The organism is Roseburia sp. (assembly GCF_041325975.1).
Lineage (GTDB): Bacteria > Bacillota > Clostridia > Lachnospirales > Lachnospiraceae > Roseburia > Roseburia rectibacter.
Map to the genome: position 1 here is coordinate 173,015 of NZ_JBGLEJ010000003.1, position 230,686 is coordinate 403,700.

At 40.0% G+C, this 230,686-nt stretch carries 225 protein-coding genes, 3 tRNA genes and 6 pseudogenes (2 of these 234 cut by a window edge); 29 read left to right on the forward strand and 205 right to left on the reverse strand.

The genetic code is table 11. From position 1 onward, the window contains the following. From rfbC to ACDD58_RS01190, 13 genes are all read right to left on the reverse strand, one after another. Positions 1–60 carry the beginning of a dTDP-4-dehydrorhamnose 3,5-epimerase gene (gene rfbC / locus ACDD58_RS01130; RefSeq protein ID WP_022112666.1) on the reverse strand. The gene continues 525 nt to the left of window position 1, outside the view, so 60 of the gene's 585 nt are visible here — the first part of the coding sequence; it begins with the start codon at positions 58–60; the stop codon falls past the left edge of the window. Between the two features lie 27 nt (positions 61–87). After that, the gene (gene rfbA, locus ACDD58_RS01135) at positions 88–966 is read right to left on the reverse strand and encodes a glucose-1-phosphate thymidylyltransferase RfbA (RefSeq protein ID WP_055194164.1); all 879 of its coding nucleotides are present in this window, start codon (positions 964–966) and stop codon (positions 88–90) included. 87 nt (positions 967–1,053) lie between these two features. After that, positions 1,054–2,136: a dTDP-glucose 4,6-dehydratase gene (gene rfbB / locus ACDD58_RS01140; protein ID WP_022112668.1), complete on the reverse strand. Its 1,083-nt coding sequence runs from the start codon at positions 2,134–2,136 to the stop codon at positions 1,054–1,056. 109 nt (positions 2,137–2,245) lie between these two features. After that, positions 2,246–3,877 carry a glucosyltransferase domain-containing protein gene (locus tag ACDD58_RS01145; RefSeq protein ID WP_370775177.1) on the reverse strand — a complete coding sequence of 544 codons (1,632 nt, stop codon included), beginning with the start codon at positions 3,875–3,877 and terminating at the stop codon, positions 2,246–2,248. Positions 3,878–3,881: 4 nt separating this feature from the next. Then, entirely contained in the window at positions 3,882–4,766 is an 885-nt protein-coding gene (gene rfbD / locus ACDD58_RS01150; protein ID WP_370775179.1) for a dTDP-4-dehydrorhamnose reductase, read from the reverse strand. Between the two features lie 35 nt (positions 4,767–4,801). Beyond that, the gene (locus tag ACDD58_RS01155; protein ID WP_118209362.1) at positions 4,802–5,065 is read right to left on the reverse strand and encodes an HPr family phosphocarrier protein; all 264 of its coding nucleotides are present in this window, start codon (positions 5,063–5,065) and stop codon (positions 4,802–4,804) included. Between the two features lie 71 nt (positions 5,066–5,136). Beyond that, positions 5,137–6,486, reverse strand: a complete 1,350-nt coding sequence (glmM, locus tag ACDD58_RS01160; RefSeq protein ID WP_370775181.1) for a phosphoglucosamine mutase — start codon at positions 6,484–6,486, stop codon at positions 5,137–5,139. A 27-nt stretch (positions 6,487–6,513) separates the two neighbouring features. Next, positions 6,514–7,833: a YbbR-like domain-containing protein gene (locus ACDD58_RS01165; RefSeq protein ID WP_370775184.1), complete on the reverse strand. Its 1,320-nt coding sequence runs from the start codon at positions 7,831–7,833 to the stop codon at positions 6,514–6,516. Next, positions 7,799–8,704 carry a diadenylate cyclase CdaA gene (cdaA, locus tag ACDD58_RS01170; RefSeq protein WP_370775751.1) on the reverse strand — a complete coding sequence of 302 codons (906 nt, stop codon included), beginning with the start codon at positions 8,702–8,704 and terminating at the stop codon, positions 7,799–7,801. Before cdaA ends, ACDD58_RS01165 begins: the two co-directional genes overlap by 35 nt. A gap of 39 nt (positions 8,705–8,743) precedes the next feature. Further along, positions 8,744–9,742: a hypothetical protein gene (locus ACDD58_RS01175; protein WP_370775186.1), complete on the reverse strand. Its 999-nt coding sequence runs from the start codon at positions 9,740–9,742 to the stop codon at positions 8,744–8,746. Positions 9,743–9,797: 55 nt separating this feature from the next. After that, positions 9,798–10,223 carry a hypothetical protein gene (locus ACDD58_RS01180; protein ID WP_117920374.1) on the reverse strand — a complete coding sequence of 142 codons (426 nt, stop codon included), beginning with the start codon at positions 10,221–10,223 and terminating at the stop codon, positions 9,798–9,800. 83 nt (positions 10,224–10,306) lie between these two features. Further along, entirely contained in the window at positions 10,307–10,705 is a 399-nt protein-coding gene (locus ACDD58_RS01185) for a flagellar protein (protein ID WP_186899896.1), read from the reverse strand. 33 nt (positions 10,706–10,738) lie between these two features. After that, positions 10,739–11,485, reverse strand: coding sequence for a ComF family protein (locus ACDD58_RS01190; protein WP_186899897.1), 747 nt, complete (start codon positions 11,483–11,485; stop codon positions 10,739–10,741). A 198-nt stretch (positions 11,486–11,683) separates the two neighbouring features. Here ACDD58_RS01190 and ACDD58_RS01195 point away from each other — a divergent pair, with 198 nt between their 5' ends. From ACDD58_RS01195 to ACDD58_RS01205, 3 genes are read left to right on the forward strand one after another with little or no spacing between them, the layout of a single operon-like run. Further along, entirely contained in the window at positions 11,684–12,748 is a 1,065-nt protein-coding gene (locus ACDD58_RS01195; RefSeq protein WP_370775190.1) for an ABC transporter substrate-binding protein, read from the forward strand. Between the two features lie 26 nt (positions 12,749–12,774). Beyond that, positions 12,775–13,722, forward strand: coding sequence for an ABC transporter permease (locus tag ACDD58_RS01200; protein WP_117920366.1), 948 nt, complete (start codon positions 12,775–12,777; stop codon positions 13,720–13,722). A 1-nt stretch (position 13,723) separates the two neighbouring features. After that, positions 13,724–14,518 (forward strand): ABC transporter ATP-binding protein, encoded by a 795-nt coding sequence (locus ACDD58_RS01205; RefSeq protein ID WP_186899915.1) that lies wholly within the window; start codon positions 13,724–13,726, stop codon positions 14,516–14,518. Between the two features lie 115 nt (positions 14,519–14,633). Here ACDD58_RS01205 and ACDD58_RS01210 read toward each other — a convergent pair whose 3' ends face one another. The 24 genes from ACDD58_RS01210 to ACDD58_RS01325 all read right to left on the reverse strand — a co-directional run bounded on the left by ACDD58_RS01210 (position 14,634) and on the right by ACDD58_RS01325 (position 41,381). Further along, positions 14,634–16,847 (reverse strand): ATP-dependent RecD-like DNA helicase, encoded by a 2,214-nt coding sequence (locus ACDD58_RS01210; protein ID WP_370775192.1) that lies wholly within the window; start codon positions 16,845–16,847, stop codon positions 14,634–14,636. Positions 16,848–16,994: 147 nt separating this feature from the next. Further along, on the reverse strand, positions 16,995–17,348 hold the full coding sequence (locus tag ACDD58_RS01215) for a hypothetical protein (RefSeq protein ID WP_117920360.1): 354 nt from the start codon (positions 17,346–17,348) through the stop codon (positions 16,995–16,997). A 34-nt stretch (positions 17,349–17,382) separates the two neighbouring features. After that, the gene (locus ACDD58_RS01220; RefSeq protein WP_370775195.1) at positions 17,383–18,201 is read right to left on the reverse strand and encodes a flagellar hook-basal body protein; all 819 of its coding nucleotides are present in this window, start codon (positions 18,199–18,201) and stop codon (positions 17,383–17,385) included. Between the two features lie 20 nt (positions 18,202–18,221). Then, positions 18,222–19,016: a flagellar hook-basal body protein gene (locus tag ACDD58_RS01225; RefSeq protein ID WP_370775198.1), complete on the reverse strand. Its 795-nt coding sequence runs from the start codon at positions 19,014–19,016 to the stop codon at positions 18,222–18,224. Between the two features lie 99 nt (positions 19,017–19,115). Next, a complete protein-coding gene (locus tag ACDD58_RS01230; RefSeq protein ID WP_117920356.1) occupies positions 19,116–20,111 on the reverse strand; it encodes a rod shape-determining protein in 996 nt (331 codons plus the stop codon). Between the two features lie 467 nt (positions 20,112–20,578). Further along, the gene (gene uvrA, locus ACDD58_RS01235; protein ID WP_370775201.1) at positions 20,579–23,443 is read right to left on the reverse strand and encodes an excinuclease ABC subunit UvrA; all 2,865 of its coding nucleotides are present in this window, start codon (positions 23,441–23,443) and stop codon (positions 20,579–20,581) included. Between the two features lie 20 nt (positions 23,444–23,463). After that, entirely contained in the window at positions 23,464–25,446 is a 1,983-nt protein-coding gene (uvrB, locus tag ACDD58_RS01240) for an excinuclease ABC subunit UvrB (protein ID WP_117920353.1), read from the reverse strand. Positions 25,447–25,635: 189 nt separating this feature from the next. Next, entirely contained in the window at positions 25,636–26,838 is a 1,203-nt protein-coding gene (locus tag ACDD58_RS01245; RefSeq protein WP_370775204.1) for an FprA family A-type flavoprotein, read from the reverse strand. A 1,097-nt stretch (positions 26,839–27,935) separates the two neighbouring features. Beyond that, on the reverse strand, positions 27,936–28,121 hold the full coding sequence (locus ACDD58_RS01250) for a hypothetical protein (protein WP_118209371.1): 186 nt from the start codon (positions 28,119–28,121) through the stop codon (positions 27,936–27,938). Positions 28,122–28,148: 27 nt separating this feature from the next. Next, positions 28,149–28,526 carry an SdpI family protein gene (locus tag ACDD58_RS01255; RefSeq protein ID WP_117920347.1) on the reverse strand — a complete coding sequence of 126 codons (378 nt, stop codon included), beginning with the start codon at positions 28,524–28,526 and terminating at the stop codon, positions 28,149–28,151. A 909-nt stretch (positions 28,527–29,435) separates the two neighbouring features. Continuing rightward, positions 29,436–30,374 carry a MetQ/NlpA family ABC transporter substrate-binding protein gene (locus ACDD58_RS01260; RefSeq protein WP_118209372.1) on the reverse strand — a complete coding sequence of 313 codons (939 nt, stop codon included), beginning with the start codon at positions 30,372–30,374 and terminating at the stop codon, positions 29,436–29,438. 113 nt (positions 30,375–30,487) lie between these two features. Continuing rightward, positions 30,488–31,147, reverse strand: coding sequence for a methionine ABC transporter permease (locus ACDD58_RS01265; protein WP_015521960.1), 660 nt, complete (start codon positions 31,145–31,147; stop codon positions 30,488–30,490). Beyond that, positions 31,137–32,174 carry a methionine ABC transporter ATP-binding protein gene (locus tag ACDD58_RS01270; protein WP_370775209.1) on the reverse strand — a complete coding sequence of 346 codons (1,038 nt, stop codon included), beginning with the start codon at positions 32,172–32,174 and terminating at the stop codon, positions 31,137–31,139. The genes ACDD58_RS01265 and ACDD58_RS01270 overlap by 11 nt, the downstream gene beginning before the upstream one ends. A 381-nt stretch (positions 32,175–32,555) precedes the next feature. Continuing rightward, a complete protein-coding gene (locus tag ACDD58_RS01275) occupies positions 32,556–33,461 on the reverse strand; it encodes a LysR family transcriptional regulator (RefSeq protein WP_117920340.1) in 906 nt (301 codons plus the stop codon). 39 nt (positions 33,462–33,500) lie between these two features. Then, entirely contained in the window at positions 33,501–34,379 is an 879-nt protein-coding gene (locus ACDD58_RS01280) for a YitT family protein (RefSeq protein ID WP_370775213.1), read from the reverse strand. 30 nt (positions 34,380–34,409) lie between these two features. Continuing rightward, positions 34,410–34,895: a hypothetical protein gene (locus tag ACDD58_RS01285; RefSeq protein ID WP_117920502.1), complete on the reverse strand. Its 486-nt coding sequence runs from the start codon at positions 34,893–34,895 to the stop codon at positions 34,410–34,412. A gap of 260 nt (positions 34,896–35,155) precedes the next feature. Then, complete coding sequence (locus ACDD58_RS01290) at positions 35,156–35,281, reverse strand: hypothetical protein (protein WP_256451903.1); 126 nt, start codon at positions 35,279–35,281, stop codon at positions 35,156–35,158. 152 nt (positions 35,282–35,433) lie between these two features. Beyond that, on the reverse strand, positions 35,434–35,688 hold the full coding sequence (locus ACDD58_RS01295) for an ArsR family transcriptional regulator (RefSeq protein WP_117920336.1): 255 nt from the start codon (positions 35,686–35,688) through the stop codon (positions 35,434–35,436). A 165-nt stretch (positions 35,689–35,853) separates the two neighbouring features. Next, entirely contained in the window at positions 35,854–36,789 is a 936-nt protein-coding gene (locus ACDD58_RS01300) for a PfkB family carbohydrate kinase (RefSeq protein ID WP_370775217.1), read from the reverse strand. A 20-nt stretch (positions 36,790–36,809) separates the two neighbouring features. After that, positions 36,810–36,989, reverse strand: coding sequence for a hypothetical protein (locus tag ACDD58_RS01305; RefSeq protein WP_117920332.1), 180 nt, complete (start codon positions 36,987–36,989; stop codon positions 36,810–36,812). Between the two features lie 21 nt (positions 36,990–37,010). Then, positions 37,011–38,198: a sodium/glutamate symporter gene (gene gltS, locus ACDD58_RS01310; RefSeq protein ID WP_118209394.1), complete on the reverse strand. Its 1,188-nt coding sequence runs from the start codon at positions 38,196–38,198 to the stop codon at positions 37,011–37,013. A 53-nt stretch (positions 38,199–38,251) separates the two neighbouring features. Next, positions 38,252–39,175: a TAXI family TRAP transporter solute-binding subunit gene (locus ACDD58_RS01315; RefSeq protein WP_370775754.1), complete on the reverse strand. Its 924-nt coding sequence runs from the start codon at positions 39,173–39,175 to the stop codon at positions 38,252–38,254. 75 nt (positions 39,176–39,250) lie between these two features. Then, on the reverse strand, positions 39,251–40,735 hold the full coding sequence (locus tag ACDD58_RS01320) for a C69 family dipeptidase (protein WP_370775221.1): 1,485 nt from the start codon (positions 40,733–40,735) through the stop codon (positions 39,251–39,253). A 28-nt stretch (positions 40,736–40,763) separates the two neighbouring features. Further along, on the reverse strand, positions 40,764–41,381 hold the full coding sequence (locus ACDD58_RS01325) for a histidine phosphatase family protein (RefSeq protein WP_117920328.1): 618 nt from the start codon (positions 41,379–41,381) through the stop codon (positions 40,764–40,766). A gap of 303 nt (positions 41,382–41,684) precedes the next feature. On the opposite strand from ACDD58_RS01325, the gene ACDD58_RS01330 reads away from it, so the two are divergent. Further along, complete coding sequence (locus ACDD58_RS01330; protein ID WP_370775224.1) at positions 41,685–42,431, forward strand: GGDEF domain-containing protein; 747 nt, start codon at positions 41,685–41,687, stop codon at positions 42,429–42,431. Between the two features lie 5 nt (positions 42,432–42,436). On the opposite strand, the gene ACDD58_RS01335 is transcribed toward ACDD58_RS01330, so the two are convergent. The 7 genes from ACDD58_RS01335 to ACDD58_RS01365 all read right to left on the reverse strand — a co-directional run bounded on the left by ACDD58_RS01335 (position 42,437) and on the right by ACDD58_RS01365 (position 48,266). Next, a complete protein-coding gene (locus tag ACDD58_RS01335; RefSeq protein WP_117920325.1) occupies positions 42,437–43,801 on the reverse strand; it encodes an MATE family efflux transporter in 1,365 nt (454 codons plus the stop codon). A gap of 111 nt (positions 43,802–43,912) precedes the next feature. Further along, positions 43,913–45,124 (reverse strand): MYG1 family protein, encoded by a 1,212-nt coding sequence (locus ACDD58_RS01340; protein WP_370775226.1) that lies wholly within the window; start codon positions 45,122–45,124, stop codon positions 43,913–43,915. Then, on the reverse strand, positions 45,121–45,681 hold the full coding sequence (locus ACDD58_RS01345; protein WP_199654210.1) for a hypothetical protein: 561 nt from the start codon (positions 45,679–45,681) through the stop codon (positions 45,121–45,123). The genes ACDD58_RS01340 and ACDD58_RS01345 overlap by 4 nt, the downstream gene beginning before the upstream one ends. Before the next feature lie 15 nt (positions 45,682–45,696). Then, the gene (locus tag ACDD58_RS01350) at positions 45,697–45,981 is read right to left on the reverse strand and encodes a hypothetical protein (protein ID WP_370775230.1); all 285 of its coding nucleotides are present in this window, start codon (positions 45,979–45,981) and stop codon (positions 45,697–45,699) included. Between the two features lie 14 nt (positions 45,982–45,995). Then, positions 45,996–46,376, reverse strand: coding sequence for a lanthionine synthetase LanC family protein (locus ACDD58_RS01355; protein ID WP_370775233.1), 381 nt, complete (start codon positions 46,374–46,376; stop codon positions 45,996–45,998). A gap of 162 nt (positions 46,377–46,538) precedes the next feature. After that, positions 46,539–47,990: a methyl-accepting chemotaxis protein gene (locus ACDD58_RS01360; RefSeq protein WP_370775236.1), complete on the reverse strand. Its 1,452-nt coding sequence runs from the start codon at positions 47,988–47,990 to the stop codon at positions 46,539–46,541. A 132-nt stretch (positions 47,991–48,122) separates the two neighbouring features. Next, positions 48,123–48,266: a hypothetical protein gene (locus ACDD58_RS01365; protein WP_370775238.1), complete on the reverse strand. Its 144-nt coding sequence runs from the start codon at positions 48,264–48,266 to the stop codon at positions 48,123–48,125. A 598-nt stretch (positions 48,267–48,864) separates the two neighbouring features. Here ACDD58_RS01365 and ACDD58_RS01370 point away from each other — a divergent pair. Next, the gene (locus ACDD58_RS01370) at positions 48,865–49,968 is read left to right on the forward strand and encodes a transposase (protein WP_370775756.1); all 1,104 of its coding nucleotides are present in this window, start codon (positions 48,865–48,867) and stop codon (positions 49,966–49,968) included. Positions 49,969–50,022: 54 nt separating this feature from the next. Here ACDD58_RS01370 and ACDD58_RS01375 read toward each other — a convergent pair whose 3' ends face one another. From ACDD58_RS01375 to ACDD58_RS01410, 8 genes and pseudogenes are all read right to left on the reverse strand, one after another. Next, entirely contained in the window at positions 50,023–51,285 is a 1,263-nt protein-coding gene (locus ACDD58_RS01375) for a hypothetical protein (RefSeq protein ID WP_370775241.1), read from the reverse strand. Between the two features lie 15 nt (positions 51,286–51,300). Beyond that, positions 51,301–51,699: a UPF0158 family protein gene (locus ACDD58_RS01380; RefSeq protein ID WP_370775244.1), complete on the reverse strand. Its 399-nt coding sequence runs from the start codon at positions 51,697–51,699 to the stop codon at positions 51,301–51,303. Positions 51,700–51,874: 175 nt separating this feature from the next. Beyond that, complete coding sequence (locus ACDD58_RS01385) at positions 51,875–52,258, reverse strand: hypothetical protein (protein ID WP_370775247.1); 384 nt, start codon at positions 52,256–52,258, stop codon at positions 51,875–51,877. A gap of 109 nt (positions 52,259–52,367) precedes the next feature. Then, a pseudogene (locus ACDD58_RS01390) lies at positions 52,368–53,057 on the reverse strand (recombinase family protein); the annotation flags it as partial. Positions 53,058–53,315: 258 nt separating this feature from the next. Then, complete coding sequence (locus ACDD58_RS01395; RefSeq protein ID WP_370775250.1) at positions 53,316–53,900, reverse strand: MBL fold metallo-hydrolase; 585 nt, start codon at positions 53,898–53,900, stop codon at positions 53,316–53,318. 285 nt (positions 53,901–54,185) lie between these two features. After that, a complete protein-coding gene (locus tag ACDD58_RS01400; protein ID WP_370775253.1) occupies positions 54,186–54,419 on the reverse strand; it encodes a hypothetical protein in 234 nt (77 codons plus the stop codon). Positions 54,420–54,435: 16 nt separating this feature from the next. After that, positions 54,436–54,846 (reverse strand): annotated as a pseudogene (locus ACDD58_RS01405) (Arm DNA-binding domain-containing protein); the annotation flags it as partial. Positions 54,847–54,864: 18 nt separating this feature from the next. After that, complete coding sequence (locus tag ACDD58_RS01410; RefSeq protein ID WP_116444116.1) at positions 54,865–55,056, reverse strand: ICEBs1 excisionase; 192 nt, start codon at positions 55,054–55,056, stop codon at positions 54,865–54,867. Positions 55,057–55,221: 165 nt separating this feature from the next. Here ACDD58_RS01410 and ACDD58_RS01415 point away from each other — a divergent pair, with 165 nt between their 5' ends. Then, a complete protein-coding gene (locus ACDD58_RS01415; protein ID WP_370775257.1) occupies positions 55,222–55,761 on the forward strand; it encodes a helix-turn-helix domain-containing protein in 540 nt (179 codons plus the stop codon). Between the two features lie 425 nt (positions 55,762–56,186). Here the strand turns inward: ACDD58_RS01415 and ACDD58_RS01420 are convergent, their stop codons facing one another. The 12 genes and pseudogenes from ACDD58_RS01420 to ACDD58_RS01475 all read right to left on the reverse strand — a co-directional run bounded on the left by ACDD58_RS01420 (position 56,187) and on the right by ACDD58_RS01475 (position 65,663). After that, complete coding sequence (locus ACDD58_RS01420; protein ID WP_370775260.1) at positions 56,187–57,140, reverse strand: alpha/beta hydrolase; 954 nt, start codon at positions 57,138–57,140, stop codon at positions 56,187–56,189. Further along, positions 57,124–57,891 carry a CPBP family intramembrane glutamic endopeptidase gene (locus tag ACDD58_RS01425; RefSeq protein WP_199536242.1) on the reverse strand — a complete coding sequence of 256 codons (768 nt, stop codon included), beginning with the start codon at positions 57,889–57,891 and terminating at the stop codon, positions 57,124–57,126. Before ACDD58_RS01425 ends, ACDD58_RS01420 begins: the two co-directional genes overlap by 17 nt. 292 nt (positions 57,892–58,183) lie before the next feature. After that, positions 58,184–58,750, reverse strand: a complete 567-nt coding sequence (locus ACDD58_RS01430; protein WP_370775265.1) for a TIR domain-containing protein — start codon at positions 58,748–58,750, stop codon at positions 58,184–58,186. A 17-nt stretch (positions 58,751–58,767) separates the two neighbouring features. Next, positions 58,768–59,661 (reverse strand): macro domain-containing protein, encoded by an 894-nt coding sequence (locus tag ACDD58_RS01435; RefSeq protein WP_370775268.1) that lies wholly within the window; start codon positions 59,659–59,661, stop codon positions 58,768–58,770. Between the two features lie 26 nt (positions 59,662–59,687). After that, the gene (locus ACDD58_RS01440) at positions 59,688–60,317 is read right to left on the reverse strand and encodes a hypothetical protein (protein WP_370775271.1); all 630 of its coding nucleotides are present in this window, start codon (positions 60,315–60,317) and stop codon (positions 59,688–59,690) included. Then, on the reverse strand, positions 60,307–61,584 hold the full coding sequence (locus ACDD58_RS01445; protein ID WP_370775274.1) for an ATP/GTP-binding protein: 1,278 nt from the start codon (positions 61,582–61,584) through the stop codon (positions 60,307–60,309). Before ACDD58_RS01445 ends, ACDD58_RS01440 begins: the two co-directional genes overlap by 11 nt. A 208-nt stretch (positions 61,585–61,792) precedes the next feature. Beyond that, entirely contained in the window at positions 61,793–62,479 is a 687-nt protein-coding gene (locus ACDD58_RS01450; RefSeq protein ID WP_118265543.1) for a GyrI-like domain-containing protein, read from the reverse strand. A gap of 6 nt (positions 62,480–62,485) precedes the next feature. Further along, positions 62,486–62,923 carry a hypothetical protein gene (locus ACDD58_RS01455; RefSeq protein WP_370775275.1) on the reverse strand — a complete coding sequence of 146 codons (438 nt, stop codon included), beginning with the start codon at positions 62,921–62,923 and terminating at the stop codon, positions 62,486–62,488. Between the two features lie 121 nt (positions 62,924–63,044). Further along, positions 63,045–63,242 carry a hypothetical protein gene (locus tag ACDD58_RS01460; protein WP_370775276.1) on the reverse strand — a complete coding sequence of 66 codons (198 nt, stop codon included), beginning with the start codon at positions 63,240–63,242 and terminating at the stop codon, positions 63,045–63,047. Continuing rightward, positions 63,239–64,297, reverse strand: a complete 1,059-nt coding sequence (locus ACDD58_RS01465) for a transposase (protein WP_370775278.1) — start codon at positions 64,295–64,297, stop codon at positions 63,239–63,241. The genes ACDD58_RS01460 and ACDD58_RS01465 overlap by 4 nt, the downstream gene beginning before the upstream one ends. Positions 64,298–64,373: 76 nt before the next feature. Continuing rightward, positions 64,374–64,718 (reverse strand): MmcQ/YjbR family DNA-binding protein, encoded by a 345-nt coding sequence (locus tag ACDD58_RS01470; protein ID WP_370775280.1) that lies wholly within the window; start codon positions 64,716–64,718, stop codon positions 64,374–64,376. Between the two features lie 18 nt (positions 64,719–64,736). After that, positions 64,737–65,663, reverse strand: a pseudogene (locus ACDD58_RS01475) (helix-turn-helix transcriptional regulator). A gap of 232 nt (positions 65,664–65,895) precedes the next feature. Here ACDD58_RS01475 and ACDD58_RS01480 point away from each other — a divergent pair. After that, positions 65,896–66,816 carry a tyrosine-type recombinase/integrase gene (locus ACDD58_RS01480; RefSeq protein ID WP_215671805.1) on the forward strand — a complete coding sequence of 307 codons (921 nt, stop codon included), beginning with the start codon at positions 65,896–65,898 and terminating at the stop codon, positions 66,814–66,816. 105 nt (positions 66,817–66,921) lie between these two features. Next, entirely contained in the window at positions 66,922–68,175 is a 1,254-nt protein-coding gene (locus ACDD58_RS01485; RefSeq protein WP_370775283.1) for a hypothetical protein, read from the forward strand. Here the strand turns inward: ACDD58_RS01485 and ACDD58_RS01490 are convergent. From ACDD58_RS01490 to ACDD58_RS01530, 9 genes and pseudogenes are all read right to left on the reverse strand, one after another. Then, complete coding sequence (locus ACDD58_RS01490) at positions 68,162–68,713, reverse strand: hypothetical protein (protein WP_370775285.1); 552 nt, start codon at positions 68,711–68,713, stop codon at positions 68,162–68,164. The genes ACDD58_RS01485 and ACDD58_RS01490 overlap by 14 nt on opposite strands. A gap of 15 nt (positions 68,714–68,728) precedes the next feature. Next, a complete protein-coding gene (locus ACDD58_RS01495) occupies positions 68,729–69,454 on the reverse strand; it encodes an FRG domain-containing protein (RefSeq protein WP_370775758.1) in 726 nt (241 codons plus the stop codon). Between the two features lie 187 nt (positions 69,455–69,641). Continuing rightward, positions 69,642–70,025 carry a TnpV protein gene (locus tag ACDD58_RS01500; RefSeq protein WP_370775288.1) on the reverse strand — a complete coding sequence of 128 codons (384 nt, stop codon included), beginning with the start codon at positions 70,023–70,025 and terminating at the stop codon, positions 69,642–69,644. A 42-nt stretch (positions 70,026–70,067) separates the two neighbouring features. Then, positions 70,068–70,616: a DUF6040 family protein gene (locus ACDD58_RS01505; protein ID WP_370775289.1), complete on the reverse strand. Its 549-nt coding sequence runs from the start codon at positions 70,614–70,616 to the stop codon at positions 70,068–70,070. Between the two features lie 98 nt (positions 70,617–70,714). Then, a pseudogene (locus tag ACDD58_RS01510) lies at positions 70,715–71,458 on the reverse strand (VapE domain-containing protein); the annotation flags it as partial. Further along, positions 71,445–71,984, reverse strand: a complete 540-nt coding sequence (locus ACDD58_RS01515) for a CHC2 zinc finger domain-containing protein (RefSeq protein ID WP_370775291.1) — start codon at positions 71,982–71,984, stop codon at positions 71,445–71,447. The pseudogene ACDD58_RS01510 and the gene ACDD58_RS01515, both read right to left, overlap by 14 nt. 79 nt (positions 71,985–72,063) lie before the next feature. Further along, positions 72,064–72,387 carry a hypothetical protein gene (locus ACDD58_RS01520; RefSeq protein ID WP_370775294.1) on the reverse strand — a complete coding sequence of 108 codons (324 nt, stop codon included), beginning with the start codon at positions 72,385–72,387 and terminating at the stop codon, positions 72,064–72,066. Continuing rightward, positions 72,377–73,456, reverse strand: coding sequence for a tyrosine-type recombinase/integrase (locus ACDD58_RS01525; RefSeq protein WP_370775296.1), 1,080 nt, complete (start codon positions 73,454–73,456; stop codon positions 72,377–72,379). Before ACDD58_RS01525 ends, ACDD58_RS01520 begins: the two co-directional genes overlap by 11 nt. Further along, on the reverse strand, positions 73,453–73,647 hold the full coding sequence (locus ACDD58_RS01530) for a hypothetical protein (protein ID WP_055059692.1): 195 nt from the start codon (positions 73,645–73,647) through the stop codon (positions 73,453–73,455). Before ACDD58_RS01530 ends, ACDD58_RS01525 begins: the two co-directional genes overlap by 4 nt. Positions 73,648–73,831: 184 nt before the next feature. Here ACDD58_RS01530 and ACDD58_RS01535 point away from each other — a divergent pair, with 184 nt between their 5' ends. Together ACDD58_RS01535 and ACDD58_RS01540 are read left to right on the forward strand one after the other, a co-directional pair. After that, positions 73,832–74,377 carry a helix-turn-helix domain-containing protein gene (locus ACDD58_RS01535; RefSeq protein WP_370775297.1) on the forward strand — a complete coding sequence of 182 codons (546 nt, stop codon included), beginning with the start codon at positions 73,832–73,834 and terminating at the stop codon, positions 74,375–74,377. Between the two features lie 102 nt (positions 74,378–74,479). After that, entirely contained in the window at positions 74,480–75,715 is a 1,236-nt protein-coding gene (locus ACDD58_RS01540; RefSeq protein ID WP_370775299.1) for a hypothetical protein, read from the forward strand. Here ACDD58_RS01540 and ACDD58_RS01545 read toward each other — a convergent pair. The 4 genes from ACDD58_RS01545 to istA form a co-directional block, all read right to left on the reverse strand. Further along, entirely contained in the window at positions 75,706–76,809 is a 1,104-nt protein-coding gene (locus ACDD58_RS01545; protein ID WP_370775756.1) for a transposase, read from the reverse strand. The genes ACDD58_RS01540 and ACDD58_RS01545 overlap by 10 nt on opposite strands. Before the next feature lie 925 nt (positions 76,810–77,734). Beyond that, a complete protein-coding gene (locus ACDD58_RS01550) occupies positions 77,735–79,060 on the reverse strand; it encodes an IS1380 family transposase (RefSeq protein WP_241070783.1) in 1,326 nt (441 codons plus the stop codon). Between the two features lie 260 nt (positions 79,061–79,320). Then, positions 79,321–80,097, reverse strand: a complete 777-nt coding sequence (gene istB, locus ACDD58_RS01555) for an IS21-like element helper ATPase IstB (protein ID WP_370775301.1) — start codon at positions 80,095–80,097, stop codon at positions 79,321–79,323. Positions 80,098–80,103: 6 nt separating this feature from the next. Beyond that, the gene (gene istA / locus ACDD58_RS01560) at positions 80,104–81,639 is read right to left on the reverse strand and encodes an IS21 family transposase (RefSeq protein WP_370775302.1); all 1,536 of its coding nucleotides are present in this window, start codon (positions 81,637–81,639) and stop codon (positions 80,104–80,106) included. Positions 81,640–82,045: 406 nt separating this feature from the next. On the opposite strand from istA, the gene ACDD58_RS01565 reads away from it, so the two are divergent. From ACDD58_RS01565 to ACDD58_RS01575, 3 genes are all read left to right on the forward strand, one after another. Further along, the gene (locus tag ACDD58_RS01565) at positions 82,046–82,273 is read left to right on the forward strand and encodes a hypothetical protein (RefSeq protein WP_370775304.1); all 228 of its coding nucleotides are present in this window, start codon (positions 82,046–82,048) and stop codon (positions 82,271–82,273) included. Continuing rightward, the gene (gene tnpB, locus ACDD58_RS01570; protein WP_006855325.1) at positions 82,266–82,619 is read left to right on the forward strand and encodes an IS66 family insertion sequence element accessory protein TnpB; all 354 of its coding nucleotides are present in this window, start codon (positions 82,266–82,268) and stop codon (positions 82,617–82,619) included. The genes ACDD58_RS01565 and tnpB overlap by 8 nt, the downstream gene beginning before the upstream one ends. Positions 82,620–82,765: 146 nt before the next feature. After that, positions 82,766–84,412: an IS66 family transposase gene (locus ACDD58_RS01575; protein ID WP_370775307.1), complete on the forward strand. Its 1,647-nt coding sequence runs from the start codon at positions 82,766–82,768 to the stop codon at positions 84,410–84,412. A 247-nt stretch (positions 84,413–84,659) separates the two neighbouring features. Here ACDD58_RS01575 and ACDD58_RS01580 read toward each other — a convergent pair whose 3' ends face one another. The 17 genes from ACDD58_RS01580 to ACDD58_RS01660 form a co-directional block, all read right to left on the reverse strand. Then, the gene (locus tag ACDD58_RS01580; RefSeq protein WP_370775309.1) at positions 84,660–85,682 is read right to left on the reverse strand and encodes a virulence RhuM family protein; all 1,023 of its coding nucleotides are present in this window, start codon (positions 85,680–85,682) and stop codon (positions 84,660–84,662) included. A gap of 77 nt (positions 85,683–85,759) precedes the next feature. Next, positions 85,760–88,729, reverse strand: coding sequence for a DEAD/DEAH box helicase family protein (locus tag ACDD58_RS01585; RefSeq protein ID WP_370775311.1), 2,970 nt, complete (start codon positions 88,727–88,729; stop codon positions 85,760–85,762). 23 nt (positions 88,730–88,752) lie between these two features. Continuing rightward, a complete protein-coding gene (locus tag ACDD58_RS01590; RefSeq protein ID WP_370775313.1) occupies positions 88,753–89,076 on the reverse strand; it encodes a hypothetical protein in 324 nt (107 codons plus the stop codon). A gap of 229 nt (positions 89,077–89,305) precedes the next feature. Continuing rightward, positions 89,306–90,298, reverse strand: coding sequence for an ATP-binding protein (locus ACDD58_RS01595; RefSeq protein ID WP_370775316.1), 993 nt, complete (start codon positions 90,296–90,298; stop codon positions 89,306–89,308). Between the two features lie 23 nt (positions 90,299–90,321). Next, positions 90,322–90,756, reverse strand: coding sequence for a helix-turn-helix domain-containing protein (locus tag ACDD58_RS01600; protein ID WP_370775318.1), 435 nt, complete (start codon positions 90,754–90,756; stop codon positions 90,322–90,324). Between the two features lie 42 nt (positions 90,757–90,798). Beyond that, positions 90,799–91,659 (reverse strand): FRG domain-containing protein, encoded by an 861-nt coding sequence (locus tag ACDD58_RS01605; protein ID WP_370775320.1) that lies wholly within the window; start codon positions 91,657–91,659, stop codon positions 90,799–90,801. A gap of 23 nt (positions 91,660–91,682) precedes the next feature. Then, entirely contained in the window at positions 91,683–91,928 is a 246-nt protein-coding gene (locus ACDD58_RS01610; protein WP_370775323.1) for a hypothetical protein, read from the reverse strand. A gap of 56 nt (positions 91,929–91,984) precedes the next feature. Beyond that, positions 91,985–94,582, reverse strand: a complete 2,598-nt coding sequence (locus ACDD58_RS01615) for a TnsA endonuclease N-terminal domain-containing protein (RefSeq protein ID WP_370775325.1) — start codon at positions 94,580–94,582, stop codon at positions 91,985–91,987. A gap of 2 nt (positions 94,583–94,584) precedes the next feature. Continuing rightward, positions 94,585–96,282 carry a DNA methyltransferase gene (locus tag ACDD58_RS01620; protein ID WP_370775327.1) on the reverse strand — a complete coding sequence of 566 codons (1,698 nt, stop codon included), beginning with the start codon at positions 96,280–96,282 and terminating at the stop codon, positions 94,585–94,587. After that, positions 96,282–99,170: an ATP-dependent helicase gene (locus tag ACDD58_RS01625; RefSeq protein ID WP_370775329.1), complete on the reverse strand. Its 2,889-nt coding sequence runs from the start codon at positions 99,168–99,170 to the stop codon at positions 96,282–96,284. The genes ACDD58_RS01620 and ACDD58_RS01625 overlap by 1 nt, the downstream gene beginning before the upstream one ends. 67 nt (positions 99,171–99,237) lie before the next feature. Then, the gene (locus ACDD58_RS01630; RefSeq protein ID WP_014080715.1) at positions 99,238–99,417 is read right to left on the reverse strand and encodes a transposase; all 180 of its coding nucleotides are present in this window, start codon (positions 99,415–99,417) and stop codon (positions 99,238–99,240) included. Between the two features lie 114 nt (positions 99,418–99,531). After that, the gene (locus tag ACDD58_RS01635; RefSeq protein WP_118301009.1) at positions 99,532–99,981 is read right to left on the reverse strand and encodes a DUF4411 family protein; all 450 of its coding nucleotides are present in this window, start codon (positions 99,979–99,981) and stop codon (positions 99,532–99,534) included. Next, the gene (locus tag ACDD58_RS01640) at positions 99,978–101,006 is read right to left on the reverse strand and encodes an ImmA/IrrE family metallo-endopeptidase (RefSeq protein WP_370775331.1); all 1,029 of its coding nucleotides are present in this window, start codon (positions 101,004–101,006) and stop codon (positions 99,978–99,980) included. The genes ACDD58_RS01635 and ACDD58_RS01640 overlap by 4 nt, the downstream gene beginning before the upstream one ends. A gap of 15 nt (positions 101,007–101,021) precedes the next feature. Beyond that, positions 101,022–101,153, reverse strand: a complete 132-nt coding sequence (locus ACDD58_RS01645; RefSeq protein WP_370775332.1) for a hypothetical protein — start codon at positions 101,151–101,153, stop codon at positions 101,022–101,024. Positions 101,154–101,480: 327 nt separating this feature from the next. Then, positions 101,481–103,169 carry a relaxase/mobilization nuclease domain-containing protein gene (locus ACDD58_RS01650; RefSeq protein WP_370775335.1) on the reverse strand — a complete coding sequence of 563 codons (1,689 nt, stop codon included), beginning with the start codon at positions 103,167–103,169 and terminating at the stop codon, positions 101,481–101,483. Then, on the reverse strand, positions 103,148–103,510 hold the full coding sequence (locus ACDD58_RS01655; RefSeq protein WP_370775338.1) for a plasmid mobilization relaxosome protein MobC: 363 nt from the start codon (positions 103,508–103,510) through the stop codon (positions 103,148–103,150). The genes ACDD58_RS01650 and ACDD58_RS01655 overlap by 22 nt, the downstream gene beginning before the upstream one ends. Positions 103,511–103,995: 485 nt before the next feature. Next, entirely contained in the window at positions 103,996–104,580 is a 585-nt protein-coding gene (locus ACDD58_RS01660; RefSeq protein ID WP_370775340.1) for a hypothetical protein, read from the reverse strand. 282 nt (positions 104,581–104,862) lie between these two features. Here ACDD58_RS01660 and ACDD58_RS01665 point away from each other — a divergent pair, with 282 nt between their 5' ends. Both ACDD58_RS01665 and ACDD58_RS01670 read left to right on the forward strand, forming a co-directional pair. Then, entirely contained in the window at positions 104,863–105,447 is a 585-nt protein-coding gene (locus ACDD58_RS01665; protein ID WP_186900241.1) for a helix-turn-helix domain-containing protein, read from the forward strand. A gap of 188 nt (positions 105,448–105,635) precedes the next feature. After that, positions 105,636–106,886, forward strand: a complete 1,251-nt coding sequence (locus tag ACDD58_RS01670) for a tyrosine-type recombinase/integrase (protein WP_186900242.1) — start codon at positions 105,636–105,638, stop codon at positions 106,884–106,886. Positions 106,887–107,047: 161 nt separating this feature from the next. On the opposite strand, the gene guaA is transcribed toward ACDD58_RS01670, so the two are convergent. Beyond that, the gene (gene guaA / locus ACDD58_RS01675; protein WP_117922255.1) at positions 107,048–108,622 is read right to left on the reverse strand and encodes a glutamine-hydrolyzing GMP synthase; all 1,575 of its coding nucleotides are present in this window, start codon (positions 108,620–108,622) and stop codon (positions 107,048–107,050) included. A 320-nt stretch (positions 108,623–108,942) separates the two neighbouring features. Here guaA and ACDD58_RS01680 point away from each other — a divergent pair, with 320 nt between their 5' ends. Beyond that, a complete protein-coding gene (locus ACDD58_RS01680) occupies positions 108,943–109,587 on the forward strand; it encodes a putative ABC transporter permease (protein WP_370775344.1) in 645 nt (214 codons plus the stop codon). A gap of 29 nt (positions 109,588–109,616) precedes the next feature. On the opposite strand, the gene ACDD58_RS01685 is transcribed toward ACDD58_RS01680, so the two are convergent. The 29 genes and pseudogenes from ACDD58_RS01685 to ACDD58_RS01825 form a co-directional block, all read right to left on the reverse strand. Then, a complete protein-coding gene (locus tag ACDD58_RS01685; RefSeq protein ID WP_186900243.1) occupies positions 109,617–110,135 on the reverse strand; it encodes a DUF2798 domain-containing protein in 519 nt (172 codons plus the stop codon). Positions 110,136–110,419: 284 nt separating this feature from the next. After that, positions 110,420–110,569, reverse strand: a pseudogene (locus ACDD58_RS01690) (sporulation transcriptional regulator SpoIIID); the annotation flags it as partial. Beyond that, the gene (locus ACDD58_RS01695; protein WP_370775346.1) at positions 110,559–112,142 is read right to left on the reverse strand and encodes a recombinase family protein; all 1,584 of its coding nucleotides are present in this window, start codon (positions 112,140–112,142) and stop codon (positions 110,559–110,561) included. The gene ACDD58_RS01695 and the pseudogene ACDD58_RS01690, both read right to left, overlap by 11 nt. A gap of 137 nt (positions 112,143–112,279) precedes the next feature. Further along, entirely contained in the window at positions 112,280–113,035 is a 756-nt protein-coding gene (locus ACDD58_RS01700) for a hypothetical protein (RefSeq protein WP_370775348.1), read from the reverse strand. 146 nt (positions 113,036–113,181) lie between these two features. Then, complete coding sequence (locus ACDD58_RS01705; RefSeq protein ID WP_370775351.1) at positions 113,182–114,711, reverse strand: ATP-binding protein; 1,530 nt, start codon at positions 114,709–114,711, stop codon at positions 113,182–113,184. A gap of 14 nt (positions 114,712–114,725) precedes the next feature. Continuing rightward, the gene (locus ACDD58_RS01710; protein ID WP_370775353.1) at positions 114,726–115,250 is read right to left on the reverse strand and encodes a hypothetical protein; all 525 of its coding nucleotides are present in this window, start codon (positions 115,248–115,250) and stop codon (positions 114,726–114,728) included. Between the two features lie 2 nt (positions 115,251–115,252). Next, a complete protein-coding gene (locus ACDD58_RS01715) occupies positions 115,253–115,519 on the reverse strand; it encodes a hypothetical protein (protein WP_370775356.1) in 267 nt (88 codons plus the stop codon). 27 nt (positions 115,520–115,546) lie between these two features. Then, on the reverse strand, positions 115,547–116,233 hold the full coding sequence (locus ACDD58_RS01720; RefSeq protein WP_337631052.1) for an RloB family protein: 687 nt from the start codon (positions 116,231–116,233) through the stop codon (positions 115,547–115,549). Next, a complete protein-coding gene (locus ACDD58_RS01725; protein ID WP_370775359.1) occupies positions 116,226–117,449 on the reverse strand; it encodes an ATP/GTP-binding protein in 1,224 nt (407 codons plus the stop codon). Before ACDD58_RS01725 ends, ACDD58_RS01720 begins: the two co-directional genes overlap by 8 nt. Before the next feature lie 142 nt (positions 117,450–117,591). After that, entirely contained in the window at positions 117,592–117,816 is a 225-nt protein-coding gene (locus tag ACDD58_RS01730) for a hypothetical protein (RefSeq protein ID WP_370775362.1), read from the reverse strand. 513 nt (positions 117,817–118,329) lie between these two features. Continuing rightward, a complete protein-coding gene (locus ACDD58_RS01735) occupies positions 118,330–118,509 on the reverse strand; it encodes a DALR anticodon-binding domain-containing protein (RefSeq protein ID WP_370775760.1) in 180 nt (59 codons plus the stop codon). A gap of 92 nt (positions 118,510–118,601) precedes the next feature. Continuing rightward, entirely contained in the window at positions 118,602–118,979 is a 378-nt protein-coding gene (locus tag ACDD58_RS01740) for a GNAT family N-acetyltransferase (RefSeq protein WP_370775761.1), read from the reverse strand. Between the two features lie 721 nt (positions 118,980–119,700). Continuing rightward, positions 119,701–120,300: a non-canonical purine NTP pyrophosphatase gene (locus ACDD58_RS01745; RefSeq protein WP_370775365.1), complete on the reverse strand. Its 600-nt coding sequence runs from the start codon at positions 120,298–120,300 to the stop codon at positions 119,701–119,703. Positions 120,301–120,313: 13 nt separating this feature from the next. Then, positions 120,314–120,754 carry an NUDIX domain-containing protein gene (locus ACDD58_RS01750; protein WP_370775368.1) on the reverse strand — a complete coding sequence of 147 codons (441 nt, stop codon included), beginning with the start codon at positions 120,752–120,754 and terminating at the stop codon, positions 120,314–120,316. A gap of 21 nt (positions 120,755–120,775) precedes the next feature. Continuing rightward, positions 120,776–121,213 (reverse strand): aminoglycoside 6'-N-acetyltransferase, encoded by a 438-nt coding sequence (gene aac(6') / locus ACDD58_RS01755; protein ID WP_370775371.1) that lies wholly within the window; start codon positions 121,211–121,213, stop codon positions 120,776–120,778. Continuing rightward, entirely contained in the window at positions 121,200–122,027 is an 828-nt protein-coding gene (locus ACDD58_RS01760) for a TIM barrel protein (RefSeq protein WP_370775373.1), read from the reverse strand. The genes aac(6') and ACDD58_RS01760 overlap by 14 nt, the downstream gene beginning before the upstream one ends. Positions 122,028–122,193: 166 nt before the next feature. After that, positions 122,194–123,594 (reverse strand): hypothetical protein, encoded by a 1,401-nt coding sequence (locus ACDD58_RS01765; RefSeq protein ID WP_370775376.1) that lies wholly within the window; start codon positions 123,592–123,594, stop codon positions 122,194–122,196. 539 nt (positions 123,595–124,133) lie between these two features. Further along, a pseudogene (locus ACDD58_RS01770) lies at positions 124,134–124,259 on the reverse strand (sporulation transcriptional regulator SpoIIID); the annotation flags it as partial. 94 nt (positions 124,260–124,353) lie between these two features. Beyond that, positions 124,354–124,998, reverse strand: coding sequence for a DUF4230 domain-containing protein (locus tag ACDD58_RS01775; protein WP_241070779.1), 645 nt, complete (start codon positions 124,996–124,998; stop codon positions 124,354–124,356). A gap of 11 nt (positions 124,999–125,009) precedes the next feature. Continuing rightward, positions 125,010–125,672, reverse strand: coding sequence for a DUF4230 domain-containing protein (locus tag ACDD58_RS01780; protein WP_117922260.1), 663 nt, complete (start codon positions 125,670–125,672; stop codon positions 125,010–125,012). 175 nt (positions 125,673–125,847) lie between these two features. Beyond that, a complete protein-coding gene (locus tag ACDD58_RS01785; protein WP_370775379.1) occupies positions 125,848–128,085 on the reverse strand; it encodes a penicillin-binding Tp47 domain C-containing protein in 2,238 nt (745 codons plus the stop codon). Positions 128,086–128,157: 72 nt separating this feature from the next. Beyond that, positions 128,158–128,952: a 4Fe-4S binding protein gene (locus tag ACDD58_RS01790; RefSeq protein WP_370775382.1), complete on the reverse strand. Its 795-nt coding sequence runs from the start codon at positions 128,950–128,952 to the stop codon at positions 128,158–128,160. A gap of 128 nt (positions 128,953–129,080) precedes the next feature. After that, complete coding sequence (locus ACDD58_RS01795) at positions 129,081–129,542, reverse strand: FMN-binding protein (protein WP_117922262.1); 462 nt, start codon at positions 129,540–129,542, stop codon at positions 129,081–129,083. A 13-nt stretch (positions 129,543–129,555) separates the two neighbouring features. Continuing rightward, positions 129,556–131,886: an FMN-binding protein gene (locus ACDD58_RS01800; RefSeq protein WP_370775387.1), complete on the reverse strand. Its 2,331-nt coding sequence runs from the start codon at positions 131,884–131,886 to the stop codon at positions 129,556–129,558. A 26-nt stretch (positions 131,887–131,912) separates the two neighbouring features. Next, complete coding sequence (locus tag ACDD58_RS01805; protein ID WP_370775389.1) at positions 131,913–132,896, reverse strand: FAD:protein FMN transferase; 984 nt, start codon at positions 132,894–132,896, stop codon at positions 131,913–131,915. Between the two features lie 128 nt (positions 132,897–133,024). Next, positions 133,025–133,633 (reverse strand): ECF transporter S component, encoded by a 609-nt coding sequence (locus ACDD58_RS01810; protein WP_117922265.1) that lies wholly within the window; start codon positions 133,631–133,633, stop codon positions 133,025–133,027. A 112-nt stretch (positions 133,634–133,745) separates the two neighbouring features. Beyond that, positions 133,746–134,354 carry an ECF transporter S component gene (locus ACDD58_RS01815; protein WP_117922266.1) on the reverse strand — a complete coding sequence of 203 codons (609 nt, stop codon included), beginning with the start codon at positions 134,352–134,354 and terminating at the stop codon, positions 133,746–133,748. Positions 134,355–134,581: 227 nt separating this feature from the next. Beyond that, the gene (locus ACDD58_RS01820) at positions 134,582–135,271 is read right to left on the reverse strand and encodes an IS630 family transposase (RefSeq protein WP_117922267.1); all 690 of its coding nucleotides are present in this window, start codon (positions 135,269–135,271) and stop codon (positions 134,582–134,584) included. After that, on the reverse strand, positions 135,268–135,732 hold the full coding sequence (locus ACDD58_RS01825) for a helix-turn-helix domain-containing protein (protein WP_117922268.1): 465 nt from the start codon (positions 135,730–135,732) through the stop codon (positions 135,268–135,270). The genes ACDD58_RS01820 and ACDD58_RS01825 overlap by 4 nt, the downstream gene beginning before the upstream one ends. Before the next feature lie 196 nt (positions 135,733–135,928). Between ACDD58_RS01825 and ACDD58_RS01830 the strand changes: the two genes are divergently transcribed. Next, complete coding sequence (locus tag ACDD58_RS01830) at positions 135,929–137,275, forward strand: hypothetical protein (protein WP_117922269.1); 1,347 nt, start codon at positions 135,929–135,931, stop codon at positions 137,273–137,275. 140 nt (positions 137,276–137,415) lie between these two features. Here ACDD58_RS01830 and ACDD58_RS01835 read toward each other — a convergent pair whose 3' ends face one another. The 6 genes from ACDD58_RS01835 to ACDD58_RS01860 form a co-directional block, all read right to left on the reverse strand. After that, positions 137,416–138,465 carry an electron transfer flavoprotein subunit alpha/FixB family protein gene (locus ACDD58_RS01835; RefSeq protein WP_370775390.1) on the reverse strand — a complete coding sequence of 350 codons (1,050 nt, stop codon included), beginning with the start codon at positions 138,463–138,465 and terminating at the stop codon, positions 137,416–137,418. A 26-nt stretch (positions 138,466–138,491) separates the two neighbouring features. Then, positions 138,492–139,274 carry an electron transfer flavoprotein subunit beta/FixA family protein gene (locus ACDD58_RS01840; protein ID WP_006855163.1) on the reverse strand — a complete coding sequence of 261 codons (783 nt, stop codon included), beginning with the start codon at positions 139,272–139,274 and terminating at the stop codon, positions 138,492–138,494. Positions 139,275–139,330: 56 nt separating this feature from the next. Continuing rightward, entirely contained in the window at positions 139,331–140,485 is a 1,155-nt protein-coding gene (locus ACDD58_RS01845) for an acyl-CoA dehydrogenase (protein WP_370775391.1), read from the reverse strand. 29 nt (positions 140,486–140,514) lie between these two features. After that, positions 140,515–141,387, reverse strand: a complete 873-nt coding sequence (locus ACDD58_RS01850; protein WP_015520873.1) for a 3-hydroxyacyl-CoA dehydrogenase family protein — start codon at positions 141,385–141,387, stop codon at positions 140,515–140,517. A 93-nt stretch (positions 141,388–141,480) separates the two neighbouring features. Further along, a complete protein-coding gene (locus ACDD58_RS01855; protein ID WP_015560964.1) occupies positions 141,481–142,662 on the reverse strand; it encodes an acetyl-CoA C-acetyltransferase in 1,182 nt (393 codons plus the stop codon). Between the two features lie 345 nt (positions 142,663–143,007). Further along, positions 143,008–144,147: a cell wall hydrolase gene (locus ACDD58_RS01860; RefSeq protein WP_243442205.1), complete on the reverse strand. Its 1,140-nt coding sequence runs from the start codon at positions 144,145–144,147 to the stop codon at positions 143,008–143,010. 225 nt (positions 144,148–144,372) lie between these two features. Between ACDD58_RS01860 and ACDD58_RS01865 the strand changes: the two genes are divergently transcribed. Further along, entirely contained in the window at positions 144,373–145,668 is a 1,296-nt protein-coding gene (locus ACDD58_RS01865) for an HD-GYP domain-containing protein (RefSeq protein WP_006855174.1), read from the forward strand. Between the two features lie 190 nt (positions 145,669–145,858). Here ACDD58_RS01865 and carB read toward each other — a convergent pair whose 3' ends face one another. The 21 genes from carB to ACDD58_RS01970 form a co-directional block, all read right to left on the reverse strand. After that, complete coding sequence (gene carB / locus ACDD58_RS01870; protein ID WP_195441660.1) at positions 145,859–149,065, reverse strand: carbamoyl-phosphate synthase large subunit; 3,207 nt, start codon at positions 149,063–149,065, stop codon at positions 145,859–145,861. Between the two features lie 46 nt (positions 149,066–149,111). Further along, positions 149,112–150,170, reverse strand: a complete 1,059-nt coding sequence (locus ACDD58_RS01875) for a carbamoyl phosphate synthase small subunit (RefSeq protein ID WP_370775394.1) — start codon at positions 150,168–150,170, stop codon at positions 149,112–149,114. A gap of 351 nt (positions 150,171–150,521) precedes the next feature. Beyond that, positions 150,522–151,142: a manganese efflux pump gene (locus ACDD58_RS01880; protein WP_117922278.1), complete on the reverse strand. Its 621-nt coding sequence runs from the start codon at positions 151,140–151,142 to the stop codon at positions 150,522–150,524. A 144-nt stretch (positions 151,143–151,286) separates the two neighbouring features. Next, a complete protein-coding gene (locus ACDD58_RS01885) occupies positions 151,287–151,637 on the reverse strand; it encodes an Hpt domain-containing protein (RefSeq protein ID WP_370775396.1) in 351 nt (116 codons plus the stop codon). Between the two features lie 1,143 nt (positions 151,638–152,780). Beyond that, positions 152,781–153,983: a homoserine dehydrogenase gene (locus tag ACDD58_RS01890; RefSeq protein WP_370775399.1), complete on the reverse strand. Its 1,203-nt coding sequence runs from the start codon at positions 153,981–153,983 to the stop codon at positions 152,781–152,783. Positions 153,984–154,115: 132 nt separating this feature from the next. Next, complete coding sequence (locus ACDD58_RS01895) at positions 154,116–154,559, reverse strand: ACT domain-containing protein (RefSeq protein WP_249752575.1); 444 nt, start codon at positions 154,557–154,559, stop codon at positions 154,116–154,118. Positions 154,560–154,702: 143 nt separating this feature from the next. Then, positions 154,703–155,524: a YgcG family protein gene (locus tag ACDD58_RS01900; protein ID WP_117922510.1), complete on the reverse strand. Its 822-nt coding sequence runs from the start codon at positions 155,522–155,524 to the stop codon at positions 154,703–154,705. Then, positions 155,521–156,681, reverse strand: a complete 1,161-nt coding sequence (locus ACDD58_RS01905) for a TFIIB-type zinc ribbon-containing protein (protein ID WP_117922509.1) — start codon at positions 156,679–156,681, stop codon at positions 155,521–155,523. Before ACDD58_RS01905 ends, ACDD58_RS01900 begins: the two co-directional genes overlap by 4 nt. 2 nt (positions 156,682–156,683) lie before the next feature. After that, positions 156,684–158,018 (reverse strand): SPFH domain-containing protein, encoded by a 1,335-nt coding sequence (locus ACDD58_RS01910; protein ID WP_370775402.1) that lies wholly within the window; start codon positions 158,016–158,018, stop codon positions 156,684–156,686. 138 nt (positions 158,019–158,156) lie between these two features. Then, positions 158,157–158,942 (reverse strand): TIM44-like domain-containing protein, encoded by a 786-nt coding sequence (locus ACDD58_RS01915; protein WP_370775404.1) that lies wholly within the window; start codon positions 158,940–158,942, stop codon positions 158,157–158,159. After that, positions 158,935–160,072, reverse strand: a protein-coding gene (prfB, locus tag ACDD58_RS01920; RefSeq protein ID WP_370775406.1) for a peptide chain release factor 2 whose coding sequence is annotated in 2 segments (ribosomal slippage) — positions 158,935–159,996 and positions 159,998–160,072 — 1,137 coding nt in all. Because the reading frame shifts where the segments join, the coding sequence is not laid out codon by codon here. Before prfB ends, ACDD58_RS01915 begins: the two co-directional genes overlap by 8 nt. 34 nt (positions 160,073–160,106) lie before the next feature. Continuing rightward, positions 160,107–160,607: a VanZ family protein gene (locus ACDD58_RS01925; RefSeq protein WP_117922505.1), complete on the reverse strand. Its 501-nt coding sequence runs from the start codon at positions 160,605–160,607 to the stop codon at positions 160,107–160,109. After that, positions 160,604–161,899 (reverse strand): S41 family peptidase, encoded by a 1,296-nt coding sequence (locus tag ACDD58_RS01930; RefSeq protein ID WP_118209826.1) that lies wholly within the window; start codon positions 161,897–161,899, stop codon positions 160,604–160,606. Before ACDD58_RS01930 ends, ACDD58_RS01925 begins: the two co-directional genes overlap by 4 nt. Positions 161,900–162,469: 570 nt before the next feature. Further along, positions 162,470–163,735: a murein hydrolase activator EnvC gene (locus tag ACDD58_RS01935; protein ID WP_370775409.1), complete on the reverse strand. Its 1,266-nt coding sequence runs from the start codon at positions 163,733–163,735 to the stop codon at positions 162,470–162,472. Beyond that, entirely contained in the window at positions 163,732–164,640 is a 909-nt protein-coding gene (gene ftsX / locus ACDD58_RS01940; protein WP_117922502.1) for a permease-like cell division protein FtsX, read from the reverse strand. Before ftsX ends, ACDD58_RS01935 begins: the two co-directional genes overlap by 4 nt. Then, on the reverse strand, positions 164,630–165,388 hold the full coding sequence (ftsE, locus tag ACDD58_RS01945) for a cell division ATP-binding protein FtsE (RefSeq protein ID WP_015520859.1): 759 nt from the start codon (positions 165,386–165,388) through the stop codon (positions 164,630–164,632). The genes ftsX and ftsE overlap by 11 nt, the downstream gene beginning before the upstream one ends. Before the next feature lie 14 nt (positions 165,389–165,402). Then, a complete protein-coding gene (locus ACDD58_RS01950; protein ID WP_006855194.1) occupies positions 165,403–166,491 on the reverse strand; it encodes a CdaR family transcriptional regulator in 1,089 nt (362 codons plus the stop codon). Between the two features lie 290 nt (positions 166,492–166,781). After that, positions 166,782–167,657 carry a YitT family protein gene (locus tag ACDD58_RS01955; protein ID WP_117922501.1) on the reverse strand — a complete coding sequence of 292 codons (876 nt, stop codon included), beginning with the start codon at positions 167,655–167,657 and terminating at the stop codon, positions 166,782–166,784. An 8-nt stretch (positions 167,658–167,665) separates the two neighbouring features. Beyond that, positions 167,666–168,331 (reverse strand): WecB/TagA/CpsF family glycosyltransferase, encoded by a 666-nt coding sequence (locus ACDD58_RS01960; protein WP_243093950.1) that lies wholly within the window; start codon positions 168,329–168,331, stop codon positions 167,666–167,668. Between the two features lie 92 nt (positions 168,332–168,423). Continuing rightward, entirely contained in the window at positions 168,424–170,109 is a 1,686-nt protein-coding gene (locus tag ACDD58_RS01965; protein WP_117922499.1) for a carbon starvation protein A, read from the reverse strand. Positions 170,110–170,998: 889 nt separating this feature from the next. Next, on the reverse strand, positions 170,999–172,195 hold the full coding sequence (locus ACDD58_RS01970; protein ID WP_117922498.1) for a C40 family peptidase: 1,197 nt from the start codon (positions 172,193–172,195) through the stop codon (positions 170,999–171,001). A gap of 291 nt (positions 172,196–172,486) precedes the next feature. Between ACDD58_RS01970 and ACDD58_RS01975 the strand changes: the two genes are divergently transcribed. After that, entirely contained in the window at positions 172,487–172,699 is a 213-nt protein-coding gene (locus ACDD58_RS01975) for a YjfB family protein (RefSeq protein ID WP_117922497.1), read from the forward strand. A 149-nt stretch (positions 172,700–172,848) separates the two neighbouring features. Here the strand turns inward: ACDD58_RS01975 and ACDD58_RS01980 are convergent, their stop codons facing one another. From ACDD58_RS01980 to ACDD58_RS02030, 11 genes are all read right to left on the reverse strand, one after another. Continuing rightward, positions 172,849–173,223, reverse strand: coding sequence for a RidA family protein (locus tag ACDD58_RS01980; protein WP_006855202.1), 375 nt, complete (start codon positions 173,221–173,223; stop codon positions 172,849–172,851). A 53-nt stretch (positions 173,224–173,276) separates the two neighbouring features. Then, positions 173,277–174,113: a S1 RNA-binding domain-containing protein gene (locus ACDD58_RS01985; protein WP_370775416.1), complete on the reverse strand. Its 837-nt coding sequence runs from the start codon at positions 174,111–174,113 to the stop codon at positions 173,277–173,279. A 3-nt stretch (positions 174,114–174,116) separates the two neighbouring features. Continuing rightward, the gene (locus ACDD58_RS01990) at positions 174,117–174,860 is read right to left on the reverse strand and encodes an acyl-[acyl-carrier-protein] thioesterase (RefSeq protein ID WP_370775419.1); all 744 of its coding nucleotides are present in this window, start codon (positions 174,858–174,860) and stop codon (positions 174,117–174,119) included. A gap of 365 nt (positions 174,861–175,225) precedes the next feature. Beyond that, positions 175,226–175,630, reverse strand: a complete 405-nt coding sequence (locus tag ACDD58_RS01995; RefSeq protein ID WP_370775421.1) for a HEPN domain-containing protein — start codon at positions 175,628–175,630, stop codon at positions 175,226–175,228. Further along, entirely contained in the window at positions 175,627–175,959 is a 333-nt protein-coding gene (locus ACDD58_RS02000) for a nucleotidyltransferase domain-containing protein (RefSeq protein WP_117922493.1), read from the reverse strand. Before ACDD58_RS02000 ends, ACDD58_RS01995 begins: the two co-directional genes overlap by 4 nt. 337 nt (positions 175,960–176,296) lie before the next feature. Continuing rightward, positions 176,297–177,778 carry a hypothetical protein gene (locus ACDD58_RS02005; protein WP_370775423.1) on the reverse strand — a complete coding sequence of 494 codons (1,482 nt, stop codon included), beginning with the start codon at positions 177,776–177,778 and terminating at the stop codon, positions 176,297–176,299. Positions 177,779–178,039: 261 nt separating this feature from the next. Continuing rightward, on the reverse strand, positions 178,040–178,324 hold the full coding sequence (locus tag ACDD58_RS02010) for a DUF3368 domain-containing protein (RefSeq protein ID WP_370775425.1): 285 nt from the start codon (positions 178,322–178,324) through the stop codon (positions 178,040–178,042). Positions 178,325–178,339: 15 nt separating this feature from the next. Then, entirely contained in the window at positions 178,340–178,477 is a 138-nt protein-coding gene (locus ACDD58_RS02015; protein WP_370775426.1) for a hypothetical protein, read from the reverse strand. Then, positions 178,470–178,646, reverse strand: a complete 177-nt coding sequence (locus ACDD58_RS02020; protein WP_370775429.1) for a UPF0175 family protein — start codon at positions 178,644–178,646, stop codon at positions 178,470–178,472. The genes ACDD58_RS02015 and ACDD58_RS02020 overlap by 8 nt, the downstream gene beginning before the upstream one ends. Positions 178,647–178,686: 40 nt before the next feature. After that, entirely contained in the window at positions 178,687–178,857 is a 171-nt protein-coding gene (locus ACDD58_RS02025) for a hypothetical protein (protein WP_370775431.1), read from the reverse strand. Between the two features lie 64 nt (positions 178,858–178,921). After that, complete coding sequence (locus ACDD58_RS02030) at positions 178,922–179,308, reverse strand: hypothetical protein (protein WP_370775433.1); 387 nt, start codon at positions 179,306–179,308, stop codon at positions 178,922–178,924. Between the two features lie 198 nt (positions 179,309–179,506). Between ACDD58_RS02030 and ACDD58_RS02035 the strand changes: the two genes are divergently transcribed. Further along, positions 179,507–179,695 (forward strand): helix-turn-helix domain-containing protein, encoded by a 189-nt coding sequence (locus tag ACDD58_RS02035; protein ID WP_370775436.1) that lies wholly within the window; start codon positions 179,507–179,509, stop codon positions 179,693–179,695. Between the two features lie 209 nt (positions 179,696–179,904). Here the strand turns inward: ACDD58_RS02035 and ACDD58_RS02040 are convergent, their stop codons facing one another. From ACDD58_RS02040 to ACDD58_RS02050, 3 genes are all read right to left on the reverse strand, one after another. Further along, positions 179,905–180,117 carry a hypothetical protein gene (locus tag ACDD58_RS02040; protein ID WP_370775438.1) on the reverse strand — a complete coding sequence of 71 codons (213 nt, stop codon included), beginning with the start codon at positions 180,115–180,117 and terminating at the stop codon, positions 179,905–179,907. A 236-nt stretch (positions 180,118–180,353) separates the two neighbouring features. After that, positions 180,354–180,425 (reverse strand) — tRNA-Gln (locus ACDD58_RS02045). A gap of 96 nt (positions 180,426–180,521) precedes the next feature. Further along, a complete protein-coding gene (locus ACDD58_RS02050; RefSeq protein WP_370775440.1) occupies positions 180,522–181,160 on the reverse strand; it encodes a YigZ family protein in 639 nt (212 codons plus the stop codon). Positions 181,161–181,448: 288 nt separating this feature from the next. Here ACDD58_RS02050 and ACDD58_RS02055 point away from each other — a divergent pair, with 288 nt between their 5' ends. Beyond that, the gene (locus ACDD58_RS02055; protein ID WP_370775442.1) at positions 181,449–184,217 is read left to right on the forward strand and encodes a transglycosylase domain-containing protein; all 2,769 of its coding nucleotides are present in this window, start codon (positions 181,449–181,451) and stop codon (positions 184,215–184,217) included. A gap of 257 nt (positions 184,218–184,474) precedes the next feature. On the opposite strand, the gene ACDD58_RS02060 is transcribed toward ACDD58_RS02055, so the two are convergent. The 15 genes from ACDD58_RS02060 to ACDD58_RS02130 all read right to left on the reverse strand — a co-directional run bounded on the left by ACDD58_RS02060 (position 184,475) and on the right by ACDD58_RS02130 (position 193,980). Then, positions 184,475–184,852, reverse strand: a complete 378-nt coding sequence (locus tag ACDD58_RS02060) for a HEPN domain-containing protein (RefSeq protein ID WP_006855219.1) — start codon at positions 184,850–184,852, stop codon at positions 184,475–184,477. Then, positions 184,845–185,183 (reverse strand): nucleotidyltransferase domain-containing protein, encoded by a 339-nt coding sequence (locus ACDD58_RS02065; protein WP_015560945.1) that lies wholly within the window; start codon positions 185,181–185,183, stop codon positions 184,845–184,847. Before ACDD58_RS02065 ends, ACDD58_RS02060 begins: the two co-directional genes overlap by 8 nt. Before the next feature lie 113 nt (positions 185,184–185,296). Further along, positions 185,297–185,632, reverse strand: a complete 336-nt coding sequence (locus tag ACDD58_RS02070; protein WP_370775445.1) for a type II toxin-antitoxin system RelE/ParE family toxin — start codon at positions 185,630–185,632, stop codon at positions 185,297–185,299. After that, complete coding sequence (locus ACDD58_RS02075; protein WP_370775447.1) at positions 185,622–185,786, reverse strand: hypothetical protein; 165 nt, start codon at positions 185,784–185,786, stop codon at positions 185,622–185,624. Before ACDD58_RS02075 ends, ACDD58_RS02070 begins: the two co-directional genes overlap by 11 nt. An 85-nt stretch (positions 185,787–185,871) precedes the next feature. Beyond that, on the reverse strand, positions 185,872–187,056 hold the full coding sequence (locus ACDD58_RS02080; RefSeq protein WP_370775449.1) for a tyrosine-type recombinase/integrase: 1,185 nt from the start codon (positions 187,054–187,056) through the stop codon (positions 185,872–185,874). 54 nt (positions 187,057–187,110) lie between these two features. Next, positions 187,111–187,317, reverse strand: coding sequence for a hypothetical protein (locus ACDD58_RS02085; RefSeq protein ID WP_173885293.1), 207 nt, complete (start codon positions 187,315–187,317; stop codon positions 187,111–187,113). A gap of 15 nt (positions 187,318–187,332) precedes the next feature. Further along, entirely contained in the window at positions 187,333–188,961 is a 1,629-nt protein-coding gene (locus tag ACDD58_RS02090; protein WP_370775451.1) for a phage/plasmid primase, P4 family, read from the reverse strand. Beyond that, positions 188,951–189,454 carry a hypothetical protein gene (locus tag ACDD58_RS02095; protein ID WP_370775454.1) on the reverse strand — a complete coding sequence of 168 codons (504 nt, stop codon included), beginning with the start codon at positions 189,452–189,454 and terminating at the stop codon, positions 188,951–188,953. Before ACDD58_RS02095 ends, ACDD58_RS02090 begins: the two co-directional genes overlap by 11 nt. Positions 189,455–189,597: 143 nt before the next feature. Next, a complete protein-coding gene (locus ACDD58_RS02100; protein WP_370775455.1) occupies positions 189,598–190,386 on the reverse strand; it encodes a hypothetical protein in 789 nt (262 codons plus the stop codon). Positions 190,387–190,487: 101 nt separating this feature from the next. Beyond that, positions 190,488–191,117, reverse strand: coding sequence for a recombinase family protein (locus ACDD58_RS02105; protein ID WP_370775457.1), 630 nt, complete (start codon positions 191,115–191,117; stop codon positions 190,488–190,490). 309 nt (positions 191,118–191,426) lie between these two features. After that, complete coding sequence (locus ACDD58_RS02110; protein ID WP_370775459.1) at positions 191,427–191,843, reverse strand: hypothetical protein; 417 nt, start codon at positions 191,841–191,843, stop codon at positions 191,427–191,429. A 12-nt stretch (positions 191,844–191,855) separates the two neighbouring features. Beyond that, complete coding sequence (locus tag ACDD58_RS02115; protein ID WP_370775461.1) at positions 191,856–192,155, reverse strand: hypothetical protein; 300 nt, start codon at positions 192,153–192,155, stop codon at positions 191,856–191,858. Positions 192,156–192,166: 11 nt separating this feature from the next. Then, complete coding sequence (locus ACDD58_RS02120) at positions 192,167–192,355, reverse strand: hypothetical protein (protein ID WP_370775463.1); 189 nt, start codon at positions 192,353–192,355, stop codon at positions 192,167–192,169. Between the two features lie 395 nt (positions 192,356–192,750). Next, positions 192,751–192,993: a Mor transcription activator family protein gene (locus ACDD58_RS02125; protein WP_015521410.1), complete on the reverse strand. Its 243-nt coding sequence runs from the start codon at positions 192,991–192,993 to the stop codon at positions 192,751–192,753. A gap of 93 nt (positions 192,994–193,086) precedes the next feature. Next, a complete protein-coding gene (locus tag ACDD58_RS02130) occupies positions 193,087–193,980 on the reverse strand; it encodes a DUF5688 family protein (RefSeq protein ID WP_370775466.1) in 894 nt (297 codons plus the stop codon). A gap of 398 nt (positions 193,981–194,378) precedes the next feature. Here ACDD58_RS02130 and ACDD58_RS02135 point away from each other — a divergent pair, with 398 nt between their 5' ends. After that, a complete protein-coding gene (locus ACDD58_RS02135) occupies positions 194,379–194,564 on the forward strand; it encodes a helix-turn-helix domain-containing protein (RefSeq protein ID WP_006855222.1) in 186 nt (61 codons plus the stop codon). Between the two features lie 221 nt (positions 194,565–194,785). Here the strand turns inward: ACDD58_RS02135 and ACDD58_RS02140 are convergent, their stop codons facing one another. The 13 genes from ACDD58_RS02140 to ftsH all read right to left on the reverse strand — a co-directional run bounded on the left by ACDD58_RS02140 (position 194,786) and on the right by ftsH (position 210,969). Then, a complete protein-coding gene (locus tag ACDD58_RS02140) occupies positions 194,786–195,982 on the reverse strand; it encodes an ammonium transporter (RefSeq protein WP_370775469.1) in 1,197 nt (398 codons plus the stop codon). A gap of 327 nt (positions 195,983–196,309) precedes the next feature. Continuing rightward, complete coding sequence (locus ACDD58_RS02145) at positions 196,310–196,648, reverse strand: P-II family nitrogen regulator (protein WP_117921112.1); 339 nt, start codon at positions 196,646–196,648, stop codon at positions 196,310–196,312. Positions 196,649–196,811: 163 nt separating this feature from the next. Next, a complete protein-coding gene (locus tag ACDD58_RS02150; protein ID WP_370775471.1) occupies positions 196,812–198,932 on the reverse strand; it encodes a glutamine synthetase III in 2,121 nt (706 codons plus the stop codon). A 387-nt stretch (positions 198,933–199,319) separates the two neighbouring features. Further along, positions 199,320–200,186, reverse strand: coding sequence for a class II fructose-1,6-bisphosphate aldolase (gene fba / locus ACDD58_RS02155; RefSeq protein ID WP_186900196.1), 867 nt, complete (start codon positions 200,184–200,186; stop codon positions 199,320–199,322). A 92-nt stretch (positions 200,187–200,278) separates the two neighbouring features. After that, on the reverse strand, positions 200,279–201,181 hold the full coding sequence (locus ACDD58_RS02160) for a diacylglycerol kinase family protein (protein WP_370775473.1): 903 nt from the start codon (positions 201,179–201,181) through the stop codon (positions 200,279–200,281). Between the two features lie 21 nt (positions 201,182–201,202). Then, the gene (locus ACDD58_RS02165; RefSeq protein ID WP_182384829.1) at positions 201,203–201,454 is read right to left on the reverse strand and encodes an HPr family phosphocarrier protein; all 252 of its coding nucleotides are present in this window, start codon (positions 201,452–201,454) and stop codon (positions 201,203–201,205) included. A gap of 67 nt (positions 201,455–201,521) precedes the next feature. Further along, positions 201,522–202,427: a DNA-binding protein WhiA gene (gene whiA, locus ACDD58_RS02170; protein ID WP_117921116.1), complete on the reverse strand. Its 906-nt coding sequence runs from the start codon at positions 202,425–202,427 to the stop codon at positions 201,522–201,524. A 3-nt stretch (positions 202,428–202,430) separates the two neighbouring features. Further along, positions 202,431–203,306, reverse strand: coding sequence for an RNase adapter RapZ (gene rapZ, locus ACDD58_RS02175; RefSeq protein ID WP_117921117.1), 876 nt, complete (start codon positions 203,304–203,306; stop codon positions 202,431–202,433). A gap of 131 nt (positions 203,307–203,437) precedes the next feature. Then, a complete protein-coding gene (gene murB / locus ACDD58_RS02180; protein WP_370775476.1) occupies positions 203,438–204,346 on the reverse strand; it encodes a UDP-N-acetylmuramate dehydrogenase in 909 nt (302 codons plus the stop codon). 21 nt (positions 204,347–204,367) lie between these two features. After that, on the reverse strand, positions 204,368–205,768 hold the full coding sequence (locus ACDD58_RS02185; RefSeq protein ID WP_370775478.1) for an aminopeptidase: 1,401 nt from the start codon (positions 205,766–205,768) through the stop codon (positions 204,368–204,370). Between the two features lie 49 nt (positions 205,769–205,817). Continuing rightward, a complete protein-coding gene (gene hprK, locus ACDD58_RS02190) occupies positions 205,818–206,759 on the reverse strand; it encodes an HPr(Ser) kinase/phosphatase (protein WP_117921120.1) in 942 nt (313 codons plus the stop codon). Positions 206,760–206,830: 71 nt separating this feature from the next. Further along, positions 206,831–208,699 carry an excinuclease ABC subunit UvrC gene (gene uvrC, locus ACDD58_RS02195; protein ID WP_370775481.1) on the reverse strand — a complete coding sequence of 623 codons (1,869 nt, stop codon included), beginning with the start codon at positions 208,697–208,699 and terminating at the stop codon, positions 206,831–206,833. A gap of 107 nt (positions 208,700–208,806) precedes the next feature. Then, positions 208,807–210,969, reverse strand: a complete 2,163-nt coding sequence (ftsH, locus tag ACDD58_RS02200) for an ATP-dependent zinc metalloprotease FtsH (RefSeq protein ID WP_370775483.1) — start codon at positions 210,967–210,969, stop codon at positions 208,807–208,809. A gap of 266 nt (positions 210,970–211,235) precedes the next feature. Between ftsH and ACDD58_RS02205 the strand changes: the two genes are divergently transcribed. Then, positions 211,236–212,843, forward strand: coding sequence for a CTP synthase (locus tag ACDD58_RS02205; protein WP_117921123.1), 1,608 nt, complete (start codon positions 211,236–211,238; stop codon positions 212,841–212,843). A 133-nt stretch (positions 212,844–212,976) separates the two neighbouring features. Here the strand turns inward: ACDD58_RS02205 and ACDD58_RS02210 are convergent, their stop codons facing one another. The 3 genes from ACDD58_RS02210 to ACDD58_RS02220 all read right to left on the reverse strand — a co-directional run bounded on the left by ACDD58_RS02210 (position 212,977) and on the right by ACDD58_RS02220 (position 214,749). Then, positions 212,977–214,071: an N-acetylmuramoyl-L-alanine amidase gene (locus tag ACDD58_RS02210; protein ID WP_370775487.1), complete on the reverse strand. Its 1,095-nt coding sequence runs from the start codon at positions 214,069–214,071 to the stop codon at positions 212,977–212,979. Positions 214,072–214,111: 40 nt separating this feature from the next. Further along, positions 214,112–214,285 carry a DUF6472 family protein gene (locus ACDD58_RS02215; protein WP_015521421.1) on the reverse strand — a complete coding sequence of 58 codons (174 nt, stop codon included), beginning with the start codon at positions 214,283–214,285 and terminating at the stop codon, positions 214,112–214,114. Positions 214,286–214,365: 80 nt separating this feature from the next. Further along, entirely contained in the window at positions 214,366–214,749 is a 384-nt protein-coding gene (locus ACDD58_RS02220; protein ID WP_015560933.1) for a hypothetical protein, read from the reverse strand. A 149-nt stretch (positions 214,750–214,898) separates the two neighbouring features. Here ACDD58_RS02220 and ACDD58_RS02225 point away from each other — a divergent pair, with 149 nt between their 5' ends. Further along, entirely contained in the window at positions 214,899–215,087 is a 189-nt protein-coding gene (locus tag ACDD58_RS02225) for a DUF4250 domain-containing protein (RefSeq protein ID WP_015560932.1), read from the forward strand. A gap of 3 nt (positions 215,088–215,090) precedes the next feature. Here ACDD58_RS02225 and ACDD58_RS02230 read toward each other — a convergent pair whose 3' ends face one another. After that, entirely contained in the window at positions 215,091–215,666 is a 576-nt protein-coding gene (locus ACDD58_RS02230) for a M48 family metallopeptidase (RefSeq protein WP_370775490.1), read from the reverse strand. A 436-nt stretch (positions 215,667–216,102) separates the two neighbouring features. Here ACDD58_RS02230 and ACDD58_RS02235 point away from each other — a divergent pair, with 436 nt between their 5' ends. After that, positions 216,103–216,360, forward strand: coding sequence for a hypothetical protein (locus ACDD58_RS02235; protein WP_118209808.1), 258 nt, complete (start codon positions 216,103–216,105; stop codon positions 216,358–216,360). A 4-nt stretch (positions 216,361–216,364) separates the two neighbouring features. Here the strand turns inward: ACDD58_RS02235 and ACDD58_RS02240 are convergent, their stop codons facing one another. Genes ACDD58_RS02240 through ACDD58_RS02250 form a run of 3 tightly spaced genes read right to left on the reverse strand, consistent with a single transcriptional unit; the run spans position 216,365 to position 218,548 of the window. Next, entirely contained in the window at positions 216,365–217,282 is a 918-nt protein-coding gene (locus ACDD58_RS02240) for a SufD family Fe-S cluster assembly protein (protein ID WP_199654244.1), read from the reverse strand. Between the two features lie 20 nt (positions 217,283–217,302). After that, complete coding sequence (locus ACDD58_RS02245; RefSeq protein ID WP_370775494.1) at positions 217,303–218,025, reverse strand: ABC transporter ATP-binding protein; 723 nt, start codon at positions 218,023–218,025, stop codon at positions 217,303–217,305. A gap of 25 nt (positions 218,026–218,050) precedes the next feature. Continuing rightward, positions 218,051–218,548, reverse strand: a complete 498-nt coding sequence (locus ACDD58_RS02250) for a hypothetical protein (protein ID WP_370775497.1) — start codon at positions 218,546–218,548, stop codon at positions 218,051–218,053. A gap of 292 nt (positions 218,549–218,840) precedes the next feature. On the opposite strand from ACDD58_RS02250, the gene ACDD58_RS02255 reads away from it, so the two are divergent. From ACDD58_RS02255 to ACDD58_RS02265, 3 genes are all read left to right on the forward strand, one after another. Continuing rightward, entirely contained in the window at positions 218,841–221,069 is a 2,229-nt protein-coding gene (locus tag ACDD58_RS02255) for an amylo-alpha-1,6-glucosidase (protein WP_370775500.1), read from the forward strand. Positions 221,070–222,255: 1,186 nt separating this feature from the next. Next, positions 222,256–222,328, forward strand: a tRNA-Phe gene (locus ACDD58_RS02260). A gap of 54 nt (positions 222,329–222,382) precedes the next feature. After that, positions 222,383–222,453, forward strand: a tRNA-Gly gene (locus tag ACDD58_RS02265). 751 nt (positions 222,454–223,204) lie between these two features. Here ACDD58_RS02265 and ACDD58_RS02270 read toward each other — a convergent pair. Continuing rightward, positions 223,205–223,432 carry a hypothetical protein gene (locus ACDD58_RS02270; protein ID WP_118210372.1) on the reverse strand — a complete coding sequence of 76 codons (228 nt, stop codon included), beginning with the start codon at positions 223,430–223,432 and terminating at the stop codon, positions 223,205–223,207. Positions 223,433–223,636: 204 nt separating this feature from the next. Between ACDD58_RS02270 and ACDD58_RS02275 the strand changes: the two genes are divergently transcribed. Next, positions 223,637–224,290 (forward strand): transporter, encoded by a 654-nt coding sequence (locus ACDD58_RS02275; protein ID WP_370775502.1) that lies wholly within the window; start codon positions 223,637–223,639, stop codon positions 224,288–224,290. A gap of 210 nt (positions 224,291–224,500) precedes the next feature. Here the strand turns inward: ACDD58_RS02275 and ACDD58_RS02280 are convergent, their stop codons facing one another. From ACDD58_RS02280 to ACDD58_RS02295, 4 genes are all read right to left on the reverse strand, one after another. Continuing rightward, complete coding sequence (locus ACDD58_RS02280; RefSeq protein WP_370775504.1) at positions 224,501–226,324, reverse strand: alpha-amylase family glycosyl hydrolase; 1,824 nt, start codon at positions 226,322–226,324, stop codon at positions 224,501–224,503. A gap of 1,286 nt (positions 226,325–227,610) precedes the next feature. Further along, a complete protein-coding gene (locus ACDD58_RS02285; protein ID WP_117921132.1) occupies positions 227,611–228,522 on the reverse strand; it encodes a sugar ABC transporter permease in 912 nt (303 codons plus the stop codon). Next, positions 228,522–229,889 carry a carbohydrate ABC transporter permease gene (locus ACDD58_RS02290; RefSeq protein WP_044999520.1) on the reverse strand — a complete coding sequence of 456 codons (1,368 nt, stop codon included), beginning with the start codon at positions 229,887–229,889 and terminating at the stop codon, positions 228,522–228,524. Before ACDD58_RS02290 ends, ACDD58_RS02285 begins: the two co-directional genes overlap by 1 nt. A 100-nt stretch (positions 229,890–229,989) precedes the next feature. Beyond that, positions 229,990–230,686, reverse strand: partial view of an extracellular solute-binding protein gene (locus ACDD58_RS02295; RefSeq protein ID WP_118210375.1) — the 3' portion only. It continues 641 nt past the right edge of the window; 697 of the gene's 1,338 nt are visible here — the last part of the coding sequence; its start codon lies beyond the right edge, outside the window; its stop codon occupies positions 229,990–229,992.

Consider the following 230,686-nt stretch of genomic DNA (forward strand, 5'->3'; position numbering starts at 1 on the left):
TTCAATTACCTTCAGTCCCTCTATTCCATTACAGTCATGTGTTACTTTAATTTTTCCCATAATTATTGATCCTCACTATCTGTTTTTTTAAAGTCCCTTGGCAACTTCTACTAAATATTTGCCGTAATCAGTCTTAAGAAGCGGTTCTGCAAGTTTTAACAACTGCTCTTTATCTATAAATCCGCGTTTGTATGCGATCTCTTCGATACAGGACACATAAAGTCCCTGACGTTTCTGGATCGCTGACACAAAATCTGCAGCCGCAAGCAGCATATCGTGGTTTCCTGTATCAAGCCATGCAAATCCCCTGCCAAGTGTCTCAACGCTCAGATCACCACGCTCTAAATACGCATTATTTACAGATGTGATCTCGATCTCACCTCTTGCAGACGGCTTTACATTTTTTGCGATCTGTACAACATCATTGTCATAAAAATAAAGTCCCGGCACCGCATAATTTGACTTCGGATGCTCCGGCTTTTCCTCAATGGAAAGGGCCTTTCCGTTCTCATCAAACTCTACCACGCCATACTCTCTCGGATCTCTGACATAATAACCGAAGATCGTTGCACCCTTTTGATTCTGTGTACGCTCTGCCGCACTGCGCAGAACCTTTGAAAAACTCTGCCCGTAAAAGATATTGTCTCCAAGAACCAATGCAACAGCATCATTTCCAATAAACTTCTCTCCGATAATAAATGCATCCGCAAGTCCTCTCGGCTGCTCCTGCACTGCATATGAAAAACTCATTCCAAGCTGGCTTCCATCCCCAAACAACTCTTCAAATACCGGCAGATCTCTCGGTGTGGAAATGATCAGAACCTCTCTTATCCCAGCTAACATCAGTGTGGATAATGGATAATAGATCATCGGTTTATCATACACCGGCATGATCTGTTTTGAAATCGCTTTTGTTAACGGATATAACCTCGTTCCGGAACCACCTGCTAAAATAATACCTTTCATATATCAATCCTCCATGTTTTGTACCACCATTATAAAACGCAAACAAGCAGTATCGCCCCATCTGACGGTACTGCTGCCTGCATCTTCTTACCTGTTCTGATACATATCCTCATAATATTTCTGATAATCACCGCTGGTAACGTTTTTCATCCAGTCCTCATGTTCAAAGTACCATGCGATCGTCTTTCTGATACCCTCTTTGAACATTGTCTCCGGCTCCCAGCCGATCTCAGCCTTGATCTTATCCGGTGCGATCGCATAACGTCTGTCATGACCTTTTCGATCCTCCACGTAAGTGATCAGATCTTTGCTTACAAGTGCACGTCTCGGATCATCTGCTGGAAGCATCTCAAGCAGTGTATCTATGATGATATTGATAATCTCGATATTCTGTTTTTCATTGTGTCCGCCAACATTATAAGTCTCACCAAGACGGCCGTTTTCCTGAACCATATCGATCGCTTTTGCATGATCATCCACATACAGCCAGTCACGGACATTCTTTCCATCACCATATACCGGGAGTTTCTTTCCATGCAGCGCATTATTGATAATAAGCGGAATCAGTTTCTCCGGGAACTGATATGGTCCATAGTTATTAGAACAGTTCGTAATGTTTGCCGGGAAATGGTAAGTGTCAATATAAGCCTTTACAAGCATGTCCGAAGATGCCTTGCTTGCAGAATATGGACTGTGCGGTGCATATGGTGTTGTCTCATAAAAGTATGTTCCATCATCCTCTAAGGAACCATATACCTCATCTGTTGATACATGAAGGAATTTCTTTCCTTCTTTAAAACTGCCATCCGGCAGTTCCCATGCAGCTTTTGCACAGTTCAACATGACTGCTGTTCCAAGCACGTTCGTCTTTACAAATACTTCCGGATTTTTGATACTGCGGTCTACATGACTCTCTGCCGCAAAATGTACAACGCGGTCAATGTCATTTTCTGCAAAAATCTTTGTAATTGCCTCTTTATCTGTAATATCTGCACGCACAAAGGTATAGTTATCACGATTTTCAACGTCTTTTAAATTTTCCAGGTTACCTGCATAGGTAAGCACATCCACATTGATGATCCTGATCTCATTGTCATATTTTCGAAACATGTAATGAATATAGTTAGATCCAATAAATCCGGCTCCACCGGTTACCAAATAAGTTCTCATAATTTTCTCCATTCTATGATCTGCAAAATCTCTCGTCATTTTACCATACTTTTATTATCTGTACAAGTAACTACCACCAGCAGGTATCTATCCTGCCGGCAGACTGTCTCTACCACCAGTCCACTGCCGGGCGTTCCGTAATTTCGGACAATTTTACGATCACCATATCGTCCTCCATGCGAATTGCCCCATCCGCCGGAAATACCGGCATATCTTCCGATAATGCCGCAGCTTTATTTTCCATATCCAAAGAATAGCCATCATCCAGATGTACTCCGTTATGTGCCTCTAAAAATCCGGTGATCCGGTGTGTTGCACCTGCCGGATGCTCTTTGGTATAATCCCATTCAAAAAATGACCAGCCATACATTTCGGTGCGACGGTTCCAGCCATTTAACTGTGGCTCACGGTATCCGATAAATATCACCTTTTTATCCACAGGATCTGCATCCACTTTGGAGCTCTCCCTTTTTAAGGCATCTGCAATCTGATCTGCAAGCAGTGCATCCTGTTCATATCTTACCTGATCTGCATTATGCATTCTGAAATTATAGCAGATCTGCCCGCCTGCAGTCACAATGACAAGCAGTACTACAGCATTGCTTATCATTTGCAGCTTATGACGCACTTTTCTGTCCTGTTCTGCTTTTTCTGATTGTGCCACAGAAGCCTGCCGCTCTTTCAGGGTCATCACACCAAACATTGCCAGAAATGCCGCCGCAACCGGAAGTGCTAACTGCGTTCTTGTTACCAGCATTGCACCGGCATATATTGTCATTAAAAATGGCGTAATAAGCATAAAAAGCATTCCTGCTGTAAATATTCCAAAACCGGTGCGGCCTATTTCTGCCTTTTTGTTCCATACAGCCCATATTGCAAAGAATGCAGGCAATATACCGATCACGTAAAACGAAAAATTTCTTGGCCCGACTGTAAGAAGCTGGTTTTTTACAACACGAAGAACATTCTTTATACACTCAGCGACCGGCAGGATTCCCCAGTTGCTCTGTCCTTCCATATAGTCACCAGCCGCCATGAACCAGATATCTGCGATCATTTTGTATATCAGATAAGCAACTCCAAAGTGAACTGCCAGAAAAACGATGCGCAGCCCCCATTTTTTTCTTTTTCCATTGACCTGCCAGAAGATCAATAAGAAAAACATGGTGCAGACTGTGATATAATAAGCTGCCAGTGCCTGATAAGTTCCAAGTGCTATTACAAGAAATACCACAGACAGCACTGTTTTACACAGATTTTTTGCACTTCTGTTTTCTTTATATTCCTCTAGAAAACAGATATCACACATCCAGAATCCCGTAACTGCCACCAGGAGCATTGCCAGTGCGATCTCCGCCTGCTGCATGGAAAAATAAAACTGAAAACTCCATATATTTGATGTCATATAAAGCAGGGTAAATATCCAATAAGGTTTTTCATCCTTTTTCCCGGAAAAATAATAACAGCCATATGTCAGCACGTTACCACCAAGGATAAAAAACAAAAGCATCAGAATACCGCTCTTTACCGCTTTGTGTACCCCAAGACCAAGAATCCGTTTTAAAAGAACCAACCCGAACCTTCCAATGGTAAGCCATCCTAATGTAGATCCGGGATGATTGATCAGTTCCTCCGTATCGATCCTGATATTCGTATTAAACGCCTGATATCCAAAGCAGACCAGTGCTGCAATTACAGACAGCAAAATCAGCCGGTAATGTTTTTTGATATATTCTGTCATTGTATTATTCCAGTGTTTTCATATATTCATCAAGTGCAGCCTGCCAGTCAGCCATTTTGTAGCCATCTGTCAGTTTCATCATATAGTTCTCAAGGATCGAGTATGCAGGTCTGTTCGCAGAAGCCGGATTCATTTTAGCATACTGTTCACTTGTGACATGGTTAACTTTTGTTGTTTTCCCTGCACGTTTGAAGATTGCTTCCGCAAAAGCCGCCCAGTTCGTATCGCCCTCACAGGTTGCATGAAATGTACCGTAATTTTCTGTCGGTTCAAAATGATGTATTGCTCTTGCAAGTTCCACCGCACTTGTCGGAGAACCCTGCTGATCGCATACTACGCTGACTTCATCGTGTGACTCCGCAAGACGAAGCATTGTCTTGACAAAATTTTTCCCATCTCCATAGAGCCACGCTGTACGGAAAATGAAATATCTGTCTGCAAATTCACGGACAAATTTTTCTCCCTCTGCTTTTGTCTTTCCATAAGCACTGACCGGATGGATCTCATCAAACTCCGTATACGGTCTTGTTCCATTTCCTTCAAATACATAATCTGTGGAAACGTGAATCATTTTTGCTCCGGCTTCTCTTGCTGCAATACTTAAATTTCTCGGTCCGATCGCATTGATCCGGTATGCAGCATCCCACTGCTGTTCACAAGCATCCACATTGGTATGTGCTGCACAGTTTATAATAACATCCGGTTTTTCTGTACGAACCAGCCGAAGGACTGCATTCACATCTGTAATGTCAAGTGCTACGATACCTTCACCTTCAGCAACATCTGTATTGATAAAGGAAACATCTTCATCTTTATACTCCTGTCGGATTGCACGTCCTAACTGTCCGTTACATCCTGTCACTAATATCTTCTTCATTTTTTTCTCCATTATTGTACTTTTTTATGAAAATAATATTTGGGAGGCTACTCACCCAGCCCATTTTCAATCGCTGTCACAATTGCAGTAAGCGCTTCCTTTTCGTCTTCACCTTCGCAGACAAGTTCTATCTCATCCCCGGACTTGATACATGCACCAAGCACGCTCAATACACTCTTTGCATTTGCTGTATTCTCTCTGTACCGAAATGTCACATGAGATTTAAACTGCATAGCCTCCTTGCATAAAATTCCAGCCGGTCTCAAATGAAGCCCCGTTGGATTCTTGATCGTTACTTTCTGACTTACCATAGTAAATCCCTCCAGACTGTTTATTTTATCACTGCAATTTTTTCTGCAGCCGCTTTGATTTCATACAGATCTTAAAGCATGATCTTTGTGATCAGGTCTGCTAATTTTTTTGCTTCCTCATCGATCACGTGCTGATCTTTTCCCTCGATCATTACACGGACAAGCGGTTCTGTACCGGATGGACGGATCAGCACTCTTCCTTCTCCATTAAATTTCTGCTCTAATTTTGCAACGGCATCCGCGATCTCCTGATAATCCATGAAATTATCTTTTTTATGGTTTGGCACCTTTGCATTTACAAGTGCCTGCGGCAATACTTCCATGACAGATGCAAGTTCTGATAATGGCTTTTTCGTTTTTACCATAACTTCAAGCAGATGAAGTGCGGAAAGCAGTCCGTCTCCCGTTGTATTATCATCGAGGAAGATAACATGTCCTGACTGTTCGCCTCCGATATTATATCCATGTTCTCTCATATTTTCAAGGACGTATCTGTCACCAACCTTTGTCTTTTCCACATGAATGCCTTCACGCTCTCCCATCAATGAAAAACCAAGATTTGTCATTACAGTGACAACGATCGTATTCTTTTTTAAGGTACCTTTCTGTTTCATATAATTACCGCAGATCGCCATGATCTGATCTCCATCGACCAGTTCGCCCCTTTCGTCCACAGCAAGCATACGGTCTGCATCCCCATCGAATGCAATACCAACGGCGGCATTTTCATAAACTACTCTGGCTTTTAATTCGTCCATATGCGTCGAACCACAGTTTGCATTGATATTGGTTCCATCCGGTTCTGTATGGATCGCCACCAGATCAGCTCCAAGATCTTTCAATGTTTTCACGGATGTATAATGGGCAGCTCCCTCTGCGCAGTCAACCACGATCTTCATGCCTGTCAGATCAACAGGAACACATTTTTTCATGAACTCTACATATTCATTCCGCAAATCAAAACGGTAATCAATCTTACCCACTCCGGAACCGATCGGCAGATTAACATCTTTCATATTATTGCGGATCAGTGCTTCAATCTCATCTTCAAGCTCATCAGAAAGTTTATATCCCTCACCGTTAAAAAACTTGATTCCATTAAATTCCATCGGGTTATGAGACGCAGAGATAACAACTCCGGCATCCACTTTATGTTTTCTTGTCAGATATGCAATTGCAGGTGTCGGCATTACCCCAACAAAAATAGCATTCGCTCCAACGGAACAGATTCCTGCCATCAGTGCACTCGCAAGCATTCCTCCTGAAATTCTCGTATCACAGCCAACAATAATAGTTGCCTGATGTTCCTGCTCTTTCGTAAGCACATAAGCTCCCGCCTGTCCAAGTTTTGTTGCAAGCTCGATCGTAAGTTCTGATCCTGCTACTCCACGCACACCATCTGTGCCAAACATTCTTGCCATTGTATTTCCTCCAGTTATCATTTTCTTTTATTCTGTTTTAGAAGCATTCTTCTTGCTGCTTTCTGTTGCTTTTGTTTCAGTTTCCGTATTTTCGGCAGTAATATCAACCGGTATCCGTACGGTTTTCACCTGATAAAGTTCATTATCAACATCTATATCTGCAGCAACCTTATGTTCACCATTTCCATATCCCTGCAGATTGACAGTACCTGTAATATCATCTGCTGACAACTTTTTAATATCACTTTCAGCTCCGGTGATCTCAACCTCGATCGTTTCTTCTGTAATCTTTGCCTTTGCCTCATCCGGAATGTTTTCAAGAGTAAATGCCGATGCATCCACCTCAAACGTCTTTGTTGTGATCGGTTCTACTTTTACCTTCACTTCCACTTTTGCATCTGCTGCAAGTACAAGTGAAGTTCCATCCGGAAGATAAGATGTAATATCCACAGTTGTCTCAACGTCTTCCGTCGCACCGCTCATATCTAATACCTCATCCGGTATCGTGATCTTAGTCACCTTGTTAAGTACATCTGTCTCTCCTTTGATCCGGACTTTTTTCGGGCTGTAGGTAATTCCTTTTAACGTATACCCGGATGCCACATTTCCTTTTGTCTGGAACGAAAGATCTACATCTTTTGTATTTAATATCTGTGCCGTGATCGTAACGGTATTGATATTCATTTTTAACTTTGAGGCATCAATCTCATTGCCATCCGCATCATATAAAACCGGTACCACCGTATCCGTCACATCCGATGACATTCCATCAACATTGATCGTTGCAACCACCGTACTGATCTGGCTTGTAACAGAAGACGGTCCTGATATTTTCAAAAGATTCGATGTTACGATTGAAACATCTCCGAGTGCACAGCCGTTCATGACCGTACCCTCCGTGTTTGCAGTAATCTTTTTCTGTACATTTCCAAGGTCTTCCACTGTTACATCCAGATACTGCTGTTTGGATGAAATGGTAACCGTATTACTGTTATATTTACTGCACGTAATTGTAATCGGAACACGGCAAATGCCGTCCCCTTCCACATATTCAATCTTTTCCATATCTGCAACAGCGGTAAAATCCGTGTTGGATAGCTTTTCCAGAATACTTCGTTTTGCAGATGCCGTAAACGTAACTGTATTTTTTCCACCAAGTGTCTCGGAATACTTTCCATTTGAAGTAAGATAATCCATATTATCCTGCGTCACACTGATCGTATACTGTGCGGGTTTGACCGGATCATCAATATTGACCACCACAATCCACAAAGCGATCGCAAATAATAAAGCCAGTACTTTGAGGCCAAGATTATTCGTCAGTTTTTTTGCGAGATTCTTTAACATCCTTAAGCCTCCTTCTCCATGATTCAATTTTGCTTACTTTCTTTTCACGCCGCTGTATGTATGCAAGTTTATTTTTTAAGAACTCTGCATCCACATTGCGGTACAATTCACCACCCATGGCAATGGAAACTTTTCCTGTTTCCTCTGAAACAACGATCGTAAGTGAATCACTTACTTCACTGATTCCGACTGCTGCACGATGCCTTGTTCCAAGATCCTTGCTGATACTTAAGGAATCTGTAAGCGGCAGATAACAGGTTGCAGAAACCACTCTGTCTCCCCGCACGATCACTGCACCGTCATGAAGCGGCGTATTTTTTTCAAAAATATTGATGAGAAGCTGACTTGTCAGTATTCCATCCACCGCAATTCCTGTTCTTTCATACTCTGACAGGACAATTTCATCTTCAATAACGATCAGTGCACCTGTTTTGACCTTTCCCATCTCATAGCATGCCTTTACCAGTTCATTGATCGTTTTATCTGTAAATTTTGCAATTTCCCCTTTTGAAAAATCAAACGCGAAAAAAGAAGTAAGGAAGTTCTTCTGTCCAAGATTTTCCAGTGCCTTTCTGATCTCCGGCTGAAAAATAATAACTATGGCAGTAATAGCGACGCTTAATGTGTTCTTTGCGATCCAGATGATCGTATTCATCTGAAATACAGCCGCAACCAGAACAAACAGCAGTATTACCATAATACCTTTTAACAGTACCCATGCTCTTGTATTTTTGATCCACACAAGCATATAATAAAACAGAAATGTTATGATAAGAATTTCCACAATATCTGTCATTGTAATCTTTGGTAAATTTAAATAAATAGACGCTTTTTCCCAAAATGCGCCCATGGTCGCCATCGCATTCTGCACCTGCTTCACTTTCCTTTCCGCTATCTGTATTTAAAACAACTAATCCAGCAGATCTTCGTCAATCTCCATTTCTTCTGCGAAACGCTTTTTTGTCATACGGTCCTGCTCTTCTTTTCCGCCGAATCTGGTCACTTTTTTATCCGTACCTGCAACAATCGCTTTTGGCACAGCTTTTACATAATAATAATATTCATCATCTTCAAACTGAAGTCTCTCTGTCCTTGAATAATCCAGATTAAAAAATAAGAACTGGATCACAAACGCAATCACACAGGAAATAATACTTCCCACCAGGATTGTAACCGTTTTCCCGCTGATTCCAAGTACCATATCCCCTGCAATCATGCCAACTGCCTCGAACAGAATACCAAAAATAATTGCGACCGCCCATGCATGTTCAATGGACATTCTACGTATAATGTAAACGATGACAAGAGTAACTACCATAATTGCAAGTACAAGATACATTTCCCTATTGCCCAGAAGCTGATTTAATGCAACAACAATCTTTGACGTTGCTGCTTCCTTCTCATCCACTCCACCAAGTGTTGTCTCATTCTGCTTTACACCATTTAAGAAGAAGTAGAGAATGATTCCACAGACCATTGAAAACATGGAATATAATTCCCGTAAAAGTCCCATACCAACCGGCATCACAAACGGAATATTTAATCCGAAACAGATCGGTGTCAAAAACACTCCATATTCGTTTTTTGGAGAAAAACGAAAGTACAGAATGTAGATCAGAATAAACAAGATAAGTGCTACAATACATACTTCCAGAGAAAGTGCATACATATCCGCAAGAATCAGCACAGAACCAATAAAGACAATTCCTCCGACTGGAAGAATCGAACAGATAAGTGCCAGGATCAGCGCGATTGGTGTACTGCTGATTTTTTCCATGTAGCCGATATTATGATTTATCATTAAAAATGCTGTGAGTGCAACAGCAAATTTTATAACCGGTGTAATGTATATATCATATTTTCCATAAAAACGCGTTAACTTTTCTTTTAATTCCAATAAGGTTGTCATACTAATCTCCATTCCTGCATGCGAAAACTCTCATTTTCCACATTACTTTCTGTTGTCATTCCCAGTCTTTGTTTCCGTTTGATTTCAACCGTTCTTCCCGCAGATACATTGCATTGATCTTTTTTAAACCTGCATAGTATTTTTTTACCTTTTTCCTGCCATAAGTATATTTCACATTAAAAATAATATATGTAGCCAGAAGATAAATTACCATAAAAACTCCATATAATATTCCCAACGTAATGGCAGATTGTATAAGATCCATATTATTGATCTGCTTCATCAGTGTTTCCATGGAATAGAGTACCCATAGTCCTAACATTATAAAAAAGGCAATCGTGCCGATCACAAAACTTTTTAAAAGCTGTAATGCCACATAATCTTTCCTTGCATACTGGATCATTGGTTTGCAGCTTTTTCCATCGTTTGCATCAAATTTTGCTATTTTTATCATACTGTGCAGTCGTTGTTCATTGACCATGCTGCGTTTCCTTTCTCATACCAGGCTGTATTTTATATCACATGATAATAAAGCAGGACCACCTGTCAGGCCCTGCTCTCTTCTTATAAGAAACGCATTCTGTTTCCGTCGCGCTCTTTTTTCGGTGGTTCTATAGGCTTTGGTTTTTCGATCGAGTTTGCGAATGAATCTGCCATTGCAGCTTTACACTTTTCACAAAAACGTCCTGTCCGAATCGGTCTGCCGCAGTGTTCACAGGTAATCCCATCAAGTGATGCTTCTGACAGTGAAAGTCTCTCTTCCCTGATCCATTGCTTGATCTGTTTCACCGACACATCATTATCCTCGGAAACCTGATTCACAGAAGCATCCGGATGATCATCAAGATACTGTTTTACTTTCTGAAACTTTTCTTCCAGTTTCTTTCTGCAGGCATCGCATAACGGTGCGCCCCCCATATAGTTAAATAAACGTCCACAACCTTTGCAATTTTTTACTTCCATACTGGCATGACCTCCTGTCATTCTGTCAATCTGTCAATACCCTTCTCCGATACTAATACAGATATAATATATTTTTTTCACACCTGACTCTTTCAGGGTTTTTGATATTTCGTCCATCGTACTTCCTGTTGTATATATATCATCCACAAGTACGACTTTCTTATATTTTACTATATCTGATGTCAATTGGAAAGCATTTTTTAAATTACTGCGTCTCTGTAAATCATTTAACTCTTTCTGGGGTGTTGTATTTCTCACTCTTTTTATCAGATGCCTCTCAACAGGAATCCCCGTCTTTCTCCCAAGTGCCTGCGCAAATACTTCGGCCTGATTGTATCCACGCAGTCGTTTTTTCCGTGGAAACATAGGAACCGGAATCAACACCTCTGCCTCTGTCCGCTTCAGCCATGTCCCATACTTTTCTATTGCAGCATCCGCATAAAACTCTGCATATTCTCTTTTATTTCCATATTTAAAGCGGTACATTGAATTTCTTATACCACCCTCATAAACAAACACTGCCTTTCCCTGTGTATACACATGCTTCTTTTTCCCACAATCCGGACAAAACTCTTCCCGCTCATCCACAAGTGGTTTTCCGCATTTTTTGCATGCAGGTTCTCCTGCCACATGTACTTTGTTTTTACATGACGAACAGATTCCATTTCCTGCCGCATCGATTTCATCACAGATTGCACACCTTCGGGGGTAAAGGATTTCAAGTATCTGAAATATTATTTTTCTTCCATATGAGGAAATTCCATTTTTTCCGGTTTTCATAAGATCCTTTCCCGATCTCTCCTTGCAAAGGATATCATTTTTACATCATATATACCATAAAGTTTTTCTTAATTTTTTCTTACTATACAGATAAACGAATACACAATACTGAATAATAATAGTTGACGAAAACGATTCAGGTCTTTATAATTTGTTTATTAAAAGCGATAACACTTTAAAGTCCTAAAGGAGGATTCTATGAAAAACTACAGGAAAATTTTATCTGTCGTAATGACAGCAGCCATGGCTGCTTCACTTGCAGCATGCGGAAACAGCACAACAAACACAGGCAGTACAACAAATGCATCATCTTCCGATGCAGCACAGACATCTGATGCAGCAGCCACCGAAAGCGCTGCTGGCACCTCTTCCGATGGTAAAAAATACACGATCGGTATCTGCCAGCAGTTAGAGCACCCGGCTCTCGATCAGGCAACACAGGGATTCGAAGACGCTCTGACCGAATTACTCGGCGCTGACAATGTTACCTTTGATCTGCAGAATGCACAGGGCGAGCAGGCAAACTGCGCAACCATCAATAACGGGTTCGTATCTAACAACTATGATCTGATCATGGCAAATGCAACAACTGCACTGCAGTGTGCAGCATCAGCGACCAGCACGATCCCTGTTATCGGAACTTCTGTCACAGACTATGCAACTGCACTTGATATTGACAACTGGACAGGTTCCACCGGAACAAACGTATCCGGAACAGCAGATCTTGCCCCGATCGACCAGCAGGAAGACATGCTTGTCGAATTATTCCCGGATGCCAAAAATGTCGGTATTCTTTACTGCTCCGCAGAACCGAACTCCGCTTATCAGGCAGCAGAGTTTGAAAAAGCCCTCGATGAGGACAATATTTCCTATAAAGAATACACTGTATCGGATTCCAACGACATTGCTTCTGTCGTACAGAGTGCCGTCAGTGACTGTGATGTCCTCTATATTCCGACTGACAATACCATGGCAGGCAATACTGAATCCATCAACAATATCGCACTTCCGGCAGGTGTTCCGATCATTGCCGGTGAGGAAGGTATCTGCTCCGGCTGTGGTGTAGCCACCCTTTCCATCAGCTACTATGACATCGGATATGCTGCAGGTAAAATGGCATACGATGTTTTAGTAAACGACGCTGATATCTCTACCATGGATGTACAGTATGCAGAAAATGTTACAAAAGAGTACAATGCTGATATCTGTTCACAGCTTGGCATCACTGTTCCGGATGACTATACAGCCATCGCTGCTGAATAAAAATATTTTTGATAAGGGGTTTTCCTATGACAATACTTATGTCTTTAGACCCGATGGCTCTCTTCCGCTCCATGCCCGGCGCATTCGCGCAGGGGCTGGTCTGGGGGCTGATGGCACTGGGTGTATATATTACATACAGACTTTTGGATTTTGCTGACCTTACCGTAGACGGTTCTCTTGCCACCGGCGGTGCCGTTGCCGTAATGCTGATCCGCTCCGGCATGCACCCGTGGGCAGCACTTATTTTTGCATTTTTAGCAGGCATGGCAGCCGGATTTATTACCGGAATCCTGCACACTGCACTCGGAATTCCCGGAATCCTTGCCAGTATTCTGACACAGATCTCCCTCTATTCCATTAACTTAAATATTATGGGAAGTTCCAATCAGGCTGTCAGTGTTGACAAGTATCCGTTAGTTGTTTCCCTGCGGTATATTTCGGATTCTTCTTCCACAAAAATCCGTTTATTTATCACCTGTGTCCTGTTCTGTGTTGCAGTCGTAGCACTTTTATACTGGTATTTCGGGACAGAACAGGGACATGCGATCCGTGCAACCGGATGTAACCGCCAGATGGCGCGTGCACAGGGTATCAATACCGATTTCCATACTGTCGTTGCGCTGATGATCTCAAATGGTCTCGTCGGTCTGTGCGGTGGTCTTTACGCACAATATCAGGGAGCTGCAGACGTCAACATGGGACGTGGTGCCATTGTAATCGGACTTGCCGCTGTCATCATCGGTGAGGTCCTCTTTGGAAAATTATGTGCTGGAAAGCATCTAGCATTTGCGTATACCATGTTTTCTGTAATCGGTGGAGCGATCATCTACTATATTGTAATGAATATCGTATTGTGGCTGAAACTTCCGTCTGATGACTTAAAACTGTTTTCCGCCATCGTCGTGGCGATTTTCCTTGCATTCCCGTATCTCAAGTCCAAATACGGCAGGAAAGGGGTGTCTGTCAATGGCTGAAATGTTAAAACTTGATAATATCCATAAAACTTTTAATCCAGGAACCATCAATGAAAAAGTTGCACTAAACGGTGTCAACCTGACCTTAGAGGAAGGTGATTTCGTCACTGTCATCGGAGGAAATGGTGCCGGTAAATCAACTACGTTAAACGCAGTTGCCGGTGTATGGCCGATCGATTCCGGTAAAATATATATCGGAGGCGATGACGTTACTAAGTTATCCGAACACAAACGTGCCAAATATCTCGGACGTGTATTTCAGGACCCAATGACCGGAACCGCAACCACTATGTCAATTGAAGAAAACATGGCAATTGCAGCAAGACGTGGAGAAAAACGCGGGCTCTCCTGGGGTATCACCCATCAGGAACGTGACACTTACCGGGAGCTGCTCAAAACCTTAGATCTCGGACTTGAAGACCGTCTCACCAGCAAAGTCGGTCTGCTTTCCGGTGGACAGCGTCAGGCGATCACACTTTTAATGGCTTCGATCAAAAAGCCAAAACTTTTACTGTTAGATGAACACACTGCTGCACTTGACCCAAAAACTGCCGCAAAAGTGCTTGAGATTTCCGATAAGATTATCTCAGAAAATCATCTGACCGCCATGATGGTCACACACAATATGAAGGATGCCATCGTACATGGCAATCGTCTGATCATGATGCATGAGGGAAAAGTGATTTTAAATATCTCCGGGGAAGAAAAAAAGAAACTGACTGTCGAGGATCTTCTCCATCAGTTTGAGAAAGTCAGCGGCGAAGAATTTGCCAATGATAAAGCGTTGCTTTCATAGCAACCGCTTACATGCTCCGCATGTATTTATGTAATGAAGCAAAAAGCTGCCATACAATATGACCGGTGTTAAAAACTTTTCATCGGCTGCTAATTGTATGGCAGCTTTTTATTATTTAATTTTCTTTTAAGCGGTCGCAGAGTCCGCTATACCGCTTCTGCTGCGAGGTATTCTGAATCATCTGCTGAAAAGTCACTTCATTGCCGACTAATGTCACACACTTTCTCGCACGCGTGACCGCAGTATACAAAAGATTCCGGTTCATCAGCATCATAGGACCACTGAGCAGAGGAATAACAACTGCAGGATACTCACTTCCCTGCGATTTATGTATCGTGATCGCATAGGCAAGCTCAAGTTCATCCAATAGCTTATAAGGATACTCCACCATTCTTCCCTCGTCAAATTCAATGATCATCTGCTCTGCAAAATCATTGATCTGTCTTATGATCCCCATATCTCCATTGAAAATTCCAAGACCTTTATCCACAGTCAGACCATATTTTGTACGAATTTCCCACGCCAGCTGATAGTTATTCTTCGTCTGCATAACTTTATCCCCTTCGCGGAACACTGTACTGCCATACTCTTTCTCTACCTTATCATTTGCCGGTGGATTCATATAACGCTGCAAAATTCCATTCAGACGCTCTACTCCCAGCAAGCCTTTGCGCATCGGCGTCAGGACCTGGATATCATACGGCGTGGCATCTACGAATTTAGGTAGCTTCTGTTTGATCAGCTGCAAAATCACATTGATGATCACATCCGCATCATATCTTTTTAAGAAAAAGAAATCCATGCTCTTATTGTCTAGCACCACTTCTTCTCCATGGTTGATCTTATGCGCATTGACAATAATATCACTGGTGGATGCCTGTCGGAAAATCTTTGTCAGCATGACCACATTGCAGGCATGTGACTGAATGATATCACGGAGCACACTGCCTGGTCCGACACTCGGAAGCTGGTTGACATCCCCGACAAGGATCAGCCTTGTCCCAACGGAAATTGCCTTAAGCAATGAGCACATCAGAGAAATATCCACCATCGACATCTCATCTACAATGATCACATCTGCTTCCAGCGGATTGCTCTCATCCCTTTCAAATCCTCCGCTTCCTTCAGCTCCTCCATTCAACTCCAACATACGGTGAACTGTCCGTGCTTCAAATCCGGTCGTCTCGCTCATACGTTTTGCAGCGCGCCCGGTCGGAGCAGCCAAATAGATTTCAAGTCCCTCCAGTTCAAAATAACGGATGATTGTGTTGATCGTTGTCGTCTTTCCGGTTCCCGGTCCTCCCGTGATCACAAGCAGTCCGTTACGCACTGCCTCTTTGACTGCAGTTACCTGATGTTCATCCAGCGTCATTCCGCTTTTCTTTTCAATTCCCCGGATTCGCTGTTCTATCTCCATATCAGATACATCATAGCTTACATTGAGACGTTTCAACATGGCTGCTGTGTTTGCTTCCATGTAATAAAAGGATGCAGCATAGATCTGCGTCTGATCTTCCATCTGCTTTAATATGATTTTCCGCTCAATCGCCAGATCCATATACTGTTTTTCCACCTGTTCCGCCGTAACATTCAATAATTTAGCTGCACGCGGTGTCAGCTCCGTTTCAGGCAGATAAGTATGTCCCTCCCCACTTGCCTGAAGCAGTGTATAGAGTATTCCACTGCGCACACGGAAATCCGAATCCATGCGTATCCCGACTCTTGCTGCAATCTCATCCGCTGTCCTGAATCCGACTCCATCAATATCATCTGCCAGGCGGTATGGATTTTCCCGGATAATACTGTAAATATCCTGTCCATATGCCTGATATACTTTAACCGCAAGGTTCATTGTGATTCCATATTGCTGCAAAAAGATCATCGCCTGACGCAGATCCCTTTTTTCATTCACCTGACTGGCAATCTCCATTGCTTTCCGGCTACTGATTCCTTTGATCTCCGCAAGACGTTCCGGCTCTTCCTCTATGATCCGGAAAGTATCCTCCTTAAAACGTCTGACGATCCTCGCAGCCATGGCAAGTCCGATTCCTTTGATCGCCCCGGAACCAAGATACCTCTCGATTGCCTCTTCATCCTCCGGTGCTTTCTCCTCAAAACTTGCCACCTTAAACTGCTGTCCATAGGTCGGATGCTCTGTATACTCTCCCTGTGCCTCAATATTTTCTCCTTCTGCAATCGCAGAAAATACCCCTACGCAGGTGATCTCATCTTCTCCGCTTACCAGATTTAAGACGGTATAACCATTATCCGCATTTCGATATATAATGTGTTCCACATATCCTGCAAGACTTTCCACTTTTTTCTCCATTCCAGTAACTAATTTAAAAAATGCAGTCTAACGGGATTCTGAAGCAGAGATTCATTTTCCCATTAAAACTGCACTGATTTATGTACTTATCTGCACACCTTACTTCGCTGCGCCGATTTTACAAAACTGTATTTTATCTGCGCGCCTTTATTCAATATTATAATTACGTTTCATCTGCTCATAGAGCTGTTGTGTAAAACTGGTTCCAACTTCATCCACAACCTGATCAGCAACTTGTTCGATCACATTATCCATATAATAATCAGTCATCGTTGATGTAGAAGAATCCTCTTCATCATCATCCATCAGGCTCTCCTTGATCTCTTTTAAAACCTCTTCCACAAAATATGATTCAAAATCTTTGCATACCTGCATCAGTTCATCCTCGGAAGTATCCGAAGAAATACTGTTTAAGGAGTTCTGCAGAGAGTTTGCCTGATTTGCAGCTGCCGTATTCTTACTTGTATCGATCAATGATGAAATGCTGTCCATGGAAATCATATCATTTTTCCTTTCCTATATCCGCTGTCTGTCCTTAGCGTTTCAGATTATTTGCCTGCTCAAGCATCTCATCTGATGTCGTGATTGCCTTGGAATTAAGCTGATATGCACGCTGTGCGATGATCAGGTTTACCATTTCATCTGCAACCTGAACATTCGACCCCTCTAAATAATTCTGTAAAACCTTACTCTTAGTAAGATTTGCCGTCGTAGACTCATTCATGGCATTCCCGGATGCCGGTGTCACCGCAAGAAGATTCGTTCCTACCTTTTCAAGTCCACTTGGGTTGTTAAACTGGAACAACCCGATAGTCTGATTCATATCTACATAATTACCGGCAGCATTGGTATATCCAATTTTTCCATTTTCGCTGACGATCACTTTTTCTGCACTGATACCTGCCGGAAGATTGATCGGCTGGTTATTGGAATCTAAAACAGGATAGCCCTCATTTGTGCAGAGAGTCAATGTATTACCTGCATTTACAGACCATACAAAATCACCGGCTCTGGTATAGTAAGTCTTTCCATCTGCTCCGCGCACTGCAAAAAATCCATCTCCACTGATTGCAAAGTCAGTAGCATTCTCACTTGCCATCAGTGATCCCTGTGTATAAATGGAGGTGTTAGATGCCACCCTGGTACCGAGTCCAACCTGTGCAGAAATCGGTTTTTCCTCTCCATTTACACTGGTTGTTCTTGTCTGAATGGTTTGATAGAGCAAAGATTTAAACTCCATCTTCTCCTGTTTATATCCAACTGTATTAACATTTGAAAGGTTGTTTGAAATATTATCCACATTTGACTGCTGTGCAATCATACCGGTTGCCGCAGTATAAAGAGCTCTCATCATAATTCCGGTTTACCTCCTGCTTATACCCTTCCTACCTGATTTACCGCTTTATCGAGTGTTTCATCCACAGCATTGATCACCTTTTGTCCTGCCTGGAAAGCTCTCGATATCGTGATCATATTAACCATCTCCGAAACAACATTGATATTGGATGATTCGATACATCCCTGTGTTACTTTCGCAGTAGACGCCTGACGAACCCCACCATTTACCAGATCATACATATTCTCGCCATACTTCGCCAGATAATTATAATCTTCTATATCTACAACACCGATCGTTCCGACCTGCTGGTTGTTCTGAAAAATATTTCCCTTTTCATCAACGGTGATCGGTAAATTCGGATCTACCTGAATACGTGCTCCTGCATCTGCATTCATTGCGCCGTTCTGGTTTAACACATAATCGCCATCTTTCGTGACAAGATAACCTGCTGTATTTACCACAAAAGCTCCATCTCTGCTGTACTTCACAGATGTATTTCCAGCTTTATCTGTATAAGCGATCGCAAAAAAACCATCGCCATCCAGGGCAAAATCTGTGGAATTATCGGTTACCCGGAAATTTCCCTGACTGTAATCTGTATAAGTCTCTCCTATGTGTACCCCCATGCTCATGGTTCCAAGTTTTTGTGGCATACCATAATAGGAAGTATCCTTAATCTTGATTGCAAGTTCATCTGCAAATGTCTGGTTGGTAGCTCCTTCTTTCTTATAACCATTGGTATCTGCATTTGCAAGGTTATTGGAAAGAATATCCAGACGGTTCTGTTCATTGATCATTCCTGTATACGCTGTATACAATCCTTTTACCATGTAAACTCTCCATTTCTGCACAGCTTTTGTTCTTTTTATCACATCTTCCGTGCACAAAGCATATCTTCCATTTATTGTATCGGCAAATCTTTCATAAAATTAATCATCATCACGTTTTCCGGCTAAAAACTCTACGAATTTTCCGGTACCGATCGCAACGCATGTCATTGGTTCATCTGCAGTCATCGTATTGATTCCCGTGCGATCCTCAATCAATTCCTCTAAACCTCTGAGCAGTGATCCACCACCTGTCAGCACGATACCACGATCTGCAACATCTGCTGCAAGTTCCGGTGGTGTTTTTTCAAGTACGGAATGTACGGCTTCCACGATCTGAAGCGTCGGTTCTCTGAGTGCCTCTTCTGTCTCCTCTGAGGAAACTGTTACCGTTTTCGGAAGTCCTGTCACAAGATTACGTCCACGCACATCCATCGTCTCAGCCTGTGCCTGTGGAAAACAGCTTCCGATGCGGATCTTGATATCCTCTGCGGTACGCTCACCGATCAGAAGATTGTGTTTTTTACGCATATAACGAACGATCGCCTCATCAAAATCATCTCCGGCGATCTTGATGGAAGTGCTGACAACCGAACCTCCCAGGGAAATAACTGCAATATCTGCTGTTCCTCCTCCGATATCTACGATCATATTTCCACATGGTCTTGAAATATCAATACCCGCTCCGATTGCAGCAGCGATCGGCTCCTCAATGATCGCAACCTCTCTTGCTCCTGCCTGATAGGTTGCATCCTCAACAGCCTTTTTTTCAACCTCTGTAACACCGCTTGGCACACATACACTGATACGTGGCTTGCGGAATGTTTTTTTACCAAGTGCTTTCTGTATAAAGTACTTGATCATCTTCTCTGTAACCTGATAATCTGAAATAACACCCTGACGAAGTGGTCTGACTGCTACGATATTGCCCGGTGTTCTTCCAAGCATCAGTCTTGCTTCCTCTCCGATTGCTTTTATCTTATTTGTATCACGATCAAAAGCCACAACTGACGGCTCCTTTAATACAACACCTTTTCCTTTGATATAAACTAATATACTGGCAGTACCGAGATCGATACCAATATCTGTACTCATCATTTTAAATACTTGCCCCTTTCGTCTCTCTGTTCCTAAAATCTATGGGTAATATTCCCATGTCCTCCCGGACACAGAAATGCCATTAAACCTATTTTTACATATACAGTCCTATTATATACAAAAAATGGGATTTTTCAAAGGTTTTTTTATGGCAGGACTGCATTTTTAAAAAAAATAAGAAAATCTTCATTCTTTTTTATTTATTTTGTTTATTTTTCATTTTATCATCACATTTTCATCACATTTTTATTTTATATTCTAAGAGTACTAGCTAATAAGTCCGATACAAACGGACCCAACCGTCAGTAAGTCTGACGGGCAGTATAATTTTTCATAACTCATGCTTCCCGGTTTTCCGCAAGGGATTCCGGGGAGTACTCCCCGAATGTAATAAGGCGCTGCAGTTGCAGCGCCTCTTTTGATGCAGTCAATCCTGCTTTCTTTATATTTTTACAGTTCTTACATACTTAAGATTCCTGACAGTTCTCCCTGTTTTTCTCAAGATATTTTTTCACATAATATCCCGTATAGGATCCCGGCACTTCTGCAACTTCTTCCGGTGTTCCCTGCGCGATCACGGTTCCGCCACCGTCTCCGCCTTCCGGTCCCATATCGATAATATAATCTGCCGTCTTTATCACGTCTAAATTATGCTCGATCACGATCACAGTGTTTCCACCATCCGAAAGTCTTCGCAGGATCTCGATCAGCTTATGGACATCTGCAAAATGGAGTCCTGTTGTCGGCTCATCGAGAATGTAAATCGTCTTGCCTGTGCTTCGCTTCGACAGTTCCGTTGCCAGTTTGATTCTTTGTGCCTCTCCACCGGAAAGTTCCGTTGATGGCTGTCCAAGTTTGACATACGACAGTCCCACATCATAGAGTGTCTGGATCTTTCTTGCGATTGCAGGTACATTTTCAAAGAATTTCAAAGCCTCTTCTACTGTCATGTCAAGCACATCATAGATGCTCTTACCTTTATATTTTACTTCTAGTGTATCACGGTTATAACGCTTTCCACCACAAACCTCACACGGAACATATACGTCCGGCAGAAAATGCATCTCTATCTTTAAAATTCCATCACCTGAACATGCCTCACAGCGCCCGCCTTTTACATTGAAACTGAATCTTCCCTTCTTATATCCCTTCGCCTTCGCATCCGGTGTTGCAGCAAAAAGATCACGGATCATATCAAATACCCCTGTATACGTCGCAGGATTTGATCGCGGTGTTCTTCCGATCGGGGACTGGTCGATATCGATCACTTTGTCTAACTGTTCAATGCCAAGGATATCATCATGTTTGCCCGGAATACATCTTGCACGGTTTAAGTCTCTTGCCAGTCTTTTATATAATATTTCATTGGTGAGAGAACTCTTTCCCGAACCAGAAACACCTGTAATACAGGTCATGATACCAAGCGGAATCTTCACATCGATATTTTTAAGGTTATTCTCCCTCGCACCTTTTATTGTCAGAAATCCGGTCGGCTTTCTGCGCTCTGACGGAACCGGAATCTTAATTCTGCCGCTTAAATAAGCACCTGTCACAGAATTTTTATTTTTCATGATTTCTTCTGCAGTTCCGCACGCTACCACTTGTCCACCGTGCGCACCTGCACCGGGGCCGATATCCACTATATAATCCGCAGCAAGCATCGTATCCTCATCATGCTCTACAACGATCAGTGTATTTCCAAGATCTTTCAAATTCTTTAATGCACCAAGCAGCTTATCATTGTCTCTCTGGTGCAGACCAATAGACGGCTCATCTAAAATATAAGCCACACCCACAAGACCGGAGCCGATCTGAGTTGCCAGCCGGATACGCTGTGCCTCTCCACCGGAAAGCGTTCCAGTAGCACGGGACAGTGACAGATAATCGAGTCCGACTTCATTTAAAAATCCCACCCGCGCACGGATTTCTTTTAAGATCTGATCTCCGATCAGATGCTGCTGATGACTTAACTCCATGTCATTCAGAAAACTTCCGAGACTTTTTACGGACATGGATGTAATCTCATAAATATTCTTATCCGCAACTGTAACAGCTAATGATTCTGCTTTCAGACGCTGTCCCTTACATGTTTCACACGGAGTGATACGCATAAACTGCTCATATTCCTGCTTCATGGTATCAGAACCGGTCTCACGGTATTTGCGCTGTACATTCCGGATCAGTCCCTCAAATGCCACATCATAAACACCTTCGCCACGCATTCCCTTATAATGTACCTTTAGTTCTTTGCCGTCTGTTCCATGCAGGATCACGTATTTAATCTCATCCGGATAATCCTGAAACGGTGTCTCCAATGAAAAATGATATTCTTCGGTCAATGCTTTTAACACAGCATACGTAAAACTCGACGGATCTGTACAGGACTGCCATCCCATAACCTGGATTGCCCCCTCCGCAATTGAAAGACGCTTGTCCGGAATCATCAGATCCACATCAAACTCCATTTTATAACCAAGTCCGAAACAGGTCGGACACGCACCAAATGGATTATTAAATGAAAAACTCCGCGGTTCAATCTCTCCGATACTGATACCGCAGTCCGGACAGGAAAAACTCTCCGAGAACTGGATCGGCTCCCCATCGATCACATCCACCGTCATCAGTCCCTTTGACAACTCCAGTACATTTTCAATGGAATCTGACAAACGCTTCTCAATACCCGGTTTTACCATCAGACGGTCTACCACGATCTCGATATTATGCTTTTTATTCTTATCGAGTTTAATCTCCTCGGTCAGCTCATACATACTGCCATCTACGATCACACGCACATAACCGCTGCGCTTTGCCTGTTCTAACAGCTTCTGGTGTTCTCCTTTTCTTCCCCGTACCACCGGTGCTAAAAGCTGGATCTTAGTACGCTCCGGAAGTGTCATGATCTGATCGACCATCTGGTCAACTGTCTGTTTTTTAATCTCCCTGCCACACTTTGGGCAATGTGGGATACCGACCCTTGCATACAACAGACGAAAATAATCGTAAATCTCCGTAACAGTTCCAACGGTAGATCTTGGATTACGATTCGTTGATTTCTGGTCGATGGAGATTGCCGGAGACAATCCTTCAATTTTCTCTACATTTGGCTTTTCCATCTGTCCTAAGAACTGTCTTGCATAAGAGGAAAGTGACTCCATATACCGTCTCTGTCCCTCCGCATATATTGTATCAAACGCAAGCGATGATTTTCCGGAACCGGAAAGTCCGGTCAGCACGACAAATTCATCTCTTGGAATATCTACATCAATATTTTTCAGATTATGCTCATTTGCGCCTCTGATCTTAATGTATTTTCTTTCACTTGTTTTTTTCATGATTTACTGTCCTTTTCTTATTACATATCACGCAGCATGCTCTTTAATTCCACCATCTTGTCGCGGTATTCCGCAGCCGCCTCGAAGTTTAGGTCTGCCGCAGCCTTCTGCATCTTCTTCTGGATATCTGCGATCAGCTTTGTAAGCTCGTCCCGGTTCATGGATTCCGGATCTTTTTTGAAATTCATTTCTTCCTTTGCTACCTTCTTAGATACGCTGATCAGTTCCCGCACAGATTTCTGGATCGTTGTAGGTGTAATGCCATGTTCTTCATTATATGCCTGCTGTATCTCACGACGCCGCTTTGTCTCCTCTATTGCGACACGCATGGAATCTGTGATCTTATCTGCATACATGATAACGTGTCCCTCACTGTTACGCGCAGCACGTCCGATCGTCTGTATCAGTGATGTCTCCGATCTTAAGAATCCCTCTTTATCAGCATCTAAAATTGCCACCAGCGTGATCTCCGGTATATCCAGTCCCTCTCGCAGCAGGTTGATGCCGACAAGCACGTCAAATACATCCAGACGCAGATCTCTTATGATCTCAGCACGTTCTAATGTATCAATATCTGAATGAAGATATTTCACGCGGATACCAATCTCACGCATATAATCGGTCAGATCTTCTGCCATCTTCTTCGTCAGTGTTGTGATCAGCACCTTATGATGATCTTTAATCTCTTTATTAACCTCGCCGATCAGATCATCAATCTGCCCCTCCACCGGACGTACCACAACCTCCGGATCAAGTAATCCGGTCGGACGGATGATCTGCTCTGTACGGAGCAGTTCGTGTTCATCTTCATATACATTCGGAGTCGCCGATACAAACAGCATCTGATCTATCTTGCTCTCAAACTCTTCAAAATTAAGCGGACGGTTATCCTTCGCTGATGGCAGACGGAAACCATAGTCGACCAGCGTTGACTTTCTCGACTGGTCTCCCGCATACATGCCGCGGATCTGTGGGATTGTGATATGTGACTCATCCACAATGATCAGATAATCATCCTTAAAATAATCCATCAGCGTATGCGGTGTCGCCCCTGCCGGAAGTCCTGCAAGATGCCTTGAATAATTCTCAATGCCGCTGCAGAATCCCGTTTCTTTCAGCATCTCTATATCAAAATTAGTTCTCTCCGAAATACGCTGCGCCTCAAGCAGCTTGTCCTCACCTTTAAAATACCGGATGCGCTCGTCCAATTCCTGTTCGATCGCTTCACATGCCTTTAAGATCTTCTCCTGCGGCACAACGTAATGAGATGCCGGGAACACGGCAAAATGCTCCAGTTCACATTTGATCTCTCCGGTCAGCACATCAATCTCTGTAATACGGTCGATCTCATCACCAAAAAATTCCACGCGTACTGCCGTATCTCCATAATTTGCCGGAAAAATCTCTAACGTATCCCCCCGCACACGGAACGTACCGCGGTGAAAATCCATATCATTTCTTGTATACTGGATATCAACCAGGGCACGGAGTACATCATCCCTGTCTCTCTCCATCCCAGGTCTTAAGGAAACCATCATTCCAAGATAATCTTCCGGGCTGCCCAGACCATAAATACAGGAAACAGAGGCCACCACGATCACATCCTTACGCTCCACCAGTGCAGCTGTCGCAGAAAGGCGCAGTTTATCTATTTCTTCATTGATTGCCGAGTCTTTTGCGATATAGGTATCCGTCTGAGGCACATATGCTTCCGGCTGGTAATAATCATAGTAGGACACAAAATACTCCACTGCATTTTCCGGAAAAAACTCTTTCATCTCCCCATATAACTGCGCTGCCAGTGTTTTATTATGGGATATGATAAGTGTTGGCTTATTCAGTGCCTGAATCACATTTGCCATTGTAAAAGTCTTACCGGAACCTGTAACACCCAGTAAAGTCTGAAACTGATTGCCTTCCTCAAATCCTTTTACCAGTTCTTCGATCGCATGAGGCTGATCCCCGGTCGGTTTATATTTTGAATGTAATTTGAAATGATCCATGGTATTCCTCATTTCTCCCAATGAATTTTTCTATCTGGGAACATCTGACATCAATATTTAGTATGATTCTGTTTCCAGTATATCATTCAATCAAAAAAATGTACAGCAAAAATCGAACTTTTGTTCTGTTTTTCTATAAAAACAAAGCATAGGACATTGTTTTATCCTATGCTTCGCCCTGCAATCTTACTACATCATACTCTTTACGATCTCATCTGCCAATGCATCCAGCTCTGCCTTCTGACCAGCATGCATTGCGGATTTAATGGTAAGTCCGGCATCGAGTATCGTCATATCTTTCATTTCGCCAAGTTTTTCTTTTACCTGCTTTGCGGCTGTTGGTGCCCAGGTTCCATTTTCCATGACCGCAACCGTCTTTTTCTGAACAGCCAGCGCCTTCATATCAGAAAGCAGGTTTTCCATAACCGGATAAATTCCGGCATTATAAGTCGGTACTGCAAACACCAGATGGCTTGCACGGAAGATCTCACTGATCAGCTCAGAAACATGTGTATTGGATACATCGTAAACTGCAATTTTCTTCACACTGCGCACTGCAAGCGCACCTGCAAGTGCATCTGCAGCAGATGCCGTATTGCCATACATAGACGCATACATGATCACAACCGCCTGATCTTCTGCTTCATAAGTACTCCATTTCTGGTATTTTTCCAGAATATACGGCAGGTTTTCTCTCCAGACCGGTCCATGCAGCGGACAGATCATGGCAATATCAAGTCCTGCTGCCTTCTTTAATAATGTCTGTACAGAGGCTCCGTACTTTCCAACAATATTCGTATAATAACGTCTTGCATCATCCAGCCAGTCACGGTCAAAATCAACTTCATCAGCAAAAATATTGCCATTTAATGCGCCAAAAGAACCAAATCCATCTGCCGAAAATAACACTTTATCCACATCATCATAAGTTACCATCGCTTCCGGCCAGTGTACCATAGGTGCCATCACAAAATGAAGCGTATGCTTTCCGGCTGATAATGTATCACCCTCTTTTACTACAATGGAACGTTCTGCAAAATCTGTTCCAAAGAACTGGTTCATCATCCCAAATGTTTTCGTATTTCCAACGATCTTAACATCCGGATATCTTCGTACAATATCACCGATCATTGCACAATGATCCGGCTCCATATGATTTACGATCAGGTAGTCCAATGTTCTTCCCTCTAAAACCGCCTCCAGATTTTCAAAAAACTGTCCTGCAACGGAAGCATCTACAGTATCAAAAAGAACGGTCTGCTCATCCAGCAGAATATAGGAGTTGTAAGATACGCCGCGGCTGATTGGAAAAATATTTTCAAACAATGCCAGTCTGCGGTCACTCGCTCCGATCCATGTAATGTCATCCGTAACTTTTCTAATATTATACATATCCGTATCCCTCTCTCTTTCCATTCTATTATTGGCTTTTCCGGTGAAATCATACCACATGCTTATTTGGGTTTCAACGAACAGAATGTGATTTTATAAATTGTTTATTTTCACCGTTTCTCATATCAAAATCTGATTTCAAATGATAAAATACATGTTTCTCGAATGTTCTATAATTATGCCTATACAATAATAGTAATCATTACTGTTATTATGATATCAAATATTCCAGTTTTTGTCAAATGTTTTTCCATGCTATTTCTCCATGATAACATCCTACAATCACCCCGACAAATGATGGTTTGTGGGTGATATGCGTCGCCCGTCCAAATGGTGTGTCGCAGGTCTGTGAGCGGCATCTTGCGCAAAGCCGAATTAATTTGGGTTCCGTTGTACGAAAATAAGAAAAGCTAGGTCTGCCTGATTTAGGTTATGGCGGAGTGACGTGACCGGCATTCAACGAGCCATCCTTGGCTCGTGAAGCCTTGTTCTGCCATCCGTGGCAGAACATCACTGTGTAACTACAGGCAGACCAAGTTTTTCTAATTTTCTCCCAAAGTCACAAAATTAGCTTCGGCTTTGCGCAAGATGCCAGCCTCCAGGTTATGAAACACCATTTGGGTGGGCGGTTCATCTCAAAACTGGGGGCGTAGGTGCGAATTTTCGATATTCGCACAAATGGAAATATGCTTAAAATGCTAATGTGCTGTATCATTAATATTCAACCTAATGGCTCCCCAGATTTTCCATCTGCTACATTGTATTACATGAATTTTTTCGTAAATTTCCAGACCAATAACACAAAATATTTTCAAATGTGTATGGCAATAAATATGAGCATAGTGTTATATATCGAGGTTTTTGCCAGTATAATCAAAAAAATAACTCCCTATTTACAAAAGTGTGTCTGATGCATACTAGCTCATAATTATACGAAACACCACTCTTTTATTCATTTTCTATTCACTTCTTACTAATGGGTATTCATTTTTACTCTAAGTTGTCGTGCAATTTATTAGAATGGAATTTTGAAAGAGCCAGCACCTTGAATGGACTGGCTCTTTCAATGTCACCTGTAATTGACAAACTGGAATTTCTCACTTCTTCATTTTAGGTGCAATAAGCAACACTACTGTCACAAGAAAATATACACCATACAGCAACCACGTAATAGTATTGTTCCATGGAAAACTCATTTCTGGATGGTTCAATGCATACATTATAAATACAATAGCTATAATCAGCATTATCAAACCGATAATCCTTGATATACTCTTTTTCATGTAAATCATCTCCTCGTCAAATTGTAGTTATCTACGTGTTCCATCATCATTAAAATGTTTTTTTAAAGCTTTCTCTGTCGGATAAATTGATATAATCATAATAAAGCATTGAATTGTCACAAGAATCAACCCTGCAAATCCAATCGTATTCTTATCACTATGATATAATGGAATATGTATCAAAGCAGATGGTATAATCATTACCCATCCTATTTTCCACCAAATTCTTCCGCAGTAGTCATTCGCAAATTTCCATGTATCCATATTTTTCATTGAGCGAGTTGTTCTGTAGCCTGACATACTATTTATATTTTTTGGACAATGTTTCCACATCATTCTTCCACCAATGACCATAGCAATAGGAATTATCAGATCACATATTAACATAAACCACCAAAACCACATAAACAGCTCCTCCCTTCACGTACCGATTGTATAACAGTAGTCTAACACATGTTGATAAAAAGTACTACATCCAAACTAATGTCTGTGATTTGTGATTTGTTTTCCATAATAGTTTCCTTTCAAAAATATTTTATATTTTCTATATCTTGGTGTTTGAAAAACAGCCTCATAGACATTGGTTAATGCTTGTACTCATTACCTTAAAATCACAACCTCTTAAAAAGGCTTCCCAGATTATCTGAAAAGCCTCATTGGTTTGTATTTGAATTTGGACTACTTGATTTTCTAATTGCATACGCAATTCGTGAAATGTATAATTATACTGTTGATACATCAGACACACAAATGTAAATAGGGACAAAAATAATAAACTATTGAATATAGTTATTTGGAAATATTTTTTTAATCAGATTCAGACACAAAACACTAAAAATTTACGTCCCTCAAGGTTGTAAAATGAGTTCCCCGGCGAAAGGTGGTTCACAACTTAGTGGCTGGCAAATCGCATCAAGCCGGAACCTGTTTTGTGACTTTGGGAGAAAATTAGAAAGTCTTAGTATGCCTGTTCACAATACAGTGTTGTGCTGCCATGGACGGCAGCACAAGTCCTAATGTGCCCGGACGGCACATTTAGGACGCACACGTCACTCCGGCATAGAACTAAATCAGGCATACTTAGACTTTCTTATTTTCGGACAACGGAACAAAACAGTCCCGGCTTGATGCAATTTGCCAATCGTAAACCCCCGTAACCACCCTACACAGGGAAACTCATGTCACCCACAAACCATCATTTATCAGACAACTCATTTTATTACATTCTAAGCCATCCACAAGGTACAAAAAAAGAACATGACGTCTCCGCCATGTCCTTTCTCTTTTTTATATTCATTTCTGATTAGGAATCAATTAGTCCTCAAATGGAATAACCGCACCATCATAAGTATCGTTGATGAATTTTTTGATATCATCAGATTTTAATACTTTTACAAGTGCCTGGATGCCAGGGTTGTTCTGATTTCCTTCTTTTACAGCGATAACATTTACATAAGTTTTTGCTGCTTCAGAATCAGATGTCTCATATGCTAAGGAATCCTGTGCTACGGAATAACCTGCCTGTAATGCATAGTTACCGTTTAATACAACAAATGCAACTTCCGGTGCTACTCTTGCTACCTGCTCTGCTGCGAGTTCTTCGATCTTTACGTTGTGCGGGTTCTCAGCGATATCATTTACAGTTGCCTCTAAACCAGCGCCATCTTTTAAAGTAATGATACCGTTGTCCTGTAACAGTAATAATGCTCTTGCCTCGTTTGTTGTATCGTTCGGTACTGCGATCGTATCGCCATCTGCTAACTCAGAGAGATCTTTCTTTGTTCCCGGATAAATTCCGAATGGCTCATAATGGATACCGCCAGCATTGACAAGGTGTGTACCTTTCTCTGTATTGAAGTTCTCTAAGTACGGGATGTGCTGGAAGTAGTTTGCATCGAACTCACCGCTCTCTACTACTTCGTTTGGAAGTACATAGTCATCAAAAATGGTAATCTCTAAGTCCCAGCCCTGATCTGCAAGGATTTTCTTTGCTTCCTCTAAGATCTCTGCATGTGGTGTTGCAGAAGCTGCTACTGTGATCGTGCCACCCTCTGTTGTCTGTGTATCAGCTACGCTCTCTGCTGCTTCACTTTCTGCTGCAGTAGTATCTGCAACTGCTACCGTATTGTCTGTCTCTGCTGCTGCGTTGTTGTCTGCCGCTGCATTGTCTGCTGTGTTGCTGCTTCCGCAGCCTGCAAATGCAGATACTGCTAAAACACCTGCTAAGATTGTTGTAAGTACTCTTTTCTTCATAATATAATCCTCCTTGTTTTGCGAAGAAAAATCCGAGCCCTTTGGCGAGGAGAGGATTTTCCTCCTTGTTTTACTCCTAAATTTATAATAATGTTAAAAAACATTGTTATCGTTTATTTTCTGCGATCTAAATTACTCGCAAGTTTCATACCGATCGTCTGGAATATCTGGAATAAGATTACCAGTAAAATAACGGTTACGATCATAATATCTGTCTGCCATCTGGTATAACCATAGCGGATTGCGATATCTCCAAGTCCGCCTCCACCGACAGTTCCAGCCATTGCAGAATATCCTAAAATGGTTCCAAGTGAAATGGTTGCCCCTACGATCAGGGATGTGCGTGCTTCCACTAACATAACTTTTGTCACAATCGTAAAATTAGAAGCCCCCATAGAACGTGCTGCCTCAATGACACCTGCGTCCACTTCTTTTAAAGAAGATTCAACCATTCGTGCAATATATGGTGCTGCTGCTATGACAAGCGGAACGATCGTCGCCGTTGGTCCATAGCTTCTTCCGATCAGAAATCTCGTAAACGGAATCAGCACGATCAGTAAAATTAAAAACGGTACGCTTCGGATCAGGTTTGCAATGACATCTAATACCTTGTAAACTGCTGCATTCGGATGGATTCCATCTTTGTCAGTGACCGTTAACAGGATTCCCATCGGAAGTCCGATCACATAACCGATCAGCGTAGATGTCAATGTCATATAAAGTGTGTCTTTGATACCCTCTAACAGCATCATGATAATCTGCTCATTCCACATCTTCGGTCACCTCCTCAACTGCAAGTCCTTTTTCTTTTAAATATTCCTCGATATCTACCTGTAAATGTCTGTCCTCCGGAAGCCCTAAGATCATCTCTCCCTTTGCAACACCACCGACATTCTTGGTGTCTGCCCTTAAAATATTTACCGGCGTTTTAAACTGTAAGATCATATTTGCAATGACCGGTTCAAATGCGGAATTCTCTGAAAAGACGATTCGGATCTTTTTATCCCCCTGCATGCGCTCCTGAACTGCACCCGCTAACGGTGCATTGTTATTGCCAGGCTGATCTCTTAGGATTAGTTCTTTTGCAGCTTTTGATTTTGGATGGGAAAAAATATCCTCTACCAGTCCGTCTTCCACAAGGATACCGTGTTCAATGATCGCCACATGACTGCAGATCTCACGAATCACTGACATCTGATGTGTGATGATCACGATCGTGATGCCAAGTTTTTCATTGATCTCCTTTAAAAGTGAAAGAATGGAAGCGGTTGTCTGTGGATCTAAGGCACTGGTTGCCTCATCACAAAGTAAGATCTTCGGATCCGAAGCAAGTGCTCTTGCGATCGCAACTCTCTGTCTCTGTCCTCCGGAAAGCTGTGCCGGATACGCTTTTTCTTTTTCGGAAAGGCCAACCGTCTTTAAAAGTTCTCTCGCTCTTTCCCTCGCCTCTTTCTTTTTCTTTCCCTGGATCTGCATCGGGAAACATACATTGTCAAGTACACTCTTTTGCATCAGAAGGTTAAAATTCTGAAAAATCATCGCAATATCGCTGCGCTGCCCTCTTAATTCCTTCTCTGTCAATGCTCCTAATTCCTGACCCTCGATCAGCACCTGACCTTCTGTCGGTTTCTCTAAGAAATTTAAGCATCGTACCAGTGTACTTTTTCCAGCTCCCGACATACCGATGATTCCGTAGATATCGCCCTGCTCCACCGTCAGATTGATATCACTTAATGCCTCAACGGTCACTCCCTTTTGTTCAAACTTTTTATAGAGATGTCTGACCTCAATTGCTGCCATACATGTTCTCCTTTCTTCCTGCCCTATGTGAGCACCTGTGTGTGCTCCGCGCTCCATCTTATCACAAATCTGGCATTAAGGCAAAAAAACAGATGCTCCCTCGCGGAAACATCTGTTTTACATTTTCTATCAACGCATAAAATCAGATATCTTCCCGCACACGAAATCGTCCCATACAGCACATACACATCATGCCGCACATGGATCCTGTCATCATCATTTTGTCTGCTGTTGTATAGGTCTTAATTTCTGTACGCATATCTGATCTCTCCTTTCTCCTACTGCTCTGTCTTGATTTGATAGTCCTTATTATAACAGGTAGTTACAGAAAGTGTTAATATTGGAAACCTTGAGTTGGTTATAGGTTTCGCCTATAGCTGATCACATCACATTTTCCCTGTATTTTTTTAATTCTCCGATATAGATCTCCCCGATATGGCTGACTTTTGCCCCTTTCCGCTTCACATAGCCAATGCGCATTTTCTCCGTTTCCTTTAACGGGATTGCCATATAGTCACTGCCGTTTAGTTCCTCACAGATAATTCCGGAACAGAGCGTATAGGCATTTAATCCAATCATCAGATTCAGAAGCGTGGCACGGTCATTTGCCTTAATGAGTCTTTTATAATCATAAGTGCTTTTCATTTCCTCCGCCAGATAAAGGGAATGATGCTCTCCCTGATCAAAAGAAAGACACGGATATGCATCCAGCTCCTCCATCGATATCTCTCCTTTTTTTGCCAACGGATGTCCCGACCAGAGATAAACATAAGTATCACAGGAAAACAGTTCGATAAATTCCAGTCCATGTTCCCTGATGATCTTATTCATGACTTTTTCATTGAAATCATTCAGATATAAAACCCCGATCTCACTGCGAAAATTCTTTACATTTTCAAGCACATCATATGTCGTTGTCTCATGGACTGCAAATTCATACCGTTCCATTCCAGCCTGTTTTACCGTCTCCACGAATGCCTTGACTGCAAACGTATAATGCTGCATGGATACACTGAACTTTTCTTTAACCTGTTTATCAATATAGCGGGTAGTAAGCAGATGAAACTGCTCCGTAACCTGTCTTGCATATCCTAAAAACTCTTCCCCTTCCGGTGTCACAAGAATTCCACGGTTAGAACGCACAAAAAGATCAAATCCGATCTCTGTCTCTAATTCCCGGATCGTCTCTGACAGACTCGGCTGGGAGAGAAATAACGTTTTTGCCGCCTCGTTCATCGATCCACAGTCCGCGATCGTCAAAGCGTATTTTAACTGCTGCAGTGTCATACTAATCCTCATTCCTGCGTGTGAAAAATATTTTTCACACTAATCTGCATTTTCCTGTTTTAAATATCTCTTCTTACTGGAAAAACCTCTTCCGGACACTTCACTGACTTTATTGATAATCACAAAGGCATCCGGGTCTACTTCATGGATCAGTTTTTCCGTTCTGGCAAGCTCACGCATAGATACCACAGTCAGAAGCATCATTGTATTGTTTCTTAAAAATCCGGTCTCACTGTTTAACAGCGTCACACCGCGGTCGATATCATTTAACACTGCCGTGCGGATCTCATCAATATGGCTGCTGACAACCTTGATCTGCATTTTTGCAGTACCAAGCATCAGACATTTATCCAGTACTGCACTGTATACGATCACAAGCAGGATACCGTAAAGCACCTGCTCTCCACTGCTGTGAAATACCTGAAGCAGTAAGATCAGCATATCAAATACATAAACAGAACTTGAAACCGGGATCTTAAAATACTTATTTAAGATCAAAGGCGGGATATCCATACCTCCTGTGGAAGCTCCCATTCTGATGACAAGTCCGATCGCTGCCCCGATACAGATACCTCCAAAGACCGTGCAAAGGATCAGATCATCTGTGATACGGTAACCACCAAGCAGTCTCGTGATCAATTCGAGTGCGATCGGGTAACTGAACGTACTCACGACCGTATTTGCCGCAAATTTCCATCCAAATGCAAAAAAACCGATCAGAAACATAATCGTATTAAACACAAGCACAAACACGGTGACCGGTGTGTGAAAAACATCATTGACAAACAATGCGATACCTGTCGTTCCACCTGTGATAAGCCCGCTTGGTAAAATAAACATTGCAATTCCAAACGCATAAATACAGTTTCCAAATATTACGATGAGCGTTTCCACTACTCTTTTTAAAATCTGCTTCATAAAAATCCTCATTTCTGCATGTGAAAAATCTTATTCTTCGCGATCTTCATCCATGACATCTTCTTCGTATTCGTCATATGCTCTCTGATGTCTCTTTTTACTGCGGTTTTGATCCTGATGTGTCGTATCACGGATCAGACTTAAGATTCCCTTGTAAATCTCACGTATAATCGCAAAGACAAAAAACATCACAATAAACCCGACTACACCAAAGACAATATCTGCAAACTCCATATTACCGGTGTTCGTTACCTTCTGACCGATCTCGATCGCAAACGTGATCACGATGATCAGCGTAAAAACATAAATCCATGCGATCACCATGACATGATCGTGTTTTGCAAGCCATTTAAAAACCGGATACACCACAAAAATAAACATCATTCCCAAAATTCCAATGACCAAAAAATGCAGTTCCTTGTCGCTGAAATTGTATTCATATGCATCGTTTAAACGAAGCAGATAACTATGTATCTTTGCGAGCAGTTCCACGATACCATAAAGTAATTCTTTCATAAAAATCTCCATTCTTGCGCTGTCTTTTGCGCATATCAAGTTTGTGCGTAAGCACAAATCTTGTGTGTGAAATATCTTATTTTCACACTGATCTCTTTCTGCCGGAAATTATCGTAATATATCTTTTTTAATTTGTAAAGGCAGAATCCTGCCCGGAGGGCTTTTTATATAATAGAGTATTTCAACGAATTTTGCTATTACATAAAAATACCCGGAATCTTAAGACTCCGGGTATCTCTCATCTACTTTGTAACCACTCATCAATATACATGTTTCTTTGACTTATGTGTCTCTCTTGCCTCTTCTACTGCGGCATGATCTGCAATATTGATCTTGGCTGCCACCTTTTTCTTTTTTAATGGATGTTTTGGATTCTTATCTGACATACTATACGCTTCCTTTCTGCATATCATCTTTCATCCTTTTTACTTTATTTCCTTGCTTCGGTTACGTTATAGCACTATAAATCAGCAAAGTCAAGTATTATCCATCTGTTTTTTTGATATTTTATCATTTCTTATTAATTTTCAGAATTTTTTTACAATTCATAATCTGCACCTAACGCAGCATAATATACACGAAATCCATGCCGCTTCTTCTCCACATAGTCCATCCGGATAAGCAGATTAATAAATTCCTGTATCATGTTCTTCTCCCAGCGTCTGTTATATACTTCATTCACTGCATCTGTTAATTCAGCGGTACACATTTCCTCATTTCTGTCCCACAGGATATTTAAGATCATATTTGCTGTGTCCGGAAGATTGTCTAAAAATACACTTTCCAACTCCATCACTCTGCTCCTCATCTTTCGTAATGCTCCGGCACTTATTGAAACCGTTGCTTTCTGCCCATGAGTTTAGCATAGATTTGACGGCATTAAAATAGAAATGCTCTATATTCTCTTTAACTCGTCCTTTCGGTATTCTACATTCTTAATTTATAAGATTTTTTATCCTCAGGCTTCAATTCCAAGTTCCGCAGGGAGGAATCGCGGACAGACATTTTCGGATGATGTGATCACGGATGCCGCCAGACGTGTTCCAATCTCTACTGCTTCTTCCAACTTTTTCTGATATGTCAGTCCACTTGCCACACCTGCGCAGAACGCATCACCCGCTCCTGTCGTATCTTTTACCTGTACCTTTTTTGCCGGGCACACTCCATAAATACCTTCCCTGTCCGCATATACTGCACCCTTGCCGCCCATGGTAACGACCATGGAAGGAATATTGGCACGTTTTACACAGCCTGCAAGGATCTCTGCAAGTTCTTCCGGTGTCTTTTCACTGTAATCATCAGAAAAAAACATTCCTGCCTCTAACTGGTTGCAGATAAAGCAGTCAAATTTCCGCAGAAAATCTCTTCTCTCTGCCGCAATACTCATATTGCTGACAACCCCGTAAAGCGGTTTTTTGAATTTTTCACACAGATTCACGACTTTTTTGACGATCTCTTTATCCATATCCACTTCGATCACAACGGAATCAGCATTTTCAAAAATCTCATCCCCTGATTTTTCCAGCACATCAAGGATCGGCATCAGATTCGGTCTCTGCGAGATTGAACCGGCAACATCTCCGTGATGATCAAATACCGCAAGCCAGGTTCCCATTCCATTTGGAATCGTCAGCATGTATTCTGTATTTACTTTATGATTCTGTAGTTTGTGAATGACCTCACTTCCAAGTGCTGAATCATCCACGATTCCCAGAAATGTAGGCCGCAGTTCGATATTGGCGATATCTTCCACAACATTACGGCTGACACCTCCATGGATATATTCAATTCTTCCTGCATTTCTTCCGTCCGGAATATAAATATCTTCCGGAAATCCTTTAATATCCACAAATACCGCACCAATTACTACGATTCCATTTTTATTTACTGCCATCTGTTAAAATTACCTTTCTGCTATTTTTTTCTGATATGAATCTCCGGGATTGCCACACTGTCATAGGTGATTCCCGGCTTTTTGTCCTCTTCCTCTGCTGCTTCTTCCGGCTCATGTGTATGGATCTCCGGGACTGCAAGATTATCATAAGTCAGATTATATTCGTGACCTTTCTCTCTTTTCTTTCTGAATTTAAACATAAACATCTCCGTTTCTTCTATTTATAATATATTAATGAAAAATGTGATGACCAGACTGTTGATAAAATCTGCAAATAAACTTCCGATCAGCGGAATAATCAGGTACGCCTTTACGGAAGGGGCATATTTTTCACAAAGTACCTGCATGTTTGCCATAGCATTCGGTGTCGCTCCCATTCCAAATCCACAGGTTCCTGCTGCAATTACTGCTGCATCATAGTCTCTTCCCATCACATAAAATACTACAAATTTTGCAAATACACAGATAAGTATCGCCTGAACTGCTAACAATATGATAAGCGGCAGCGCAAGTGATGCAAGCTGCCAGAGTTTTAATGTGATCATTGCCATTCCAAGAAACAGTGACAGGGAAATACCACCGATATCATTGATCTCACCCATATGGATCACAAATTTACCAGAGTACTCTCCGATATTCCGAAACAGAGCCGCAGCGATCATTGCACCGATATAAATCGGAAATGTCATTCCTGTTTTTGTCAGAAGCCAGGAAAAAACAGTTCCAAGTCCGATTGCCAGAATAAGCTGGAATACTGCCGATGCATACATATTTGTATGACGCTCATGTTTCTTCTCATCTTCCACCAAAAGACTGTCATCCTCCGGCACAACCGTATCAAGCAGGTTCTTTTTCTCAATAAGCTGCTTCCCCAGCGGCCCACCGATCAGACTTCCGGCAATCAGTCCAAAGGTCGCTGCTGCCGTACAGATCGTTGTTGCACCTTCCACATTCAGATCCTCTAAAACCGGGCCAAACGCACCCGCCGTTCCATGTCCGCCTACCATCGGGATTGAACCGGTACACATGCCGATCAGCGAATCAATGCCAAGCAGACGTGACGTTCCGATCGCAAGTAAATTCTGTGAAACGATCAGAAGAATGACAAGTCCTAAAAATACTGCCAGTGACTTTCCTCCGCTCTTTAATACTTTCAAATTTGCCTGAAATCCTACCGAAGTAAAGAAGAATACCATACACACTTCTCTTAATGTATCATCAAAAGAAATCTCCATAATTCCGCTGCTGTAACAGATGCAGGTGACGATTGCAAACAACAGTCCCCCGACAACCGGTGCCGGGATACAGAATTTTTCCAGAACATGTATTTTTTGTTTTAAATAACTACCGAGCATCAGCACCAGCACTGAAGCTGCCAGTGTCTGATACATATCCAACTGAACTTCCATATTTATCCTTTCAATCTTAATTTCCAAACCGTATCTGATATTCAGATCCGTATCTACTCTGTCGGCACCTCGATGCCGCATTCTGCATAGTATGCTGCCGCCCCCTTATGAAATGGGATCGTGATTCCCCCGATCGCAGACTGCTCATCCTCTTTTAGTCCGATCGATGTCGCATATCTGATATCCTGTTCATGAGAAAACAGAAGTGCCGTCAGCTCCTTTACCGTATCCGCGGATAAACTGTCACCAGCTAACAGCACTGCCTGTACAGACAGTGTTTTTACATCTTCTGCCTGACCGTTATAGGTACCTGCCGGGATCGTATATTCGGAATAGAACGGATATGCAGCCTTTAATCTGTCCCTGCATTTTACATCGATACTTAAAAGCCGTATTCCACATTCCTTTGCGAGTTCCCCGATCACCGTTGTCTGTGTGCCTGCAGTGCAGAAAAATGCATCTATCTCACCCGCTGCAAGTTTTGCTGCCGCTTCCGTATAATCTAAATTAACAGTCTCTGCCATATCCGTGCTGATCCCCTGTGCGAGCAGGATCTGTTTTGCATTCCGCTCTGTTCCTGACTCCTCCGCTCCGATACTGATCGTTTTTCCAAGGAGATCATCTAATGATGTAATATCCGAATCTGCTCTCACCACGATCTGACATGCCTCCGGGTAAAGTGCTGCAACCGCTTTATATCCCTGATATGCTTTATCACGAAATTCCCCTGTTCCATGATAGGCTTCCTCCACCAGGTCTGCCTGCGCAATTCCCAGTTCTATATATTTTCCGGAAAGAAGTCTGATGTTTGCTGCCGATCCGGCAGTATTTCTCGTTTCAAGTTTATAAGAAAAATCCTCTTTATTTGCAAGACTGACAAATGCATTGGAAAATGAATCATACATTCCACCAATGCCCGCAGCTCCAAAACGGATCGTTTTCCGGTTCATACTGCATCCTGCCAACAATAAAATCATTGCCAGCCCAAGAAAAATATAACGACCTTTTTTCAAATTATCTCTTCTCCTTTTCCATTTCCTTTTATCTGCAGGTTATGCATCCGATCTGGCATATGCATTCTTCATCTGACCACTCAGCTCAAACAGCACTTTATCGAGCGTGTCTGTCGTCTCTTTCTTTAACATTCCTGCAACTGCACGATTTGCCTCATGCCGGATCTCTTTTCTTTTTGCTGCATCGGTTTCTTTTGAAAGCAGATCATCATACCGGTTGATCAGTTCATGACCTTTTGCCAGTACATGCTCTTTATATCTTTCAATATGGAATACCGAACTCCGGTAAGACGCATCAGCCATTGCCGCGATCATTCTGCTCGACCAGTAAAAATTATCTGTAGAAACCTCATCTGTGGTATTGCAAAGGTAATCCGGGGTCTCATCAATCTCTGCATAAAATGGAACCAGCACGTTGAACGCATTGGATGCAAATGCGATCCACTCGATCACATTACAGTCATGCTCCATCTCAGGGCGCATCTGGATCACTGCCAAAAAGTCATTGCGGTTGATCCCAATCGAACGGTATGCGCCACGCATATTTTTCTCTCCGTATGCCGCATACGGATCGTACGGTGTCCCCTGAAAATGGGAGGACAGTACATATTTTACATCTTCCACCGTAATTTTCTTTTCCGGTACCATGCACCACGGGATATCATCCGACTGCGGTGTATAGTCCGCATTTTCTCCATCCCAGACTTTTGTATGGGGATTTAAACAACGCTCCATATACCATGCTCTCGGTGTATTGTATACGTGATCTGCATCATCGTGGCTGCCAAATGCATCACGCGGATTCAGGCTGCCATCCATTGAGATGTTCAGATGATTTTTTTCTATAAATTCTTTCATATCAGAAGAACACATATATTCTTTCTGTTCAGATAGTGCATCTTCAAGATCAAACTGATCAATACCAAGCTGATTTGGCATGACAACGTACACATCATCCGGCACCCTTCTTGCGATCCAGTGATGCCCACCGATCGTCTCAAGCCACCAGATCTCATTCTGATCTTGAAATGCGATTCCGTTCATCTCATATGTGCCATACTGTTCCAGCAACGATCCAAGGCGTTTCACGCCCTCTCTTGCACTGCGGATATACGGTAAAACAATACATACGATATCTTCCTCACCGATTCCGCCCGGGACTTCTTCTTTCCCGTTTTCTGCCGGCTGAAGTTCAACCAGAGGATCTGCGCCAAGCACACGCGGGTTTGATGTGATTGTCTCCGTTGCCGTCATCGCAACATTTGCCTCATTGACACCTGCCGCTGCCCAGATACCTTCCCCATCCACGGCATTCGGCACTGCCGTATAACGCATCGGATCATCCGTAAGTTCAATCGTCACATGCGAAAGAACAGATTTATATGTTTTCGGCTGCTCATCCGGATGGACGACAACAAATTTCTTCGGTGTAAAATGTCCGGAACCGGAATCATCATTTCTCGCGATCATTGTAGATCCGTCATAGGATGCATTTTTTCCAACAAGTATTGTAGTACACGCCATTTTTATTATCTCCTCTCGCGTATTTTATCTATTCTGCTTCATCATAGAAAATTTTGTCTTTTTCCAATACTGTCCCAACACCGTCTTTTACTTCAACGATGCAGACAGAACAGTTTTTCGGAATGCCGCCACGCCAGATATCCTCTTTGTCTTCATAAAAATTAGCTAAAAGACAGCGTCCGGCTGCCCCATGTGTTGATATAAAGATCGTGGCATTTTCATATGCCTTGTTCTGTACCAGCGACTGATAAAAATCTTCGGTCCGTTTTAAAACATCTTTAAAACTTTCTCCGCCCGGTGCTTTCATGCAGTGATAAGGATCATTGTAAAATTTATCAATAAAATCCGGTGGAAGAACTTTGCTGTCTTTCACACATTCTCCCTCCCAGTCGCCAAAAGAAAGTTCTATGATACGTCTGTCTGTGATCATCGGAAGATGTCTGCCCGCCATCACAAGCTCTGCTGTCTGTTTTGCTCGGATCAGCGGGCTGGAAATGACAAGATCAAAATCAATGTCTTTCATTCCTTCACCTGTCAGTTCTGCCAGACGCACACCTGCGTCATTTAACATGATATCATGCTGTCCCTGCAGTTTTTTCTCTTTATTCCACGATGTTTCACCGTGTCTGATTATGTATAATTTCATATTTTCTGCCTTTCTGTATTTTAATCTCATGCGATAGCTATTGTACCATAACGTTGTTTTATTTGAAATATGCCGAAAAACATTATATACTATTCTCATCTTATCAGAAAAGAGTAATGTATTTATAGATTCGGACCAGGTACCTTTTTCTGCGGTACATGTGCACTGCTCATCCTTCTGAGCAGTTTCTATGGTGTCCATTTTGGACATACAAAACGGGCTTCCTATCTGGTAATCTCACTGCTTACTTTTATAGAATTTCCGTTTCTTTATTATATTTATCATACAAATACGATCGTTTACATGATTTTAAGCATCGCTTCCATCGCCATTTTCATCCCGGCTGCCCATGCCTTAATTTTTGCAGTTTTAGCAGTTTTCTGTGATGTTTTTATCGTAATTTTTTCTTATTATCATCCGGCTCCATGGGCTGTGATCACAGAACAGGAGGCATTTTATTCCACCCTTTGTTCTCTGGTAATTTCTCTGTTTTGCGTATTTATGGTCACTTTACTTTTAAAGGTTCAATATGAAAAACAGGCCAACGATCTAAGAACCCTGGGCGAACAGTTAAAAAACGCCGCTGACCACGATACACTGACTGCACTTTATAACAGACGTTATCTGAACCAGTATTTAGAGCAGCTGATTCAAAATGATCATACTGATTTTTATGCTGTTTTACTGGATTTAGATTTTTTCAAGAAAATCAATGACACCTATGGGCATGTATTCGGTGACGAAGTGTTGGTTACTTTCAGTCGGATTTTAGAAAAGTATCTGCCGGATGGCGGAATTGCTGTCCGCTTTGGCGGGGAAGAATTTATGCTCATTCTTCCCAACACTACTGAAAACAATATCCGCAATCTTTTACAATGCATGAGAACCGACTACAAACAATTCATAAAAGAAAAGAAAAATACCGTTTACTCTTTCAGCAGCGGCATTGCACAATACCAAAATGGAATGGAGATTTCCACCCTCTACAGTCTCGCCGACAAAAAACTATATTGTGCAAAGAATGATAACCGGGATAAAGATGTATTTTAACCAGCTTACAGATCCTTTTTAACCGCTTTTCCCAGACATTTTTTCCGTACAAAGTAATAACAGATCACCTGCATCACGATCGTAGCCAGCCAGGATGCCGGGTACGAAATAAACAGGAAATACAAGGATCTGTGATACGGAAAGAATGCAAAAATCCATAATATACGCATTCCAACTGTACCGATCACAGACAATATCATCGGAACCGAAGAATATCCCATTCCACGCAGTGCTCCCGGAAAAAGATCCATGATACCGCAAAGGAAATATGGCACTGTAGTAATTGAAAGAATCTCTACTCCACATGCAACCACATCCGGTTCTTTGGTATAGATCGTCAGTATCTCTGCTCCAAAGAAATATGCCCCACATCCAAGCACAGCAGCAACTCCAACCGATAAAATCAGACAGTCCAGAAGAACTCTGTCCATACGCTTATATTTTCCTACACCAAAATTCTGACTGGTAAAACTCATACACGCCTGTGTAACAGAATTTACGGAAACATACAGGAAACCAAGCAGATTATTTGCTGCCGTATATCCCGCCATTGCTGTTGCGCCAAAGGAATTAACAGAGGACTGTAACAATGCATTTGAAAAATTGATGACTGTACTCTGGATTCCCGCCGGAACTCCCACCTGAAAAATCTGTTTTAAATAAACACCTTTTATAGAAAGTTTTGATAAATGAAGCTGATAGCTTCCCTGCGTTTTACAAAGGCAGCGTAAAACAAGAATACAGGACACACACTGTGAAATGATCGTTGCGATCGCAACGCCGGCAACATCTAAATGAAATACGATCACCAAGATCATATTCAGCACCGCATTGATACAGCCGGATATAATAAGGAATAAAAGCGGCCGTTTTGTATCCCCGACTGCCCGAAGTATTGCCGCACCATAATTATAAAGCATAAAAAATGGCATTCCCATAAAATAGATCCGCATATATAAAGTCGACTGACCGATCACATCATCCGGTGTGCCCATCAGTTCCAGCGCTCCCTTTGCAAACAGTACACCAACAAATGCCATCACCACACCGCTGATCAGTGCCAACGTAATCGCCGTATGTACGGTCTGTGACATTTCTTCCTCCCGTCCTGCAGCATAAAATCTTGCTGCAAGCACATTTGCTCCAAGTGAGATCCCGATAAAAAGATTCACAAATACATTGATCAGTGCCGTTGTCGAACCTACTGCTGCAAGTGCCTGACTGCCGCTGAACCGTCCCACAACGATGATGTCGACCGCATTAAACATTAACTGTAAAATTCCAGAAAGCATTAGCGGAAATGCAAACGATATTAATTTATCCATAATGGTGCCATTGCACATATCAATTTCATATTTATTATTTTTCATTGCTGCTCTCACCTTTCTTCCTTACACTGTTTCATAAAATAAAATAAGATATACAATGCCTGTTTTGCATTGCATATCTTACTGCCTTTTTTGGGCTTCGTCAATCAATTTTCAAGAACCCGACGGGATACGTACGATATATCGCTCTCCATCACATTCTGCCAGTGTTAAAACCGGAATATGTTTTTTTCGAAGCTGATGTACGATCGGATAAGTCAAAAAAACATTCCCTTCCACATAAACAGCTTCCGGTTTTTCTTTTAAGACCTGTTTTACCTGATCTTTGATACGGCTCTTCCACTCCTGCTTTTCCATCAAAACTTCCCCATAGATTCCCTGCAGTGTAAGTTCCGGAACATCCGGCAGCACGCAGTGTGATATGCGGGCATGCTCCATTCCCGGCAATTTCTGCAATAATTCATCTGCTTCCTTTCCACCGCCAAGATTTACGATCACGGGTTCCTCTTTAAAGCAGGACAGACTGATCTTACATGCTGCGACAGCATCTTCTAATGTGCCAGCCGTCATCAGAAAGCCACCTTTGTGGCAGAAACCGGCGCTGGAAAGTCCTGTTGCCTGTACCAGCTCTTCATTCTCCAGTCCAAGCCATTTTTCCGGAAAACTGCACTTATAATTCATGGAATATTCTCTTTTTTGCGGCTGGATACAATATCCACCACGATTAGATGGAAAGATCACAAACGCAATCTCCGTCTCTGAAAGCCTTTTCTGGCAGGGAATAAATTCCGGCAGGACGAGTATTTTTGCATCAGACTCCTTTTGCTGTGACTCTAAAATTTCCTCGATCCTTTTATCGGCACGCTCATTTCCAAGATAACGCTCAAATTTATTTTCCAGTATCATACCTGCGACACCGACCGCCTTAAAAAAAGCATCATCACTGCTGCCTGACGCATCCCAGGTTGGATTAAAGTTTCCGATCAAGGTTGCAAGCTCGTTTTTTTCTCCCGTATTATCATTGTTATCGAGAGGCTGCACAAACGCCTCATCAAAAGTCTGCGCGAGTTCTTCCCCTAAAATCCCGGTTCCAAGCTGCTCCCAAAGCAGTCCAAATGCCGCATACGGCACTCCATTTTCACGGACTCTGCTGTCCTTCTGATGATGATCAAATTCCCCACGCCCAATATCAAATACGATTCCGTCATAATCTTCCGGGACTTTATTGCCACGTGTAATCGTAATCTCCGGATTCAGGTAGAGCAATAATGCCGAGGAAAAAACATCGTCCGCATGGAACTTTCCGCCGTGTGTAAATGCCTTTGCATCTTTTCTTGTGATCTGCTGTAATAATGTATGATTCATGATCTGATCAATTTTCTCCTACTATCTGTAAATATTCGTCGATAAATATTTGAATGCATTGTCTGCACAGATCGCAACGATCGTCTTTCCCTTTGCTTCCGGTCTTTTGCAATATCCGTTGCAACTTTGATCGCTGCTGCAGCAGACTGACCAAGAAAGATTCCATCTGTTCTTACCAGATCACGACCAACCTCATATGCAAGATCTGCATTAACCTCAACTACTTCATCATACTGAAAATCAATATCTCCGCCTGTAGCATCCCAGATTTCAGGACCGGTAGTTGCGATATGTACATTCGGGTTTTCCGGATTTCTGCCCTGATTGATATAATACCAGCCATGCTCATCTGCATACTTCTGAAGCAGATCGTAAAACGGATCGAATGCCAGTCCTTTTTCTGCGATCAGTTCCGGCACTCCCGGAATATCCTTAAATTCCAGCTTTGCAAGTATCGTAGCATCTAAGTCATGTTCTTTTTCATAGTTAGTAACTTCGACTAACGGTGTCTCTCCCACTAATTCTGCGATTGAATGATAAATTTTTCTCTCTGCCATCTTTTCATTCCCAATTTAGTTAAAATAATTGTATTCTACTGTCTGTATCCATTCTTTTCCTTCCAGTACCCCTGCTAAAGATAACAGACTCCATGCATTTCCTGTTGTTCCAATGTATAAACCGGTATAGCTGTGGACATTCTGCGGTATCGTTCTCCACCAGTTTCCATACCAGTTTCTCTTTTTCTGCTGTTTATAGATATCTCCCGGTTCATCACTCACAAACGACTGGCTGATGATAAATCTTGCTGTCCGTTTTGCATACCCTAAAAACTCATCCTCACCGGTAATCTTATACATAGAAATAAAATGCTCTAAGATACCCGGTGTTCCTTTGTGGCATTGTAAAGAATCGTATATACCCAGCCGATTCCGGATGTACCATGTGCCATGTTGACCCAGAAAACATCTTTCGGGAAATCAATGATCGTAAGATCAACCACATTCCAGTAGCGTCCTCCATGCGGTGCAGGTGTACCCTTCTTCAGGAGGAAATCTCCAAATGATTTTGCATTTTTCAGATATTCCTCATTCTCTGTCACCTGATACAGTCTTAAGTAAAACAGACCAATTCCTGCTGAACCACCATATAAAGCCTTTGGTGTAAGCATCGGATAATCTGTAAAATCTTCGTCTGAATCCGGGCTCTGTACCCAGTATATTCCATCTTCTGTCGTAACCTTTGTGGCATCCACCCATCTCTCTGTCTATTTTGCGATCTCAATATAATCCTGTGTTTTATATTCTTTGAATAATATGTTTTTTGGCATTTTTATAACCCCTGGCTGCACTTGTCTTTTGTTATCTGGTAATATACGCTTTTATTTCTACTTTGTTAATAGGAATTATATGATATGTTAGATTTTAAACTGCCGGATATTCATTTCAAGCTCATCAACAATTTCTTTATTGTTCGAAACTACATCCACGATCTTCTTAAATTCTTCATTGATCTGCGACATATATTCTGAATTAACCGACACTTCCTCTTTCTGTTTATCAAACCCATCCATGATGCCATTCACATAATAATGAATACGCTCCATACTCTGCCCCAGTTCATCTATATACCCCTCAAACTTTTCCATCTGTTCTTTAAAATTATGTGCATCATTTGCATATTCCTCACCGGTATGTACAAGGACATCATAATCAGAAATAACATTTGTTTTCACATAGTTTAGCAGTTCAAACGAAGCCTCCGCTAATTTAGCTACAATATCTACGATAAATGTATTTATCTTTTGAATTTCACCTGCAGTCTTTGACGACTCCTCCGCAAGACTGGATATCTCGTTGGCCACAACTGCAAATCCCCTGCCGCTTTCTCCCGCTCTTGCAGCTTCAATACTGGCATTCAATGCAAGCAGATTTGTCTGGTCTGCAACATTAAGGATCTTGTCTGTAAGCTGCTGTATCCGCTCCACTTCCTTTGATTCTTCAATTTTATCTTCAAGTGTTTTTCCAATTCTCACGATCGTATTCTGCATACGCTCTCTGGCTGATACCGCATCTTCTTCTAGCTTTTCTGCTTTTGATCCAACCTCACCAATATATTCAGCCTGCGATTTTGCCTCATTTATGACAGATGACATCATCTCGTTATTATTCTTTGCATTTTCGGCGATCTTGTGAACCAGATCACTCATTTCAAGGACTTTTCCTTCCATATCGTTCATTGTCGCATTGACCTTCGATACTTCATTGGCAGAGGATGTCACAATATTATTTACATGTTCTGAATTGTTTAAAAGTTTATTTTCACTTACACTGATATTATGAATGATCTCACGCAGATTTTCCAAAAACATATTCAGGCTGTCTGCAATATCTCCAACTTCATCTGTTGATCTTACGTTGATTTTCTGTGTAAGATCTCCCTCCTTCTTTGCAAGTTCACTCATTTTCCCTGCTATCACACTTACACTTTTCGACAAGATACCACTTATGATAAGGGAAAGCACTACTGCTATCACTAATCCAAGCAGTTCAATGATCAAAAATTCTTTTATAAAAATATTCTCCTGAAGTCTGATATCAGTTGCAGAACAATCAACGCCTACGATTCCTGCAATCTGACCTGCACTATCGTAAACCGGAGCAAATGCACTGTAAAAATCTCCCCACTCATCGGATGTCATTTCGCTGTCAACCGTGACATTTCCTTTAAATGCTTCTGCAATTTCATCATATATCTCATATTCTTCACCAATTGCAGCCCCTTCTTCAGTATCAGCATCAACAATAAATTCCAGTCTGCCGCCATTCATTCTCATCGTGTATATATATTGGATATCATCGCCACACAAAAAATCCTGCAGCTGCGACAGTATCTCTTTATAATTCTCTGTCGCTTCATCCCCTGCTTTGATCTTTTCTAGAATATCCCCATCAATTCTTTCTGCGGCAATTTTCGCTGAATTTCTGGCATTTTTCTTACACTATTCCAACAATGTATCTCTCGCCTGTACTATAAAAAACCAGCCGATCAGATTCGTCACGGTCAAAACACATACGATCATTCCTACTAAAATCTTTGCACGTATGCTTATTTTAAATTTTTTTTGTGATCCCGTTTTTGTCATGCCATCCCCACCCTTCCTGTCTTATATAAATATTATATCTGTTAGTGATAGCATAGACAAGAAGGTAGTTGGGAATTCCAATGCTTTTAATATCTGCTTTACTTATCTGTACGAAATATCAGATTTTTCTAATAGGAGTACTGGAATAATATCCACAAAAATTCAGAAAATTAACCACGTCTTCCACTTCTACATCCGACTTTGGTCCTATCAAAATTTCTTTTATCATATTTTGTTTTATTTACTCGATTATACACCACTTTACAACTTTTTCATAAAAAAATATCGCACAGGGCTTTCTGATGTATAATGAATTTGCTGAAAACATTACAAAGGAAAGTGACCCTGTACGACAAAAGCATTATACAACGAAAAAACACTGATTGGTAGACTTCATCAATATTTTTTGATTTATTTTGAAACTTTTTCTGTTCCGACAGCAGATACCTTATTTCTGCTGATATTATCCATATTGACCTTAGAATCCGCACATTCTATCCGGTTTCTGTATCAGCATTTTTTATCCGGAATAACGGAGAAATCACTGAATGTATTTTATTATGCATGTTCCTATGCAAAGGTTGATTATTCCAGATTTATGAATACTACTGTCAGGATTGCTTTGAAGCTGGTACCAGATTCACTGCAGACGCAGCCTGTGTTTCTGTGTGGGGATGATACGATGGTATCTAAATTTGGCACAAAATTTGAAAATGTTTCAAAACTGTTTGACCATGCCGCACACAACGGTTCCAACTATCTGAATGGACACTGCTTTGTGAGTGTCATGCTCTGCATACCTGTCTGGAATAGGGATAAAGTTTCTTATCTTTCCGTTCCTCTTGGTTATCGTATGTGGCAGAAAAAAGAGTCTAAACTGGAACTGGCAACCTCCATGATCCGGCAGGTTATGCCTGAATTTCACAGCAAAGATCATGTCGTCATCCTTTGTGACAGTTGGTATACAAAACAGAACCTGGTATCCATCATTGATGAATATCCGAATCTGGATCTGATTGGCAATGCAAGGATTGATTCTGTCATGTATGATCTTGCACCTGCACAGACCGGTCATCGGGGACGTCCTGCCAAACATGGAAAACGTCTTTCTGTTGAAACAGATTTTACGTTTTCCAATGAAAAGATCGGTGATTATTATACCGGTGTCCGCCGGGTTCTCGCTAAGATCTGCGGCAACAGGGAAATCCTTGCCTATGTCACTGCCACAGAAAAAGAACATGGTACAAAACGACTGTTTTTTAGTACCATTTTCCCGGAAGATCTGCAGATTTTCTGTGCATGGCAGGAAAAAGCACCATTGAACCAGACCGGAAGTGACTGTATGAAATACATTCCACTGTTGCTATATTCGTTTCGCTGGAATATTGAAACAAGCTATTATGAACAGAAAACGTTCTGGTCTTTTTGCAACTATATGGTGCGAAGCTGCAAAGGGATTGAAATGCTGGTTAATCTGATCAACATCAGTTACTGTGCCATGAAGATTCTGCCCTATCAGAACGAACATTTTTCTGAGTACCGTACAAAAAGCGTACAGGAGTTTCGTTTTGAATTAAGTCAGGGCATTCGCAGTCAGATATTTTTTGCCACTTTCGTGAAAAATATCGAAACACATATAAAATCAAATGCTATGACAAAGACCTTAAAACAGCTGATTCATCAACAAGTCTATCATTTATAAAGTTGTAAACTGGTGTCAATTATATAAAGTCAATGTAAAAACATCATTTTTCTCCTAAAGTTTCTTCTCCACCTTCTCCAATTCATCCAACAATGCTGGTTTTCTTGGATATCTCTGCATCAATTCCTCAATTAAAGATTTAGCAGTATCATTCCCCTTCCATTTTATAAGCTGTGCAATATTCTTCGTTATTTTCTTATATTCGCGTCTATCCTTTGCCTGAGCACAACTCTCACTTATTTCCTTATAACACAACTCATATACCTGCTCCGGATATTCCTTCACCAAATATTTCCCATAATAAAACAAATCATACGGATTCTCCATTACATCATCAAGCAATCTCTTCTTTTCATTTTCAGAAATAAGAACACTGCGATAGCAAACAGTTCGCTTGCTATCCTTTAATTCATCCAATAGGCTCTCGTAATTTTCATTCCACGCACCACACTTTTTATAAATCTGTTTCAAAACATCCCAGAACTTCTCATTTCCCATCAATAGCAGCTTTTTTGCCTGTGTGATTTGCTTTTCCGTACTGTTTGCTGTCTTATATATGTCATATAGCATATTATTCCAATCTTCCGGATTACTGCTACGATAATGCCATGTCTCTTCTTCGTTTGCTTTCTCTAAACAAAGCTTCTCTGCTTCATCATAATTTTTATCTTCCATAGCATCCTTAATAGCTATAATACGGAGTTCATTTATTGCAATATTCTGATATAGTTCCTTCTGCGTATTCTTTTTTCCATATAAATGTCTATGTAAAAGGTATCTTACAATCAAATCTTCTTTTTTCGTATATTCCGGGTAATAATCCTCCCGTGAAATTTCCAAAAGGGTATCCAAAACCTTTTCAAGTTTCTTCGCACTCTTTTCATCGCATAGGCAAATCCCACATTTCAGCAAGTCATAACGCCAGTCAGTCCAACCATCAAAAACACTCTTTTTTGCCTCTTTTATAATCAATGCAAGTGCTTGATCTCGCATCTGTTTATCCTGTTTTTCGATTTCTTTTGCGCATTTTCCTATTAATTCGTATGTACACATGATAACATCTGTAAGCATTCCCGAACTACTATCTGCATGAGATGCTAACTTAACACCAGATACCAGTATATATGTAGCCGCCTCAAGTGCAACCATATAACCACGCATTTCTAAAGTCTCAGCACACATATCAAGACAGTCATGCATATCCATACAAATATTATCGCAGCTGCTCCAACCAATGTATCCCCGATGGGTGTTACATTTAATTGATGTAGCGATTGTATTTTTCACTATCGATATAATATCTTCTGTGGGTATCATAGCAGCCCCTTTCTTTTATTCAACAATATCAATCTTATATTTTTCACACCATTGCCTTGCGATTTTTTCATAAGCTTCATCACGATATTGATACCAATGTTTCTCCAAATTTAAGTCATACAATTTATCCTTAAATCTTCTAAAAGCACCTCTTCCCTGAATTGTCCTTGCCAATACATCCTGATTCTTTCCCGCTGGAAGTTCGTATATAAACTCTTCCATTATTCGATACTCATTGATATCGTATTGTCCCGGTAATGGTATATAATCTTCGAAAAGTTCCTGATTGTCCTCACCATCCACCATTTCATCAAACAACATCAGAACTTTTTCGTTTTGGGTATCATAATAATATTCTGTTTCCATATTGGCAAATTCCATTGCCTCAATTATGTCTTCTAATTTTACTTTCATCTTTTATCCTTTTCCGACTTCAAAATGTGTTTTTAATGCTATAGATTGAAATTGATTCATTTTATCTTCTCCAATCGATAAATCATATAAATTCATTAATCATTTTTAGTTTTTTCAGTCTCATCAAGTGTCAAATTTTATGAGACTTTGTTGAGACTAACTTGAGACTGTCTCATTACAATGTCCATGTTGAAGTCTTTTTATCGTAAGCAGCACCTGCCAGATTATATCCTTGAATACCTGATGAAAAATCTTTTTCCCATAAACCAGCACTCTTCAATATTTCCTCATCAGACATTTTCAACCAAGGATAATCCGGATTTTTGCTCTTTGCAAGATTTCTTACTTTACCCATCAAATCCATGCGTAGATCTTCCGTTGTAACATATGGGAATATCTTGTGCTCCGCATATGTATTACTCTTTCGGTTATCCATATTCTGTAGTTGAATCGGAGAGTCCGTAATATCCATGTCCCCATCTTCATTTCTGTCATAGATCCTGTTTGCACACTTTTCTACAGTAGATGTTGGCGGAACATACACCCATAACAGCGTCATCCCTTCATATCCTTAACTATATACCTAAAGCCACCATTCTGTTTATCCCCGGACAAATATTGGTCATATTCTTCTATCGCCTTTTCTACAGAAGAATTCCCCGACAGGTTCCAAGTCCCTGCTTTGCAAGATAATAGGAAGGTCTTTCGACTTTTTCATCCTTCAGAATCCTTGCTACCTGCATCGGTCCGTTTCCCTCAATGATAAGCTGATAAATACGTCGTACCACTGTGGCAGCCTCTTCATCAATAATCCAATGGTCTGGGTCATCAGGGTCTTTCTTGTACCCGTAAATTGCGTTGCCTGCCAGATGCTTTCCGTCCATCCCCTTATTATGAAGTACGGATTTGATCTTCCAGCTGGTATCTCTTACATACCACTCGTTCATAATATTAAGGAATGGGGCAAATTCGTTACTGCCATCGTTTAAAGCACTGTCCATATTGTTGGAAATAGCGATAAATCGCACATTTTTCTTTTGAAACAGAACTTCCGTATAAAAGCCTACTTCAAGGTAATTACGCCCGATACGGCTCATATCCTTTACAATAACGCATCCTACAGTGCCATCTTCAATGTCTGCAAGCATACGCTTCCAGTCCGGTCTGTCAAAATTGGTTCCCGACCAGCCATCATCTGTATAATGACGCAGAGTGGTAAATCCCTGTTCGGTTGCATATTTCTCCAGCATTTTCTTTTGGTTTATGATACTGTTGCTGTCACCGCTTTGCTCATCATCACGGGATAATCTCTCGTAGAGTGAAGTGATTTTGTTTAGTTCCGGTTGTTTGGTTTTCATTAGATTCTCCTTTCAAAACAAACAACCAGCTTATCTGTGGTTTTATTCTACCACGAATAAACTGGTTTGTGTAAAAATAATTATTGTCTCACTAATAGGAGAAATCCGAAAGAAAATCGGAACTGTTTTATAAGTATCATGAAATTTTAATTCCATAAATTTATGGGAATTATGGGAGATATATTGATGCCTTTGTTACAAAAATATCAAGTTTCCTGTCTGTTGTCATTTGGGTAAACTTGAATTTATTGCTGTCGATCACAATATTTTTTCATTAGCATGAGCATAGTAAATCCTTTTGGGATTATAACTCATAACAAGGTTCCAATCACTTTTTAATTTACTATTACCATCATAAGCATCAAGATATTCGATAGGTTCTAAATCTCCCACAAAACAAATCCCATTATCTAAAATCAAGGATATGCTATCTTTACTATGACTTGGAGTCGGTATGATTTCTCCCTCAATACCTATGTTTTTTAGAAATTCTCGACTATCTTTGCAGTTGATAATTACAGAATTATCGGTATTGATAGGTTCATACTCTAATCGCTTATCTCGTCTGAAAATCTCGTCTGAAAAATGAATATATGACTTCTGTATATTGAGTAGAAGAAGTTTTACTCCTTGTTTCATCAGCTCGCTTATTAAACCAATATGGTCAGGATGGTAGTGTGTTGCCAAAATATAAGAAATATCACTAATTTTAATGCTGTGTTCTTTAATTGCTTTATAAAATGCAGGCAATGTTCCCGCAAAATCAGTATCAATAAGCAAACCGCCACTTATTCCTTGAATAAAGAAAGTGTTGGTATTGCCGTATCTTAACTTACTTATCACAAAATCACCTCCTCAACTGCTGATTTTACGCTTTCTTAATCGGATGTCTAATTACAGTTTTCCATTTCTCTGGGGCAACCTTTCTTGCATCAGACATATAAATCTCGTGATGCAATCTATCTTTGTTAATATCATTAATATAACTGCAATATAATTTGCCTTAGGTACATTTATAATCTCTGGTTTATTCTTAGGCTTATAAAATTCTTTAAATTCTTTCTTAAAATCAAAAGCCATAGTCTCCAAAATACCGATTTGTAAACCATAAACTTAAATTACAGATTTCTACAATTTGCAAATCATTATATACTCTTCGTCATTCTCATCTGCAATTTTTATGGTGCATTCTTCTGGTGACTCTATAAAATCAAATGAAGAAACTATTTTATACACATAATCCTGCAAATAATTATAATCTGGTGGAAAATCGTCTGCTACCACTTCTCCATCATCATCTGTTATTGCACACGGTTTAGGATTAATGCCATTTTCTTCCAACTTATAGTTATAATATGCCATAATACAAGTCATACTATCTGACGGCATAATTGAAAAGTGCTGCCAACTGGTTATTAATACTTTTAAGATAAGTCGGTGCGTACCCCTGCTTAATCAGTTCATTCTGCCATGCCCGAATATCCGCTGTCTTAATCTCGCACATCTTTTTCTTTTTGAAATAAGGCGTAACCTTTAAATCAAACACATATCTTTTATTCTTGATTGTGCTTTCTCTAAGCCGGTTCTCCATATCAGCAAAATAGATTTCAACGAAATTTTCAAAGTTAATATCCAGATCCTTTCTCTGCTGTTGCCGGAAGTTACGCTCCCACTCCTCTGCTTCTGCTTTTGTCTTAAAACCTCTTTTGTTCTTCTTATGGCGTATGCCTTGCCAGTCCTCATAATAGAACTGGCTACGCCAAGTCTTACCATCTCTTGCAGCTGGCATATCATCATCTCCTCTCCATTAACCAACTGCCATACCATAAAACTTTTCTTCAAAATACTTTGTAGGTACCTTGCCTGAAATCACCCGATAGCCTTTTTCTTTCAATTCATTATTAAGACCACGAATGATTTTGTAAGCATATCCTCTTGATACTCCAAGAATCTGTGCTGCTTCATCTGCTGTTACATACATCTTCATCGTATTCTCCATACTGTGTTCTCCTTCCTGTTTTTATTTTGGCACACTTTTGTGACCTTGTTTATCCGTATTATATAGTACACATTTGTGTCTGTCAAGTAATTCATCAAACTTTTTATACACAAATGTGTCCTATTGTGATAGAATAGAGCTAACAAATCATAAAGGAGCTGTTTTATGACTACTGGAGAAAAGATTAAATATTTTCGTAATATGCGTGGAATATCGCAAGAAATGCTCGGTCAACTGTCCGGCATAAACTCCGCTACAATTAAGAAATATGAATATGGTATTCGCAATCCTAAGCCAGATCAGCTACTGAAGATTGCAAATGCATTGGGTATCAGCATCAATATTTTTATGGATTTTGATATAGAAACTGTTTCGGACGTGTTGTCTTTACTGTTTAAGCTGGATGACCAGATTGATATGAAATTTGAAGCAGAAAAGGACGAAGAAGGTAACTTTAAACCTGCTACGGTCAAAATATCCTTTAAGAATCCTATAATAAATAAAAAAATCTGCACTTATATGAAAGCTTTGGAAATTAGTGAAAATATGATAAATTCAAAAGATGATTATTCTGAAGAAGAATACAATGCCAGCTTGCAGCGTATCAATGAGAACATTGAAGAAATCAAGCAACACCTGCTTGATGACAACATGGTTGTGTCGAAAGGGACTGACAAGCTTACTGTAAAAATTTTCCCAAATTAGCGAAACCTCTTGAATTATCAGACATAAGATGATAATATCTAATTAAACAGAAAGCACCCACTCCAAAGGTGGATGCTCCGAGTTTAGGTTAATGAATGTCCTTAAGGACACCGCCTATCCTGTGGATCAGACAGGATAGGCATTTTTATTTTCGCTTGTTTCTCTTATCGAGAAAGGCAAGCAACGCTACAATCAAGCTACCAAAGGACATCAGCAATACTAATATCCCAATGAAAATCGAAATGATCTCATAAGCCGTCATCGGCGCCACCTCCCTTCCTATGTATTCCGTTAAACCGGTATCATAAACTCGGGAGGCTACCACCCTGTCATGGGTACTTTCCTTAGACGATATTGTACCATAAAAAACAAAACATCTGCAATATACAATCCCACAAAATCACCCTTCAAATGACTGATAAATATTAATCACTAAAAAAACTTTTAATCTCCTCACTTATTCTTCCATACTCATAATCATGCACATAATGTGGGCAATCCAATTCTATGTACTTCCCAGACTCCACTTCTGAGATGTATTTTTCCTGTATCCTTCTCCATGTTTCTTTATCAAAACCAGTTCCACCAGTTCCATCAGAAATAAAAAACAGCATAGGAACCTGTGGTACTCCATTTTGAGCTACAATTCTTGCATTATCCTTAACACTCTTCGCTTCATTTATCATTGTTACAGTTGCCGTTCTGTTATAAAAAATTGCTCTATACCTATTCTTTTCGTCATTAGTCAACGTTCCATGCTTTATAGCATCACTTTCCGCAAGTGTAGGAATTAGTCTGGTAATTCCTAAATTCGCTGCATATTGTCCAAATTTCATTAGTGGAAGATTTATTTTCATATTCTCGTAATATTCTGGCACAGCCATATCCAAACCTATGATTGCTTCAATTTCATCCGGATATTCTTGTGCCCAATACAGGGCTTCAATTCCAGACATAGAATGCGGACATAAAACATATGGACCATCAATTCCTGCTTTATTCAAAGCTAATCTTGTTTCAGATAATACAGTCTGTATGTCTCTGTATTCATCAACAACATCACTATATCCATATCCAAACTTTTCAACAACAACAATTCTATACTCGTCGCTTAACAATGAATATAGGGATTTAAAATCCAGAATGGGAGAACACGTTCCGCTCCCAGACAAAAACACAAGCGTTTTAGAACCACTCCCCTCAACATAAATGCTAATATTATTTCCATTTATATCTATAAGCTGCCCTAATGGTTCCCTTAATTTTTCCTCTTTCCTAAGCTTATACCTATGATAAACAAAGCAAATCAAAATTAAAATAACAATAATTGCTACTATCCATAATAACACCCGCAACATTGTTTTAGTTCTTTTTTTCATTATCTTTACATATCCCTCCTGAAATAAAAACGGCAATACAAATAATAATTACCTTACACACCAGTGAAACAAAGAGATTTCCACCAACTGAAATTTGCGATAACGAATTAATCAATGCATGTGTCATTACACATATCCATAAGCTCCTTGTTTTATTGTATAATGCAGATAAAATAAAACAGTTTATCAAAAGTCCAAATAAAAAGCTACCTACATGAATTGATTGCATTGAACCTTCAATAAAAAAATAAAGGAAATGCCATATTCCCCAACAGACAAATGTCACACATGTCGAAAACACATAATTATGCCGTTCCTCAATAATTGGCTGAAACGTATATCTCCAACCTATTTCTTCAATCCCACCGAACAAAATTGCTTTTACAAATAATATAACCGGAATATACCAATTCTTTACTTGTAACATTCCACCCATTAATAGATAACAAAACTCTATACTCAAAAACATAAAAACAAGCAAGTAGCCGAAGATAGGTTGCTTTATGTTCACAAACTCGATTACAATCCTCTTAAAATTTATTTTTCGATATCGAACTGTGACAATGCTCCCCCACATTGCCGAAGAAATTCCGCCAATTCCAATTGCTATCATCCCAATTACCGTTGTGTAATCAACGACTATCCCTATCTTACGCAATAGGAAAACTATGATCGCTATTACCGTAATTTGTCCTATAGTTCCAGTTAAATATAATCTAATCGCATTTTTTCTATCCACAGAATTATCCATGTCTTCTTCCTTCTTTAGTCAAAATCCGTAAAAACTCTTTCCCATTATTCTCCCCACAAATAGAGCCAAACTAGAGCCATTCTATAAAACAAATGCCGGAAGCCCGCATAAATACAGGCTTTCGGCATTTCTGTCCGTTATGCAAACTCAATTTCGGCAACTATATATTGTATCTAATCAAATTATAAACATCTATATTTGGTATGATTATTCTTAAAATTCTACATATTCTTTGCCGTTTCGGAACTTTTCGCAATCACTACAAGTTTCGTTATTTTCAAAATGTCATTGTTTATGGTTTATAGTAATATTTTTTTGCATCTGCCATTGTATTTACCATAAAATCTTCATTATTCAATGCTGATATAATAACGCTCTTAGTGCATGGAATATGCAATGTAGCTACCGAGGACATATTATCACGAAAAGCCGGCAACTTATCCCACAAATCTTTAATTTGCTTCTTAAAATTTCCATTACTATCAACTATATCTGACTTCTTGTCATAATCTGGATAAATTACAATTACCGGTAAACCTTTTGTACCTATTCCGTAATTCATTTCCTCCCTCAATGCACGACTATTGGCAGTAATGGAACTTAAAAATAAAATAATGTTCTTAGAATTGTCAAGTCTTGTATGAAGTCTAGGCTTAAGAGTCTTTTCCCAATCACTACCATCTCGCACATTATATGTCTTATCATGTGCATCATTAAAGGGAAAACTATTATCCTCTCCTTTCCACATTCTTAACATATTGTAGTAAACAAAATCATGTGTTGAATTTGCCCCTAAATTACTTTCGCTAAATGGTTCCGAAACATAAAACGCACTATAATTTGCATTTCGATATGACATATTAAATTCCTCCTTTGCTATATGTCTAATGTTACTTTATCTTTATCTCCTTTATATATAACAACATCAACTTCTCCATGTATTTTATCTCCATACAATTGAAATAACGATGTTATTACTCTCAGTGAATCATTATGTGACAATCCTGCTCTCGAAAGATTTGTTCCCATCAATGGAATTACCAATCTATGCCCTTGACCATGTTGATCGTAAAAATTAAGAAGTGATTTTATGCACATTTCTAAATCATCGACAGAAGTATGAGCGATATTATCTTTATCGTATTCCGAAATTGCAAGTAACAAAAAGGTACTATTGTTATTTCCCCTAATCATCGCCACTGTACCTAACTCATATACTTCTCTTTTCCCACGTTCCTTATCTTTGTCAGCAATAATACTTTTGGGCACTAAATTTTGCATTTCCAAGCAATTATGTATCTTGTTGTCTATTTCTTCTATAGTAAATCCCTTATTAACCATTGTTTTTATCCATCTTCCATGTAACGAATTAGGTGATACCAATGGCTTTGAACATGTTGATATATCTTCATCTACAATAGTGTCAAAACATGAATTAACTGGAATTACAAATAACTTTTCTTCCTTGTTCCTTTTGTCAAACCCATCTTTCATAATATCAGAATAACATACTTTTATTTTCCCAGATGGACTTTCCCAAATTGTCTTTGTTCTCTTAAAAATACACGTCCATAGGATTGCAAGTATGAGTGCAAGCACACATAATAATATTATTATCACACATTTATATTGTGTTGACGTAATGCGTATATCATCCCAAGTCCAAAACAAAAAGAAAAGCGATAATATACTTGCAAATGTACCAATACACTTCATCCACGTTTTACCTATGAACTCCAAATTTTGTTTTACCACATTTACTTTGTTCATAATATAACTTTTGTACTCTCCTTATACTACTCTATTTGTTCATTAATCTCTTCAATCCACCCACTGTCATCACTCTCAAACAGCTTTATGAACTTTCCAAAATTACTGCTACCAGTAACAGAATCATCCGAATCCAAATTCCTCACTCGCTGGCGCATATCACCATAATTCTCCTCAGTAACGTGTTCCATAACTTCTTGAATCTGGTCTGCTCTACCTTTATAATTCTCCACCCCGGTATATTCCTTTATCAAAGGAGCATTCACTGGTTTTGCCGGAGATTTCAGATTTTCATCGGTCCAATGCTTAGATATAATCTGCATAGTACATGGATTACCAAACATAATCACTTCATCTGCTGCACTATCCACACCATGAAACTCATTAATCTTACGTTTAATGTCTTCATACTGCTCATGTGGTTTCTTTTCCGTATCACAGAACACAAGCACAAGTTCATCTGCTCCATTTTGATATCGGTCCTGATACCTTGCCGGGATATTACCATTTCCACCGGCATTGACCAATGAAATATCATATTGCTCATTCCATACTTTTAAATTTTTTAATCGATTTAGATACTCATATTCCTCATTACCTTCACAGATAATACAGATTTTATAGTTGTCCAAAAACTTAGGGAGCTTATTTGGCATCGGCATCATCCCCCTTTACACCACTTTTAATACTAAGCAATGAGTTAATCAATTCAGGATCAGGCAAAGCTCCAAGCGCACCTTTCCGATATTTTTCCATAACATCTGTCGTATCTCGTACGCCCTGCTGTGCTGTAAAATCTGCAAGTGAATATACATACACACCTTCTTCATCCTTATGAACAAACCAAATCTGCTCCTTTCGAAACATTCTCTTGCAATCCATAAGATTTATATCATGTACTGTAAATATCATCTGTGCACTTGTATTTAATTCATTATTAAACATCGCAACAATCGCCCTGGTAAGCTTAAAATGAATACTGCTATCCAACTCATCCACGACTAAAATCCTGCCTTGTTCAAGTGCTTCAATTACATAGCTGGCAATAGCTGCAATCTTCTTTGTTCCTGTGGAGTCAAACATCATACTTGGCACATGGACTCCCTTATAAGTAGAAACCAATCTGATTTGATCCATAATGTTCTCTGGAATATCAAGCACTTTCTCATCTGGCTTTTCGTCACCTTCACCAGTTTTCAGCTGTATCTTATCCATATCCACATATTCAAAATTATCCATATATAAGTCAGCATTTTTTATGAACTCGACAACCTTTTGCTGTAACTGATTCGTATTCTTCATTAGTTCAATCGTGTGCTGCATAGGTATGTTATTCATATTGATGATATCAATTTTTTCTGCAAATCCGACAAGAATCTGCTTCATCTCGTTGATATGTTCGAATTTACTTGTATCTACCACATAGCATAACAAATTATTCTTCGATACAACAGAAATCATAGTCTGAACAGATTCATCAATACACTCGTATACTTCACTAACAGTATCTTTTTTCAACCAACAAGCTTCCTTTTCATTGTTGTACTGATCTTTAAATATCTCCGAAAATGACTCATATATATATTCTTCTTTTTCTGCGTCGTACTTAAAATCATAAGAAAACTTTCTTCCAGATGCCATAAATGTAACACCTAACTCGCATACATCACTATCCGTAAATATATTTGGCATCAGTCCATTCTTCTTATTTAAAAGTACATTTCTTATTGCCCTAATGCACTTGATCAGACATGTTTTACCGGCATTGTTTGGCCCATATATTCCTACCGTTTTAAGGACATTAAAATTATTCTCTTTGTGAACATTTGCTCCAAATTTTTTATTTCGCATATCTGCTTTCATTGAAAATGTAATATCATCCTCAAATGCATAACAGTTTTTTGCTCTTACCTCTATAATCATGGCTCATTCCTCCAAGTCACTTTTCCTATTTACTTATCATTATTATATCATCAAATATTTTTTATGCAACTTTTTTTCATAAAAAATATTAATATTGAGATTTAATGTTCATTCACAAAAACAAAAAGCAGCCTCTCGGCTGCTCTATCTGTATATCCACTATATTACTTTCGTTTCATTCTCTAATCTCACTCAATGCAATTTGCCTCTATACTTTCTTGATTGGATGTCTAATTACAGTTTTCCATTTTTCAGGAGCAACCTTTCTTGCATCGGACATATAAATCTCATGGTGTAAACGCTGTTCATTTATATTATTCTCATAGCCCTGCTCCTTCAAATAATCCTCCAGCAAAGCTACTGTTGCAGGTTCCGAATCAAATGAACCTTGATGCATAATCTGGACGCAAAGCCCCTCATCAATCGTTAAAAACTCTGCCGGTGAACAATCTATTTTTTTCTTCTTGGTTGCTGTTTGTACCGCCCATGCAAAATCTTTTTCGGTTATAAAATCAGGCAAACGAATAACAGAAATCCAATTAAATGTATCTTTGTTGCTATAATCAATTCCTTTGACATTTTCTCGCCTGTCGGTTCGGTCAGTTCGCATCTCAGCATCCACAGGATGCTGCTCACCCTGCCACCAGAATCCTTCCAGCGGCGGTACTACATATTCAAAAAATCCTTCAATTTTATAATCTGTCTTATAACTCATTTTTAATGTATAAGCAACTGCATATAAAATGCTTATTGCCTGCTGGTAATCACCACACTCTACATTCGGATTTCCCTTTCCGCGAACTGCAACATAATTCATTGGAGGAATTTTTACAATTTCCGGTTTATTCTTCGGCATATAAAATTCCTTGTATTCTTTTTTAAAATCAAACGCCATCTTTTTTCATCCTTTCTTTAATCTGTCTACTCGCTCCTGTATATTACGTTCAAATTCTTCCTCTGTAAAAGCAGGATCTTTTGTTTTTCTCCATATATCACAAGGGATATGCTCGCACTCTCCACATCCTTTCATGTCTTTTTGATTTACCACGCATTCATATATTGGACACGCCTGACCATCCGGTGCATGAAATACTTTTCCAAGACTTGCACTACACCCCTTGCACACATTTCCAAAGCACCCGCACTTGGAGCAATCTGTGCCACAACAGCTTATTATATTTACCGATTGAGCCACTTCTAATATTTCCCTCTGCTTCTTTTTACTAAATCCACCAAGCACAAGTTGATACGATTTATCCAATAAGTCTTTCAATAAATTGTCGGGCACTTCACCATCTGGTTCTTGAGTTTCCGCAGAATGCAATTCTAAAATGAACATAGCTTCCCAAAGCACCAATCTGCCGAATTTTTGAAGCGTTGAGAATAGCAGTTTTACGAATAGAGGCACTTTAATAAGCCCCACCGGAATCGGGCTTTGGGAGATATATTCTTTTATCTATCTAAGCGATCAGCTTAAGGCAGAGTTGACGGTATGCCAGACGCTTTGTCCGGAACCATAGCCTGATGCCTTCTTTTGCATACGAGAGTATGCCGGAAATACCTTTAGCTAACCGGTAATAGCAGAAATGTACTTTTTCCTTTACAGGATCTGCTTTTTGTATGATAGAAACCTTAAGGGCATTGGTTTCTGACTTCATAGATATATGTGCCAGAAATGCCATGCATAAGGTGATAAAAAATTTAAAGCATTGATTGCTGTAAGCCTCCGCACACGGAAGTTTTCAAACTGAAACATCTGTTTTTTGCAGCGGAAATATTCCTCAATACGCCATCTTGAGAAGTAAGCTTTTGCCACATTTACTACATCTTCCTTTGACTTGATTTTTTTATTTGTGGCAAGCATCATAGGATGTTCCGTAATTCCATAAACAAGAACCAGATAGATGTCTTTTTTTGATGCAGTTATCTGGACTTTTACATGGGAGAGATAGGCATCGCGGCATTTTCCATGGAATAACAAAGGTGTTTTTATCTTGCCTTTCCGTTGATTCCTTAGCTGTGTTGCAGGAACCCATTTACCATGGAAAAAGAGCTTGCGTTTGGAAGTGAGGCGGATTACGTAATCCTGTTTCAGTTCATCCAGTTTTAAAAACATCTTGTTGTCCTCATAGCCTCTGTCCATGACAAAGGTAGCACTGCCAAACATGGCAGCACCCCGTTCCATTGCAGAAAAGGTTACATCATTAATGGATGTAAAGTTCTTTTCTTTTGAAGAATGAATCTGCGAAAAGATACTGACAGGGTGGTTGCTTTTTGTCAGTACGCAGGCTTCTGTTACATGATAGCCTTTTTGGTAAATGCTTTTAGCGCTGGAACTCTTTGAACCATCCCTGACCATTCCAAGCGCCTCAAATTTATAACCATCCGGCTTCACTATATCACTGTCATCAATGTGGATGATCGGCTTGTCAGAAACCCATTTATGGATTAGGGAAAGATAAGAGTTTAACGCCTTTGCAGGCGTACCTTTATTCAGATGTCTGGTAAGTCTTTCCACAGAATTGACCTTCTTGGAAGATTCATGAAGCTGGTCTGCCACATCTGTGAGAAGACAGCTGCCAGAGGCAAGCATACCATACGTCATGTCAGCGGTAAACTTTCTGTCTGGTTTTGTGAGGTATCTGGAAATTTTATTTGAAAAAGTTAAAATTTCCCGTTTCAAAGTATAAATATTTGATGTAGAATTAGGCATAGGGAATCCTCCTGATTTTTGTTTAGTATCTTTTTGATTGGTACCTTAGTTTTACTACAAAACAGGAAAGGATTCCTTATATTTTTGGCATTTTTTGAAAGTTGTTTATGACGATGATTATGAAAACAAGGCTTTGTGGATAAAAGTACGGAAACTCAAGATCTGGTTTTATTGAATTCCAATGGGTTTTATTCATATAATATCCAGGAATGATATCTTCGTACTGTTGACGCAAAAAATCACCTTCCGTTGGTTCAAGTTTTAGGGTAATATAATATGGCTCATCAGTCTCCCATACCAAACAGACTGCGACAAACATTTTCCCACCTACTTGATAACAAATCCAATTCCAATCCTTCTGGAGATCTTTTGTCACTCCTGCCTTGCTAAGTAAATATTCGTCAATCCATGTATACCTCATAAAGCATTTCTCCTTTTTTTATTTTATAGCCAAAATTTTACCTTCATATTTCTTTTTCATACATTCGATATTGACCTTAATCTCCTCCCGTATTTCCTCTGGTTCTAATAATTCTACCTTGTCCCTGAAGGACAGCAACCATGTAATCAGATTTTCCTTATCTGTGTAATCTGCGTGAAACAAAAGTTTTCCATTCTGCTGCACACTGAAACATTCCGGTCCAAATTCCTCAACCAATCTCCATTTGCAGTCTTTCTCAAATAATGCTTTGACCTTTATCCCTCCGGGAAATATCTTTTCATCGCTTAAATCCGGCATTGGCACCTGCCTTCGGGAAAACTCCTGCTCCGATATTATTACCTCATCCATTCGGTTCAATTTGAACAATCGAAAATCACCACGTTTTATACACCATCCCCATATATACCAGCTTGACCACCGAAAAATCAGATAATACGGCTCAATGCAACGTGCAGACTCTCCTTTTGGAGAATAATAGACGAATTCCAGTTTTCTGCATTTATCAATTGATGTGCGTATCAATTCGATTTTAGGTGCAAGTGAATCCTTATACCAAGAGGATAGATCAATCAATACCGTCTAGTTACCCACCATAAAATCAGATGAACCAACTGACAGCTTTTCCATCAATTGTCCATACCTGTTTGTTCCATTCACACTGTCCAGACTGCGCAGTCCTGCAAGAATATCCTGCATTTCTCCCCGTGTAAATAGTGTCCTATCCAGTCTATAGTTCTCCATAATGGAAATACCGCCATTCACACCCTGTTTTGTTACAATGGGAATCCCCGCTTTGCACAAATCTTCTATGTCTCTGTTTATGGTTCGCCGGGATACTTCAAACTTTTCTGCAAGATAAGGTGCGGTAACCGTATCTTTTTGTAACAGCATTGACAAAATCCCAATCTGTCTGTCTATTGTCATGATTTCTCCTTTAACAACTCCTATGATACTATACAAAACACGTCAACTGTATGTCATGTTTTAATTATACTTATAAAAAGTCTTGTCTTCAATTATTTTGTCGGTTCAGTAAAACAATAATCGCATATTATCTGTTCATTTCCTTACGGAATCCCCATAAATAAAAAAATCTTCTCTCTTATCATGTAAGATATACTTTTAACAAGAAAATAAATACAAAGGAGATTTTACAATGAACGACTTACAAACACTTATCAAAAAATATATGGATTACTGCAATGTGCAAAAATGCCTGGATGAAAAAACACTTAAAGCATATCGAATTGATTTACGACAATTTTCAGAACAGATATGTACTGATGAAGTAATACAAGTCAATTCTGCTATATTGGAAAGTTTTATTGCTACCTTACACTGTCAATACAAACCTAAAACTGTAAAGCGCAAAATTGCATCCATAAAAGCCTTCTTTCATTTTCTGGAATATAAAGATTTCATTGAACAGAACCCTTTTAACAAAGTACTGGTGCATTTTCGCGAGCCAGTTAAATTACCCAAAACAATTCCTTTACCTGTTATAGAAGCTTTGTTAACTACTATTTATTCACAACACAAGAATGCCGGAACAGCCTACCAAAGAAGAAACGCTTTGCGTGACGTGGCTGCCATTGAACTTTTGTTTTCAAGTGGAATGCGTATATCTGAGCTTTGTGCGCTACATGTCAATGATGTAAATTTATACGACGGAACAATTCTTATATACGGTAAAGGGAATAAAGAACGTCGTATTCAAATTGGAAACGAATCTGTTCTTCAGATTTTGAGAGAATATCAAAATAACTTTAATACTGAAATCAATCATTGCAACCATTTCTTTGTCAATCAGAACGGAAATGCTTTATCTGACCAGGCGGTACGCAGAATGATAAAAAAATATTCTGACATGACGTCTATTAATATGCATATTACTCCCCATATGTTCCGGCATACATTTGCAACCAGTCTTCTGGAAGCAGATGTTGACATCCGCTATATTCAGGAAATGTTAGGTCACAGTTCTATTAATATAACGGAAATATATACACACGTCGCCGTGGCAAAGCAAAGGGATATTTTGGTTTCGAAACATCCTAGAAAGGATTTTAGGATATAAGGGTGTTCAGCAATCCTTTGATATGTTGTTGAGGGTTTGCTTTTGTGGAGGATAATATTTTATTATCCGTTACTTTATTATATAGAACATATATGGAGAGATTCTATGAAAAAATCGTGTTTTGTCATTATGGGATATGGCATTAAAAACAATATTAATCTAGATTTGACATACAGCAAAATTATCAAACCCTGTATTATAAAAAATGAACTTGTGCCATATCATTTATTTGAAGATAACAAATACAATGCGTATCGCTGCGATGAGATTACAGGTTCTGCTGCTATTGATTATAAATTTATTACATGCCTTAGCGAAGCGGATGTTGTAATTGCGGATATTAGCACAATGAATATTAATGCTATCTATGAGCTAGGTGCTAGACATGCCCTAAAACCACGTTCCACTATTATTTTATGTGCCAAAGAAGATGAACATCGCTTTAATTTTTTTGATCTCACATATGTGCCGATTATTTTTTATAATCATGAGGGAGCACGGTTGGGAGCTGAAGCAATTAAGGAAACTCAGACAAGGCTAAACGCTCTTCTAGATTTTGCGATTAATTCTGAATCCGTTGTTCCGGACAATCCTATATACAGAGCATTAAGCGAACGGGATACTTATCAAAACTTTATGCCACCAGAACGTCAAAGTTTGTATGAATTGTATTTAAATGGTCGAAATTTTCTTGACGATAGTGAATACGAAAAGGCAATTGCTATACTATCCGAGTTATACGAACAAGATTCTACGGAAGAAAATCTTTTACTATTAGTATTGGCACAGTATAAGTTTGCAGAAGCAACTAATAACAGTAGATTGTTAATTGAATGTATAAATAGTATAAAAGAAAAGGTAGATATTGACTCATCTGTATCAGAACATTTATTGGGGAGAGTTGCGGCAATTTATCTTCGACTATTCAATTTACTAGAAGAAGAGACATATTACTACCTTGCACTCGAATATTATCGTAGAGGCGCATGTTATAGCAGACAAAATTATTACTGCCCTAGAAACTACTGTGCTTTATTACTAAGAATATATGAAATAACTGATGATCCAAATGTGATTATAGAGCATTATTATACTGCTAAACATTATGCCAAATTATATCTAAACAGTAGTGCTGACGCACTAAAGGATGGAAGTTATGAAGAACGTGTATATTACTACTACAATGTTTGTGACCTAAAGGCAATCGTTGCAGGAGAATACTCAAACTACGAAAAACTACAAGAAAGATTAAATTCTGATGAAGGAATCAGCATTAGACAACGTAATACCATTAAAACAGGAATAGAAAAACTTTATAATGATATTGCAGAGATGAATCACAAAACTAAACTTTTTTGAGATTTAAAAATAAATAGTAATCAGTTACCTTTCCTACCCAAACAGCAATTTGATGATTAACTATTTCATCGTTGAAAAAATCATCAATTTTATCTAAGTTAAAGTTTTGTGTTTTTACGCTGAACCTTCCACCTTTAATAATACCTTCCTCTCTGACTCCTTCTTCATTGATGATAAGCAGTGGAAGGTCATATAGCAAACCTATTGTGCCTTCAATATGACAAAATGGACTTGTTATTTGTTGTCCCGAGATATCGACTTCTTGTGGGAAGAAAAATGATGGATTAGGTGTGCCATTTTTCTTCTTTTGGCCAGCCTCTATAAAAATTTGACCAAATCCAATAATAATTATTCCATAACATTGTCGCATTATGCCCTTTAGATAATTTATGGTGTCAGTAAGGTCATAATTATCTGCCTGCAATGTGACTGTTTTTAATCCGGCCTCATCAAGCTTTGCTTGTAGCAAATCAAGAAAATATTGATGTCCATCAAGAAATGGGTTTGGTCTACTAAGAAATACAAGTATCTTTTCCATATTAATCTCCTATAGTTATTTGTGTAAATGTCTGTTGATTGATTCTTGAGCGACATGAGTAATATCAGGGAATAAAAAGCTTTCTCTTATATCTAATCGCCATAACATTTTTTTAAAGTATGCCTTTTTCTCTTTTGGAATAAGAATTGTATATAAGGTTTTGTCGTCGCATACCTTTTCTATTGTATTTAAAGTGTCATGTATTGTAAAACATGCGTGTTGAGCATATTGACGGAAATCGTTACTCGTGGCATAACATGCTAAAATTTTTTGAGTTGGTTGGATATTTCCATAAAACGCAGGTTTTAACATTTCTAATGCAGTATTTGAATCTATTGGATAGATATAGGGTTCAATCTCCTGCGTTTGATTTAGAAATTCGGGGATTAGAACACTAAGTCTTGCATCTACATTGTCGTATTTATCATCTTCTCCGATTGCAAAATAGAGAGCAACCAAAGGAGAATATGACCAATCCAAAAGTCTAGTAGGCATTCCGTAATGCTGCATCATTGATATCCACTTATCATATGAACTTTTAGGTATGTAAGAACCGCTAAGCTGGCTGGCACCATGATAAAATGAGTGACATAGTACGCTTTCTGAAGATAACCGTTCAAATCTTTGTATGCCAGGAACCAATGACCATTGTATATTGCACTGTCCCCTATACCAAAGTGTTGGTTGAGTGACAAAATCAACTGCATGATTTAATGTGATTTCTTCAATTTCTCCTATGATATTGCATAGGTCATTAAAATCATTAGCAACATATTTATATTTTGATGATTATTCATTTTATTTTTTACCTCAGTTTTTTTAGTAACGGATAATAAAATATTATCGGTTATTTATTATACCACTTTTTTCTATTTCTTTCATCATCTTTTTACTTCTTAACGGAGCAAGGCAATCTGCTCCACATCCATCACACATACACCAACTCCCTCACTACAATCTCCTCCGCACACGCAATAATATTATTCATCTTCCCCACCCACATCATCTGATTCTCCGCTTTCAACTCCTCTGTCACACCTTGCTTTTCCTTCATCTGTTCCTCAATCCTGTCCAGCATCTCATAGCATTCCTCATCAATCTCATGCAGATACTCATTCAATTTTCCATCAAGCAACAGCTCCATATAATATCTATGTCTGAACTCTTTCAGATACTCACATCTCATATGTCCAAACTTTCCGATATTATAATTTGTTTCCTCTGACAACTGTAAATCCGGATAATAAATATCATCCTCGCCCAGCACATAAGTAATTCCGTTTTCTACAATAACTTTCTCCAATTTTTCCATAACTTTCATCCACCTTTCTGCGGTATTTCCTACACCTCAACATCAATAATAGCCTCTAGCTCTTTTACAACCTTTCACATACGCTCTGATTCCAACATATACTGCCTGAACTAATAACAATAAAGTAACAAGATTCAGCTTTACTAAGACCTTTATCCAATCTCCAAAATACACAACCACAGCTAAACTTATTACTGCTATTCCAATGCTAATCACATCCCAACAATTCTCCCGATATAGCTTCGTTACTTTCTTTTCAATAATCACTATTAGTATACCCACAACAGCTATTGCTCCAACAATTACTATAATAAACAATAACCAATACACCATAATCGCTATCGTCTCATTCGGTATCCTATCACCCATCTGTGCCAACGCTTTTGCTACACCGACAATCCATTTGCAAGACTGACGAATACCATTCCATAGTGCATCAAAAATTGCTGTAAAATCATCTAAAAATATATCAGACCTCATTGCCACAAATATTGTCGTTACGATTGCATACCACCATAAAACTATATGCATTGTATCAAATCCAACACCCTTTTTAAATAATTTCTGTTTACGCTGTTTACAAATCCTCAAAGCCTTAATTTTACTGTATTCTTTCGTAAACCGGATTGTTTACATTTCCGTAAACGAACGCCTGTAAACAAAATTTGTAAACGCAGCCTAAAAAACTTTTATCTTTCCTCAAAGGGTATTACCGCATCCTCCGGCAGTTTCTGAAACTCATTTTTCCCTGTCACCCTGCGCCACCCTCTTTGTGTGCCATATCCGGCAAATCTGTGGGAAGATATTTTTTCCCACCCGACAATGCTATGGTTCATGACATTATTGATTTCTTTCAGTTCCCAGTCCTTTGGTGTGTCATACTCGTGGGAAAATGCTTCCTTGTAAATCATAATGCTACATACATAATCCTCTGCCAGTTCATCCAACCAGAGCTGCATCACTCCGACCTTTGCATCCTCCGGCATAAAATCCTTCTGCATTTCCTTTAAGTATTCTTCTGTTTCCCTCGACAGCTTTAACTCATGAGAACCGTTCCGATATAGTTCCATCGCTTCCGCCCACGCCTGACGTATGTATTCCCTTGATTCTTTTTCATCCTCAAGAATGTGCTTTTCCACCCGTTCCGGATGTACCAGCCCCGGGGCAAATCTCCGATTCCCTGTACGATCAAGAGGAAGAAAGTCCATATTGTTGGAAGTACCAACAAATACACATTGTCTTGGTCTGTCCTCCGGGTGTGTTTCGTAGGGAATTTTATAGGTTTCCTTTTGCCGGCTGATAAAAGACTTAATATCTTCGATGCTCTTGGCATTGACCGTTGCCATCATTTCCGACATTTCAATAATCCAATGTCCTTGCATCTTCCGATAGACATTATCATCATCCATCCGCTTCAAATCATCTGAAAACCATGCATAAAATATCCAGCCAGTAATTCATAATCGGTTCCGCATGAAGCATCCGTGCATAGTCCTCTGAAAAAATAATATCCGGTGGCTTTCCATTAAGGAAAATACCCATCTGCTCTATCAGTGATAAACTGTCCCTTAAACTCTCAATACTGTGATTGCACCATCTGTCAAAACGCTCCCTGATGTGTATCAGCCTCTCACGTTCTGTCCGTTCTCTACGAATACGCTCTCTGTCCTGCTCTCTTAATTCCTTGTTCCTTTTGACCTCTATCGGCAGCCGGAAATCTTCTACAATCTTTAGTGCCGCCTCATATTGTGATAAACCAAACATCCGGGAAACATAGTCAATCACATCCCCTCCCACACCACAGGCAAAACAATGATAGTTCTTATCAATCTTCATGCTTGGGTGCTTATCATCATGGAAAGGGCAACAGGCTAACCCATTTCTTCTGACCTGCAGACCATAGTTTTCTGCTACCTGTCTCGCCGTCAGATACTCCTTTACCTCTGAAAAAATATTCAATATGCAATTTTCTCCTTTCCTCCGGAGAAAGCCTTTGCTATAATAAATGTGTGTGTTGGATAGAAAGGCTTTATCCTTTTTATTCCCGAATGCCCTTGTTACCAGCAGGGGTATTTTTATTTACTTCCAGCAACTGTTTTACCAATTCCAGCAGTAATCTTTCCTCTTCTGTATTGCCATTCTGTAAATGTGCCAATATCTGCTCCAATACTTTTGCCACCCTGACCGACATATAATTTCCGGCAATAACCGTTACCTCTTGCCCTAAAACTGCTTTCCGGTAATATTCACCTTTCGATATCCCCGATAAAATTATCTTCGATTCCACTTGGCTTTTCTCTTCGTCACTCAGCCAAAAGGCAATTGTATTGCGCCTAAACCTGTCTTCTCGTTTACACGCCACTTTCCTCACCTCTTTCCACTTTTCCAAGTCTATCTGCAATTTTTACCTGCGCATCCATAGACTGATGACAATAGGTTTCAATCGTAGTCGTAACCTTTCCATGCCCTAACCGTTTTGCAATCTCAACTGGGCTGAATCCCATCTGCACAAGCATACTTGCATGACTGTGACGAGTACAATGGACTGTAATTTTCTTTACTCCCGACATCTTTATTCCACGCTCCATTTCGTGCTCAAAGAAGCTCTTTGTCCGTCCGGCAAAAAGACGTGTTCCCGGTCTCACATGATACAATGTCGCAATATATTCCTTAAGTTCCTCCTGCAATTCTTTATGTATCGTAATCACCCGAACCGAGCTTTCCGTCTTTGGTGCCGTAATCAGATCCTCTCCATCAAGCCTCGTCAAAGATTCGTCAACAGTTATGGTTCCCTGTTCTAAATTAATATCTTTCACCTGTAACGCAAGTAATTCTCCTATCCGCATACCTGTCCAAAATAAAATCTGAAAAGCAATCCATGAATCCTGCTTATCCATAATCGCATCTGAAAACTTCTGAAACTCCTCCAGCGTCCAATACGGTCTTTCATCCGCTTTACTCTTTCCCATACTTCCAGCTTTACGACAGAGATTGGAACGCAAATCATAGAAATTTACTGCATAATTCAAAATCGCACTAAGCTGATTATGTATTGTTTTCAGATATGTGGGCTTAAAACCTTTTTCCATCATTTCTCCTTGCCATTTGCGTATCATGGGAGCTGTGATTTCATTAATTGGCGTCTTTCCGAAATATGGTAGCACCTTGTCATTCATTACATACTCTTTTTGCTTCATGGTAGTTTTTCGTAAGCGCTTTTCCATATCCGCCTTATAAATCTCCCAAAAGTCCGCCAGTGTCATCGTCGGATCAGATGATTGCTGCAACATGAAATGTGCGTACCATTCTTCTGCTTCTTTCTTGGTCTTAAAACCTCTTTTTTGTGATTTCTTTTTGGTTCCCGTCCAATCTGTCCAGCGATATTGTATCCGCCACGTACCATTGGGATCTTTCTTTGCATTGCAGCTCATGCACTTACCTCCTTTGCTCCTCCGTACCATTTTTCCTTAAAATACTCCACCGGAATTTTTCCGGCGATTGTGAGAAATCCTTTACTTGCCAAATCCTTATTCATTTCTCTAAGGATTTTGTAGGCTTTCCCCATACTCACACCAAGCATTTTTGCAATGTCCTCTGCACTGTAATAGATTTTTTCGTTCATATTCTTTCCTCCTGTTCTTGTATTTGTTTCTGCATAGTATCTTTTTGTTGCGTTTTTATCATATCGCAACTTTTGTTTCGTGTCAATATCTTTTTTCTTTATTTTTTTGTTCTTGTGTGTTATCCTATATATGATGTTGATCAGTTTCACAAAAATATAGCTTTAGAGCAGGAGGCATGTTGTTATGACAGTCGGTGAAAACATAAGACGTATCCGGCAGGAACGTAATCTTACTCAAAGACAATTAGGAGAAATGGTTGGCGCAAGTGAAGCCTACATTCGTGCCTACGAAAGCGGCAGAAGAAATCCAAAGCCATCATCCCTTGAAAAAATAGCAGACGCTTTATCTGTCAATCCCGAAGTACTGGCGAACTCTGATTTTGATGGCATAAAAGCCATACACAGACTTTTTCAGATATTCCGGCAATACGATGGACAACTCTTTGAATACCAGGATAAAGATGGAAATGATATGGTTGGAATCAGCTTTGGAACATTATCTTTGATGCAATCATGGTTAGACCGATATGAAGAATATATGGTAGAAGTTGAAAAATGCAATGAAATAAAAGATGTTAAGAAACGTGGGGAAGCTCTGCTGAAAGCGGAGGCTGATTTTAATCTTTGGATGGATATTTATCCGGAATCGGAACCATGGCAGGAACGACTTAAAATTCAGAAGGCACATGATGAGGTTATGGATAAGATGGGATTGGAATCGAAAAAATAACATTTATCCAAAGAATCATCATTGAAAATATTTGCATAGGATAATGATATTCTTATACAAAAACTAATGTAAATTACCACATTTATTGGGGGAAAATTATTTATGGACATAAGAGAATTTAAAAAGTGGATAATAGAAAACCATTTTGAAGAAAATGATTTATTTCAAGAAGCGTTGATTTGTTATAATAATAGAGCTTACAAGGCGGCATATATGTTTTCATATCTTGCATTTACCAATTATATGCGCTACCTTATAATAGATTATGAAGGCATTCCATTACAGTTCGAGAAACAATGGAATGAGAAACTTAGTAAGGACAATAAAACTGATTGCGAAAAAAATCAACTAATTACCAAAAAATGGCATGGTATAATTTCTGAATTACAAGATGAAGATAGCTGGGATGGCTCACTTAAAAATATTATAAATCAAGAGGCTTATAATATTTTTTGCTTTGACACTAAAATCAGAAATGAATTTACAGTAAAAAAAGATCTTAGAAACGTATGTGCTCATAATAAGGATAGAAATATTACCAATGCAACTGTTGAAGATTTGTGGGATTTTATTGTTTACATAAAACCTTTATCTGTAATAAATGGTACATCCGAATATATCATATCAAAAATGAAAGATATTTTGAATTTATGTAATAAATCTGAGTACAAGGAAAAAGCAAAGGAAATATATTCATTCTATGAATCCTGCTATGGAAATGAAAAAAAGCAATTGTTTGATAACATATGCAAATTGGTTAATCTCTACTATCCATGTGAATCAACATCTTTTTGGATATATTTATTTGAGCTTATTTTCGAAAAAAAATCAGTCGAAGAATACAATTGGATACCAGAAAATCCCCCATTGGAATTGTTTATAAAAATCAATGTTGAAAATTATGATAGTACGATAGATAAAGTTCATTTTTATAAGGCGTTAGAAAAAGAAGATTCTGAATGGAGCAGCTTTCCATCATATTCAATGACTAAGATTTTTAATCTTGGTCACAACAACTTACTCAAGAAGAAATTATTAATTGAAATCTACAACTACGAAAATCATTATAATTTTTGGAATAATATGCTTTTATCATCGGATGACTGGAATTTGTACTTACAATATCCAGAAATAAAGTCCGCAATTATTTGCAAAGAAAACATATCTATTTTATTAAAAGAAATAGCTAAGTTATATAGCTACAAAAACTATTATGGAAATATTTGTACAACAGATACATTTGATTATTTAAATTTCAGCAGAGATAAAATATCAAAAAAAGTGTTATTAATTTTATACTTATTAAAAGAAAACACCAGTTTACAACTTTATAAATGATAGACTTGTTGATGAATCAGCTGTTTTAAGGTCTTTGTCATAGCATTTGATTTTATATGTGTTTCGATATTTTTCACGAAAGTGGCAAAAAATATCTGACTGCGAATGCCCTGACTTAATTCAAAACGAAACTCCTGTACGCTTTTTGTACGGTACTCAGAAAAATGTTCGTTCTGATAGGGCAGAATCTTCATGGCACAGTAACTGATGTTGATCAGATTAACCAGCATTTCAATCCCTTTGCAGCTTCGCACCATATAGTTGCAAAAAGACCAGAACGTTTTCTGTTCATAATAGCTTGTTTCAATATTCCAGCGAAACGAATATAGCAACAGTGGAATGTATTTCATACAGTCACTTCCGGTCTGGTTCAATGGTGCTTTTTCCTGCCATGCACAGAAAATCTGCAGATCTTCCGGGAAAATGGTACTAAAAAACAGTCGTTTTGTACCATGTTCTTTTTCTGTGGCAGTGACATAGGCAAGGATTTCCCTGTTGCCGCAGATCTTAGCGAGAACCCGGCGGACACCGGTATAATAATCACCGATCTTTTCATTGGAAAACGTAAAATCTGTTTCAACAGAAAGACGTTTTCCATGTTTGGCAGGACGTCCCCGATGACCGGTCTGTGCAGGTGCAAGATCATACATGACAGAATCAATCCTTGCATTGCCAATCAGATCCAGATTCGGATATTCATCAATGATGGATACCAGGTTCTGTTTTGTATACCAACTGTCACAAAGGATGACGACATGATCTTTGCTGTGAAATTCAGGCATAACCTGCCGGATCATGGAGGTTGCCAGTTCCAGTTTAGACTCTTTTTTCTGCCACATACGATAACCAAGAGGAACGGAAAGATAAGAAACTTTATCCCTATTCCAGACAGGTATGCAGAGCATGACACTCACAAAGCAGTGTCCATTCAGATAGTTGGAACCGTTGTGTGCGGCATGGTCAAACAGTTTTGAAACATTTTCAAATTTTGTGCCAAATTTAGATACCATCGTATCATCCCCACACAGAAACACAGGCTGCGTCTGCAGTGAATCTGGTACCAGCTTCAAAGCAATCCTGACAGTAGTATTCATAAATCTGGAATAATCAACCTTTGCATAGGAACATGCATAATAAAATACATTCAGTGATTTCTCCGTTATTCCGGATAAAAAATGCTGATACAGAAACCGGATAGAATGTGCGGATTCTAAGGTCAATATGGATAATATCAGCAGAAATAAGGTATCTGCTGTCGGAACAGAAAAAGTTTCAAAATAAATCAAAAAATATTGATGAAGTCTACCAATCAGTGTTTTTTCGTTGTATAATGCTTTTGTCGTACAGGGTCACTTTCCTTTGTAATGTTTTCAGCAAATTCATTATACATCAGAAAGCCCTGTGCGATATTTTTTTATGAAAAAGTTGTAAAGTGGTGTAAAAGAAAATTATATTAACAACTATAGTGAAGAAATAAATGATTTAATTGAACGATGTAAAAGACTTATCAAATATGAAAAATCTTACCCCACCGATGATAATTATAAGTATATGTGTAATGTTTTGAGAAGAGATGAAGAAATCTTTAATTGGTTAAGCAGACTTATTTCTTAATTTCTGCTATCTTCATAAATATACCTTTATACACACTTAAATGCATCTTAATATACTATATGACTAAATTTCTTTACAATAAGATAACAATAAATATATGGCAAGAAACAATTTTGTACCCAAATCGTACCCAACGCCATCTAAAAAATCCCTACAAAGCCCATAAATACAGGCTTTGTAGGGATTTACCTATTTATTCAAACTCGCAAAGTTTGGTTTAATTCTGATTGTTATAATATAGCCTGAATTATTCACGGAACAGTATCTGAACTGATAACTGTACCATGAATCCCCAAATTGACCCATGTAGCCTAAACATCGCTCAACCAATCTCCAAAAAGGGTATAAAATCCCTGTAGCAGAGTTCTGAGCGGTTATTAAGCTGTCAAGGTTCGTTAATAGTTGCTATTCCAGCTGTACATTCAGCTTACCGATATTTGAAAGTGTCTCATAGAATTCATTCTTATAAGGGCAGCTGCTACACAGCTTGAATGTGATATATCTTGCTGAACGAATTACTTTTGCAGCAATCTTCAGCAGTTTTAAACGGACGGTATCTATGCGTTGTTTTCGCATGTTTGCTGATAACGCCAATCGTCTAAACCAATTAAATATGTTATACGCAAGAGCGTGTACCTGAAGTCTGTTTGCATTTACGATTCTGGTATGACTGCTTACGGAAGCAAAATCAAAACCGGATTTGCTTTCTTTGATAAAGTTTTCCATCAGACCTCGCTTGCAGTAAAATTTGATAAGATACTCTGGTGCGGAATCCATGTTTGTGACAACAAATGTGTACATGTAAACCATCTGGTTTTCCGGCTTTTCAACCTTGCATACCACACGCCTTTCATAAGGCCATGACTTTGCTTTGTACATGAATTCACCATAAACTACCGCATAATCCACTTTGTTATTTCTGGTGATTTCATTAAGTTCATCCACAAAATAGGATGCTTTTTCACGGAGAAGACCATTCTCCTTCAGCCGGATCACATAGCTTGTGCCGTTTTCTTCGCACTGCTTATAAAGATCAGGAGTCGCAAAACCACTATCACCACGAAGCAGAATACGGATTGCAGGATAATCATTCTGGTATTCATCCAGTATCGGCTGCAGGAAGTCAACCACTCCTGTACAGGAATACTGTGTTCCATCACGAAGCTGTACTTTTATCAGATCTCCAGTCATTCCGTCATAACAGACAAGCGGATGATAACCATTGCTTTGATAATGAAAGTTAAAGGCTCTGCCTTCCTGTCTGCCGTATGCATCAAGAAGGGTGGAATCCAGATCCAGAATAACAGCCGATGGCATCTGAATACTGTAAATTTTCTTCCGAAGCACTCTGGCAATCGCAAGGAACTGGTTTAAGGTATCTTCATCCATACGGTTAAAGAATCTCGATACCGTAGGCTGTGATGCAAGCGCATCTTTTTCAAGTACAGACTTGAATACCGGATCATTGGTCAGTTCATCGGAAGCATCATCTTCGAAATAACCGGCAATGATCATATATATCATCTGGAGCAGATTTTTCTGATCCGTGTGATATCTGAATAATGCAGGATCATTGGTCTTGAAAGTTTTGTCTAAAAGCTTATCAATACCAAGCTTGCTTATGAATTCTTTGATAAGAAGCAGACCTGCATCGGAGGAGAGATCTCCTCCATCAAAATTTATTTTTATCTGTCTATTGCTTTCTAAGGCTAAGGTGTTTACAATACTCATAAAGGGCTCCTTTGGGTTATTTTTTAAGATTCGACACCTTAATTTTACCACAAATGGATGCTCTTTTTTCATTCATCTGATAGGTGAAAAGCAATATTCAGTTAAAATATAGAAACTATGTGGTTTTCAGCCACTTTCACGGCTGTGCCGTGAATAATATAGGTATAGTTATCTATATGAATATTCCTGTGCGGCGGAGCCGCCAGTCCAGTGTGGCGTGAGCCACCTGTCCAGACGGACTGAGCCACATAGGTTATAAATTATTCTCGTAGATTTTTAGCCAAACCGTATACTTCTCTCATGGATTTGTCATGCTCAGCATCAATACTTGTGATGTTGATGCGATAACTATCATGAGCAATGCGGTCAATGATTGCATCTGCCAGAGGACTATCATCACCACCGAGTTGGTCATACCATTCCTCGAATTCATACTGGGAGCAGAAAATCGTTGAAGATTTCTTGCGTCTCCGATGAAGCAGTTCGAAGATATCCCTCTGTTCTGAATCCGTTGGTTTCAATAGAAGCCATTCATCCAGAATCAGGACAACGGGATTGGCATACTTAGCCATGACTTTTTTGTAGCTGCCATCTGTCCGTGCCATCTCCAGATCAATAAGCAGATCAGGAAGACGGACATACTTTGTATTGAAATACTGCTTACAAGCCTCCATGCCAAAGGCACAGGCCATGTAAGTTTTACCACAGCCTGTAGCACCGGTGATAAAAAGATTCCGGTGTTCAGATATGTATTCGCAAGTTGCAAGCCGGTTAATAAGGCTCTTGTTAAGCTTGCGCCCGGAAGTGTAGTTGATATCCATGATACTTGCTTCCGGCTGGTCGAATCCAGCGTTACGAATCAGTCGTTTCTGACGATTATTTTTACGATTACTGTATTCAATGTCTACCAGCATACCGAAGCGATCCTCAAAGGGTACTTCTTTAAATTTAGAATCATCCAGCTGGTTGCGAAATGCATCTGCCATAGCAGTAAGGCGCATTTCAATAAGTTTATCTATTGTACTCTGATTTGTCATATGTGTTTACCTCCGATAGTAATCGGCACCTCTCGTGATGCCGTGTGCTTTATGTGTGATCTTGGATTCAGTCATTTCTGATTCCTGCTTTACAGAACCAGTTACGAGGATGTTTTTAATGCTCTTGTAACTGGGCGAAGATGTATAGGATAATGCTTTTTTACAGGCTGCTTCAAGCAATGCATCTGAGTATTTCTCAGCAAGCTTCAGAAGTCCCATACAGCTTCGGTAGGTCTGTTGTTCCACACGTTTGGAGGTCAGTACTGCATTGATCACAGTGTACGTATTTATGCCAATCCGCTCAGCCCATTTGCGGAACCGGTCACCGTTCCATTCCAGATATTTCTGATGGTCTTCCGGCATATGTTCCGTGACCGTGCTGTACTGCCCAGGGCGTCCTTTCAGACGACGGTGGGAAGCAATGCGGTTATGGTTGTAGAAAATTTCAATAGTGGTATCTGTTACCTTTACATCAACTTTCTTTTTGATGTATTCATAGGGAACTGAGTATAGCATTCCATCCACAGATATGTGATAATTGAACTGGACGGTGGCTGTCTTCCAGTCACTCAGTTCAAAACGGGTAGAAGGTAATGATGCCAGCAATGGTTTTTCTTCCTCAAGAAATAAGCTTCGCCGACTACCCTCTTTCTTTTGAAAGAGCCTTTGGTTGAACAGTTCGAGTTTGTCTCTGATTGCACGATTTAATTCGGCAAGGGAGAAGAACTGTTCATCCCGAAGTGCTGCTGTTATCCAGGTAGAGATATTTCCTACCGTTCCCTCAGCATTCGGCTTATCCTTGGGAGTCCTGACACGTGCCGGAATAATCGCGGTACCATAGTGTTCAGCCAGTTCCTGATAAGTTTCATTGATCTGCTGGTCTTTCCATCCGCCATTGTGAACAACTGCAGTTTTGCAGTTATCCGGTACGAGGATTCTGGCGACACCACCAAAATATTCGTACATATGGACATGTGCATTGATCCATGATTTCTGTTTCATGTCCAGAAATGCTTCCACGTATGCATACTGGCTGTAAGTCATTACACCGACAAATATGTATGCTTTGATGATTTCGCCGGTATCAGGATCAATGACTGTTGCAGGATCACCTGCCCAGTCAACTTCAACCTGTTCACCGGGTTTACGGTTGATATGCATGGTAGCACGATGCTTCTGCTCATCCTGTTGGATGTGATAGCAGAACTGTGAATACATGAGTGGTTCTTCACCGTTGGCACGGCAATCCTCCATGTATTCCGTCCATAGAAGTTTTTTGCTTACACCGTTGCGAAGCAGCTCCTTGCGGATGTAATCATAGTCAGGCATCCGTTTCTGAGGATGATTGTTTAATTGGGGATAAAATAATTTTTCAAGTACTTTGTCTGTTTGATTGTCTTGTAAAGGCCAGCACAGATTCAACTCCTGTGCTCGCTTCAAGACTTTAGCGACAGTATTTCTTGAACAAGGAACACTTAATGCAATGTTCCGGTTACTAAATCCCAAGCCAGCTAATCTTAGGATTTCACGGTATTTGGTCATTGTAGCGACCTCCTTATAATAGATTTACACAATGTTTGTGTATGAATCTATTATAAGACAGTGTGGCTCAACCGTACCGGAATGATGGCTCACTATAAAACGGAAGCGTGGCTCAATCGCACCGGACAGGTGGCTCAATCACCCCAAGATTATTCACTATACATTATTGTATTGATAGTGTGTATCTTTCCCACTCATTATTTTTCGTTTGTAAGTACGTAATCATCCGTATCTGTCAGCAACTATATTTTTCTGATACACTCTTTTCATAACAAAGAAAGGAAACTGTATCATTATGAAAACAGATGAAAAAATCACGCTGTGATCTGAAAGAATCCATGAATTTCAATTCAGTGGGCAGACTTGCAAAACATGGTGTCAGGAACATCACGTTCCAGTCTCTACAATGAATTACTGGATGCGCAAGCTGAAAAAATTGGACGAACAATCAGATACAGATATGATTTTTGCAAAAATGCCAACGGAAAAAGAGATTTCAAAGAATGAGACTTTGAATATCAGCCCGTCTCCAGTCCGCATTTTTATCACAAACGCTATTCGGATTGAAGTGATGCCTGAATGCCCGCCGGAATTTTTTCGTGTTCTGATCCAGGGGCTGAAAGATCATGCTTGATCTGGCAGGTGGCACAACCGTTTACCTTGCCTGTGGAGCTACGGATTTAAGAAAAAGCTATCACGGACTGGCTGCAATTATCAAGCTGAAATTCAAACTCGATCCCTATTCGCGCTGCATGTTTGCGTTCTGCAACCGCAGGCGGACTTCTATTAAGATTCTGCAATGGGACGGATCCGGTTTCTGGATTCTGATGAAGAGGCTTGACAAAGATTCCTTTCACTGGCCGGATACTCCGGATGAATTACAGAAAGTGACCCTGAAAGAGATGCATTGGCTGTGTGATGGTCTTTCACTTACTCCGAAGGGAGCTTTTGAAGAAAGACATCCAAAGATTGTTGTATAAAGAACGGATTTGTCAATTCGCAAAAAGCACGAAATACTCGTGGATATCGGTATATATTCCTACACAGTAAAACGTTGATTTTTCTCGAACAGCTGGACTTTCTATGCTATACTGGAATTATCATATAAGAGTTTGGAGATTGCCGGATGGATCCGTTTTTTACAGAGGAACAGCTGAATAACATGAGCCGTGAAAACATGATGGAAGTTATGAGAATCATGCAGAATCAGGTTCAAAAAAAAGAGACCGAGGTACAGCTTCTGAAAGACAAGCAGAAAGAACTGGAATTTATGAACGCAATGCTTTCAGACCGTCTTGCGCTTGCACAAAGAAGACGTTTCGGTTCTTCCAGTGAAAAATACGCAGATGGATATGAACAGATGGATCTGTTTAATGAGGCTGAAGTCAATGCAGATATGGATACTGCTGAGATTGAAGAGGAAATCGTGATTCCATCGCACAAACGGAAAAAACGCACCGGCAAAAAAGAAGAAGATCTCTCTAATTTCGAAGTAACAGAAACAATCGAATATAAACTGACCGGCGAAGACCGCTATTGTCCGGACTGTGGAACAAAGTATAAAGTCGTCACAAAAGAAGTCGTAAAACGACTGAAATTCATCCCCTCCACCTTTGAAGTGGTGGAAGAAGTAACCTATGTATACAGTTGTCCAAAATGTGGTGCTATGATCCGGCCGGAAAAAGAGTTTCCGCTGATCAAGGGAAGCATTGCTACACCTTCGCTGGTTGCCGGAATCATGAATGCAAAGTATGTCAATGGCATGCCGCTGGCAAGACAGGAACGGGAATTCGCAAGGTATGACTTAAATCTTTCAACAAAAACAATGGCAAACTGGATCATCAGCTGTGCAGACCGGTATCTGGGACTGCTTTATGGGCAGATGAAGGAAGAATTCCTAAAGAGCAGATACATCCATTGCGATGAAACCAGGATCCAGGTGATTGATGAACCAGATCAGAAAGGATCATCTCAAAACTGGATGTGGGTATATCTGACAGATCATTACAGTGAAGCCCCACAGATGGTTCTCTTTGATTATGAGAGAACGCGTGCCGGATATCACCCGGTAAACTTCCTTGGAGATACATTTCATGGATATCTGACGTGTGATGGATACCAGGCGTATCATGGACTGAACGATTCCATTACCGTAACCGGATGCTTTACCCATGCGAGACGCCGTTTTGATGCTGCACTCACGGCATTAAAAAAGGATTTCACAAAGGAGCAGCTGAAAGAAACAGTTGCATATCAGGCAATGACGAGGATCGGAATCCTGTATAAAGTAGAGAAACTGATCAAAGATAAGACACCGGAAGAACGGTATCAGGAACGCCAGAAGCAGTCGCGTCCAGTAGTGGAAGCCCTGTTTGAATGGCTGCATTCGATGGAAGATTCTGTAGACAGATCTTCCCTTATTGGTGATGCCATTTTATATACGCTGAATCAGGAAACCTATCTTCGCAGGTACTTGGATGATGGGCATCTGAGCATTGATAATAATAGTGCGGAGCGTGCAATCAAAAATTTTGCAGTAGGCCGCCGGAATTGGCTGTTTGCCAAGAGTATCCGTGGTGCAGATGCCAGTGCTGTTGTTTATAGTATCGCAGAAACAGCCCTGCTGAATGGTCTGAAGCCGTATGTATATCTTTCCTATGTATTAGACGAACTTCGTAAAATGGGACCTTTTCCAAAGCCGGATGATCTAAATCGGCTTTTGCCATGGTCAAATGAATTACCGGAAGGATTTCGAACCAAAAAGAAGAAATAAAATGTGACGCCCTGATGGGCGGCATTTTTAAAAAGTCAAGGTACAGATGATTACGTACTTACTTTCGTTTCACACATTTCTAGTACCAATCCAGTACCACTGCTATATTGTCATTATTGTTGTGTGTAGTTACGGTGGCTTGCAGGTTTGTTTACTATTCAAGAAATAATCTTCTGATGGTTTGCAAGTCCACCTATGAAAATTATAATCTTCGGATGATGTTTCTGCAACTAAAAGTTTTGTGGTACTAATGGGCAGTACCATTATTTTCCATATCATTCATCAATTTATCAAAGTCACTTTCATATATTGAATCCTGTATAACCCTATATTTTTCAAACTCACTTTCTGCAAATTCCTTTGCAATAGCTGCTGTTACTTTCCCTTTATCCTGAAGTACGTCCGCATCATTGAATCTAAGAAATGCGTCAAGCTTTGTTTTCCAATCTTCCATAGTCATAGGAATATGTCTTCGCGCCTGTCTTGTTGCATAATCAAGATACATTGTCACAATTTCATTTAATTCAGCAAGTTCGTCTTTTTCTAAATAATTCTTTGCAATCGATACATCTGTTTTTACAATTTTACCATCCGGTGCATTTTTCCATGATTTAAGTCCCATATGTTCCTTATTATGATCAGCTCTTGCCACAATCACTTCTGTCGCTGTATTACCATGAACTGCATAATGCATCTTATTCTGTACTGTTGCATAAAACTCTCTTGTCACCTGTGAATTCTTATCATAATCAACTGCTGTTGCATATATATCTGTGATTTTCTGGTAAAATCTTCTCTCACTTGCTCTGATTTCCTGAATCTCGGCAATAAGATGCTCAAAATAATCTTCGTCGAAAATCTGTCCATTAATCAATCTACTTTTATCAAGAACATAACCCTGCTTTGTAAATGTATCCAACACTTTGGTTGCCCATGTCCTGAACTGCGTTGCCCGTTCTGAATTAATGCGATACCCCACAGCAATAATAGCTGCTAATGAATAGAACTTATAATTGTATGTTTTTCCATCATCCGCAGTTTGTGCAAATTTTGCACAAACTGAGTTTTCATCTAATTCGCCCTCTTTAAAAATGTTGCTCAGATGTTTTGTAACCACACTTCTATCTACATCAAAAAGCTGTGAAATTGCCTTCTGAGTAAGCCATACATCGCCATTCTGAACCCTGACTTCTATTCCGTCTTCTCCTGCATCTCGTGTGAAAACCAGAAAATCCACAGTACTATTTCTTATCTGTAATTCTTTGCTCATAAAAGTGTTCCTTTCTCTATTATCATGAACGTCTTCCTTACATCTTATGGACTCCATATGTTTTAGTCATATTCGCCTCAACTGTTATTTCCAAATGTAATTTCCATCAATTCACCTGCGATCTCATTGCTCAAAACTCTCATAATACTGTCATCAACCCTATCCTTCGCCAGAAGATTAATATTACCATACCAGACTACTTCCTGGTCAATCACTGCAAACCGCTCACATGATTCCTCTACTGTTTTAATATAAAATCCAGCTTTGCGCATATCTTCATGTAACTGCATCCAGTATGCTGCATCTCCAAATCCATAGGAATCCGGTGTCCATGTTACTATTGTAATCTGAACTCCCGATGCCTGTTTTTCTTTTAGCATATTAATCAGTTCATAGACTTTTTGACCACTAATTGCAGGGCTTGAAATAATTATATTTTTATTTGCATCCAGTAAATCTTTATGATAATTTTCAGTATAATTATCGCCGTCATATATTGCATTAACTGTCTGTTTGTTAATTTGCAAACCACCTGCAATCTCATATCCTATCTGTTTATATGCTTTAAGTCTCTTCATATACATGTTATTAAACATTGGGATATGGTTGTCCACATAATCATATATTATTACATTTTCTTTATCCTCATAATCTCGATTCAACCTACCAGCATACTGTTCAACAACTCCACGGAATGATACAGGTGTTGCCATAAAAAGTGTATCCAGTCTTGGAAAATCAAAACCTTCTCCCACCAGAGAACCTGTGGCTATTAATATCAGAGTCTCAGCTTTATCAACCTGATGCATCTGTTCAAGAATTTTCTTGTGTTCTTTCTTAGAGTTATTACCTGTCATCAAGAATACATGGTCTGCATAAGCTTTCAAACGCTCATACAATTTTTCTGAATGATCCTTGTATCGGGATAAAACAACCGGAGTACGTCCTGCCAACACGCAATTCTTCACATCCTCAACAATCTGTTCATCCCTAAGATCATTATTATGAATAATCTCATAAGCTTCATTTGGATGCATCTTGCTGGTAAGCACACCTCTTGGTGAAACAGTTCTGGTAAAACGCGGATATACAAGATGCTGTATTCCCTGCTCCTTAGCCTTTTCCTTTGCTGTATAACTGTATCTTATAGGTCCGATAAGCATATAATTGATTTTTTCCAGTCCATCTCCTCTTTTCGGAGTTGCTGTCACACCATATACATACCTTGCTTTTACTTCTTTTAGCACATTTGCTATTGTTTCAGAAGCACAATGATGACACTCATCAATTAGTACAAGTCCATAATGGTTCAACAACTTATGGTACTCACCCTTTTTGCACAATGAGCCTGCCATTGCAATATCTATGATTCCAGTCATTGAATCATGTGCTCCCTGTAATGTTCCAATCAGACTTTTTCTAGTTCTTAATCTTCCAGTTTTCGTTTTGTACTGGGGTAGTTCTTCATCTATAATTAAAAATTTGTTTAGAGCATCTTTCCATTGTTCTATAAGTGCAGATGATTCAAGCAGAATCAGAGTATTCACTTTCTTTTCTGCAATTACTGCACTGCATACAACTGTTTTTCCAAACGCTGTTGCAGCATGAAGTATTCCATTATCATGCTTAGTCAGTTCCTTTAACGCCTTGTTCTGTTCAGGTCGTAGTTCTCCATTGAATTCTACATTAATATTTCTTCCCTGCTGCCTCTCGTCATCAATAGTATATTCAATTCCTGCCTTATCAATGTTTGCTATTAATTCATCCTGTAATCCTCTTGGAATCTGTATGTATCCACCAAGATGGTCTTTTCCAAGATAAATCCACCTCGAAGTATCATAATTAGATGTTCCAATCGCACGATTTTTATAAAATACTGGGTTACTAAAGGCTGCCATTCTGCGAATCTTATTCTGCATCGCAGGCTTAAGATTCGTGCTGTCGACATATATACCATTTGATAATGTGATATCCATTTTCCCATCAACATCTGATTTTGCAAAATTCTTCATTCTATCCCATGGCTTTTCCCTATTTTCTTCATCACTGGATGCTTCAAGGTCATCTGCTGTAAATGCCCATTCCCTTATCTTATTCTCCAGAAATTCTTCTGAAAACTTAGGTTTACTTAATAAAGCATTCCATTGGTCAGGATAAGCATTCCAGTTACTATCCACAAATGCACTATTGCCATCTTTTAACGCCCTTCCCTGTAATGGCAATGCAATCAGGTTTCCTATTGCCACATTTTCTAAGGAATCCTGTGCTGGCAGCATTCTGTCATAATAATTGAATGACTTTAAATTCACCTGTTCTGCACCTTTATCTAAAAGTGCAAAGCCAAATTTACGAACCAATGCCGCCGATATTGGCTTGTCAAAGAATATCCATATATGTGCACCTTTTCCTGAACGAGAACGCTCTACCAAAGGTTCTATCCCATTTAATGTGCAGATATCTCTCATAGCTTCGACTTCTTCAATCCATGTATCATCTGTATTTGCAAAATCTTTTTTTTCTGCATTCTTCTCATGATTATCAAAATCAAATACTAGAAATCTGCATGTTCCATCATCCAACAATGGATACACACCTATTACATCTTTCGCAGCATAAAAGTTTCCTCTCAAATGCATCAATATAGTTGATAAATCTAATCTTGTATACGAACAATATTTGCAATCCTTACAGTCTATATGTGTATTTAATTTCCTATGGCAATTATCTGACCAAAAATTATCACACTGCGGATAATATGCTGCCTCTCCGTTTTTATTTACATTTCTTTTCGCATATACATCTGTTCTTCCCCAAAAGAATGAGAAAAAGAGCTTTGCCATCCTATCTGTAATTTCTTTGGGGTGCACAATCCTTTTCCCCTGTTCTGGATCAAAATCCTCTTTCTTTTCCGTTTTCCTTATACTTGCCAGTTCATTTTGATATGACAGTCCCGCTTTATCCAATATATTCTTTAATACCTGATTTTCCAATTGCAGGTTATTTAACTGCTTCTGCAATCTCGTCACATTCTCTATTGGATCACGCATTTGTCATACCTTCCTTTCCGTCATTATCTATTCATCTCAAGTATTCTTTTCACTTCCTGCCTCAATTCTCCACTGAATTCTGATAAATCATCATATGTAATTACATTCAATCTTATAAGACGAATGATATCCCATATTGCCTCTGATTTACTCATCTCCATGATAACTCCCGGATGACGCTTATCTTCCTTTATCCGCTTTTCCAGTTCCCAGAATTTCTCTGATGCAGGCTTTTTATCATCATTTAGAAAATTTACGTACTCTTTAACAAGACCTTCCATATAATTTTCCTGCCAGCCTGATAATTTTTCTCGAAATAGTTTCCAATCCTTTTTGTTTATATCCATGATTTTGAACCTCCTCAGTCTCACGTTAGTCTCAAAAAACAATTTCAAAAATGAGACTGACTTGAGACTACAACTTTATAATTCACCTACAAAACCAGAGGTTATCGCATTTTGCTATACCATAAAGTCTCACTTAGTCTCGAATCTAGTGAGACTTCGTTGAGACTAACTCTGGAATATCCTTGAGCGAACGTTTAGTTGACACATTGAGTGCCATATTTACTGTCGTTTACTTAATTTTCCATTCTCCACCATTATCTGGCCCTTTTCGTTCTATGATACCTTTATCCTTTAATTCTGATATATATCTAGCAATTGTTCTATCTGTGACGTCTAAGGCTATTCTTAATTCGTCAATAGAAATATTCGGGTTTTCCGAGATCATTTTTAGGATCTCACATGCCTTAGCAAGCTTCTTCTTAGAATACTCTGGCATTAACTTCTTAATTTTTTCTTCCGAAATTTCTATGACATTTTCTATGACATTTTCTATGACATTTTCATTCACCTGTGTTGCATAATTAGTTCCATAATTCAAATTATATAAAGTCAATGTAAAATCATCATTATCTGCATCAAAAACCGGCATCTTAGTCTCATCAAATTCAACCTGTCCCTCATAGTCTGCCAATATTTTCTTAAATCCACTACCTCTACGCTCCATGTATTTCAAGCGGCTGAATATATCAGCTAATATCGGATTTCTTCGCTTTGATGGGATTTTCAATAAATCTTTTCCTGCTAAAGATATTCCGCTTACCATTCCACCCGGTGAATATATTTCGATTCTATCATCGAACATATCTATATGGACTTCACTGCCTATCTCCATATAGTTTCTATGAATTAATGCATTTACTACACCTTCAAGCACTGCCCGATCCGGATAATCCGGCATTTCAATTCTGCCGTCCCCAACCTTACGCCATGCCTTCTTAGAGTTATTTCTTACAAAATCTGTTCCATCTTGTAATAATGTGACAAGACTGCCAGTATATTCCTTATCATCAAGTGCATCTACAATTCCAGATGCCTTAGTAAGTCCATTCCATCTAGTGCAAAACAATCTGGACTGACGCACAGGTGATTCATCTGCCAGAAGTGCTCCGGCATTCGTCAGATTACATTTTTCATCAACCAAACCAAAAGATTCATAATCTGTATCTTCAAAGGTATTTCCTGTTCTCTGTTTATATACTGATTTTAATTTTGTAAATGACATATTGTTAAAATCATATCTTGACTTCAGACTATCATAACTTTCACCACTTCCGCGAAGTACCACTCTCTTAACTGCGAAGGTGTCGCCGGAACACTTTCATTTCCTATACGCATAAATGCAATAAGTTGCCCATCACCCTCATAATAGTATGGAGTCTGCTGCCCTTTCATAACTTCTACAATAACGAATGTCTTGTCATTATATTTTTCAAATGAAAGCTTAAACTCTGGTATCGGATTAAGGTGTGTTTTAATTATCTCACTAATTTTTTCTGCATCTCCTTCAGCATCCGAAAGACCAACCAACGCATCATCATTTGCCACACCAAATACCAGCTTACCACCATAGCAATTTGCAAATGCACTTATACTCTTGCACCAGCTTTTGGGTTTCTTTGTCTCAAGTGCAACCTTTTTATCGTAATCTGTGGTTTCGCCGATTAGCTGCTTTATATCCATAGTTCTCACCATCCTTCTACATTAAACAAGTGCCTATTTACATCACATGGGTAACAAAGCTTCTTTTGTAATTCCCTTTTCTTCCAATTGTTTCATTATCACATTTTTTAATCTTGCAGGAATGACCACCTTTACCAAAAAATTACCTCCGTCCAATTCTTTAGGAGCTTCCGGCTCATGCGGGCACAATATATTATTCCCCGCATTAACACTTGTTCTCATTTTATCAATCGGAGTTTCAAATTTCACACCACAAACATATAAACACCCTTTTTGTCTTTGTATTCTCATATTTTTTAAATACGGATTACGTGGTTGCATAATCATAAAGCCGTGGTCCAAATAAGAAACTAAATCAGTATAGAAATCCTTTTTATAAGTATAATTGTCTTTCAATTCCGGATATTTCTGCAAAAGTATTTCTGCATATTCACTTACACTTATACGTTGCTTTTTAACATTAACAAGTTCACACTGTATCTTTATTCTTGTCCATTTAGGATCATATGGCGAATATGACCATATAAATATAGCCGCATCTTTTTCAATATTTTCACAACAAGCAAAAAACAATGCTACATTTATATCCATTGTAAAGTCAATTAATCTTGTAGCATGTATATAATGCTGATTATATGCCATTACTTCAAATAGTAAATCTCCATATTCCGATATACTCTCATCCACAGATGTATCTCTGCATATACTTGGAGTGATTTTCCAAGAAGAATCACTTTGTCCTCTATAAAATGCCTGTAAGTAAGTTCGTTCATCACCTGGGTCACCTCTACCTGATCTTGGTAAATCATAGAACGAATTATAATCATTTGCAATTTGATATATCTGCGAAATATCTTCTACCATAATTTCCTGATAATCATATTTTTCTTCAAAATCTGACATATAGCCACCTCTGCTAAAACTTGCTAAATCAATCGTAACGCTCTATCAATCATTTTATATTCTTTTCTACTTATTATTGGCATATATACATCAATATAGTTATTCTCCGCCCATTGAAGTATCTCATCTAGATCAGCATACATCTCATTCTCTTTTTTATTATGTAACATACGATTATTGTTATTCTCAGCGACTGTTTCCTGCTGTCTACATCCAATATATATTTCTTGTGGCAAAACAAAATCTTTTATTATCCCTGATTTTCCCATATTAATATCATCTTTAATTACTATCCGCCATTCAGGTTGAATGAGACCCGTTTAAGCTAAAACTTTGCTTTTCCTTCCATAATGTCTGTTCCTTTAAGCATTTCGTATTTCATAGAACTCTCTACTGCAACCTCCTCTGCCGCTGCTCCTTTCGCCTTTACTACTGGATCATCTATCATATTGTCACCTTTTACTTCCAAAATCAAATAACTTCCATCGTCCATTTTTACTAAGAAATCTGGATAATACTTCCTTAATCTATTAGATTCCGGATCAATATATGGAACATAAAAATCTGTCTGGTCAGCAGTAAACATTCCAGTGAAATAAGCTTTTTTTACGTGCTCATTTGCAAGCAACTGTAAAAATAATTGTAACTCAGGCTTCGAATCAAAAACGTAGGTATCAGCGTGAAAACTCTTGCCTTTATTTTTCATAACAACAGAATCCTCTGAATTCTGCATTATAATCAAATCCTCATTTCCACTAAACTCATAATATCCACCTTCTTTAGGCTTCTTAAGTAATTTAACATCAACATTTTCTTTTACAATCTCTTTGTCAACTCGGTATAATGCCTCAAATATGGTTGGCACAATTTTATCATAAATAATATCATTATGTTCATTAACTGCTACTAATATCTTATCAATACCTTCTTCTGATTCCCTCAGTATCCTAGCAACTTCTGTGCATCTAATATCAGGAAAATATTTTGCTACTTCTGCCACCAACGTTATCTCAGTATACGCTGTTTTACTAACCATATAGTTAACATTGCTTTCACGCACAACCGACGAAGTTGTAAGTCCTTCTTTAACATACATTGTCGCATCATAATTTTCTGTTTCTATTTCTTTCAAACCAAACGATAATCTACTATCATAATTCTTAGTTTCCAAAGAATATTTATAATGCAATCTGTTCATGCGCAATGTTCTAGGAGGTTCTTTCACACGTACAGGAACTTTCTTACGTTTTTTATCCTTCTTAACTACAAGTTCCTCTATGCTAGTTCTAAAATTCTTTTTAAGCTCATCATCCAATATATCCATATTCTCTTTTGACAAGTACACTGTGGCCGTTAGTTGTTCATCTGTAATTTTTCTCAAGCATCTCATTGTTGCTTGAAGCACAAAAACTTTTGACTTTGGACTTCTAAAAAGAGCCACGCTAAATAATGATCTACAGTTCCACCCCTCTCTACCTTTATTAACAAGCAATATAAACTGCTTCTTACTGCCTGCTGTTCCAGCTATATCAAGATTGTTAAAATCTCTTATGTCTTCAGATTTAGTAATCTTTTCGTCTCCAACATTAACTAAAATTTTATCAAGAGGTATTCCCAATTCAGATAGTACTTCTTCAACAACTGGCCTGATTTCATCACGAACTTCTGCTATCTCTGCGCCAAAAATAGCCATTTTAGGTGCTAATCCCTCATATTCTTTTCCACCATACTTTGCCCAGAAATCGGCAATAACAGCTTTTAGGAATTCTTTGCTTTTTACGTTACTATAACCAATAACGCTAGTATCTTTTAAGAAATTATTTCTAATTGCCGCTTGCAATCCATAAGCATATATAACCTCTGGAAGAATCTTATTATTGACGTATGGTGTTCCTGTAAAATTATAACAAGCAACCACTTTACTTCCATGCTTAGATAATTCCTTAGACAATTTATTTATAGTATTACGCAGGCTAGTACCCTTACCATTTTCGTGCAAAGCCTTCTCCAAGTCTGCTCCAAACATATGATGTGCTTCATCTACATAAATACCCATTTGTGAAAGCCTGATAAGTTTCTCAAAACGTTGATTTGTCATCAAATCGTCGTTGTTACTGATTTCCTGTAATATTCCAAGAACATCATCCAATACGGATTGTCCCGGTATCTGATCACTAAACAACTTGTCTACATAACTTTTTTCTTTATGCTGAGCCTTTAATATAATTTTCTGTGTATTAGAAATAATTATATTATACTTGGAACCATCTAATGTATTTAATGTGGTTCCACTATCTTCAAGAAAATATACCTTAATATTCGCATCTAATACCCCAATATATTCCGGAGGTACAACCTTACTCTTATCAAAAGTTACTATTTCTTTTAACGATTGTAATACTGTTTTGTCCGGAGCAAAAACCAATGCATTATGACAATACTTATCATCTCGAGGCCATTTTGAAGCAAGAAGAAACTCATAAAAAATACAGGTAGCCATGAGAATTGTCTTACCTAGTCCCATAGTTAATGCAAAAATATAGTTTGGGTAATCTTCTGCATATTTCTTTATTTGTAAAAAGTAATCATGATACTGTTTTGGTGAATAAACATCATATAATGTCATCTGTCCAGTTTCATCATAGAATCGCCTGTCTGAAAAAACACCATTTCTCTTTGACCAGTCATCAAACATCTGATACATCTGTTGATTATTCATAAATTCTTTTACAAATACATACATTTCTAAGGCTTCAAACTGTGGGGTTCGTAAAAATGCGTCTGGGTTCTTTTCTTTGTCATTGTAATCCAGATATTTCTTAGTTATTTCACGATACCTATTTCTTATAATTCCTTTATTATCTACATAAAATGAACGAAGAAACTCAAAAAAGGCAAATTCCATTCCAACTTCTTTTGCCATATCTATACCTCCAGTTCAAGTGACTCAGATAACAAGTCTGTTATCTTTATTTTAATTTTACCTGCAGAATCTGGAATTTTATATATACCAGATACCAACTCATCTTTTGCTGGAATATCACAAATTGTCGGCCTCATTGTCTGACCATCATAATCCCAGTCAATATAGATAGATTCTACCAACTGCCTCCAATCTTCAACTGATTCTTTCTGCATGCTTAATTTCTGTAAAAGATTCATCGGATAAAATTCTTTTATTATAATCTGATGGTTTTCTTTAACAACATTGGCATCTGCTTCTCTCTTAAATTGTAAATCTTTCTTATCCCTAAGGATATCAACTATCTCTATTTCCAAATTATACGAAGAAAGTTCCTGTTCCAACGATGCTTTCAAATCAGCTTCATGTCCCATGCAAATAATCTTAATTTTTTCCACCACCCCATTCGGATTTTCTTCCTTGCGCTTTTCAAATGTATGGTATGGTAAATTAGCCTTGAGTTCTTCTAAATCAGCCTTTGTTGCAATACGATTTGTAGGCATGATTTTAACCATCCAGCCATCTAATTCTCCATCATATACTGTAGATGAACCAAATTTTTGAATTCCAAGAGCGTCAATTAATAAAGATTTTGCTTCAACTGGATTTCTAAAAAAGTCATAATTATTTACATTATAAACTTCAAACCCAGTATATTTAGTATTATCCAAATCGTTAGATGCAGTTATCAATCTCTTTGTTGTAGTTTGTATTGCCCCAAGATTAATATCTGCACCAATAAATCGTCTTCCTAATTTCATAGCAACAGCTTGTGTGGTTCCAGATCCCATAAAACAATCAAAAACAATATCTCCAGGATTTGAAGCTGCTTTTATCACTTGTTCTAATAACTTTTCTGGCTTTTGTGTAGGATAATCTAGTCGTTCTTTCGCAAATGGATTAATTATTGAAATATTCCATACATCTTCAGGAAATTTTCCATCTTCATTTGGTTTATAATCCAATACTCTATCATCACTGCCGTTATTCTTATATTGATTTCTTTTCAGTGTGGATTCTGCATATTCCTGTCGTACATCATTATAGTTAAATGTTTGTTGTCCATATTGTTTAGCATACCAGAAAATTGTATCGTGCTTCCTACCAAAAAAATTATGCCCTATTCTCCCCCCTGAATAATTCCAAATAATTTCATTCAAAAAATTTTCCTTTCCAAACACTTCATCCATTATTAATCTGACATACCCACTTACTCTCCAGTCACAATGCATAAAAATCGTTCCTTGCTCGCTAAGCAGTTCTCTAATAATTGTCAAACGTTCAAAAATAAATTGTAAATATTCATCATTGTTCCAAATATCTGTGTACTGCTTTTCTTCAAACATCGAAGCATCACCTGTTACAGCTTTCTTTTTTAACTTAATTTTCTTCACATAATCTGCACTACTAGCAAATGGTGGATCAATATAAACCAAATTTATTTTTCCCATAAAATTCTGAAGTAAATGCCCCATAACCTGTAAATTATCACCCCAAAATATTTTGTTCATCCAACCATCTTTTGTATTACCATATACTTCTTTCAACTGAGCAGGATAGAATTGTTCCGTTTCATAGGCTCTTTTCCCTGTCCAGTGTAACTCCGGATATCCTTTTATTGGTTGTTTTTTTTCAAATGTAAATGAAATCTGTCCATCCATTAGCAATCTCCTTTTCTTCTACAGTAATGTCTCATATCACAGTTGGCACAAAGATTTTTATCTTTAGCTCTGCCACTAAAATCTTTATGTTGTATTTTTTCAACCACTGCATCAAATTCTTTTATTGTTTTATCAATCATTTCCGTTGACTTATTAAATGTTATTGTTGGTACACCATTATCCTCACCTGTATAATACAAATGCATTTTACTTACCTTTTTACCTGTCTTTTCCTCAATAAGATGAGCATACACTTCAAGCTGTCTCCTATAACGATTCATCTCCGCTGTTTCAATTAAAACATCTGGTTTCTTCTCGGATTTAAAGTCAACAATCTCTACTGTATCACCTTCGCCCTTGATAAGGTCAACCTTTCCAAGCAATATATAATCAGGCTTTACTAAACTTACTTCCACCTCTGCATCTTGAATTCGACTCCAGTCACTCTGATTTCTCTCAACATACCTCAAAACCTGTTTATACGCAGCTTCTATCTGCGGTTGTCCTAAATAAGAATGCTCACACTTCGATAATGTCATATAATTTGTATCAAACCACTCTCGTATTGTTTCCGGCACTATTGTCTGTTCTTCATGACGCATAGCTGCACGATGAATATCTTCTATTGTCTCATGCACTAATGTTCCAAAGAGTGTTGCACCTACTCTTACCTGCGTAAATCCAAGTTCTTTGAAAAATTTATACTGTAGTGCACAATTCTCATACAGAGCAATGTGCGAAGTAAAAGAATATGTATCCTTTATATTTACAGGCTTTACCTTTTCTAACTTTATTTCTGAAAGATTTACATCTTCATAAGCAGGTAGCTTCTCATAGCACTCTTCAAAATATTTGCTTGGTGTGGCTCCATGACTTTTCTTTTCACAACAAGAGAGTACCAATAAATTTTGTGCTCTTGAAAATGCCGTATAATATAATCGCCAAAAATCAAAGAATTTTATATCTTCCCTTGTCTCAAAAACTTTTCTATGAAAATATTTATTTTCTATTTCTTCTAGCAAATGATTTCCACTACTTCTCGGTGTTCCATTTAATGAATCAACAATCACTATCGGAAACTCCATTCCTTTTGACTGATGTATAGTCATAAATGAAACGCACCCACTCGGAGCATACTCCGAATCATCTTCATACTCTGTAATTCCTCCATCAAATAAGAAGCGAAAATACATATTAAAAAAACGTTCTACTGACTCTACAATATTGTTTTCCGTGAAGACATCTATCCTATGTAGATATTCGTACTTTCCCAAAATTGAAGATAAAATTGATAAGTTTCTTGCAGGTCTTTCATCTATCACCCCTGATTTCATATCTATCCCTAAGTATGTACTAAATGGTTCAAACTGTAATAACTGATACAGTAATCCTGTAAATGCGTAATCTGCATTGTCCTTTCTTAGATTAGCGTGTTTCTGCATCTTCTCTGCAATCCATTTACCCAATGTATCTCTATACTGTAAAATAAGCTCTCTTGCTGCAGCTATACATTGAGTATCGTAATATTTATAGAGATTTTCAAAATCATATGAAAACTCTCTTTGTTGTAACTTACGAACATACTCTGGAAAACATAAGATCATACACCCTATTACCTGCTTTATCTCTTTTCTTTCAAAGAACATTTCCGAACGAGGTGAATAAACTTTAATACCATGTTCCTCAAGATATTCAACCATACCTATGATTTTATCTCCTTTAACAGACTTACAAAGAACTGCAATCTGATTATAATCAGTTAGTACGCCACTACTTTTTAATTGTGTAATAAATGAATACACTTGTTCATACCAATCATCTAACAAATCTTTTCCCGAACATTTAATAACGCCTACTTTAGCAGCCTTTTTCCCTTCCGGTGGAACAATCTTCTTCTCAAACCTAAAATTCTTCCACATAAAATCATATGCTCTACCATCTGTTGTGCTCATCCACTTATTGTAAAAATCAATAATTTGTCTCTCTGAACGATAATTTGTAACAAGTTTAACCTGCTTACATTCTCCTTCTGCAAAATGGCCTGGAAATTCCAATATATTTCTTATTGTTGCTCCTCTAAAACGATACAAACCTTGGTCATCGTCTCCCACAACACATATATTTTTATTTTTTCCGGCAATCAAAAACACAAGTAATTCCTGTATGTAATTTGTATCCTGATATTCATCCACCATCACATATTTAATTTTCTGCTGTATTTCTTCCAATATGCTTGGTTCCTCGATCAATAATTTATATGCTTCTGTTTGAATACTTGAAAAATCAATTAAATTCTCATCTTCCATCAAGATATTGTACTGTTTCATAATATTTGCAACAGCCACAATATGTTTATCCGAGTCTTCCTGCATTTCATCAATATCAACCAATTCTTCAGCAAGATTATTAACATACTTAACTATTTCTCCAGCTTGTCTCCAAGCTCCTTGCTTTTTATCAAATATAACATCAAAATAAGGCAAGTTCCTAAATCTATTAATCTTTTGAAACACCATATACTGCTGATCAAAATTATCCAGCATCCTATAATTTTTCTTAATCCTTGTATATTCAAGATGATCTTTAAGAATTCTCAGACAAATTGAATGAAAAGTACCAATATACATTTCATTCAGATTTACGGATACTCCTATTGCATACAATTCATTTGTGATACGTGTAATCAGTTCTTTCGCAGCCTTTTCTGTAAATGTAGCAATCATTATTTCCTCAGGAAGCACATCTTTTTCAGTTATAAGATAAACAATTCTCTTTACTAATGTATATGTTTTCCCTGTACCAGGGCCTGCAATAATCAACAACGGACCATCTGTTGTTGAAATAGCACTTCTCTGTGCTTCATTTGCGTTTCCAAAATCAAATGCCATATAAGTACCCCCTCTGCATTTAATTATATATTCTCATATATTTATAAATTCTATTTCGTATTACATCTTACTTTTCTGACTTCTTCTTGTATCGTCCATCCGCAGGCTTTATTGCATCTGAAGGAATTAACCATGTTTTTCCTTTTTTTATTGCACCTTCAATTCTTCCTTCTGCACATAAAACACCTATTCGACGTGAAGTGATATTCCATCTTTCTGATAATTCCACAGTCGTTAAATACTCCATAATCTTACCTCTTCAAAATCATACATAAGTAGAAACATAAAACTAGTTTGATTATACATCGTTTATCGGAATAATACAAACAAAAAAGAGAAGGATTTCTCCCCCTCTAATTCATTACTCCAATACCTCATCTAACATATCATTAAGTTTCATATACTCTACACCTAATGATTCACATACCATTGGAATTCCATTATTCTTGTTTCCTTCATCAGTTACTATAATCCCATCTTCTAAAATAGCTGTTGCAATCAAAAATGGATCTCCATTTGAGCTTCCCTTTGTTTGAATTTTTATTATTTGTGGAAATTGTTGTAATATTTCTGTAGTCTTTAACTGTACTTCCTTTGATAAAGGCAAAAAAGCATCTTTGTGTTCCTTTGCCCATTTTACAATATCATCATCTTTTAATTCTTCAAATATTTCCGAACTTGAAATAAGTTGCCCATTTTCTACAAGTTCATTAAAAGCCTGCCATATATGTGAAAATGCTTTCTTAGTCATATTATAGTTCTTTGATGCATTAATAAGTGCACAGGCATCTATTACATACTTTTTACTCATATGAACATCACCGCCCGTTCTATATTACTTATGTGTTTACCTTTTATACTAAGTGTACTACACATCTCACCATATGATATATCGCCTCTGCTATAAGCAGATAACACTTTCTTTGGAAACAAATAGCCTTCTTTACTCAAGTAGGTAATATAATATTTTACTTTGAATTCTCTATCTTTCTTATTCTGAATAATAGAATCCTGTTCTTCTTTAAATGAGTCACTAATCCTCTTGTATATAGAATAATAATCTGACCTATTAATAATATCTAATTCTCTTAACCTTCTTACTACCGAAAATGTGCTTACTGCATACTTATCCGCAATAGATATTAAACATAAATCTGACCACTCACCATATAAATTAAGTGCATTTGATGACACATATCTAAAACTTTCTTCTGGCATTAATACTTCTGCAGCAATTCTATCACATATTTTTTCTTCTTCATCATTACGCTCATCAAAATCTATTAAGCATAATGATGAAGACCTTCTAACCAAATGTGCAACTTCATGAAATAATGAAAAAACTTTAGCTCTCTCAAAATCTTTATTATTAATTGCAATGATAGGAAATGTATCATAATACATAGAAATGCCTCGCATCTCAGACAATGATACTCCAGTTATCTGAGCAACCATTATCCCATAATGTTCTAAAAGGGCTCTATAATAATTAAATCCATTATTTCTATATGCTGATTTATTCTTAAATGGCAAATCTAATTCAAAATACATTCTTATTACATCTGCTATCTGTTTTTCGCTTAATTTCGGGTCAACGCTGGGCAAGCTCCTATATTCCGTATCATCAGATAGATTAACTATAATTTGCCTATTACCAGTTATTCTACCAATTTCAGACCACAATTCATAACTTGTTTCTCTATAAACAGTATCATTGTATGTCCTACGATCGGTATAAGCTTTTGTTTTTTTCTCAGGTGGATTAGACAAATAAAATGTTGCAAATGGAACTTTGTATAAATTAGCAAGTTTCTTTGCTTCTGTAATTGAAGGCAACTCTTCGCCTCTTTCCTATTTATCAATTACTTCTGACCTAAACCCAGAAATATGATTAGCAACATCACTTGTTGTGCCAAATGGTGTTTCAGAACGTGCCCATACAAGCATTTTATAATTTACATATGCATATTTTTTTGCACCCATACAAGTATGCACCTCCCTTTGAAAATATTTGGCATTATAATATATATTAACAAAACAGGCTAATTGTCATGTTTTCTGAAATTATAATATCACACTTTTCGTTTCAAAGATATTAAATTTACCACTTTTCATACATGTTTAACATATTCTTATTAAAAAAATCCTTATTTAAAACCTAACCATTTCCTCTTCTCAGCCCCTGTTTTGCGTCCTATCTTCCACTTTTTTCTTATCAGTATCTCTGCCAACACTCTCATCATAAATTTTCTGAAACTCCTCATACATTTCATCTCCATCCTTTTTTATCCCCAGCCTTTTCATTACATCTTAGAACAACCTTATGCTTCCACTCACATCAGCAATATCAAATCCAAATATATCAGCCTTAACAGAATCACTGACATTCTCATAACCACCAAGTTCTGATATTCTCCTGACAATCCAACCAGCTTTATCCACAGGTTCAGTTTCTCTAATTTCCACAAATTCATTTTTATCTGTTACATCAGTCATACTTTCGCCAACTCTTGCCACATTCACATCAGGCGAATTATGAATCTCTGGTATTCCTATCCCCTCTAAATCAGTCTGCTGTTTTCTCACACTACCTGTTTGCTCTTTCTGTACGCCTATTTCATTCTGATTATTGTCAGACTTCATTCCTGTAACACTTATATCCAGCTCAACAACCGCTTTCTCCGTTCTCTCAACCAGCATATCATCTTCCATCCCCGGTATCTCAACATCCCTGTCAGCAACAATCTCCTCATTCCCCGACACCGCATAATAAGCCGTATACAAATCTTCTTTTATAATGTCATCAGCAAGCTGTATCTGCCTCTTAATTCCCTTTTTCTCCTGCTTCAGCTCATCCAGTTCTTCCTGCACTTCCATGTGCCATATCTGATATTCCCGGTACTGCTCTTCATTCTTTATACTGCGTTTCCGACTAGAACTTTCTCTGTATATCTCCTTCTGCCTGTCCTCAATCTGCTGAATCCTATCTTCTTTCTCACTTATGAAATCCACAAGCTCCACAATACTTTTGATGTCATTATTCACAAGCAGCAGATATTCATCCTGCAACTGATGAAACCTCTTCAAATCCTCTGCATACTTTGCTCCACCAACTACAAAACGCTTTTGTTCTACAACCCTTAATCTGTATAGCTTTGCATAAAACTTCTTCTGGAATGGTGACATCTTCGCCCTGTGTAGTCCCCTGATATCCGACGAATAAAAGTAAGGCTTTGCCATCCAGGGCATATCCACATAATGCCGTAACATATCTTCTGAAAACATCTCGTCCAGCTTTGCCAGTTTATGATAATACCGAAATCCCGGTGTCTGCACCTCCATCCATGCGTCTTTCTTAAATACATATCCAAGTCTTTTCATCAGATATTTAAAATGCTCCACATTCCCGGCTGCATATGCACACATCTTGGCATCCCTTAGAATTATCTCTTTCATTGACATTTCCTTTTCCCACTTGTCCCTGCTGATATTTTTTGGATTCCTGCTGTACCCTGCCGGCATAATGGAAAGTCCAAGTTCATCACAATATTTATTTGTAATAGGCTGAAGATGATTCTTCCAGTTGCCTTTCGGTGAATTGTATTTCTTGCCAGTTGTCATGCTGACACTGTTCCAGATCAGATGCCCATGCATATGTTCCCTGTCAGTACGGACTGCATACACCGCCTCATAATCATCACCAAGCACATCCTTTGCGAAATGCTCGAGGACATACATTGCCTGCTCTGCTGTTACTTTTTCCTCCGGCGAAAACGATATGATCACATGATAGCCCTGCCTTTTACCTGTCTTATGAAATATATTCTTTGTCTCTTCCATCTGCTCAAACGCTGTATCTGGCAGGCAGTTAATACCGCCCACCAGTATACATTCTTCTGTCTTATCCGGATTCTGGATATATTCCAAAGCATTCTTCAGGTGCGATGCTGGATTTCTGCCCTCTGACTCCTGTATATTTAAGATCTTTGTAATCGCCATACTTCCAGCACCTCCCCGAATATTTTCTTTATATCATCCAGACTGTTCTGCAATTTATCAATATCTCTGTAATACAATCTTCGCTGTGAATTGCCAAGCTTTACCGCCTGATTAATATTATTTGCAATACCGGCAATAACACGGATTACTCTTGCCCTGTCCTCTGGATAACTTGTATCAATGTTGCCACCTGTCCGGATCAATTCTCTTATATATGCACTTGCTGTCATTCCTGTTCGTTTAAATGCTGCTTTTAGAATATCCATATCTTTCTCTGACAGCTTCACAGATACCTTATAATCTTTCCTGTCAGACTTGTATCTTCTCTTTCCATCTGCCATACATTTTTCCCCTTTCGTAATTTCCAAATTCTGTATCAAACCAATCTCTTTTTATCTGTACCATTGCTTTTTCAACCTTTCTTAAAAATGTGTTCATAGGTTTTGCACCTCGCATTACATGCTCGGTGTATTTGGCGTTCAAACTGCTCATTTCCATGCAAGCATGAAATTCGTAGTGTTCACTGGTTTTGCAAGATGCGGAAAAGGTCGGACCTTTTCCCGAAAAAATATAAACGCATCAGCGTTTACATAGTTTTCCGTCTTGGCAGGAGCACCTGCACCCTGTATATAATATGTGGTGGTTAATATCCCACCACGATTACTGATATGGTGGTTGAAGTTCCACCTGATTTAAAAGTGGTGGCACTTTTTGCCATCACTTTACTGTTTTAGTGGCGTTTTCCGCCACCACTTTTCCATTTTGATGGCACTTTCCGCCACCATGGCTTTTTTCTCGCTTATCTGAGTGGTGGCGTTTTTTGCCGTCACTTTGCTGTTTTGACGGCGCTTTTTGCCCCCACTTTTGCATTTTGACGGCACTTTTTGCCTCCACACTTTTTCGGCTCTGATTTGTGCGGGGGCGCTTTCTGCCCCCACTTTGTGGTTTTGGGGGCGCTTTCTGCCCCCATTTGCACGTTTTGGGGGCGCTTTTTGCCCCCACTCGCTGGATTCACCAATTCAGTTGTCTCTTTCACCATTACATCTGCATCCAACATCACATTTTCTGCTATCTCAGCACCATCTTCCGACAATTCATTTGTTTCAGGCGGTATATCCACTTCATCCTGTTCACTTATCACAGAATCCCCAACTGCCGCTTCATAATCCATTTCTTCTGCAACCTTGCTTCGGTTACGCTGTGGCTCATAATCCGGATTGTAATAATCTTCGTAACCATAGATTTTCTGTTCAAAGTACTTCCTTGGACATTTGCCCCGCATGGTGAAATAACCTTTTGCCTCAAGCTCTGCATTATATTCCTTTATAATCGCATATGCCTTTGTCATCCCGATACCAAGCATCTGGCTTATCTCACCTGCATCTATGAATGCTTCCTTTATACCCTTCATGCAGCTCCTCCTTTCATAAATTGTTATTTTAAATACGTGTTTTTACAAAACAGCTATCCTATTCTTCATTTAATCCGTATTTCTAATTCGTGTTTATTTTAATATCCTTTTCAAAATTTGTCAATAGAACTTTTTATAATTACGCATTTGCAATTCGTTTTTATTTATGATAAAGTAATCGTACAATCATAAACAAGTCACTTACTGATACGTATTTCATTTAATATCAACCTAATACGTATCTTTACAACGGACTATTTTATATAAAGGAAGGTGAACAGAATGGCTTACTCTGATTCGATTAAACTTACTATGTCCTCTTCAGAAGAAATCGGAAAGGCAATACAGAAGCAGCGCAGAGCACAAAAGATCACGCAAAAGGAGTTTGCACAGCGTCTGGGAAAATCAGAACGTACTATCCAGAAATATGAATCTGGTGAAATACTGTTAAAGATAGATGTTTTAAAACAGATTGCTAATGAATTAAACGTTCCATTGCAGGAGCTTTTATTTGCAAAAGATACTAATACTCCAAAAGATAATACGACCGCTGAATATCCGGCATATGAATTCCACACTATGTCAGATGTAATCAATGCTCTCTTTGCCATAACTGAACTTACTGATTTTTCATTTGAGCTGACCAACACCAAACCTCCTGAAAATCCTGAATGGACTGCCGGGATCAAGGTTAATGGCAAAGGCAATGGAAAATATGATGCAGACTTCTGTCTCTTTATGGAAAACTGGATAGCAAAGAAGAATATGCTTCAGACAGGAAAAATTTCAAAAGAAAAGTTTGATTCATGGAAATCAGATATGTTGGCATATTATAAGGATTCCAGACTGGGTAATGAAGCCGATTAAAAAACTGAATAATTGCAGACTTACACCTTTAGTAAAGAAAAAGCTCCGGCACACTCCTTCTCGCAAAAGGAATAACCGAAGCTATGTAAGTGATTGACCCGAAGGCTTTATAATCACCCTGAACAAGTAGATTATATCATAGCCTTTTGATGATTGCACAACAATTTTACAAAAAGGAGATGATATTTATGCCAGCTTACAAAGATGAAAAAACTGGTAAATGGTTCGCCAAGTTCTATTATACGAACTGGCAGGGAATCAAAAAACAGAAGTGGAAAAGAGGCTTTGCCACCAAAAAGGAAGCCTTAGGATTTGAAAGGGATTTTCTGGAAAAGCAGTCTGCCAATCCTGACATGACATTTCAAAACCTTTATGAAATTTATATGGAGGATATGGCTGCAAGACTTAAGCAGTCAACTCTTCTGACAAAAAAGGCAGTACTACAGACGCATATTCTTCCATTCTTCGGTAGCAAGCCGATAAATGAAATCAAAGCCTCTGATGTACGAAGATGGCAGGCGAAGCTTATGAGTTCGCCGAATAATTACTCCCAGACCTATCTGAAAAAGATTAACACGGAACTTAACAGCATCATCAATTACGCCAAGCGTTTCTATGACCTTAACACCAATCCCTGCGGCAAGGCAGGCACCATTGGAAAAGCAAAGGCTGAGGAAATGGATTACTGGACTTACGATGAATATATTGCTTTCCGTGAGGGTGTAAAAGACAAGTCGCTATCGTATATATGCTTTGAAGTCCTGTACTGGACTGGTATGCGAGAAGGTGAACTGCTTGCTCTATCACCTGCTGATATTGACCTTGATAACAAGACAATATCCATCAACAGAACATATCAGCGGATAGAAGGAAAAGATGTATTTACATCACCTAAGACAAGAAAAAGTAAGCGAAAGATTCCGATTCCGGATTTTCTCTGCCAGGAGCTATCAGACTATATCCAGTCAAGGTATATGCTTGACGCAGATGAAAGGCTGTTCCCGATAACAAAATCATATCTCTCACACGAGTTGATAAGAGGTTGCAAAAACACAGGTGTAAAGAAGATACGAATCCACGATATCAGGCATTCGCACGCCAGCTTACTTATTAATCAGGGCTGTGATGCGCTGATGTTAGCAGACCGGCTCGGACACGAGAAAGTATCCACAACACTTAACACATACTCTCATCTGTTTCCACATAAACAGCAGGAGCTTGTGCATAGTCTGGAATCATTGCAGGCGACAGATTCGCCAACACCTGAACCACCATCTGATAACCCTCTGCTTGAAGCAGCAGGTATCACATGTGAAGTGCCTCAGACTCAAGACAATGGCTCAGATGTAACAATCCGACCTCAGTTTGGACCTGCGTTAGTACCATCAAATACCGCATCAGGGAAAATCATCCAGATGCCACAAAGAAAGATCATATAAAAGAAATCCAGCAGTCATCAGGGTTTCTTGCTATTAAAGTTAATGACAACCAACTGAAAACGATAGAAAAAGAGTAGTTGCTATTAGTAGCAAATTAGTAGCAGAGCAAAAGAAAAAGTCTCGGAATCCGCTTGTTTAGCGGATTCCAAGACTTGTGGCTCTTATTCAAACTCAATCGTTCCCGGTGGCTTACTCGTCAAATCATACATTACCCTGTTGACGCCCTTCACCTCATTAATAATTCGGCTCATAACTCTCTGGAGCACCTCAAACGGAATCTCTGCTGATTCGGCAGTCATGAAATCAACTGTATTGACGGCACGCAGTGCCACAGCATAGTCGTAGGTACGCTCATCACCCATAACACCGACGGAACGCATGTTAGTGAGTGCCGCAAAGTATTGGTTCGGCATCCAGGATGGCGCCTTGCCATTTGCTTTAGTGTACTCTTCTACTGCTTTGTCCACTTCCTCCCGGTAGATGGCATCAGCATCCTGCACGATCTTGACTTTTTCGGCATTAACCTCACCGATGATACGGATGCCAAGTCCCGGTCCAGGGAATGGCTGACGGAAAACAAGTTTTTCCGGGATACCAAGTTCAAGTCCGGCTTTTCTTACTTCGTCCTTGAAAAGATTACGGAGTGGCTCAATGATTTCTTTGAAATCAACGAAATCAGGAAGACCACCTACGTTGTGGTGGGATTTGATCACGGCTGACTCTCCGCCAAGTCCACTCTCAACAACATCCGGGTAAATCGTTCCCTGTGCGAGGAAATCGACAGCTCCGATCTTCTTTGCCTCTTCTTCGAATACACGGATGAATTCCTCACCGATGATCTTACGTTTCCGCTCCGGCTCTGTGACACCAGATAGCTTGCTATAATAGCGCTCCTGTGCATTGACACGGATAAAATTCAGGTCAAACTGTCCGTTTGGTCCGAATACTGCTTCAACCTCGTCGCCCTCATTTTTACGAAGAAGGCCATGGTCTACAAATACACAGGTAAGCTGTTTTCCAATTGCACGGGACAACAGACCTGCTGCAACAGAAGAATCCACTCCACCAGATAAGGCAAGTAATACTTTTCCGTCACCGACTTTTTCACGGATCTCTTTAATCGTATGCTCCACAAAAGAGTCCATTCTCCAGGTTCCCTCACAGCCACAGATGCTGCGTACAAAATTGTGAAGCATCTTCGTACCTTCCTGTGTATGAAGCACTTCCGGATGAAACTGGATTGCAAATAATCCTTTCTCCTGATTCTCTGCAGCAGCAACCGGGCAATCTGCCGTATGCGCAACAATATTAAATCCCGGTGCAACCTTTGAAATATAATCAAAATGACTCATCCAGCAGATCGTATTTTCTGATACGCCTGTAAATAACGGCGATGAAGTATCGACCGTAACCTCGGTTTTTCCGTACTCACGGACAGGTGCCTTTTCCACTTTTCCTCCAAGTACGTGCATCATCAACTGCGCACCATAGCAGAGTCCTAAAACCGGCACGCCAAGTTCAAATAATTCTTTCGAACAGGTCGGTGAATCAGCCTCATAGCAACTGTTCGGACCGCCGGTAAGAATGATTCCCTTTGGATTCATTGCCTTGATCTGCGCGATATCCGTCTTGTAGGAATATATCTCACAGTAAACATTGCATTCTCTGACACGTCTCGCAACCAGCTGGTTGTACTGACCGCCAAAATCAATGACAATTACTTTCTCATGATCCATTGATCTTCTTCCTCCTGATGTTTTCGTTGCCTGCCATCCGTTTATGACGATGCCTTTTTTAAAGCATGTCCTTCCCTGATACAGACTTTAATGATATTTATTATAAGATACGTTTTGAGAGTTTACAAGGCGTTTTTCCCTCTATTACAGGATTTTGTCATTTTTATCAAAAAAATAAATATTTTGGATTCAAATATCACTTAATTTTAAAAACATGTACCTGAAAAATTTGGTCTAAAAATCTGTCTGATGCATTTTAAAATCTGTGAATTATTAAACAAAAATACATATCCCTTTTCTTCTGCGGTCATAATATCCATATGAAAAAACATTCCAATCTTCCGGATTTTTCAAAACTCTGCGCACCGGAGCAGAATCCCATACAGGATAAGATTTCCCTGCTGATCCACTTCTTCTTTCTGGGAAGTTTTTCAGGATTTCTCTGGGAAACCCTTATTTTTCTTGTAAAAGATAATACTTTTCGCAACCGTGGCTTCTTTTATGGTCCATGGCTGCCTGTTTATGGGATTGGTGCGGTGGTCTTTTACTGTTTTTTTCATCATTCCAGCAAAAAAATATCCGGAGCCACTCATCTATCAGGCAGAACATTCCGCTCTAAAATAAAATACCACCCAATCACTATATTCACCAAAACTGCTCTTCTTGGAACAGCCTTAGAACTTGTGATCGGATGGCTTCTCAATACATTTTTCCATTTACGGTACTGGGATTACAGCAGTTATCCGTACAATTTTCATGGATATATCTGCCTTTTTTCAGCAATCGGATTTGGTATCGCAGGTATGCTCTGGATCTGTGTATTTTCTAATATATTCCGAAAATACTGGTTCTCCCTGCCACCCGGTTTCAGACGCTGCTTCAACAGTATGCTGGTACTTTTATTCCTCGCAGACTGCGCGGCTGCACTGATTTTCCCAAATGCCGGGCATGGAATCACATTTTAATCTGCAGGCTTGCGCCTTCATCTGCCTCTTTAATTTCTGGCACTTCCACTTTCTAAATATTCGCTTTCCTCTTCCATAACCTGATTTTCTTTTTCTTTAAAAATCATTCCGAAAATAGCACGTACAAACGGGCCTGCAAAAAAGATCTGCCAGAAAAATGCCATTGGGAAATTCAGTGCTGTCGTCTCAATCCACACAGCGATCACTTCTTTTCCAGCATGTTTAAATAAAAGTGTTGCTGCAAGGCTCATTGTCGGACACATCAGGCAGACTGTGATTGATGAAATAGCAAGAATTAGTATGATCGGCTTGTCCACACCCGGTGTCACAATACGGAATGCAAGTTTTTTTGACAATGATCCGTAAAGGAAAAAGTCAAGAATAAATGCGATCGGTCCCATGATCACCAGCTCATGAAATGCATTTAAAAATACAATATTGCTCATTCCTCCCATGTTCAGTGAAATATTGTAGCAGATCATTGCGTACACCATCACGAACACCATTAAAATAGTAAATACAACTTCCTGTAACTTTGTCTTTGGCATATTTTTCTCCTCATTGTTCTGATAAAATATTTATTTTTCCCGACAAAAAAGCAGAGAAAGCAATCTTTGCGATCGCTTTCTCTGCTGCACGTCGTGTGATTATTATAACGTATTATATGCACTTTTATAATAGTTTTAATTTCACAAATTTTTTATACAATTCATGAAATTCATTGTGCAATTTCTTCAATGCTGTCCTATAATTTCGTAGGAAGCACTTTCCTTTTTTATATGTTTTTTGTTTCATGAAGCATGGCTTTCATTTTTGAAACATGTCTTTCGTTTCATGCATGCTGATGCAGATATTTCTCCCTTGTTGCGAGTCCGCCACGGATATGACGTTCGGATTTATTGACATCTAATACTTTTCGTGCTTCTGCCGCAAGCGACGGATTTACCTGGGCAAGACGTTCCGTGACATCTTTATGTACCGTTAATACATTTTGTAACGGTCTTATTCGAATCATCCGAATTCTCTTGTTCTGCTTCCACCAACACTGTTTCATCCAAGCCCAAGTCACCGACAAGACGCAAGTAAATATCCACATTTCCATCCTTGTCCACTTCGATTTTATTAATAAGACGTTTTAGCTGTGTATTGGTCATTTCATGAACATCAGTAATGTCTTCCATCTCCTTAAAGGTACTATTAAGAATTGCCTCAAGCTGCTCTCCTTTGGTGAGATGATAAGATACCATTTTCAATTCATTTTCCAAGCGTTCAATCTCTTTTCTCATGCCACCGATTTTCTCATTCAATTCCTCTCTCGAAATCAAATCATCGGTGTACATATCCATATATTTTTCACGTGACTTACGCAGCTTGTTCAGTTCTGCGTTCAGTTCCTTTTCATACTCGATATTTTCATCTTTTGCCTTGTAAACACGTTGGAATTCTCTAATCACATAGTCGATTACTTTTTTCTTCTTGCTGAGTACATCCTGAAAATACTCCTGTAATACCTGAATCAATTCTTCTTCATCCACTGTGATTGCATTTGGACAGCTATCTGCACCACGACCATTGTGACCGGAACAAACCCAACGCACATAAGTATTCTTATACTGACGTACTGTTCTACGAAAAGACCATCCACAATCCTTACACTTAATCAATGTAGAGAATAAGTGCTTGTTGCTCTGGCGTTCGTGAGTCATCTTGAAAGAATCGTGACGACCTTTCAAAATCTCCTGTGCTCTGTCAAAAATTTCATCATCAATAATGCGAAGTTCCGGACGAAGTGTAACTAACCATTCAGACTCGTCTTTTTCTTTTCTCTGCCCGGTCAGGAAGTCGGCCACTTCCTCTTTACCATTGATAATCTTTCCGGTATATATTTCATTGGTCAGAATACGGCACACGGAATTCTGACTCCAATTATTTCCTCGTTTGGTTTTCACACCACGTTCATTGAGCATATTTGCAATCTTCGCACCACCAAATCCTTCTTCTGTATACCATTTGTACATCTGGCGGATAACCTTTGCCTCTTCTTCATTGATAGATAGATTGAAATAGTCACCGATAGTCTTATCATATCCGTAAACGATATTGGGAACTCGTCCCTTTTCCGCATTCATCTTCTTACCAAACTTGATACGCTTGGAAGTGTTGGCACTCTCTTCCTGGGCTAATGCGCCGAAAATGGTTAAAACAAACTCGCTGTTACCCATACTTGTCATATTAGCAGTGAGGAACTGCGTTTCAATACCAAGTGCTTTTAGTTTGCGGACACTCTGTAATAAATCAACGGTATTTCTGGCAAAGCGAGAGATATCCTTTACCACAACCATGTCAAATAAGCCCTTTTCAGCGTCTGCAAGCATACGCTGGAATTCCTTACGATTCTTGATTTTAGTTCCGGAAATACCTTCGTCTGCATATAATTTAATAAGGTTGTCCCCTGTACGTTTTGTATATTCTAAGAAAAACTCTTTCTGAGTCTCTAAGCTGTTGAGCTGGTCTTCTTTATCTGTGGAAACTCGGCAATATGCTGCGATGTTCATATTTATCTGCCTTTCTGTTAGTTTTGTTACGTTCTGTTACAACTATTATAACTTATTTATCTTAAAAGTAAATAGCGCAGAAAAAGAAAACTGTCCATTAGAGTTTCTTTCCTACGCTATTCTTAATAGTATAGTTGTTAATATGTATCGGTAGCTTCTTCACTATATCCGATTTTTTTCTCGGGTTCTGGTGTTCTATTTTTTTCTACCCAATATCCCTTTATTTTTATCATAATAATACATAACGCTGATACTCCAATAACTGGAAGCAAAGACAAAAAGGCCGTTTCTAACATCTCCAGACCCATTATCCAAAAAAACTCCCATGCCAAAGCATCTTTATTTGCTAGTGCTAATTCGAAAGCTTCATCAGTTTGAAAATATAGCAGATAATTACTTGAAGCAGGTTTGTTTTTCAATGCCATACTCACAAGATATGTCCCTATTGTAAATATTGTTGCCGCCATACCAGATACAATCTCGTTTACCAGCAATGCCACCTTACTATTTGATATCAAAGAGAGAAAAACCCAAACCAATAAGTATATTATAACAAATACTATATCAGCAATCGCACCTTTTACCATACCTTGCACAATTTCAGTTAATACCAGTGAAAAAAACAGGTTGTATACAACACATAATTTAAGCCATCTTCTTACAGAATGCTTCCATCCTATAATATTATCGACCCCTGCGAATACCACTCCTGAAATAATTACCAATTCTCCCAACATTACTAGCTTAAGAAGAATCAAAACTACTCCAATCATAAAAGTTGACATGTAGACCCATGGTACATATTTACGTCTACTTCTATACCATCCTTCAATTTTTTCAAGCAAATTTTGAATGGAAAGAATCCATGTAAAAAATCCATCTACAAACTTCATGTTATCGCCTTCCTTTAGTATTTGGGGAATAACAATCCCATTATTATTCCCTAATCTATTACTTGTTTTTCTAAACAAAGAATTACCGCAAAGAATTAGTTAGCGAGTAACTAGCGAAGAAGATTTTTCTCCTATCGTCTTTTTCCTTATACTATCGTTTGAACAAAATCTCTCAGCAATTGTATTGATGTTTGCAATTGCTGTTCTGTAAAGTGTGGATTATGTGTATTTTCAGGATGATGAATTTGATGCCTTATATACTCTGACAATACAACTTGGTCTTGTCTTGTACTTCCGCCTCTTAAAATCTTAATATATGGCATAGTCGGTTTTCCCGCTTTATATGCATCCCACTGACCTTCTGCTTCGATATAACCATATAACTCATTATGATATTCTTCTGACACCTCTGAAAATGCTAAATAATTAACTTCATTTAAGGATGGATAAGGCAATTGTCCTGGCAATACTGTCTCCACTGTTTTTCCTTCATCAGAATTCGATATTAGCCTCAGATTTGAATAGTCCAATTTTTTGACCACATTTGCACTATGCGTAGTAATAATTACTTGTGTACTATTTACTTCAGATAACTCTAGCAATGCTTCTATCAATTTCTTTTGATTCTCAGTATGCTGCGATGTCTCTGGTTCTTCTATAGCGTAAATAATACTTGCATTTGCGTTATCTGCAATCCTACGCTCCGCTTCGGCTCTGAAAAAATTGAGCAAAATCAATCTCTTTACACCGCTACCGCGTTTATTAACTGGAATTCCTTCATCTCCTGAAATTGACACTTTCTTAAAGACATCTGACCATTTAAGACTACTAGCACTCGGAATCACCGGATTTAGACTATTAGCCACTTCTGGACTCATTTCTCTCAGTTTTTCTAAAGTTCTACTTGACACTTCCTCCAGTTTTCTCTCTACCTCCATTGCAATTGCCGCTAGCTCTTCTTGTAAACGTTCTTCACTAAGAATTTGCTTTACTGCTTCTTGTAATGGATCTTGAACTTCACTGTCGCTATCAGTATTCTTTCTGTCCGATTGAAATAGTGAATACACTGGCAAATACTTCTGAAGCTTATCCCATATGGACTTTGTTTCACCTTTTGTAACATCAATCTCTGTTAATCCCAATTGCCAATCGTCTCGATAATGCTCCCAAATAGCCCGTCTCATAACAGCATTTCTTGTTCTATCATCACATGCGATTCCATTATCATCTATAATTTTCCTCAAATCTTTGTCTGTTTTTTGAAGAAGTCCATTGCACTGTGCGTTAGTTGGATGATATGCTCTTATAAACACCTTGGCAGAACCAGCATTGGGATATCTCTTCTCTATCTCCAACTGACCTTCTTCATTTAAAAGCAATTCCTCCGCTAAACTTGTTTCATTGGTAGCATCAATCGCTATTCTCTCTGGCAATTCTTCAAAACATGCCGTGATAACAATGTCTGTGTCTCCCTCTGCCAAAGCTTGTTTATTGATATCATCTTTATCCTGTTTTACAATCCCTTTACCGTCATTGAAAAATATATCTAGAGCCTCTAAAACACTCGATTTGCCAATATCATTTTTACCGACAAAAGCAGTAAAATTATCAAAATCAATTGTCACTTCCCCTTTATACCCACGAAAGTTTCTAATTTTGAAATTTTTTATCTTCATATAAACGTTTCCCCCTAACAATCTCTGATTTGTTCATTGAAATGTTGTTCTCCATTTTTATCTTCCCACTTACAAATAATCTTAAACTTCCTTGAAGACTGCATATGTACTACTACATGTTCTTCAAAACCATTACCTGGCTCAAGATACTCAAATGGCATCTTATCCTTCATCAATATTATGTTATACTCCGACGGTATCTCAACATCAATGTTATACGCTGTCACATCTCCTGAGTTCCATACTTTTAACTTATATTTGCCTTGAGAAATTTTTATAATTCTCGCTTCAACGCATGCCTTCTTTTCTCGATTTACTTCTCTTTCAATCTTCTCTAACTCATACTTTTTTAGTGCCAAATCATATTCTTGTAGTTTTTGTTCCATTTCAGACAGCTTAACTTGAACTTGTGTGCATTTGTTAGATTTTATCAATGCAATAACAGAAACTAGAACTGCTGCGATGGGCATAATATATATAGCTATGTCTTTAATTATTTCTTTTGCTATATTCCAAATCTCAATAATCTCTGATGGCATTTTTACCTCCATTTCTTAAGTGCCTTTGCCAATTTCTTTTCCATTTCTTTTATTGCTGCATTTTTTATTTCTTCAATATTGTCATTAATAACTTCTTGATTGACCTCCAACAGTTCAGCCTTGGTAAAAATTTTTCCACAGTCTGAACATTGCACTCTTGTTTCGTCTGGTGCTTCACCTAATTCACACTTAATTTCATCTAACGTTGAAAATTGGTCATTGCCACACACATCACAAAACATTGTTACATTTCTACTTAAGTCTTTCATTTGTCTCCCTCCAAATCACATAAGCTTTTACCTTACTTCCTCCGGCAAATATTTCGCCAGTTCCTCCACCAACTCATACACCTTAGTTCCCGGCGCAATCTCTGTCGGTGTTTTTCCTGCTCCATCCTTTATAATTCGCTTCGCATATCGAATCGCCAGTTTCGGATTACCATACTCCATCAGAATCTCAAAGATATTATTCATATTCTTCTGATACTTTCCGATTCCTAATTCTTTGAACTTATCATTCAAAAATGCAATATACTCTGTTCTATGGTTATTAGCGGTGTAATATGCAAAATGAAGCAGGAACCAGAACTCAATACATTCATTACTCCATGCTGTATGATATTGCAATTCCGGATTTTCTTTGTTTAAACTCTCTGCGCGTTCCACGACACCATTGAAGTGTTCTGCCGGGAAACTATCCTTGTCATAAACGCACCAGATTTGCCCCTTTTTAATTTTATTTTTCTTTACATATTCCTCTGCCATACCGATTACTCGCATGGTTTCTGCCTGACAAGGTTCAATCTCTATCAAGACCATATCCTTATAGATTGGATTATCCTCAATCAATTTCTTAAATCCAAGAAAGTATTGTGGTTCCGTCTGCTGTCCTTCACAGAAAATATAGTACCGGTACTGCTTCATCTCCAAGTATTCTTGACGACGTTTCTTTTTCCATTTCTCCATTCCGGCTTTTTTAGGCATTGACCTTCCCCCAATCTATAATTCTTCTGAGGTACGGATCAGCACCGTACTTACCTTCAAGATACTGCTTATCGAACTTTGCATCCTTTCTGACAGACTCACCTTTTTCATTTTTGAACTCTACTAGCGAGTACAGTTTTGAATTCTGTGCATTTCCCTTTGCCACAAACCAAATCTCATCTCTGCGGAAAACTTCACTGTTCATGGTAGACAAATCGTGGGATGTGAATATCAGCTGCGCTTTATGTCTGTTGATGTTCATATCATTAAACATCATGATAATATGACGCAATAATACCGGATGAATCTTCGCATCCAATTCATCAATTACAAGCACAGTTCCATCAAGCAAACTTACCGCAATAAAAGGAAGCAGACCAAACAACTTCTTTGTTCCGCTGGATTCATCGGATAAGCTAAGCTCTGTTTCCACATCATCTACGAGGTGTTTTGTAAACACTTCTATCCTATCATTCTCTTTTTCTTCCACTCTGAAATCAACGATGTCCAGATCCATTTCTTGAATCATTTCAAGCATCAACTGCTTCACATCTTCTGATGTGGATATTGCCATTCTAAGCTCCTGAATAGGATTACCATAATTCAAGAAATCCACGCCGAACTCGAACCAATTCAATACATCCCTAACTACTGCATTTCCCTTGTAGGCGATACCCAAGTAGGAAAGCAAGGTAAGTGTCTTAGATAAATCATCACTGACTTTCAGTTTCGCAAATGCACCCTTTAAAACAATCCCTTTATCATCTCTTGTATACAATGCAGAACGTCTTCCGGTCTCAAGCTTCACTCTGTCCAAGCTCTCATATATAACCACATCACGCTTCACATGCAAGATATATCTGTACTCTGCAGACTCTGTACGGAAAAACAGTTCAAACTCTGTTGGTTCATTTTTGCTATCTGAAAAAGCAAATGGTTCAACAATAATTCTTTTTTGTAAAAGAACCTTATCTTCGTTGTCTTCTGTGGCATACAACGGGCGCAGAATTTTTGCAACCAATGTGTGCAACGCTGCCAGAACATTGGATTTTCCTCCACCATTAGGACCATAAATGGCAGACACCGGTAAATACATCTCATCATCCTGGTCTTTGATTATTCTATCTTCATGCTCCGAGATTGCTGCTGCCTGCATATCAAAGGTCACTTCATCTCTTATACTCTTGTAATTCTTCACAGTAAACTGACATAACATATCTTTTACCCTCCATTCTACCTATATTATATCCCGTTTTTCTCGTTTTGCAACATATATTTGAGATTTTATCTCATATCTTAACTCAATATTACCATTTTCATAAATTCTAATACCTTTGTATAGAAAAAGCAAGGCATCCCTACCTTGCTCTTCTCCGTCTTATACTCACCGGTTCCTCCACCCTTTTTATCCCCTCAGATTCTGCTATGTACTTACTCTCCTCTGCACATTTTGATGCTGCTTCTTCTATAGCACGTTCCACTTTGCCTGCATTTACTTCAATCAAAAGCTTACACAAGAAGTCAGTGGTATCCTCTGCCGAATTCGGATTATGAAAGCGATAATTCAGTTTTCTCTGTTTCAAGCGGAATCCCCACCACCTTCTTGCTTGTCCTTCTTTCCCATACTATGAGATTGATTCTTAGGTTAGACCTATCTTTTTTTCACAAGATGATTGTATTCCATTTGAAATAAAATTACGTTCCCCAAATAATGTACTTAAGTCTATTCCCACAATACTTTATTCCTTACTACTAGGCACAATTTCATGTAACAGCTTCACCAGCAAATCGTTGTTCAAATAAAAACGCATGGAATAAGATCTGAAATATCCATTATCCTTTCCATGCGCTTGATATAAACACATTGTTAATACTATTGATGGTACATTAGGTTGAATAAAGATTTATTATATTTTAAACTTAATAAAAAACATAAATTCACAAATTAGCAAGCAGTGCATTTGTGATCACAAATACATTTTTTGCTTGTTGGGAGTATCTCCCAAACCCTTAGAGTCAATCAGGAAACCGATTGAGCCACGCCCTACATTACATGTCCGTGCTACACTCTTAGTCCAATTCTCTTGTAATATACCTTATATCTCTTCTGGGCATTCCATCCCTAACAAACCACACGCCTCACACAACACTTTCTGCACGATATCCACCAAAAACATTCGTGCCATTTTCTCCTTTTCATCTGCTTGTAAAATAGAACAATCATGGTAGAACTTATTAAATGCAGTCGCCAATGATATTACATACCTTGCCACCATAGATGTCCTAATGACACAAAATACCGGAAAAATTACGTTTTCTGTAATTTCTCCGGTATAGCGTATTTGTTCTAAAACTATCACGCAGTTTTTTATTTCACTTCATATTCCAGCCATCTTCGCATCTGTCTAAAACCAACCGCCTGATAAAATTCAATTGCGGACTCATTGAATTCCCACACGTCAAGCTCTATCTTACCTAGCTTTCTCTTTTTAGCATCTTCAATCATAAATTCAAGCAGCTCTTTAGCCACACCTTGCCGCCTATGATTTACATCTACCGCTATTTCTTGTACATGGTAGAAACATCTTGCGTTTCCGAATGGAGTCTCAGGTTTGTTTACATAATCTACACATGCCATACCGCATATTATTCCATCACGTTCTGCAACAATAATATCACTATTTTCTCCGTTTATGAGTACCTGTGCATAATCCCTTAATTCCGTTCCAAACCCTGCTTTAAATATGTCCGGCGTCCTTCTACATGAATATCATTTACCTGTTTTCTCAATTCACTAATTATATCCAAATCTTTTTCTTCTGCAAAACGTACCATATTAGTCCACACCTTTCTTAACATTAAATTTTTCTAATCTATAATGACCTTCATCATCTAATTCGTTTACACCATTTTTGTAATCATATCCTTGTTTTTTGCAAAAACTCTACAGCTGTAATAAAAGCAGGAATTTCTATTCTATCTGCATACAAAAAGAGTTCATGATGTTCAGCCAATGCTTTCATTGCCTTTTCACCATAATCTTTTACATTGACTTCCCAAAAATTTCTTCGTATCAGATTTACAATTGGTTCTTCATCCTACTCCTGATATCGCCTTGCTGTTGCCTCGTTACCATTTGATAATTTCATATAACTCTCCTTTCTGCCATTCATCGCAAAAAATTACACCAAACATTGATATGTCTGGTGCAAAAATTTACATACGGTTATTCTGTAAGACTATATAAAAATCAAAACCTACATCATCCGGACTTTCTGCACAGACATATCAGACCTACCTGCTGTAACCGTGCATCCTTCTCGGATTCTTTACAGTTACAAACGAGTACGTCCATAATACATGTACATATAGTTCATTGTAAAATGTAAGATCTGCATTGTATGGCTGTCCTTAATTTTTTATGTATTATATTACCACCAGAATTAATTGTCAGCAGTCTAAAGCTTCTAGAAAATTGCTCCAAAAAATGCGCGAACACCATCATCTACAGATGTGCTTACATCTTTCACATCCAAGTCATAATAATATTTACCAGTTTCAATATCAACAGACAAAGAATCCAGAGGAAATCCCTCTACTCTCTTTGGATGTGGCTGCGTTACTAAAATAAAAGGTTCTGTAGCAATTGACATGTCCATACTGGAATAATGATGTTCTTCATCCAGGATAAAATAAATTGCATTTCTGTATCGTCCGGTTATTCTTCCACCATGTTTTGCAGCTAATGCAGCATAATGTTCTCTCATTTCATCATCTGTTAATTCTTTTCCATTGATACGTCTCACATGAAGTCCCGGTTGCTCGTCCTCTTGTAACTCATCAAAATACAATCCACTATCACAAGAAAATACCGGAATCTGAAATGCCTCAAAGTATGCTTTTGCCTTTATTTCAGCATTCTCTAAAGGAGTCTTTCCATTTTCATTTATGCTCGGAATCTCACTATGTATGTCGCCTAATCCAATCAGTTCTACATCAAATGATTCCAATGCGGTTCTCATAGCTTGTAATTTTGCTTTATTCGTTGTACCATATAAAATCTTCATTCCGATACCTCTCTTAAATAAATCCTCTATTTTTAGCCTCTTCAATCAATTTCGGTTGAATCAACGGATATGTCCAACTATCAACCAACTTATCTGTAATCAATATAGTTTCAATTTCACTATGCAATTCTTCAAAAGATGCAATGTCTGCATAATAAAGCATTCCAAAAGATTCATCATTAATATTTTCATTGACTCTCGTTTTACCTTTTACCGAATATGCACATATAGGAGTAATATCAAAAGTCACAGCACCCGTTTCCTCTTTTAATTCGCGTTTTGCCGTTTCTAAAATCTCTTCACCATCTTCTCGATGTCCTCCCGGTACTTCATATGTATCACGTTCTCTATGTTTGCAAAATACCCATTTACCATCGGTTTTGGCAATAATAACTGCAAATTTAAGCAGACTATCATCTACACTATCATTATCATAAAAATTTACCTCTACCAACTTACTAACACCTCTTCTAATCTATAATTTCTTAGTGAAACATATTATTCTGTTCGCCTCTTCAAATCCCATTTTAAGATGAAACAGCAAACTTTCCTCATTATCTAATTCACAATCGCTTGCAAACTCTATACATCCTTGCTCTTTAGCAAATTTTTGACATGCTTTCACTAATTCTTTGGCAATACCTTGTCTTCTATAAGCTCCTTCAACAAAAACACCTTCTAAATATCCTACGGGACTAGTTTCTGTTCCTTCTACGTAATCATGTCTAAATCCACATTTAGCAAACCCTATTGCAGTATTATCATTCCATGCCATAAATACTGCACCGCCATTGTTCATATAATCAACAAAATCCGCTTCTAAGCCATCAACAGAATTTTCATCCCACATTTGAATTGCTAATTTTGCTACCGAATTTGCTTCATTTACAGAAGCTCTCTTAATTTCCATCATTTTTTATCCACTCCACCGATTTCTTTAATGCTTTTATCGTCTTTGTTTCTAAAACACATCTCGCGTTGCATGCCTTAGCCACATTCAAGCGATCTATCAAATCTATTTCTCCATCACCTAATGCCAGATGATTTTTAGGTGGGATTTCTCTTCCGTCATGAATGTGGAAATGACTTAGCTTGCTCTTATTATCAAGTATAAATGGTACATCTATTTCTCCAGTGCCCTTTGAATGCCCTATATCCCATGTCAAAGCGAAGCAAGCACTTTCTAACATACTTTCTATTGCCTTTTTCTCATACTCACGAAATCCATTTGTATTTTCAATAGCAATATGTATGTCAGCATCTCCAATCCACTCTTCACAGGATTTTTTGAAGCGCAAAAAATAATCCATATATACATCAAAATCTCTCTCATACATTTGAACCTTTTTGTCCGGCAATGTAATATATATCCCGTGATGCATATGCATATTAATTGTTAATGGTTGTTCCTTCTTTCCATACCTATTCTTTAATTCCACAAAATGTTTTGCAACTTCTATTGTACGTCGTACCGTTTCCAAATAAGCATCTCTGACCAATGGATTGAAATCTGCAACATTCAAATTCTCATCCAAATGAATTGTATAATAAACGCCCGCTTCATCCGCTTTTTTATAAAACCATTCTACATCTTCAATTTTGTCAATTTGATATTCCGGAAAATTCATATTTAATTCAATAAAGGAAAGCCCCAATTCTTTGCAAAGTGCAATATTATCCTCAAGAGTCCTATTTTCAATTAAGGTTGGCATTCCGAATTCTAACATAAAAGCGCCTCCTTCTGTCTTAAACTATGTCAACTCACTCTGTTCTTGACACGAGCCTCCGTCGCATGTGGATTGATGACAACACAGCGTTCCTATGCCTTCGGCACAAGTTGCCATGACAACAAGTCTACCACATGCTACTCATGTAACGAGCATCGTGTAATTTTTATTCGCAATTACTACTTTTAAGAACATTCTCTTTTATCCAAGATATAATCGTTTTCCTAAGTACTCTACGGTATTTGTTATACTTATCTGACAAATATTCATACATAGGACTCAAATAAGGGTTCATATTAACATCGAACTCCAAAAACGAAAATTCTCCGGAGTGAAATAATTTTGATCTTATTTCATACATATCATCTATATCATTCTTTTGGACAGTGTTACAATATTTCTGTACAAAATCTGAAAAACTAATTCCTTCCGCTTTAGATAAACTTTCAACACTTGCTACCAAAAGAGCTATTTGAAACGAAGATTCATCCGGTCCCATTACTATGCTCTTATTGTATAATCTAGAACAATTCCTAAATGCCATTCTCCTTTTCTCATCTAGATCTTCTATCCCTCTATAGTAATCTCTAATACACTTCGGAACGAAAATTTCTTGTCCTAATACAAATACATCGTCATTTATCTCACCACGATATATCGGTTGGCTTTTTGGAATCTTTTCTAATCGATGTCTTTCAAATATTTCTTCAACGTGTTTTGTATCACCATATTTTTCTATAATCTTCACACCACTTTTATCAGGATTCATTATGGAAATAACTCCACCTTCAAAATTTTCACCTTTCATAACATCTTCTAAAGTTGCTAATCCATTCAAATTATCTTTTACCACTAATTTTAATTCATTATCAATAAATGCTGTTCTATATCTCTCATGCACTATATTTCTCCGATAATGTGAATCATATGAAAGCCTCACGAAATTTCGATATATCGATTGTGGATCATAAAAGCAAACATCAAGTAATATCGACAAATAACTCACAAAATCTGATACTATATTATATGCTTTCGCTCTTGCCTCTTGGATGTTATTTGCTTTCAACTTTATGTCAAATGCCACAAACTGTTCTGTCAATGGTTCTGTTCTTTCCACACTATCCAGTGTATGAAACATAAGGTTATAATTTTTAAAATTAAAGGAATATACCCCCTTTATAGGATATGAATTATACATCAGTTTATATATTCTTACCGTTTTAGGAGTATCATTTTCCGACCTAATTTCTTGAATGGCCCTATAAATATCTAAATTTTCATAATAATATAATTTCAAATCCATTGAATAATCAATAAAGTCATTTTCATCTTGATTTATTTCCAACTTTATCTCATAAATAGTTAATTCGTCATAATCCAGCAGTAAATTCAATCTAACTGGTTTATTACGCATATTATCAGTAAAAGTCGCTGTAACTACAAAGTGTCTATCATCCATGTTTTGAGTACAGATACTATCGCACTTTTTATTCAAAACATATTTTACCAATTCAACTACATTTATGCCTTTACAGTCTATATCTTTAATTATTACATTCTCCGTCATATCACATTGTCCTTTCATAGAGCTTTCTACCAGTCTATTCTTACGTAAATTTTCTTTACTATAATTTAGGAAAACCCGCTTACACAAGCGGGTTTTCCTAATGAGCGTGTTGGGAGTCGAACCCAAAAGTACTCCGTCCTATTTTCAACGCATTCTTATCTTTGTATTAACCACACACCTTTGAGTCACGCCCAGGAATACCAATGCTCACCATAAATGTTGCAAATACAATAGTCATTTTACTTAATCCTTTCCATCTAACCAACAGTTTCTTACTGTTATTTTCGCGATTCTGCTTTTTGCATTTTTGAATTTTACTTCCATGCTTATCAAATTCACTTCTTACGGAAAGCGCCACCGTTATTGCTGTTGTTAATACTCCAATTACAATACTCCATATAGGCAAAAAATACATGCATATTATATCATTAAATAACCAATTTCACAATCAAAAACACCCCCAAGTTTCCACCTGAGAGTGCTCCTACTTTACCCCTATTCAACTACCCAAACAACCTTACCTTTCCACCGCTCTATATTGTTACAACCATATGTACCGTACTCTTGCTGATTCCAAAATGTTTCGCTGCCTGACGCACCGTCGTATTATTATCAATAATATATCTGGCTATTTCCATAGCTCTTTCCTCAATATAGGTTTTCACAAAAAATCCCCTGCAATACTTGTTTTTACATTGTATGCAGGGAATTTTTGTTCATGACAATAGAATGTTTACAGAACATGCATCCTATTGTTTCTTACCTTTCTGTTCCATTTTCAGCATATTTCCATGTAACCTGATATTCCACACCGGTAGCTTCCCCCAACTGTGTGATATAATTTTCTATCAATGTTTTCGCACGCTCCTGCGCGCCTGCCAATAACGTTTTATTCTTTTCCACTGCTGCCACCATTTCATCCTGTGCCTCATTTACTGCCTGTGTCTGCTCCTCAGCTGTAATCTGATTCTTGTTAAACCATGAATCTGACGTTGCAATATAATCATCCACATCTATTGTTTTTACTTCCGGCTGAAAAATTTTTGCTCCGGGAATCGTAATTTGTACACTGGTACCATTTACATCCATTTTCACATCTGACATTTCAATCCCAATCTTGACAACTCCTGTATACTCAATCCAGAATTTTCTCTCCTTTTCTCCCAGATGTGCCAATCCGGATCCTTTTTCTTTTGTGGACTTAGCCACATTATGATAATAACATTCCAGCGTTGCAAGATCACAGATGGATCTGATCTGTGCCAGATCCGGTTCTAAGACAGCCGCAGTTTCCATTTCTTGTGTTTCTTCCATTTTCACTTTTGTCTTATCGTTTTTATTTGTACATGCAACTAAAAACAATGACATGACACATAGTATCATTATTATCCTATATTTTCTCATTGCATTCCCCCCTATTTAATATTAACTTTATATTCTCCGTCTATCTGTTGTACCCATGGATCAACCAGCGCTTCTACCGCAGTAACCGCATTTTCCTTCGCCAATGTCATCAGATCATTTTCTTTTGCCGCCCGCCTGGCAAGATCTGTTTTACATAATTCATATGCCTCCTGTGATACAGTTTCCGTTTCATATTTTTTATTTTCAAAAATATAATCCATTGAACCAAAATCCACCATTGTATTCTGTATTTCGCTCTCCGGCAAGGTAATGGTGATTATTTTTGTATCCTCATCAATATCGATCATAATCTTACTGAAATCAATTCCTGCAGTAACGGTTCCTTCATATGCCACATAATATTTCGGAGTAACACCATCCTCCTCATACGCACGGGCAACTGCATTATAGGAATAATCTACCGTGGAAAGTTCACTGATTTCAAAAACTTTTTCCAATGACGCTTTTGAAATCGTTGTTACCGTTCCTTCTTCTCCGATGATTGCATCTTTTGTATTTTTTAAGAAAACAGATGAAGGATCTGCATTCAGAATTTTCAGAATGACACACACTATCACAATTGCTAAAATAACCCCTCCCGTGATACGAATCTTTATCACCCGTGTTCTCTTCTCTTTATTTTTGCTCTTTTTTTCGCCTGTGTTCTGCTGCATCGCTTTTTCCTCCGCAAATGTTCAATTACACATTCCATTCTACAATAAGGTTTCTTTTCTCACAAGCACCATATTTTCTGTAATAAAAGAAAGAAGAAGCCTGGTTACAGTTCAAAAAAAGGATCTGAATCTTTTCAGATTCAGACCCCATTTTACAATAAAATATATCTGCGCCTTACATTTTTTTAACCTTGATATTTTTACCGGCACCTTTTGCCTTAAAAATAGTCTTGTAAAAAGATACTTTCTTTGAAGGTACTTTAAAGACTGCGTTTGCTTTGATGTTCTTAAATGCATCTTTTCCTACACTTGATTTAGTAAGTTTTGATGTCTTGATTGTAACTGCTGCTAACTTTTTATTACCGGAAAATGCTTCTTTACCGATCTTTGTCAGTTTTGTGGAAGAAACCGTAATGCTGGTAAGTGCTGTACAATTTTTAAAAGCAGCATTCCCAATGCTCTGCAGGGATTTTGAATCTAAAACAAGTTTTTTCAACGCCTTACATCCGTTAAAAGCGTTGTTTTCAATTTTTGTTATATTAGATGCTCCACTTACAGTTTTTAATTCTGTACATTTATAAAATGCCTTATTTCCGATCGTCTTTACATTAGAACCGACAGTTACTTTTGTCAGTTTGCTACATCCGGAAAATGCGCTGTCTGCAATTGCAGTTACCTTAAATGTATATCCGTTGATTTTAACCGTTGCAGGAATAGATACCTTTGTAATGGTTTTCTTTGCATATTTATTTACGGTTACGGTATTTTTTCCGGTTACTTTATACTTGATCTGTCCAACTGTTTTCACAGTTCCAACTGCCGGTTTTTTCTTTTTGTCTGTAGTTCCGTTATTTCCCGTATCAGCTTTTACCAGTGCCGAAATCGCTGTTTCCAGATCACTTGCTGCCTGATCTACTGCAGTCTGTTCTGCGGCTGCATCTGTAAGTTTTTTTGCAGCATTAAGTGCAGTCTGTAACTTTTTCCAGCTGTCTGCCGTGTAATCACTCTGCTTTAATGATTCTGCTTTCCTGATCGCAGCGTTCAGTTTTGTAACATCTGTTTTTGTTTCTTCTTTTGTTTCTTCCTTTGGCTCTGCCTTTACCAGTGCTTTGATTGCAGCATTCAGATGCTCTGTTGCCTCATCTACAGTAGCCTGTGTGTGCGGAGCCGCAAGCTCATCTTTTGCCTCTTTCAATTCAACGCAAAGATCAGACCAGCTTGCTGCCGTATAATCACTCTCAGTTAAGCTCTCTGCACTTTTGATTGCAGCTTCAAGTGCTGTAGTATTTACCGTTTCCTCTTTATCCTTAACGATATTTGCATCCGTTGCCTCAAATTTTACTGTATAATCATTGTAACCAAGTGCATATACCGTCAATGTCCAATATCCGGTTCCATCTGTTCCCTCCGGCAGTTTGCAGCGCAGTGAATCCGTAAGTCCAAGCTGTATTCCCTGTGCTTTGTGCATCCAGTTATCTGCTGCAAATTTGGTTCCATAAGACTGAAGTGGTTTGGTATAAGTACTGTCAGATCCATAATAAGTCCACTCTACTGCCTGCATATCTGCGCCAAGTGCACCATATCCGTCTCCTGTTAAATCAACACGGAGAAACTCTCCATAAGAACCGTTTGCCTCTTTTACCGTTGTTGTGATATTCTCTGCAGTTTTTAATGCAGCATCCTTAATACCAGAATCCGTTCCTTTATTTACCCTCGCAGAAAATGAAAAACTTCCGTCCTCATTTTTGGTAACCGTTTTTAAGCCATTGGTGTTTTCTGTTACTTCTGCGACCAGATCCGTATAGTTTTTCAGATTGTTCTCCGTAAAGCCTCCGGATAAAGTATCTCCATTTTCTACTACGGTATATGCTGCTTTAAAAGCTTCATAATCGTCTGTTTTTACCTTGACTGGAACATATTTAAGTCCGGTTACCACATAACTTTCAATATCCTTTTTATCATAGGAAAAAGGATTTCCGTCCGTCAGTACACCTTTGGTTGCCCCCGTATAATATGCCACTTTAAGTTTGGTACCATCTTTCATTGTAATTTCTGATGTACACTGGTAACTTCCCCTGTGCAGACCATGATTGGTAGTTGCCCTCGATACCGTATCAAATGCGCCCTTGTCAAGTTCGCCCTTTGCATCTTCCTCGGCAGAGCTCTCTGTACTTCCGGCATTATATACATCTTCATTTTTCCAGTACTCAGCCCAGCTCAGTGCTGCATAAGCATACTGATACTCCTGCGCCGTCTCGTTTTCACTCTTCACCTCTTCTCCGGTGTTCTGCTCTGCTTCTACTGCACTTTCTTCTGCTGCAAAAACTGCCATAGACGGTGTTCCTGTTGCTGCCACCATGGAAAAAGCCAATACACCAGTAAGAATCCGTGCAGATACATCTTTTCTTTTCACTTTAAAATCCTCCTTTGTTTTATCTATCAAAAGTCAGTATCAACTAACTTTTAACCAAAAATTTTTCTTTGATCAAATTCCGATCCATAAATATAATAAAAGCAGAATTACCACCCTTATGCCAGTAAACCACCATTCATTACCTTTCTGTTTTCCAGAGATACCGCAGTGAATGTTCCTTTTGGGACAGGTGCCGATACATTTCTGGCACATAAAACATTCACCTCTTGTCTCGATCGAGCCAGTTTCCGGCAGTCCGATATCCGATGGACATTTTTTCGTACATGCCGCACACCCCGGAATGCAGTTTTCCCTGTCTCTTCTGAGTACAAAATATGGAAATACCGGAAGGAGAGAAAATATTGCTCCCATCGGGCACAAAATGCGGCAGAAAAAACGCTCCTGCACACACATGCCGCACAGGATCAGAATAAGCAGGACGACTCCCACAAGATATCCTCCCAATGCAAAATTTCCTGCATGAACCATGGAAAATACATCCCATGGACTGCAGCCTTTCAATCTCACATAAACACCGTTAAAGCACAGAAAAAGAATCAATAATAATATGAGATATTTTATCTGTGATAATGCTGCCGTAAGTTCCGCACTAAGCGTGACCGGCTTCTTTTTTAATTTTTTACTAACCCAGACATAAACTGCACGCACCCAGTCAGAAAGGCTTCCAAATGCACACGCAAATCCACAAAAAAACCGTCCAAATACCACAGTAAATGCACAGAGCATAATAAGTGTCATCACAAACGACGTAATCTCTATCTGTGCCCCTGTTCCCATCTGTCCGGCAATATATTTGACACCGGAAAATGCAGCCGTAAATGCTGATGGGAACAATACAAAAAACAATAGTTGTATTCCCGCACGTATCCATACCGGGATCTGCTTTTTATGCTTTTTCCAAAAAACAGATCTATTTTTTTGAATTATTTCAGCTATATTTTTTAACTTTGTATCTTCCAATTTTTTCCTCACTCTTACTGTTCTGCCTGTTTCAGTGCCTCGCTGACGGCATCCCGGATTCCGGTAGAACTAAATGTTGCACCACTTATGGTATCCACTTCCGTGGACTGCGCATCCATGATCTTTGGAATAATATCTTCTGCCATGGATAAATAAGCTTTATCCTCACCATCTGCAGATGTTATCTCAATTTCACTGACTGCTCCATTTTCAACGGTCACAAGTACATTGATCATTCCGCCAAAACCCTTTGCTTCACCTTCCCATTTACCATCAGAATAGGCTCCTTTTGCATTGACAGTTTTCTCATTTTCCTGCCCTATGGCATCTTCTTTGTCCTGCTGCAGTTTTGTCACCTGCGCCTCTAACTTTGTGATCTCTTCATCTTTGCTTCTATCCTTTAATACCTGGTCATAACCTGCCAGTATCAAAATGACTGCTGCCAGACTAAATGAGCGGATCAAAAAATCTTTCATCTGACATTCTCCCTTAATTTTTTGCCTGCTCTAATGCCTTCTGGCAGGCTTCAATGATTGCTTTTGAAGAACAGGTTGCAGACGATACCGTATCGATTCCCTCTGTACTGTTCTTTTGTAATATCTGACTGACAACACCTTTCGATGCGGCTTTTATATAGAAAGAATTGCTCTTTCCACCGTCTCCGGAAATATCTCTGATCTCTGTGATCTTATCGTTTTCAATCACAACCGTCACCGTCAGATTATATGCATCAAAATCCTCGTCCTCATCCGGATTGCAGACAACATTTACCTTATAGTTACCATTTTTATAAGTCAGCGTCTTCTCGCCACTATCCTCAGTGTTTTCCGTATCATTTTTTTCGGTATCACCGCCACTCTCCGTGCTGTCACTGCCGTTTTCCGTATTACCACCGTTATTTTCTGTGTCTTCACTGTCTTTTTCTGTATTCTCGCTGTTCTTTTCCGTGTTTTCGCTGTCTTTTTCTGTATTCTCGCTGTCTTTTTCTGTGTCCTCGCTGTTCTTTGTATCGTCAGCATCGTTCTGACTGCCGGATGAAGTGTAGATGCCGTCTTTTTCTGCAGCTTTTGCCACTACCTCCACAGCATGCATTACCGCTTTAGAGGTGCAGGTTGCACCGGACACTGTGTCTACTCCATCAATTCCGTTTTTCTTTACAATCTGCGCCGCAACCCCCGGATGTTTACTGCTGCCAGAGACCGCTTTTGTAATATAAGTATCATTCTGGGAATCTCCATCCCCATACACGTCGGAAACTTCAATGATCTTTCCATTCTGAAACATCACTTTTACATGCAGGTTGTACGATGTAAAAGCACCGCTCTCATCCGGATTACATACAACTACTCCATAATACGAACTCGCATTTGATGTGTCTGGCTTTTCGGTATCATCCTGTGTTTCGGTATCCGTTTTTCCCTTTTTTGCAGCCTTCATCGCATTTGATACTGCCTCAATGATTCCTTTTGAACTATATGTTGCACCGGAAACCGTATCCACAGACAAGCTCTGCTTATCTATGATAGTATCCGCTACTTTTTTCGCCTGGTTAAAATAACGGTCATCCTCGTTTTTGTGATCTGTGATCAGAATCGCCTTAATCGTCTTATCCTGTAATACCATCGTGGCAGCGATATCACCGCCATAGCCCTCCCCGACTCCGGTATAGACTCCGTCTGGATAGTTAAATTTTCCCTTTTTCTGCTTTTCTGTTTCTTCCTTGTCCAGCCCAAGTGCATTTTTTACCGCATTAATAATACCGTTGGAACTAAATGTTGCACCGGAAACCGCATCCACATTTACTGTCTGACCTGCAAGGATTGTCCTTATAACGCCTTTCGCACGTTCAAAATAAGATTCCGTGTCTGACTGGCTGACAATATCGATCGCCGTGATCGTACGGTTTTCCACTTTTACCGATACTGTCACTGTGCCGGAATATCCCTGTGCACTTCCCGTATATGTACCATCCGCAATATCAAAATCTCCTTTTCCAATTGTAAATGCATCTTCCGTCTCGCCCGTCAATGCATTTTTTACCGCATCAATAATTCCCCTTGAACTATATGTAGCGCCGGAGACCGTATCCACATCCGTACTCTGCTTTTCTAAAATACTTGCAGTCACACCCTCCTTTGCACGGTTAAAAAATCCTGCATCATCCGACGTTTTTACAATATAGATCCCAACGATCGACTTATCTTTGATTTCAATAAACAATTTGACTGGTCCGGCAAATCCAGTTCCGGTTCCTTCATAATAGCCATCATCCAACGCAAAATTTCCTTTTGCCACAGCCGTTTTCTTCGTCTTGTCACCGGAAGACAATGCATCTTTGACTGCATTTATGATTCCTTTTGAACTGTATGTTGCACCGGAAACTGTATCCACATCCGTACTCTGCTTTGCAAGGATGCTTGCTGTCACGCCTTCTTTTGCACGATTGAAAAAGGCTGCATCATCCGAATTGCTCAGAATATTGATCGACCGGATCGTCTGATTTCTGATCTCAACTGAAACTTTGATCTTGCCGGAGAATCCATTCGCACTTCCTTCATAAGTTCCATCTGCAAGATCAAACGCACCAGTCAAAACAGCAACCGTTTCCGTATTTTCAAATTCCGTCTCTGTTTCCGGCTCTTCCACCGACTCATTACTGGCATTTTCGATAACAGTTTCTGACTCTTCCTGTTCACCCTCTGATTCTGCACCATAAACCGGTGCTGTATAATCACTCAGTGAAACAACTGCACCAAGTCCCACGATTGCTGCCAGAATAACTGGTGCGATTCCTGAAATATTTTTCCAGATTTTGTTCATGCTTATCTCCATCTAAAACTATCTTTTTATGATTCTTTTTCAATGATCTTCGTATCCAGTTCCGATTCAAAACTATTTGCAATCCCCTCTGTGACATAGATTTTCCTGTCATCCGTCATCAGAATCATGTCAAATTCATCACTGTGAGCTCTCCAGTATTCCGTTGCAGCTTCCTTCCCCATAATAAAAACGGACGTAGAAAGTCCATCCGCAAGCGTCCCGTCTGCCGTAACAATGGAAACAGAAATCAGTCCGTTCTCCGCCGGATAACCAGTTTTGGGGTCTATAATATGATGATATGTCTTTCCATCCTGCTCAAAATACCGTTCATACCCACCGGAAGTGATCACAGCCTTATCCTGTATGGAGAGCACCCCAATATACTGATCTGTATCCTGTGGATTCTGCACTGCAACACGCCATTTGCCCCCATCTGTTTTGGTTCCAAGTGCCTGTACATTTCCACCAAGATTAACCAGTCCGCTTTTAATTCCACATTCACGGTATATATCCATGATACGTGCGGAAGTATATCCTTTTGCTATCCCGCCTAAATCAATCTGCATTCCTTCTTTTTGGAATGAAATCTCCTTCGTCCTGCTGTCATAAGAAATATCATTCACATCCGTCAATGTCAGAAGCTCCTGTAATTCTTCTTCCTCCGGCACCCTGAAATTATCATCTGTAAATCCCCATGCTTTCATCACAGGGTATATTGCAATATCAAATGCACCATTTGTTGACTGGTACAGGTCTAAAGACCGTTCCACAAGATAAGCGGTATCCTCCGAAAGGATTCCTCCTCCATTCTGGTTGATCTGATAAATCTCACTATTTTGATCTCCGGTAGATAAAAGACTATCGAGACGTTCTATTTCCTCCTCTGCCCGTCGGACAGCTTCATTTGCACCAACACCATAAGCTGTTACATTCATATAGGTATCCATTGCAAATATATCCCTGCTTGCCTGTGTACTTTCGTTTTCCTGCTGACTCTGCGCATCTGCCATTTTCTGTGTGCTGCTTTCCTCATTTTATATAACAGGAAACTTCAACGCTTTTTTTATAAGCAGAAAGATCCCAGTGTTATCCTTAATGGTAACACTGGGATCTTTCTACATATCGTCATATGTTTTATTTAATTGTATTTTAATGCCTTTTTCAAAGCTGCTGAAATTGCCGTTCCTACGATAAAACATACGATTGCTTCAATCAGTCCGTTCACACCGACAAATGCTAAAATAAACAGCAATGCATTTTTCGCACCCAGAGCCGATACGAATGACTGGATGTATTCTGTATTGTAAAATCCGAGCACTAACATTCCCATAAAAAATGTAGTGTTAAGTAATGGACAGCAAAGGTTGCTGATCGTAACAGATGCACCGGATGGCAGCTTTGTTTTGCGAAGTCCTTTATAGATCAGACCTGTCAACCATCCCATCAAAATACGGGTAGGTACGCATACCAGAAATGTCAAAAAGCCGTTAATTCCAAGCAGTGCTGCACCAAACGGACTCATGCCAAAGCACTGGATAAAACTTGTAATGCCGAACACACCGCCTAAGATCGCACCTGCTGCCGGTCCTAATGTAACAGCTCCTACCGCTACCGGAACGACGATCAGCGTGATCTCAAGACCTGCTGTTCTGATATATCCGATCGGGGTAAAAGCCATGATAAGAATAATAGCAACTAAAAGTGCCATCTCCACAAGATACTTTGTGGAAAACTTTTTCTGAGTCATAGTCTCTTCCTCTTTTCTTAATAATATGTAATTTTTTCATATGCAACGTTATTAAGTATAGCACTTGAACACCTTTTCCGCAATGCTGCATTAACGTTTTTAACATATTCTGTTAATTGTATTTCAGTGCCTTTTTCAAAGCTGCAGAAATTGCCGTTCCTACAACAAAACATACAACCGCTTCAACAAGTCCGTTGATTCCCACAAATGCAAGCACAAACCAGAACGGATTGCTGACACCCAGTGTCTGAACAAATGACTGGATATACTCCGTCTGATAAAAACCAATCACTAGCATACCCATAAACAATGTCGTATTCAAAAGCGGACAGCATAAATTTGCGACCGTGATTGATGCAGTATATGGGATTTTCGTCTTTCTGAGTCCCTGATAGATCAATCCGGTCAGCCATCCTACCAGAATACGTGTCGGCACATATACCAGAAATGCCAGAAACGGATTAATTCCAAGCAGCGTCGCACCAAAGGCGTTTAGTCCGAAACACCGTAAAAAACTGGCAAATCCAAATACACCACCTAAGATTGCACCTGCCGTTGGTCCTAGTGTAACAGCTCCTACCGCCACCGGAACAACGATCAGGGTAATTTCTATACCTACTGTCTTAATGTATCCGAGCGGGGTAAAAGCCATGATAAGAATGATGGCAACTAAAAGTGCCATTTCCACAAGAAATTTTGTGGAAAACTTTTTCTGAGTCATAGTCCCTTCCTCTTTTCTCGTTTTTATGTAATTTTATACGAAACACAGGACGAGCCATTTGTGAATCATTATAAATTTCCGGCATCCTGTATCTCTGCAACGTGACTAAGTATAACATCTGGCAGTATTTTCCGCAATCTTAGATTGCGTTAATCCTAAAATTGTGCCATCCTCAGAATTGCACTACTGTACTGTATCATTGAAATTTAGTATATCTGCCACTTTAATTAAAAAGTGACAGATGATAGTGTCGGATACAGTGATATCAGTTTTTCCCGTGCATCCCCGGTTTGGAAATGCCACTGTATCTTAGCTGTATCCCGATTACGTTCCATTTCCCATGCTGATAACTCACATTTAAGTTTGTCAAGGGTGGATATTCGACGCGAAAGACATTGGCGTGTCATTACATTCAGCTCAATTTCTGCCATGTCAAGCCAACTTCCATGTTTAGGCGTATAGTGGATTTCCAGTCGTTTTATGATCCTTCTTGCTTCTGATGGTGGAAATGCTTTATAAAGTGAAGCAGCTTTATGGGTGTTTAGATTGTCCATTACCAGTATGATTTTCTTTGCATCTGGAAACATTTCATCTGACAGATATTTGATTTCCATTGCCCGGTCAATTGCAGTACGGTGTTCATGGACACTCACATGGTGTCTGCCGCCAAGTGGTTCAACAAAAGCAAATATGCTGCAGGTGCCATTCCTCTTATATTCGGAATCCGTTTTCTGGTTGTCACCCGGACGAACAGGCAGTGGCTGCCTTACATCATCCAAAAGCTGGTATGGCTTTTCATTCATACAGACAACAGGGTACATCGGGTCATATGGGAGTTCATAAACATCAAGGACATCTTCCATGCAGGCTACAAAATCAGCATCTTCTTTTGACGGAATACACCAGTAATCATTCATGTGAGGTCGAAGTTTATTTTTTTTAAAGCCCTGCCGATGGTATCTTTACTGACTGGAACATCAAGTACAATTTTTGCCTGTTCTTCCAGCAGACGGAGTGTCCAGCGGGAATGTCCTTCCGGTGCAGGACTGCACGCAATTTCAATAATACGAGCCTCAGCACGCCCATCAAATTTTCTGCATGCATTATCAGAATTGACATTCCGGTTCATTGTACGGATACCCTGGATGCCTTTTTCGGAATAAAGCTTTACAGTATTCATGATAGTAGCCATACATACACAATTTGTTTTGGCAGACTGTGCATGGGTAAGAACTTTACCGTGTGCCTCATCTAGATCAATGATAATCTGGCATCTGTTTCGAACAGTTTTGGTTGTTTGCTTTTTACGCATAACAGATTTTAGTTCCTTGAGTTCGTCATCCGTTAATGAAATATTATATTTTTTTGGTCTTGCCATCTAAAATCACCGCCGTTTCTTTTTAATATATCATGAAACGGTTTGTCAGACCATAAAATTAATTAAATATCAATGATACAGTATACTACCACTTTTTTATATTTTTAATGTTTCCTTAATTATCAATAAATGCCATTGACTTTCTGCTTTTTGCGTGCAAAGCTAACCATATATTTATAAGAAAAGAGTTTTTACCATGATACAGAAAAAAAATGTACTTAACACCGTTCCGGTTATCTGCCTTGGTGCCCTGCTTTTGGGGTCGGCATACGGGCAGCTTCACACGCCAATGACGCCGCCACCGATTACAGCTCTCGCCTCAGATATTCTGCCGACGACAGGCAATGTCCGAGCACTTGATGTTGTGGTCGATTTTGCGGATGCGAAATATGATACAGACAGACGCCTGTCCGATGAAGAAATTTCCTCCTATCTGTTTGGCACAGACAATACTGAATTTTATCCCTGTGAGAGCCTGACTAGTTATTTTGACCGTGCTTCATACGGATCACTACATATGACCGGAAATGTATTTCATTACACAGCGAAAGGTACGATCGCATCCTACGAAAAAACGAACGATGGATACGAAACGCTGGTGCGTGAGGTTCTTTCCGGTTTAAATGATACGATCGACTATACCGATTATGATTCTGACGGCGATGGCTATATCGACGCTCTCTGCCTTTCTGTTCCAAGCGGAGGCAATGCTGATTTCTGGTATGGCTGTACGGCATCCTGGTGGACTTCCACCCTGCCGGATTTAGATGGCGAAAAATTAAATTACTATGTGATCAGCGATGAACAGCCTTATGCCGATACCATGGATTATTATCTCGGAACACTCGCCCACGAATACGGGCACTGTATGGGACTCCCGGATTATTATAAATACGGTTTAAAAGAAAATTTTGAAGCTACGACTGGGGATGCCGGCATTGAACGCATGGATGAAGCTGCGGGTGATTTTTGTCCGTTGTCAAAGCTGCTGCTCGGATGGTACCTTCCGGCAGAAGTACAGATTTACCACCCCGGCAGCAAAAAGACCGACATCACTTTAGCTGACTCCTCCATGCAGACTAACACTCCAGCTGCACAGACATTTACCCTGACAGATGATACCCAAGAGGGAAGCTGTCTGATCATACCGCGCACTGATGCTTCCAGTTATTTTTCAGAATACATGATCCTTGACTATATCACCCCGAATGGTAATTATGACGGTATGTTTTCTTCCGGCGGACTTCGTATTTATCACGTCGATGCCACCCTTGCAAACGACGAATACTATGCCCCCTATCTGACCGCTGATAACTACAGTCCTGTCTACGATTCCACCAATAACGGCAGGCGGATCTTAAGACTGGTCAATGACGGAAATGGCTTTTACCGGAACGGTGATGTGATTGATGGCACTGCCACAGGCTTGGGCTGGTATGACAACAACGGACAGGTGACCATTGATACCGGGTATACGATCACGGTTGACTCTGTATCTGCGGATCAGAAAAAATGTACCGTAACGATTTTGCCGGACAACTAAATAACTTTTTCCACCAACTCCAGACAAGAAGCCGCAAATTTTCTCCAACTCCCAACAAAAAGCCCGTCCCCCATGTCAGCTTCCTCACAGAATCCAAACATGAAAGACGGGCTTTCTATCTTACAGGTTGTCCACCTATATTATTTGTTGCCTAACTCAGCTTTTAATGCTGTTGTTAAAGCTGGAACGATCTTATTGAGATCACCAACCAGACCATAATCAGCTACGTCGAAGATTGGAGCATCTTCATCTTTGTTGATTGCGATGATCAGGTCAGAATCTTCCATACCAGCTACATGCTGGATTGCTCCGGAAATACCGATTGCAAAGTAGATCTGAGGACGAACAGTTTTACCTGTCTGACCTACCTGTAAATCAACTGGTAACCAGCCATTCTCTACAACTGCACGGGAGCAGCTTACAGTACCGCCAAGTACCTCTGCAAGATCTTCCAAAAGTTTGAAGTTCTCTTTGGAACCAACTCCACGACCACCGGAAACAAGGATCTTTGCTTCCATAATGTTTGCTGTGCTCTTAACAGCTTTTACGATGTTTAAGATCTCAACATATCTGTTGTTTGGTGTAAATCCCGGGTTGTACTCTACAACGTTTGCTTTTGCACCGCTGATCGGAGCGATCTTCTGCATAACACCTGGACGTACAGTTGCCATCTGAGGACGGTTGTCCGGGCAGGCAATTGTTGCGATGGTGTTACCACCAAATGCAGGACGTGTCATTAATAACTGGTTGTGTTTCTGCTCTGATTCTTTACCAGGTGCAGCAACCAGTGGGAAATCACCGATCTCAAGAGATGTACAGTCTGCTGTCAGACCTGTTTTTACTCTTGCAGAAACAGTAGGTCCTAAGTCACGGCCGATAGCAGTTGCACCAACTAACATGATTTCAGGTTTGAACTCGTTAATTACAGATGCTAATGCATGAGCATACGGCTCTGTTCTGTAGTCTTTTAATTCAGGATCATCTACTACGATAACTTTGTCAGCACCATACTCAGCTAACTGATCTGCTAATCCTTTTACACCAGAACCAATTAATACAGCAGTTACGTCTGTACCTAAATCTTTTGCTAAGTCTTTGCCTTTTCCAAGTAACTCAAATGCAACGCCATCTAATACGTTATCTACCTGCTGTGCAAAGACAAATACTCCTTTATATTCTTCTAATGCCATGTTATTCACCACTTTTCCTTTTTTTATTAGATAATGTGTTTCTCTTTGAATTTACCGATCAAATATGCTACGGATTCTGCCGGATCAAGGTTTACTTTCTCACCAGCACCCTTTGCAACTTTATCAGATGCTTTTGCAATCTTAGTAGGAGATCCCTTTAAACCAAGATCAGAATCGTCAACATCCTTTAAGTCTGCTCTGCCCCAAACGGTTACTTCTTTGTCAAATGCATCGAAGATTCCGCCCGGTGTCATGTAACGCGGCTCATTTAATTCAGAAAGAGCAGTTACCAGACAAGGCATTTTTGCTTTTAACTCATGATATCTGTCTTCGTACTGACGTTTTACAACAACAGAATCACCCTCTACTTTGATGTCTGCTGCGTAAGAGATAACCGGAAGTCCAAGATGCTCAGCGATCTGAGGACCAACCTGTGCAGTATCACCATCGATAGCCTGACGTCCTGTGATGATCAGGTCATAGTCTAAGTTACGAAGTGCACCAGCGATTGTGGTAGATGTTGCCCATGTATCAGCTCCACCTAATACGCGGTCTGTTACAAGAACTGCTTCATCAGCACCCATTGCTAATGCTTCACGAAGAACTGCATCAGCCTTTGGAAGTCCCATGGTAAGAACTGTAACTTTTGCTCCTGTCTCATCTTTGATTCTAAGTGCTGCTTCAAGACCAGCTTTATCATCTGGGTTCATGATAGCAAGCATTGCTGCTCTGTCAAGCGTTCCATCCGGGTTGAACTTAACGCCGCCCTTTGTATCAGGAACCTGTTTAATACATACTACGATATTCATGTATTTTTCACTCCTTATGTTTTATATGTTTAAATTTTACGCGGATTGATTCGAAATTACTTTAACAGTGCACCGGAGATTACCATACGCTGGACTTCGCTTGTACCCTCGTAGATCTCAGTGATCTTAGCATCACGCATCATACGCTCTACATCGTACTCTCTGATATATCCGTATCCACCGAATAACTGAACAACCTCAGTTGTAACAGCCATTGCAGTCTCTGCTGCGAATAATTTCGCTTTTGCAGCTTCTACAGAATATACTTTCTGAGTAGCTTTTGCCATTGCAGCTTTGTAAACTAAAAGCTGTGCAGCTTCGATTCTTGCAGCCATATCAGCAAGTTTGAACTGTGTATTCTGCTGCTGTGCGATTGAACGTCCAAACTGTTTTCTCTCTTTTGTATAAGCGATAGCTCTGTCTAATGCGCCCCCAGCGATACCAAGTGCCTGAGCAGCAATACCGATACGTCCACCATCAAGTGTGTGCATTGCGATCGGGAAACCTTTTCCTTCCGGTCCTAACAGATTCTCTTTCGGGATTCTGCAGTCTTCGAAGATCAGCTCATAAGTAGATGATCCACGGATACCCATCTTCTTCTCTTTTGTTCCGAATGAGAAGCCTGGAGCTCCCTTATCAACGATGAATGCAGAGAAGTTTTTCTTCTTTCTGCCTCTCTTATCCTCTGTGATGCTTGTGATTGCGATTACGATATAAACGTCTGCAACTTTACCGTTGGTAATGAAACATTTAGATCCGTTTAATACCCACTCGTCACCATCTAAAACAGCTTTTGTCTGTGCACCCTGTGCATCAGTACCAGCACCCGGCTCAGTTAATGCGAATGCACCTAACTTCTCGCCTGTTGCAAGTGGTTTTACATATTTCTGTTTCTGCTCTTCTGTACCATATGTCATGATCGGATCGATGCAGAGAGATGTATGTGCAGATACAACAACACCTGTGGTTGCGCAAACTTTAGATAACTCTTCTACGCACATAACGTATGTAAGAGGATCACAACCCTGTCCACCATATTCTTTCGGAACCGGGATTCCCATGAATCCGTATTTCTGCATTTTCTTAACCGTTTCTGCCGGGAAAGCTTCTGTCTCATCTGTTTCCTGTGCAAGCGGTTTTACTTCTGTTTCAGCAAATTCCTTGAATAAGGAACGCGCCATTTCATGTTTCTTGTCTAAAGTGAAATCCATGATCTAATTTTCCTCCATAAATATTTATTTTACTGAGCATCGACCGGAGTCTTTGTACGATCAGCATTGTATACATAGAATCCCTTGCCGCTCTTTGCTCCAAGGTTACCACCACGAACCATCTTACGGATCAGTGGGCATGCACGATATTTGCTGTCGCCTGTCTCTTTGTAAAGTACATCCATGATAGCAAGGCAGATATCAAGACCGATGAAATCACCTAACTCTAACGGTCCCATTGGGTGGTTAGCACCAAGTTTCATAGCTGCATCGATACCAGCGATATCGGAAACACCTTCCATTTTGATGAATGCAGCTTCGTTGATCATTGGGATTAAGATACGGTTTACAACGAAACCAGCAGCCTCATTAACCTGTACCGGAGTTTTTCCGATCTCTTCAGAAATTTTCTTAATAGCGGAAACAGTTTCATCCGGAGTATTCACACCAGCGATAACCTCGATCAGTTTCATACGGTCTGCCGGGTTGAAGAAATGCATACCAACCATTGGACGGTTTAATCCGTTTCCGATCTCTGTGATGGAAAGACTGGATGTGTTAGAAGCGAAGATACAATCTGGTTTTGCGATCTCGTCTAATTCTTTGAAAGTAGTTTTCTTTACTTCCATGTTCTCGAAAGCTGCCTCTACGATCAGATCACAGTCTTTGCAAAGGTCTTCTTTTAAACCTGGAGTGATTTTTGCAAGGATGCCATCAACAGCTTCCTGTGTCATTTTTCCTTTTTCTACTAATCTTGCATAACCTTTTTTGATTTTCTCTTTTCCGCCTTCAGCCCACTCCTGCTTGATATCGCAAAGTGCTACTTCATATCCTTCTACCTGAGCAAATGCTTTTGCAATGCCCTGTCCCATAGTTCCTGCACCAATAACGCCAACCTTCATTTCGGTTACCTCCTGAAAATAATTATGTTAACTGTATGTTTGAAAAATGCAATCCCCGGGAAGTCATTCCCCGGGAATTACTATAAAAAACTATTATCTCTCAACGATTGTAGAGCATCCCATACCACCGCCGATGCAAAGTGTAGCAAGACCTCTCTTAGCGTCTCTCTTCTGCATCTCATGCAGTAATGTAACAAGGATACGGCATCCGGAAGCACCTACCGGGTGTCCTAATGCGATTGCACCACCGTTTACGTTTACTTTTGACATATCGAATTTCAGATCTCTTGCTACTGCGATAGACTGAGCTGCGAATGCTTCGTTTGCTTCGATTAAGTCCATATCATCAATAGATAAACCAGTTTTTGCTAATACTTTTCTTGTAGAAGCAACAGGTCCAACACCCATGATTTCAGGCTCAACTCCACCAAGAGCACCTGCTACCCATGTAGCCATTGGTGTAACACCAAGCTCTTTTGCTTTTTCTTCACTCATAACAACGATTGCTGCTGCACCATCGTTGATACCGGAAGCGTTACCTGCTGTAACAAGTCCGCCCTCTTTACCGGAGCAGCATTTTAATTTTGCTAAAGACTCAGCAGTTGTACCGGCACGTGGTCCCTCATCTTTCACGAAATCAACGATCTCTTTTTTCACTTTAACAGGAACCGGAACGATCTCATCATCAAATTTGCCTTCAGCGATTGCTTTTTCACATTTCTGCTGGCTGTTTGCTGAGAACTCGTCAAGTTCTTCTCTTGTAATGCCATATTTATCACATACGTTCTCTGCAGTGATCATCATATGATAGTGGTTGAATGCATCTGTTAATGCATCATTTACCATTGTATCGATGATCGTTGCATTGTTCATACGATATCCAAAACGAGCTTTTGTCATAGCATATGGTGCCATAGACATGTTTTCCATACCACCTGCAACAACGATATCAGCTTCACCTGCCATGATCATGGTAGCTGCATCATTGACACATTTTAAACCAGAACCACAAACAACGTTGATCGTGATTGCCGGAACTTCGATTGGCAGTCCTGCTTTGATTGCTGCCTGACGTGCAACGTTCTGTCCCTGAGCTGCCTGGATTACACAACCCATTTTTACCTCGTCAACCATCTCCGGTTTAACGTTTGCTCTTCTTAAAGCCTCTTTGATAACGATTGCACCTAAGTCTGCTGCTGGAGTATTGCTTAATGCTCCACCCATTTTACCGATTGCGGTACGGCAGGCACCTGCTAAAACTACTTTCTTTGCCATTTTGAATTCTCCTTTCAATTTAACACAAAGCTCTGCTTTTGCAGAGAATTTGTTTCTTTCTCTTTAAAGTTGCCGAAAAATGCTGTTAATTTTTTAACAATCTTTTTTAAAAAAATAAATTCAAACTTTCGGTTGAAATTTATCTTTTTTTCTTTCATTTTAAAAAGCTTATTTGCTATGTAATCAGCTATTTTTCTGCATTTCTTGTACTTTCATATGCTAACATATTTCACAATTAATTGCAATAGCTTTCTTTATTTTTCATCCTTGTAAACAATTTTTTACATCCTTTTTGCTCCATTTTGCGGGGTTTTTTGTTAAATTTTTATCATTTTATCATTTTGTTTAATAAAACACATGATTACCTATAACTGTTCCTTCTATAATGCCGTTATTCACACGAAAATACAGACAATTTGTTGTGCTCGTTCCACCCAGCACCGCCTGTGCTGCACTCATACAATCAGAAGCAACTCCCTGCTCCAGACGGTATGCAAGACGACCGCTGGCAACCGGAGAGAACTGCCCTCCCTGATAAATCACACCGGAAACTGTATTCGGAAAATAGGAACTTCTGACACGGTTCATGATCACGCTGCCCACCGCAAGTTTTCCATCATATGACTCGCCCCATGCCTCACACTGGATGATGGCAGCTAACAGATACGCATCGCTCTGGGCCGGTGCGTATGTCACATTCGACCTGTTTTCCTGTTCCTGCTTTTTGATGGCTGCAAGGCGCGCAGCATCCTCTTTTGCCTTCTGTATCTCAAGCTGCTTTTCGTATTCGATCATTTTCTCGATCTTTGCATCGATCGATTCCACATCGGACTGTGCATCTTCAATTTTCTCGCTGGATTCCTGTATCTTCTTCTGCGTATCCTCGATCAGGCTGTTGACTTTTTCCTGCTCTTTCTGTTTTTCCTGCTGTAATACAGTCAGTTCTTCCTTCTGCTCCTCGAGTTCCTTTTTCTGTTTTTTGATCTGCTCCGTGAGCTCCTGATATGCCGTAAGCATATTTCTGTCATACTGATTGATTGCACTTGTATATTCCGCCTGATTTAAAAATTCTGCGATGGAGGACACATGAATAAGCATGTCCCATACAGACTGATTGCCATTTTCATAAATATACTGAATGCGCACTTTCATATCTTCATACTGTTCTGCAGATCGTTCCTCGGAACGTTTCAGATCTTCCGCCGCCGTATTGATCTCGTCCTCTTTCTGCGCTGCCTGCTGCTCTAACTGGTTCATATCGGAAGTGATCGTATTTAACTGTCCGTTCAGTCCGCTAAGGTCGCTCTCCAATCCCTGTTTTTCATTGGTCAGGCTGTCCACCTGATCTTTCGCATCTTCTTTCTGTTTCTTAAGGTCTGTGATCTGGTCTTTTGCCTTATCAATATCTTTCTGTGTCGTTCCTGCATGGACAGTTGCCGTAACAAGTATGCAGCCGGTCAGTATTCCTCCCAGGATTCTTCTCAAAAAATTGTGTCTCATGCTGTTCCTTTCGGCTGAACAGTAAGCTTTCTGCTACTGTTGTATTTTTCGTTCATTGTATTTCTTCTATTAATATGGTATTATAGCATGTAAAGCACAATATGAATATTAATTTTTTCACATACCATTATTGGGGGAATATTCAGGCATCTGATGTCTGGATATGGTATAAAAAGAGCCTGATAATCATCACAGGGGGAGGATTTACCTATGCAATTTGTAAAAACAGCAGATTTAAAACCCGGCATGAGACTTGCAAAACCAATCTACAATAAGATGGGTGTTCTTCTTTATGAAAGAGACACACTTTTAACCATGCAGGGTATTAACAGTATCGAAAACTTTGGTCTGATCGGTATTTTTATTCTTGAGCCGGCAGAGCCGGTACCGCCTCTTTCCAGAGAGGATCTTGAATTCGAACAGTTCCAGACTATATATGTTTTTAAATTAAAAGAAAATATGGATCGTCTGCAGGCCAATCAAGCACCTGTTTCGCTGAGCGATCTCGTCAGAGACATCCAGACACATTACGGCAGTCTTGATCACAAATTAAATTTTGCACAAAACCTGCGAAGTTCTGCAGATTTTGTTTACAAACATTCCATCAGTGTCGGCATTCTCTGTGCGATGATCACAAATCAGATGCATCTGCCTGCTGCAGAACAGACAGCCCTTATCACAGCTGCGCTTCTCTACGATTTTGGTTATCTGTATGTACCACAGACAGTGTTAGACAAAGGGGATGACCTTACAACAGCAGATAAGGATTTTATCCAGCTCAACTTAGAGCGCGGTTATGAAACACTCCGCCCGGACCGTGGTGATTATAAATTCCCGGTACATACGCTTGATATTATCCAGCAGATCATTTTTAAAAACAGCCGTACTTTAAAAGTCAAAGAACCGGCAGACAATATCCGTCTTCTCGTCGATATTTTAGCAGTAGCGGACGAATTTGACCATCTGACCGCAATGAACATTAACAAACCGCCAATTTCAGAAATTGCTGCCATGGGACGTCTGAAAAAGGATAAAGCCACCTACAATCCGCTCGTACTTTCCGCTTTAGCAGAATGTATCCATATTCTTCCTACCGGTGCATGTGTAGATCTTTCCGATGGCGAAAAAGCCCTTGTGCTTGCAGAGAATCCGGCTGATTTTCTTCATCCGATGGTACTGAAGTTTTCCACAAACATGATATACGATTTAAGTGACCCGGTGATCAACAAATCTTTAAAGATCACAGATATCATGAAAACCATGGACAACCGTATCGCATTGGATAAAGATTCTGTAAAGCATTTTGTTTCCGATGCCTACATCAAAGAAACGGCAGACCGTTTCCGCAAGGTCAAGCTTCAGATTGCACAGCACAATCAAAGTAAACTGGAACAAAAAGCGGCAAGCGCCTTAATGAGTAGTGCATCTGTGATCCCGCAGGATGCTTTGGGCACAGAAAAACCACTGGCCCAAAAGAAACCGCGCAAAAAAATGAAACTCCGTTAATCCGCGCGACTTTTTTCTATATGTTGGAGTGGATATTCCGGCGATATAAAAAACGACATGAAAGCAATTTCTTAACTGCTTTCATGTCGTTTTTTCATGTTGTCGCCAATATCCATATTCCGCAAAAGCAAAAACAGCACGCCTCCTTTTGGATTTGTGCTGTTTTTTCTATATTATAAGATTCAAAAAACTACAAGTTCTTTACGGTCGCAATATCCACCGGTGTCAGATCATCGGTCGCAGTCTCTAAGCTGCGTGCCAACGCATTTGCCGTATCCATTGCTGTGATACAGTAAACACCTGTCTCGATTGCATTTCTCCGGATCAGGAATCCGTCTCTGGTCTTATCACCATTTCCCTGTGTCGGTGTGTCGATGACAAGGTCGATCTTATGTCCTAAGATTAAGTCCATAACGTTCGGTGACTCCTGAGAGATCTTGTTGACACGAAGTGCATTGACGCCGTGCTCCTGTAAATATTTTGCGGTGCTTCTCGTTGCGTAAATCTTGTAGCCAAGTGCCTCAAAACGTTTTGCAACACCGACTGCTTCCGGTTTATCTGCATCTTTTACTGTCATGATCATCTGTTTGTACTTCGGTAAAGTTACGCCTGCGCCAAGGAATGCTTTGTAGAGAGCCTCGTTGAAGGTCTTTGCAATACCAAGACACTCACCGGTTGATTTCATCTCCGGTCCTAAGGAGATCTCAGCGCCACGCAGTTTCTCGAAGGAGAATACCGGCATCTTGATCGCAATGTAATCTGCGGTCGGTGCAAGCCCCGGCTCATAGCCAAGTCCGCGGATGGTATCACCGATAATTACTTTCGTTGCAAGATCAACGATCGGAATACCGGTGACTTTGCTGATGTATGGCACAGTTCTCGAAGAACGCGGGTTTACCTCAATGACATATACCTGCTCATCCATAGCGATGAACTGGATATTGATCAGTCCGATGACATGCAGTGCCTGTGCAAGACGTTTCGTATACTCAACGATTGTCTCTTTTACATGGTCACTGATCGTCGGTGCCGGGTATACGGAAATACTGTCTCCGGAGTGTACACCGGTACGTTCGATATGCTCCATGATACCAGGAATTAAGATATCGGTTCCGTCACATACAGCATCGACCTCGATTTCTTTTCCCTGTAAATATTTATCTACGAGAATCGGGTGATCCTGTGCGATACGATTGATGATACCGATAAATTCCTCGATCTCATCATCGTTGAATGCGATCTTCATACCCTGTCCACCGAGTACATAGGAAGGTCTTACCAGTACCGGATAGCCGAGACGGTTTGCAACTTCTTTTGCCTCCTCTGCGGTAAATACAGTTCCACCTGCAGCTCTCGGAATCTGTGTTTTTTCCAGGATCTCATCGAAAAGCTCACGGTCCTCTGCCGCATCGACATCCTCTGCTTTTGTTCCAAGGATCTTAACGCCCATCTTCATCAGACTCTCGGTTAATTTGATCGCGGTCTGTCCACCAAACTGCACGACAGCTCCGTCCGGGTTTTCCAGCTTTACGATGCTCTCTACATCTTCCGGTGTCAGAGGCTCAAAATAAAGTTTGTCAGCAATATCAAAGTCGGTAGAAACTGTCTCCGGGTTATTGTTAATGATAACCGTCTCCCATCCCTCTTTTGCAAATGCCCAGGTACAGTGTACGGAACAGTAATCAAACTCGATACCCTGTCCGATACGGATAGGTCCGGAACCAAGTACAAGTACTTTTTTCTTCGGATTTGTCTCAATGGCTTCGTTCTCGCTTCCGAATACGGAATAGTAGTACGGTGTGGATGCCTCAAACTCTGCGGCACAGGTATCTACCATCTTGAATGCTGCCACGATACCATTTTCATAACGCATGTCATGGATCTCTTTTTCGGTCTTTCCGGTCAGTTTTGCAATAACGCTGTCCGGGAACTCGATGCGTTTTGCTTCTTTTAATAATTCTACAGTCAAAGGCTCATTCTTTAACTGGTTTTCCATCTCAACCAGGATGGCAAGTTTGTCAATAAACCAGCGGTCGATCTTCGTGATCTCATGGATCTTGTCATAGCTTACGCCTCTGCGCAGTGCCTCTGCGATCACCCAGATACGGCGGTCATCCACTACATGCAGCTGCTCATCTAACTCTTTATCGGAAAGTCCGGTAAAGTCGTAAGACATTAAACTGTCCACATGCTGCTCTAAGGAACGGATTGCTTTCATCAATGCACCCTCAAAGTTATTGCAGATACTCATAACCTCTCCGGTTGCCTTCATCTGTGTGGTCAGGGTTCTCTTTGCCGTGATGAATTTATCAAATGGAAGTCTCGGAATCTTTACAACACAATAGTCAAGCATCGGCTCGAAACTTGCGTAAGTTTTTCCGGTAATTGCATTTTTAATTTCGTCTAAGGTATAGCCCAATGCGATCTTTGCGGCAACTTTTGCAATCGGATATCCGGTTGCCTTGGATGCAAGTGCAGAAGAACGGGATACACGCGGGTTAACCTCGATGACGCAGTACTCAAAGCTGTCCGGATTCAATGCATACTGTACGTTACATCCTCCGGTGATATTTAACTCGGAAATAATATTTAATGCAGATGTACGGAGCATCTGGTATTCCTTATCGCCAAGTGTCTGGGAAGGTGCAACAACGATGGAATCACCGGTATGTACACCGACCGGATCGATATTTTCCATGTTACACACGGTGATACAGTTGCCGTTCGCATCACGCATTACCTCATACTCGATCTCTTTCCATCCTGCGATACAACGCTCTACCAATACCTCTCCGACACGGGAAAGACGCAGACCGTTTGTTAAGATCTCAACCAGCTCGGTCTCGTTATGTGCGATACCACCGCCACTTCCGCCAAGCGTATATGCCGGACGAAGTACGACCGGATAACCAATGGTATTGGTAAACTTGATACCATCTTGTACGTTGTGTACGACCTGGGATGCTGCACAAGGCTCACCGATCTTTTCCATGGTATCTTTGAATGCCTGACGGTCCTCTGCTTTAAAAATCGTCTCTGCTGTTGTACCGATCAGTCTGACATTATATTTTTCAAGTATGCCTTTTTCCTCTAATTCCATACCGAGGTTTAATCCGGCCTGTCCACCTAAAGTCGGCAGTACGCTGTCCGGTTTTTCTTTTGCGATAATCTTCTCTAAGACGGATACCGTAAGCGGCTCAATGTAAACCTGATCTGCAATATCTTTATCTGTCATGATCGTCGCCGGGTTTGAGTTTACCAGCACAACCTCAACGCCTTCTTCTTTTAATGAGCGGCATGCCTGTGTACCTGCATAGTCAAACTCTGCAGCCTGTCCGATTACGATCGGGCCGGAACCAATTACTAAAACTTTTTTTATGTCATGATTTCTTGGCATTAATTCTTCCTCCTAAAATTTGTTAAACAATAACGTAAGAATTTTTCTACATCATCGAAATAAAACGATCAAACAGGTATGCAGAATCCTGCGGTCCCGGACACGCTTCCGGATGGAACTGTACGGTAAAAATGTTTTTGCCTACATAGGAAAGTCCCTCATTGGTTCCATCGTTTACATTCACAAATGCCGGTTTCGCGATCACCGGATCAAGTGTATCCGTATCTACCACATAACCGTGATTCTGGGAGGAAATATATACTCTTCCGGTTTCTAAATCTTTTACCGGATGGTTGCCGCCACGGTGTCCGTATTTCATCTTATGTGTATCAGCTCCGGTTGCAAGTGCCATAAGCTGATGTCCTAAACAGATTGCAAAGATCGGAGTATCGGAATCATATAATTTTTTAATCTCAGCAATGATCTCTTTGCACTCCTTTGGATCTCCAGGTCCGTTGCTAAGCATGATTCCATCCGGATTCGATGCAAGAATCTCTTCTGCTGTGGTATGCGCCGGATAGATCGTCACTTCACAGCCGCGTTTATTTAAAGACTGGGCAATATTATTTTTTGCTCCAAGGTCAAGCAAGGCAACACGCTTGCCTTTTCCTTTTAATACTCGTTTTTCACTGCAGGTAACTTTGTCCACAACATTACCTGTCGTGTATTCTTTTAATCTGGGAATAATTTCTTCTATATTATAGTTATCATTCGTGGTGATCATACCATTCATGGTTCCCTTCTCACGAAGGATCTTTGTCAGTGCGCGGGTGTCGATCCCTGCAATACCAGGAATATCATATTTCGTAAGGAAATCCTGAATTGTTCCCTCCTCACGGAAGTTACTCGGCATCCTTGATAACTCCCTTACAATATATCCGTCCGGCCATGGTCTGCCTGACTCCATATCCGGTGTGATTCCATAATTTCCGATCAGCGGATAAGTCATAACAACCGCCTGTCCCGCATATGACGGATCAGTCAGAACCTCCAGATAACCTGTCATCGACGTATTAAATACGATCTCACTGATGACTTCCCTAGTAGAACCTATACTTGTTCCGGTAAATACATTCCCATCTTCGAGTATTAAATGAGCTTTCATTCGTTTCCCTGTCCTTTCACCTTTTTTCCAAAAAAAAAAACGTCGCCGTTTTTCTTCTTTTTCCATCCAGACAGTCCCCTGACTGAACTTTCCCTTATTAGTACCTATAGTCTTTTTCTTAAATTGTAAAAAGTGTATCATATCATAAGACTTTTTTCAACCTTTTTCCAAAAACAAATAGTACCAAGATTTTATGCATATTTATGTATATTTATACATTATTTCCAAATCCACAGAAAGCGGCAGTATGTGCTGCCCACACGCAGGAAAATTTTATTACCAAAATGTCATACAAGACATACATAGTAACAGGCTTTCCTGATTTTCCCGCAGCAATGGGCAGCCGGCGTCTTATATCATCTTCTGAAACGCAAGGATTACAAACAACACGCCTCCAAGCCACGATACATCGGCTTTCCACCGCTTAGATGCCTGCATGCCAATCCTGCATCCGCAAAGTACTGCACAGAAACTGACGACAAAACTTCCAAGCACCGTAAGAAAAATATACTTTCCGCCAAATCCTGCACCCAGCCCTCCAAACATCCCATCCAGTGACATTGCAAGTGCAAAAAATACAGCCTCCACACACGACATGGTCGCCGAATGGTCGCGGTCTGCCATTACCGGATTGTTGTAGATACTCAGAATAAAACTGAGCTGTGAAAAAGAGATTTTGACTTTCTTACAGAGGAACTTATGACGCTCAATATATTTTCTGATCGCATACTCTGTCAGCTTAAAAATTCCCACTGCAAGCAGTCCGAAAAAACTTAAATATATTGCATATTTTTTTAAAAGTATCCCCTGTAACGCCATCCCCGCATAAAGTGATATCCCTAATATTCCACTGCAGACCGTGCTGATGCATAACGCTGCCACAGATCCGATCTTTATCTGCTCACTCCCACACGCCACACACGCCACAAAGACATCCACACTGACAGCTATGATCAAAAGAATTACCTGCACTTTTTTCTACCTCAGACATAAAACCTTCTGTTTTATCATATGTCAGAGATTCAAAAATGCATCTTTACCTTTGATACTGTTCTCCATTTCCGAATAACTCATTACAAAGAATCAGCCAAAATTCCAGCTTTTCACACTGTTATCTCAGTCAAGTCTTTCGACAATACCAAGGACTTTCTGATAAGCCGCCGCCACCTCATCCAAAAGCGGTTTAAGCTCCCTTTCCGGTTCGCCATCCCTAAGTTCTTCGCATAACTCCTGTGTCGGAATGAGAAGCGGCGTCAGTCCCAGATTCATCGCAAGTCCCTTTAAATTATGTACATGTGTAAACGCCTGCTCATAATCCTTTTCTTCCAGTGCCTTACACAGCGACTCATAATTCGTATCCGTCAGAATCAGTTTTAAAAATTTCCCGATCCTCTCCTCCGTCTTGAGCCGCCGTAAGACCTCCTGTAAATCTGCGTCCATCTCCTTGTAACATTCTTCCAGCGTCATATTTGCTCCCCTTTCGCGTTAAGTTTTTTAGTTCATTATCCAACAAATGATGGTTTATGGGTGATATGAGTCGCCCGTCCAAATGATGTGTTGCAAGTCTGTGAGTGGCTTCTTGCGCAAAGCCGAAGTAATTTTTGTTCCGTTGTACGAAAATAAGAAAAGTCTAAGTGTGCCTGAGTTAGATTTTCGCGGAGTGACGTGACCGGCAACAACGAGTCATCCATGACTCGATGCTGCCTTGTTCTGCCATCCGTGGCAGAACATCACTGTATATCTACAGGCACACTAAGATTTTCTAATTTTCTCCCAAAGTCACAAAATCAGCTTCGGCTTTGCGCAAGATGCCAGCCGTCAGGTTATGAACACCATTTGGGTGGGCGGTTCATCTCAAAACTGGGGGCGTAGGTGCGAATTTTTGATATTCGCACAAATGGAAATATGCTTAAAATGCTAATGTGCTGTATCATTAATATTCAACCTAATGACTTCCCAGATTTTCCATCTGCTACATTGTATTACATGAATTTTTTCGTAAATTTCCAGACCAATAACACAAAATATTTTCAAATGTGTATGGCAATAAATATGAGCATAGTGTTATATATCGAGGTTTTTGCCAGTGTAATCAAAAAAATAATAAACTATTGAATATAGTTATTTGAAAATATTTTTTTAATCAGATTCACACATAAAACACTAAAAATTTACGCACCACCCAAGGTTGTAAAATGAGTTCCCCGGCGAAGGGTGGTTCACAACCTTGCGGCTGGCAAATCGCATCAAGCCGGGACTCGTTTTGTGACTTTGGGAGAAAATTAGCCAATCTTAGACTGCCTGTCCGCAACACAGTGTTGTGCTGCCACGGACGGCAGCACAAGTCTTAATGTGCCCGGATGGCACATTTAAGACGCACACGTCACTCCGCCACAACCTGAACCAGGCAGCCTTAGATTGTCTTATTTTCGGACAACGGAAACAAAACAGTCCCAGCTTGATGCAATTTGCCAATCGAAATCCCCCGGAACCACCCTACACAGGGAAACTCATGTCACCCACAAACCACAATTAGTCGGGTATTTCATAAGATTACAAAAAAAGCAACCCCTGAACCGCCCTCACGTGATTCACGACCTGCTTTTCTTTTTACGCTACACGAATGACATTCAACACTTCCCCATATGCTGCTTTTTTGTTCTCTAAAGCCTCTTCTGTCATCTCTTCTGTTACAAAGCCAAGTTCTCCTGTAACACCCTGCGCATCAATATAGTCTACATTTCCAAATATTTTTTCCACAGATGCCTTATCTGTACCTGACACTCTGACAAAGAAACGGTTCTTTGCGCTGCGGTAATCTACCAGCTCTAATTTCTTTGAACTCCACTCCACCGGTATATTCTTGTCAACATTCTTTGCCATCTCCACAACATCTGCTACAACCGCACTGGCTGTCGGGAGTTTTCCTGCACCGCTTCCATAGAACATTGCATCTCCAAGTACATTTCCACGGACAAAGATTGCATTGAACACACCGTTTACATTATATAACGGATGCTCTTTCGGTAATAAGAATGGGGCAACCATTGCAACATACCCGCCGTCTGTCTTTTTGCTTGTTGCAAGAAGTTTAATGGCTCTTCCCATGGCTTTTGCATATTTAATATCGGTCGCAGAGATATGTGTAATTCCTTCTGTGTGGATATCCTCAAAATCTACCTGCTGTCCACAGACAAGTGATGTCAGAATTGCAATCTTTCTGCAGGCATCATACCCTTCAATATCGGCTGTCGGATCTTTCTCCGCATATCCTTTTGCCTGTGCATCTTTTAATACCTCATCAAAATCAGCACCTTTTTCTGACATTTCAGTCATCATATAGTTCGTTGTTCCATTGACGATTCCTGTGATTTCCTCAATCTCATCAGCAGTCAGACAAGAATTTAACGGACGGATGATCGGGATACCGCCACCGACGCTTGCTTCGAACATAAAGTTAACATTTTTCTCTTTTGCAAGTGCGATCAGCTCTGCTCCTTTTGCTGCTACTAACGCTTTGTTTGAAGTAGTAACATGTTTTCCGGCCTCTAACATTGCTTTTACAAAGGTATAAGCCGGTTCCACACCTCCCATGGTCTCAACGACGATCTTTACCTCAGGATCTTCTGCAATCGTCTTATAGTCGTGTACGATCTTATCCTGGATCGGATCTCCCGGGAAATCCCTTAAATCCAGTACATATTTGATCTCTACCGGCTCTCCGACACGCTTTGCAATGCTGCTCCCGTTGATGTCAAGTACCTCCACGACACCAGAACCAATTGTTCCATATCCCATTACTGCTGCTTTCATTTTTCATCCTCCAAGTTAGTCTGTCAGACAATAGATTCCATCCCCTCGGACAGACTTTATTATCTTTAAATCATTTTACACACATTACATGCCTGATTTATGAACTATAATATATGCTGTATCTGCCATGTCTTATTCTCTTGCGAGAATCTTCACATAATGGATGCCTTCCTGTTCCTCAATGTGATCTAACATCTCAGCCACATCCCCCGTCTGCGGCAGGACATCCACACTGAGCGTAAGAGAAGCGATACCGTTGATCGGTATACTCTGATGGATTGTAAGAATATTAGCATGAAACTCTGCCACTGTCTTTAATACAACGGACAACAACCCCGGTTCATCATCCAACTGGATGACTAATGTGATCGTCCTTCCTTTTGCCGTGTCATGAAATGGAAAAATATCATCTTTATATTTATAAAAAGAACTCCTGCTGATGCCAACTTTTTCTGTTGCCTCCTGCACGGATGCAATCTTACCGGATTCAATCAGCCGCTTTGCCTCGACCACCTTTAAGAGGACTTCCGGAACTGCTTTTTCTTTCAGCACATAATACTGACCTTTTTCTTTCATGTGACTCTATCCCTCTCTTTAGAAATTCATCTGTTGTGTTTGTTGCACGCTGACACTTGTCCTCATGAGGAAGATAATAACATAAAGAGGCTGCATACGCAACCTCTTTTTTATCATGTCAGGAACATTTTTTTATTATGCTGTTAAAATTTTTTACTGCCTCCACCATGTTTTACGCCGCTGCTGCTCGTATGTACCGTACTCCTGCCGCTGTCTTCTGCTTTCTTCTCTTCTATATGACGGTGTGTCACAACAGTGTTCACAAGCACATCGCTGTGTTTCTTTATATTCACTGTTCCGGACTCGTGAGCATCATATTTATATTTGCCATTCCTTAATTTGCAAAATAGTACAAGCACCAGGAATACAATAGCGCCCGGGATCAGTGCTAAAACAACGGAGGTGATGACATATTCTGCCGGCGTGATCTCAATATCCGTCTCCTCATACTCATACTGATTTGACGGGATTCCTTCATCATAATAAACCAGCACATCTTTTAACATTACAGACAGACACTGTTCATATTCTCCATCTGAAATCGGTTCATATCCGTCATTTAAAATATCCTCAATACGCGCATCCGTAAGATACTTAATCGCAATGCCACCGGTAGAAATACAGATTTCACGGTTCTGCATATCGATCAGGAGTGCAACACCATCACCGTTTTCTGCAATCGCATCAAAGAAATCATCCGCATATTCCTGCGTGGTTTTTCCATTTGTGTCATCCGTCGTCAACACCAGGATATTCCATCCGGTCTTCTCTCCCGCAGCATCCAGTTCACTCTCAAGCGTCTCGATTTCTTCCGGTGTCAGAAGCGCAGCATCATCATATACCGTCTGTTGTGGAACATTTTCTTCTGCTGCAAAGCATACATGCTGTCCGCCTGCTGCAAGTAAAATCGTAAACAGCCAGGCAAATACGATACCCTTTAAACATAAAAATCTTTTCTGTCTCATGCTAGCCCTCCCAGTAATAAAATGACCAGTGATACCAGACTGACGATTCCACTGACAAGTGAGATTTTTTTATAGTCGATCGGGAGTTCGCCGTACACCTTTCCAGTCTGTCCGTTCATGGAAAAATAATAGATTTTTTCGTTTTTCGCCTTGTATGTAATTGTCCATACCGGTAGAAGCGTATACGACCACTTTTCTTTTAATGCCCGGAAATCTGCATTTTTTACCGACACGGAACTGTATCCATTTATTTGTTCCCGCATCAGTTTTTCTGCACTCTCATGCGCTTCCTGCTGCACTTTCTTTTCTATCTGTTTTTTTTCAATATCACGCTTTTCTGCCAGAAATCCAGACAGAAATCCAAGCTGAAACTTTTTCACATCCTTAAAATCATAAGGCATTACACCGCAGATCAGCTCCTGATTTGCCTTTCCAAGTGCATTTTCCGTCAGGTTTTCAAGTTTTACATCACCTTCTCTTGATACCTGATAATACTTTGTCTCCGTATATTCCGTGTTTCCGGTTCGCCACACGCGGACATTTCTCGCCTCGCCTTGCATTTTTCCCTCCAGGCTGGTATTGTAATGCCAGTATGGAAAATATACACCTGTGATGCTCTCGACCTGCTTTTTGTTATAAAAGGCACGTGGGACAAATTTTTTCTTGCAGACATAATCTTTGAATCCTTTTTCTGCATCTTCCCTCGACACAGAAAACGGAATCACCTGATCCGGCAGGAATTTACCTTCCAGCCGTCCGCCAAGCACGACCGGATTATGGCAATAATAACAGAAAGTCGCCGCTGTAGTGGCATCCGTCACAATCTGTGCACCACAACTCGGACAGGTATAGGTCACTGCATCAGCTTCCTTCCCTGCTTCTTTATCTGACTCTTTATTTTCCGTGTTATCTTTTTCTGCTCCACTACCTGCTTTATTTCCCGGCTGGCTCTGCTTCTTATCCTCCGGTTTACCTGATGCTTTTCCTGCGCCCGCAGCATCTGCATTTTGAGGTTCCGTCGTCTGTGCCGGCTTCATGGCATCTAACTCTTCCTGTGAAAACAGACTGAAACAATATTCACATTTATACTTTTGTGTGGAAGGATCAAAAATCAGTTCTCCATCACAATTTGGACATTTAAAACTGATCACTGCCATAATTAGTTCCTCGCTTTTCCACAGTTACTGCAGAATTTTCCTTTGTTGACCTGACCACATTCACACGTCCACTCTGCTGCCGGTGCCGGTTTTCCACACTCACTGCAGAATTTTCCTGTATTGACATGGCCGCATTCACATGTCCACTCATTCTTTGGTGCCGGTGCCGGTTTTCCACATTCACTGCAGAATTTTCCCGTGTTGGTGTGACCGCACTCACAGGTCCATGTGCCCGCTGCACTGCCTGCCGGATTTGGCTGGCTCTGGTTCATGGCTCCCGCATTCTGCCCCTGATTCATGCCCCCTGCCATCTGGCTCTGTGCTGCATTTCCATACATCTGCCCCTGCTGATCCTGCGGTGTCTGAAGTGCACCAAGTCCTGATAACGTCTGGTTCATCGCATTCATGCCCATGCCGACTCCCATAAACCCGTTCATGGCTCCTGCAGCGTTGCTTCCCGCATCACGCACACCCTCAGTCAGATTTTTGACTGCCATACCGCGCATTACATTGAAATCACCGCCGAGCATTGCGCCTTCATTTCTCATATTGATGAGTTTCTGTGACTCTTCATCATAAGATACGCTCGCAATACCAACACTCTGGATCTCCATACCACGCATCTGGTTCCACTCTTCATCAAGTGTGGTAGCCATATACTTTCCAAGTTCTCTTGCCTTTGAAGTCACATAGGAAATTCTTGTTCCATCTGCTGACATCTGGTTAATTGATGCCTGCAGTGCCTCTAAAAACTCGGACAGATACTGTTCATTGATGGATGAGATCTCCACATGATCCTGGTTTTTCGGGATGACTTCCGCATAGAACTGCAGCGGATTGGTAACTTTGATGGAATATGTTCCATGGGCACGCAAAAACAGTTCCGCATTATAAAAATTGTCAAAATAATTGATCGGATTTCTGGTACCAAATTTGATTCCTTTGATTTCCTGCAGATTGATAAAAAACACTTTCTGCATCGTTGGTGTCTGACCACCGAATTTGATACGGCTGAAAGTTTCTTTTACCGCTTCTCCAAGTTCCCCGTTAAACATGGATGGCATAGATGAATTATCCACCTTATAATATCCAGGCTCAGCCGTGTAATCTACAACTTTTCCTCCATCTACAAGCATCATAAACTGATTATCATACACATGGATCACTGAACCGTTGCTGACCGTATCCGGTGTTCCCTTCCGGTTCTGTCCTTTTCGGATCAGCACACCGCTCGTAAAGACAGTGTTGTCCCCCATGTCATCTGCTTCGTAAACTTCTAACCACTGATCGGCTAGACCTCCACCGATTGCCTGCGTAATCGCTCTGATAATTCCCATAATTAATCCTCCTTGTTTTGCGGAGCAAAATGCGACTGCCTTTGCAGGAGCAGAGGATTTTTCTCCTTGTTTTGCGGAGCAAAATGCGACTGCCTTTGCAGGAGCAGAGGATTTTCCTCCATTGTTTTCCACCATTTGTTATGAATGATGGTAGTCCGTCTCATCAAAACTATGTAATGTCCATACTTTCAGGTTCAAAAGCGTCACCGCCGAACCACAGTACTCACAGTAAGCTGCGCCGAGATTTGTGATCGGCGCACCGCAGTTCGGGCAGGTAGTTCCGACTGCATTGTCCATTCCTGCAAGTTTTTCATTCTGAATATACATAAGCTGTACATTATATCTGGTCTGTTCCGTCAGCTCTTTACTGCCGCTTAAGACTTTTCCCGCTTTTTCACAGTAATGCAGATACCCGACTGCACTCTGGAATGTAATCACACAGGTACCCTGCTTTTTCTCATAACCAGCAATCTCCGTCTGATGAATCTGTATCTGTTCGTAGTGCTCTGTGACTGACTCCGTCTCATTTTCACGGATTCTGTTTTTGATCTGCGCTAAAAACTCTTCCGAAACGCCATCTTTTATCTGTCTTTCAAAAATGCCGGCATCTGCGGCAGAGATTGCCTGCAATGCCAGCATGAGTGCATTTTCCACTTTATCCTTAAACTGTTCGATATGAAAATCAGGAAAATCCCTCTGGATCTGCGGCAGAAAAATCCGTGTCATCGCAGAAACGGATTTCGGCGTTACCGCAAGCTCTTTTGCCTGTTGTTCTAATCCCTCTGTGATGGAATCTGTGCCAAACGCCATGCGGGACAATCTACGCAGTTTTTCCCGCACGATCCGGTATGCCGCATATCCCGCACCACAGGATATGCAGACAACAAAGACAATCACAAGGAGCGTGACAGTTCCCTTACTCATCGTCTCCTCCAAGTCCCTTCGGGCATCCAAGTGAAAGCCATTTCAGGTAACCATTGATAAAAATATCGATCTTTCCATCCATGACGCTGTCTACATTTCCGGTTTCTACACCGGTTCTGTGATCTTTTACCATCGTATATGGCTGCATAACGTAAGAACGGATCTGGTTGCCCCAGCCGATCTCTGTCACTTCGCCACGGATATCTGCAGCTTTCTCTGCATTTTCCTGCTGCTTTAACAGATACAGTTTTGCCTTTAACATCTGCATTGCCTTATCCTTATTCTGGAACTGGGAACGCTCATTCTGGCACTGTACCACAATTCCGGTCGGAATATGCGTAATACGGATTGCGGAAGATGTCTTATTGATATGCTGTCCACCGGCACCACTCGAACGGTAGGTATCGATCCGCAGATCGTCCTCATTGATCTCGACATCAAGATCTTCCTCGATATCCGGCATGACATCGCAGGATACAAACGATGTCTGGCGCTTGCCGGCTGCATTAAACGGTGAAATACGAACCAGACGATGTACACCTTTTTCAGATTTCATGTATCCATATGCATTCTCTCCGTTGATCTGGAATGTAATGGACTTGATACCTGCTTCCTCTCCGTCAAGAGAATCTAAAACCTCCACGGAAAATCCTTTGTCCGATGCCCATCTTGTATACATACGATAAAGCATTGCCGCCCAGTCACAGGACTCCGTACCGCCTGCTCCTGCATGTAACGAGACGATCGCACCATCGGAATCATACTCACCGGATAACAGAGTCTTGATACGGATTCCCTCATAGGTCTTCGTAAATTCATCGAGCATTTCCTGGATCTCTGGGATCAGGGAAGCATCATTTTCCTCATATCCCATCTCGATCAATGTCTCAATGTCCTCAAACTCTGTCTTTAAGTCGGCATAAGTTGCGACATCATCCTTCATGCTCTTTAATTCTTTCATTTTTTTCTGGGAAACAACCGGATCATCCCAAAAACCGGGATCTTCCATTTCCCTCTCTAATTCCTGGATCCGCTGCTCTTTATTAGCCAGGTCAAAGTGAATCCCTCACTTCCTGCAGCGGTTCCCTGTATGTGTTCAGGGTCACTTTAAATTGATCAAGTTCTACCACAGTATCACCTCTTTCTGATATTTAAGATATATTTCTATTGTAAAGTATGCGCTCTTTTTGCGCAATGCCTTCTCCATATTTTTAAGAGAATCGCAAGAAGTAAAAGACCTATTGCTGTTCCCGCTGTATCAATGCAGACATCCTTAAACTGTCCGGAACGCCCTGGGATAAACAGCTGGTGGATCTCATCTGTCGACGCATAACAAAAATTGAATCCAAGTACTGCAATATAATGCATTTTCCCCTGTATTCCACACGAACCCAAAAATGCAAATGCGATCCATCCTAAAATTGCATATTCTGTCATATGTGCAGCTTTCCGGATTGGATATTCAATATTTCCTGCTATCTTTCTGATCTGTTCTGCTGTCAGTCCCCAGTTAAAAATATCATCTGTATCTTCAACCAGACGGTATGAGATCGTACCGCTGATCTCGGAAGATTCCGTCGCTGGCTGATTGGAAAACCAGAATATGATAAACATCCAGCATATCAGCATGATTCCCAGAATCAACCGCATTACTGTTTTGTTCATTTTCCGTTTAATTCCTCCGTGAGTACTTCCACTGCTTTCTGGATCTGGTTATCATATTTTACATCATATTCCGTTCCATCCGGATCTAAATATTCATATTCCAACTCAATATCCGGATCAATTCCAACACTGTGGATATAGTTTCCATTCGGCGTAAAATATTTTGCTGTGGTAAGTTTCACTGCATCCCCATCTTCAAGTGGGAAAATAGTCTGAACGATTCCTTTTCCAAATGTAGTTGTTCCGATCAATGTGCCATATTTGTAATCTTTAATCGCTCCGGCTAAAATCTCAGATGCACTTGCACTGTCTCCGTTGATCAGCACTGCAAGTGGATATTCCATGTAAGTGTCTCCACTTGACGTATATGTTTCGCGGTGACCGTTTTTGTCTTCCGTGTATACAACTGTGCCTTCCGGAAGAATATCATCTAAGATCTGCACAACAGCGGTAACGAGTCCTCCACCATTATAGCGCACATCCAAAACCATTGCTTTCATTCCCTCTTTATCTAACTCTGCCACTGCTTTTTCAAACTGGTCTGCAGTCTCTGTCTCAAAAGAATCAATATGGACGTAACCGATATTATAGTCAAGCATCTGTGAAGACACACTTGGCAGTGTTACATTTTTACGCTCTACATCAAAAGATAAATTTTCCCCGGTAGAAGGACGGTATACTTCTAAATGTACCGATGTCCCCTCCTCACCACGGATCAGTTTTACCAGTTCCGTCACTTCCATGCTTGTGGCATCTGTTCCGTCAACCGAAGTGATCACATCATCTGCAAGCAGTCCTGCTTCATCCGAAGGTGTTCCTTCATATATCTTGGAAATTGATACTACCATCGTATCCGGGTCCTGCCGTAATCCCGCACCGATTCCATAATACTGTCCGGTTGTGCTCACCTGCATCTGTTTATAATCTTCTGCATTATAATAGACGGAATATTTATCCCCAAGACCGCTTATCATGCCCTCATACAGTCCGTCCTGTAATTCGGTATCATCCACCTCGTCATAATAGTACATATCTGTATATGCTTTCAGTTCATTGATCTTCTGAACCGTTTTTGCATCCAGGATCGAGTCCGTCTTACCAGATGCATTCGTTATGTAGATTTTTGCTCCTGTTACTTTTGTAACTACGCTCAGTGCGACAAATCCAACGAAAATCGTCCCTGCAATACCGCAGGCCACACCTTTTGCCATCTGTCCTTTTTTGCTTTTCTTCGGTTCTCCGATTTGCTCTGGCATAATCTCCGGAACCTGCTGCTCATTTTTATTTTCCATATTCTGTCTCCATTCCTGCGCTGTTTTTATGTTGATTTTTATGCTGCCGTTTTACGCTGCCATTCACACCTGTTGTGTGACCAGCCGCATTTTTATTTCATATTGCCTTTTATACTACACTCCACATTACTTATCATATCATTCATATGTGAAGATTCGCTGTCCTACTACATCGGGACAAAATTTCCCATGAAGCTTCGGATTTCGGATGTCAAAAGGTGGTTCACAACTTAGCGGCTGTCAAATTGCACAAGGCAGAGACTGCTTTTGTGACTTTGGGAGAAAATTAGAAAAGCTTAGTATGCCTGTTGATACACAGTGATGTTCTGCCACGGATGGCAGAACAAGGCAGCATCGAGTCACGGATGACTCGTTGTTGCCGTTCACGTCACTCCGCCACAACCTAAGCTCAGGCAAGCTTAGCTTTTCTTATTTTCGTACAACGGAACAAAACAGACACTGCCTTATGCAATTTGACAATCCCAAAATTAAAAGCCACCTTTTGACACCCAAATCCAACCAATTTAAAAAGGACCACCGCGCATTGCGGTAGTCCCAAAAACATCCGCATCATCTGCCCAGATAACTCCACGGGCTGACATAGCTTCCGTTTAATGATACACCAAAGTGTAAATGATTTCCAGTAGAAATACCCGTACTTCCGACCTGTGCGATCGTCTGTCCGGCAGATACTGTCTGACCTGGTGAAACCAGAAGCGCAGACGCATGCATATATACAGTATATAATCCACCGCCATGATCGATCATCACATAATTGCCGGCAGCACTACTGTAGGCTGCCGTCGTAACCGTTCCATCCGCTGCCGCCACGATCGCAGCACCTCCGGACGCTCCGATGTCAATTCCTTTATGATTGGAAGAAGCACCTCCCATCGGCGACACACGTGTTCCATAATCACTGGTCACACGCGTACTGCTCGGACAAGGCCAGGTGAAAACTCCTCCTGTATATGGATTATCCTGCTTGCCTGCAGCCGCTTTCTCTGCTTCGATACGCTTGATCTCCGCAATGATTTCCTCCTGTGCCTTTATCTCCGCCGCATAGTAATCTGCATCACTCTGTGCCGAATCGATATTTCCCTCAATTCCGGCAAGTTCTGTCTCACGTTGTTTCATAAGTGCTGCAACCGAAGCCTTTTCCTGTTCAACAGATGCTTTTTCCTGCTCTACTTCTTTTTTTATTTCCTCTAATGTGGCATAGTCTTCTTCTAACTGTTTTTCCACATTCTCAATATAATCCACTGTGTCCTGATACTCGTTAAGCTTTTTTCTGTCATATTCCTGAATCTGAATGATATACTCAGCAGAATTTAAAAAATCTGAAAAACTCTCTGAACTGAAAAGTGCCTCAAAGTAGGACTCCTGTGCATTTTCATACATAAACTGTATGCGCACTTTCATATCCGCATACTGCTGTTCTTCCTGCTTTTTTGCATCTTCAAGCTGACTTTTCGTATCCTCGATCTGGTCTTTTTTCTCAGTCAGCTCCTGATTCTTCTGCGCAAGCCGGTTTTCGAGTGCAGTGATCTGACTTGAAATATTCATTAGCTGCGTATTCAGGTCATTTACTTTTTCCTGCACATCCCCTTTGGACTCTTTGAGCTCGTTTATGGTCTGTTTTGCATCTTCCAAAGCCTTTTCCAAAGCTGCTTTTTCCTGCTGCGCTTCTTTTAAAGATGTGGATGTATTTTCACTTTTCTTTGCACTGCTGTTTTCTGCTGCCGGTGTTATCTGCACTGTGGCAACCACACCGATCATCACAATCAGTAATACAGCCGTTATCCTGTGTATCCATTGACTTTTATTAATTATCATACCTTTAAATGTTTGCGGATTGTAATCCGGCTTCCAATAAATCCAATACCAACACCAAGTAACAATGCCACAGGAACCAATGTGTGGAATACCTGATCCACACTTAAGAACTGTATCATATTACTGATAAATTTAAACTTATCTCCAATATATAATATGATCTTCTCATATAAAACATACAAAATACCAAGCGGAATCGCCGCTCCGATCAACCCGATCACGATTCCCTCAACCACAAACGGGGCACGGACAAAATAATCCGTTGCACCGATCAGTTTCATAATTCCAATTTCTTCCCTGCGCACGGAAATACCGACCGTGATCGTATTGCTGATAAGGAAAATCGCAACGCCAAGCAAAATCAGGATGATTCCTGCAGAAATGTAACCGATCAGACTGTTAAAATCAGTCAGTGTATGCGCTACCATTTCAGACTGTTTTACAGATCGTATTCCATCTATGGACTCTAAATAAGTTACTAACGTACTCTGCATTGATATATCATTCATATAAATAGAATAACTTGCAGAATTGGCAAGCGGATTATCACCAGCAAAACTTGAAGCCGCATCTTCATTCCCATCAAAATAAACATCTTTAAAACTTTCCCAGGCTTCATCCGCAGACGTATATTCACAATGGGATACCTCAACGCGCTGCTTGATCAGATCACCGATTTCCTCAATGCGCTGTTCTGATATACCCGCATCAAAAAATACTGTGACCGCCACGCCGGATTCGGCATCTTTTACCATTGCCTGAAAATTGGTCACGATTGAATAAAAAAGACCAAACAAAAAAATACACGCTGTCATCGTCGCAATGGATGCGAGTGAAAACATCTTATTTTTCCAGATGTTGACCAGTCCCTGTTTAATCGTATAAAAAAAAGTACTAATCCTCATAATCGTAATCTCCCTCGCGTTTTAATACATCGCGCTCCGTCAGGCTGCGGCTGATAGCATTATCACCAGTCACAATACTGCTGGCTGTATCACTGTCATCCACGATTACACCTTTCTGCATGGTAATAACACGTTTATTCATGGCTTTTACGATCTCAAGGTTATGGGTAACAACAACAACCGTTGTACCATTGTTATTGATCTCTTCCATCAGCTTCATGATCTCCCAGGCATTATTATTATCCAGATTACCGGTTGGTTCATCTGCCAGAAGAATCTTCGGTTTATTGATAAGTGCTCTTGCGATTGCAACTCTCTGCTGCTCACCACCGGACAACTGTTTCGGATATGAGCGGTATTTTGCTGCCAGTCCTACCATGGAAAGCATCAAAGGAACATTCTTTTTGATGGAACGCGTGGATTCTCCGATGACTTTCTGTGCAAATGCAACATTATCATAAATATTACGATCCTTTAACAAGCGGAAATCCTGAAATACCACGCCTATCTTACGACGGAATTTCGGGATTTGTCTTCGCCTGATCTTATTTAATTTCTGACCGTTTATTGTGATCGTACCCTCCGTCGGTTCAAGTTCCTTCAATAAAAGTTTAATCAGCGTAGATTTTCCGGAACCACTGTCCCCGACGATGAATACAAATTCTCCTTCTTCAATGTTAAGACTCACGTCATTAAGCGCAGGTATTCCTGCAGAGTACGACTTGCTGACATGTTCTAACTTAATCATAGCAATCTCCATTTCTAGTAGTCTAACGACTCCATGTACTTCATATATTTTACTACCATAAGTGCGATCTTAAAAGTAATGGCATCTTCAAACACACGCAGATCAAGTCCGGTTGCTTTCTGCAGCTTGTCCAGACGATATACCAATGTGTTACGGTGAATATAAAGCTGTCTGGAAGTTTCGGAAACATTCAGGCTGTTCTCAAAAAACTTATTGATCGTTGTAAGTGTCTCCTCATCGAACTCATCCGGTGATTTACCATCAAAGATCTCTTTGATAAACATCTTGCAGAGTGGGATCGGGAGCTGATAGATCAAACGTCCGATTCCTAGTGTAGAGTAAGCAATAACATCTTTTTCCTCAAAGAAAATCTTGCCTACATCAAGTGCCATTCTTGCTTCTTTATAGGAACGAGATACTTCTTTGATCTCTCCGACGATCGTACCGTATGCCACATGTACATCACTGTCCGAATCAGAACGGAACAGATTTACAATGACCTCGGCGGTCTTATTCATCTCCTCGTATCCTTCATTCTCCCCTACTTCTTTTACAACAATGATATTTTTCTCATCCACCGCGGTGACAAAATCTTTGGTCTTTCCTCCAAAAATGCCACGAATACGTTCAAGTTCATTACCGTCTTTGTCGCGGTTGGTCTCCACGATAAAAACAACACGTCTGACTTCCGTATCAATATGCAGTTTTTTGGCACGATTGTAAATATCAACCAAAAGCAGGTTATCCAAAAGCAGATTCTTGATAAAGTTATCTTTATCAAATCTCTCTTTATATGCTACCAGAAGATTCTGGATCTGGAAACTGGCAATTTTCCCCACCATATAGACGTCATCGCTGTCGCCGTTGGCAAGCAGGATGTATTCTAACTGATGATCGTCAAACACCTTAAAAAACTGATAGCCGTTTACAACCTGGCTGTCTGCAGGAGATTCCACAAACGCAAGCGCCGGCTCCATATATTTGTCTGCTTCCGGAAATGTAGCAGCCAGCACCTTCCCCTCTACATCAATAATGCATAAATCAATGCGGGTAATTCCTTTCAACCCATCAATTGTATTTTGAAGTATCTGATTTGAAATCATAAGCTCCGCTCCTTCTATCTTCGTTTCATTTGAAACACACCCGGCAAATCGGGCTGCTGTGTACATCAGCTGTCAATTTCTGTATGTCACAGTACATAACCTCCATTGCACGCATGGGCAACTTTCACAATAAAAATATACCCATTGTCCCCACTTAAAAATACCTAAATTCTATTTTAATGCAAAACAGCAAAAAAAGAAAGAGGAAATGCATATTTTTTATGCACTTCCTCAATGTATCCTGCTTTTTTCCCATTTTTTACAGTGTACATAGTTCACAAAGAAAATTTTCAGGACATCTGCTCCTGGAATCCCTCACCGAGTACCTCTCTTGCATCTGAAACAATTACAAATGCATCCGGATCCACTTCGCTTACGATCTCTTTTACCTGAACAATCTCTTTTCTCGAAACCACACAGTAAAGCATGCATTTTTCCGCACCGGAATACATTCCTTTTGCGTGAAGCCCTGTCACGCCGCGCTCTAACTCTGTCATAATACGTTTTGCCACCTGATCATAATGGTCTGTGATAATAAATGCAGCTTTTGAAAACTTTAAACCTTCCATCAGCGCATCTGACACTTTGCTTGTCACAAAAATTGCAACGATCGCATACAATGCCACATGTACACCAAACACAAACAGTCCGGCGATCACAACCGCTCCATCTAAAAACTGTATGATCTGTACCACGGAATAATGTTTATAGTAATGCTGGATCAGGGTCGCCACCATCTCCGTTCCACCGGTTGTTGATTTTGCCAGCAGCACAAGTCCCATTCCGACACCGCCAATACAGCCGCCGAAAATCGCTGCCAGCACATAATCACCATCAGTAAGATCGATAAGAGGCAGTATATAAAGCCAGAGGGAAAGAAGAAGTGTTCCAACGATCGTTCTCCAGATAAAACGTTTCCCCTTGATCTTAAAAGCAGCTAAAAATAACGGCACATTGAGCACAAGGTTCGTCAGCCATAAAGGAACACCACCCGGAATCAGTCTGCCAGTCACATCTTTTATAATGATTGCAAGACCGGTAAATCCTCCTGTTACCATACTGACCGGATCATAAACACACTGAATACTCACTGCGATCAATGCCGTTCCCACCAGCATAAGGATATAATCCCAGACCAGAGATCTTTTATATAAAAACTTCTGCATACCAAACCTCAGCTTTCATACTTTTCAATACTGTTTTTTAATCTGATACGTTGAATCAGATTAAAGAAAAAACCTTTGATCTTCGATCTTTTCCGGTGAACTTCAAATCCGCCGATTCCATACCATAAATTCGCATTGATCTTGTCACGGTGTTCTACAAGGAAATGTTCCTGTTTTGGGGATGGAATGATCGAAATGATCACAGCCGGTGTTGCAGCATTCAGCTCATTGATCACACCCTCAAGATCTCCAACGCAGTTTTCCGTCGCAGCAGCACCAGCCAGTACCAGCTTGGGATATTCCTCACTAAGTTCCTGTATTAATTCATCAACAGCCTCCTGTGTTTCTCCAATAACAAAAACAGATTTACGGTTACGCTCCACACGCTTTAAAAATTCATCTGAAAAATCATTTTCTTCTGTTTCTCGAATCCTCTGCATCGTATCGACTCCCGCCGCCTGAAGGATTCCTTTCTCTCCGATCACTGCCAGATCAAGGGATGAGATCACCTCTTTTAACACAGGATCTGTTTCCGACTCGGTAAGCATCTGCATGGAAACCATCTCGATAACATTTAACACATTATTATCATACCAGGCTTCCACGCGCATGATTGCTTCCCGCACTGTATAATTGTCCAGTTGTATTCCAAGAATATCTATCTTCTTAATCATTTTACACCCATATTCATTTCCATATATTGAAAAAATATACGCGAACAGTATAGCAGACATGGGGTAATATTTCAAGAAATACTAACCGTATCTTATTTTTGCTCTGAATTTTTGGCTGTTGTAAACAGTTTCTTTAAGCAGCTATATGCAACCAGAACACCTAATATCATAAGTAAAAGTGCGACAATAAGCTGTAATCCATCCACTAAAAACGTTGCATTATGTGCGGCAATATTTGATACCAGTGCAATCGTTTTCTGCACCAGGGCTGTAAATGTAACTGCCAGCATTACGAACATTGGTATGTAAAGTGTCCATCCGGTTCTTCCTGTTGTCTTTAAGAACACAGCCAGTGCGATCAATACCATTGCTGCAAGGAGCTGGTTTGCAGAACCAAATAACGGCCAGATATTATTGTATCCGCCAAGTGTCAGCAGATAACCGAAGAATAATGTGATCACTGTCGCAAAATATTTATTGGTCAGTACACGCTGTGCAGGTGTCATCTTTTCTGGATCGGTGCTGTCTCCATAAAACAGTTCCTGAAAAGACATACGTCCGATTCTCGCTACAGAGTCAAGTGATGTTAATGCAAGTGCCGATACACACATAGTCATAAATACAGTTGCAACCTGAACCGGAACACCAAGTTTCTCTAAGAAGCCGGCAACACCAGAAGAGAAAATTGCAAACGGTGTTCCCTCAGGTTTTGTTCCACCGACTGCAACGGCTCCGACAACTACCAGTGCCACAATACCAAGTAATGATTCTACTACCATTGCGCCATAGCCGATCATCGGCATATCTTTTTCATTGCTGACTGTCTTAGAAGAAGTACCGGAAGATACAAGGCTATGGAAACCGGAAACTGCACCACAGGCGATCGTAACAAATAATGTCGGGAATAATCCACTTCCATTTACATTAAACCCATTAAATGCATTTAACTGCATCTGCGGATGTGCAACGACAACTCCGACAACTGCACCGATAATCATACCGAGCAGCATAAATGTTGTCATGTAATCCCTCGGCTGCATCAGAAGCCACATTGGAAGAACAGATGCCAGGAATAAGTATGCCATGATGATGTAGATCCATGCTGTCTTTGAAGCATAGATTGGAAGTTTCATACCAACTGCAAACATCACAACTAAAAGAGCGATCGCAACAACTGCTTTTACCCATTCATTCATTTTTCCAACATGCTTCTGGATCACGCCAAAGATAACAGCTACAACGATAAATAACATCGAAATAGATGCTGCTGCTGAGTTTGCATAAGCAGTTCCTGCGCTGTCTAATCCGACACCATTAAATGTTCCTGCTACCATATCAGTGAATGCTGCGATAACAAGCAGTGTAAATAGCCAGCAGAACAGCATGAATAATTTCCGTCCTGTCTTACCGATATATTTCTCAATGATCATTCCCATCGATTTTCCTTCATTCTTTACGGATGCATACAGTGCGCCAAAATCCTGTACGGCACCGAAGAACAATCCACCGATGATCAGCCATAACAGAACCGGTACCCATCCAAACACGGATGCTAAGATCGGTCCAGTAACAGGTCCTGCTCCTGCGATGGAAGAAAACTGATGTGAAAATACGGTAAATTTTGATGACGGTACATAATCCTGTCCGTCCTCATGTGTATAGGCAGGTGTTTTTGCATTCGGGTCGATTCCCCATTTTTTTGCAAGCCACCTTCCATACAGCAGATATCCTGCTGCAAGTGCTACAATTCCAATTAAAACAATTACTAATCCATTCATAACCTCTTACCGTCTGCACACTGCAGACAACTCCTTTCTTTTTTTTCAGATAAATAAAAAGACTTTCGTCTGATAGATGTTTATACATCCAAAAGACGAAAGCCTATACTTCCGCGATACCACTTTTCTTGCCATGTTCCCATGACCTCTCTGCCCCATCATATATTCTGTGTACCATATATGTATATATCATATCACACATATACATATGCCTATCGTGCATCTATCATACACAAATATCCCTAACAGGTCTCTCTGTAACGGAAGAGCTCCGGTGCCGCTTACTGACCTGATGGCTTTCGGCGTACTGCTTGCAGAGGATATTATCAAAAGATGCATGTCATTTTCCACCAGCCAACGACTCTCTGTAATGCATTGCCTTCCAATAACGGTATTCTGTTCACTGCATTTGTTCTATTTATCTGTATGCCACATAGTTTAGCACTCTTTTTTCAAATGTCAACCGCTTTTTTCACATTTTAATTATTTCGAATCTTTTTTCTGAATTATCAGATATTTTCTCAAGTATTGTAATCTTTTTTCATATTTAAAAAGTCAATATCTTTTCCACAGTTTTTTATTTTATGGCAAACTTTATGATTTATACACAAAACAAATATTCGATTTTTTTACTATGTAAACCATGTTTTTTTACACCAAAAATGTGGATAACGTGGATAACTTCGTGTATAACTTTATTTTTCCACGTTTTTAGGGCATTTTAACAGTGGACAACTTTTGGGATAACTTTCTCCCTTTGTTTATTACTTTTTTTGCGCCATGATATTTTGTGCATGTTGTATACTCCACTTTTTCTTTATAGGACGTAATTTCCTATGAATTAAAAAAACAGCTATTATCCTAAGACAATAGCTGTTCTTATCATAAATTAGAAAATTCTTCTTACACAGATCGGACTTCTGTAATTTACATTGGAGAACTTGATACCACTTGACGGCGTACTTGCATGAACGATCGTACCACCACCAACATAAATAGCAACATGTCCACTGTAGCATACAATATCTCCCGGCTGTGCATCTGATAGACTTACCCCATATCCAACCCCTCTTAATGCACTGGAAGAATGAGGAAGACCTACACCAAATGCTGCATATACACTCATAACAAAACCAGAGCAGTCTGCACCGTTTGTCAGGCTTGTTCCACCGTATACATATGGATTACCGATAAACTGGGATGCATAACTTGCAACTGCCTGTCCGTTAGAACTTCCTGCTGCTGCATAGCTCTTTGAGCTTCCAGAATTCTTTGATGAAGATAACTTACCATCTGCTTTCTTTCTTGCTGCGTTTGCTGCTGCATCAGCTGCCTCACGCTCTGCTTCCTCTTTTGCAAGTCTTGCTTTTTCTTCTGCTTTAGACTCAGCCTGTACAAACTCGATCGTAATATCTACATAATCTTTATGTACCCAGCCATCACCCTCTTCGGTGGTAACTTTTGCCCAGCCTTCCACAGACTCATCATCTGTAACAACCAGGTCATCTCCAACCGGAACCATGGTAAGAATACTTGCATCTGTGGACGGCTCTGTTCTTACATGGAGTGTTGTGGTGTTGACCTTTGCGTATTTAGTACTGACTTTCTTTGCCAGTTCCTCATCATTTGGTACTACATATTCGCAATTTACATATCCATCAACATTACCGGACTTAATACGATACCAGCCGTTATCTGTTGTCTCAAGGATTGTTCCTGCGGAATTATTGTACAGCTTACCAAGTACCTCACTGTCTGTATTTGGCTCTGAACGAACATTTACATAATTATCAACCTGCGCAATCGCAATATCTGTATATTCAGAAGCAACAACCGGTGTCTCATTCTCACTGACCTGCTCTGCCTGCTCTGCTGCTGCCTGAGCTGCTGCATCATTGCTGTCTGCAAGGCACTGTGCCAAAGCCTGTGAAACACCTGCTGCAGGTGTCTGTCCCTCTGCAATTTCAGCTGCAGTCACACTTGAAACACCTGCGACCGGGGCTGCATATGTATTTAACCCAAAGCTGCCAATTGATAATGCTCCTGCTAAAAGACAGCCTGTAATTCTTACCATTCTCTTCTTCATTTACGAAAAGCCTCCAACTGAGTTTTCATGTTTTCGCAACTATAAAACTATTTCATCGTTTGTTACGAATTTGTTACATTTATTACGTGTTTATTATAACAAAGGCATATTTCCATGTCAACCTGTATTAACCGTGAATTTTACTAAAATATTACATTTCTTTTTATTCAATTTTTCATGGAAATAGCTTATCTTTTCATGGAAATGGCTTGTCTTTTCATGGAAATGGCTTGTCTTTTCCATAGATTCCTGTCATAATAAGGTTATAAATATTTTTTCAGGAGGTGCAGTATGGATATTTCAGGTATGACGCCGGCACTTAGTACATTACAGTCCTACGACGCAGGCTCTTCTGTCAGTCAGACCAGCCTTTCCTATGCGGTTTCTACTGAACTATTAAGCCAGCAGCTCGATATGACGCAGGAAATGGGCACCGCTATGGTTCAGATGATGGAACGTTCCGTAACACCGGGACTTGGTGGAAATATTGACGTTTATATTTAATCAATCTATAAATCAGAGATTATATATCATGTCGGCAGAATAAAAAATCCCGGTACAGATGGGAATCACACCATCTGTACCGGGATTTTTCATGTTAATTCATAAGAGCTGATCTAGGATACAGTGACTATGCTTTTTATGGCTTTGCTTTATTTTACAGCAATAGCCTCAATCTCAAGCATAACATCTTTTGGCAGACGTGCAACTTCCACACAGCTTCTGGATGGAAATGCTCCGTCAAAAAATGTTGCATATACTTCGTTAATTGCACCAAAATCATTCATCTCTTTGATAAAAACAGTCGTCTTAACAACATTTGCCATACTGGTTCCAGCTGCTTCCAACAGATTAGAAAGGTTTGTCAGTGCCTGTTTTGCCTGTGCAACAGAACCTTCCGGGATTTCACCGGTTTCCGGTACAACCGGAATAATGCCTGATGTATAAACCATTCCATTTACTTCGATTGCCTGTGAATATGGTCCAATTGCTGCCGGTGCCTTGTCTGTACTGATGACTTTTTTCATAATATTTTCCTTCTTTCTGTCAATTTTTTCCTATCATAGCATATGCTTTTAAATTAATCAATTTTACGGATCGATTTTTCATTGATCTCTATCCGGCGTTCTTTATAAAGTCTTCCGACCGCTCTCTTGAACGCATTCTTGCTAAGGCCAGTCTCTCTCTTGATGACCTCCGGTGAAGATTTGTCCGTAAATGGGAGCACACCTGCAAATTCTTCAATCACCTGCATGACCTTTTTGGCATCTGCATCCATCTGAAGATAGGCTTTCTGCCGCATCGTAATATCTAATTTCCCATCAGGCTTTACATTGGTCACGGTTGCCTCGATGACATCACCGATACGGAGCATGCTATGATCTTCAAAAGATGGAAGCATGGCGGAATACTGATCATCTACCGCAACAAATGTTCCAAAATTATCGCTGAACTCATAGACACGGCCATTTACAATATCGCCGGTATGATATGGTGATTCCAGTGACAGAAGATCATACAGATGCTTCATGCTTGCACACAGACGTCTGCTCTTATCAATGTATAACGTCACTAAAATCTCATCCTCCGGCTGAACCTTAACGGTCATCTCTTTATAAGGAAGAAACAGATCTTTTTCCAGTCCCCAGTCTAAAAATGCACCAATCTTTCCGACCTCTTTTACAGTCAGCACCGCAAGTCCACCCAATGTCAGCTTAGGTGCATTTGTCGTCGCAATGAGCCTGTCTTTGGAATCTTTATATAAAAACACCCGGAGTTCTTCTCCGATCTTAGTTCCTTCCGGCACCTGTTTTTCCGGCAGCAGCACACGGGTCTCATCCTCCATATGTTCTGCAAGATATACGCCAAATTCTACTTTTTTTATTACAACAAGTTTCTGATATTCACCTAATCTCATATTTTATGACTGCCTTTCTTTTTTCTGAATCTGAAAGCAGATGACCGCATATGGTGCACCTTTTTCATCCGCAAGAGTAACTGTGATCTGTTTCCCTTCCATCGTGACAACCGGATACAACATGTCTCCTAACATTGCCGACTTACGATACTCCGCACGAAGTCCGCAAACCACAACCTGTTCCGGCAGATACTCTTCCGCTACCAGAATGTATTTGCCATTATTCATATGATGATTTGTATCGATATAAAAACGTGAGACACGTACCGGTTCCTTTTTCACACTTTTCTTTACCGCATCATCTGGTAAACTGATTTTCCGGTCTGCCCATTCTCCCGGTATCTCATCATTAATCTCCGGTGTATAAATTTCTTTCATCCGCTCTGATATGCGCGCCGGCCGCATTTTTTCTGTGTCCATAAACACCCATACTGAATTTGCCTCAGCAAATATTATACCATCGTCTCCCTCAATCCGAAAATTCCGGTATCCATAAAATCCACGGAATGCATACGGCCATGTACTGACCTTAATATGCTGCCCCATCTGCGGATATCTGTAAATTTTTATCTCCCAGGAAGATAGTACCCATGCCACCTGTTCTTTCGCAAGATAATCCACACCAATTTCCAGATCCTCAGACTGAAAAGTGCAGCAATCCTGCAGATAATCCAGTAATGACGGTAATGTCAGTTCTTTTTCACTGTTCACTTCACTGTAACGCACACGGCTGTTAAAACTATACATAAAATGCCTCATTTCCAGGTATTTTTAAACTTCTCTGACTGATTTGCTGTATTGTTCTTTTGTTATGCTACCACATTTTGAGGCGTTATGGTAGGGATATTAAAAATTTTCTGCCTGCAGCCGCATATCCTGCCCGTAAGGCTTTTTATGTAACAAGGAATTTCAACGAAATTTCCTATTGCACAAAAAACCTCAACAGTTCTCACTGCTGAGGTCTTATTAGCAGGGCTACAAGGATTCGAACCTTGAAATGACGGAGTCAGAGTCCGTAATGTCAGGGGTTGTTCTGCCTGTAAAATCAAGGGTTGTAAGGGTGGGATGGGAGAAATTGACCTATGGATTGACCTATCCGCATTTACTATACATTATTCAATAACTGCATTCTCTCTTAAATATGCTTTTATCGCCTCTAATATATTTCCAGCTGCTTCCATTTGTTCCGCTGCCTCTTCATTTGATGCAATATAAAAATCATCATAATCACTCGTTTCTCTTTTTTTCTGGAGGCGCGCAAGCAAACGACCTATTTCTCTAGGGAAAATACCTGCTGCAACATATTCTTTATTAAAATAAGCAACGACATCTTTATGCCTCTTAAAATCCGTATCTGCTAAAGCCAGCACAGCCTTCACAGCATAAAATGCCGCATAATATGATCTGTTAATCGCATCTTTAAACAAATGATTTTCCATACACAACTGTGCACTTCTTTTTGTATCTTCTGCCTGAGACACTCTATACAGACACAAATCTTTTTGTTTATCTGTCATGCAACCTGCACCCCTTCTGTTTTTACATTACGATAAAATGGAAGTGTATCTGACCAATATTCAAAAAATTCCTGATTTTTAATAACCGGCGAAAGCACTTTCCCATATTTTAACTCTAAATCAAATGCATCATCATATATATGGTTCTCAGATTGTTTTATCTGATTTTCTGATAGAGTTACCAAAATCATAATATCAATATCCGAACTCTCATTATAATCTCCTCTGGCATATGAACCATACACTATAATACTTTTCAGATTTTTTCCAAAATATTGTTTTACGAGTGTTACAAACTCATCCAATTCAGATTGAATTCCTTGTGGCATGTTCTTTCACCTTCTTTCCTTCCATTTTCTTATCTAATGCCGCCCGCCCTTTCTTTCAATAAAATATGTTTCATTTCTACACTTATTATTATATGCTATTTTTATGTCCTTTACAATACGAACCCCTTTCAATGATACTCCCAAAACATACATCTCCCCACACACCAGTAAAATAAAACAAAAGGCAGGGCTACAAGGACATATTATTCATCGTAATATCTTTTCCGTTAAATATATAGATAACGTTACTCATTGCATTCGCCATTGTCTACATACCTTTACTAATAAGTTTCCAATACCCATTATTTTCTATATATTTTTCGTAATTCACATCACTTCAATTCTCCTTTCTATGATTTTTCCACTCAGCTTCACTTAGTCTAAAACGGCTTGCGCTTGATATGAAACTATTCATTGTTATCAAATATCTCCTTTTCTCATCCTCATCTAAATCAAATGATTGAAACAAGTCAATTATTTCCTTCGGAAAATTTTTTTGGGAAAATATATATAAGTAATAACTACACACAAAAACAGGAAGATAAAAAATCGCTTTACTGTACCCTTGTCTCTCTTTTTCAATACCTCTTAAAACTTCTATCATTTGAATAAACGATCTTGATATATATTTCCCTGTTTTCTCTTTCCAACCTGAACATAAAATACAATACAGGGCCATCATATTCTCAATATTAAGAACATACTTTTTACCTGGAATATTACAGATAATCCCATTTCCAATAAATTTTTCATTTTTTCTTAGCTTAACCAAAAAACCAGAATTACCTACAATTATACTAGCAGCAAACTTCCCGCACACATTGGTTGTCTCCTTCATAAATATCAATTTTAAACAACCACAAAATAAAAGACTATTTGCCAGTGCCCAACCATAGTCCTTTTGTAAAATGTATATTGCATCCACAATTCCTGTAATAAACAGCAAACCAACAGTCATTTTTTTTAATGCTGCTTTATGCCATTTTTCTTCTACGATATCAGGCTGATATTGTATTTCAACTACATCTTTAATCTTTCCAAGCCTGATCAAATACAATTTTTCATATTGACCTAATAAATATGCCAAATTTGTTTCTATTACAACCTCAGTTTGATTGACAAGTTTTAATGCAGAATTATTCCAAAAAATTTTGTATAATTTGTTTAATGATTTTAGTTCCATTCTGCTATCTCCAATTGTCAGTCGCCCAACCATAATTAAAGCATATAAACCAATCACAATGATACTGATGCAACATATTTGGTATATTACAAATGTGAATAATTCAATTTGAGAATCAATACTCTCATCTTGCATAAGTACGGAACAAATTACACTCCCTGCTATGGCAGCACCTAAAATCATATATACTTTGTCAATATAATAACGTTTATTTATTTCTTCACGAGTTACTGATAAATAATACTCTTTTTTTCCAAATGTCGCTGAAAAAATAATAACTGAAATTACTACACCTCCATAAGATAACAGAATTGCCTCCACACCATTAATATTTTTTAGCAAAGATTCCATGTTCTGTATATACTTTTCATCAATCTGAGAAAGAAAAAGTACAATAAATATAAATAAATATGCCCATAAAAAATCAAAAATAATTATATCAAGCACACTTTTTTTATTAATTGAGTAATATAATGGTGATCTAACTTTAAAAAAATCTCTTTTATTTTTTTCACCTAATATTTCATACATCAAAACCACTATAAGTTGCATAAAAAATATTCCATTAGGTAATACACATATGTATTGCATTATATTTTTTACTCCTTTGTAATAACGCATTTCATATCGCGTCACTTTATTTTTCTCTCTTTTATTCCATTTCTTTTTCTACATATTTCAATTATATATGTTAATTTTTCCTCTGTCACGTCATTTGTACTTTATTACAACAAAAAATGATACCAAAAAAATAACCATTTTCCTTTATTAATTTCTAATATTCCTAAATTTAATCCATCAATAGATTAAGGGGCATTTCTCAAGGAAATGCCCCTTCTACACTAGTATTTATATACTTCAAATGCCCATATTCCCCAACAAATATTAATCTCGCTCTCAGAATTCTCCATTCTTTATCAATATCTGTTGATATAAACTTTCTGCAATACGATAACCGTTCTCTCTTAGGCGATCCAAATCTGGTTTTATACACCTAATAATTCCTTTTTGTTTCGCTAAGGAAAGAATCCCCAAAATGCCAATCGTGTTAACCAAAAATTCTGACGCCATTCTTCTTGCCGCACGTTCATCTATTATCACCAACGAAATATCAAATTCTTTCGCCCCAACAATTACCTCCAGTTCTCCATAATGCAGTTTACCATACAGAGCTTTTATCATATCAGCATTTTTTACCTAATATACCTTAAGTCTTCCACTTAATACGCAATCTTGAATTTTCTCTACTTCTGTCTGATGATTAACAGAATCCGCACAAAGCTCATTATAAACAGCTTCCGTTAAAATGATTTCTTCAAATAGCTCTTTACTCATAAACTCCTCCTGCAAGTTTTTCCAGCGTTAAATCATCCCTCTGCAAATCTTCCTCTGTACAATCTCCCCACGGTATTCCACACTTTTTCAATATGTCTATAAAATCCCACACACTTTTTCCTGTTAACTCCGCCGCTTTTTCTAGCGTTACTATGTTAGAAGCAAACAAGCCAACAACTGCAGAAAGAGTAAGTTTATCACTAACAGTTTTACCATCTTTTAGTGTATACAGGTATGGTACTAAATCTTCTGATATCTATTTTGTTTGGTTTCTTTGTTGCTGCCTGTATGTCTGTAATCTGTCCTGTCCCAATTCCAGACACAATCAGAACTAACGTCAAAACCCATGCAAAAGCCTTTTTTAATATTTCTTTTTTCATGATCTCATCCTCCGTATTTTACTTTCGAATCCAATAATCTTAATCTTTTTCTTCCGTATCAATTTCATCCAGTAATTAATTGTCTTTGCGATCCGTTTTTTCCATTTTTTAATGCCCTTAAATTTGCCGCACTATATGCGCCGCCTGGTGCATTTTCAATAATGCCGATCAGCTTATCATAATATTCCTCTACCAGACGGATACACTCCTTTTCGTAAAATGTTGCATTCTGTAAATATCCCTCGGAAAAAGAAACTAATATCTCATTCAGACGGTCTGTCGTATAAATATTGGCTTCCTTTTTGTCGTAAGATTTCTCAGATGCCACTTTCTCTGCACATGCATCCTGAATTTTCCAGCCCAGATCGCTGATCGTAGTACTCCCAATCACATCACCAACGGTTTCTACAACTCTTCCAATTGCTCTCCCAAGCGCTCTAAAAAATCCCATGTTACTGTTATATAAATAACAAGTATGCAAAAGGTAATACCTTTTCATTTTATTTTCAATTATCCACCTTCTTTATCAATTATCTTCTCTTCCGTAGTCTTATTTAAAGTTGTCCGGCATTAAATTACTTATTTGTTTGCAAAAAATAATTTTCAAACATAAATGTAATACAATAATAAAGGAAGGATTTTTATAATCATGTTCAACAGCTACGATGATTTAATAACCATTGATGATCTCTGCGACATGCTCGCAATTGGAAAAAATACTGCATACCATCTGTTAAACACCAATCTGATCCATGCATTTAGAATCGGAAGAATATGGAAAATTCCACGAGATGCGGCTTCAGAATATGTTTTAAGAAACAGCAGTCTGACTAAATAACACAGCTTCTCTTTCACGCTCTAGCGGTGCTGTTTACAACTAACTTCTTTTCCGCGAGATTGCACATCCTGCCCGGAGGGCTTTTTGATTCATGGGACGTATTTTCCTATGAATTAAAAATAACCCTGACAGCAGCTTCATCACTGGCAGGGTTCACTTACAAAATTAATTTGTGATATTGCCATTCACCTATTTAATTTCTAATAACATCATTTTTCATAAATCTTTACCCCTGTTTCTGCGATCTCATGATCAATTTCCGTTCCCTTCTCCACATGAGAAACATCAAAAACATCCATTTCCTTATCTAATGCCACCCGCAATGCCTCAATCAATCCAACAAACTTTAAACCTTTTAGTCCACTGTCGACCAATAAATCCACATCACTTGATGCATTTGCGCTGCCCTTTCCATATCCCACGCACCAGTAAAATCAATGTTTCCCGGCATTTTCGATTGACCTATAAATTGACCTATCCATTCAAATTTCCTCTTATTTTGCAGAAAATTGCCGTACTCCGTTCCTGCAGAGCATTTTCCCTTTGATCCCAGCTTTTGCTGATTCATCCAGACAAAAAAGCCCGGAAAGCCGCACAATTCTGCGTCTCTCCGGGCAAAAAAATAACCTCAGCAGTCTCACTGCTGAGGTCTTGTTAGCAGGGCTACAAGGATTCGAACCTTGAAATGACGGAGTCAGAGTCCGTTGCCTTACCGTTTGGCGATAGCCCTTTATCTTGTCTCTAGCGTTTCGCGCCGTCAACAATAGCTATTATATATGAGTATAATATTTTTGTCAACTGTTTTTTTGAAAAAATTTTTAAATTTTTAAAAAAGTTGCAATTTTTCTCCGACCATCGCATATAACACCATCTCTCCCCAGGAAAGATCAGCTTTTCCATTGGTTGCCTCGATAATTTCTTTCTCTGTCTGTTCCTGCATCCCGGATGGAACCATCAAAAGCAGCTCCACTTTTTCGGTATAAACGGTATCAATAAGTGTCAGCCCATTTTGTGCAATCAGATACTGTAATTTTCCAAGTCCGGTATAATCCGTCCCTACGGAAAGTCTGCGTCCTTCTTTTTTATCAATAATGACACTTGCTGCAAGTCCTTCCTGAACAGATTTCTGATATGCACGCACAAGTCCGCCCGTTCCAAGGAGCACTCCACCAAAATATCTCGTAACCACAACAGCCACATTGTGGATATCTTCTTTCAATAATACATCAAGCATCGGTCTGCCTGCTGTCTGTGCAGGTTCCCCATCATCTGAACAACGGCTCATCTCCTGCCTGTCTCCAATTACAAAAGCAGAACAGTTATGTCTGGCATCCCAGTATTTTTTTTTCATTTCTGCAATAAATGCGGTTGCTTCTTCTTCGGATGAGACAGGACGCACTGTTGCAATAAACCTTGATTTTTTTTCTATAATCTCTGCCTCTCCACCGGCATACACTGTTTTCATGCCTGTCCCTCCTGTCACTCATCTTTCAGACTGTTTTCTGTCATTTTAATGAATCAAATATTTCTATATATAAATAGGTAAATCAACCTCTCACATTCTCTGCGTGTTCCTATGGTATCATGTTTTTTTTCGAAATTCAATTCTTAAAAATAAATGAAGAAAGCCTGTATTTTCAGTTTTTCCTTTATTCTGACACATTTCTTTGCTATAATATGATGATGGTTCGTTCTGACTATAAATAGTATTGTAATTTCATAGCTTATTTTTATTACAAAAAGGAGACCTAAAATGAATTATGGAAAGAAAAGTACGCAAAAGCGCGAAAAAGAACTGATTTCCAAAAGTACCATGATTCGCAAAAAATTTTACGTGATTTTTTGTAAGTCGCTGCTTATATGTGTATTTGCCTTCATGGTGATCGGAGTATGTTCCGGTGTTGGAATCATTCGGGGAATCATTGCCTCCGCTCCAACAATTGATGATATCGTCGCTACTCCTACCGGTTTCTTATCCACGGTTTTAGATGCAAACGGCAATCAGACTGCTACATTAGTGGCATCGGGATCTAACCGGCGTGCCGTTACGATTGATGAGATACCAAAAAATCTGCAGCATGCATTTGTTGCCATTGAAGACGAGCGTTTTTATGAGCACAATGGTATTGATGTAACAGGTATCATCCGTGCCGGAGTAAAAGGTGTTGCATCCGGTTTTCATTTTTCAGAAGGTGCCAGTACCATCACACAGCAGCTTTTGAAAAATACCGTCTTTACCAGTTGGACAAGCGAATCCTCCATGGCAGACAAATTCGAGCGAAAGTTTCAGGAGCAATACCTCGCCCTGCAGCTGGAAAAAGTAGTAGATAAAGACTGGATATTAGAAAATTATCTGAATGCGATCAACCTCGGACAAAATACTTTAGGTGTCGGTGTTGCCTCGGAACGTTATTTTGGCAAGGATGTTTCTGATCTTACCTTATCGGAATGTGCCGTTTTAGCAGCTATTACGCAGAATCCTTCCAAATACAACCCTATTACCAACCCACAGGAAAATGCCAAGCGCCGCATGAAAGTACTTAATAATATGAAAGATCAGGGTTATATTACCCAGGACGAATACGATGAAGCTGTTGCAGATAATGTTTATGACCGTATCCAGCTTGTCAACATCGAATCCGAAACCAACAGTATCAACTCATATTTTGTTGATGAACTGACTGATCAGGTCATTCAGGATCTGGTAGAACAGAAAGGTTACACTGAGACACAGGCTTACAAGGCACTTTATCAGGGTGGACTTACGATCTACTCCACACAGGATCCGGAAATTCAGGCGATCTGTGATGATGAAGTAAATAATCTGGACAATTACCCGACTGCTCCAAAAGTATCGTTTTCCTATCGTTTATCTGTTCGCTCTGCCGACGGTTCCATATCAAATTACAGTGAACAGACGATGCTTTCCTACTATCAGTCTTCAAACAAGAGCTTTACGATCAATTTTAACTCGGAAGAAGAGGCTGCTGCTGCAATCGAGCAGTATAAAACTGACATCATGAAAGACGGTGATACGATCGTAAACGGAAGTGAAACAGTTACCTACACACTTCAGCCACAGGCAGCTCTTACGATCATCGATCAGAGCACCGGAAATGTCACGGCTTTGGTCGGCGGCCGCGGAGACAAAACCGCCAACAAGACTTTAAACCGTGCAGCAGACACCACAAGGCAGCCTGGATCTACATTTAAGATCATTGCTGCATATGCACCGGCACTTGATGCCGGCGGTCTGACACTTGCATCTGTTCAGGACGATGCGCCATATAATTACGGCAGTGGACAAGGTGGTGCCGTCAACAACTATGATAACCGCTATCGCGGTTTCACAACACTGCGCGAAGCCATTACCGACTCGATCAATGTTGTTACCGTAAAAACCTTAGCACAAATCGGGCCGTCTCTCGGATATGATTATATCTGTGATTTTGGCATCACAACCGTCGGTTTAGATGAAAGTTCCAATGAAACCTTAGCACTCGGCGGTCTGACACATGGTGTTACCAACTTAGAGCTTACGGCTGCTTACGCAACGATTGCGAACAGTGGAACTTACATTAAGCCAAAATTCTACACCAAAATTTTAGATCATGATGGAAATGTATTGATCGATAATACCGAACCGATCTCCCATACTGTTTTAAAAGAAACAACTGCATGGCTTTTAACCGATGCCATGAAAGATGTTATGACTCAGGGAACCGGTACTCCGGCTTATTTCGGAAGTTCAATGGCACAGGCAGGTAAATCCGGTACAACAACCAAAAACCGCGATGCGCTTTTTGCCGGCTTTACACCATATTATACCTGTGTCGTATGGGGTGGATTTGACGATAACTCACCACAGTCCGGTGGTCAGACTACCTACCCGAAAAAGATCTGGAAAGCAGTTATGAGCCGTATCCATGAAAATCTGGAATATCAGGATTTCACAAAACCATCCGGTATCGTTACAGCTCAGGTCTGCAAGGAGTCCGGAAAACTGGCAATTGCCGGTGTCTGTGATGCAGATCCCCGCGGCAGCCGTGTATACACGGAATATTTTGCAGAGGGTACACAGCCTACGGAATATTGTGACCATCATATTGTTGCAAATATCTGTAACGCTTCCGGTCAGCTTGGCAGTGGTTACTGCCCGACAGATTCTATTTCCTCACGGGTATTCGTTATTGGCGGAACTGTCGGAACGGAAGATACTCCATATCTTCTGACGGATGATTTTAAGAACAATACCTGTACCCTGCACAATGAAGGCAACTCCACCTACCAGGGAACTTCTGCGTTCTCCGCGGTCCCTGGAGTAAATAATGATAATTCCGGGGGAACACAGGCTCCTGCCGATAATACGCAGCAGACACAGCCACCTGCAGAAAATACCGGCAATGCTCCCGCAGATAACACCGGCGGCAATGCTTCTACAGATGGTTCCTCCGGCAATGATGCATCTAACAACACCAGCGGCGATGGTGGATGGAATATCGGAGATGCACCCATTCAGTAACTGAAAATATATTTTCATAATAAAGAATGCAGGCTTATCGTCGATTCGACAATGATTTCCCTGCACAAACAGCAAAAACCCCGAAGTCACCTTCGGGGTTTTCACTGTTGATGTATATACTAACTAAGGGGATACATTTTTTCGCATTTTCCTTAGTTTCTAATTTGATAAAAGCCTTTATTTTCGGCATTTTCTGATTATCTGTCGTTTTACTCTAAACTGAAATTCCCAGTCAGATTCCCAGACAAATTCCCAGACTATTTTTCCAGAAACGCTTTTACTTCTTCATACAGTTCTTCCGCTTTCTGATACTGTTCCTCTGCATCTTGCCGGGAAGCAATAAAGAAATCATCATAATCACAACTGTTACGGATTTGAAATGCTGACTGCACATACTTTGAATACTTCTTATCAAAAATGCCTGTCTTAATATACTCTCTCTGAAAATATGCAATTACACCTGCATGCTTAGAAAAATCCACTCCATCTTTTGATAAAACTGCCCGCAAAGAAGTAAATATTGCATAATAAGAACGCCCGATAGAATCCTTATACTTTCCCGCATCCAAAAGCAATTTTGCAGATTCCAACTTTTCTTTGGCATTAGCCAAACGATACTCTGTCAGATTATCCAATCTGCATTCCCTCCCTCGCAATGTTTCTATAATACGGAAGTTTCTCTTTGTACTCTTCAAATTCATCATAAGGAATTACCGTTGGAGAAACAACCACATCATTTTCCAAGCCTATATCCGCTGAAATATCCCACACTGCTTTTAGCTTATTTTGTAAGTCCAAACGAGAGCCTTTTACAATAGCTGCTATATCAATATCCGACTGATTGTCATAATCTCCTCTGGCATAAGAACCATATAGAAATATTCCTACAATATCTGCTCCATAAATATCATGGTAGCACTGCGCCATCTGATTTGTAACTTGATGCAACTGTGTATATGTGCACATGTAGTCATTCTCCTTTCCTTAAACATTTTTCTTATCTTCAATTATAATATTTTCCCATAGTATTCCCTAAACATATTTCCTGTCTATTTTCTAGCTATATTTCCATATTCTTTCTATTCAAAATGATACTCGTCCTGATTTTCAAGGATTGTTTTCCAAGCCTGCCTATCTTTTAAAACCCGCAAAGCAAATACCTGTTTTTCAGCAATATCAACTGTAAAGAACACATTATATGTACCAAAGGATTTTATTCTGATTTCGTATCCGCGATATTCAAAACTCACTCCTCGATAACCAAATGGGAAATTCGTCAGTCGTTGTACTTCTTCATCGTATTTATCAAGAAAATTCAGTGCAGCATCTAAATTAGAAAATTTTCGTGCAATATATCCTGCCAATCTTTCTACATCTTCTGATGCCTCCCTCGTCTCATGTAACCTATATTGCATATTCCTTTAACAACCTTTCACGAATCTGTCTCATTGCTTCTTCATGTGGAATGGTGTTTCCATTCTCCATATCATCAATTCCTTTATCCAATTCGCGAAAGAGTTTTTCTTCCTGCTCACTATATTTTACAGTTTCCTGTGTTAATGGTGCCATAAAATCACCCTATCCTTCCTTATAAAAAATCATTATTAGCTTCTTTTATTATACTCTGATATCAGTTAAAAATCCATCATAACAATTACTCAGGCTTATTACATACTTCTTCTGTCTGATAAAGATCTGATATCTTCATACTCTGCTTCCTAATATAGTCTGGCTGCAACTCCAAATAACGCATTGTCGTCTCAATACTCGTATGTCCGACATTTGCCTGCACTACCTCTAATGGCACACCTCTTGCCACCGCAATAGATACATACCCATGCCTCATAGCATGTATCCATATGTCCGGACAGTCGTTTCCATCGGCACGTATCTTCTCAACAATCCGATTGATGCTCTGTCTGACCGAACCGACATTTACGGGTTTTCCCTTAGTATTTACAAATAATAAGTTTTCAAACTCACCCTTTATATCTTCTTGTATCGGTTCAACAATAATTTTTCGTAACTCCAACTGGCTTTTTATCGCTTCCTCTGCCTCTGGTACTAAATAGATGTCCCGGATACTTTCCCGCGTCTTAGGTGTTTCTATATAAAACACCCCCTGCGTTGTTTTCTGCAAATTCTTGGTAACATGCAAAACATGGTTATCCCAATCAACATCACAGATCATTAAAGCTAAAGCCTCTCCAACCCTCATTCCTGTATAGAGCAGCAGTTTATATAAATTTGCATATAAACTTTTCCCCGCATACTGTAAAAACTGGTCTCTCTGCTCTTCCGTAAAACTTCTTTGCTGCTTTACCGGCAAGTTACTTGGTGCCTTTACCTTCGGGTATGGATTGTCATCTGCCGAAAGCATACCACGCCTTACAGCTTCATTCAGCAGAGTACGTAGCATTTTTCTAACATTATTCACTGTCCCCTGTTTCATCTTCTTTTCTACAAGATGATTATATACTTTTTGGATATGATACGGCAAAAGATTTTTTAATTTTACCTTTCCAATAAAATCCTTCAAATAATAATCATACAAAAATCTGTACTGCTGCACGGTTGTCGGCTTTAATTCCGGGTGATACTCTCCTACGTATAATTCAAAAAGTTCCTCTACCGTAACATTACTTTTCTTTTGTGGGGAAATGTGCATATCTATCTCATATAGCCTTTTCCGCAATCTTTTTTCTGCCTCTGCTTTCGTTTTCCCTGCAAAATAAATTCTTTCGCCTTTATACACTTTATCGGCATAGTAAATTTCCTTTTTCCTGTCATAATAAATATTTGCCGGTAATACAGTTTTTCCATCCTTATCAAAAGCCATATTCAAATCCTCCCATGAAAAGAGGCAGAGTTTCCTCCGCCTCTTTCTTAACCTTTAGTAGCTGTTTTCCTCAATATACTCAAGGATTTTTTTCACATTAAATCTTAAAATCCTGCTGCCTTCAATATCAATGCGTGCCCCTGCTGCAACAGCCACTTTTAAAGCACTTGGTCTGCCTAATTGCAGCAGTTCACATAAACCCTCTACGTTCACAACTACTGGTAATCCTTTTGTCTCTGTTATGCTTGTATCTGTATTCATTCTTTTGTCCTCCTGTTATTTTGAGTATAATTGTATTCCGCAAAAAGCTGACTGTGGGTTCATTCCGCTTTCACGACGCATCTTCCTGTGAACTAATCCCAACTGATCTTCAAGATACCGCTTAAACTCGTTCTGCTTAACATATGTTTCACCTTGTTCTATGCAAAACTTTATGTACTCTCGATACAAGTCTTCCATTAGTTCACCTTTGTTTTCTTCTGAAACCAAACAACAGTTTTGTATAAAATCATTTATCGTATCAATCTCTAACCCTCTCCACGCTCTGACTCGCTTCTCAATCTCCTGTGTTGTTGGAAACTGATAATGCCTTTTCATAAGTTTTCGAGCATACTTTAATGCCTTTGATACAACTGCGTCTTTTTCGTCCAGCAATTCTCTCAGCAAATTTTCATTCTGATTTTCCCTGCTTACCGAATAATCAAATGGTAAAAATACCAAACGTTCCCAAAAAGCATCATCATCCTGTGTCAACTGAATTGGATGGTTAGAGGCAAATATGAATTTTGCCCGATTCTGATATTTAAACTGTTTCCGGTACTTTTCGTTCACGGTAATCAGATCTCCACCTGTCAGCATTTTTAGTTTTGAAGCTGCTGCCACACTCACTTTAGAGTGTGGCAAATCAAGTGATATATTCACTGTTTTTCCGACCAACTGCCCAAGTGAAAATTCCCCATTCATATCGGAAAGTGCAATTGCACTAACACAACTTGAGTCAAACAATTTCTGAATGAAATGCCCGAAAAGACTTTTTCCACTATTGGATGCCTGCCCCATTACAAAAAATGCTTTAGCATCCATTGACTGTGTAAGAATATATCCCAACACCATCCACATCCGTTCTATCAGTGTCTTATCTCCCTTTGTAATTTCGCCTAAAAATTTATCAAACGTTGGACATTCTTCATCTTCAACATATGAAGCATTCACATAGGAAAACGAAATGATCTCGGATGTATGTTTTTTTAATTCTTTTTCACGCAAATCATAAATACCATTTTTCAGTACCACAAAATTGGATATATTTTCTTCATCTGGTTTGACTCTGATTTTAGAATCAGTAAGCAAATAATCGTACACATCAGAAAATAGCTTCAAACTTTTTGCTCCATGTAATTCATCATCTACATTTTTCCGATAAAGCTCCACCAATTCTTCACAATCTATCATTTGATAACAACGACCATTAAAATAGTATAATGACCTATCTAACGAAATAAGTTTTACACGTTCCTGCAATCTCCTTGCACATGCACTCATGGAAATTTGCTCTACATGAACCTTCGTAGATTTATTTTCTTGACTCATATTTGCAGTGTATTGTGTGTGTTTCCTAGCTGCACTAATGTATTGCACCGGTATTACCATCTTCTCATTGTTATCTGTAGCTTCCATTCGTGTCTCATCTTTTTTTGTATGACCTAATAACATTTCCTCACTATCTACTGCTTTTGTATTTTCATTCCATACTTTATTACATTTTTTTGTAATTTGGGAACAATTGTTTCTTGCTCTCTCTACCAAAAAATACTCTGGCTGTAATACTGCATCGGTTTTGTTCTTTATCATATCAAAAGTTTTTTTATAGTTATCTACAATTGAGTTTTTTGCTTTATTCCCCACGATTTTCTTTTACCTCCTTTTCATCCACAGTATTTTTTGTTTTCAAAAATGAAAACAAGCAATCCATTTGATTCGCTTTCTCTCTTGATTCACAAATACCAAATGCCTGACTAATTTCTGTTCCAGTTGAATCAGCCCATATTAAATGAAGTGCTTCTGAGATTCTGTAACAAGCCATGAATCTTACATTTTCTTTACTCTCGTGAAAACCAAATCCCCATATGTGTTCAGACTCTTCTGCTAATATTGCTTTCTTTGCGTTTTTTGTGATAATTGTAAAATCTGGGCTTTCACTTTTACTCTGTCCTTTTTCCCAAAGTTCTTCGCGTAAAACCCGTTCATTTTCCAGAACACATAAATATATGATATCTATATCTTGTATTCCTTGTCCAATTTTAACCATCCAATTTCCTTGCTTCTTTTGAATAAAGCAAAAACCATTCATGTTTTCTTGTGCTTTCAAAATCCATTTTTGTAATTTGTCATTTAGCATATTAGTTGCCTCCTTTTTCTTTCTGAGGCAAATTATCCCATATTTTATTTATATAAACATGGGGGAAAAATGAAATCTCATTTTCCCCCCATAAAATCAATCTATTTCGATTTTTAATAATTCTCCATTTAAACCTATTTCTTTCAATTTATTTTTGACCGCAATTTTTTATAATTTTCTATCTCCTCTTCTATCCCCTCTTTTCCTATTATTTGAGCACATCCCTCCCAAATATTTGTTACCTTGCTTTCACAATCTTCTAACATCTTTGTTATTTTTCTATAACCATCGTAATAACTTTCATCAATTGCTTGTTTTAAAATCACATTATTTATATAAAATTGCAAATCATTAATTGCTTGTTTTAAATCATCATATTCTGCTATAATCCAAAACTTCTTTCTTACATTATTCAAGCTTTTTTCTTTGTCTAACTTAAACTTGCTATTTTGACATAAGGTTTCCACACCAGACATAATTTCTTTTATTATTATCTCGTCGATATCTTTATACTTACCTTCTCTGATTTTTTTCCCTACATCCAATGCTTCTATATAAATAAGATATTCTATAAAACTCGCCTCAAATGGCACATCAAACTTATAACCTTTCCCCGTTTTTTCCCAAATCTCATTATATGTGTGATCAAATATAGCCTCACACATAACATTCAATTTTTTCCTACACTCTTTATAATAATTATCAAATGAATCTGAAGCAAAACGATCCTCAATATCTCTTCCACTTTTATCATACTCATTTTCTTTTTTTATATATTCTACAAGTTCTTTAAACGCATTCTCCGACAGATCATTATCCTTCATTATCTCCATATCTTCTTCATACAGTTGATTACAATATAATATCCATGCAATATCTCTTAATGAAATACTCTCTATTTCATTTGCCATTAGTTCGTTCCAAAGTTCCATATCTGTACTCTCCCTATCCTTTACTCCATAAATTAGTAAGAAAATATATCTTCTGTTAAATAATAAGATATCACTTTCAATGGAACATTGGAACAATTACTTTACATCTTCCATTCTTTCAAGCACTTATAAAAACTGCTCTTCTTCATCCCTGTTAATCTCATAGCCTCCACTGCTGTTATCTCCCCTGCCTTCCATCTGTGAATAACCTCTTTCCAGTTATCCGGCTGTTTTATACGCGGTCTGCCATATTTATCCCATTCACCTCTTGCCTTCATCTGTTTAATCCCTTCACGCTGTCTCTTTTCTTTTTTCTCAACCTCTGCCTGCGCCATAGCCGCATATAGTTCAATCAGCATATGATTGACCGTTTCCAATATCATTTTCGCCATAGCATTGTCCATTTTAGACAAATCCTGCAACGTTGTAGGTATCTCCAAGATCATTACCCGTATACCTCGATTTGCCAACATCCGCAGTTCTTCTACTGTATCCTTTTTATTTCTCCCCAACCGGTCTACCTCGGTGATTATCAACGTATCTCCTTCACGTAAAATATCATCCCTTAGTACCGTGTACCGGGGTCTGCTAAAATTCTTTCCTGTCTGTTGATCTGTATATATTTTTTCCAGTTTATAATGGTTATCTTTGCAAAACTCCGTTATCTCATTAATTCCTCTATCTAAATGCTGTTCCTTTGTTGATGTCCTATGATATCCATATGTTGCCATAATTTTTCCTCCTGACCTTGCATTGTGGCAGTTAATTTTTTACGATGATTCAGTTTCTCTTTCTTCCATAGTTCAAGCGCAGTCCTTGCTGTGCGCTTGAACTGAATTAGCGTTAAAAAATTTACTGTTACAATGGTAGCGATTCACTGTCCATAAATTTCTGCATACAAAAAGAACGTCCAAAAATCCTATTTGTATAGAATTTTGAACGCTCTTTGTACTCTTTTTTGGTGTCTGCAAATGTATACTTTTATAAACCCGTATTGCTAAGTTCTATCCTTATGATATTCACAATCAGGACTTCTCTTGTTATTCATTCCAAACGCCTACTATTCTAGGTAGCACATCTAATCTGCTACATCGAACAATTTCGTTTCTATCCTTATAATAATACTCAACCGGCTCTATGCCTTTCAATAAATCCTGCACCTTACTTTTACTTTTTACTGGCGTTGCCTGTAGATAGAAACACAATTTTTCCATTTGTTTCATTTCTGCTTGTGTAAATACCTTACCACATCCCCGGCAAACATATCTGTTATCGTTATCCTTTTCAGTCATGGCATATATCCGCACTCCAAGTGCCATATCTCCACTCCATCCAAAATGATAGCATATTCTTTTCTTGTGCTTAGAGTATGGAATTCCTGCTTTCGATAACTTTTTTTCCCGGCACTGTTCCTCTTGTTTCTTTTGTTTTCTTGCTTTTCTGCTTAACCTTTTCATGCCATTGCTTCCTTATAAATGCAGCAACTCCAAAACAATATCATTTCCAGTAACACATAACACGATGGTTCCGATTATAAGCACCAACCAAAGAACAACCATCAGTCCTGTAACAAAATCTGATTGTCGGTTAAATTTTTCTGCCTTAGCAAAATCCACCTGTGCCTTTTTTGAATTATAATATTTTTTCCCACTTCGATAATGGTCTCTCACATCACTGACACCTTTAAGAGTATTATTTGCTGTGCTAACTGCTTCGTTCGTTGTATCAAGTATATTATTTGCAGATGTAATTATTTCTTTTAATCCCATGAGCCTTCAACCTACTTTCCCAAAACTCTGAATCGCAAATACATAATACCGACACATACTGCTGCTAATATCAGATTGCTCATAATAGCAAGCGATAAATCTGCCTTAAAACATTTTTTTGCTTCTTCAAGCCGATTTACTCCATAATTTAAGTCCATCAAACCTACTGTTAACTGTCTTAAATCTTCTAATTTCCCCATCTTTTCCCCCTCTAAATTTTTGATTCAAATTTAGAACACGATTGAAATCCTTTCGTAGGAATTTTCTTTACCCTGCACATGCACTTCATTTCCATGTCATATTCCCATGTAATTGTCCCACAGGGTTTAATTGCAGAATTTGCCGGGTCGTACCAGTTCTTGCAGAATGCACACTTCTTTGAAGTGATATTATTTGCTCTGGCTTTCGCTTTCATCTATTAATACTCCCGTTGCTTTTTGTAAGTATGCGGTTTTTGATTATTTTTACTGCAAAAACCACCTGCTGGCTTTCCTAAGTTCTTCGCTCTGCTCACGGTATTACCACAATGCGAACAACGCCATTCTACATATTTAACTGATGCACTCATCTCTTTTACCTCCGCCATATTACTTTACTAAATTTTCAAAAACTCTCTCACGCGCCGTTCCGAATACTCAAACTCACGCGCTAATTCACGGATATTCTCTCCGTTGTAGTTTTCTTTCACATAAGCAGCAACATAATCTGTGTTATACAACCGCTGTGGAAATGTTATCTGCTGCCCGCGAAATTTCTTATATAGTTTTACCGTTTCCTCCTCCCCTATTACACTTGCAATTTCTTCATAAATGGGTACAAAATTTTCTGACTGCAACATATCACCGCCATTTCTCGATATATTTCTTGAGAAGTTACTATAAATTTACATGTTTTTCCTTGAAATATCACTTTGAAATTTTCATTATTTATTTCACACAATCTCAATTTTTCCGCTTTTACAACAATACCGATATACCTGATCTGACAACTTTTCTTCTGGAAGCAATGTACCATTTACCTCTTTTACCATCCATCTTAATTCCTTTATATCTGCATATTGCACCGGAAGAACCAGAACTTCATGAATAGAACTTGGTAATATGTATAAATCCTGCTCAAATACGTCCGAACTATCTCTTAGTTCTGAAATAAAAACCATAGATACCGCTCCATTAAGTTTTGCCCGATTGGTAACAACATACAATGGTGCCATATCTTCCCCTTCATCCAGTGGTATATCTAACATACTTTCTTCTAAAAGCTCTGCTATCACACATTTTATGTTTTCTACCATCACTGGTGTTAATTTTCGATAATTCCGACAGGCACACTCATATAAATCCCGCTCCTGTACTTCCCAGATTTTCATATGAAAATAATTAATCAACACTGTCGCACTTTCTTTTTGTCCGGTTTCCATTACATACTGATATACAATCGCCATATCTAAAAACTTCCTATGCGGCAACCGCTCTAACAGTTTCTTATTTTCTTCGTAATTTATGAGTTTTAACGTGATTTTCCCTTGTGCCACACTCCAATCTTTAAAAAATGACATATCCACCATACCTGAAATACAATTTTTCTGATACACTGCTTCTATTTCCTTTACAATATCATCAAATTCCCGTCCTCTCTGGTATGACTCGTAATAATATTCCAAGTATATGACCGGACATACATTGCTTTCATTTCTCTGTATCGACAAACCAATGCGCTCTATCCCATTATTTTTCAATACCGGACTTATTATGACTGCTGCACTTCCTGCAAATTTTTCTTCCAAAATCTTTTTTATTCGTTTCTGAAATTCCTGATAACTCATGTCTTTTCCTCCATAAAAATCTAATATACATAATCAAAAAACATTTATTCCACGCCCATCTTTTCAGCTTCATCAAAATTATTTTTAAAGTAATTACATATTACCTTCCTTTTCCCAACAAAAATAAGGCATAGCTTTCACACTATGCCCGTTTACCTGTTACTGCTCTTACTCATCTTCAAATTCGCGCCGAAACATTAGCCATAAATTGTATGACGTGATAATAACGATATTTATAATTTTTAAAGCTTTTTTCTTTTTATCACACATTCTCTGCCTCCTTCCATCTGGATAATATATAAACGCACTTACATACTTTACGTTTTGTCCGCAAAACACCTATTTAATACAATTTCATCCAATATAGACCACTATTTGAAAAAAGGAGACAACAGAAAATGTTTAAAAATGAACCCGATTTACTAACACGTAAGCAGTGCCAAGATCTGTTACACATCAGCAAATCAAAAATGTTAGATTTGATTCACAAAGATTTAATTCCTGCACATATCATCGCAGGGAGTTTCCGAATTGAAAAAGCCGATTTAATTGATTTTGTTCAAAATTCCCGTTACTGGAAATAAGAATTAAAAAAACTCCCAGAAAATTCCCAGACACTTCTTTTTTTCAGTTTCATACAAGCGGATTTTTCTAATTTTTCACACGCAAAAAAATCTCTCAGCCATTGATTTTCCTAATAAGACAGCAAAAACCCCGAAGTCACATTCGGGGTTTTCACTGTTGATGTATATACTAACTAAGGGGATTAGATTTCACCAATCTAATCAAATTAGATTAGTGCATATTAATGTAACTCTCTCGATACAAAATCCGGATAACCAGACTCTAATCCATGTTCTGTAGAATCAAGTCCTTCGATTTCTTCCTGTGCAGAAACACGAAGACCGATTGTTTTCTTTAAGACTGTAAATACGATTCCCATCGTAACGATCGTCCATCCTGCAATGCAAAGGATACCAAGTAACTGGATCAGAAGATGATGAACACCACCACCGTAGAACAGACCATCTTTATAATCAAAAAGTCCTACTGCGATCGTTCCCCAGATACCATTACAGCCATGAACTGCAACTCCACCAACCGGGTCATCTACTTTTAATTTATCCTCAACAAAGTATACTGCTACACAGACAAGCACACCTGCTACTGCGCCGATGACGAAAGAACCGATAACATCTACATTTGCACAGCCGGCAGTAACTGCTACAAGACCTGCAAGAGATCCGTTTAATGACATGGAAACATCCGGTTTGCCATTTCTGATCCATGTATAGATCATTGCGGTACAGGTTGCCACTGCAGGAGCAACTGTCGTTGTTGCAAAAATCTGTGATAACTGCATGGTGTCTGTTGCTGCTGCGCCGTTAAATCCATACCATCCAAACCAGAGAATGAATACGCCAAGTGCACCGATCAAAATATTATGTCCAAGAATTGGTCTTGGTTTTCCGTTTTTGTCATATTTTCCGATACGAGGTCCTAACATTGCTGCACCGATGAAAGCTGTGATACCACCTACCATATGGATACATGCAGAACCTGCAAAATCTGTAAATCCAAGATCAGTAAGCCATGGTGTTCCGCCCCATACCCAGTGAGCTTCGATCGGGTAAACACATAAGCTGATGATAAAACTGTAAATACAATATGTAATAAATTTGGTACGCTCTGCCATTGCGCCGGAAACGATCGTTGCTGCCGTTGCACAGAATACCAGGTTAAATACAAATCCCGACCAGTCAGTCTCTCCAAAATGAGCAAATGGATTTAATCCCCAGCCAAAAAACTTACCATCACCACATAAGAGGTTATAACCCAACAGATAAAAAGCAACTGTGCCGATACAAAAATCCATCAGGTTCTTCATCGTAATATTACCAACATTCTTTGATCTGGTAAAACCAGCCTCAACCATAGCAAATCCACATTGCATAAAAAAAACTAACGCTGCACCCATAAGGTACCATACACTCATATCCATAATCAAATCCTCCTTGTTTTTCGAAGAAAAATGCGACTGCCTTTGCAGGAGCAGAGGATTTTTCTCCTTGTTTTGCGGAGCAAAATCCATGCTATGTTTTTTATAGCATTTGCCTCTTGCAGGAGCAATGCCCAGCAAGCTGTGCAAGATTTTCCTCCTTGTTTTCCGAAGAAATAAAAAAAGATAATCACGACACCAATCCACACTTGTGTCACAATTATCTCCTTTGATAATAATTTCTTCCTGATTCAATTTTTTTCATAATATTTTATTCCTGATCCGTTCCCTGATTTCGCAGATGACTCCTCATTTCATCCACAAAGCCTCTTACAGTGCGTCTACACCACGCTCACCTGTTCTGATACGGATTGCATCTTCTACCTCATACATAAAAATTTTACCATCACCGATATGACCGGTATTGATCTGCTCAACGATCTTGTCGATCAGCTTTGGAGCGACCTCATCTGCCACGACTGTCTCCACTTTTATTTTCGGTAACAGATTGACTGCATACTCTGCACCACGGTAATTTTTGATAATACCTTTCTGATTACCGTAACCCATGCTGTTTACAATATTAAGACCATTTACTTCTTCACTGTCAAGCAAAGCCTTAAGATCCTCTAATTTTTCAGGTTTGATAATAATCTCTAACTTCTTCATCCCAATCCTCCTTGTTTTGCGGAGCAAAATGCGACTGCCTTTGCAGGAGCAGAGGTTTTTCCTCCTTGTTTTGCAGATTTCTGCGGTAGTGGCAGCGATTTTTCTACTGCCACTTCCACACAAAATCCAATTTTCACATATCTATCGTTATTTACAGGTAACCTTATACCTCGAATAACAGATCACCATAAGATGGCATTGGCCACATGGATTTGTCTACTAACATCTCAAGTTTATCAATCGGTGCTCTTAACTCATCCATTGCTGTCTTAACTTCATCTCTATAGTATACAGCCTGATCTCTGCCTTCTTCCATCTCTGCAGCTTTTTCCGTTACTACTTGTAATTTTGCCAGTGCCTTCTTGGAATCAGCCAGTAAAGAGGAAACCTGTGTCAGGATCTCTGTCTGTGCGCTGATATCTGCACCACATGCTGCTTTTACGGAAGTGATAGACTCCGCAAGTACGGTTGTGTATTTGATAACAGCCGGAATGATCTGCTTGGTTGCGATATCAATTGCAGCTCTTGCCTCGATGTTAATCTCTTTTGAGTATGTCTCATACTCGATTTCAACACGGGAGTCTAACTCTGCCTTTGTAAATACTTTGAATTTTTCAAATAATTTCACAGATTTCTCTGTATTTAATGCAGGGATCGCATCTACCATGGAACGGATATTTGGAAGTCCGCGTCTCTCAGCTTCTGCTACCCACTCATCGGAATAACCGTTTCCGTTGAATACGATTCTCTGATGCTCTGTTGCATATTCTTTGATCAGATCATGTACTGCCATATCAAAATCATCTGCTTTTTCAAGAACATCACATGCCTCTGCAAATGCCTCTGCAACGATTGTATTTAATACAACGTTCGGCTGAGCGATAGAATCCTGAGAACCTACCATACGGAATTCAAATTTATTACCGGTAAATGCAAACGGTGATGTTCTGTTACGGTCTGTCGCATCTTTCATAAAATCAGGAAGTGTCTTAACACCTGTCTCTAATTTCTGTCCAGCAAGACTGTGTGTAGCTTCGCCTGTGCTGATCAGCTGTGATAATACATCCTGAAGCTGCTCTCCTAAGTATACGGAAACGATTGCTGGCGGTGCCTCGTTTGCTCCTAATCTGTGGTCGTTTCCGACATCTGCTGCGGACTCTCTTAAAAGATCTGCATGTTTGTCAACTGCTTTTAAGATACAGGTAAGTACTAATAAGAACTGTACATTCTCGTGTGGTGTCTTACCTGGCTCTAACATGTTGATTCCATCATCCGTTGTAATTGACCAGTTGTTATGTTTACCAGAACCATTGACACCTGCAAATGGTTTTTCATGAAGCAGGCACTGTAAGCCATGACGTCCGGCTACTTTCTTTAATGTCTCCATTACCAACTGGTTGTGGTCTACTGCAATGTTAGCCTGTGCGTAGATCGGAGCTAACTCATGCTGTGCAGGTGCAACTTCGTTGTGCTGTGTCTTTGCGCTGACACCTAATTTCCAGAGTTCTTCGTTTACATCCTTCATGAATGCTGCGATTCTCTCACGAATCGCACCGAAGTAATGATCGTCCATCTCCTGACCTTTTGGAGGCATTGCACCGAATAAAGTACGACCGGTAAAGATAAGGTCTTTTCTCTGTAAATATTTCTGTCTGTCTACGATGAAGTACTCCTGCTCCGGTCCAACAGAAGGAGTAACTCTCTTTGATGTCGTATTACCGAATAATCTTACAAGACGTAATGCCTGCTCATTGATAGCTTCCATAGAACGAAGAAGCGGTGTTTTCTGATCGAGTGCTTCTCCTGTGTAAGAACAGAAAGCTGTTGGGATACAAAGTGTTGCGCCTGCTGCATCCTGTCTTACGAATGCCGGTGAGGTACAATCCCAGGCTGTATATCCTCTTGCCTCGAATGTAGCTCTCAAACCACCGGATGGAAAAGAAGATGCATCCGGCTCACCTTTGATCAGCTCTTTACCGGAAAAGCTCATTAATACCTTGCCGTTCTCCATCGGTGCTGTGATGAATGAATCATGTTTCTCTGCTGTTACTCCGGTCAGTGGCTGGAACCAGTGAGTATAATGTGTTGCACCTTTTTCGATTGCCCATTCTTTCATCTCATGCGCAACAACATCTGCTGTTTCAAGGTCTAACTCGCGACCTTCCTGAATTACTTCCTTTAACTTCTTGTAAACTTTCTTTGGCAGACGTTCCTGCATCACTGCATCATTGAATACGTTCTCGCCAAAAATCTCTGCTACATTTAAGTATCCTGTTTCGCTCATGTTCTACATCCTTTCTTCTTCACCGGTCTAATCCCCTGAGACTATTCCCTGCTTTTTTGAACAAATGTAAGAGATCTTAAATTCTCATTTCTTATTGTACCTTGAAAGTGGCTGAATGTCAGTAAGAAATTTCTCCTATATGGCTTTTATGAGAAATTGTGTGACAACTTCTTATAAAAAAAGGGCATTCCAAGCTACTTGGAACGCCCTTGTTCATCTCTCACATTTGTTTTGTTGAACTTAAGATAATACTTTTCTCTCCAAAATGCAAGAGAAAAATTTCACTTTTTTATCATTTTGCTATATTGAACAATAAATTCATGTAAATTCAGAAATCTTTGTCAAATATAACTTCATTGAAAGTGGACTTCCGTCTGTCTGCTAATATTATTCAGCTTTACCAACAGAACCGAACAGTTCCATTTTCTCTTTTACAGTAGCTTTGATTGCTTCTGCACCCGGAGCTAATAATTTACGAGGATCAAATCCTTTACCCTCTAAATCTTTACCAGCTTCGATATATTTACGTGTAGCATCTGCGAAAGATAACTGGCACTCTGTGTTAACGTTGATCTTAGCTACTCCAAGGGAGATTGCTTTCTTGATCATGTCTTCCGGAATACCTGTACCTCCGTGAAGTACTAACGGCATCTGACCTGTTAATTTCTGGATAGCATCAAGAGTCTCAAAACTTAATCCTTTCCAGTTTGCCGGATATTTACCATGGATATTACCGATACCGGCTGCAAGCATGTCCACACCAAGATCTGCAACTCTCTTGCACTCTTCCGGATCAGCGCACTCGCCCATACCTACAACGCCGTCTTCCTCACCACCGATAGAACCAACTTCTGCCTCGATGGACATTCCCATTGCATGAGCAACGGATACGAGCTCTTTTGTTTTCTCAACGTTCTCATCGATTGGATAATGGGAACCGTCGAACATGATGGATGTAAATCCTGCTTTGATACATTTATAGCATCCTTCGTAAGTACCATGATCTAAGTGTAATGCAACAGGAACTGTGATTCCTAACTCATCATGCATAGCTTTTACCATAGCTGCTACAGTACCGAAACCTGTCATATATTTTCCAGCGCCTTCAGAAACGCCTAAGATAACCGGGGATCTTAACTCCTCTGCTGTAAGCAGAACAGATTTTGTCCACTCCAGGTTATTAATGTTGAACTGACCAACTGCATAGTGACCAGCTTTTGCTTTGTCTAACATTTCTTTTGCAGATACTAACATGTCTTATTCCTCCATAAAATTAATATTTTTACCCTATGGGTATTATATATTACTTCTTTCAAAAAATAAAGTTAAATTTATAACAATCTTAATCATTTGTTTCCCGGAACCATAATATCAACAGCACGGCAGATATTTTTTACGACAACTTCTTCGTGTGCCCCGCCAAATTCGCCGTCTAACGTCCACGGAACTTCCTCTCTTACAAGGAACTTTACTTCATTAGATTTAAATGAATAAATCATATCTGTGTCATCCACAAGATTGATCAGAGATGCGATAATTTCGTTAAGTTCGATCGGATTACGCGGTTTCTTGATCAGCGTAACCTCAAATACTCCATCATCCAAAAGCACATCTTTTCCAGTCATCCCCTTAAATCCGCCCACGGATGTTGAGTTACTGATCATTCCATAGATAAATTCATCCTGGATACGCACATTATTATACTCAACCTGCATGGTAAACGATGGGATATCATGCAGACTGCGCATTCCTTCCAGAATATATGCTGCATGACCAAGTACATTTTTCCATTCCTGGCTTGTCTTATAAGAGACCTCCGTAAAAAGTCCGAAAGCTGCCACATAGACAAAATAATCATTGTTAAATGCACCGATATCACACGGAAATGCTCTTCCATTCACTGCTGCATCTGCTGCCTTTACCATATCCTTTGGAATTCCAAGTGAAGTTGCAAAATCATTGGTGCTTCCCGCCGGAATATATCCTAACGGTACAGTAAGTCCTTTATGCATGATACCACTTACCACTTCATCAAGCGTACCGTCTCCTCCGCTGCATACAACAAGATCATATTTTTCTGCATCTGTTTCCACTTTATGTATCGCATCTTCCGGTGCCTGTGTCGGATAAATTGTTACCTCATACCCTGCCTTCACCATGGTATCCACGATATCCATAAGCTGGTTTTTAATCTGCGCTTTTCCAGAAAATGGATTGAAAATAAATAATAGTGTTTTCTTTTCTTCCATAAGTTTCCTACACCTGTCCTGTTATTTTGTCAGGAATTCCTCGATTGCTGCGATTGCTTCCTGTTCATCCTCGCCCTCAGCATCGATCACAACTTCTTCACCATTTAAAAGAGCCATGTTCATCATTCCCATAATGCTTTTGACATTCACTCTCTTGTTGTCAGCAGATTCCATATAGATCCGGCTTGAAAACTGATTTGCCTTCTGCACTAAAAGTGCGATCGGTCTTGCTTCCATGTCGTTTTGCATATTTACCACTACACTCTTTTTCATGATATCCTCCATTCCTGTTTGCTCTGTTCTCAATTCTAAGAGCATGTCAAGTTCGTATGTGAAAATATTATTTTTCACACGGTTCTTTCCCACGCAGTTCATCTGCGATCTCACTGATTCTGCGCAGTCTGTGGTTCACTCCTGATTTTCCGACAGGCGGATCAAGGTAAGTTCCCAGTTCCTTAAGTGGTGTATCCGGGTACTCTAACCGCAGCAATGCCATTTCTTTTAAGTTTTCCGGCAGACTGTCTAAACCTGCATTCTGCTTAATATATTCAATATCGCCAAGCTGTTTTACTGCTGCTGTAACAGTTTTGCTGATATTTGCCGTCTCACAATTTACCTTGCGGTTAACGGAGTTTCTCATTTCTTTTAATATCCGCACATTCTCAAGATTCATCAATGCCACATGCGCTTCCATAATATTTAACATATCCACGATCTGCGCACCCTCTTTTAAATATACGACCTGATGTTTTTTTCGCACCACGATCTTTGCTTCCATATCAAAACTGTTGATCGTATCCTGAAGCTGTTTTGCCTGTTCGATACCTCTGCAGACAATTTCAAAATGGTAAGATTTATTCGGATCACTGATCGATCCACCCGCTAAAAATGCTCCCCGGATAAATGCCCGCCTGCAGCAGGTCTGCTGCAGCAAAATTCCATTTACCGTATCAGTGATCTGTGCCCCTCCAAAAGACTGGTTCCACATTTTGATCGTCTCAAGGACACGTTCGGCTGACAGTGTATCTATTTCCTCTATATTAATCTGGAACAACTGAGTCAGTAACAGTCCATATTTTTCCTGCAAAAGCGGATTTTCCGAATCTAACACATCACCTGCATCCCCGATCAGCCGCTGACGTTTTCCTTCAAAAGCAACCAGCGCTGCAAGTTCTGCGATCTGGCAATGTCTGCTCTTTCCACTCTGCTTTGCCAGCTCCTGTTTCACTTCACTTGAAAAAGACATTCTTTATTTTCCCCTTAAAGCATCTTTGCCAATATCCCGATGCTCGATTTTAAGTCCATAACCTTTTCTTCCCGACAAACGTTTGTATAATTCATTCGCCAGTGTAACAGACCGGTGTTTTCCCCCGGTACATCCGATGGAGATCACAAGCTGGTTCTTGCCCTCCGTAATGTAATTCGGGATCAGAAATTCCAGCATATCTTCGAGTTTGTCAAGAAAGACATTTGCTTCCTGAAACTGCATGACATAATCCTGAATTTCTTTATCATTTCCGGTCTTTGCCCGCAATCCCTCCACATAATATGGGTTTGGGAGAAAACGGACATCAAATACCAGATCGGAATCGACCGGTATTCCATATTTGAATCCAAACGACAGAATCGTGATAAATAAATTCTTATAATCCTGATTCTGTATAAATATTTTGTCCAACTCGGCTTTTAACTCTCTCGTCAAAAGCTGGCTTGTATCTATAATATAATCTGCACGCTCTTTTAAAAACGCCAGACGCTTTCTTTCCTCTTCAATTCCCTTATCCACACGCTCGCCGCCGGATAACGGATGGTTTCTTCTCGTTTCTTTATATCGTTTTACCAGGACAGAATCCTCGGCATCCAAAAACAGGATCTCATATTCAACGCCATTTTCTTTCATCCGGTCTAACACACTATGCAGCTCATCAAATGACTGACCGCTTCGTATATCAATGCCGACCGCAACTTTCTGTAATTCCGCACTCTGTAATGTTGTAAGTTCTACAAACTTTTCCAGTAGTGGAATAGGAAGATTATCAACGCAATAAAACCCTATATCTTCCATCATCTTTATCGCTGTACTTTTTCCTGCTCCCGACATTCCTGTTAAAATTACGAACTTCATCTTATTCTCCATTCTTGCGCTGCTTTTTGCGCATCTCAAGTTTGTGCGTAAGCACAAATCTTGCGTGTGAAAAATCTTATTTTTCACACTATTCTCCATTCCAGAGCGTTTCCCGCGCATCTAAAGCCTGTTTAAAATTCACCGGTCATCTTGACTTCCGGTTCTAACCTGACGTCAAACTTTTCTTCTACAATATCTGAAACATTCTGCATCAGGGTCCTTACATCCGCTGCCGTAGCATTTCCCCGGTTGATGACAAATCCACAGTGTTTTTCTGACACCTGCGCATCTCCCACCTGATAACCTCTTAACCCTGCATCCATGATGAGTTTTCCCGCAAAATATCCTTCCGGTCTTTTAAAAGTACTTCCTGCACTTGGAAACTCAAGCGGCTGTTTTTCCACCCTCTGTTTCTTTAACTCATCCATGCGGGCACGGATCTTTTTTTCCTCTCCATGCAAAAGTTTCATCTTTGCTTCTGTTACAATATAACCTTTTTTTAAAATACAGCTTGTCCGGTAGCCAAGTTCAAGTTCTTCTACCGTAAGTTTTTTCTCATTGCCATCTTTATCTAAGACGGTCACAGCGGTTAAGATATCCTTCATCTCACCGCCGTAAGCGCCCGCATTCATGACAACAGCACCACCGATGCTGCCCGGAATCCCGGCTGCAAATTCCATGCCGGTCAGACCATGCTCTGCCGCACAGTGTGCTGTCTTTGACAACAACATTCCTGCTCCCACAGTGATGCAGTCATCTTCCACACAAATCTCTTCTTTTTTTGACAGCATCTCGATCACAGCACCTCTGATTCCACGGTCGCCCACTAAAAGATTGCTTCCGTTTCCGATGACCTGATACGGGATATCATACTCTCTGCACAGACGGATAACGGATGCCAGTTCTGCTCTCTTAGGCTGTATTAAAACATCTGCCGGACCACCCACACGGAATGTCGTATGTTTTTTCATCGGTTCATCCGTAAATATTCTGTTTTCTGCTGTGACTGCTTTAAGTTCTGTCAAAAACTGCTGATTCATGCTTTCCTCAATTCTATGGTTTTACGCTTCTTTTAAGAATGCAACATAACCGTTATATGCTTCATATAAGTCTACTTTGCTGATAAGTTCCCATGGAGCATGCATATTTAATACTGCAACACCACTGTCGATAACACTCATTCCGTAATTTGCCAGAATGTATGCGATCGTTCCGCCGCCGCCCTGGTCTACTTTTCCAAGCTCTGCTGTCTGGAATGATACATTATTGTTATCCATGATATTTCTTAAATATCCGACATACTCTGCATTTGCATCATTTGAACCGGATTTTCCTCTTGCGCCGGTATATTTATTAAATACAAGTCCTCTTCCAAAGTATGCTGCATTACGTTTTGTCATAACAGACGGATAATTCGGATCAAATGCTGCGGATACATCGGATGAAAGTACTTTGGAATTTTTCAGAGCGCGTCTTAATTTTAATTCTGAATAATCCTCTGCTGCATTCATAACCTCTGCAACCGTATTTTCAAAGAAACGTGACTGCATGCCGCTTGCACCGACACTGCCGATCTCCTCTTTATCTACAAGCAGACAGACACTCGTGATCTCCGGTTTTTTCATTGCAAGCATTGCCATAAAGGACGGGTATGCACATACTCTGTCATCATGACCATATCCCATAATGATACTGCGGTCAAAACCGTAATCTCTTGCCTCTCCTGCTGGAACAACCTCGATTTCTGCTGATAAGAAATCTTCTTCCTCTATATCATATTCCTTTGCAAGGATCTTCATGATATTTGCTTTTACTTTTTCTTTTGCAGCTTCCTTGTCATCGCCTGCTTCCTCTGCCGGAATACTTCCAATGATAAGATCAAGGTTCTCTCCCTCGATCACCTTTGCCGCCTTTTTCTCAAGCTGCTCTCCGGATAAGTGAATTAAAAGATCGCTGACGCCAAATACCGGGTCACCAGGTTTATCTCCGACATTGACTTTCACAACGGTTCCGTCTTTTTTGACGATCACGCCGTGCAATGCAAGTGGAAGTGTTACCCACTGGTATTTTTTGATACCTCCATAATAATGGGTATCTAACATTGCAAAATCCGTATCCTCATATAACGGGTCCTGTTTTAAATCCATACGTGGGGAATCGATATGTGCTCCGAGAATGTTCATTCCTTCTTCCATGCTCTTCTTTCCGATCACAAACATGGCGATTCCTTTTCCCATGTTGTTTGCATACACACGGTCTCCGGCTTTTAATTTTGTTCCTTTTTCCAATACTTTATCCAGATTTACAAATCCAGCTTCCTCAGCTCTTTTTGCAAACTCTGTGGTACACTCACGCTCTGTTTTGCATTCCGAAATAAATTTTCTGTAATCTTCTGCAAACTGAAATACCTCTTTTCTTTTTTTGCCTTCCGGGTATTTCTCCCATGCGTTTTTTCTTTCCATGACTGATTATGCCTCCATTTATGCTATTCTTTTTAACTCCGGACTTTTATTATTCATCATCATCCGAAGATTTTTTGGTGAGATTCTCCTGCACACGACGGTAAAGCTCCTGTGCCGCATTGTATCCCATCTTTTTCTGTCTGTGGTTGACAGCCGCCGCCTCACAGATGACGGCAAGGTTACGTCCCGGACGAATCGGCAGGGAATGACACACTACCTTGTTGCCAAGGAACTCTGTATATTCTTCCTCTAAGCCGAGACGGTCATACTCATTTTCTTTCTTCCAGTCCTCTAACTTGATGACGAGGTCGATCTGCTGTTTTTCCTTTACACATTCTACACCAAACAGTGTCTTTACATCGATGATCCCGATACCGCGGAGTTCAATAAAATAACGTGTGATATCCGGTGATGTTCCGATCAGCGTGTGCTCATTGATCTTGCGGATCTCTACCACATCATCTGTTACAAGACGGTGTCCTCTCTTGATCAGCTCAAGGGCTGCTTCGCTCTTTCCGATACCGCTCTCGCCCATGATCAGAAGTCCCTCACCATAGACATCTACTAAAACTCCATGGATCGTGATACACGGTGCAAGCTGTTCATTCAGGCAGTAGATAAGTTCTGCCATAAACTCAGAAGTACTGCGTTTTGTGCCAAGCACCGGGATGTTCTTCTCCTCTGCAATCTTTAAGAATGATTCATCCGGCTGTAAATCCCTGCAGAAAATGACACAAGGGATATCATATCCCATAAATTCACGATAAATCTTTTCACGTTTTTTTTCATCTAACTGCTGCAGATATGTGTACTCTACAGTACCGATGATCTGAACCCTGGACTGTTCAAAATGTTTAAAATATCCACTGAGCTGTAATGCCGGTCTGTTCACATCACTGATCATAATGCGATGTCCCTTTAATTCCATATCCGGCAGAAAATTACATAAATCCATGATCTGTGCGATCTTTGCTACTCCAACACCTTCCATATCCTTTGTCCTCTCCTAAGCATTTTTTCGTAACTATTCTGACGCCATTTTACCATAGACGCTAAAATTCTTCAACTTGAATACTCGTGGAAAAACTGATAAACCGCCTGCGCCGCCTGCTCGTTCATCGACTCTGTCTTTGCAAGTTCTTCCTCCGATGCCTCCCGGATCGCTTCAAGCGACTGAAAGCGGCGCATCAACGCTTTTCTCCGCGCAGGCCCGATTCCCGGAATATCGTCAAGCACAGAGTGTACCTGTTCTTTGCTTCGCAGGGATCTGTGATATTCGATCGCAAACCGGTGTGCCTCGTCCTGGATTCTTGTGATCAGTTTAAATCCCTCACTCGTCCGCTCGATCGGTATTTCCTTATTCTGATAGTATAACCCGCGGGTACGGTGATTATCATCTTTTACCATACCACAGACCGGAATATTTATCTTCAGCTCATCGAGTACTTTAAGCGCAATATTGACCTGCCCACGTCCGCCATCCATCATGATAAGGTCCGGAAATCTTGTAAAACTTCCATATTCTTCCGCTATTTCACGTTCAGCAAGATCTTTTTTCTCCTGCATGCCGTGCGTAAAACGTCTGGTCAGCACCTCATGCATCGACGCATAATCATCCGGTCCTGTGATCGTTTTTAACTTAAATTTACGGTAATCACTGCGCTTTGGCTTTCCTTTCTCATAAACGATCATGGAACCAACTGTCTCAAAACCATTAATGTTTGAAATATCGTATGCCTCGACACGCGAAAGACCTTCCATCCCCAGAAGATGTTCGATTTCTTTCATTGCACCGATGGTTCTTCCCTCCTCGCGTTTGATTTTCTCACGGTCCTGCGAAAGAACCAGCTCTGCATTTTTCTGTGCCAGCTCGACTAACTTCTCCTTCATGCCCTTCTGCGGAACACGGATATAAACCTTTGCACCACGTTTTTCACCCAGCCACTCAGCTAGGACCTCGTGATCCTCGATCTCCTCCGGCAGCATGATCTCTCTTGGGATAAACGGTGTCCCTGAATAAAACTGTTTTAAAAAGGTTGTTAAGATCTGGCTTTTGGTATCTTCTGTTCCGACTCTGACATAAAAATGATCCCTGCCGATCAGCTTTCCATCGCGGATGAAAAATACCTGAACCACTGCATCCCTGTCATCCGACGCAAGTGCGATGATATCTTTATCCTCTCCATCTGTATGCGTGATCTTCTGCTTCTGCGCGATCTGACGCACACTGCCTAAAAGTTCCCGGTATTCGATTGCCTTCTCAAACTCCAGATTTTCGGATGCCTCATTCATTTTCTGTTCTAATGATTTTAAGATCGGCGCATAATTTCCATTTAAAAATTCAACGGCAGCATCGACTCTTTCCCGATACTCTTCTTTACTGATATAGCCCTGACAGGGTGCCTGGCACTGATGGATGTGATAGTTCAGACACGGACGCTCCTTTCCGGTATCTCTTGGCAGAACACGGTTGCAGGTGCGGAGCTGGTAAAGTTTATTGATCAGTTCGATCGTATCCTTTACCGCCCCTGCACTGGTATATGGTCCAAAATATCTGGACTTGTCTTTTTTCTGCTGACGTGAAAAAAGTACCCTTGGAAAATCCTCGCCGACCGTTACCCGGATATAGGGATATGTTTTATCATCACGCAGCATGGTATTGTATTTTGGACAATGCTCCTTGATCAGATTGCACTCTAAGACAAGTGCCTCTAATTCCGAGTCTGTAATAATATACTCGAAACGTGCGATCTGTTTTACCATCTGCGCCTTTTTGATCCCCTCATCATGACTCGGCTGAAAATACTGGTGTACTCTCTTTCGTAAGCTGACAGCCTTTCCAATATATATGATCGCATCGTGGCTGTCGTGCATAATATAAACTCCCGGCTGATCCGGGAGTTTTTTTAATTCTTCTGCGATGTTAAACATGAAACCTCATTCCTGCTCTGATCGTTCTGTTTATACTTATCCTGCTGATATTTATCTTATTTTTCAGCTTTTATTTCTGATACTTCTGCAGCGAAGCCTCTGCTGCGTTACTTCTGGTGTTCCTCATGTGCTGCTGTCTGATCGTCTACGACCTGATCAATAAAACTGCCCTTTTCCAAGGATACAGTATTCTGATCTTCCACTGCACGTGAAGTTTCTGTTTCTGCCTGCTTTTTTATTTCTGTCTGTCCTTCCGTTTTTGCATGTTCTTCTGTTTTCGCCTGCTCTAACGCATTTTTAGCATCCTCTGCCTGTTCGAAGAATGTTTTTTTCTCCTCTTCTTCCGGCTCCGGGATTCCTTTTAACTCGCGGAAAATCTTCATGAATTCTTTTCCGGTGATTGTCTCATGCTCGTAGAGATATTCTGAGATCTTGTCGAGAACCTCCCTGTTTTCTTCAAGCATGCGGTATGCTTCATCATAACTGCTGTTGATAATGGACAGTACTTCCTGATCGATCTGTGCAGCCGTCTCCTCACCGCAGATCAATCCTGCACGGTTATCTAAGTACTGATTTTCAACTGTTGCAAGACACATCATGCCAAATTTATCAGACATACCATACTGTGTGACCATAGCTCTTGCGATCGAGGTCGCACTCTCGATATCGTTGGCGGCACCGCTGGTCGCAGAACCAAATACAAGCATCTCTGCTGCACGGCCTGCCATATAAGTCGTGATCTTTGCAAGCAGTTCATCTTTGGTCTGTAAATATTTCTCTTCTTCCGGAGTCTGTAAGGTATATCCAAGTGCACCCATGGTACGCGGCACGATCGTGATCTTCTGTACCGGCTCGGTATTTTTCTGCAATGCTGTTACCATCGCATGTCCTACTTCATGATAAGATACGATCTTGCGCTCCTTGTCACTCATGATACGGTCTTTTTTCTCTTTTCCTCCGACTGCAACAAGCTCAAATGCATCAAATAAATCCGCCTGATTGACAAACTTTCTTCCATTTTTAACAGCATTGATCGCAGCCTCGTTGATCATATTTGCAAGATCAGATCCTACGAGTCCGGCCGTTGCCAGTGCAAGTGCATCAAGATCTACGGTCTCATCCATCATAACATCTTTGGAATGGACTTTTAATGTCTCTAAACGTCCTTTTAAGTCAGGTTTATCTACGATAATACGACGGTCAAAACGTCCCGGCCGAAGCAGCGCCTTATCAAGTACCTCCGGACGGTTTGTTGCTGCTAAGATCAGAAGTCCCTTCGATGTATCGAAACCATCCATCTCTGCCAGTAACTGGTTTAACGTCTGCTCACGCTCATCATTGCCGCCATAGCGGGTGTCACGGCTCTTACCGATCGCATCGATCTCATCAATGAAGATAATACACGGTGCCTGTTTCTGTGCTTCCTTAAACAGGTCACGCACACGGGAAGCTCCGACACCGACAAACATCTCCACGAAATCCGATCCTGCCAGTGAGAAGAACGGAACCTTCGCCTCACCTGCCACCGCTTTTGCAAGCAATGTTTTACCAGTACCAGGAGGTCCTACTAAAAGCGCACCTTTCGGCAGCTTTGCACCGATCTCTGAATATTTCTTCGGATTGTGCAGGAAATCAACAACTTCCTGTAAGGACTCTTTCGCTTCATCCTGTCCTGCTACATCCTTAAAGGTAACACCTGTCTGCTTCTCGACATAAACTTTGGCATTGCTCTTGCCAACACCCATAGCACCGCCGCCCATACGTTTCATTAAAAAGCCGAGCAGTACCCAGATCAGTACTAATGGGATCAGATAACTTAAAATGCTGTAGATCCAGGTGGAAGTGTTATCCGGAATCACTCCATAGATCTCCACACCTTTTTCTTTCAAAAGCGGGATCAGATCTTCATCTGCCACACGTCCGCAGTAATAAGTCGGCTGATAAGGACTCTTATCCTTTGTGACCGGCGTGATATCGATCTCGTAAGAACCGATCTCTACGGATTTGACTTCTCCTGCCTCTACTTTTTCTAAAAATTCCGAATAAGAGATCTCCTGAGTGCTCATCTGTGAAAAACGGTTTGACACCATGCTCATGATAAACAACACGATGAGGGAAACCAGGACAAATGCCATGATGAGCTGTCCGTTATGGTTGTCCCTGCCGCCGTTACCGCCATTATTACCACCGCCATTGCCGCCGTTATTACCACCGTTATTGTTGTAATTGTTATTTCCATTATTGTAATTATTTGGTCCCTGATTATCCATAATCTATCCTTTCCAAACATCTGCGGCCTATGCCACATCTGGATTTTATCTGATATTCGTCAATATCTTCTTTATTATATTGAAAACCAAACGCAAAAGCAATACGCAGTTCATGAACTTTTGGTGTGATTTCTAAATTATTTCTAAATTCACTTTTATCTTTTTTAAGTTTTGCTGGATTTTGCGTAAACTTAGTTGTATACTATATGGGTTATTAAATACGTGAAATTTTTTTAATTTACTATAATTATGAGGAGGAAAACCCTATGCCTGTAAAATATGTCTTTGTCACCGGCGGTGTCGTTTCCGGTCTTGGTAAAGGTATCACGGCAGCTTCCCTTGGAAGATTATTAAAAGCACGTGGATACAAAGTAACCATGCAGAAATTCGATCCGTATATCAATATCGATCCCGGAACCATGAACCCGATCCAGCATGGTGAAGTCTTCGTTACCGATGACGGTGCAGAAACAGACTTGGACTTGGGACATTATGAACGTTTTATCGATGAAAGTTTAACAAAAAATTCCAACGTGACCACCGGTAAAGTTTACTGGTCTGTGCTCCAGAAAGAGCGCCGCGGTGATTTCGGTGGAGGTACCGTTCAGGTTATTCCGCATATTACAAATGAGATCAAGAGCCGTTTTTACCGCAATTTCACTTCCGATGAAACACATATCGCGATCATCGAGGTTGGTGGTACCGTAGGAGATATCGAAAGCCAGCCTTTCTTAGAGGCGATCCGTCAGTTCCAGCATGAGGTCGGACACGAAAATGCGATCCTGATCCATGTGACACTGATCCCTTATATCAAGGCTTCCGGTGAACTTAAGACGAAACCGACACAGGCAAGTGTAAAAGAACTTCAGGGAATGGGTATCCAGCCGGATATCATCGTCTGCCGTTCCGAACATGAACTTGACCAGAGTTTAAAAGACAAGATTGCCCTGTTCTGTAATGTTCCAAACGGCAATGTACTGCAGAATCTTGATGTTGAGTACCTTTACGAAGCACCTCTTGCCATGGAAAAAGAAAATCTTGCCAAGGTTGCATGTAAGGCTCTGCATTTAGACTGCCCGGAACCCGATTTAAAAGACTGGGAATCCATGGTAGACGCCCTGCGTCATCCGAACAAAGAAGTAAAGATCGCTTTAGTCGGAAAATATATCGCTCTGCATGATGCATATATCTCCGTAGTAGAGGCATTAAAACACGGCGGTATCGCTGAGCGCGCTACCATTGATCTTCACTGGATCGATTCTGAAACTTTAAATGACGACAATGCCAAAGAGCTGCTTGGCGATATGGCAGGCATCATTGTTCCGGGAGGATTTGGTTCCCGCGGTGTTGAAGGTATGATCTCCGCTGCAAAGTATGCCCGTGAAAACAATGTTCCATACCTTGGTCTCTGCCTTGGTATGCAGGTAGCCATCATTGAATTTGCAAGACATGTCTGTGGCTTCCATGATGCACACAGCGTTGAGCTTGATCCGAACACCACACATCCTGTCATCGCACTGATGCCGGATCAGAATGGTGTGGAAGATATCGGCGGTACTTTAAGACTTGGTTCTTATCCATGTGTGTTAGATCCAACATCTAAAGCCCGCGAGCTTTACGGTTCCGAGGAAATTCACGAAAGACATCGTCATCGTTACGAGGTTAACAACGATTTCCGTGCAGCACTTACCGAAGGCGGCATGAAACTCTGTGGTACTTCCCCGGATGGAAGAATCGTAGAAATGATCGAGATTCCGGATCATCCGTGGTTCCTTGCAACACAGGCACATCCGGAGTTCAAATCCAGACCGAACCGTCCGCATCCGTTATTCAAAGGATTTGTAGAAGCTGCTGTAAAAAACAGTATGAAATAAATTTGACACATGAAAAAGAAAAGCTGGCTTACCGGTCATTCCGGCAGTCAGCTTTTCTTTTTTATTATCTTAAGATCTTGTAACCATTCTACAACTGTTCACACATCCATGTGACCCGTACACATTCCTCATTTTATTTTCCAAAATAAGCATCCACTCCATCGGCGATTCCCGATGCGATCTTCTGCTGATAATCGTCAGTCGCCATTTTAAGATCCTCATCCGCATTGGTCATGTACCCCATCTCAACGATCGTGACCGGAACCTGACACCAGTTGATACCGCTCATCGTATCTGTCTCCCAGACACCCTCACTTTTTGCACCGGTTGCCGCACACAGGGAACCTATGATGCAGTCGGAAAGTTTTCTTGAGTTCTGATAAATATTGGAGCAGTACGGGTTTGCTGCGGTCGGACAGATCGTCATCGCTCCGTTTGCCGCAGAGTTGGTACTTCCATTTGCATGAATGCGAATAAATGCTGCCGCATGATTATTATTGGCAACTGCCGCACGCTCGGAATTACTGATATTGACATCATTGGTCGTCCGGATCATCAACACCTGATAGCCGCGCGCCGTAAGTTCCTGCTGCAGCTTTAAAGATACCTGAAGTGTCAGTTCGTATTCCGCAAGCCCGCTCGCCACACCTGTTGTACCGGAAGCAACTTTCGCTTTTGTCTCAGATGCGCCTGGTCCGATCGGCTCTTTTTCGTTATTTCCTTTTGCCTGATGTCCGGCGTCGATCACAACGAGATTACCGGAAATGTTTGTCTGGGCTGTATCTGTCTGCGTGTTTTCCATCTCAGCAGACTGCTCTGTGCCAGTCTGGGGATTTCCAGCCTCAGCAGACTGCTCTGTGTCCGCAGTCTGTGATGATGCACTCTCCTGCTCCGAATCTGCTTCTCCCTTAATCACCTCTGTTGTAATGATTTCTTCTGTTTCCCGGGTCTCCGTTGGTGCCAGTTCTGCCGGCTCTGTTTCTTCCGTCTGCTCTGTTTCCTGTGTTTTTGTCTGTGCAGTTTCTGTCGCTTCTGTCATGATCTGCTCCGACTCTGCCTCTGTCTGTTCTTGTGTTTCTGTGACATTTTTCTCTTCAGCAGACACCTGGGCAGATCCGTTTTCATCCGCTTTGCTGCCACATCCCGTCATAAAAGACGCCCCCGCCAGTATCGTACATAGCAATAACGCCAGTAATCTTTTCTTCTTTTTTATATTGCCAAAACTCATATATTTCTCCATTCTTTTTGCTTATTATCTGTCTTCAATATTACATCTGATGCCTTACCACCGCATACTCATCATCCAGCTGGTAGTACGGACACTCTTTATAATGTCCCTGCATCAGGCGCGCAGCATCATCCTCGTCCATATCCACTTCGCAGTAATATTCCTCATCATCTTCATCGTATACATTGTATACACAACTGTCACAGCTCGCCATAACATCCTCCAATTCTTATTGCCGTATTTTCCATATCCTGTCTGCTGCTTATCTTTCACTTCCGACTCTTCCGCAGAACATTATCTCCATGTTGAGATCACTTCGTCATAAAGCTGTTCTAAAAATTCTTTCAAAAGTGTGCGCTGGGTATCCCAGTATTTCTCAGTGATCTCGTCTCCGTCCGGTGTGTTTTCCGTCACATCCATAACTGCATCTAAGATCTCCGGGTTCAGATCATCCATCGCCTCCTGCACGGCAGCCTCAAAATCACAATACGCCTCACTGGTCAGGTATAGGATGAAATTCTCGCGGTTTAAATTTCTTGCCTCATAACTTCCGGTAAAAATATCATTTCCCACCGATGCGATCTGTTCGAACTCTTCCTTTACCGTTGTATAGTCAACCGGGCAGTAACTCTCCGTAAAAAATTTATCAAACACTTCTTTGTCAATCTTTTGTTCCATGCTGTTATCGTCTCCTTGCATTTTTTGCGTTCCCATGTTATTTTAGCATAGAAACCGTTCACAGAAAAGACCGCATATCTGCGGTAATCATGAGCAACCCACTACACGGGCAAACCGTTTACCATAATATAGAAGAAACGAGGTTTATTATGACTGAATATCAAAATCTTCCAAACGATCCTGCTATGCTTTTAAGTTTCGTCAATACACAGCTCCGCGACAATTATCCGTCTTTTTCTGAGTTTGTTGCCGCATTTCATGCAGATGCCGATGCGATCACTGAAAAATTAAAAATGATCGATTACGAATATGACGAAACCCAAAATCAGTTTGTATAACATTTATTCCGGTACTTCATCATTCAGATATTTTCTGACACGCTTCCAATTCGGATAAAACTGTGTCATATAGCCCCAGAACACGGCATTATGACTCGGTTCTAAAATATGTGTCAGTTCATGCACAACCACATACTCCAGACACTCCGGCGGCTTTTTCGCCAGTGCGAGATTGATATTGATGTGGTGTGTCCTCACATTGCAGGAACCCCAGCGTGTTTTCATCTGGCGTATCGTAACACCGGATGCCTTTACGCCCATGACGGGTTCCCATTTTGCAATCAATTTTTCCACGTCTCTTTTCAAAAGCAGTTTCTGCTGTTTTAATTCCGCTTCGCTTAATTTTCTTACTTCCCTGCGTCCCTCTTTCGCACGCAGATATTTTTTCCTGTAAACCCGGATCCAGTCGATCCGCTCCTTTGCAAAACGATAAATCCGCTCGTCGCTCATCTGATGCGGCGCCGAAATGCGCACACTGCCATCCTCTTTACTGATACGCAGATACATATTTTTCATGCGTTTTTTCGTCACAATGATCGGGATCTCTTCTATCGTGAAACTGTATGTTTTTTCTCTCATATCCGGCCTTTCTGATAATTTTCTGAATTTTAATATGATTCGATTTTCAAAAAATGAAATCCACCTTTTGATAATCTAATCCCATAAATGAAGAAACCCCGGTAACATCACTGTTCCGGGGTTCCTCCGAGGAGTTTAGTTATGAAAATGTTAATCTATATAAAGGAAATTGCGTCGAAAGAATTGTCGGGATGTACAGCCTTTATTCTATACAACCTTGTTTAACAACCCGCCTGGGTAAGCGTTGCTAACTTCTTTCGATGGTTACAGTATACGGAAAAAATATGTCTTAAGTGTGACGATTTTCGAAAAGATTTATAAAAATCCTTATTTTTGTTTTTATATTTTATTTATAAATACAATTCTTTCCATATGATAATCTATGTTATAATAATGTTATAATAATGTTCTAACGTAACAGACAGGAGGACTTTATATGACCGAAACACCTTTATTTGAAAACCGGAGATACTGCGAAGAATGTCACTGTCTTCTTCCCACATCCTACGAGGGAACATTGTGTCCCCGCTGTTTAGAACAGAAACTTTTTCATCAGGTAAAAGAATATATTCAGACAAACAACGCCACCGCTTATGATGTTGCAACACATTTTCATCTGCCGCTCAGCCGCATTAAAGAATGGATTGATGACGGGATGATCGAATACAAAGACATTCCCGGCCACAAACTTTAAATGACTATTTCAAAAATCCATTGATAATCTGTTCTTCCGCTTCTTTTTCTGTAAGTCCAAGTGTCATCAGCTTGATCAGCTGCTCTCCGGCTATTTTTCCGATAGCAGCTTCATGGATCAGATTTGCGTCAATATTGTTGGCAGTCAGCTGCGGACTTGCAGTCACACAGGCGTTATCCATAATGATGGCATCACATTCACTGTGTCCTGCACAGGCTGCATTACCATTCATAACGGAGAAAAATTCCTGTTTTGATTCCCCTTTTGCAACAGAACGTGACACCAGATTCACACTGGAATTATCCCCGTTAATATCCACATGAAAATCTGTCTTTGCGTACTGTTTTCCGTGTGTCATGATCTTCTCATGGATCTCTAAGGATGCGTTTTCTGCCAGATCTCCTCTCGTCACACGAACCGTGGAATCGATTCCTTTGATCTGTGTCGTCTCCATCTCCATATGTGCGCCCTCTTTTAAGTGGACGATGGTCTGCGGATTCATGATATTCTCTCCGTTGCCGTCTCCCTCGCCGTAATGGCGCTCAATGTAGCGGACTTTTGCATTTTTCTCCAGATAAAACGTATGCACACCGTCATGTTTGGAAGTATCTACACCACAGTTATGGATCCCACATCCTGCCACGATCGTGACATCTGCACCCTCACCGATATAAAAATCATTGTAAACACATTCCTGCATTCCGCTCTCGCTTAAAAGTACCGGGATGTGCACACTCTCATGAACAGTTCCGGGTTTGATGATGATATCAATTCCATCCTTATCCGTCTTGGTCACGATATCAATATTAGCAGTCGTATTTCTTCCGAGTTTGGTGCCGTTCGCACGAATATTATAGGCACCCTCCGGGATCTCGTGCAATCCTGCCACCTGCTCTAATAAATTTTTCTGTATTAAATCCATTTTTTCCTCACTTCCCCGAATTACAGCTTACTGGTCAGCGTCTCACAGGTTCCCGCCGTATGAAGCAGTTCCGGAAGCACTTCTTCCTTGGTGCCGATCGTTTTCACCTGTCCGTTTGCAATCACAACAATTTTATCTGCAATATCTAAAATACGCTCCTGATGTGAAATAATAAGGATCGTTCCCTGAATCTCATCACGCATTTTTTCAAATACCCTGATCAGGCTGTTGAAACTCCAGAGATCGATTCCCGCCTCCGGCTCATCAAAGATAGAAAGTTTCGTTCCACGTGCCGTGATCATTGCGATCTCAATACGTTTCAGCTCTCCACCGGAAAGACTGCCATTGATCTCACGATCAATATACTCTCTCGCGCACAGTCCGACCTCGGATAAAATCTCACATGTTTCATTTACCGTCATCGTTCTGCCGGCTGCGATCGTAATCAGATCTTTTACCGTCAGTCCCTTAAAATGCACCGGCTGCTGGAATGCATAGCTGATGCCATGTTTCGCACGCTCAGTAATATCAAGTCCGGTAATGTCTTCACCATCTAAAAGAATCTGACCGGATGTCGGCTTAATGATTCCGGCAATGATCTTGGCAAGCGTCGATTTTCCGCCGCCGTTTGGTCCGGTGATTGCCACAAAATGTTCATCAATCGTCAGGCTGACATCCTTTAAAATATCTTTATTATCCTGATTGTCCTCTACCTCATAAGTGATATTTCTTAATTCTAACATTGTGTCCTCCGTCTGCATCCGTGGTTTATCTTACCACCGAACGCGGATATTTTACCATAACTTCATCGAGCATCTCATCATCCGGCTCAAACTCATAACGCACAAGTCCTTTTTCACCTTTTGCGATCAGCTCATACACCCTTGCCTCCGGGTTACCGGAAGTCAGATTTTTGTATGTCAGATTATGATCATTCTCATATTTGTATACACTTCTGTCACCTCTTGGTGCAAATCCAAGCACATCATCCATCTGCACACTGCCGATTGCTTTACGTTTGCTTTTTGCCTTGATACGTGCAAAATGAAACTCCCCGTCATAATAAGTGTATTCGAACTCTATATCCGAACGGAATGCTTGAAAATACCATACCAGCGCCAGTGCAATTCCCGGTATCAGAAAAATAATCGGGTTCACAAATGTAGACAGCAAAAACATCAGACATGCAAGTATAAACAATACGGTATTTAATATTTTTTTAGAACCTGTGTTCTTTTTTGGAACAATCACTAATTTCTCATGCATATAATCTTCTCCTGTGTTTTATATTTACCTGTTTACCGGATATTATCCCTTCACAAGTCATCTCTCCTATTTTATCATGTTAAAACATGACAGGCAAGGGTTGTCCCCTATTCTCTGTTCAAATACAGGAAATTTTATACATTTTTTATTTTTCTGTACATCAGTCCTGTTATCGTGTAAAATATAACCAGATGGATTTTTCGTAAATTTTCGCACAGTTGCAGGGCATTTTGAAACCAGCCACTGCACACTTTGTCACAAACAATTATTTTTATTATGGAGAGAGCTAATAATGATCACTTATCAATATGAAAAAAATGCATTTTCCACATTCAAAGAAGGAATCCGCCGCGAATGGGCACTGACCAATGGCATCGGCGGATATGCCGGAAGTTCACTGATCGGTGCACACAACCGTACACATCAGGGTTATCTGGTCGCAAGTCTGCACCCACCGATCGAACGCTATCTCGTTTTTTCCAAGATCAACGAATCTCTGACAGTATATGCAGCAGATACTTCTGAAGGTTCTGATGAGCAGCCTCATTCATTTATGAACACTGCAAAAACTGGATCTGCACATGATGTATCTGCCATATATGATCTTGAAACCTCACAGCACAAAAAAAACGGACAGACCTGTTATGCACAGGGGCAGAAATATCTTGTCTCATTTTCTTATGATGGAAGCGTTCACTATACATATCAGGCAGGTGATATCACCCTTACCAAACATATTTGTTTAAAACACGGCGCCAATGTCTGTGCCGTTGCTTATGAAATTGAAAATAATGGTCCGGATGCATCCCTTACCCTGGTTCCTCTTTTTAATTTCCGTGAGCACAGCGCATCCAGCCGCCCGGAGGATTTTCATTTTCATACGACACAGACCGGCAATTCCCTTTGTCTGATTCCGGAAAGCCACCCTGACACTGCCATTTTATTTCAGACAAGCGACGGTATGTTTTCAGACCATACGCCTATGTTTGACATTGATATGCAGCTTCAGACGGAAGTGGATCTTGAGACAGACGGACTCGACTGCCACTATTGTCCACACCAGATAACGTTTTTCCTTCCGACCAAAAGCCGTAGACAGGTTTCCGTGCTCTGTTCCGTAATATCTGCCGGTGAATCCTTTTCAGATATCAAGCCAGACACTGCTTTTGATATTTTAAAAGAACGGGAAGAATATACAAAATCACTCTATGCGACGGCAGACATTCATGATGATCTTGCAGACCGCCTAGTTCTCGCTGCGGACCAGTTTCTCTGCGACCGCGCCTCTACCGGCTACAAAACTGTGCTCGCCGGTCTCCCATGGTTTACCGACTGGGGACGTGACACGATGATCGCATTTACCGGACTGACGTTATGCACCGGTCGCAGAAAAGACGCCGAGGAAATTCTTTTAACATTTTCAAAGTATATCCGTCATGGGATCGTTCCAAATATGTTCCCGGATGATAATGCGGCGCCTCTTTACAACACGGCGGATGCATCCCTGTGGTATTTTTATGCGGTATGGCAGTATCTGCAGTATTATCCGGATGATGATGCACACACTTTTGTCAGAAAAAATATCTATCCTCACCTGAAAGAAATCATTTCTGCCTATAAAAACGGTACAGATTTCAGCATTTATATGGAGGAGGACGGTCTTATTCATGCCGGAAGCGGTCTTGACCAGATCACATGGATGGATGTGCGCGTCGGTGACTGGGTTGCTACTCCGCGCCACGGAAAACCGGTAGAGATCAATGCGCTCTGGTATAATGCACTAAAGGTTATGGAACAGCTTGCATTGCAGTATGAGGATGTGGCTTGCACTCTAATTCCTGACAGTGATACTTCCGCTTCTGGATGTACTGTTTCTGGATCCGGCAGTGAAACTCCTGCTTCTGGATGTACTGCTTCTGACTCTGTGAATGATTGCATGACCTCCCACGATTATGCTGCACTTGCCGATCTGGTAAAAAAATCTTTCTGTCAGAAATTCTGGTGGGAGGAAAAGAGCTGTCTTTATGATGTTGTTGACGGGGATGAACCGGACGATCATCTTCGTCCTAACCAGATCTATGCGGTATCTCTGCCTTTTACCATGTTATCAGAAGAACAGGAAGCAAAGATCGTCGCATTTGTCAAAGAACATCTTTATATTGGCTGTGGTCTGCGCTCTCTTACAAGCGATCATGCTGACTATCACGGCATCTACTGTGGTTCCCTGCCGAAACGTGATGCCGCATACCATCAGGGTACAGCATGGGGATTCCTGCTCGGCGGTTTTCTGACTGCTTACGCAAAAGTCCATGATCACTCACCGGAATGTACGAAAGAGCTGCTTGCACTGTTAGAACCGGTTCGCCACCATCTGACTGACAATGGATGTATCGGCTCCATTTCAGAAATATTCGATGGAGATGCGCCTCACAATCCAAGAGGCTGTTACGCGCAGGCATGGAGCGTCGGTGAGACACTGAGGGCTTATATGCAGGATGTTCTTCCGTATAAAGAAGAATAAGTATTTCAAAAATGCAGGTTAAGGATTGCCTGCCAAATTGTGGTTTGTGGGGCTATGAGTTCCCCGGCTAAGGGTGGCGTCGCAGTTTTGTGAGTGGCAAATTGCATCAAGCCGGGACTGTTTTGTTTCCGTTGTCCGAAAATAAGAAACTCTAAGCATGCCTGATTCAGGTTGGGGCGGAGTGACGTGTGCGTCCTAAATGTGCCGTCCGGGCACATTAGGACTTGTGCTGCCGTCCATGGCAGCACAACACTGTGTTACGGACAGGCATCCTAAGAGTTTCTAATTTTCTTCCAAAGTCACAAAACGAGTCTCGGCTTGATGCGATTTGCCAGCCTCAAGGTTGTGAACCACCCTTCGCGGGAGAACTCATTTTACAACTTTGGGAGACGTAAATTTTTAGTGTTTTATGTGTGAATCTGATTAAAAAAATATTTTCAAATAACTATATTCAATAGTTTATTATTTTTTTGATTACACTGGCAAAAACCTCGATATATAACACTATGCTCATATTTATTGCCATACACATTTGAAAAAATTATTCTGTGTTATTTTGTCTGGCATTTTACGAAATAATTCATGTAATACAATGTAGCAGATGGAAAATCTGGGAAGCCATTAGGTTGAATATTAATGATACAGCACATTAGCATTTTAAGCATATTTCCATTTGTGCGAATATCGAAAATTCGCACCTACGCCCCCAGTTTTGAGATGAACCGCCCGCCCCAATGGTGTTCATAACCTGGAGGCTGGCATCTTGCGCAAAGCCGAAGCTAATTTTGTGACTTTGGGAGAAAATTAGAAAAACTTGGTCTGCCTGTGTAGTTACACAGTGATGTTCTGCCACGGATGGCAGAACAAGGCTTCACGAGCCAAGGATGGCTCGTTGAACGCCGGTCACGTCACTCCGCCATAACCTAAATCAGGCAGACCTAGCTTTTCTTATTTTCGGACAACGAAACCAAAATTAACTCCGGCTTTGCGCAAGATGCCACTCACAAACCTACGAAATACCATTTGAGCGGGCGATTTATTTCATAAACAAATCATCATTTATCTTACAACTCATCCTAATTAGAAAAAATCATAAATTTTTAAAAAATTTGAAAATTTAAAAAAATTTGCATTTTTCACTTGACAGCAAGGTTTTTATCCTTTAAAATAGATTTTGCTGTGAGACGCCCAGTTAGCTCAGTTGGTAGAGCAGAGGACTGAAAATCCTCGTGTCTCTGGTTCGATTCCGGAACTGGGCATTAGAGCAGAAACAACCGTTTCTGCTCAGCAGTATTCAGTTTCATATATCTCATGCGGGTGTAGTTCAATGGTAGAACACCAGCCTTCCAAGCTGGATACGTGGGTTCGATTCCCATCACCCGCTTTTGTTATGTAAAAAACGAGTTTCATTCGAAACTCGTTTTTTGCATCTTTGATAAAGCCAAAGATTACACCTGTTTTTACATGAATAAAAAAGAAGGACATTGCACTCAACACAACATCCCTCTCAATCATCTTATTCTGTTATTTCTTTTTTACCACAACCGTTTTCACATACGAATTCCGTCCGTAGACCTTCGTACCATCATCATATACCGTGTATGGACAAACCTTTACGTAATATCGTTTTCCCTTTTTCAGCCCTTTTATTGTCCTGGTTGTGCCTGCTGAATACACTGTTTTGACACCTTTTTTGAATTTATAATCTGTAGAATATTGTATCCTGTAACCAATGGCATTTTTTGCGGATGCACACTTCACGGTCATCTGACCTTTTTTGGTACTTTTTAAGATTTTAGTGTGCCTTTGGAGAGTTTGATCTGTTTTTCTGCCTGAATTATAAACTTAAAATCAAATGACTGTATTCCTCTGCCACCATTATCATCTATTTTAAGTAATATGTCCCCACTGAAAGTTCTCTACTCAGTTTCGCCTGACTCCAACCTCCTCTGTATCTTGTCCATACGTTCCGGTTACATACCCAGTATATTCCGTCCCCATCTCATAATCCACTGCCAAATCTGCCATCGCAGCCTGTACCGTACTACTTCTGAATCCCAGAATTACAATTACACATAAAAACATCAACAGTAAATTTTTTTATTTTTTTTGCTCATAGATAATTTTCTCCTTTGTCATTTATAACCATTCCACTTCTTCTTTACTGCACCGGTATAATCACTGATTCCCATATCTAACGTATTATAATTAGCAACAAGTGTATCAATCCTTTTTTTCATTGTAGTCAAAAAGGCGTAACCTTCTCTGTCAGTCCGGAACTGCTTGCTTCCTTCCTCTCCGGCGGCATATTTCAGACAATTCTGGCTTTTGTACATCACCCGCAGCAGTTTTCTGATGATCAAATCGTCACTGATGTTTCAAAAATCCTTGGATGCTTAGAGACAATGACCAGCTGATCACGTCTGCAATATTTTAGAAAAACTTCACGAATTGGTACTTTTTTCATTTTTTCATGTGTGTTATTCTAGTGAAATGAGGTCAATATGTACCAATGCCTCATCATGTGATGTGAAATCACGATAAGACTGTTAGAAATGAGGATTACCATGGAAAAAAAGACAGATTTTAAGGCACTCTCAAGCAAAGCAAAAGTCCAGTACATCTGGGACTATTACAGACTGCACATTTTATCAGTGATTGTGATCGGTGGTATCGTGATCGGTCTTACATATCATTTTGTTTCTTACCGCAAACCGATCTTAAGTGTAATTATGATCAATGTACAGACAACCAGCGAAAATGCCGATGCTGCTTTTGACGAATTTTCAGATACTGCCGGCTATGATAAAAAACAGCAGCCCATCGACGTTTCTACAAACCTGCAGTTTCCGGAAAGTTCAGATGCAGCTTCCGCTTCCAGTTATGAAGATTATATGGTGCTCTCCACAATGGTCGGAGCCGGTGGACAGGATCTGTTTTTTGGAACAGGGGATACCTTTTTAGATTATGCAAACGAAGGTGCCTGTCTAGACCTGCGCACCTATATTTCCGATGATGTATTAGAAAAGTATAAAGATCATCTGATCTATTCCACAGATGATGGTGAATCCGAATCTTACCCATGCGCGATCGAGCTTACTGACAACGCATGGATCAAAAAATACGGTATTTATGACGGAACATGCTATTTTGGCGTGTTCAGCCGTTCCGAGCAGAAAGATTACTATACAAAATTTGCAGATTTTCTGCTGAACTACTAAGGTGAACCGTCTGGCAAATGGTGTGTCGTTGTTTGTGAGTGGCATCTTACGCACCCACCAAGGTTGTAAAATGAGTTTCCCAGCTTGATGCGATTTGCCAATCGAGAACCCGCGATGCCCCCCTTCGCTGGGGAACTCAACTCACACCCAAACCATCATTTGGCGGAAAATTTATTGCTCTAACTTATGATATTACCTTCTCCCTCCAGTTCACTTCACTATCACTACCGAATATCCCGGCATTGTGAGTGTTCCATCGGAAAAAGCAGCTTCTTTTGCATCCGTCAGCAGCACTCCACCAATTTCAAGATCACTTCCGCTCTTTTCTCCAACTGTAACTCCGGATAAATCTACATCCGCACTCTCCGGAGCAAGATTGTAAACCAGAAGTATTTCCGAATCACCATATGTTTTCTTTATGACACATACCTTGTCATCTGAAATATTCTCCTCAAACTTTACTGTTCCACGGGCAATTTCCGGATACTCATTCCGAAGTTTTATCGTCTGTTTTATGAACTGATAAATTGAATTTCCGTCTGCTTCCTGTGTATCAAGTGCACCATATTTCATCTTTATGGAATCCATATCCGCAGGACCTTTGCACATTCCATCAGTTGTGGCATCTTCACTCCAGTACATTGGTGCACGTTTATTTTCATCCTTACCGGAGCCCTTCATGCCAAGTTCTTCTCCATAATAAAGAAAAGCACTTCCCGACATCATAAGGTTCATCGCCTGTGCGATCTTCATCTGTTTTTCACTGTCATCCCCGGAGTAATAACCCGCACTGCGCGCCATATCATGATTCGTGTAAAATGGTGCATCAATATAACTGTCGCTATACTGTGAAAGGTTATACTGCAGGCTTACGAGCGCTTTTCCGTAAGAGGAAGCTGATCCATTTCTCAGCACGTTTGCAATCGTACCCGTACTGTCTGCAAAAGAGAAATCAAAGCAGCTATCAATTCCGCTCTCATAATATTTTGCATAAGTATTCTGATCTGTCCATACTTCTGCCACGATATAAGCATCTTCTTTTTTCTCTTTTACCATGGAATTAAACCAGGACAGTACCTCCACGTTTTTATCCACACTTCCACTGTAATACTCTTTTGCCGCATCCAGACGGAATCCATCTACACCAAGATCAAGCCAGAAGTCCACGATCTTGTCAAATTCATCACGGACTGCCTGATTCCCAAGATTTAAATCCGGCATTTCACTCCAGAACTGTGATTCATAATACCAGTCTGTGCCATCTATATTGCTGTAGCCACCCTGCATTTCCTTAGAAAAATTATAATAATCTACATAAGGACATTCCGATGCATCCGGCGTAGCACCTTCCGGCAGATTTTTCAGATATTCTGCCGCTGTTTTAAACCATTCATGCTGGGAGGACGTATGATTCATGACCAGATCGATAATGACATTGATTCCCCTCTCATGGCATGCCGCGATCAGATTTTTAAAATCGTCCATCGTACCGTATTCCGGGTCAATATCACAGTAATCCGTCACATCATATTTATGATAGGTCGTAGATGGCATGACCGGCATCAGCCAGATTCCGTTACATCCAAGATCCGTATCAGTTGATGGATCGCCGTCATTGATATAATCTAACTTTTCCGTCAGTCCTTTCAGATCTCCGATTCCATCTCCATCACTGTCAAAAAAGCTGTACACAAACACCTCATACCAGGTACGGTAATTATCGTCAATGATCTGTTCATCACCGGTATTAACCTGCTGCATCAGGGAAAGTGCGGTCACTCCTGCATTTTGTGTGTCTGCGTCCTCTCCAGTCCCTGCCGTATCATTCAGCCCTGCTATACTGCTATTCTTCGAATCAGCATTTTTCTCCTGTCCAACAGAAGTCTCAGTGTCCTCTGCAACAATATTCAAAGAACTCTCCAACGCATCAGAATTATCCACAACATTCCCCGAAGAAATTGCTCCTTTTCCACATCCCCCTGCGGAAACTATCAACATGCCGGCTAAAATTGCCGCAATTACTCTCTTTCTCATCTCTTCCCTCGTTTCTGCACAGCTTTGTCACTGTGCTTTTCATTCTATTATAATATGTTTCTGCTTTTTTTGCACTCCAGACTGCCCATAAAAATTTAACAAATTCCACGGCAAATAATGTTCGTAACTTATCGACACGCGTTCCCCAACAAATGATGATTTGTGGTTGTGATGTGAGTTTCCCTGTGTAGGGTGGTTCTGGGGGGTTACGATTGGCAAATTGCATCAAGCCGGGTCTGTTTTGTTCCGTTGTCCGAAAATAAGGCAATCTAGGTCTGCCTGCTTAGGTTGTGGTGGAGTGACGTGTGCGTCCTAAATGTGCCGTCCGGGCACATTAGGACTTGTGCTGCCGTCCGTGGCAGCACAACACTGTGTTACGAACAGGCAGACTAAGATTGCCTAATTTTCTTCCAAAGTCACAAAACGAGTCCCGGCTTGATGCGATTTGCCAGCCGCAAGGTTGTGAACCACCCTTCGCTGGGGAACTCATTTTACAACCTTGAGTAGTGCGTAAATTTTTAGTGTTTTATGTGTAAATCCGATTAAAAAATATTCTGCGTTATTAGTCTGGTAATTTATGAAACTATTATTGTATTTTAAAACTGCTGTTAAGCAAAATAATGCAGAATGAATTTTTAGTCTGCAAAGCGGAAAAGTGAGGTGTAGTGGACTATACTGTTTGATAACAATACAGCAGATTAAGATTCTAGCAAGTCATCAGGCTGAATATCAATGATACAGCACCTTAGGATTTTAAGCATATTTTCATTCGTGCGAATATCAAAAATCCACACCTACGCCCCAGTTTTGAGATGAACCGCCCACTCAAATGGTGTTCACAACCTGACAGCTGGCATCTTGCGCAAAGCCGAAGCTGATTTTGTGACTTTGGGAGAAAATTAGAAAATCTTAGTGTGTCTGTAGTTACACAGTGATGTTCTGCCATGGATGGCAGAACAAGGCAGCATCGAGTCATGGATGACTCGTTGTTGCCGTTCACGTCACTTCGCGAAAATCTAACTCAGACACACTTAGACTTTTCTTATTTTCGTACAACGGAACCAAAATTACTCCGGCTTTGCGCAAGATGCCACTCACAAACCTACGAAACACCATTTAGGTGGGCGACGCATGCCTCAACAAACCACAATTTACCAGGCAATTCATTAACTTCTTCTGATTGCAAAAAGAGCAGAAACGAAACCGTCCCTGCTCTCCCGGCAGACTCCCCATCTGCCCAATGACACACCAAAATGTGCCCTCATATTCAATTTGTATCCTGTGGATCAGCCCTTGACAGCTCCGCTCATACCTTCCACATAGAACTTCTGTGTCATTAAGAACAGAATTGCGATCGGGATCGATACGACAACTGCTCCTGCTGCGAAACAGGTATACCAGCTATCGATATACTCTTTCTCAAGCATCTTCCAAAGACCGATGGATACGGTGTAATACTGTGCATCTGCACGGCAGATAACTTTACCGAAAATAAAGTCAACCCACGGTCCCATAAAGGATGTTAAAATCGTATATACGATGATCGGCTTACTGAGCGGTACAGTAATCTTTGTAAATACATTCCATCTTGTCGCTCCATCGATAATCGCTGCCTCATCCAGCGATTTTGAGATTGTATCAAAAAATCCCTTCGCAACATAAAATCCTGCACCGGAACCGGCGGAGAACACGATGATAAGTGCTACACGGATCATTGCACCATCTGCTAAATTAAGTGCTCTTAAAATATAGTACACAGCGATCATGGACATGAAAGATGGAAACAGACCAATGATCATCGCAATATTCATAAACGGTTTTCTCATCTTAAATCGCATTCTTGACATACTGTATGCCACTGAAAGTACAAAGATGGTAGAAATGATGCAGGTAAAAATTGCGATCACAAAGGTATTCATAAACATCTTCGGAAAGTTTAAAATACTGGTGTCTGTAAATAATTTGATGTAATTATTAAATGTATAGGTTTTCGGGAAAAATGTACTTACATAAGAACCTTTCTCTCCACGGAAACTTGTAAGGATTACCCAGAAAATCGGGAGAACCCAGATAAATGCCAGTATTGCCAGGAAAATGTGAACAATCACATTTATCACTGTTTTACGGATTTTCGCCGTATTGGATGCACCACTTTTTTTCGCAGCCACTGCTGCTGTACTCGTATGTGTCGTGTTCATTACATGAATCCCTCCTCATCTTTATAGGATGCGGTATTGCGATATGTTACCAATGCTACGATCGCAAGTACAATAAATGTCATAATACCGATAACAGCACCTAAGTTATAATAGTTCTTATCAACCGTCAGCTTGTACAGCCAGGTAACAAGAAGGTCTGTCTTTCCTGCTGTTGCATCCACCGGAGTAGGATTTCCACCTGACAGAAGGAAGATGACATTGAAGTTATTGATATTTCCCGTAAACTGTGTGATCAGGTACGGTGTCATAACGAATAACATGTAAGGCAATGTGATCTTAAAGAAAGTCTGTACAGCATTCGCTCCGTCGATCTTTGCTGCCTCATAAAGTTCACCCGGAATATTCTGTAAAATACCGGTTACCTGAAGTAACGTATACGGAATACCTACCCAGAGGTTAATAACAATAACCGTTACTCTTGCCCATGTTGCATTTGAAAAGAACGGTAATGCGGTATCGATCAGACCATATTTTAATAACAGCGTATTGACGATACCGGTCGGCTGTAACATGGTACGCATGATCAGCAGTGATACGAACTGCGGTACTGCGATGGAAAGTACAAAACAGAATCTCCAAAATGCCTTTCCTTTTGTCTCCTTACGGTTGATGATAATTGCTAAGATCATACCGAGGATATAGTTTAATGCGGTTGCTACAATGGCCCAGATCAGTGTCCATCCTAATACGGAATAGAACTGCTTGCCGATGCTGTCACCGAAGTTTAAAATCTTCTTGAAATTTGCCAGTCCCACCCAGTCAAATAATACCAGATGATCGTTGACTTTACTGTAGTTCGTGAACGCCATGGTAATGTTATAGATCAGTGGTAAGATCGTAAAAATTAAAATTCCCATAACCGGCGCTGCCAACAGTAATTTATATAAATTTTGATCTAACAAACTCTTGCAGTCTTCTTTAAAGTTGTTTAAGTGCTTTCCTGATTTTGCCAGCACTTCCGATTTATAAGAGCTCTTTACGGACTCTCTCCAGACAATGATAAACATTGCTGTAATATAAACTGTTGCCACTCCATACAACAGAATCAGTGCTGACTGGTCACCTGCTGTATATTCATAAATACTCTTTTTTTCGTTCCATACTTTTTCCTGCTCTCTCCATCCAAGAGATGGCAGCATAGATAAATTATAAATTCCTGACTGAATCATGTACCAGATATATGCAGCTTCTACTGCAAGAAACATGATTCCCTTTCCAATTTGTTTATGTGCAATATTTCCTAAGCCCATAATTAACAGGGAAAGTTTTGTGATTATATTTCCTTTTGCCACCGCATTTGTAACCGTGTACGGTGTTGAAAATTCTTTATTTTTTCCTTTTTTCATTCCAGCCTTTTTCACGTTATGGGCCTCCTTTAAATCTCAATGTAGAAACATCCAGGATGCCCGTCCGGGCACCCTGGGATTTCTATCAGAAGAAATCTTTTTACTGTGCAATGTCTGTGTTCATTGTTGTATTCATATCTTCTGTTTTCTCTGCTGCGTTATCAGCTGTGATCTCACCAGCGACCAGTGCTTTACCCATGTTCTCAGCCGGTGACCAGTAGTTGCTCATTTCGCTTACTAATGGCTGCATGATAGATGTATCTGTCATAACTTTTGTAACTGCCGTAGCAATTTCATCATCTGAGATTGCAATGTTTGTATTTGTAGGAAGGATATTTCTCATATCATAATGATCTTTCTGGGCATCTTCACCTGCAAGGTAAGCCGCTAAAGCCATGGAAACCTGCATATTCTCTGTATTTGGATTAACGCCGATTGCTTTAGATCCTATGAAGGATTTCATCTGACCCTCTGTTCCTCCGATATTTACAGTAGGAAGAGCTGCAACACCCATGTTATCGCCAAGAGCTTCTTTTACAGATTCTGCATCCCATGTACCTGAGAAAATGGCATTAACGCTGCCATCACGTAAACCGGCAATACCTGCTCCGTCTGCATCATTAATGAAGTTTGGATTCTTGCAAAGGTCTACAAGATACTCAGTAACTGCTGCTGCCTTGTCACCACTAAAATCGACACCTGCTGCTGCATCAGTACCATCACCAAATAATGTACATCCGTTTGCTACATAGAAAGCCTGAATATACCAGGAGTTAGATAATGGGAAAGAAACTTTT

Coding starts and splice junctions, on each gene's coding strand:
- rfbA (WP_055194164.1), bottom strand. CDS start 966: ATGAAAGGTATTATTTTAGCAGGTGGTTCCGGAACGAGGTTATATCCG.
- rfbB (WP_022112668.1), bottom strand. CDS start 2,136: ATGAGAACTTATTTGGTAACCGGTGGAGCCGGATTTATTGGATCTAAC.
- ACDD58_RS01145 (WP_370775177.1), bottom strand. CDS start 3,877: ATGACAGAATATATCAAAAAACATTACCGGCTGATTTTGCTGTCTGTA.
- rfbD (WP_370775179.1), bottom strand. CDS start 4,766: ATGGAGAAAAAAATGAAGAAGATATTAGTGACAGGATGTAACGGACAG.
- ACDD58_RS01155 (WP_118209362.1), bottom strand. CDS start 5,065: ATGGTAAGTCAGAAAGTAACGATCAAGAATCCAACGGGGCTTCATTTG.
- glmM (WP_370775181.1), bottom strand. CDS start 6,486: ATGGCAAGAATGTTTGGCACAGATGGTGTGCGTGGAGTAGCAGGATCA.
- ACDD58_RS01165 (WP_370775184.1), bottom strand. CDS start 7,833: ATGTTAAAGAATCTCGCAAAAAAACTGACGAATAATCTTGGCCTCAAA.
- ACDD58_RS01175 (WP_370775186.1), bottom strand. CDS start 9,742: ATGACAACCTTATTGGAATTAAAAGAAAAGTTAACGCGTTTTTATGGA.
- ACDD58_RS01180 (WP_117920374.1), bottom strand. CDS start 10,223: ATGGTCAATGAACAACGACTGCACAGTATGATAAAAATAGCAAAATTT.
- ACDD58_RS01185 (WP_186899896.1), bottom strand. CDS start 10,705: ATGGAAGTAAAAAATTGCAAAGGTTGTGGACGTTTATTTAACTATATG.
- ACDD58_RS01190 (WP_186899897.1), bottom strand. CDS start 11,485: ATGAAAACCGGAAAAAATGGAATTTCCTCATATGGAAGAAAAATAATA.
- ACDD58_RS01195 (WP_370775190.1), top strand. CDS start 11,684: ATGAAAAACTACAGGAAAATTTTATCTGTCGTAATGACAGCAGCCATG.
- ACDD58_RS01200 (WP_117920366.1), top strand. CDS start 12,775: ATGACAATACTTATGTCTTTAGACCCGATGGCTCTCTTCCGCTCCATG.
- ACDD58_RS01205 (WP_186899915.1), top strand. CDS start 13,724: ATGTTAAAACTTGATAATATCCATAAAACTTTTAATCCAGGAACCATC.
- ACDD58_RS01210 (WP_370775192.1), bottom strand. CDS start 16,847: ATGGAGAAAAAAGTGGAAAGTCTTGCAGGATATGTGGAACACATTATA.
- ACDD58_RS01215 (WP_117920360.1), bottom strand. CDS start 17,348: ATGATTTCCATGGACAGCATTTCATCATTGATCGATACAAGTAAGAAT.
- ACDD58_RS01220 (WP_370775195.1), bottom strand. CDS start 18,201: ATGATGAGAGCTCTTTATACTGCGGCAACCGGTATGATTGCACAGCAG.
- ACDD58_RS01225 (WP_370775198.1), bottom strand. CDS start 19,016: ATGGTAAAAGGATTGTATACAGCGTATACAGGAATGATCAATGAACAG.
- ACDD58_RS01230 (WP_117920356.1), bottom strand. CDS start 20,111: ATGATGAGTACAGATATTGGTATCGATCTCGGTACTGCCAGTATATTA.
- uvrA (WP_370775201.1), bottom strand. CDS start 23,443: ATGAAAAAAACAAGTGAAAGAAAATACATTAAGATCAGAGGCGCAAAT.
- uvrB (WP_117920353.1), bottom strand. CDS start 25,446: ATGGATCATTTCAAATTACATTCAAAATATAAACCGACCGGGGATCAG.
- ACDD58_RS01245 (WP_370775204.1), bottom strand. CDS start 26,838: ATGTATAATATTAGAAAAGTTACGGATGACATTACATGGATCGGAGCG.
- ACDD58_RS01250 (WP_118209371.1), bottom strand. CDS start 28,121: ATGAAAAAGAGTATATCAAGGATTATCGGTTTGATAATGCTGATTATA.
- ACDD58_RS01255 (WP_117920347.1), bottom strand. CDS start 28,526: ATGTGGTTTTGGTGGTTTATGTTAATATGTGATCTGATAATTCCTATT.
- ACDD58_RS01260 (WP_118209372.1), bottom strand. CDS start 30,374: ATGAAGAAAAGAGTACTTACAACAATCTTAGCAGGTGTTTTAGCAGTA.
- ACDD58_RS01265 (WP_015521960.1), bottom strand. CDS start 31,147: ATGTGGAATGAGCAGATTATCATGATGCTGTTAGAGGGTATCAAAGAC.
- ACDD58_RS01270 (WP_370775209.1), bottom strand. CDS start 32,174: ATGGCAGCAATTGAGGTCAGACATCTCTATAAAAAGTTTGAACAAAAG.
- ACDD58_RS01275 (WP_117920340.1), bottom strand. CDS start 33,461: ATGACACTGCAGCAGTTAAAATACGCTTTGACGATCGCGGACTGTGGA.
- ACDD58_RS01280 (WP_370775213.1), bottom strand. CDS start 34,379: ATGAAGCAGATTTTAAAAAGAGTAGTGGAAACGCTCATCGTAATATTT.
- ACDD58_RS01285 (WP_117920502.1), bottom strand. CDS start 34,895: ATGAAAGAATTACTTTATGGTATCGTGGAACTGCTCGCAAAGATACAT.
- ACDD58_RS01290 (WP_256451903.1), bottom strand. CDS start 35,281: ATGTCAGATAAGAATCCAAAACATCCATTAAAAAAGAAAAAGGTGGCA.
- ACDD58_RS01295 (WP_117920336.1), bottom strand. CDS start 35,688: ATGGAGTTGGAAAGTGTATTTTTAGACAATCTTCCGGACACAGCAAAT.
- ACDD58_RS01300 (WP_370775217.1), bottom strand. CDS start 36,789: ATGGCAGTAAATAAAAATGGAATCGTAGTAATTGGTGCGGTATTTGTG.
- ACDD58_RS01305 (WP_117920332.1), bottom strand. CDS start 36,989: ATGTTTAAATTCAGAAAGAAAAGAGAGAAAGGTCACGAATATAATCTG.
- gltS (WP_118209394.1), bottom strand. CDS start 38,198: ATGGAAGTTCAGTTGGATATGTATCAGACACTGGCAGCTTCAGTGCTG.
- ACDD58_RS01315 (WP_370775754.1), bottom strand. CDS start 39,175: ATGATTTTATTGTTGGCAGGATGCAGTATGAACCGGAAAACGATCCGT.
- ACDD58_RS01320 (WP_370775221.1), bottom strand. CDS start 40,735: ATGGCGTGTACTACAATACTTGTTGGAAAAAATGCATCCTATGACGGA.
- ACDD58_RS01325 (WP_117920328.1), bottom strand. CDS start 41,381: ATGAAATTATACATAATCAGACACGGTGAAACATCGTGGAATAAAGAG.
- ACDD58_RS01330 (WP_370775224.1), top strand. CDS start 41,685: ATGATTTTAAGCATCGCTTCCATCGCCATTTTCATCCCGGCTGCCCAT.
- ACDD58_RS01335 (WP_117920325.1), bottom strand. CDS start 43,801: ATGAAAAATAATAAATATGAAATTGATATGTGCAATGGCACCATTATG.
- ACDD58_RS01340 (WP_370775226.1), bottom strand. CDS start 45,124: ATGAATCATACATTATTACAGCAGATCACAAGAAAAGATGCAAAGGCA.
- ACDD58_RS01345 (WP_199654210.1), bottom strand. CDS start 45,681: ATGGCAGAGAGAAAAATTTATCATTCAATCGCAGAATTAGTGGGAGAG.
- ACDD58_RS01350 (WP_370775230.1), bottom strand. CDS start 45,981: ATGTATAAGATTACCGGTGAGGATGAGTTTTTAGGGTATGCAAAACGG.
- ACDD58_RS01365 (WP_370775238.1), bottom strand. CDS start 48,266: ATGACAAAAACGGGATCACAAAAAAAATTTAAAATAAGCATACGTGCA.
- ACDD58_RS01370 (WP_370775756.1), top strand. CDS start 48,865: ATGAATACTACTGTCAGGATTGCTTTGAAGCTGGTACCAGATTCACTG.
- ACDD58_RS01375 (WP_370775241.1), bottom strand. CDS start 51,285: ATGATACCCACAGAAGATATTATATCGATAGTGAAAAATACAATCGCT.
- ACDD58_RS01380 (WP_370775244.1), bottom strand. CDS start 51,699: ATGAAAGTAAAATTAGAAGACATAATTGAGGCAATGGAATTTGCCAAT.
- ACDD58_RS01385 (WP_370775247.1), bottom strand. CDS start 52,258: ATGACGCTGTTATGGGTGTATGTTCCGCCAACATCTACTGTAGAAAAG.
- ACDD58_RS01400 (WP_370775253.1), bottom strand. CDS start 54,419: ATGGCATATTATAACTATAAGTTGGAAGAAAATGGCATTAATCCTAAA.
- ACDD58_RS01410 (WP_116444116.1), bottom strand. CDS start 55,056: ATGGAGAATACGATGAAGATGTATGTAACAGCAGATGAAGCAGCACAG.
- ACDD58_RS01415 (WP_370775257.1), top strand. CDS start 55,222: ATGACTACTGGAGAAAAGATTAAATATTTTCGTAATATGCGTGGAATA.
- ACDD58_RS01420 (WP_370775260.1), bottom strand. CDS start 57,140: ATGAAAAAAAGAACTAAAACAATGTTGCGGGTGTTATTATGGATAGTA.
- ACDD58_RS01425 (WP_199536242.1), bottom strand. CDS start 57,891: ATGGATAATTCTGTGGATAGAAAAAATGCGATTAGATTATATTTAACT.
- ACDD58_RS01430 (WP_370775265.1), bottom strand. CDS start 58,750: ATGTCATATCGAAATGCAAATTATAGTGCGTTTTATGTTTCGGAACCA.
- ACDD58_RS01435 (WP_370775268.1), bottom strand. CDS start 59,661: ATGAACAAAGTAAATGTGGTAAAACAAAATTTGGAGTTCATAGGTAAA.
- ACDD58_RS01440 (WP_370775271.1), bottom strand. CDS start 60,317: ATGCCAAATAAGCTCCCTAAGTTTTTGGACAACTATAAAATCTGTATT.
- ACDD58_RS01445 (WP_370775274.1), bottom strand. CDS start 61,584: ATGATTATAGAGGTAAGAGCAAAAAACTGTTATGCATTTGAGGATGAT.
- ACDD58_RS01450 (WP_118265543.1), bottom strand. CDS start 62,479: ATGGCGTTTGATTTTAAAAAAGAATACAAGGAATTTTATATGCCGAAG.
- ACDD58_RS01455 (WP_370775275.1), bottom strand. CDS start 62,923: ATGTTCATTTTAGAATTGCATTCTGCGGAAACTCAAGAACCAGATGGT.
- ACDD58_RS01460 (WP_370775276.1), bottom strand. CDS start 63,242: ATGAAGTCAGAAACCAATGCCCTTAAGGTTTCTATCATACAAAAAGCA.
- ACDD58_RS01465 (WP_370775278.1), bottom strand. CDS start 64,297: ATGCCTAATTCTACATCAAATATTTATACTTTGAAACGGGAAATTTTA.
- ACDD58_RS01470 (WP_370775280.1), bottom strand. CDS start 64,718: ATGAGGTATACATGGATTGACGAATATTTACTTAGCAAGGCAGGAGTG.
- ACDD58_RS01480 (WP_215671805.1), top strand. CDS start 65,896: ATGAACGACTTACAAACACTTATCAAAAAATATATGGATTACTGCAAT.
- ACDD58_RS01485 (WP_370775283.1), top strand. CDS start 66,922: ATGAAAAAATCGTGTTTTGTCATTATGGGATATGGCATTAAAAACAAT.
- ACDD58_RS01490 (WP_370775285.1), bottom strand. CDS start 68,713: ATGGAAAAGATACTTGTATTTCTTAGTAGACCAAACCCATTTCTTGAT.
- ACDD58_RS01500 (WP_370775288.1), bottom strand. CDS start 70,025: ATGGAAAAATTGGAGAAAGTTATTGTAGAAAACGGAATTACTTATGTG.
- ACDD58_RS01525 (WP_370775296.1), bottom strand. CDS start 73,456: ATGAGCTGCAATGCAAAGAAAGATCCCAATGGTACGTGGCGGATACAA.
- ACDD58_RS01530 (WP_055059692.1), bottom strand. CDS start 73,647: ATGAACGAAAAAATCTATTACAGTGCAGAGGACATTGCAAAAATGCTT.
- ACDD58_RS01535 (WP_370775297.1), top strand. CDS start 73,832: ATGACAGTCGGTGAAAACATAAGACGTATCCGGCAGGAACGTAATCTT.
- ACDD58_RS01540 (WP_370775299.1), top strand. CDS start 74,480: ATGGACATAAGAGAATTTAAAAAGTGGATAATAGAAAACCATTTTGAA.
- ACDD58_RS01545 (WP_370775756.1), bottom strand. CDS start 76,809: ATGAATACTACTGTCAGGATTGCTTTGAAGCTGGTACCAGATTCACTG.
- ACDD58_RS01550 (WP_241070783.1), bottom strand. CDS start 79,060: ATGAGTATTGTAAACACCTTAGCCTTAGAAAGCAATAGACAGATAAAA.
- istB (WP_370775301.1), bottom strand. CDS start 80,097: ATGACAAATCAGAGTACAATAGATAAACTTATTGAAATGCGCCTTACT.
- istA (WP_370775302.1), bottom strand. CDS start 81,639: ATGACCAAATACCGTGAAATCCTAAGATTAGCTGGCTTGGGATTTAGT.
- ACDD58_RS01565 (WP_370775304.1), top strand. CDS start 82,046: ATGAATTACTGGATGCGCAAGCTGAAAAAATTGGACGAACAATCAGAT.
- tnpB (WP_006855325.1), top strand. CDS start 82,266: ATGCTTGATCTGGCAGGTGGCACAACCGTTTACCTTGCCTGTGGAGCT.
- ACDD58_RS01575 (WP_370775307.1), top strand. CDS start 82,766: ATGGATCCGTTTTTTACAGAGGAACAGCTGAATAACATGAGCCGTGAA.
- ACDD58_RS01580 (WP_370775309.1), bottom strand. CDS start 85,682: ATGAGCAAAGAATTACAGATAAGAAATAGTACTGTGGATTTTCTGGTT.
- ACDD58_RS01585 (WP_370775311.1), bottom strand. CDS start 88,729: ATGCGTGATCCAATAGAGAATGTGACGAGATTGCAGAAGCAGTTAAAT.
- ACDD58_RS01590 (WP_370775313.1), bottom strand. CDS start 89,076: ATGGATATAAACAAAAAGGATTGGAAACTATTTCGAGAAAAATTATCA.
- ACDD58_RS01595 (WP_370775316.1), bottom strand. CDS start 90,298: ATGTCATTTACAAAATTAAAATCAGTATATAAACAGAGAACAGGAAAT.
- ACDD58_RS01600 (WP_370775318.1), bottom strand. CDS start 90,756: ATGGATATAAAGCAGCTAATCGGCGAAACCACAGATTACGATAAAAAG.
- ACDD58_RS01605 (WP_370775320.1), bottom strand. CDS start 91,659: ATGTCAGATTTTGAAGAAAAATATGATTATCAGGAAATTATGGTAGAA.
- ACDD58_RS01610 (WP_370775323.1), bottom strand. CDS start 91,928: ATGGGAAAATCAGGGATAATAAAAGATTTTGTTTTGCCACAAGAAATA.
- ACDD58_RS01615 (WP_370775325.1), bottom strand. CDS start 94,582: ATGGCAAAAGAAGTTGGAATGGAATTTGCCTTTTTTGAGTTTCTTCGT.
- ACDD58_RS01620 (WP_370775327.1), bottom strand. CDS start 96,282: ATGGATGGACAGATTTCATTTACATTTGAAAAAAAACAACCAATAAAA.
- ACDD58_RS01625 (WP_370775329.1), bottom strand. CDS start 99,170: ATGGCATTTGATTTTGGAAACGCAAATGAAGCACAGAGAAGTGCTATT.
- ACDD58_RS01630 (WP_014080715.1), bottom strand. CDS start 99,417: ATGGAGTATTTAACGACTGTGGAATTATCAGAAAGATGGAATATCACT.
- ACDD58_RS01635 (WP_118301009.1), bottom strand. CDS start 99,981: ATGAGTAAAAAGTATGTAATAGATGCCTGTGCACTTATTAATGCATCA.
- ACDD58_RS01645 (WP_370775332.1), bottom strand. CDS start 101,153: ATGGGTGCAAAAAAATATGCATATGTAAATTATAAAATGCTTGTATGG.
- ACDD58_RS01650 (WP_370775335.1), bottom strand. CDS start 103,169: ATGGCGATTACAAAGATCTTAAATATACAGGAGTCAGAGGGCAGAAAT.
- ACDD58_RS01655 (WP_370775338.1), bottom strand. CDS start 103,510: ATGGCAGATGGAAAGAGAAGATACAAGTCTGACAGGAAAGATTATAAG.
- ACDD58_RS01660 (WP_370775340.1), bottom strand. CDS start 104,580: ATGAAGGGTATAAAGGAAGCATTCATAGATGCAGGTGAGATAAGCCAG.
- ACDD58_RS01665 (WP_186900241.1), top strand. CDS start 104,863: ATGGCTTACTCTGATTCGATTAAACTTACTATGTCCTCTTCAGAAGAA.
- ACDD58_RS01670 (WP_186900242.1), top strand. CDS start 105,636: ATGCCAGCTTACAAAGATGAAAAAACTGGTAAATGGTTCGCCAAGTTC.
- guaA (WP_117922255.1), bottom strand. CDS start 108,622: ATGGATCATGAGAAAGTAATTGTCATTGATTTTGGCGGTCAGTACAAC.
- ACDD58_RS01680 (WP_370775344.1), top strand. CDS start 108,943: ATGAAAAAACATTCCAATCTTCCGGATTTTTCAAAACTCTGCGCACCG.
- ACDD58_RS01685 (WP_186900243.1), bottom strand. CDS start 110,135: ATGCCAAAGACAAAGTTACAGGAAGTTGTATTTACTATTTTAATGGTG.
- ACDD58_RS01695 (WP_370775346.1), bottom strand. CDS start 112,142: ATGAACATCGCAGCATATTGCCGAGTTTCCACAGATAAAGAAGACCAG.
- ACDD58_RS01700 (WP_370775348.1), bottom strand. CDS start 113,035: ATGAAGTTTGTAGATGGATTTTTTACATGGATTCTTTCCATTCAAAAT.
- ACDD58_RS01705 (WP_370775351.1), bottom strand. CDS start 114,711: ATGAAGATAAAAAATTTCAAAATTAGAAACTTTCGTGGGTATAAAGGG.
- ACDD58_RS01710 (WP_370775353.1), bottom strand. CDS start 115,250: ATGCCATCAGAGATTATTGAGATTTGGAATATAGCAAAAGAAATAATT.
- ACDD58_RS01715 (WP_370775356.1), bottom strand. CDS start 115,519: ATGAAAGACTTAAGTAGAAATGTAACAATGTTTTGTGATGTGTGTGGC.
- ACDD58_RS01720 (WP_337631052.1), bottom strand. CDS start 116,233: ATGCCTAAAAAAGCCGGAATGGAGAAATGGAAAAAGAAACGTCGTCAA.
- ACDD58_RS01725 (WP_370775359.1), bottom strand. CDS start 117,449: ATGTTATGTCAGTTTACTGTGAAGAATTACAAGAGTATAAGAGATGAA.
- ACDD58_RS01735 (WP_370775760.1), bottom strand. CDS start 118,509: ATGGTGGCAAGGTATGTAATATCATTGGCGACTGCATTTAATAAGTTC.
- ACDD58_RS01745 (WP_370775365.1), bottom strand. CDS start 120,300: ATGAAGATTTTATATGGTACAACGAATAAAGCAAAATTACAAGCTATG.
- ACDD58_RS01760 (WP_370775373.1), bottom strand. CDS start 122,027: ATGTTAGAATTCGGAATGCCAACCTTAATTGAAAATAGGACTCTTGAG.
- ACDD58_RS01765 (WP_370775376.1), bottom strand. CDS start 123,594: ATGACGGAGAATGTAATAATTAAAGATATAGACTGTAAAGGCATAAAT.
- ACDD58_RS01775 (WP_241070779.1), bottom strand. CDS start 124,998: ATGAGAAAATATAGGATAATAATGATACTATGTGTCATGTCATTGTTT.
- ACDD58_RS01780 (WP_117922260.1), bottom strand. CDS start 125,672: ATGCAGCAGAACACAGGCGAAAAAAAGAGCAAAAATAAAGAGAAGAGA.
- ACDD58_RS01795 (WP_117922262.1), bottom strand. CDS start 129,542: ATGAAAGATTTTTTGATCCGCTCATTTAGTCTGGCAGCAGTCATTTTG.
- ACDD58_RS01800 (WP_370775387.1), bottom strand. CDS start 131,886: ATGAACAAAATCTGGAAAAATATTTCAGGAATCGCACCAGTTATTCTG.
- ACDD58_RS01805 (WP_370775389.1), bottom strand. CDS start 132,896: ATGGCAGATGCGCAGAGTCAGCAGGAAAACGAAAGTACACAGGCAAGC.
- ACDD58_RS01810 (WP_117922265.1), bottom strand. CDS start 133,633: ATGACTCAGAAAAAGTTTTCCACAAAGTATCTTGTGGAGATGGCACTT.
- ACDD58_RS01815 (WP_117922266.1), bottom strand. CDS start 134,354: ATGACTCAGAAAAAGTTTTCCACAAAATTTCTTGTGGAAATGGCACTT.
- ACDD58_RS01820 (WP_117922267.1), bottom strand. CDS start 135,271: ATGAATGATTACTGGTGTATTCCGTCAAAAGAAGATGCTGATTTTGTA.
- ACDD58_RS01825 (WP_117922268.1), bottom strand. CDS start 135,732: ATGGCAAGACCAAAAAAATATAATATTTCATTAACGGATGACGAACTC.
- ACDD58_RS01830 (WP_117922269.1), top strand. CDS start 135,929: ATGATACAGAAAAAAAATGTACTTAACACCGTTCCGGTTATCTGCCTT.
- ACDD58_RS01835 (WP_370775390.1), bottom strand. CDS start 138,465: ATGGCATTAGAAGAATATAAAGGAGTATTTGTCTTTGCACAGCAGGTA.
- ACDD58_RS01840 (WP_006855163.1), bottom strand. CDS start 139,274: ATGAATATCGTAGTATGTATTAAACAGGTTCCTGATACAAAGGGCGGC.
- ACDD58_RS01845 (WP_370775391.1), bottom strand. CDS start 140,485: ATGGATTTCACTTTAGACAAGAAACATGAAATGGCGCGTTCCTTATTC.
- ACDD58_RS01850 (WP_015520873.1), bottom strand. CDS start 141,387: ATGAAGGTTGGCGTTATTGGTGCAGGAACTATGGGACAGGGCATTGCA.
- ACDD58_RS01855 (WP_015560964.1), bottom strand. CDS start 142,662: ATGGCAAAGAAAGTAGTTTTAGCAGGTGCCTGCCGTACCGCAATCGGT.
- ACDD58_RS01865 (WP_006855174.1), top strand. CDS start 144,373: ATGCAATTTGTAAAAACAGCAGATTTAAAACCCGGCATGAGACTTGCA.
- carB (WP_195441660.1), bottom strand. CDS start 149,065: ATGCCAAGAAATCATGACATAAAAAAAGTTTTAGTAATTGGTTCCGGC.
- ACDD58_RS01875 (WP_370775394.1), bottom strand. CDS start 150,170: ATGAAAGCTCATTTAATACTCGAAGATGGGAATGTATTTACCGGAACA.
- ACDD58_RS01885 (WP_370775396.1), bottom strand. CDS start 151,637: ATGACGCTGGAAGAATGTTACAAGGAGATGGACGCAGATTTACAGGAG.
- ACDD58_RS01890 (WP_370775399.1), bottom strand. CDS start 153,983: ATGAAAGCAGCAGTAATGGGATATGGAACAATTGGTTCTGGTGTCGTG.
- ACDD58_RS01895 (WP_249752575.1), bottom strand. CDS start 154,559: ATGAAAGAAAAAGGTCAGTATTATGTGCTGAAAGAAAAAGCAGTTCCG.
- ACDD58_RS01900 (WP_117922510.1), bottom strand. CDS start 155,524: ATGAGACAGAAAAGATTTTTATGTTTAAAGGGTATCGTATTTGCCTGG.
- ACDD58_RS01905 (WP_117922509.1), bottom strand. CDS start 156,681: ATGGCAGTGATCAGTTTTAAATGTCCAAATTGTGATGGAGAACTGATT.
- ACDD58_RS01910 (WP_370775402.1), bottom strand. CDS start 158,018: ATGGGAATTATCAGAGCGATTACGCAGGCAATCGGTGGAGGTCTAGCC.
- ACDD58_RS01915 (WP_370775404.1), bottom strand. CDS start 158,942: ATGAGTAAGGGAACTGTCACGCTCCTTGTGATTGTCTTTGTTGTCTGC.
- ACDD58_RS01925 (WP_117922505.1), bottom strand. CDS start 160,607: ATGAACAAAACAGTAATGCGGTTGATTCTGGGAATCATGCTGATATGC.
- ACDD58_RS01930 (WP_118209826.1), bottom strand. CDS start 161,899: ATGGAAAATAAAAATGAGCAGCAGGTTCCGGAGATTATGCCAGAGCAA.
- ACDD58_RS01935 (WP_370775409.1), bottom strand. CDS start 163,735: ATGATAATTAATAAAAGTCAATGGATACACAGGATAACGGCTGTATTA.
- ftsX (WP_117922502.1), bottom strand. CDS start 164,640: ATGAGGATTAGTACTTTTTTTTATACGATTAAACAGGGACTGGTCAAC.
- ftsE (WP_015520859.1), bottom strand. CDS start 165,388: ATGATTAAGTTAGAACATGTCAGCAAGTCGTACTCTGCAGGAATACCT.
- ACDD58_RS01950 (WP_006855194.1), bottom strand. CDS start 166,491: ATGATTTCAAATCAGATACTTCAAAATACAATTGATGGGTTGAAAGGA.
- ACDD58_RS01955 (WP_117922501.1), bottom strand. CDS start 167,657: ATGCAGAAGTTTTTATATAAAAGATCTCTGGTCTGGGATTATATCCTT.
- ACDD58_RS01960 (WP_243093950.1), bottom strand. CDS start 168,331: ATGATTAAGAAGATAGATATTCTTGGAATACAACTGGACAATTATACA.
- ACDD58_RS01965 (WP_117922499.1), bottom strand. CDS start 170,109: ATGAATGGATTAGTAATTGTTTTAATTGGAATTGTAGCACTTGCAGCA.
- ACDD58_RS01970 (WP_117922498.1), bottom strand. CDS start 172,195: ATGAAGAAGAGAATGGTAAGAATTACAGGCTGTCTTTTAGCAGGAGCA.
- ACDD58_RS01975 (WP_117922497.1), top strand. CDS start 172,487: ATGGATATTTCAGGTATGACGCCGGCACTTAGTACATTACAGTCCTAC.
- ACDD58_RS01980 (WP_006855202.1), bottom strand. CDS start 173,223: ATGAAAAAAGTCATCAGTACAGACAAGGCACCGGCAGCAATTGGACCA.
- ACDD58_RS01985 (WP_370775416.1), bottom strand. CDS start 174,113: ATGAGATTAGGTGAATATCAGAAACTTGTTGTAATAAAAAAAGTAGAA.
- ACDD58_RS01990 (WP_370775419.1), bottom strand. CDS start 174,860: ATGTATAGTTTTAACAGCCGTGTGCGTTACAGTGAAGTGAACAGTGAA.
- ACDD58_RS01995 (WP_370775421.1), bottom strand. CDS start 175,630: ATGACAGATAAACAAAAAGATTTGTGTCTGTATAGAGTGTCTCAGGCA.
- ACDD58_RS02000 (WP_117922493.1), bottom strand. CDS start 175,959: ATGCCACAAGGAATTCAATCTGAATTGGATGAGTTTGTAACACTCGTA.
- ACDD58_RS02010 (WP_370775425.1), bottom strand. CDS start 178,324: ATGATAAAAGCTCTGTATGGTAAACTGCATTATGGAGAACTGGAGGTA.
- ACDD58_RS02015 (WP_370775426.1), bottom strand. CDS start 178,477: ATGAGTAAAGAGCTATTTGAAGAAATCATTTTAACGGAAGCTGTTTAT.
- ACDD58_RS02025 (WP_370775431.1), bottom strand. CDS start 178,857: ATGAAAAAAGAAATATTAAAAAAGGCTTTTGCATGGGTTTTGACGTTA.
- ACDD58_RS02030 (WP_370775433.1), bottom strand. CDS start 179,308: ATGGGATTTTTTAGAGCGCTTGGGAGAGCAATTGGAAGAGTTGTAGAA.
- ACDD58_RS02035 (WP_370775436.1), top strand. CDS start 179,507: ATGTTCAACAGCTACGATGATTTAATAACCATTGATGATCTCTGCGAC.
- ACDD58_RS02050 (WP_370775440.1), bottom strand. CDS start 181,160: ATGAAAACAGTGTATGCCGGTGGAGAGGCAGAGATTATAGAAAAAAAA.
- ACDD58_RS02055 (WP_370775442.1), top strand. CDS start 181,449: ATGAATTATGGAAAGAAAAGTACGCAAAAGCGCGAAAAAGAACTGATT.
- ACDD58_RS02065 (WP_015560945.1), bottom strand. CDS start 185,183: ATGTGCACATATACACAGTTGCATCAAGTTACAAATCAGATGGCGCAG.
- ACDD58_RS02070 (WP_370775445.1), bottom strand. CDS start 185,632: ATGCAATATAGGTTACATGAGACGAGGGAGGCATCAGAAGATGTAGAA.
- ACDD58_RS02075 (WP_370775447.1), bottom strand. CDS start 185,786: ATGGCACCATTAACACAGGAAACTGTAAAATATAGTGAGCAGGAAGAA.
- ACDD58_RS02080 (WP_370775449.1), bottom strand. CDS start 187,056: ATGGCTTTTGATAAGGATGGAAAAACTGTATTACCGGCAAATATTTAT.
- ACDD58_RS02085 (WP_173885293.1), bottom strand. CDS start 187,317: ATGAATACAGATACAAGCATAACAGAGACAAAAGGATTACCAGTAGTT.
- ACDD58_RS02095 (WP_370775454.1), bottom strand. CDS start 189,454: ATGCTAAATGACAAATTACAAAAATGGATTTTGAAAGCACAAGAAAAC.
- ACDD58_RS02100 (WP_370775455.1), bottom strand. CDS start 190,386: ATGGAACTTTGGAACGAACTAATGGCAAATGAAATAGAGAGTATTTCA.
- ACDD58_RS02105 (WP_370775457.1), bottom strand. CDS start 191,117: ATGGCAACATATGGATATCATAGGACATCAACAAAGGAACAGCATTTA.
- ACDD58_RS02110 (WP_370775459.1), bottom strand. CDS start 191,843: ATGAAAAGGTTAAGCAGAAAAGCAAGAAAACAAAAGAAACAAGAGGAA.
- ACDD58_RS02115 (WP_370775461.1), bottom strand. CDS start 192,155: ATGGGATTAAAAGAAATAATTACATCTGCAAATAATATACTTGATACA.
- ACDD58_RS02120 (WP_370775463.1), bottom strand. CDS start 192,355: ATGGGGAAATTAGAAGATTTAAGACAGTTAACAGTAGGTTTGATGGAC.
- ACDD58_RS02125 (WP_015521410.1), bottom strand. CDS start 192,993: ATGTTGCAGTCAGAAAATTTTGTACCCATTTATGAAGAAATTGCAAGT.
- ACDD58_RS02130 (WP_370775466.1), bottom strand. CDS start 193,980: ATGAGTTATCAGGAATTTCAGAAACGAATAAAAAAGATTTTGGAAGAA.
- ACDD58_RS02135 (WP_006855222.1), top strand. CDS start 194,379: ATGTTTAAAAATGAACCCGATTTACTAACACGTAAGCAGTGCCAAGAT.
- ACDD58_RS02140 (WP_370775469.1), bottom strand. CDS start 195,982: ATGGATATGAGTGTATGGTACCTTATGGGTGCAGCGTTAGTTTTTTTT.
- ACDD58_RS02145 (WP_117921112.1), bottom strand. CDS start 196,648: ATGAAGAAGTTAGAGATTATTATCAAACCTGAAAAATTAGAGGATCTT.
- ACDD58_RS02150 (WP_370775471.1), bottom strand. CDS start 198,932: ATGAGCGAAACAGGATACTTAAATGTAGCAGAGATTTTTGGCGAGAAC.
- fba (WP_186900196.1), bottom strand. CDS start 200,186: ATGTTAGTATCTGCAAAAGAAATGTTAGACAAAGCAAAAGCTGGTCAC.
- ACDD58_RS02160 (WP_370775473.1), bottom strand. CDS start 201,181: ATGGAAGAAAAGAAAACACTATTATTTATTTTCAATCCATTTTCTGGA.
- ACDD58_RS02165 (WP_182384829.1), bottom strand. CDS start 201,454: ATGAAAAAGAGTGTAGTGGTAAATATGCAAAACGACATGGAAGCAAGA.
- whiA (WP_117921116.1), bottom strand. CDS start 202,427: ATGTCTTTTTCAAGTGAAGTGAAACAGGAGCTGGCAAAGCAGAGTGGA.
- rapZ (WP_117921117.1), bottom strand. CDS start 203,306: ATGAAGTTCGTAATTTTAACAGGAATGTCGGGAGCAGGAAAAAGTACA.
- murB (WP_370775476.1), bottom strand. CDS start 204,346: ATGAATCAGCAGTTTTTGACAGAACTTAAAGCAGTCACAGCAGAAAAC.
- ACDD58_RS02185 (WP_370775478.1), bottom strand. CDS start 205,768: ATGGAAAGAAAAAACGCATGGGAGAAATACCCGGAAGGCAAAAAAAGA.
- hprK (WP_117921120.1), bottom strand. CDS start 206,759: ATGGAAGGTGTTGGAGTAGCAAAGATCGCACAGATCATGGATTTATGT.
- uvrC (WP_370775481.1), bottom strand. CDS start 208,699: ATGTTTAACATCGCAGAAGAATTAAAAAAACTCCCGGATCAGCCGGGA.
- ftsH (WP_370775483.1), bottom strand. CDS start 210,969: ATGGATAATCAGGGACCAAATAATTACAATAATGGAAATAACAATTAC.
- ACDD58_RS02205 (WP_117921123.1), top strand. CDS start 211,236: ATGCCTGTAAAATATGTCTTTGTCACCGGCGGTGTCGTTTCCGGTCTT.
- ACDD58_RS02210 (WP_370775487.1), bottom strand. CDS start 214,071: ATGAGTTTTGGCAATATAAAAAAGAAGAAAAGATTACTGGCGTTATTG.
- ACDD58_RS02215 (WP_015521421.1), bottom strand. CDS start 214,285: ATGGCGAGCTGTGACAGTTGTGTATACAATGTATACGATGAAGATGAT.
- ACDD58_RS02220 (WP_015560933.1), bottom strand. CDS start 214,749: ATGGAACAAAAGATTGACAAAGAAGTGTTTGATAAATTTTTTACGGAG.
- ACDD58_RS02225 (WP_015560932.1), top strand. CDS start 214,899: ATGACTGAATATCAAAATCTTCCAAACGATCCTGCTATGCTTTTAAGT.
- ACDD58_RS02230 (WP_370775490.1), bottom strand. CDS start 215,666: ATGAGAGAAAAAACATACAGTTTCACGATAGAAGAGATCCCGATCATT.
- ACDD58_RS02235 (WP_118209808.1), top strand. CDS start 216,103: ATGACCGAAACACCTTTATTTGAAAACCGGAGATACTGCGAAGAATGT.
- ACDD58_RS02240 (WP_199654244.1), bottom strand. CDS start 217,282: ATGGATTTAATACAGAAAAATTTATTAGAGCAGGTGGCAGGATTGCAC.
- ACDD58_RS02245 (WP_370775494.1), bottom strand. CDS start 218,025: ATGTTAGAATTAAGAAATATCACTTATGAGGTAGAGGACAATCAGGAT.
- ACDD58_RS02250 (WP_370775497.1), bottom strand. CDS start 218,548: ATGCATGAGAAATTAGTGATTGTTCCAAAAAAGAACACAGGTTCTAAA.
- ACDD58_RS02255 (WP_370775500.1), top strand. CDS start 218,841: ATGATCACTTATCAATATGAAAAAAATGCATTTTCCACATTCAAAGAA.
- ACDD58_RS02275 (WP_370775502.1), top strand. CDS start 223,637: ATGGAAAAAAAGACAGATTTTAAGGCACTCTCAAGCAAAGCAAAAGTC.
- ACDD58_RS02280 (WP_370775504.1), bottom strand. CDS start 226,324: ATGAGAAAGAGAGTAATTGCGGCAATTTTAGCCGGCATGTTGATAGTT.
- ACDD58_RS02285 (WP_117921132.1), bottom strand. CDS start 228,522: ATGAACACGACACATACGAGTACAGCAGCAGTGGCTGCGAAAAAAAGT.
- ACDD58_RS02290 (WP_044999520.1), bottom strand. CDS start 229,889: ATGAAAAAAGGAAAAAATAAAGAATTTTCAACACCGTACACGGTTACA.